The organism is Altericista sp. CCNU0014, assembly GCF_044923475.1.
In the GTDB taxonomy this organism is placed as follows: domain Bacteria; phylum Cyanobacteriota; class Cyanobacteriia; order Thermosynechococcales; family Thermosynechococcaceae; genus JAAURS01.
In genome coordinates, this window is sequence record NZ_CP137338.1 from 3,313,043 (window position 1) to 3,543,728 (window position 230,686).

Here is a 230,686-nt window from a genome sequence, read left to right on the forward strand (position 1 = left end):
TCAAACCTTGCGGAACAAAATGAAGGAGTACATCGCGGTCGGCGTTCGGTTAGGTTGGCTGATCGATCCTCAAACTAAACAAGTAGAAATCTATCGTCCAGATCGACCTGTGGAAATGCTTCAATCCCCCCAACAGCTCTCAGGGGAAGATGTGCTGCCCGGATTTATGCTGGATTTGAAGGCCATTTGGGGTTAGGTCAGCGCTGACAATCGAGGAACTGAACGTGCCTGCCTTTCTGAATTTTGATACGTTAATCGAACTCATGCTAGCGATCGCCCTGAGCAGCGCTGCTGGGTTTCGGGTGTTCGTGCCGCTGTTGGTTCTCAGCGCGGCAGCAGTGTTCGGACATGTGGATCTGCCGACTGACTTTGATTGGATTGAAAGCCCTCAGGCGCTCGGATTGTTTGCGATCGCCGCCCTCTTAGAAATTTTGGGCTACGCCATTCCTTGGTTCGACCACGTCCTAGACGTAGTTGCTACCCCAGCCGCCATTTTGGCCGGAACCGTCATGACTGCTTCCCTCGCACCGGAGATGGATCCATTGGTGAAGTGGACGCTGGCACTCGTGGCGGGCGGCGGCACGGCGGGGTTGACCAAAGGAATGATGAATCTTTTGCGCGGTACGTCAACGGCAGCGACGGGCGGGTTGGCCAATCCCATTTTTGCCGCCTTAGAACTCCTCGTCGCAGCGACCTTATCCACCCTTGCCGTGACCGTACCGATCGCGGCAGGCGCGCTCGTCAGCGGGATTTTTGGATTTTTGGCGTACAAACTCTGGCGTTTTTTTGAGGCCTACAAAAATCGGACCGCAACCGCACCAAAACCGCCCTAGTCCGTAGCGCCAACCTAGGCTTCATTGGCCTGCTCCCAATAATTGCAAGCGCTGTAGGCCATCGTGACAACACCCGTCAAAATTGCAGATTCGTCCGCTTCAAACTGGGGATGGTGCAAGGGATGGTTGGTTTGACCTTTACGCCCTACGCCCAACCGAAACATCGAACCAGGAGCGTGCTCCAGGAAAAGCGCAAAGTCCTCGGCCCCGAGCGAGGGTTCTGGCAAGACGGATACGCGTTCGACGCCCAATGCAGCTTGGGCCGAGCGCTCTAAAAGCTGCGTGAGGCGCGGATCGTTGTGGACAGATGGTACCCCCCGCTCGTAGTTGAGCTGGTAGCGAGCGCCGTAGGGTTTGCAAATCCCCGCCACGATGTCTTCGATCCACTCTGGAAGGCGGGCGTGGGTTTCGGGGTGGAGCGATCGCACGGTCCCCTTCAGAACGACTCGGTCGGCAATCACGTTGGGAGCGCGTCCCCCAGAAATTTGCCCGACCGTCAGCACGACCGGGCGGAGAGGATTGTGAGTGCGGCTGATGGCCTGCTGGAGGGTGGTGATGACCTGAGCGGCAATCCAGATCGCGTCGATCGCCTCGTGGGGCCGCGCCCCGTGGCCCGACTCGCCAACGATCGTCAGCTCCAGATTATCGGCGGCGGCGGTCAAAGAGCCGTAGCGCACTGCAATGGAACCTGCCGGAATGGAGGGAAATACATGCAACGACAGAAAGGCATTGACGCCTTCGATGGCTCCATCGGCAATCATCCATCCGGCTCCTTGCGCGATTTCTTCAGCCGGTTGAAACAGAAAGCGAACCGAACCGGGCAGGTGCGCTCGCAGCTCCGACAAAACCATTGCGGTGCCTAACCCGACGGTCGTGTGGATATCGTGGCCGCAGGCGTGCATGACGCCAACATTGCGGGAGGCGAACGCCAAGGACGTTCGCTCTTGGATGGGCAATGCATCCATGTCGGTGCGGACGGCCAAACGGCGAGGGTCGGTTTCCTGTCCCGCCAGATCGCCAATCACGCCTGTTTTGCCGATATTTTCGCGCACCTTCAACCCGCAGGAGGACAAAACCCCCGCCACGTAAGCCGAGGTTTGGTATTCTTGCCCGCTTAGTTCGGGGTGGAGGTGGAGGTGGCGACGAATTTCAATGAGTCGCGGGGCTAAGCTTTCGGCAAGTTCCTGAATTTGAGACAGCATGAGGTCCAAAATTTGACGGGAAAAAGATCGGGGATGGGGGCGATCGCTCAACGCTTGCAGGGCAAGAAAAATTCTATCTGGATGCTGTCGTTCGATCGCTGGTTGCGATAGCCAGCACTTTAACCTAACTATAAACGTTCTGCTGTTTTACGGGTTGGAAATTGCCGTCGCTAACTGCTCTAAGTAGAGGTGTCCGTTTTGGAAAACCGACCACCCATCCCCCACTAACACCGTTTCAATTTGCTCGAGATCGGCAAGGCGGCGGACTGAGGCGATCGCCGCCGCTTTATCCTTCAGCTTTGGATCGGGAAGCACCATCAGGGCGTTGGCCCGATGGGCGCGCACCAAATCGCCCGTAATGAGGGTGTGATCCTCTAGCAGGAATGCCAATTCTCCAGGGGTCTTAGAGCCTTGCATTTCTAATACTTCCAACCCAGGTACCGCTGTATCTCCATCCTGAAGCCAGCGATCGCACTGAATCGGAAACGTCGCCCGTTCTGCCTGAGGGCCAGCCACTCGAGCGCCTGTTTTGAGCGCGATCTCGCGCGCGTCTCGAAGGTGATCGGAGTTTGTAATGACAATATGAGCCGCACCCCCCAAGGATTGTAAATGATTCCAGTCGTGGTCCGACAGCGGCAGCGGATCGATCAAAACATTTCCTTCAGCCCGAATCCAGGCAATGCTGTTAAAGTCCACATTGCGTTCGGCGTCGAAGATAGACCACGCGTACAGATCGGTACGATGTAAAGATTTCATGGCATTCCAATGATGGCATTCCAATTTCTGAGGCCGTAGGGGCAAGTTTAGCAAACACCGGACCCGCTACCGAATCCGCTCTACCCCAAAAGTTTAACCAAAACTTGCGCTCCCCCACCTAGGCGATCGCCGGATCCAGTGCCGTCAAATAGCCGTCTTCCATGTTAATAACGCGATCGGCCACGTCCAAAATCCGGTTGTCGTGGGTCACGATCAAAATAGTGCAGCCCTGCTGCTTCGCCAACCGCTGCATGATTTCCACCACATCCCGACCCGATTGCTTGTCCAACGCTGCCGTCGGTTCGTCCGCCAGCACGATCTTAGGTTGGCTCACCAAGGCGCGGGCGATCGCCACCCGCTGCTTCTGCCCTCCCGATAGATTGTGGGGATATTGGTGGATAAAATCGCCTAAGCCCACCTCCTGCAACATCTTGCAAGAGCGCTCGTACACCACCGGGCCAGGAATTTCAGGATGGAGATCCAGCGCCATCTGGACGTTTTGGCGAGCCGTGAGGGACTTCAGCAAGTTATGGGCCTGAAAGATATACCCAACATAGCGTCGTACCTTCACCCGATCGGCAGACGAGGCGTTGAGGAGTTCTTGTCCTAGCACCTTGAGGCTTCCCTCCTGGGTAGAGCGGAGCGCCCCGATCAGGGTCAGTAACGTGGTCTTTCCCGACCCAGAAGGGCCCGTCATAAATACGATCTCGCCGGGATAAATGGAGGCCGTGACCTCAAACAAAATTTGCTTGCGCAACGCGCCGCTGCCAAAGTAGTGATTGACTTTATCGATTGCAATAACGGGTTCGAGTGTCATGGCTTAAAAAATATCCGCAGGGTCAGCAGCCTGAACTTTACGCATGGCGATCGCCCCAGACACCACGCACATGATGACCGTCAAGATAAAAACCGTGATGCCCCGGTCTACCGTCATGCCGATGGGGAGCGAAGTTGCATTTTTAGTCAGCCTATAAAGCCCAATACTGAGGAAGAAGCCGGGCAGATAGCCCAGGGCCGCTAAAATCAGAGATTCTTGCAACACCACCGAAATCAAGAAATAGCTCCGGTAGCCCATCGCCTTAAGGGTGGCATATTCTGCCAAGTGATCCGACACGTCAGTGTACAAAATCTGGTACACGATTACGATGCCGACAATGAAGCCCATTGCCGAACCGAGGCTAAAAATAAACCCGATCGCCGTACTGCTTTGCCAGTAGAACCGCTCGAAATCGGCAAAGCTGGATTTAGTCAGCACGTTGACATCGCCGGGCAGGGCTTTACGAATGGCTTGGAGCGTCTGGGATACGTCTGTCCCCGGCTTTAGCTTAATCAGGCCGACATCAATTAAAGACAGCGATCGCTCGGGTAAAATGCGCATCAGATTGAGATCGCTGGTGATGATATTGCCATCTGCGCCAAACGAAGCCCCCAGTCGGAAAATTCCACCCACCGTGACCTTGCGGTCTGAAACCTCGGTGCTGACCGTTCTACCTTCCCTAAACCACTCCGCAATCGGCCCAAATTCAGGTCGCGATGCTTCGTCGAACAGCACCACATTTTCTTCTTTCATTCTGTTTTGATATTCTTTGATGCCTGGCAGCGAGAAGACATCCGCATCTGGCGGGTAAGCAATAATCAAAAGCTGGCGAGGTTTGCGCGTTTCGGGGTTGATCCAGTTACCGAACCCGAGAGACATGGGCGTAATCGATTCGACCCCAGGCATGGCCAGGGTTTGATAGAGCCGCCGCCGCGCAAAGTTCTTCATTGCAATCAGGGAAGTAGACTGCGGGCTGATCAATACGATATCGGTATTGAGGTTGATGTGCATCGTCGTGGATGCATCGAAAAGCGCGTCCCGAAACCCGAGCTGAATCATCATCAAAATGACGGCAAAGGAGATTCCCGCCAGCGCGACTAAAAGGCGCATTCTTTCGCGGGAGAGTTGAAGCCAAGCGAGGGGAATTGCAAAAATCATCGCGCTGCTAAGACTTTGGAGTAATTAAAACCTGCACCTGAAGGTTGGTCAAATTGGCAACGGGGCGACTGTTGAGGAGGCGGATTTTAACTTCTACGACGCGGGTGTCGGTATTGGCCGCTGGGTCCGTGTTCGTCACGTCGTTTTTGCCAATTTTGAGCCCCACCTGCTCCACAATGCCAGCAATCTCTCCTGGAAACGCAGAGCTGGCGATGACAGCGCGTTGACCGACCCTCGCGCGGCTCACGTCTGTCTCGTAGACTTCAGCAACGACGTACATCTGGGAGGTATTGCCCAGCTCTACAATCCCTTGCCCGCCAGAACTTCCGCCCACGCTCGGCTCGAGGGCCTCGCCTTGCTTTTTGAGCACCTTCAAAATTTGACCCGACTGCGGCGCTCGAATGATGGTTCGCTCGAGTCTGGCCTGGGCGAGGGCTAAATTGCTGCGAGCCGTATCGACTTGGATTTGAGCCTGCGATCGCCCTTGTTCTGCCCTCGCCGACTGAACTTGAGCGTCGGCATTCCGCAGGCTGGTGTTCCATTCTTGCTGAATTTTGGCGCGTTGGGCAATGGCTTCGCGAAGCTGTCCGTTTTTAGATTGATAGGCAAGTCGCTTGTCGTCTAGCTCCCTTTGAGAAACGGCCCCGCTGGTTTTCAACGACTGAAAGCGGTTCAGATCTGTTTGGGCGATCGCCAATTCGTCTTTGAGACGAGCGATGGTTGCATTTTGGGCCGCCAGCTCTTTCTGTTTGGGCGCGTCCGCTTGCGATCGCCGCGTCTGCGCCTCGGCAATTTGGGCGTTTCCGTACTGCTGCGTGCTGCTGAATTGAGCTAACGCATCCTTGAGTTGACTTTGAGCCACGCCCCTGTCCGCAAGCCGCTCGTTATAGGACTCTAAGTAGGCGATCGGCTGTCCTTCAGCCACGGACTGCCCTTCTTTGACCAACATCCGACCGATGCGCTCTCCCGATGGCCCTCCCACCTGAACGATCTCGCCCGCAGGCTCAATGCGACCCAGTGCCGAAATTTTTCCAACAAGGGCCGCAGCGGGTGACGCTGCGGGGGCAGGCTGGGCCTGCTTTGCAGAAGGTCGATTCGCGAATTGCAAAAGACCTAACGCTGTCAAACCCAACGCAACGGCCACGCCCCCTCCCACCATCCATTTCCCGGTGGGGGTCAACAGTACCTTGTCGCCCACGTTCTTTACCTTTCGCAACCCTTCCTCAAATTGTAAAGAACTTTACGGACAAGGTGCGACTTTTTAGGTTCTGTCCCGATACCCCAGCGTCTCAAGCGTCAAACTCGTGCTTGCAACTCTGCCAGCAGCGACTGTAGGTCGGCAGTTGGCATGCGCGCCCCCAACGTCGTCACCAATTTTGCAGAGGCCATGGAACCCAAACGCCCCGCTGTCGGCCAGTCCATCCCATGGGTAATGCCGTAAAGTACGCCTGCGGCATACATATCGCCAGCGCCAACCGTGTCGATCGCTTTAACGGGAAAGGGATCGATTTCAACCAGCGTTTCTCCATCAAAAATGAGCGAACCTTTGGGCCCGCAGGTCACGGCAAATCCCTTCGCTAGGGTTTTGAGGTGCTCGAGCGCTTCGCTCAGATCCTGCGTATCGGCCATTTGGCAAGCTTCGCTCTCGTTGGCAAACAAAAAGTCAACGCCAGGGCCAATGATGTCCAACAGGCCCTGCTTGAAGAACTTGGCCATGTTTAAGTCTGAAAGGGTCAGCGCTACCTTCTGGCCGGCGGCTGTAGCAATTTCTCTCGCTTTGATGGCAGCTTTCTGACTCTGCTCTCCCGTGACGAGGTAGCCTTCGATGTAAGTGTAGGCAGATTCGGCGATCGCCTCGGGCATCAGTTCGGCTTCGGAGAAGCTGGAGGAAATGCCCAGAAACGTATTCATGGTGCGATCGGCATCGGGGGTGACGAAGACCAGACATTTCCCCGTAATGCCGGGTTCGGCGAGGCGGTTTTTAAAGTTAGTTTCAACGCCGCAGACCACGAGGTCGTCTAGATAATGTTGTCCGGGTTCGTCATCGGCAACTTTGCAGGAGTAGAAGGCTTTGCCGCCAAATTGACTGACTGCAATGATGGTATTGGCCGCAGACCCGCCACCACTGCGCTTGGTCGAGTATCCGTGAAGGTGAGCCAGGATTTTGTTTTGAGCGTCTTCGTCCAGCAGGGTCATGACGCCCTTGTCGATGCCCAATTGTTGCAACACCTCTGGTGTCACTTCGCATTCTATGTCGAGTAGCGCATTCCCGAGACCGTAGACGTCGTAGCGTACCATAAAACTCCTCATCAAAGCCTTTATGATAGCGGTAGACTTTCCTTCCCGTAAATCATCCCGTTCGTATCTCTGCACGAGCCTCTATTGCGAATTGCTGTAAGAGTAGCATTAACGATTTACCTCCTTTTGGCCGCGCATCTAAAGTCTTTCAGGAAACATTTAAAGGATCTCGAATATCTTTTCGGTCGAGACTGCAATACTCAACTGGCAATGAAACAAGCAGATTGTGTTCATCCTGGACTTTGGTGAATTTCATTTCCTGAAATGCCCTTTGGCTCGAGCTTAGAGCCAAAACAAATATCCCCGAAGGGCAAAATTGAGTTGCAATGAATACGTCCAAAGAAAGATTTTAAATGTAAATGAAATATAAATCGAGCATAAATAGATATAAAGATGGATAGAACCAAGTCATGAATTCATAAGTTATTGGATTTTGATGTCACGCAATTTAAGTTCTGCATGTATTGCACAGCATTGCTTTCGGGCTTTGCAGGCGTATCCGACCGAGCGCAAATCTATATATATGGATATACGTTCTGGCTTGACAACCTGTATCAATACATTTAACATATTTTGATAGGATAGGGGGACTTTCAGCAATCTCTTGAAGCGAGCGTCCGGCTGTAGACTTAAGCTATCAAGAACGCAATGCAATTTCATAAAAGTCTCTATTAATAAGGACTTCATTAGATTTCTACCCCACTCAGCATAACAACTGCAAATCAAACCTGGTAGCACTCAAGAGTTAATGCGCTGCGCTGCCAGAGTTACTGAAGCCGTTAGATCGCACTGAGCCATTGCTGCCGATCTTGCGATCGCAGAATCATAAGTATTTTCCAATTCAAGTTAACTGCTTAACACGTTTAATACGCTTAAACGACGAGTTTTGGATATCCTCCTATGGCCAAGTTAGGAACGATTCTTCTACACAACAACTTGATCGATCGAGAGAATTTACAAAAGGCTCTCGATCGGCAAAAAGAATATCCAAAACCACTCAATAGAAAACGGTTAGGAGATATTTTAATAGAACTGGGAGAAATTAATTATTCAGAACTCATGTTTGCTTTGGCTTTGCAGTCAAGGTCAGAAGGAGAGGTGACCGCTTCCACGGGTTTTTGTGCTGCAATATTGAGCGGGTTGAGGCGCGTACGGGATATCCTAGCTGCCTTGGTAGGGCTGAGCATTCTAGGGCTCGCACTGCCAATGATTGCTACTGCTATCTACGTTAACTCTCCAGGCTCGATTTTTCTTCCGCAGTATCGAATCGGTTTGCGAGGAAAACGCTTTAAGATATGGGAATTTCGAACAACTATTCTAATTGAAAATTTTCATTTAAAAGATCGGAGTTTTCAGTATACGAATTACCGAAAAAAACCGAGTGTTACTCGCGTTGGCAAATTTCTTCGAAAAGCTCGCCTCGATAAACTTCCTCTATTTCTGAATGTCTTAAGAGGCGAGATGAGTCTTTTTGGTATTTACCCAGCGACCTGTAGTGAGGTCAGAAATTATTACGGCGGAGATTGGCTAAGTTTGGCTGTTAAGCCAGGCATAATTAACCTACAGCAAATTAATAAGCGATCCGTCAATAGGTTCTCTTTATTCCTTGATAATGTTGTTTTGCGCACCCTCCTATGGCGATCGGCATCGACAAGCTGGAAAGCAAGGGTACAGCTTCTAAACGTTCAAGTAGACAATTTAACTCGAGCAGAGTTACTTGAAAATCTAAACTGCGGTGTCGTATTGACTTTAAATGCAGACCATTTAATGAATTTACAGCGCGATCCAGAATTCTTCAATATCTACTGTAATGCCGATTATAAAATATGCGATAGTCGGATTCTATTTTATGCATCGTATTTTTTAGGAAATCCATTAAGAGAAAAAATTGCAGGATCGGATTTCTTTCCTGCTTTCTATCAATTTCATCGAGATAATGAGAATGTAAGAATTTTTTTATTGGGAGGCGATCGAGGAGTTGCAGAGAAGGCCAAAGAATCGATCGAACGCAAAATTGAACGTTCAATTATTGTTGGCGCTCATTCCCCATCTTTTGGATTCGAGCAATGTCAGCAAGAATGTCTAGAAATTATTAATAAAGTCAACCAATGTCGCCCAACAGTTCTGGCAGTAGGCGTGGGATCCCCAAAACAAGAGAAATGGATATACCAATTTAAAGAAAAGATGCCAACAGTAAAAATTTTTCTTGCCATTGGCGCGACGATTGACTTTGAGGCAGGTGTAAAAAAACGCGCGCCTAGATTTCTTTCGTACATGGGCTTGGAATGGGCGTTTAGACTTTATTCAGAACCCAAGCGACTTTGGAAAAGATATCTAATAGATGATATACCCGTTCTGTGGTTAATTCTAAAGCAAAAACTTGGGCTTTATAGTTCCCCTTTTTGTGAAAGCTCTCAATGTCAGATCGCCGATCGTTTTAAGGACGGTATAAGGTAGACACTTATGGAACTCCCGAACTCTAAAGTCTGCTGAATACTGCTTTGAAGTGAGATCTAGTTTTGAGATCTATCTAATTTATTGTGTCAAGGAGCGATTGTACCAAGAATCAAACCATCATCTGTCTTCGAATCAGTTGGTTGTAGTGGCTTTCAGCCCTTCCAGTAATTAGGTTTGCTAGACTGTAAAAACAACGCGACAAGCCCTAAATTTCCTACTACCAAAGGTCCAGCATGTCTCCAAGTGCCGCACTGCTCTCCAAAGAACTTCCCACGCTAGACTACACCGTCAGTCGCGATCGCTTCGACGAAAGCTGGCGGCGTCCTCTCTCTACCTTATTGGGTCTAGGTCGAGCCGCAGGGGCTGACCTCATCGAATTTTTCCTAGAGCGCGTCAACTACATCAGCGCCCAAGCCGAAGACGACGCCATCACCAGCCTATCGCCCCGTTTAGCCACCGGTGCGGGCGTGCGGGTCTTTGTAGGAAGTACAGACTGCTACGTCAGCACCAATGACTTAAGCTTTAACGGACTCAAGCGATCGCTCGAAAAAGCCTTATCCATCATGGGCCTCACCCTCCCTGGCCCCAGCGCCTTCGTGCCAGACATCAACCTAGAACTCCTGCGCGACTACGCCACCGCCCGCAATAAAGAGAGTTGGCTCGCAAGTTGCAGCCCTATGCAAGAAATGAGCGAAGTGTTGCTCGCCGCCAACGCCAGCCTGCTCCAAAAAGCCCAGCACGTCCAATCCCGCAAAGCCGTCTATTTCCGCGACTGGCAAGAAGTCCTAGTGGCCGCCAGCGACGGCGTCTTTGCCCGCGATATTCGTCTCACCCAGTCCGTCGGCTACAACCTGCTGTGCGAAGAAAATGGCGATCGCGCCTCCATTGGCAAGCGCGTTGGCGCAACCTACGCCCCCGACTTCCTCAGAACCTGGGACTTTGCCATCGACGCCGAAGAAGTGGCCCATTCCGCCACCCAGATGATTCACGCCGAATTTATCGAATCCGGCACTTACCCCGTCGTCATGGCCAACGAATTTGGCGGCGTCATCTTCCACGAAGCCTGCGGGCACCTGCTCGAAACTACCCAGATCGAGCGCAAAACCACCCCCTTCGCCGACAAAAAAGGCGAAAAAATCGCCCACCAAAACCTAACCGCTTGGGACGAAGGTCTTACCGACAACGCCTTCGGCACCATCGACATGGACGACGAAGGCATGCCCGCCCAGCGCACCCTGCTGATCGAAAACGGAATCCTGAAAAACTTCCTGAGCGATCGCGCCGGGGCCATCCGCACGGGCAACCCCCGCACGGGCAGCGGTCGGCGACAAAGTTATGCCTATGCCGCCGCCAGCCGGATGAGAAACACCTACATCGCCCCCGGCAGCTACACCACCGATGAGATCTTCGCTTCTATTGAAAAAGGAATTTACTGCAAAAAAATGGGCGGCGGCAGCGTCGGTCCCACCGGGCAGTTCAACTTCGCCGTCGATGAAGCCTACCTGATCGAAAACGGCAAAGTCACCAAACCGCTCAAGGGCGCAACCCTAATCGGCGAAGCCACCGAAATCATGAACAAGATTTCCATGTCTTCCAAAGACCTAGGCTTAGCAGCCGGATTTTGCGGCTCTGTCAGCGGTAGCATCTACGTCACCGTCGGCCAGCCCCATATCAAAGTAGACTCCATCACCGTCGGCGGGCGATAGCTTCTTCTCTCCCATGTCGAACCCATGTCGAACTTGCAGGGGTTTCAGTATTGCGCTGAAACCCCTGCGGTCGATTTGGAACGCTCGGACACGCAGAGCGCAACCCTCTCTTCCTAGCTTTCCCCATCCTTACTCAGCTAAAACTTATCTAGCAATTAGACCTGCATCATTCTAAAAGACGCAAATTCGTCTACAACCTTAAGTAAAGGCCCACTTATTGAGAGCTAGAGCCAATCAATGCGGTCGTCTCCTTCCGGCCAAACTCAACCCATCCCCAACAGACTGGCGTCGATATTGGCAAAACCGCGATCGCTTCAGTTCACCCTAACCTTACGCATTGCAGCCATCATCACCGTAGGACTCAGCACCGTCACTCTTTGGACCTGTTGGAAAACCCAAGACATTCTCCTCGACAGTTACAAGCAGTCCCTTCAAGAAACCGCCCATCGCATTGAAGAAGACGTCACCCTGTACCGAGAAATGCTGCCCTTAACCGAGAGCATCCAAAAAGCCCTCAAAAACCGCGCGGCCAACAATCTTTGGATCGGCGTCAAGCGTCAGGACGAGACTCTGCTGGTCAAAGAGCCGCTGGACCAGCAAACACCACGTCTCGATTCAGTGCTGTTTCAACAACTCATCGATCGCGTTTCTAGCGGCAAACTGCCTCAAACCTACGAACTTCAGGGCCATCACTTCATTGCCTGCTCGAGTCCATTTATTGTGAACCAGATGCCGATCGGCACGCTGTACCTCGTCCACGATATGACCGAGGACCAAGCCAAATTCAATCGGCTGGCCCACAGCCTCATCGGGGCAAACTTGACCGCTCTCGTCCTGCTCGTTTTGCTCGTCGCCTACGAAGCTCGGCGGTTGCTGCTCCCGCTGCGCCGCGTCAGCCAGATGACTCAAGCGCTTTCCGTCAACGATCTCGGCGAGAAGCAAATTGAGGTTCCCCCCCACGCACCCCAAGAAGTGCAAGAACTCGTTAAAACCTTTAACATGCTGCTGCATCGATTATCAGAGGCTTGGCAGCAGCAGGGGGCTGCCGCCGAGCAGCAGCGGCAATTTGTCAGCAATGTCTCCCACGAACTGCGAACGCCCCTCACCATTGTGCGAGGGTACTTAGACAGCGTGCTCCGCCGAGGCCAAACCCTCACGGATTCGCAACAGGACGCCCTCAGCATTGCATCGGCAGAAACAGACCACACTATTCGAATCTTGAAAGACTTGCTGGATCTCGCCCGTGCCGATGACGGGTACATGACCTACAAACCCGAACTGTTTGTCCTCAACGATACGGTCGCAGATGTCATCAAACTGGCAGAGCAGGTCAACCACCGACAAGTGGTCCTAGAAGCGTCAGAATTAGTCCCCGTCTATGCCGACCCTCACCGTCTCAAACAGGTGCTGGTCAACCTGGTGGAAAATTCCATCAAGTATTCAGACCCCGATACTCCCGTCACAATTCAACTGGAGCAGCAACAGCGGCAGGCTCTGATTCGCGTCTGCGATCGCGGCTTTGGCATTCCCCTCAAGCACCAGTCCCGCATCTTCGAGCGGTTTTATCGCATAGACGAAGCGCGCAACCGCAGCGGCGGCACCGGACTCGGCTTAGCCCTCGTGAAAACCTTTGTCGAAGGCATGGGCGGCACGGTCACCGTTCGCTCGACACCCAATGAAGGCAGTACCTTTACCGTGGCATTGCCGACAACACCCTCGGCAGATAAATTAGGACTGAAACCGTGACATTACTTAAGCTAACTTAACGTTTGTCCGTTGTTGAGATGCATGTTCGTAAAAGACTGCGCCATAATATCCATGAAACATCGCAATCTTACGGCCAAAATCTGTAAGAGAGGCTACAATCGATCACGTCAAGGGTAAAGCTAGTCAGTGCTTTGCTTTATGATTATTTTTTAAGCAGATGGTGCATCTTCTCTGTACGCATTTAATTTGTTTAGAAAGTATTAGCCCCTTGTTCGAACGACTTTTTGCTGATTGGTCTCCATTCAAAGCAGAGCCATTAAGCCCCTTTGTCCATGAAAACTTCTCCTTTTATTTAGCAGGGAGTACGAGGAATCCGGCATGACCCAAGCCAATAATGTATTAGAGTCTATCCAAGCACCCCCCAGCGAGTTAGAGACTTTGCTATTGGGTGAAGTTGCTGAAGATGACGGCGACGACGAAGACTTTCAGCCGGACGATGCCGATACGGAAGAAGATGAGAAGGCTGAAAAGGCGAAGGGCGCTCGCCGTCGCGGTCAGGCCAAGAAGAAGCACTACACGGAAGACTCTATTCGTCTGTACCTACAGGAAATTGGCCGCATTCGGCTATTACGCGCCGATGAAGAGATCGAGCTGGCCCGAAAGATTGCGGATTTGCTCTCCCTAGAACGCATCTACGATGATTTGGTCGAGAAGCTAGATCGAGAGCCTCTGGATGCGGAATGGGGCGAAGCCGTCGGGATGACGCTGCATCCGTTCCGCCATCGCCTCCACGTCGGACGGCGCGCCAAGGACAAGATGGTGCAGTCTAATCTACGGCTGGTGGTATCGATCGCCAAGAAATACATGAATCGAGGTCTCTCGTTCCAAGATCTGATTCAGGAGGGCAGTTTGGGCCTGATCCGCGCCGCCGAAAAATTCGACCACGAAAAGGGCTATAAGTTTTCGACCTATGCCACTTGGTGGATTCGTCAGGCCATTACGCGGGCGATCGCCGACCAGTCTCGCACTATTCGGCTACCCGTTCACCTGTACGAAACCATCTCTCGGATCAAGAAGACCACCAAGCTGCTCTCGCAAGAAATGGGTCGCAAGCCGACGGAAGAAGAAATTGCTACCCGCATGGAAATGACGATTGAAAAGCTGCGGTTTATTGCCAAATCAGCTCAGCTTCCGATTTCGCTAGAAACGCCGATCGGGAAAGAAGAAGACTCGCGTTTGGGCGACTTCATCGAATCTGACGGTGAAACCCCCGAGGATCAGGTCTCCAAAAACCTGCTGCGGGAAGATTTAGAGAGCGTGCTAGACACCCTAAGCCCCCGCGAACGCGATGTCTTGAAACTACGCTACGGCTTAGATGATGGTCGAATGAAGACCTTAGAAGAAATCGGCCAAATTTTCAACGTAACCCGCGAGCGAATCCGGCAAATTGAGGCCAAAGCCCTTCGCAAACTGCGCCACCCCAACCGGAATAGCGTTTTAAAAGAATACATTCGCTAAAAACATATTCGCTCAACGGCTTTCCTTTGGAAAAGGAAAGCTGTTGAAAATAGCCTAAAGCCCTAAAACAAGCCCCTCAAGAATGAAACTTCTTGAGGGGCTTGTTTGTAGCAGTCGAGAATCTCGGGTCAATATACAGTTGGCTGGGCATTGCTTGGGTTCGGTCGGGCACCTTAAAGCTGTAGGGGTACGTATTGGCCTGCATCTGAAACGAGCAGAGAAAATACGGCGGGCCAGATCGATCGAATTACGGGCAGGGTATGAGACCTGTTTGAAAGTTCTTTAAGAGAGCAAAACGGCTAGAATCGAAGCGCAAGCGAATTTCGTCGGGAACGATCGAACGCAAGGACTGATGCAGTTAAAGGTTTTTAGCAATTCAGGCTGAGCGTCGAGCATTTTTTGCAAACGCAACCTACTGGTAGGCCGGGCTTCTTTCCTCTGCCAGCTCTCGAATTAAGGGCAGGCGTCCAGAAATATAGGTGCTCAAGTGTTGAGTCTCTTCAGTGTTCAATACGTTTTGTCGCTGAAACTGTCCGGTCAGCCAGCCCACAAGCGTTGCGTCATCTAGGTTTAGGAGCGTAGTGGTCTGCGTCTCTTCGATGAAAGCCCAAAACTGATGGAGGATGGTTGGAGGCATAGGAAAACACTCTTAAGATTTTCTTTATGTTTGAGGCATCTCTACTCTATATCTATGCCACGGGGTTGTGGGGGAAGATGATACAAAAGTTACAAAAAGCTTACGGTTCTCCATTTTCATGGAGAAGCTTCATTTAATAGGGCCGTTTTGTGCTAGAGTAACACTCCAAAAAAGAATTGAAAGGGTTTAGGTGGAATCTCTGCGGTTAGCGAACCATGTCGCGAATGAGAGCCAAGCGATCGCCTAGGTAGCAGCGAACGGCCTGGGCTTCGGTGCGGGTGAGGGCGTGTCGGTTCTGAAACTGATGCAGCAGTTGCTGAACTAAATCTGCGTCATTCAGTTCGAGAATGACTGGCGTTTGGGTTTCTTCGACGACGGACCAAAGTCGGCGCAATATGCATGAATTCATACTTGAGAGTCTAAATACCGAGAGAATCGACAACTGTTGAGAGGATTCCCCCGCTTTCTAGGGCATCGTTCAGTTCTTAACCAAGAAAAACAAATTGCGATCGCTCAATTGCGATCGTTCAATCGATCGCGGGCAACATGGCCCAGTCTGCTTCGACGGGCTTTGCAATGGTACAAGCTTTGCGAGTCGAGCAAGCGGTGGATTGCATCTTATCGCGGCAATTTTACTCGGAAAATGGAATGTTTTGTTAAGATGCCTACAGGTTCTGTGCGCGATTCAGCATGCTGCTCACCGATCGATTGCTGTTAAATTTCCAGCGCTGTCATCGACAAGCCTTTCTTGAGATGTACGGTGAAGCAAGCGTTCGCGGTCAAGTTAACGATTTTTTATTGAAGCTTGCCCAAGATAAACAGCGTTTTCAAGAAAGCCTAACCTTCGAACAGACCGTGGCCCAACCGGACTATCCGCGCTCCGACTGGGAAGCTGGGGGACTCGCAACCTTAGACCTCATGCGTCAAGGCGTGCCAGTCATCCGAAATGGCGTCGTGATGAGTCCTAGGACGGACCAATATAGCTTTGCGAGCACCCCAGATTTGTTGATACGCAGGTCTGGGGTTTCTGTATTTGGGGATTGGTTTTACGTGCCGGTGGACGTGAAGCTGAGCAAACGACCGAAGCTGGAGTATCAGATTCTAAGCGCCTTTGGTGCCGACGTTCTAGCAGCAGTGCAGCAGGTACTGCCCGAGGTCGCTTGGCTTTACCTCAAAGATAAGGGCTGGTATGCCGTCGATTTATCTAAGGTGATGGCTCAAATGGAGGCGCTGCGCTCCGAACTGCTGGAGATGCTGCTTTCTCGTCAGGAGCCAGAGGTGTTTATTGCGCGCAATCGGTGCAGCATGTGCGTCTGGTTCGATCACTGCTACGCGATCGCCCAATCTGAAAATCATCTGTCGCTTTTGCCCGGCGTCACCCCCACGCGCTACCCAGTCCTCCAGTCCCACCGTTTGAATACTGCCGAAATCTTGGCCCAAACCGATCCGCTGTACCTTCACGCCAAGACGGGGTTGGGACATGAAATCTCTAGCAAACTGGTGTCTCAGGCCCAATCGTTCGTGTACCAACAGCCCGTCCTGCTCCATAGCGCGCGTACCTTCAAAGCATTCGACGCGCTTCCCACTGCATCCATCGAGCTGTACTTCGATATCGAAGCCGAGCCGGGACTCGATCTGGTCTATCTCCATGGCATCCTCGTCGTCGATCGCCAGCGCGATCTCCAGCAGTTTTATCCTTTCCTGGCCAGACAGCCCGAGGAAGAAGCCCAGGCTTGGCAAGACTTAGTGTGCCTGTTCCAGCGCTATCCCGAAGCGCCTATTTTTCACTTTTGCGCCTATGAAGTGCAGACTGTGGCTCGATTGGCCAAGCTTTACGGCGCGCCGGACGGTTTGATCCAATCCCTACTGCCGCGCTTTGTAGATCTCCACGAATGGGTGACCCGCACAGTGGTATTGCCCATTGAAAGCTATACCCTCAAATTGATTGCGCGATGGCTGGGCTTTGAATGGCGCAATGGTGCGGCCAACGGCGCGCAGGCCATTTGCTGGTATAGCGAATGGCTTGCAACGGGCAACGAAGTGCTATTGGACGATATCGTGCGGTACAACGAAGACGACTGTCTGGCCACCTACCACGTCAAAGAATGGCTGACTCAGTTTCTACAACAGCAAATTGAATTAGACCTGCGACCGATAGCCAGCGGCTATTAGCCGTTTGGGATGGCCTCGATCGCGATAAGATCGACCCGCAGACAAGCTTGACAGCAAGGGTTTATGGGCGCAGGACTGCACCGCATTCGCATTGTTTTAGTGGAACCCGCAGGGCCGCTGAATATTGGCTCTACGGCCCGCGTCATGAAAAATATGGGGTTGCGGAACCTGGTTTTAGTCAATCCTCACTGCGATCCGTTGGGCGATGAAGCGCGACAGATGGCAGTTCATGCCGCCGACGTTCTAGAAGCTGCCCGGCAGGTCGAAACGCTATCGCAGGCGCTAAAAGGATGCTTTAGGGCGATCGCCACTACGGCCAGACCTCGGGATGCGGCACCAGCTGTGCCCTTAGAGTCCCCGCGTTCGGCCTTGCCCTGGCTGTTAGAGATGCCCTCTGCCCTGATCTTCGGGCCTGAAGATCGGGGGTTGTCCAACGCCGAATTGAACTACGCGCAACGCTTTATCACGATTCCCAGCTCCTCGGACTATCCGTCTTTGAATTTGGCCCAGGCAGTGGCGGTCTGCTGCTACGAGCTTTACCAGAGCGTACAAAGCCCCGCTGCTGCTTCGCCCCCTCCGCTTCTCGCCCCAGCGGAAGCAGATCTTGCTCCCCTGGATGCCATTGAGCGCTATGTAACCCATCTATCGTCGGTTTTGCTTGAGATCGGCTATCTCTATCCCCATACCGCGCCCAGTCGGATGCAAAAATTTCGGCAGATGGCCCTGCGATCGCAGCTTTCCTCGTCGGAACTAGCCTTACTGCGAGGCATCCTGCGCCAAGTCGAGTGGGCAACCCATCAGAAAACTCCTGCAGAACTCGAAAAAACCGACTGAACAAAAGCTAGGATAGGGGATGACAAACCCGTACGCGTTTTGCAGTAACCATAGGTTCAAATGACCCGGAGCAAACTGTCAGATCTCGAAAAGCAAGAAATTGTCGCCTGCTTCGAGCAACAACAGGATACTATCCCTGGCTTAGCAGAACGCTATCAAGTCAGTTCTTCTACTATTCGCCGCCTGCTGAAGCAGTTTGCCTCAGACGCGTCTGCCCCTCAAGTGGGTGCTGAGGACACACCTGTTTCAAACCCTCCCGTCGTTGAGACGGTCCCCGAACCCATCGCTTCGGGAAAAGTCATTGCGTTAGATAAAAAGCCTAAGCTCATCCCCAAACTTTCTCTGTCGGCGGATCGATCTCAGCAGCAAGATCCTGCGGGCAGCCTAGAGACCGATGAGGCCGAACCTCGTTCCGTTGCGCCTCCAACCCTGAGAGCACTTCGAGAGGACATTAAAGAAAGTCGAGAGTTGACGAGCGATCGCCGCCGGAGGCGCATTGCTCCAGAGGACGATTTTCGCGAGATCGACGCGATCCGCACGCCGGAAGCACCCACCGAAACAGCTGGCGTAGAAAGCGCCATCGCACCGCCGCACCTTCGCTCTATCTCGCCACCCCAAGAAGAAATGAGTGCCATTCTAGAAGACTTGGGTTCCAGCCTGACGTCTTCTTTTGCAAACGCTGCATCCGAGGAGGATGACGATGAGGACGACGCGTTTGATGACGAGGACTACGATTCAGACGAGGACGATCCGGAAGGCTTTTCGTTGGAGGGGTCAGCCCTAAAGCTTCAGTCCGAAGCGCTGCTCGAGGTTATGCCCTTTGCGCAGGCGGTACTGCCCAAAATTTGTTATCTAGTGGTGGATCGCACGGCAGAGCTCGTGACTCGACCGCTCAAAGATTTTGGCGAACTGGGGCAAATCCCGGCCCATGAAATTCAGTCCTGCACGCTGCCCGTTTTTGATAACCATCGCATTGCCCGTCGATTTTCCCACCGGACTCAGCGCATCATCAAAGTCCCCAACGGCAATATGCTGCGCTCCGCCAGCATGCAGCTCTCGGCTAAAGGAATCACCCGTCTGTTGATCGACGGGCGGATTTACGCGCTGTAGTCAGATTGTGCCGACAATACTTCGGGGTTAAACTAAAACGAGTAAACTACGATCGCATCAATACTCGGTCTACGTTATTTTGCCTCAGCTGAGCTTCTATCCTGCCCGTTCTTTATATACTTAAGAGATTTATAAGCGCCTATGAAAGCCATGATTTTAGCGGCTGGGAAGGGAACTCGCGTTCGCCCAATTACCTATACGACGCCCAAGCCGATGATCCCGATCCTCCAAAAGCCAGTGATGGAGTTTTTGGTGGAGCTGCTCAGACATCATGGTTTCGATCAAATTATGGTTAATGTCAGCCATTTAGCTGAAGAAATCGAAAACTATTTTCGAGATGGGCAGCGATTTGGTGTCGAGATTGCCTATTCCTTTGAAGGTCGCATCGAAAACGGGCAGTTGGTCGGGGAGGCCATCGGTTCGGCGGGTGGGATGCGTCGAATTCAAGATTTTTCGCCGTTTTTTGACGATACCTTCGTGGTGCTGTGCGGCGACGCGCTGATCGATCTAGACCTGACGGCAGCGCTGGAGTGGCATCGCAAAAAAGGGGCGATCGCCACGGTGGTCATGAAGACCGTCGACCCCAGCGAAGTATCCAGCTACGGCGTCGTAGTAACCGACGAAGACGGACGGATTAAGGCTTTCCAGGAAAAGCCCGAAGTCGAAGCGGCGTTAAGCAACAATATCAACACCGGGATCTATATTTTTGAGCCGGAAGTTCTCGACTACATTCCCTCTGGCTGCATGTTCGACATTGGCGGCGATTTATTTCCGAAGCTCGTGGAAATGGGAGCGCCGTTCTACGGCATTCCCATGGAGTTTCAATGGGTGGATATTGGCCGCGTGCCGGACTACTGGCACGCCATTCGCAGCGTGCTGCTGGGAGAGGTTAAGAATGTATCCATTCCAGGTCGGGAGGTTGCCCCTGGTATCTATACGGGTCTCAACGTTTCGGTGAATTGGGATAAGGTAGACATTCAGGGTCCCGTCTATATTGGCGGGATGACCCGCATTGAGGATGGCGCTCGGATTATCGGCCCTTCCATGATCGGTCCTAACTGCTATATTTGCGGCGGTGCGACGGTGGACAACAGCGTGATTTTCGAATATTCGCGATTGGGTGCCAACGTGCGTTTGGTGGACAAGCTGGTGTTCGGTCGCTATTGCGTGGACAAAACAGGGGCTGCCATCGACGTCCGCGCTGCTGCCCTAGATTGGCTGATTACGGATGCCCGTCAAGATGGGTGGAATAGTTTGGACGTTCCTCTAGAAGAAATGGTACCCACGCCTGAAGGGTCGGCGGTTGGATGAGCGCGGGAATGATTCTTCCCTACGGCGCTAGTCTGGGAGGGCGGTGCCCGTTCTGGGGTCGCTGATGAACAGCCCCAGGGTAAGCGATCGCATCACCTCATCCCATACGGGCGTCAGTTTTTCGGCTTCATCGGCCCAAAAGTCGAAGGTAATCAGACATTGGACGTTAGATCCGAGTCCGATACAGATCCGCGAGAACGCCTCTCGATGTTCTTCGGGATCCATAAATTTGATTTCGATCCAAACAATGCGGGCGGTTTGTCGGGGGACCGTGACGACTTCCCCCACTTCAATCACGTCGCGCTCGTCGTCTTCGGCAATTTTCTTGAGGGTGCGCTTGAGGGGAAATAAAGTCCAGTCGGCGGGCGGCAGCAGGTTAAAGGACACTTCGAGGCGGCAGTTATCGTTGGGCGGGGACGCATCTAAAAACCGAAAAGATTTGTCGTCTGGTTCGAACACCCAGTCTTGAGGCACGTCGAAGCGCACGGCCCCGCGACCTGCCACAAACACTTTATAGCCTGCGTTCGACTGCCACCGATGATCGGGACTGAGTTCGAGGGTCTCTTTGATCCACTTTAGGCCGTTGCTCTTTTTGCGCTTTGCCATGGAACCTGGATTTGCGATCGCTGTTCTTCACTTTATCGTAGTTGAGGAAGGGGGCGGCGGGGTACGGGAGCGTGCCTGCCGCTAGCATGACCCCGTAGAAAACTCGCCATAAAGTCAAATTCCCCTTGGAAAGTCGGCCAGAACTTGGCAGAATGAGTGAAAGCTACAGGCGCAATGTTCCAAACGGTCTCTCACCGCAACTGCTATGACGCATTCCGATACTCCGATTCCTCCCACAGACCAGGCTGAGGCTTTAGACGCGCTCGATAGTGCCGAAGCGGGCAGCACGACGCGCCAACTTTTAGGCATGAAGGGAGCCAAGTCGGGTGAAACCAACATCTGGAAAATTCGCCTCCAGCTCATGAAGCCGATTACCTGGATTCCGCTGATTTGGGGCGTTGTCTGCGGAGCGGCTTCTTCGGGACATTTCACCTGGAGCCTCGAAAATACGCTGATTTCTGCGGCCTGCATGCTCATGTCCGGGCCGCTGCTGGCAGGATATACCCAAACCATTAACGAGTACTACGACCGCGAGATCGATGCGGTTAACGAACCCTATCGACCCATTCCGTCCGGGGCCATTCCTCTGTCCCAGGTCATCGTCCAAATTTGGGTGTTGCTGGTTGCTGGGTTAGGGGTTGCCTATGCCCTGGATGTCTGGGCGGGGCACGAGTTCCCAATTTTGCTGGCTTTGGCCGTGTTCGGCTCTTTTGTGTCCTACATCTATTCGGCACCGCCCCTGAAGCTGAAGCAAAATGGGTGGGCGGGCAGCTATGCCTTGGGGGCCAGCTACATCGCGCTGCCTTGGTGGGCGGGGCAGGCTTTATTCGGGACGTTAACCCCCACCATCGTGGTACTGACGCTGTTCTATAGTTTGGCGGGTTTGGGCATTGCGATTGTGAACGACTTCAAGAGCGTCGAGGGCGATCGCCAATTTGGCCTCCAGTCCATGCCCGTGATGTTTGGCGTCCAAAAAGCGGCCTGGATCTGCGTGTTGATGATTGATGTGTTCCAAGTCGCGATGGGGGCTTATCTGATCTATATCCACGAAAATCTGTACGCCACTATTTTGCTGCTGCTGGTGATTCCCCAAATTACGTTCCAGGATATGTACTTCCTGCGGGATCCGCTCAAAAATGACGTGAAGTATCAAGCCAGCGCCCAGCCCTTTTTGGTCTTGGGGATGTTGGTGGCTGGATTGGCCTTAGGCCATCATGTAGGCCTCGAATGAATCATCCTTTTACCTTTGAATGCCAAACCTGCTGCCCCCACACCAAAGCGCGAACCGGAGTATTTCATACGCCCCACGGCATCGTAGAAACACCCCGCTTCATGCCCGTCGGCACCCTCGCTAACGTCAAAACCGTAACGCCTGCCCAGCTTGCCGAAACGGGGGCGCAGATGGTGCTGGCCAATACCTATCACCTCCACCTTCAGCCCGGCGAGGCGATCGTGCAAAAGGCGGGCGGGTTGCACCAGTTTATGAACTGGAAAGGCCCCATTCTCACCGATTCTGGTGGGTTTCAGGTCTTCAGCCTCAGCGAACTGCGCGAAATTAACGATGAGGGCGTCACCTTTCGATCGCCGCGCGACGGGCATTTCATCCACCTCACGCCAGAAAAGTCCGTCGAAATTCAGAATGCGTTAGGGGCTGATGTCATCATGGCCTTTGACGAGTGCGCGCCCTACCCTGCCAGCTACGATGCGGTCAAAACAGCGCTCCATCGCACCACACACTGGCTGGAACGCTGCGTGAAGGCCCACCAGCGGCCCGACCAAGCGCTGTTTGGGATCGTCCAGGGCGGGGTGTACCTAGACCTGCGGCAGCTCTCCGCCCGATCGACGATCGAGTTCGACCTGCCGGGTTACGCCATCGGCGGGGTGAGCGTGGGCGAACCGCCCGAACTGATCCAAAAAATTGTGGAGGCCACCACGCCGTTGCTGCCGTTTGACAAACCGCGCTACCTGATGGGAGTGGGCACCTATCGGGAAATGGTCCAGGCAATCGCCGCTGGGATGGATCTCTTCGATTGCGTGATTCCAACGCGATTGGCCCGTCATGCCAATGCCCTCGTGGGGGGCGAGCGGTTGAACCTCCGCAATCAGAAATTCCGGGAAGACTTTACGCCCCTAGACGCCACCTGTCCCTGCTATACCTGCCGGAGTTTTACCAGGGCCTATCTGAGCCATTTGCTCAGGTCGCGAGAGCTGCTGGGTTACACCCTCCTGAGCATCCACAACATCACCGAGCTGGTTCGCTTTACTCAGCGCATTCGGGCCTCCATACAGGCAGGTTCTTTTGGAGAAGATTTTGGCCGATGGCTAACCCTATCTAGCTGATGTTTCCAAAATTTGCGATCGCTTGGAGACGTTGAGGCTTTCGCCGACGGCCTATGGAAAATTGGCATGTATTTGCCCTCGTTCGAGCATCGATTCTATTGCTCTGTTGTGACTAGAACGTTTACGATACTTAAATGTCCTACATTACTTCAACCGATTCGGTCGCTTCGCCTGCTGTCCTCGCGATCGCCCCTGCCCGAGTTTTCCGAGGCGCTCAGCTCCTGCAGCAAGCTGGCCCGATTGTGGCTCGCCTTGGCACTCGACCGCTGATTGTCGGGGGTGAGCGATCGCTAGAGGCGGTGCGTCCCGCTCTGCTAGCGGCACTAGAGCAGCAGTCCCTCGTCAGTAGCGAAGTCGCTTGCAAAAATGCCTGCACCGAAAAAAGCCTCAAGCGTCTCAAACAGGCAGCGATCGCCCATCAGGCGGATGTTGTGGTTGGTGTGGGCGGCGGTAAAGTGCTGGATGCCGCAAAGCTGCTGGCCCATCAGTGCGGCTTGCCTATCGTGACGGTTCCAACCTCAGCCGCAACCTGTGCGGCTTGGACGGCTTTGTCGAATGTCTATACAGAGGCTGGAGCCTTTCAGTACGATGTGGGATTGCCGCAGTGTCCCAACGTATTGCTGCTGGATTACGACATCATTGCTACAGCTCCCGTTCGCACCCTCATTGCCGGTATTGGGGATGCCTTAGCGAAATGGTACGAAGCTTCTGTGAGCAGCGGTCATTCCCAGCAGACGATGATTATCGCAGCCGTGCAGCAGGCGCGAGTGCTGCGGGATATTTTATTGCAAAAGTCAGTCGAAGCGATCGCCCAGCCGGGTTCCGCAGCATGGCAAGAAGCGATCGATGCCACGGTGCTCATGGCTGGGGTCATCGGGGGCATTGGGGGTGCCCAGTGTCGGACGGTAGCGGCCCATGCCGTTCACAACGGACTGACACATGTCGACGAAAATCATACCAGCCTCCACGGCGAAAAGGTGGCCTACGGTATTTTGGTGCAGCTTCGGTTAGAAGAGATGCTGCAAGGCAGCCAATTGGCGGTTGCGGCGCGGCAGCAGCTGACTAAGTTTTACCAAGAGATTGGCTTGCCGCTGACATTGGCGGATTTAGGATTGGGGGGTGTTTCGCTTGCTGCTTTAGAGCGAGCCGCTCAGGTGGCTTGCGCCCCTGGATCGGATTTGCACCATTTGCCCTTTGCGGTATCGCCTGCCGAATTGCTGGCAGCGATGGTGTCTACCACCGCACCCACCCATCTCGGCTCTCCTTTAGAGCAAATGGTTGCCCTTCCCTCCCCTTGCCGCCAACGAGAATTAGAGGAATGACGTTAGATTGGATTAGTCCCGCAGAACGCCTCAAGGCGCTCCCTCCCTACGTATTTGCGCGCCTGGACGAGCTAAAGGCCAGCGCTCGCGCCCAAGGGATCGATTTGATCGACCTCGGCATGGGCAATCCCGATGGATCCGCACCGCGGGAAGTGATCGAGGCGGCGATCGCCGCGATGGAAATCCCCAGTAACCACGGCTATCCGCCCTTTGAGGGTACCGCTAGCTTTCGTAAAACCATTACCGATTGGTACAACCGTCGCTACCAGGTGGAGCTGGACCCCGATGGCGAAGCTTTGCCGCTCTTAGGCTCTAAGGAAGGGTTGACCCACTTGGCCCTGGCCTACATCAACCCTGGGGACGTGGTGCTGGTGCCGAATCCAGCCTATCCGCCACACTTTCGGGGACCGGCGATCGCCGGAGCCGACCTCCACCCGATGTTGCTGACGGCGGCAAACGACTGGCTGATCGACCTTTCTAAAATTCCTGAAGATGTGGCGCGACGGGCCAAAATTCTGTACTTTAACTATCCCTCCAATCCCACGGCAGCAGTAGCCCCCCGCGACTTTTACGTGGAGATGGTGAAGTTTGCTAAAAAGTACGAAATTTTGCTAGTCCACGATCTATGCTACGCGGAGCTGGCCTTTGACGGCTACCAGCCCGTGAGCCTGTTGGAAATTCCAGGCGGCAAGGACATCGGGGTGGAGTTCCACACCATGTCTAAAACCTACAATATGGCGGGTTGGCGCGTGGGGTTTGTGGTGGGCAACCGCGATATTATCCAGGGGCTGCGCACCCTCAAAACAAACTTGGATTACGGTATTTTTTCGGTACTCCAAACCGCTGCGGAGACGGCGCTGAATTTACCGGACAGCCATTTAAAAATGGTGCAGAAACGCTACTGCGATCGCCGCGATTTCCTGATCCGGGGATTGGAAGAACTGGGCTGGAGCATTCCTAAAACCAAGGCCACGATGTACCTCTGGGTGCCCTGTCCTGAGGGCAGCAGTTCGACGGATTTTGCCCTCAAGCTACTCCAAGAAACGGGCATTGTGGTGACGCCTGGCAATGCATTTGGCTCTGGTGGCGAAGGCTACATGCGCATTAGCTTGATTGCAGACTGCGATCGGCTGGAAGAGGCGTTGAGTCGGCTGAGACAGGCTAAAATTACTTTTAAAATGCAGGCCGTTTAGTCCCTATTGTTGCAGCTTCGAAGTGCAAAAGTATATTACTTTAATCTATAAAGCAAAAACATGATATGAAACTCTTTCACTACTTATTGAGGAGAAAGCTCGTTTATTTTTTAATTTCTTCTCTGTTGGTTTTTCTGTTGCCACAATTTGCCAATGCTCGTGAAGCAAAGATTGACTATGATTTATTGGCTGGCGAATGGAGTAAGCCTGGGCAATGCGATCGGCAGAGATTTATTTATAGGCAGCCTGGGAATAAATATATTTGGGCACAGAAAAAGAATTCTCAATGGAAAAATGTTTATCAAGGAATTTATGTTCGCTATCCCGAACGCAATACGGTGGTTATTGGGGATGGCCCTAATATGGGCGGAGAGACGATTGGGGTCTATGAGCTGACTCGCTTGAAGTATAGGGGAGAGTGGAAGGGTAATGAATTAAGTTTTGACAATCCTGATGATGCAAAATTTACCTATGTTAGGTGTAAATAGGGACGAATTTGGAGCGCACGATCGCTAAGCTGCGCGCCAAAAGTCCACACTCTCGCCCATTCATGAATCTGAATTGGGCGATTGGAGACAAACCGCTTCAACCTCATGATTTACCCTTCTCGAACTGAGGTGACATCATCGTGAACACTCCAAGCTCCTTGAACCGATCGCCCACCACAAGTTTGTCGATACCTTCAATGACCGCCACCAGATCGCCCTGGGTCGTTAAAATTCGTAGATTGCTGTCTGCCGCTTCAAACTTGTACTGGTTGGGGATTCCGGTCAGTAGCAATACATCATTGGTCGGAGTGAAGTTTTGCACTTGAGCGTAGTCATCATCCCCCTTGCCCACATAGAAAGGTTCTGCTTTGGGGTTGACGGAAGTAATAAAGCTGCCTAAAACAAACTCATTACCGCCCTCTTGGGTGCCGACCAAAGTATCCTTTTCGCCTTTGCCGAAGCTTTTGGGGCGTAGCGGCAGCGGATCTTTAGGTTGATCGACAATTTCAAAGGCAACGCCTGAAAGATGGGCATGTTTTCCTTTGCCAAAGCTTTGGACGGTATCGCTGCCGTTAGTTCCAGTAAAAAAGCTTTCATAATCTTCGCCATCGGGCTTCTTGGCAGTCTGTCCAACTTGGGTGTAGTGATCTAGCCCAGATTTGTACCTTCCCTGCTCAATTAACTGCTTAACATCTGGATTGGCAAAGAGATACATCGTCTCATCAAAGTTTGCGTCAGGCTTTTGGGCTTCAAGGGTAGGAGATGGACTGGAAGTATTGTTTGTAGTGAATGGTGTGGATTGGCAGGCAACGGCGATCGCACCACCGATCGCAATCAAAGACACGCGTAGAATATTTTTCATGTTTTTTCTTTCAACAGAGTAGGTTAACAACAACAAGCGTGAAGAAATTCACTAATACCTAAAACTTCACCGAAAACGAGCCAATGACTGTAAAAGGAGCACCCGGTTCAATGCCACCTTCATTGCCAGTACTGGACTCAATATAATAAGCATTTGAAATATTCTTGAAGTTCAGCGCAAAGCGATATCTGTCGCGATTGTAGAAAATAGCTGCGTTGCCAATGAGGTAATCTCCAACCGTGTAGGTGTTCTCTACATCCCCTGCGCGATCGCCCACGTACTTCAGCCCAGCACCAAACCCAAGCCCCTTTAATGGGCCTTTCTGGATTTCATAGGTTGTCCAGAGGCTGGCCGAATGTAGGGGCACCCCAACAAAACGATTCCCAATATTGTCTAGGTTGGTGTCTTTTGAGACCTTTGCGTCAGTGTAGGCATAGGAACCAATAACCTTCCAACCAGGCAAAATCTCGCCAGCAACATCTAACTCAATGCCCTGGCTTTGTTCCTGTCCAATCGTAGTTGAGAAAAGTGGAAAGTTTGGGTCTACAACACCAACGTTATTTTTGGTGATATTAAAGTAGGTTAATGTTGCCAATAACTTCCGATCGAAGAGTTCTGCTTTAACACCCAGATCGAAGCCCTGTCCTCTCTCTGGTGGTAGTGGCGCGCCAGTTACTGTAGTGTTTTCTGTGTTGGGGTTAAAAGATTGAGAGTAGTTAGCAAAAAGAGAGAGTTCTTTAATCGGTTGATAAAGAATGCCAATGCGCGGGGTAAAGGCACTGTCTGTTTGAGTGGACTCCCCTGCGTCTACAAAATCTGTATCGGTAGTATTTATGGTTTTTTGAGTAATGGTGTCATAGCGAACCCCTGCGACCAAAGTGAGATTATCTAGCAGCTTAATTCGATCTTGTATGTAAACACCCAGTCTGTCTGAGGTAGTAATGGTATTCTCAAAAAGAGGCAAAGTAGATTTGGGTGGTTTGGGCACTGCATTATAGTCTGGGTCAAAGATATTGATGGTAGATGGATTGTTAGCATCAAATAAGGTGATAGAGCTACCATCCGTTCGGTTTAGATCGACGCCTACAGTTAGGGTATGTTTGACGGAACCTGTCTCAAATTTACCGACAGCATTGGTATAAAGCGAGTAGGAATTTGATTTATTTTCCTGATCCGCATAAAAGCGAGTAACATTTGCATCTTCGACGATAAAGGGAAGCGCTACAACGCTATAGTTATAGTCATAGAAAAGATAGCGGAAGCCATTGCGAATCTTCCAGCGATCGTTAAATTGATGTTCAAAGTTATACCCTAAACTTAGAAAATTGGTCGTAATAGTGTCATCTGGATTGTTGATGACCCGATCTCTAGGGACGGGAGCCACTCCATTCCCGAAGGCTGTCAGGCCAAAGTCGGCAGGTCCTCGATTATAGATGTATTCCAACGAAAATTCAGCCTTGGTGCGATCGCTGATTTTCCAGGTTACTGAGGGGGCGATCGCAATGCGGTCAGTGGCATTGTCAAAGCCACGAAAGTTATCTTCATGCTTATAGAGAGCACTTAAGCGATACAGTAGATCGCCGTCTGAGGTGAGCGGTCCGCTGAGATCGATCCGAGGTCTGACAAAGTCCCGGTTTCCAGCCTGAAGCTCTATTTCATAGAATGGTTCCGACAGAGGTTTTTTGGGAACGAGATTGATAATGCCACCCGGTTCAATCTGTCCATACAAAATAGAAGATGGCCCTTTGAGAACTTCAATTTGTTCTAAATTGCCGATTTCTGGAATCCCCTGAAACTGGTCGTATTGCCGAAAACCATCTCTGAGCAGTGGCGCGCGACTGCCAAACCGACTCCCAAAGCCACGAATATTAAAGTTTGCGTCGCGTCCTCCATCGGTACCCAGGGTATTAACGCTGCTAACATTACTGAGTACTTCTTCGATGCGAGTTGCTTGCTGATCGCGGATTACTTCTTTTGGGACAACCTGCACGGAAAAAGGCGTTTCCAGAATAGGTGTATCGGTTCCGGTCGCAGTGGAAGAATTAGGTACGCGATAGCTAGGAGTGCGATCGCCCGTCACTATAACTTCTTCTTCTCCCTCCGTTGCGTCGGCATCAGCAACGGTAGGGCTTTGCTCAGCCTTAACGCTCACAATTGGCAGGGTAGTTTCGCCAACAGCCTGGATCTGAATAATAGATCCCTCCAGCTGAGTAACTGAAACGCTTTTAATGCCTGGTACGGGGTTTTCTGCTCGGAAACCCCGACCGTCGGGCAGCGATAGTATTGCATTGGGAATTTCAGAAAAGAAGGTCGTATTACTGTTGGTGCGCGCTTCGGGCTGAAGGGTTTCACCTTGAGCCGTTTGCAGAATGACTTCAACCCCAGTCTCGGTTGGGTTGAGCCGCACCCCCGTAATATTGATGGGATGGGTTGATTCAGCGCCTTGAGCCAGTAAGTCAGATGCTTGCGTGCTGGGTGTTTCGGAGGCTTGGGCTGGCCCGAATACCAGCATAGATACCGTTCCGGTAATGCATAATGCACCAAAAATCTGAACTTTCTTCACAATGAGGCCTCACACTAAACGTAAAACTTGTCAAAGAAATTTATCGAACGCTGGTTTTTTGCAGGGTCTGAGCTTGGGCGATCGCCAATTCTCGCTTTGCTCCGAGCGATCGCCTACGTCGTCAGTTCATTAATCCTGTTACTCACGTCTTGCCAAGGCAGGCTCAGGCATAGTGCCTAACACCACTTTCTTTCCGCGCCGCCGATATCGCCACATTACAAATCCAGTGACCAAAAGAACCGTGGGTGCTAACCCCACAAATAGGTAGAGAATACGGGTTGGAACGCCGCCAAAGGTGCCGTAGTGGAGTGGCGTGAAGGAATTGAGAACGCGATCGCCTAGTTTTGCGACCCGACTATCCTGTACCGCTAAAACCTTGCCACTGTATCGATCCACTTCCACCGAGCTGTTGAAGTCTTCTGAATCTCCTGGCACCTTTTTGAAAAAATGAAATACTTCATCAGGTGCGGTAGGCAAGGTAATAAATGTAGTAACTGCCCCTGGCAAAGAAAGATCCGACTGGCGCAGGGCTTCGCCGAGGGCAAGAGGAGCTCGATCTTTCACGACGGTAGATTTTACCTCTGGGGGTTTAGGGGTCAAGGTTGCCGCGTAAATAATGGGAGTGGCTTGGTCATAAAAGTTCCAGCAAAACCCTGTAAAGGCGATGACGGCGAGAAAGGCAGCGGTGATAATGCCTGACACTTTATGGAGGTCATAGTTCAATCGCTTTGGATGCGCGTCCCATTTAATTTTGAAGCCGGAGATAAGCTTTCTCCATCCCGGCCACAGCACAATCCCAGTGATGCTCAAGATGAAGAGTAGCAGCGCAGCAATTCCGACGATAATGGTGCCAATTTCTCCAGCCAGAAGGGCATAGTGCAGTGAGTAGATGCGGCTAAAGAAGGCAGTTTCTCGTTGGCGATCGCCCATGACTTTCCCCGTATAAGGATTCACAAAGACTTCCCACTGGGTTTTATCGGGTCGATTGAGGCGAACGGTATAGTAAGGCAGATGAGGAAGCATTTGTACTTGACCCACTTTCCAATCAGGATGATTAGAGTAGGTTGTCTTCACCGTCTCGACAATTTGCTCGACGGGAACTTTTTCGTTTTGAGGCGCAACATTACCAAAGCGCATTTGGACAATTTGAGCATCCAGTTCTGGGACAAAAACCAGTAAACTTCCCGTCAGACCTACGATCGCTAAAATTAGACCAACCATTAACCCAAGGTAGCGATGTAGTTGGAATATTAAATTACGAGGTTTAGTAGGTGTCATAGTTCAATCACTCCTGAACAATAGACTGAAAATTTATTTAAGTAGAACTTACTCAAAATTCCACGCCAATACTGCCGATCACTGTTATTGGTTCACCAACTGTGATGCTTAATCGTCCACCATCCGATCCGGTAAAATAGCGCTGGCCAAAGAGATTTCGTACATTTAGACCCACTCGCCAGTTATCCCGCTTATAAAACAGCGCTGCATCGGTGCGAACGTAGCCAGGAAGTACATAGCTATTGTCCAGATCGCCAAAGCGATCGCCTACGAAAAAGACGCCCAGTCCAAATCCCAGACCTCGCAAACTTCCCTTCTGAATTTCGTAACTGCTCCAGAGGCTAGCAGTATGTTTTGGAACATTATCTTTCTGTTGCCCTTCAAAGCCCGTTGTATCTTTGCTGATAAACGCATTGGTATAGCCATAGGATGCAATGATTTTCCAACCGGGCAAAATCTCTCCTGCAAGGTCAAACTCAATTCCTTGACTGGCCTGCTCTCCAACCTGAATAGAGTCGTTCGGGTCAGCAGAATTAGGATCGTCTACAACAATATTTTGCTTGCGGAGATCGTATACAGCTAAGGTTGCGCTGAGATTTTTAAGTAGGTCGGCCTTAACGCCCACTTCAAATTGGCGGCCTGTTTCGGGCTTGAAGGGTGAGAGGTTTCCATTACGAGATGTTCCAAAACTGGGTGCGAAAGAAGTGGTATAGGAAGCATAGAGCGATACTGCATCGATCGGCTGATACACAATCCCAAATCGAGGGCTAAAGCGGTTATCAGTCTGCTTAAATTCTAGTTTTGGCTGACCTAAGTCTTGTTCTGTACGAGTTTGGCGAAAAATATCAAATCGTCCTCCTGCCAAAAGCTTTAGGTTAGGCAGAATTTCAATCTGGTCTTGAATATAAAATCCATACTTGTCAACACTATCGTCTCGAAAGAAGGTTTCGCTGGCTTTCTTCGGATACTCCGAACCATCGTAAGTCGGGTTAAAGATATTGATGGAGTCATAGGGTTCAAAATCACCAAAGGTTCCATCTTCGGTAATCTTAGTATATTCAAAACCTAGAAGTAGCTTATGCTTAATCTTTCCGGTTGAAAACTTTCCAATTAGGTTAGTTTGGCTCGAAAATGCATTATCTTGCCGCTCAGAAAAATAGCGTAATCGACCTAGCTCTCCAGTGGTTTCGTCAAGAGAATCAAATAGGGGAAAGTAGCGTTCTAAATTAACCAACTGTGCCCGAAATATATTATTGATTGACCACCGATCGTTAAACTGGTGTTCTAAAAGATATCCTGCGCTAAAAACATTACTTTTGATATTTTGGAAAGGCTCACCTAAGAAGCGGTTACGGGGTAGATTGGCGGGACGATTGCCGATCGCAGGAATGCCATCGTCAGGGGTACGAGTTTCATTAGTCCAGGTTAAATCGAGGGTCAAGAATGTCTTTTCGCCTAAAGCAAATTTGAGTTTAGGGGCAAGGAATAATCGCTCGGCCTCTACAAAATCACGGAAGCTGCCAGAATTTTCGTAATAACCATTAAATCGATAGAGCGCTGACTTATTGGAATTAAGTGGGCCAGACAAATCGAGGGAACCTTGATATGTGCTGTAGGAGCCGAATGTGGCTTCTGCTCTATAGAATGGATCTCTTAAAGGCAGTTTTGAAACTAGGTTAATAATGCCGCCTGGTTCTGCATCTCCAAACAGCACAGAAGCAGGTCCTTTAAGAACTTCAATTCGCTCTAGATCGGTCGTTTCGAGGTAAGACGTATAGCCATCGACCCGAATACCGTCGCGGAAGATATTGAAAAAGTTCTGAAACCCTCGTACGCTAAAGCGTTCTGAAAATCCCTGATATCCACCCAGGTAGTTCACACCACTCACGTTTTGAACCGCATCCCCGATCCGAATAATCGCCCGATCTTGCAAAACTTCTTTTGGGATGACCTGAATCGATTGTGGAATATCACGTAGAGGCGTATCGGTCTTGGTTCCCGTTGTCGAATTCCTGACGCGATAGCCTGTCTCTTGCTCGCCTGTAGCAACAATTTCTTCTTCACCTTCTTCAAGTTCAGGCTGCACTGGCTGCTGCGCCGTCGTCGCCTCGCTCCCTTTCACTGTCACTATAGGGAGAGCCTCACTCCCCACTACTGTCACTCGCGCGGTCTGCCCATCTAGCAACTGCGTTACGGTAACAGCACTCACCCCAGCCGCAGGGTTTTCAGCCTTAAATTCCGATTGTTCTGGCAGTGCTAAAACTGCATTATCAATATCGGCAATCAGGGTATTGCCTTCATTACGATTAACGGGCTTGAGGATTGCTCCCGTTGCAGTTTCCAAAATCACTTCAAGCCCAGTAGAGGTTGGATTGAGCTTGACCCCTGTAATTTTTACAGCCGTAGGATTAGCGTCTTGAGCCAGTAAATCAGCAGCACGGATAGAGGGTTTAGCTAAAGCTTCTAATTGAGAATTAATCCTTTCTTGTTTCCCATCGTTTGCCAATACAGGCTCGATCGCCAAGCACCATAGCGAACTTACTACAATTAGAGACTTTAACAGTTGAGAATTTTTCACAATTGAATCTCACACGAATGAGGAAAAGAGATGCCTTACGGCAAAAGCTGGGCGATCGCAGTGTCTATTTATTTATGATTTGCGGGCGATCGCATTAAGCTATTCCAGCAATCTTGTTTCGGACGATCTGTAAGCTGTTGTTTGAGATGAGTTTTGCCATCGATCCCTTGTTAGAAGCAAAAGCTGTACAGAAACAAGAGGAGTTTAGAGGCTAAAGTTCCATCCACTGGCGAAATAAATTAGCATGACTTTTTGAGATCGAATCAAAGATAGGCGTTTTCCCAGAGGCATCGAATAACGCTTGTCGAGCAGTATCAAGGTCAAACAAAATTTCCCGTTGACCCGCATCGCGCACCAAACTCTGAATCCAAGTAACGGCAGCTAGGCGCTCCCCCCGCGTCACTTCCTCAACGCGATGCAGCGTAGACGAAGGATATACAATTGCCGATCCGGCTGGCAGTTTAAAAACTACCTCCCCCTGAGACCCTTCGATTACCAGTTCGCCCCCGTCATAGATTGCTGGATCGCTCAAAAATATCGTCATCGAAACATCAGAGCGCATCGTTGGATTCTGCATCACGACATCATCAATGTGGCTGCCGTAATGCATCCCAACCTGATAGCGACTCAGCGTGACGGGGCGAATGGTATGGGGACGCACTACCATTTGAAACAAGCCATGACGCGCAAGAGCAGCACCAATTACTTGGCGCACAGTTGCTAAGACCGGAGAACTCGCAGGAAGTTGAGTGTTGTGTTTCACCAACTGTGCATGCCAGCCTGCTGTCGCTCGACCATCAATAAAGTCAGCAGTCTTGACCTTAGAGACAATCAGCTCTAGTTCTTCAGGGGTTAGAATATTTCCGATGCATAAGATCATGGCGATCGCAGGTTTGTAAGATCGTTCCTGATTTCCTTACGATCGTGGATTAAATAACACCCAATTTTTGCTGGCGGTTGGGACGCGAAGCGGCTTCTCGAAGAGAACCGCGCCGACAAGAACGATGTCCGTACTTCGACAAGCTCAGTGGCCACCGACGCGGACTAAGAGTGGATTTCAACCTGTGCAGGCGATCGCTGAGCTGGCCGAAGTGCAGATTTTGTTCTTGTGGCCGCAATTTTAACCGCTGAATTTATTTAATTCACGATCCTCATTCTTATTGGAGCTGATGTTTCAGAATGGATATCTGCCCTTCGCAGCATTCAATCCACTCTGAAACTGAGGGTGTTGTCAGGAGCAGAACAACTTATAGCTTTGCCCAATCTTCCGGTAGCATATTAGCCTGAAGGATAAAGCTGCCCTTACCGTCAGGCGTAAGCACATAGGCCATTCCCTGCGGAGCTGGATAAATACCAGTCGCAGCTTCAAAAATATCATCATGTCCCACAATAACCGTGTTTGTGCCCCCTTTAGGCACTGCGGTCAAAAGCGGCATAACGTTGGCTTTCATCTCTTGAACTTGAGCATCTGTGTAATCCTCAAAGGGCAAGAAGTTGAGCTTTGGATTCTTCTGATGCTTGCCAAAAGCTAAATCCGCAGTTTTCCAAGCGCGGCAATATTCACTGGTTATCACCTCACCGACTGGAATCTTCTTTGCCGTGAAAGCCGAACCAATGTCTTTAGACTGCTGGATGCCAACATCGCTTAGTTTTCGCTGGGTTTCACAGTTACCCAGCTTCATGTTGGGGTCGGCTTGGTCAGCATAGTCCTTTTCAGTTTGAGCGTGGCGGAAGTAAATAATATGTCCTCCTTTCTGAAGGGCACTCAAGAGCGCGGAACCGCTCAGTTTATCTTGGAACGCTGCATTTGCTTTTTCCCCCTCGCTGAGATCTTCAGGTTTCGCGCCTGCGCCGCTTTCACCACCTTGAGCGAGGGTAGCAGTAGGTATACCTGCAACTAGGCGTAAACCTATTGGTCGATCGACTTGTGCTGTTGCCGATCGCAAAGAAGGTTCTGGCTTTACTTCCGTAGCCTTCACTGAAGGGGAGATCGCAGCCGTTCCTACCAACACATAGGCACCCACACTCATCCAAATCTTGGTTTGGCTAAAAGTCATCTTGATTTCTCACTCCGCTGATAACATAATAAATTTCACGTTTTTGCTAATTTCCGATCCCCTAGAATTAGCCCGCCTTCCATCCGTCAAAGCTTTGGCTGCTCCACGGAAAACTTTGACTAAGGCCGCCGAGTGGCGATCGCCAACTTTGCGTCCTTCACCCGCCGCACCCGATCCATAATGGCGATGATTTTGCCGTGATCTACCGTTTCATCGGCATTCACCACTACCACCATATTTTCTTGAGGTTTTGCCAACGCCCTCAGTGCAGGCTCTAGCTGCATTAACTGAATGGGCTTGCGGTTGAGCGCAATGGCTCCATCCGGCTTGACCGTAACCATCACCTTCGTCTTCTGCTGAATCTTTGCGGTGGTCGCCTTAGGCAAATTGACCGGAAGCCCTTCAGTACGAGACAGAAACAAGCTCGACATAATGAAAAACGTAAGAATCGCAAAGACCACGTCAATCATCGGCACAATATTAATTTGCGCTGGAATCTCTGGATCATCGGGCAGACGCATAGGGCACCCCCTGGCGATCGCGATTGCGCCGATAGATCAACTCCATCTGTCCGCCATATTCCTGTATCAGCGCCATCTGCCGCTGATACAGTCCCCGAAAGATGTTGGCAAACACGAGCGTAAAAATTGCAACCACTAGCCCAGAAGCAGTAGAAACCAACGCTTCGCTAATGCCAGCAGAAACCCCCGCCGCACTAGTACCTCCAACATCGCCAAGGTTGAGGGAAGAAAAGGAATTAATCAGCCCTAGCACAGTGCCCAACAGCCCCAGCAATGGGGAAAGGGCAATAATGGTGTCAAAAATATTGCTAAAGCGCTTAAGAGACGGAATTTCAGCCTGCGCTTCGCTTTCAAGCGCCAGCCGAAACTCTTCAGGATTGGGGTCTTCCAACTCCACGGCGGACAAAAAAATGCGTGCCATGGGCACATCGCGATACTGCTTGAGCTTTGCTGGCACTAGCGTTGGCTCAAGTCGGTATAGCTTTATCACTTCTTGCAAAAGGCGCTGCTGCCGACGATAAACGCGATACCAAAACACGCCGCGCTCGATAATGAGGGCGATCGCCAGTACAGAACATACAAGCAGGGGCCACATCACGACCCCACCTTGCAAAAATAGCCGCCCTATAAAATTACTTGGGTTCATTTGCGTGCTCCAACGCCAGAGAAAATAGTGCAGCGCTCGATCCTTGTATTCAGCCTTGGATATGGCGCAGGACATCCAAGGCATTTGACAATAATCTTTCCTCTGAGCGTAGATTTAATGAGAACTGATGTCAAGATATTATTGAGATAGTAACATCTGTTCAAGATTCTATAGCTTTATCGATGCCCGCCTCATGGATTTAAAGCTCCCTTTGAGTATGAGTTTCAGCGTTCTAAAATAGATCCCGGCCAGAACATCTACTGCAATAGATGCATATTTATTGCTTGACATTCTTTTCTGATCGGCCTAGTTTTAGATCTAAATGAAATTAAATTGCAATAGGAATGAGCCTTTCCCCTACAGCGCAGAGACAGCGAGAGGTTGAAACCAAAGCCCTCAAGAAATTCTTGGCTTTTAGCCTGGTTGGGTCCCTGATGCTGCACACCGCAGCAGGGATTGTGCTTAGCCTTGGTAATTTTCTAACCGCCAACCTCCCTGAAGAAGAGGAGGATTCGATCGAGCTAACGGTGGTCGATCCAGAAGTCAGTACCGAAGATGAAGGGGGTGGGGGTGGCGGTGGCCCTCAATTTTCTCTTTTCAATCCAGCGCCAACGGCAGCGAGCGAACCGGATACGGTGGATGCAATACCCGTCGAGCCTCCATTAGTGGCTCAGGCTACGCCAACGCCTGAGCCGACCAAAGAACCAGAAGTAGTGGAAACGCCTGAGCCTAAGCTATCTCCAAGTCCTACGCCATCGCCAAGCCCCACTGCATCGCCGAGTCCTACGCCATCGCCAAGCCCCGTTGCATCTCCAAGTCCTACGCCATCGCCGAGTCTATCTCCTGCACCATCCAGTTTTCCTAAGCCTAAGAACAGTCCACCGTTCAGTCCCTTTTCTCAACGTCAAACCCCTATATCTGAAGGGACGCCGTCAGGCGACAAACAGGATAAGGCAGTTAAAGCTGGCTCCGGCGAAGCTGCAAAAGCAGGAACCAGTCTCGGTTCTGGGGAGGGTAAGGGAAATGGTATAGGGTCTGGAACGGGAGATGGCATCGGCTCTGGCTCTGGCAAAGGCATTGGAACTGGCAGTGGAGATGGATCCGGTCTAGGGAAAGCTCAAGAGAAAGGAGGCGATCGCACCCCTGCGAAAGAAGCCATTGCAGCCAAGTCTGCTCCTCCAAAAGGGCCGGAACCGCCATCGAAGTCCAGTAAGAAAAAACCAAAGTGCGTCAAAAACTGCGGACTCGATGAGTATCTAGGTGCAGAGGGAACCGCTCGGTTTGATTTTGAAGTAGACGCCAGCGGCAAGGTTACAAATGTCCGTCTCAAGAATTCGAGCGGTAATGCCGATGTGGATCGCAAAGCAGAAGAAGCGGTGCGCAAACGCAAGTATGAAGCCTCAGATACTGGATTTAAGGCGAAGATTCGCGTTACCTCCGAACAAGAGGGGTCAGACTTCCAGCGCCAGCAGTCTGAGCGCCGACGGCAGGATGCAGCCATTCAGGCCGAGCAAGAGCGACTCGCTGCCGAACGCGAGCGACGAGAGCAAGAGCGCGCTCGGCCAGTGGCTGAGCAAGCCCCACCCCGCAGCCCGGCAGCTGAATCCGTTCGAGAAGCACCGCCAGTACCTGTAGAAAAACCTGCCCCAGCGGCTGAACCTGCATCGCCACCTCCAGCGCCAGCCCCAGCCTACGAGCCTCCAGCACCAGCACCAGCACCAACCTATGAGCCACCGCCTCCAGAACCACCCGCTCCAGCCCCAGCCCCAGCTTACGAACCGCCAGTTCCAGCTTACGAACCGCCTCCAGCACCGGAGCCTGCCCCCGAACCACCTCCTCCAGTGTCGGAGTCACCCTCGGAGCCTCCGGTCGATCCACCCTAACGGGCTAAGTCAATTTGGGCGCGATCGAAAAATATTCAATAACAATATTCAATCTCACGCCCACGCTTTCGGATCTACCGTCGTTTAATCAATCCAAAATATGAGAATTAAAATCATTATCACTTACAATAACCGAGTTACAGGTGCTTCTCCTGAATTTTGAAGGGAGAAGTGGATCATCTATGGCTCAGTCATTCCATCGATATGTTTTCAGTTCAGCGATGTGTGAGGATTTTGAGATCGTGAAATTAACGCTTTTATCCGCAGGCAGTCTTTGTTTGTTTGGATTTGCAACTGCTTCTGTTCCGGTACATGCATTGCCGTCTCCAGATTCCCTCGATCAAGTAACGTCCGTTTCGCAGCTATCGGACGTGCAGCCGACGGATTGGGCGTTTCAAGCATTACAGTCTTTGGTCGAGCGCTATGGCTGTATTGCAGGCTATCCCGACGGTACGTTCCGTGGCAATCGGGCTGCAACGCGCTACGAGCTGGCCGCTGCGCTGAATGCCTGTCTGGACCAGATCGGCGATCGCTTTGCCACGAAAGAAGATCTCGCTGCGGTCCAAGCTCTCCAGGAAGAATTCAAGACGGAGCTTGCCACCCTCAAAGGCCGGGTTGACGGGTTAGAAGCGCGAACAAAAACCTTAGAAGCCCAGCAGTTTTCGACTACGACGAAGCTGCAAGGACAAGCTATCTTTGGCGTCCAGTATGGCGATCGCCTCAATACGGCAGGGACCGACAGCCGCGCCACTGCGATCGCTCGCGTCCGACTCTCCTTCAATACCAGTTTCAACGGCAGCGACCTGCTCGAAACCACGCTCGAAACGGGGAATGGCGGGACGGACTTTGTTGGCGGATCTGGCCTTGCCTTGGACGGTAGCGGCGTAGATTATGCCGGAGCGGGTCCAAATGTTACGCTCCAGCGGTTGGCCTATAGCTTTAAACCTACCAAAAACCTCTCCGTTACCGTCGGTCCCGTTCTCGAAGCGGCTGATTTCATCGATGCCAATAGCTACGCCAACGACGAAGCCGAAGACTTCAGCTCCAGCTTCTTTATCAATAACCCCCTGATTGTTGCGACGGAGCCAGGCGCGGGGGCGGGGTTCGATTGGAACGTTGCAGGGGGGCCCTTTAGCATCCGCGCTGCGTTTGTGGCATCTAACGCCACCAATTCTGCGGGCAACATCGATCTAGATGGGGATGGCATTCCCGAGAATGGCGGGCTATCGGGCGATCCCTATCAGGCTTCGGCGGAGTTGGAATATGCCAAGTCCTTTGGCAAAGAAGATAAAAACAAAATTGCGGTGCGCCTTCAGTACACCCGGTCTTCGGTTTTTAACCTGCATCAAAACGTCGTAGGGCTGAATGCAGAAGCCACCTTTGGACGCTTTGGGGTTTTTGGTCGAGCTGGCTATTCTATCGACCCCACCTTTACAAATGTCAAACAGGCCGACTACTTTTTGACCTGGATGGCAGGCGCTGGCGTGAGAGATCTCTTTATTCCGGGATCTCTACTTGCGGTTGCTGGGGGGCAGCCTTTGGTGATTCAGGGAGAGCAAGGACCAGAGCAAACCAATTTTGAGGCGTTCTACCGCTTTCCCATCAATGACAATATCAGCATTACGCCTGCCGTTATTGTCATTGCAGATCCGGCAAATGGAAGTGGAGAACCCATTATCCAAGGCATGTTGAGAACTACTTTCTCATTTTAAGCTCGCGGATCGGTGTCTGCTACCGGACGCTGACCTTGTTTTTAGGTCCTATCGCGATAGATCGGAGGTATTCAATGTCTTTGAGCGCAAAAATCCCAGCTTCGATCGCTCTTCCGTCTCCGATCTATCCCATTCGCGATCGCGCCTGTCAGCGCGGCGAACTGCTACCGATTTTGCCAGATACGCTATGGCGGATAGACAGCGGATTTATCCGCACGGTTGTTTGGCACTATGGAGGACAAGCCGCAACGCTAGGGATTTGGGGACCTGGCGATTTTTTAGGTCGGCTCGTTCCTCCAGTCGAAGGATGTCAGCTAGAGTGTCTGACGCCCGCAATACTCAGCGGCATCCCCGCCGGTCGCCTGCCTTACAATGCGCTTCACGAAGCGACGACTTCGCACTTAGAGCAGTCTCAAACGCTGCTGAACATTTTGCATTGCAGGCCGATATCGATGCGTCTGATGGAGCTTTTGATCTGGTTGGCCCATCGTTTTGGCAGCGAAGTAGAGCGAGGGTGGGTTTTAGACTTGCGGCTAACGCATCAGGCGATTGCTGAAAGCATCGGCACAACGCGGGTAACCGTTACGCGGATGCTGCAATCTTTTGAGCGGGAGGGACGGGTAAAACGCCTCCATCACCACCGATATTTTCTGAGCGGCCAGAATGACGCAAAGAACCGTGGGTTAAGTCAGGTAGAGTTTTAGTCCCGATCGTACTTAGGGCAATAGCGCTCGATTCGCTACAGTGAAGGATAACCAGGACAGATCGATCGAGATTTTTTGGGTCGATCGACTGAGCTTTACCGAGGGGAATCCAGCCAGCACGGGGAACGACCTAATTGACGTTAGAAAGCCCTATCATTGCCTTTAGCATCCTAATTGCGACCATCTTGCTGGTGCCGCCTATTTTCGAGCGCTTGCGGTTGCCCGGCTTAATCGGTCTTTTGATTGCGGGGGTCGTCCTCGGTCAGAGCGGTCTGCGCCTCCTGAGCCATGACTCGGAGACGGTCAAGCTGCTCTCGGAAGTCGGTAAAGTTTATCTGATGTTTGTCGCGGGGTTGGAGATCGACCTCGAACAGTTTCGCAAAACTAGAAACCGCTCCATTGGTTTTGGGTTGCTGACCTTTTTAGTTCCCCTTCTAACGGGTATCGCCATCGGTCAGATGTTTGGGTTTAGCTGGAATGCGTCGCTGCTGATCGGCTCCCTCTTGGCATCCCATACTCTGTTGGCCTATCCCATTGTGAGCCGTCTGGGAGTTGTCAACAACGAAGCAGTCACCGTGACCATCGGAGCCACGATTTTTACAGATACTGGAGCGTTGCTGGTACTGGCCATCTGCGTTGGCATCCATCAGGGGGAGTTTACTGCCTTGAACCTAGCCTCGCTGTTAATCGGGCTAGTCCTGTACTCGGCGACGGTCTTATTTGGCTTTGATTGGGCGGGGAAGGAATTTTTCCGTCGCTCCGGCGACCAAGAAGGAAAACAGTTTTTGTTTATTTTGTTAGCCCTCTTTGTGGCATCAGTGGGGGCACAGGCGATCGGGGTCGAAAAAATTGTGGGGGCGTTTTTGGCGGGGTTGGCGGTGAATGACGTTCTCGGACGCAGCCCCAGCCGCGAAAAGGTGGAGTTTGTCGGCAGCGTTTTGTTTATCCCCTGCTTTTTTGTGGATATGGGGCTGCTCATTGACATCCCTGCCTTTATCAAAACCCTCAGTTCTATTGGTCTGACGGTGGCCATCGTGGTAGGACTCATTGGCAGCAAGTTTGTAGCGGCGCTATTGGCTAAGCTGCTTTATCGCTATACCCGAGACGAACTACTGACGATGTGGTCGCTATCGCTGCCGCAGGTGGCGGCAACCCTGGCCGCAACGCTGGTTGCCTACCAAACCCTCAATCCTGCTGGGGAGAGGCTCGTCAACGAGAATGTTCTCAATAGCGTCATTGTGTTGATGGTGGTGACTTCCATTGCAGGGCCGCTGATTACCGCACGGGTTGCGAGTTTGCTGCCCCAGCCCCAACCTTCGGCAGAATTGGAGCCGTCCATCTGGTGGGAAAGTCAAACCTGCGATATTACTGCGCGATCGCAGATGCCATTCACTATCATTGTTCCTTTATACAATCCCCAAACCCAGCGGTATCTGATTGAAATGGCAGCGCTGCTGGCTCGTAACGAGTCTGGGAAAATTGTGACCTTGACGATCGCCCGGTCCCCCGTCCACATGGACAATCCGCAACTAGATCGGGCACTGGCTCAAAGTCAGCGCATGATGGAAGGCGCGGCTGCCATCGGTCGGGAATTTGGCATCGCTGTGACGCCGAAAGTCCGCATTGACGACGATATAGCCCTCGGGATCAGCCGCGCCAGCCGGGAGGAGAATGCCAGCTTGATTGTAATGGGCTGGAGTCGGACCTCTGGCTTCCGGGCGCGTTTGTTCGGTAACGCGATTAATAGCGTATTTTGGTCCTCTCACTGCCCGGTCGCCGTCGCTCGCCTCCTGAGCAGTCCCACAACCTTTAAGCAGATTTTAGTCCCCATCGAAAGTTTGAGTCCGCAAGCCTTACGGATGATTCAGTTTGCGCAGTTGTTGGCCGCAAACCATGAGGCCAGCGTGACGCTCCTTCACGTCTGCGATCGCAGGATTCCCCCAGGGCAAATTGCCCAATTTGAGGTCCAGCTTTTCGAGACTGCGGCAAACCCTGCAACCCAAGTTAAAACCATCGTCCACGACGACATTGCTAAAGCCATCGTTCAGGAGGCGAAGTACTTTGACTTAACGATCCTGCATGCGGTCCGGCAGCGCACGGCTGCCGGATTGGCAGTCAGCGACGTCACCACTCGAGCGATCGACGAACTGACCGGCTCGATGGTCATTTTGGGAGAACCGAAGGGTTAACCTCAAAGGGCTAAGGCTGACTTGCCCGCCAGCAGGTCATCCGTGAGGATTCCAAAGTCGTCGAACGACGTGACTCCACCGAGGCCGAGCAGTCCAAACCCGCCATCCGTCAGCACCCCGTTGTAGGTCGAGCTCAGGACCGTCTGGCCGTTCAGCGTCGCGCTGAGCGTCGTGCCCTTAATCGTCAGTCCTAGGGTAAAGTCTGACGAGGTATTCAGGCTATTGCTCGAATACGCAGCATCGATAACAATCCCTTTCTTCGTCGCGTGCCCGATAACAATCTGCTTGGTCAGCGGATTCATCGTCACGAACTTATAGTCGTTTGGCGAGTAATAGTCAAAGACGAAACCACCTTGCCCTGTCGTGCTGAACTTGCCGCTCAACTGGAGCAGGGCGTTGGAGCCGACCGATAAGTTGACGAGATCGATCGCGGGCGTGCTGCCGTTAGCCGTTAGACTGTAGCGGCCAGCCTGGGCGTTCAACACCCCCGTTCGAGGGGCCTCAAATAGGGTGTCAACCGTTGGGGCGCTGCTAAAATCGACCGTTTTATTGAGCGTGACCGTCGGGGGTACCTGTTGGACCGCCACGTTATCGATCGCGGCTAGAGCGTTGCTCGCACCCAAACCGACCATGCCAGCATTGAGTCCTTTCGAGAAGCCATCGGCATCGACGCGGGCGGCAAACGTATAGGTGAGTTGCGTCTGGTTGTTAACCTTCAGCGCGACTGCGCTGCCGTTCAGCGTCAGGAAGAGATTGTAGTCCGTATCGGCCTTCAAAGCACCCGTGAAGGGTTGCTGTGCTACAACCTTCCAACCTTGAGCGTCGCGCTGGCCGATCTCTAGCTTGTTGGTCGAGACATTGATGCCTGCAAACTTAAAGTCGGTAGGACTTTGGTAATCGAAGATCAGGTAAGCGTTTGCTTTATACCCGCCCGTCGGTTTCACAGCGCGGACGGTAGCGGTCATCTCAAAATAGTTGGGGATGTACCGATCCACGTAGAAAACGCTGACGGCGTCGCCGCCCGCTACAGTCGGTGCGACTTGGTAACGACTTCCCGTGACGCTCCAGGTGCCGCTATCAGCGGCGAAGCCCTGGGCCTGTCCGTCGTTAAAGTTGGCACTGCGCAGCACGTCGCGCTTGCCGCCAGGGATGTTTCCGGCTTGCGGATCGGCTGGCGCGCCGGTTTGATCCTGCCAAGCAAAGTCTTTCTGCAACACCAATCCGAGTTCGCCTGCGGGTTCGCCGTTCCGAAGCGGATCGGCTCCGGTATCTCTGGCTTGGGTCTGGTCGGCACCGTCTGCTTTTGACAGAGCATACAGGAATTCCGATAGCTGGGGTTGCAGCGTGCGGCTCACCGTGGCCATACCGAAGGGGGCAAAGGGCACCAGGTAACTGTTGTATTCGCCGACCCAGTCGATCAGGCGATCGCCACCAGTATTCGCGATCAGCACGTCGCGTCCGGCACCGCCATAGGCCCGATCTTCGTAAGTCGGATGGGTATCGGGTGCGTCGTTCTTGTTGCTGTTGGTCGTCTGGTCGTCGTCGGCATTCATCAGGTCGTTCCCCCATCCGCCGTACTGATTGTCGCGACCCGTGCCGCCGACCAACCAATCATTGCCCAAGTCGCCGAAGATGGCGTCGTTCCCGTCATCGCGAACGGGTCCGTAGGTCGCGGTTTGCTGGCCGGTTGCCTTGGGCACCGTACCGCCCGGACGGAGCACCCCTTCATCTTTATTAAAGTTGAGTAAGAACTCGTAAGCCGGACCTTGGGCGGCAGATTTCCAGAGATTGCCGCTGTCATCGATCTGAATCTTCCGCAGCGGGTCGTACTCGTCATAGAGCCGGAACTCGCCCGCCCGGAAGCGGTTGTTGAGATGCTGCCCGTCAATGTCTTCAGGGTTAAACGCCAAGACGTTACCTGGGTTTTGTTGCCCGATCGGAGTGACGAGCAGCGGGGTGGCGATACCCACTGCGGCATAGCCCAGATCGAGCAATCCGGTGGGATTGCCGCTGGCATCGTAGATCGGGACGTAGGCGATCGCGAGCGCCTCCGCACCTGAAATGGCATCGTCGCCAGAACCGCCGTGCAGGAAGTCGCTGCCCAGACCGCCAAAGATAATGTCATCGGCAAACGGCAGGTTGCTCGCGTTATCGGGAAACTCGTCGTCGGTCGCATTCCAGGTCTTATCGAAACTGAACGGTACGAGTTCGACGGTCTTCTTCAGCTCTCCGGTGATGTTGATGGTGGCAAACTGGATCTGTCCGGGCGTGCTGATGGTTTGCTGAACGGTCGCGGCAAGACCGTACAGGGGTTCTGCTGTCCCGTTGCGGCTGGTGGAAATCAGGCCGTCATCGCCGTTGATGCCGTCCTGCCCCGTGCCGCCAGAGATCCAGTCGTTCCCGTAGCCGCCGATGATGTCGTCATCCTGCCCTTCGCCGAAGATGACATCGCTACCCGTCATGCCAAAAATCGTATCGTCGCCGGATTCGCCGTGAATCAGGTCGGCCAAGCCGTTATCGGCAGGTTGGCCGATTGGCGTCGCCTGACCGTTCGCGTTGTAACCGCCACCCGCGTAATCGCCGCCGCCCAGGGTGTAGTCGAGCTGCTGCATCGCGCGGGGAACGATCTTTAGCGGTCCGTAGTTGTCGTAGGCAAAGGTTCTAAATAGGTCGGTCGGAGCGGTGGGATTGGTGCCGCTCGCCCCGCCTTGAACCAATCGATAGACATTGGCGTTATCGCCCATGATGTAGTCGGCATCGCGGGCGTGGCCGGTTGCGGAAGTCGCGATCGCACCATTCGCATCCAAGGTGGCGTCGCCGATGTCATTGCGAGAAATATCGATTCCGGCACCGCCAAAGATGACATCCGCGCCGTCTGGCCGCAATGCTTCATCGGTCAGCCCAAACAAGGCGGAACTGCCGCCAATCATGTCATCTTGGCCCAGACCGCCGTACATGAGGTCGCTGCCGCCGTTGCCTTCCAGGTAGTCGTCGGCATCCGTAACCGCTTCGGGGATGTTGAAGTACAGGGTTTGGTCGGTATCGGGGTTGTTACCACTATCGGTAAAGTCGATCTGCCGAGTCACAGTGGCTGCATTGGCATCGTCAGCCCCGACGAATCCATCGCCCTGCAGGAGGTCGTCGCCCAACTGGCCGAACAGGGTGTCGCGATCGGCACCGCCAGCCATCACGTCGTTGCCGAATCGACCCAACGGGTTAGCTTGCACGGCATCGGAATGGTCGAGCAGCGTCATGTCGCGGCCTACGACATCGTCTGGGTCGCTTTGGGCGGAATTGCCCGTATTGGCACCCATCGTATCTCCAGTGGTGGTATAGAGGGTTCCTGCCGTCAGCGATCGGAAACGCGGGTTGAGGTCGTCGCCGCGCCGCCAGAGGGTCGCGTTGTCGCCCGCCATCGCATCGTTACCCGTGCCGCCATCCATCAGGTCGTTGACGGGTGGGTTGAGGGTGGCGTCGATCGCCGGAGCCGTCAGCTCGTCCGCACCGCCGGAAACGTTGTGGCCGCCGACCATATCGTCATCGCCGGAGCCGCCGAACATGCGATCGTCGCCTTGCTGGCCCAGCATGATGTCTGCGCCTTCTTCGCCCCAGAGGCGATCGCCTTCACCGCCAGCCGTATCGCCAATATCGGTGGCAAAGAAGTTGCGGGAATTGACGGTGCTGAGCGTGCTGAACTGCGGGTACAGGCGACCGTGGTCGCCAAACATCAGGTCGTTGCCGTGGTCGCTCTGGATGCCATCCGTCTCGCTGCCAGTGTCGCCGTAGAGGTCGTCGGCATCGGTGCCGCCGAAGATGACATCGCTGCCGTTATCGCCGTAGACGAGGTCGCGACCGCCGTTATTCGGCTGTTCGGTGGCGATTAGATCGAGGGTGTCGAGATTCATATCGCGCAATGCGAATCCCTCTGCGAGCGTTGCGTTGACCGCCGCAACGTCGATTCCCGCGACATCGCCGAGTCGTCCGGTCGACAGCCATTCGAGGGCACCGTTGTCGCCAAGGATAGTGTCGTTGCCGTCGTTGCCATTCGTGGTGCTGTTCGGAGTTTGGAGATCGCCGTAGAGCCAATCGCCGCGTACGCCGCCCAAGATCCTGTCACTGCCAGCATTACCCGAGATCGTATCGCGACCGCCGGTGTTGTCAGCGGCATCGTTTTCGTCGGTACTGCTCAGCCGCGCCACCGCGCCACCGCGAACGACGAGGCGATCGGTGCCGTTGCTGGTGGCATCCAACGCCGGATTCGCGAGGAGAATCAGCCCGTTGTCGCCCAGCAACAGGTCGGCACCGTCCTGCGCGCCGCCGCTGGCCGACTCGTCGTCGCCGTAGATCGAATCGCCCGCTGTGCCGCCCATCGCCACGTCAGAGCCAGCATTGCCGCGAATGGTATCCACCGCGCCGCGACCATCGGTCTTGGATTCGATCCGATCGAGCGTGGCTAGGTTGGCAGGCGACGCGCCAGTCAGCGTCAGATTCAGGTCGAGGTCGAGCGTGAAGTCCACCAGCCCGTTGTCGCCCAGCAGGATGTCATCGCCGTCAGACGCACTTGCGATCGCCGCGTCTCCCCAAATGTCGTCGCCACCGACCCCGCCCATAGCGATGTCGATGCCGGAGTTGCCTTCAATGTCGTCATCGCCGCCCGTGGCATCGAGCGTGTCGGTCGCGAACACGCGTGCCAGCGTCCCGTGCTGGAGGTAGTCCACCTGGCCGTTGTCGCCCAGAAGGATGTCGCTGTCAGCTGCAAGCGGACCTACGATGCCGTTGAGTTCGGCATCGCCGTACAGGAAGTCGCCTTTGCCGCCGCCGATCGCGACGTCGTTACCGTCGCCTCCTGAGAGTCGATCGATGCCCGTAAATGGAATATCGCCGCCAGCGAGGTCGGTGCTCTTCACGGTCTGGAGCGCGAACAGCTCGCCCTTACCGAAGACATAGGCCGGATCGGAGGGGTCGATGAAAGAGAGGTCAAAGTCGATCTGGCCGCGATCGCCCAGCAGCACATCGTTACCGAGACCGCCGATGCCATCGTCATCCCCCGGCCCGCCGATCGGGATATCGTCGTCTTGGCGTCCGTCCAGTTTGTCGTTACCGCCCTGGGAGGGATCGGTCTCGTTGGAGACGATCTGCTTGGGAGCGGCGACGTAAACGTCGGCCACCTTGGCGTTGGGCGTGACGGTCACCAGCGTGACGGCCTGCGTCATCTGGATGTGGTCGCCCGCCACGACGTCGCGGCTGTCACCGTCCTCGGGGTTGTAGCTATCGTCGCCATTGACAAAATCGCCCCCCTTACCGCCAATCAACACGTCGCGTCCCGTGCTGCCGAACATCTGGTCGTCGCCACCAAAGTCCTTGTCTACCGAGCTGATGTCGGTTGCAAAGGCCCTGCCAGCCGGTGCGGAATAGGTCAATAGCACGCGACCGCGATCGCCGAAGGCGATGTCGTCGCCGCTGCCGGTTTTAATGAGGTCTTCGACGGACTGGCCGATCGCCCCTGCGCCAACTTGCAGTCCCAGACCGCCGCCACCAAAGACGATGTCATTATCTTGCCCCGCGTCGATCCGATCGTCGCCATCTCCGGCTTCGGTATTCGATTCCAGGCGTTTGAAGTCCTGCGTTGCCGCAGTGTAGGTCTCGCCGCCCGGCAGCCCGTCTAAATCGTCGCCGCTCTCCCAAACCTCGATCTCGCCGCTGTCGCCAAAGATGACGTCCGCGCCGACGTCGCCGGAAATCGAGTCATTACCGGCGTTGCCCAGCAAGATGTCGTTTTCCTTGCCCCCGGCGATACTGTCATCGCCGCCGTTGCCGAAAACGATGTCGCTGTCGTTACCCGCGAAGATCGTGTCGTTTCCGTCGCTGCCGCCGTGGGGCGTCCCTCGACTGAATCGATCGCCCTCGGACCAAGTCAAGGGATTGTTATCGTCCTCTAGGTCGACGCGGACGTTGTCCCCGCGAATGAGGTCGTTGCCCGCCTCGCCGTAGATCGCGTCGTTGCCCGCACCGCCGCTCAAATTGTCAGCACCAAAGTTGCCGAAGGCGGGGAGTACCAAGACGGGCTTGCCACCGTCGAGCTGAAGGTCGAAATTGGCATCGAGTTTAAAGGTGGAATCGCCCCAGATCCAATCATCCGCGCCGTTGCCCTGGATTTCGTCCGACCCCGCACCGCCGCTGATGTAGTCATTTCCTTCCGAAACGGCAGCGGCAAAGAGGGGTTCGTCCCCGTCGATCGCCAGATCGAGCTTGCAGTCCGTAGATGTAAAGTCGAGGTCGCCCCAGAGGCGATCGTTGCCAGCGTCGCCCATCAGCACGTCGGCGTCGCCACCCCCTGCGATCAGATCGATGCCGTCACCGCCGAGCGCCGTATCCGCGCCCAATCCACCCGAGATGGCGTCGTCGCCTGCCTCGCCGAACAACAGGTCGTCGTCGGCCTGACCGGCGATCGCGTCATTGCCCGCGCCGCCGTACGCGGTGTCGTTGCCATCGCCGCCTTCCAGGCAGTCGTTACCGGCGCCGCCTTCCAGGGCATCGTTACCGGCCCCTCCGATCAAACGGTCTTCGCCAGTATCTCCAACAAGGGTGTCATCGCCCGCGCCGCCTTGAAGGGTATCCGCGCCCGCACCGCCTTCCAACTCGACGCGCACCGCTCCGTTGGAGGCATCGGAGACGACCTTAATGCTGTCGTTGCCCTGTCCGGCAAAGCCGAGGATGAGGTCGAAGCCGCCGTCGCGCTCGAACGTCTGCCATTCGCCCCATTCGTCGAAGTCAGGTCCCCTCCCCCGCACTCTGATCTCGGTACTGCTGACGATATCGATCTCGAATTCTTCGTTTCCGTCTGCGGGGTCGTCAGCTCCATTGTTGGTGTAGATCCGATCTGCGGCAAACTCGCCGACATTCAAGCGCAGCGTTCCGTTTTCCATATCGGTGGCCAGCACGGGATCTTGCGGCACCGAATACTGTTCTTCGTACAGCGGGATAGAGGGTCCAAACTGAAAATCCTTGCGCCAGAGGCCAAAGAGGGCCTCAATATAGGCGAACAGCTTCACTTCAATCAGAGCGTTGACATCGAAGAGACCCAATGGAGCAAGGGGACCTAACTCTTCGAACCCATTGACCAGATTGGCGATAATCTCATCGAGGCGAACGCGGAAGTCCCCATCCGGGTCGGACAGGTCGAACCCGACGGACGCGAAAATACCTCCGCCAACACCAGCCGACGCCACCACCAAATTCAGTTCGGCGGCGGCTGTAATCTCGCCAGTGACCAGCACTTCCGGCACGTCGATACCCGTAAAGCCGCCAAAGGGGTTGTCGTCATAGACGAAGAATCCCTGCACCAGATCTAGCGGGTTCTGACCGCCGTTGATGAAGCGCAAGATCCCCTCGGTGTCGTAGCCGAAAGCCAGATCGATAATGGCATTGATACCGCCTGCGAAACGGGCACCCAGGCCATCCCAGATCGGGACGTAGATAGAGAAATCGAAGCCGAATTCCAGGGGTGGTAGGTCGTAGGACACCAGCGTCATGTTGCGACCGAAGAATAGACCCAAAACTTCCTCAAAGTTTTCGAGGAACGGGAACGAGAAGCCGCCCTGAGGCCCGCCAACCGCGCCCGACAGGCCGGGGATTGCACCCGGATTGAATCCATCGGCGATAAAGTCCAGCACGTCTACTAGTTCCTGGGGTACCTCGATGCCGAAGCTATCTTTCAAGGCGGTCAAGACAGTCCCCAAGGCCTGACTCGGATCGGTCAGCGCGCCGACTTGGTTGGGATCTGTCAGATCCAGACCGCTCGTGCCGCCGAAGCTCAGGGTGTCGGCAAAGATCGTGACGAAACCGTTGTTCCCTTCCGCAACAGTCGACGCAAAGTCGACCACCTGATCGAGGAGTTCTAGCGCCGTCACTAATCCGGGGTTGACGAGGCCAAAGGTGGCTGCCACGTCGAGGAGCGAGGTCGGCCCTAAGAGGTCGGAGAGCACTGGAATCGGGTTGGTGAGAATGTCCAAGATCGGGTCGATCGGCTCCAGCACTTCGTAGAGGTCGTTGACGAACGGACCGATAGTGTCGCCGAGGAAGGAGCCGATATCCAATCGGATGTTGCCCAGCGACAGCAGTGGAAGTTCGGGGTGGTCGGCATCGATACCGATTGGGTTGCCACCGACCGTGGTATCGCCAAAGCCCCAGGCAAAGTCGAAGTCGGCCAGAATTTTAGGCAGCCCGATTCCATCGGCGAGTTTTTCAGAGACCCCCAATTTGAACAGAAAGTCGAGGTCGACCTCGGCACCGAAGGTCACGTCGAAGTCCAGATCGAGCAGATCGCCAAAGCCGATGCGGCCCTGGTCGGTGCCGAGCAGATCCACCGCGAATGCCGCGCTCAGATCGTCGTTCGAGCGAATATCGTCGCTCGGGTCGGCATTGCCTTTGTCGTCGATGAGATTGTTGTTTTCAGCGGTCAGTTGGAGGAAAAACAGTTGTGCGTCGATCTGCTTGGGCAAGTTGACGGTGATGCTGCCGGAAAGGTCGGACTCGCCGTCTGGGTTGACCTCGAAGAAGAAGCCGTCGCTCAGGCTGACGCCGATGCCGAAGGTGAGGTCGGCGGAGATGTTCACCGTAACCGGATCGGTGATTTCCAGTTGGAAGACCTCGAGGTTGAGGTTGACGTCGTCGGGCTGGATACTGAAGTCGACGCCCAAATCGAGGGTGAAGGAGAAGCCGTCGGCGGCGAAGACGTCGGAACCTAGATCGTCAAAGTAGCCCGGTGCGGAACTCACAGCGGCATCGAAGTCGTAGAGCCCGATCGTATTGCCAGCCGCGTCGAACAGGTTGAGTTTGACGGAACTGCCCAGGAAGTCCAGCGTCTGAAGGGCTGTTTGGATGACCTGACCGATGTCGCGGAAGATATTGGAAATCAGCTCGGGGGCTGCCTCGACGATCGCCGTTAGTTTGGGGATGATTTCGTCGCGGATTCGATCGATGAAGGCTCCAGCATCCTCCAGCGCATCGCCCACCAGCGGTAGGTCGGAGAGCGCCGCTGCCCCAAAAACCTCGCCGGTAATCAGGTCGCCGAGGGTGCCCAGCACCGTGTCAGCTCCAGCCAGGAAGAGCTCGATCGTGTCCAGCAGGCCGAGGTCGCTCAGGTCGATTTGCGAAAAATCGGGGATTGAATTCAGCGCGTAGCTGACGCCATCTGCACTAAAGGGGTCGGTGACTTGGGCCGTGAAATCGAGGTTGCCGATAAAGTTGGACGAAGTGGGGAACGACACGGGCAACACGGCTGCCACCCCGAGGTTCACGTCGACGTTGTCCGTATTGAAGATCGCGGACGCATTGCTGGCGTCGAAGAAGTCGGACAGGGTGATGTAGCCGTCGCCCGCAATTCCCACGTCGGGTAGCGCGATCGAGATCGACGCTGGCGCGTTATTTCCCAATACGCCATCCGCGTTGAGAACGGCACCGCCATTGCTTACAAACAGGCCCAAGGGACCCAGCGCGCCCGTAAAGGTCACGTTTTGGGCCGACGCGAAGGCTTCGATCGCCAAGTGCGTGTAACCGTCGATGTTTTCCGCATCGCTGTCGGCGACGACGAGGAAAATTTGGTCGAATACATCATCGGCGACGTGAACCGGATCGTCCAAGACGGCTGAAAGACCGCCGACATCGACCCCAAAAACCAGCTCCGCGTCGATGCTAAAGGACGCTCCCAAGTTGGCGTTGCCGTTCAGCTCGAGTCCGGGAACGGTAATGCCGGTCTCGTTTGCCAGCAAATCGACCATGTCGATCTCGACGGGAAGGATATCGGAGAAGTCGCGTTCGAAATCGATCTTGAAGGTCAGGATGCCAGGGCTGTTGGACTGGTATCCGATCTGGGCCAGCGGGCCGACAAATTGTTGGAGTCCTTCGTTCACCTTGTCGAGCAGTTCTTGCAGGCTCTTCGTCGGGTTCGCCGCAATATCCTCGACGGCTTGGGCGAAGTCATCGACAAAGGCAAGGGTCTCGGCGAGCGAGACGCCTAAGAGCGGCAGCGGCTCGTTGACGATGTCCAGATCCTGGACGTAAGCCTTCAGCCAGTTGGCGATCGCGCGTAGGGTTGCGATCGCGTCATCGAAGCCGAAGTCGGCCAGATCGGCAAGGGAGCCGAGGTTGGCATCGACCGCCAACGTTTCCAGATGGGTGATATCGGGCAGATCGATTTGGATGGAGGGAGAGACCACCTCTGCTAATTCTGAGGTCAGATCGTCGGCAACGCCGCCCGACCCGGCAACTGAGATATCGAGACCCTCCCAGCGGACAGAGGCAGAGCCGCGCAGGTCGATTTCTCGATCGCCCTCGGTGGGGCCCAAGCTCAGAATGTCACCGTCGCCGCCCGCGCCTTCCAGGACGTCGACAAGGCCGCCAGGACCGTCGAGGGGTTTACTGAATGCGTTGAAAATATCCTTGGTATAGATGCGCTCGCCACTGCCGAAATCGACTTCAACCGTGGCATCTAGGGCAGCCGTTGCCGTCCCGAGGTCGAGCGACACGAAACCGAAGTTGGCCTTACCGCTGGCACTGCCGTCCAACTCGAGGGATGCATCCAGAGACACGTCCTGCACGAAAGACTGGACGCCTTCGAAGGTGCGAGCCGAGATGCCTTCCTCCAGCCCCAATTCTTCGCGCGCCGTATCGTTGATGTTGGATAACTCGATCGCCTTGTAGGCCGGGTCGGTCACGGCAAAAACCAAGCGCGACCCTTTAAGGCCGATCGCCACCTTACCGGCAAGCGGTGCGACGATCGCGGCATTCAGCGCGTCGACTAAAGCTTGCAGCGTATTCGTTGCGGGTGGTGGGACGTCCACTGCAAGCTGGGTGACCGCGCCCCCCACCCCCGTGAGGTTGATGGTGAACTGGGCGTTACCGCTGAGGGTATTTGTCAGCGAAGGCCCTACGCGATCTGCGGTGGCGTTATTCGCGATCCCGATGTTCTCGTTAGCGTCAATCCCGCCAATCTCGATCCGATCTGCGAAGGCATACTGCAGCGACGTATCCAGTGCCGAAGCAGGTTGCGAGAACCGGATTCCCCACTGCCCCGTCCCCACCAATCGGCCTGTCGCATCTTCAACCAGAAACTCTGCTGCCGTGGCAATCAGGACGGAGCCGAGCTTCTGCTCTCCCGCCAGTACGGTCTCGGCCAAAGCCGCGTTGATGTCCCGAGCGGCGTTCGCGGCAATCTGAGCGGCGGAGAGTCCCGCACCGTTGTTTTCAGAAACATCGGCAGAGACGACAATCGGCCCGCTGTCGTTGGAACCTTGAACCAGTTTGACGGTAAAGGAGACATTCCCGAGATTGCCATCGACCGGAAGCGCATCAGCCTGTGAATCGAGTCCCACAGCGATCGACGAATCGCCCAAAATTTGCAGATTTGAAACGACCGAATCGTCCAGCAGACCTAGCTCGGCTTTGGCGATCGCGTTGGTACCGTCAATCCGCACAAACCGCCCTCCTGCGTTAATGCGAATTTGATATCCGACCACCTCGTTGCCATCCAAACTGGCATAGCTGCCAGCGCCGAACTGGGCCTCGATCGCGCTATTCAATTGAGCGACGAGTTGCGGCAATGCCTCGTTGTTCTGAGTGTTGGGGTTGTCGGCATTGGCGGCGGTCGTCGCGGCGAGCAGCGTGACTGTTTTGGTATTCGCTGGATTCGATGCATCGCCGATCGTGAGACTGAAGCTGGCATCGCCGCTCAATCGACCGTCCGCTGGCAGGCGCGAGACGGAGGCGCGCTGTCCGTACTGGAAGCCCAAATCGGCAAGTACCGCAACCGAAGCGCCAGTCGCTGGCTCGACGATCTGGAGATAGGGGAACGCTTGGCTGGCGATTTCCAGGCGACCCTGCGCGTTTCGGGTCACTACGACCTCAGCATCAAATCCCTTGGCCGCGATCCCAGCGGCGATCGCAGTTTGCAGCGCCTCGGCCAATTTCCCGGCTGAAGCGCTATAGTCCCCAGCCGCAAGGTTGACGGTTACGGACCCCAGCGCGCCCAAAACGAGGTTGAATTTCACATCGGTAGCGAGTGCGTCATCCACCACCGCGCCAGTTAAGGCTGAAGGAGCAGGTGCCGTCAAAATCGTCACATCGGGCACCTCGTTGAGCTCGATGCCGAGCGTGAGGGCGAGGTCGAAGCCGGTCTTCACCGCTAGATTCCCGCTCACCGCTACATCGGCAAAGGCACCTGCGTTCAGGCCCAAGTCCCCTTCCACTTCGATCGGGTTTGCGGCGCCATCTTTGTCCGGGTCGTATTTAGGCGCTGCGTGCAACTCGATCGCGAACAGCAGCGACGGCGGTTTGCCGTTCTCCACCACGTAGCGCGGGTTGATGCCTACCAACGCGCCGATGTCGTCAAAATCCGGGTTGCTGTTGTACTGGCTCAGGATATTGTTCAGGGCTGTCTGCAGCTTGCCGACGAACTCCTGTACGGTTGAAAAATTGGCAACCCTTGCCCCCTTCTCTTCCTTGGTGAGCGCGAGATAGAGATCGCGCATGGGGCCTTCAAACTGCAACACGTCGGAGATCTTGGTCGAATCGACCAGCGGCAACGACAGCCCGAACAGTTGTGCCTTGGTCTGAAGCTGGTCTAGAAGCGAGGTCAGACCGGAGAAAACATTGGCAAGGCCAGAGGCATCGATATTGCGGAATGGGTTCAAGCCATCGAAATTTTGCAGGTCGATCTGAATGGCCGTCCGGCCATCGTCGCTGCCGGGCACGGGTGCCTGGGCGCTGCTGAAGGGAGCATCCGTATACAGGCGCACGGTCGGCGAGAAGCCACCGAAACCATTGCCGCCTAAAATTCCGGCAGGATCGACCGCAAGGGGAAGCAACACCTCAATCGAGCCGCCCGGCGTAATGGTGGGCGTTCCCAAATCTGCCACTGTAGAGATGTCTCCACCGAACGAAGCAGCGATATTCATGTCGAAATCCGCCGTACCGGCCAGCGCCTCGACATCGAGGAAGCCGAACTGCAGCGCGTCAAACCCTGGGGTGGTCGCATCGGCACCCACGCCAGTGCGGAAGCTCGGGTCGCGCAGGAAGCTTTCGCCCAAGGTGACGGTGGTTCGCGGCTGGAGATCGACGTTGCCGGGGTCGGGGTCGGCATCGTAGGTGCTTTCGACGATGGTCGCGTTGAGTCCGACAATAGCATCGATGCTATAGGTGCTAGCCAAGGCGATCGAAGGCAGGCTGGTGGAGAGCAAATCGGCCTTGTAATCGAGTTCCAGGGCATCGGCGTTGCGACCGAGGTCCAAGCTAAAGGAATCCGCCGCGTCGGCGATCGAAACGGTGAATTCGAGATCGAACAGGAACTCGTAATCGTCTCCGCCCAGTGGGTTCAGGAGATATTTCTCATCTCCAGGGGTGCTAGGATCGGCATCGTTTCGCTTGATCGTAATGGTGACGTTGCCTATCGTTCGATCGAGACTGTCGAGGGCATCTGCAAACGCATCCGGCGTACCGCCCAAGAACGCCAAGTCATTGAGGGTGTCCGTCAGGAGCTGGGTCAAATTGACGACATCGCTGCCGTTCTGGCCGAGAATATCGGCCAGGGTGGGAACGTAAAAATCTTGGGGACTGAAGATACTGCTGCCATCCTGCTTGGTCTCGCGCTCGAGCAAGCCTGGAATTGCCGTATTCAGCAGCGCGTCGAAGTCGGTTTGATTCTCGGCATTGGTTGCCACATCGTCCAACAGGGCCAGCGGACTCTGCAGTCCCGATGCGGTATTGGAACCCAAAACGGGATTTGCAAGATAGCTGGCAAGGGTCGTATTGTCGAAGATATCGGCGAGCAGAAGTCCGCTGTAGTTTTTGAATACGGTGGGTAAGAATCCCAGATCGGACTCGATCGAGCCGACGGTGGTTTCAAGGTCCCAATCCCCTCCCAGCAGAGCCGAGCCAGTGGGGTCGTTCGAAGCGGCGACATCCGCTCCAGTGAGGGTGCTCAGTTGTCGGACAAAATCCACGCCCGACGTTCCGGCGGTCACATCGCAGCCGTAGACCAAAAAATCTCCATCTTCAGAGAGAGCAGCGCCCCAACGGCGGAGTTCGTCCGCACGGGTAGAAAGATTTTGCGAGTTCAACTCGGTCGATCCGAGCTGAATCGCGCCTTCGCTGCCGTGGGAAACGATATGAACGGTCGATAGATCGCTGTGATTTTCTAGAAGCGAACGAACTTGCGCGATGCCGTCTTGCGTCGGGTCTAGCACGACAACTTCTATCCCAGGCTTCACCCCGCTCAAAAGGTCTTGCAGGTTATCGACGCCAGGGTCCAGAATCAAGAGTTCGCGCGGCTTTATGTTTGTCTGAACGCCATCGCCCGGCAAAACGGTGGGTTCGACCGAGCGATCGAGCAGAGGGGTTCGAGCGTTCCAGCTTACGAGCGAATCCCAAGCTCGATCGAACGCCGCTCGATCGACCAAAGGGGTTTGGCGATCGTCCAGAAATGCATAAAAATCGGCCTTGTCGGGGCTTACTTCCAACTCCGACAAGGCTCGGTCGAAGTAAAGGTCGGCTCCGCTGGGCCCTTTAACCATTGAGTGGGAAAGACCCTCTAGCCCGTAGCCCCCCTGCTGAAACAGATAGTCTGTCGTAGCGCGAGCGTTTGCGGGGAAAAAAATTGAATTCGCAAATCCAAATTCCGGGCTAGTATCCATAGCTATCCTTTTCCTTGCCGTCGGTCTAAATTTTCTATAACTCTCGAACGAGTAAAGGGGCCGCAAAGCCCCTCAAACTTGAATGCAGCGTCCCTAAATCGGCTCGCCGCTGGCTAAAAGTTGGGCGTACTCTCGCTCTTGCACCCGACCGTTGGAGGAAATTTCCTCAGCCGAGCTATCTAATAAATCGGCACTGCTGGGCAGATCGGATAGGGCTTCCAGACTGGATTTCAATCGAACGGTGTGGGCGTTCATCTTTTCTGCCAACCATTGCCGGAAAAGTTTCTCCTCTAGTTGCCGCTTCAGCCGTTCGTCCATGACAACGGGAAGGATCTTCTCAATCCGCAAGATCCCCCAACGGTTTTCAATGGCAAGCGGCCCTACCAACTCTCCAGGGCGACAGGTCTTTAATGCCTCCTTAATCTCCTTGACCAACCAGCCACGGCGAACGACTTGTGTCGTGCATTTCACGATCGAATCCGGTACGGCCTCGTAGTCTTTAGAAATTTCCTCAAAACTGTTTTCCCCCGATCGCAGTTGTGCCGCCAGCTGGTCGGCGAGTTCGCGATCGCTGAGCGCCAGATAAGACAGTTCTATTTGCTCCAACGAGGGTTTGCTGTTTTCAAAAGCGGTCGATAAATTTGGCTCGGCCACTCGAGTTTTTAGCTTGTTCACCTTCAAGCTAAAAATGACTCGATTCTGAAATGCAGGATAATCTATGCCCTCTTGAGACAGCCATTTTTCAAACTTGTCTCGATCGGTCAATTGATGTCGGAGCCGAAAGTCAATGACAGCCTGTTCGAGCTCGCTCGTTTGAACGGGCAGTTCTGCTCGCGCTTGAATTTCTCGAACGATTAAACGCTGACTGACAATTTCTTGTACGAACGGTCGCAGTTTTCCAAACAGTTGAAGCTGAGCAAACACTTCTTGCCAAGGAATAATTTGCTCGTCAATCGTAATAGAAAAGCCAAAACGATCGGTTTGATTTAAATTTTCCATTTTTGTATTAAAAAATAATGAAGCCAAAACTCACCAAATTCATTTCGAGCTTTAAAGCACAAATTTGCAAAGAACGCATCGCGCAGTCAAGACAAACTAGCCCATAGCTATGGGCAAAAGAGCAATACGCGCCGCTACATTCAAAGTACTGAAGAACTCTCGAATGCCTTAAGGATAGGTACCTTCAAAGGTTGTTTTACGATGGAGAACGCACTGCTTGCCGGGGAAAAACAAATTTGCGTTTGCGCTCGAACAAGGGATTTGGAAACCGCTTAATTGCCAACCAATATGTATAGCTCAAGATAAGATAAAATGCTTCTAGTTATACAAGAGTTAACAAATAAGCTCGCCCACCACACTAAATGCTCGATCGCAAAACGCTCAAGACATTCTCGGATCGAAAGCGATACCGTTTATATCTCTTTCAAGCGCTCTCGAACTTTTTACTAAGGCTCTTGCTCGTACGGGCCATTTTTCGGCCCAATGACTTGAGAAGCGATGCATATGTACGGAATACCTGAAATTATTTGTATGTACAATTAAGGTTGACTTCGCTTCCGCAAATTCTTCGCGCTAAAGAACTTCGCGCTCAGTCTAGGCCGAGGAGATTTACCCATTCTCTAACGCTTGAGGAGCGAACTCAAGTTATTAAAGCTCGGGTTTGTTCGACCTAATTAAACATATTGAAACCACCCCATTCATATCATTTCCTATCTTTATTGAAAATTAGACTTGAATATAAATTCACAAAAAAACATATGGCTTGGAAAATCCTAGGTCAGGGCGTTGAGATCTCGTCCTTTTCTGGCTCTTGCCGTACTTCAGTCAGCCCGATCTCGGCAAAAACCGAGCAACTGCGATCGCCCCTCTAGAGGTGCTGGCTTCGATCGCAGTTGGGTTTATGGGGTCCTTCGCAGGGTCTTCAATCGATGCACGAACGCGACAACTTCAACGCGTCGATCTTGCAAGCCTGTATGTACGTGACGGCCCATGCTACAAGCATATAGAGAAGAATTGCTGAAAGGATTTGCAGACAAAAACGTTTAAAAATCCCGAGCGAGCCTCGCATTTTTTCGAGCGATCTCTGCCGAAAAAAACTCTATTTTTCGTTCTGGATTGCTAGACCGATCCGCTGCTCCGATGGTCTCCGATGGTCTCCGATGGTCTCCGATGGTCTCCGATGGTCTCCGATGGTCTCCGGTCGGCGACCGAGACGCGGGAAACTCGAGCAGCGCAATTCAATCGCCGACATAGATTGCAAGGGCGCGAGCCGTTTGGACGAGCGTGCCGTTAGGGTCTACGGACAGGGGGCTGCACTCTACCACATCCCGAATCCGAACTGCTTCAACTCGCCCGCTCCGCCAAGCGACCATTTTGCCAGATTCTCCTTGGGCTAACAGATCGACCGCCGCTTTGGCAAACGCTGCTGCCGTTAAGCGATCGATGGCAGAAGGAATGCCGCCGCGCTGGATGTGCCCCAAGACCGACGCTCTAATTTCCAGGTCAACGGGGCTGCACTCGGCAATGAGATCGGCCACGTACTGCCCCATCCCGCACGCAGAACTCTGAAGCGATTCCCGCGCGTGGTTTGCGCCTTCGGCCACCACCACGATGGCAAACTTCCGCCCCCAGCGATCGCGCAGTTCGGCAATGTGCTGGCGCACACCTTGAATGGAGTAGGGAATTTCGGGTATCAAAATGACATCGGCACCGCCCGCAATCCCCGAGTGCAGAGCCAAATGACCCGCCTTGCGGCCCATGACTTCCACGACCATGACGCGATCGTGACTCGCAGCCGTAAACGTCAGGCGGTTGAGGGCATCCGTCACGGTATTGATAGCCGTATCGAACCCGATCGCCCGTTCGGTGAGGGCCACGTCGTTATCGATAGTTTTGGGAATCGCGACCAGTTGCCAATTCCCGCGCTTTGCCAGCTCGTGGAGAATGGCAAGGCTACCGTCGCCGCCGATGGCAATCAGGGCATCCAGGGCGATCGCCCGATAGCCATCTAAAATCTCGTCGGCGCGGGCTAGCGTATTGCCGTGGTTAATGGTGCCTAGAATCGTGCCGCCCATATTCAGCAGCGGATCGATGCCTCTGAGATCTAAACTGTGGACGCCAAGCGGAATGGTCTTGCACTCTAGCAAGCCCCGAGTGGCGTAGGGAATACCCAAAAGCTCCCAGCCGTAGGTGAGGGTCGCGTGATTGACCACAGCTCGGATTGCGGCGTTGAGACCGGGACAGTCGCCGCCGCTGGTGAGAATGCCGACTCGCTTTGGGTTTGTCATAGCGCTTGTCAGGAGCTAGAAAAAGAACATTGGGCCGAACGCTTGCTCGTAAAATCCTGGGGGTGTCAGCTCCTCCAAAATCTTATCCAAAATCTTAAAAGATGCTGAAACTCTAAACCTAGCCCGTGAAGTTGAGGAACTCGTGAAGTTTGACCTTTCTCAGTCCATGCGTTGCGAGGAGGGTTCCCTCACAAATTCCTCAACTTGTATTTGTAGGGTGAAGGTAGAGGACAAGCGAGATTGAAGCGCTGTCCCAGACATTTCTTTCTTGCAAGATCCTTCGTAAAGCTTTGCAAGAAGAAGGGATAAGTTTGCAGTAGGAGGCTAAACCTATGACACTTACACGATGGAAACCGCTGAGGGATCTCGAACTCATGGAACCCTTCCGCGAAATGGAAAACCTTCAACATGAAATGAATCGGCTGTTTGACCGATGGATGCATGCGGGCAATGGCGAATCCAAAGGCTTTGGTTTCGTTCCATCCGTCGAAATGCAAGAGACAGACGATGCCGTTCAACTGAAGCTAGAAGTCCCAGGCTTAGAAGCCAAGGATCTCAACGTGGAAGTCGCGGATGACGCCGTTTCGATCAAAGGGGAACGTAAATCTGAATCCAAGACTGAAGAGAAAGGGATGATTCGCTCCGAGTTCCACTATGGTTCCTTCGAACGAGTCATACCGTTGCCATCTCACGTCCAAAACGACAAGGTCACTGCCGAATATAAGAACGGCATTCTCAACCTAACCTTGCCGAAATCTGAAGAAGAGAAGAAAAAAATCGTCAAGATCGACCTTGAGTAGGGTTTTGCTCGATCGCAAACCTTTGCAAACCTTGACGGCGAGCCTTGATCGCTGAGGGTAGAGCGATTTGAGTGACTTCTTCTACTTTGGGTAGGTTTCTCTGCAAGAAACCTACTACTCTGTCATCCTTCAAATGATGGATAAAGATGCTTAAGTTTAATCCTTGCATCTTGTGTTGTAAATTGCCAATCGATCTTGTTGTCAGTATCATTTCGGCGAGTTTCCCACGCAGCCACTTCTGTCTTAAGCGTTTCTAGGTTTGGTATTCGCCGATCTAAGCATTGGCGCGATAAAACACTTAGCTCTATTTCTGCCATATTTAACCAACTCCCATGTTTTGGAGTGTAGTGAAAGTCTAGCCGCTCCAGGATTCGACGGGCTTCGGGAGCCTCAAACGCTTTGTAGAGTGAGGCTTTTACATGAGTATTCAAGTTGTCTTGAACTACCCGAATTTGAAGCGCTTCAGGGAACCCAACATCAACTAGCCATTTCATCTGCTGTGCATAGTCGATTTGTGTACGTTGCGCAGTCACTTCTACATGTCGCCAGCCGAGCAGTGGGGCAGAGAACATAAACAGATTGGCTGTTCCATTGCGCTCATATTGATAGTCCTCCCGTGCCACCTGTCCGGGTTCTGCTGCCTGAGGGATATGTGTTTCTTTGGTCAATTGCTTTGAGGTTTCATCAAAACAGACGAGGGGGTAGTTGGGGTCTTCGCTTTGGCTGTAAAGGTCTAAGACTTCTTCCATCTGGCAGATAAAGTCTGCATCTTGCTCTGGTGGAATCACCCAGCAGTCTTTTCGCCAAGGCTTAAGTTCATTTTTTTTAGCATTTGACGCACGGTTTCATGGGACACACTCTCCACATGGCCCAGTTCTACTAATCGTTGAGACAATAGCCGCAACGTCCAACGACTCTGACCCTCTGGCGGACTGCTACAGGCGATGGCGACTAGGTGGGCTTCTTGATTGCCGTCCAATAGCCTCGTGTAGACTCTCATTTTGCGCTTCAGACAAGCCTCGAAACCTTCTTCTACAAACTGTTGGCGTAAGCGCTCAACGGTTGCGGTGCCGACATCCAATGCCGCACTGATGTCGGCGTCACACCAACCGCCATCAGGCTGTGATGTATCTGCCTTGAGGAGTATCCGTGCATGGGTGATGATGTATGCGGCTGTTTTTCCGGTTTGAGTCAGTTTTTCTAAGTGCTCGCGTTCTGTTTCAGTAAGCGTCACGATATATTTTTTGCGTGGCATCTGGATGATTGAGAAATTTCATATTCTAATAATCCATCAATTTAAGAATGACGCAACACTACCCATTTTGTTCGACTTCACTAGGTTTACTAGCATGTAGATTTATTACCGATCTGGCGGCAAGTCGTTTGTATATATATGTATCAGCCCATTAGTGGCAAACAAAAATGTTACTATGTAAGTGGGAAAGTAGAGAGGGTACAAATAGATAAGGTGGCAACATTCTGGGCTTCTGAGCCGCAAGAATAAAGCCAAACTAGGATCTGGAAAGATGCAGCTATGTAAACTCGAGCGAAACTACGAATCCCTTCTATTTCGTTAGGTTGAGGAAGTAACCTTGAATCGAATAAGTCCGGTTTACTAACGGTTCGAGCCAAAATGCGCTCGGACCGTTAGCTTTTTTAACTGTCATTTTTTCGTTACTTCAATCCAAAGAAATACCGTGCTTTTAAGGTCTTCTACTTCTTTGCTGTCATGCTCAAAGAATGGATTGGAAGCGTTAAAAGTAACGAGCGCGAGATGGATTGGAAGCGCGTCATACAAAAGCTTATTCACATCGGCTATTTGTCAAGAGGGCGGGACGATGTTTCAAAAAAGAATTTTAATCATTGACGACGATATGGCAATTCGCATAGTGGTAAAGGTCAGCCTCAGTAAGTTAGGCGGATACGACGTTTTAGATGCGGCATCGGGTGCGGAAGGATTAGAAATCGCTCAATTAGAACATCCAGATGCCATCATATTAGACTTGGCCATGCCTAAAATGAACGGATTTGAGGTGCTGCAACACCTTCAGAAGAATCCTCTAACGCAATCGATTCCGGTCGTGCTGCTGACGGCCAACACCGATCGGGTCGATCGAAAAGCGATCGCATCGGTAGGCGTCATCCCCAAACCGTTTGATGCATTGGAGTTACCGCATCAGATTGCTGCTGCCTGCGGTTGGACTTGAAAGTTGGCTGTCAGTGTCAGAAACTCGTGAAGGGCGAATCCCAAGATTTGCTACCTTAGTTAGCGAACGTCGCGCAACCCCTCAACCGCTCGCCGCGTAAGGAGCATTCTGCTATGACCGATCGGCTTTACGATGTCGTGCTCTACGGAGCCACGGGTTTTGTCGGGCAACAGACCGTCCGATATTTCGCCCAGCACGCGCGTCCCGAGCCATTGCGCTGGGCGATCGCCGGGCGGAGCCGCCAGAAACTGGAATCCGTCAGGGCGACCCTTGGCGTCGAAGCAGACATTCTCGTGGCCGACAGCCAGGATCCACGGGCGATCGACGAGATGGTGGCCCAAACCCGCGTCATCCTCAGTACCGCTGGTCCCTTTGCCCTCTACGGCAGCGCGATCGTCGATGCCTGCGTTCGGTTTAAGACCCATTACGTCGATATTACCGGAGAGACGCCCTGGGTCGAGGAACTTTGCGATCGCCACCACGCCCGAGCTGCCTCAGACGGAACCCGCATTATTCCTTGTTGCGGCTTCGATTCCGTGCCTTCGGATTTGGGAACTTACCTGGTCGCGCGCTACATCCAGCAAAAGCTGGGCGCATCTTGCCAAACCGTGAAAGCCTATTTTCAGATGACTGGCGGCTTGAATGGCGGCACTTTGGCATCAGCGTTCAACCTTTACGATTCCGGCCAGACCGATCGAGTGCGCGATCCCTTTTTGCTCGATCCGCCGGGCGAGCAGCACACTCCAGCAGAGATAGCGCGCAACCAAGATCCAGAACGGCCCGAGTATGATGCCGATATTGAAACCTGGGTCGCTCCTTTTGTCATGAGTCCAGTCAATACCCGCATCGTCCGTCGCAGTAGCGCCTTATTCGATCGATGGCAGCAGCCCTACGGGCCAGATTTTGCCTATCAGGAATACTTGAAATTCGATCCGCCTCTGGCATGGCTCCAAGCGACAGGGGTCAGTGCCGGAATGGCTTTGTTTGAAAGCATCGTTCGGCAGGCACCTTTGCGCCGCCTGCTGCAACCGCTGCTGCCGCAACCCGGTAGCGGCCCGTCAGAGCAAACCATGAATGAAGGGTGGTTTCGGTGCGAGTTATTGGGAACCGCAAGCGACGGACGCAAAGTAAAGGGATCGGTCTGCGATCGGGGCGATCCGGGAAACCGAGCGACCGTCAAGTTTCTCTGCGAATCGGCGTTGAGTTTGGCCTTGAATGAAGGTGAATTGCCAGGCGGATTGGAACGCGGCGGAATCTTGACCCCTGCAACGGGCCTTGGCGACGTTCTGGTCGAGCGGCTTCGCAAAACAGGGATGACCCTCGAGGTTGGTGTCGTTACTTCGAAATAGCAATGGACGGACTCAATTATTTGCAAACTTTTTTAGCAACTCCTTTGGATGAAATACTCCGGGAGCAATCGAGCGCTGCGGTCGAGGCTCGCCTTTTAGATTTATTTCAGACCGTCGCAGAAGAAGTACCTGCCTACCGCACCTTTTTGTTAGAGCAAGGCATTAACGCAACGCGAATCGAAAGCCTGACTCAATTTCAGTCGTTGCCCTTAACCACGAAATCCAACTACCTTCAGCGCTATCCATTGGCAGAGGTTTGCCGTCAAGGCCGCCTCGAAAATTGCGATGCGATCGCCGTCTCCTCCGGCTCTACGGGAGAACCGACCTTTTGGCTCAGATCCCTAGCAGACGAATTCCACATTGCGCCGCGATTCGAACAAGTTTTCCGAGATAGCTTTGCTGCGGATCGGCGTCGGACTTTAGCCGTGGTCTGCTTTGCGTTGGGAACGTGGGTTGGGGGCATGTATACGGCCAATTGCTGCCGCCACCTCGCCCTCAAGGGATATCCCATCACAGTTGTGACGCCCGGAAACAACAAAACCGAAATCTTACGGGTGGTACAGAAATTATCTCCCTTATTCGAGCAAACGGTATTGCTGGGCTATCCTCCCTTTTTGAAGGATGTCGTTGACAGCGGTATCGCCCAGGGCGTGCCTTGGCCGCGTTACAACGTGAAATGGGTGATGGCAGGGGAAGTCATTAGCGAAGAATGGCGAGCGTTGGTGGGGCAACGCGTCGGCTCGACCCATCCCTGTCTCGATTCCGCTTCGCTCTACGGCACGGCAGATGCAGGCGTGTTGGGTAACGAGACGCCCCTGAGCATCTGCATTCGCCGCTGGCTGGCAGAACATCCCGAGGCATCCCGAGACCTCTTTGGAGAATCTCGACTGCCCACCTTGGTGCAGTACGATCCGTTGAGTCGATTCTTTGAGGTTCGAGACGGAACGCTCCTGTTTTCTGGAAACAATGGCATTCCTCTCATCCGCTACCACATTGCCGACGCAGGCGGGGTGATAACTTACGAACGACTTTTGGCATTCTTGGCCCGTTGGGGGTTCGATCCGATCGCATCGCTGGGACCGGACGTGAAGATTCGAAAATTGCCGTTTGTTTACGTATTCGGACGCGCTCAGTTTGTGGTGTCTTACTTTGGCGCGAACGTTTATCCCGAAAATATTTCCGTAGGACTGGAGCAGCACCCCATTTGCGAATGGGTGACGGGAAAGTTCGTCATGATGGTCCGGTTCGATTCGGACCAGAACGAAAGCCTGGCGATCGCCGTGGAGTTAGCCCCAGGCATTGAAGCGAGCGGAGAAAAGCAGCAGGCGATCGCGGAGTCAGTGCGCTACCATCTTTGTCGCTTGAATAGCGAATTTGCCAACTACGTCCCCGCAGATTATCAGATGCCGCAGATTCAATTGCGATCGACTGGCGACCCAGAGTATTTCCCCGTGGGAGTAAAGCATCGCTATACTCGCGCGCCAGAATCGGGACGGTAAGATCTTTTCAGGAAATTGCCTAATATCTTTCAAGAATTGGGCAATTCTGCTTCCCTAGAAGTGCAATTGGAGAGATACCCTGCTGGGCGATAAAAGATATTATGAAGCAAGCTTCAGAGGCATAGTCGTTTGAATTGGCTCAAACCTCTGTATTCGCGTTTTCTATCGCCTTTTCCCCGCCTATAACGGACAAAATGCTTGAGATAACCCCCTCATTCGATTTGGCCCAGCTTCCCCTCATTTTGGCAGGGCCAATCTTGCGGCGGGTCGAGCCTGAAGCGGTAACGGTCTGGTTGGCGCTACAATCTCCCTGTCAAGTCCGCCTGCAAGTGATACCAGCCGATCCGATCGACCCCGCGCGATCGCAGCCCCTTCTGACGGGTACGGCCAAGACGGTTGCCCTCGGAAAAGGACTGCATGTGGTTGCGATCACGGCCCGAGTCGATCGGGGCGAGACGCTCGGTCCGGGGGTGCTGTACGCCTACGATTTGAGCTTCACCCGCAGCGCCAATGACGGCTCGGATCCGGTTCTGTCCCTGCAACAAGCTTTGCGATCGCCCGAACTTGCAAGCGTTTCGGTGAGTTATTTTTCCCACGGCTTACCCACGTTTTCCCTGCCTCCGTCAGATTTAAATCGCCTGCGGATTTTCCACGGTTCTTGTCGCAAAGTTTACGATAAAGGGATCGACGCGCTGCCCATCATCGACCAAATCATTGCAGAAACGGCCAGCCACCCCCTCGACCGTCCCCACCATCTCTTTTTTACGGGAGACCAAATTTACGGAGATGAAGTGGCAGATCCGCTGCTATGGGGAATTCAACAGTGGGTCCCCGCTCTGTTCGGTCGATCGGAGCCGCTGGCGGTCGATGTTGAAGCGCTGCAAGACCAATTGAAACCTGGAAATCGCCAGTCTTTAGTCGAGCGGTATGCCGGGTTGACGGCCAGCCAGCAGGGAGACGAGCAGAAGACAAACAGTCACTTGATTGCGTTTAGCGAATACTGCACCAGCTATTTGTTTAGCTGGTCGGAATGCCTGTGGCAGTTGAAATTTCCGCTGGCGGAACAGATCGGCATTGCGGGGAAATCCGCCCGAATTTGGAACGAAGCCGTCCGACATTTAGCCGCGACCGCTCAGTCTCAGGCTGCGGTGCGCCGGGCGCTGGCAAACGTACCCACTTACACGATCTTTGACGATCACGATGTCAGCGACGATTGGAATCTCAATCGAGCCTGGTGTTTGAGAGTGTTGGGCAAGCCGCTAGGGCGGCAAGTCGTTCGCAATGCTTTGCTGGCCTACGCAATTTTTCAGGCTTGGGGAAACACGCCAGAGCAGTTTGACCCGAATACTCCAGGCGCTCAGCTCCTAGCGGCGACTGAAGCTTGGTGCGAGATGGGGGCCGAACGCGCCGCTGCGCCGCTCCAGATCGACCGGGCGCTCGGGCTGCCCCAGATCGACCCCCTCACGGACCTGCCGCAGTTTCGGCAAGAAAAAGATTGCTGTGTCCTAGATCGACCCCAGAATTGCCTCAAGTGGCACTACCGGATTTGCGGGGCATCCCATGAAGTTATCGTGCTCGATACGCGCACCCAGCGGGGCTATCCCCTCGGAGATGAGCCGGACGCTCCCCCTCAACTGCTGAGTCCTAGCGCCTACGAGCAGCAGTTGCAGCCCATGCTAGAGGCTGCCCGCCAAGAAAACCGCGATCGCCCCATTCCCCTGACCCTGGTCGTCGCACCCACCAATGTATTTACCCTAGAGCTTCTCGATCGCCTCCACGCCTTAGGCGATCGCCTGAATAAATCGTTCCATCTGGATATCGGGGATTCTTGGAATCTCGAAGGTAGCTCGCGATCGCAGCTTTTGCGCGTTTTATTTCGCGAGCGCCAACAGGTCGTTTTGCTGTCTGGCGATATTCATTACGGAGCGGCCCTTAGAGTTGACTATTGGGAGGATTTGACGGGTCGCATCGGTACATTTCCACGATTCCGCCAACAACCCAATGCTTGCTTGGTCCAGCTGACCGCCAGTGCAATTTGCAACTCAGAACCCATTACAGAACTTTTACAGACAAAGATCAAATCACTTTTCCCTGAACGCCGCCGTTATTGGATGGCATCTCCACCGGATTACACGGAAATTGAGGTAACGCCCAGCCCGTGGCAATCGTTGCATTGGCGGATCTGGAACCGCTTCGCGCGGCGCGACGGACTGAAAGATCGAAAATCGCTGCAATTCTCGTACCCGCAAGCCTCTTGGGGTTATCGCAGCCAATGGCTGCGGCGTCAGCCCGTCGCGCGCGCAATTTGGCGTCGGTCTCCAGATTGGCTCGCGCGCGTCATTCGAGTTCGAGTTTCCTATAGAGGGTTCTGGCAAGGTCTTTGGCTATCGATCTGGCAGAGGCGATGGCTGCAAGAGGGCAAAGAAGTCGTCGGTCTGAATAATATTGGCCTAGTTCAGTTCGATTGGCCCGGTGGCCCAGAGTTCCCTCCCACTGTCATCTACGATCTCTACTGGTATACCCCTTGGAAGTCGCAGCAAATTGCCTACAGCCGCTATAAAACTCAATTGAAGCCGCAGCGATAAAAGTTCGGCAGCGATCGCCCTCTGGATCGCGCGAGCGCGATGGCAAAAACACCTAAAACCATCAAAGTGGCTAATTCCCCTCAGCCTCCCGCATCTGCACCAGCATAACCCCGTGGGACGTGCCCAGACGCGTTGCGCCTGCCAAAATCAGCGCCATCGCCTGCTCCACAGTCCGAATACCGCCGGAAGCCTTAATGCCAATCCGGTCTTGGGTCAACGCCTTGAGCAGCCTCACATCTTCAACCGTCGCGCCGCCCTGCCAGCCCGTACTGGTTTTGAGAAACTCGACCCCCGCCTCCATACAAAGCTTTGCGGCCATCCGCTTTTCCGCATCGGTCAGGACAGCGGTTTCTAGAATGGCTTTGACAGGCACGTCGGAAAGACTGCAGATTTCAGCAATTTCTTGGTGAACCGCATCGAAGTCGCCTTGCTTGAGCCAACCTAGGTTAATGACGACATCCAGCTCAGCCGCGCCATTTTCCAAGGCTTCTTGGGCCTCATACAGCTTGACTGCAGAAGTAGTCGCGCCCGAGGGGAACCCGATTACCGTGCAGACGCTCGGATTTCTGTTGTGCAGCAATCCAACAGCCGCTTTGACGCGACTGGGATACACGCACACGGTGGGGAAATGATACTTATCGGCTTCCTCGCAAAGCTGGGCGATCGCCTCGGCAGTGGCTGTTGGATTGAGTAGCGTGTGATCGATGTAGTCCGCAAGGTTGATATCTGGTGACGCAGTAGGGGACATCCATCTCTCCACAAAAATTAAACTAAAGCCAAACGAACAGCAGCAATGGCATTCCAATCCTATCCTCAATCGCGGGGCAATTTGAGTTCGCGATCTCCCCTAGCCAGGACTGCGCAAGTTGGCGGGGACGTTTTTGGGGACCGTCCAGAGATAAATATTGTGCGTTCGACCGTTAACGTCAACCTGTGCCGTTTTTTCGGGCTTCCATTCGCCCATATCAAAATCGTGAGAGACGATTCGAGATCCGGGTTTTAGCTGGCTGAGGAGCTGGGGTCTCAGCTTCACATTGAGTTGGGGCAGGAGATAGAGCGTGACGACCGTAGCATCGCTAAAGTCGCTTTGAAACAGATCTTGATTGAGAAAACGAACGCGATCCGTCACGCCTTCCTTTTGAGCGTTGGCATTCGCTTCTTCAATGCGTTGGGGATTGATATCAATTCCAGTGGCGCGAATTCCAAATTTTTGAGTAGCCGCGATTGGAATTCGCCCATCGCCGCTGCCTAGATCGTACAGTACGTCATTACTGTTTATGTTAGCCATCTCTAGCATCTTCTCGACAACTTCGGGCGGCGTGGGGACGTATACGACATCAGGACTGCGCAACGCTGGAGATTTCTGCGGGGCAGACACTTGAGCGTCGGCAGGGGCAGTCTCAACGGTAACGTTAGAGGTCCGACTGCATCCCGCGCCGATACAGATCGCGCTAAGGGCTAGCAAGGGAAGCGCGCGCTGAAGTGAGGTCATCATTTTTTCTCCTCGATCGTAAAGATTGATCTTATTGACGTTGAGTTGCATTTGAAACTTTTTGAGACCACCACAGAAAGGGCAAGCCTAACAGCAACGCAACAACGCCGAGCAAACCGCCATATCCCGTGTATGCCAAACTTGACTGCAACATGTAGAGACAAATTCCGCAAAACAAAATTGGAAGGATGGGATAAAGCGGAACTTTGAAGGGGCGTTCGATATTCGGTTCGCGCTGTCGCAACACGAACAAAGAGATTCCGCTGAGTAGAAAGAAAAACCAAAATGCCGGAGCCGTATAATCGACCATCGTCTCAAATCCTTGACGCGTCAACGTCCCCACTAAAACCAGGAAAAGCGCGATCGCGCCCTGTACGATTAGGGCATTCGCAGGCGTATTTTCGCGCCCGCGCGCCAGCATTGTAAAAAGCGAAAAGTCGCGGCCCAAAGCATAATTGCTGCGAGCGCCCGTTAAAATCGTGGCGTTAATCGAACACAGGGTTGCAATGACAACGAGGCAACTAATTGACACTGCCCCCGCTTCCCCGAGCGTCGATCGCATGAGTTCGGCCACGACGACCTGAGACGATGCCATGCGAGTCAACCCCAATCCTCGCACCAACGACCAGTTGAGCAATAGATACAACCCAGTAATAATGCCGACACTCCAAACCAGCGATCGCACGATATTGAGCCGCCCGTTCCGCACTTCTGCCGAAATATACGAAGCTTCGTTCCATCCCCCATAGGTCAACAGGACAAAGACCATCATGAGTCCAATATTGGTTGAAGGCACGGACGAGACAGATTGGGCTACCTCAGTCAATTGAATATCGGGATAAATCGTGGAATCAACGGGCAAAATAGAAGCGGGCGCGGAAGAGAAGAACAAGCCAATTCCTGAAACGATTAATATACCCAGGACTTGAGCGGTAGCTAAAACATTTTGCGTCCATTTACTTTGTTTGATATCGAGTAAGTTCAATAGGGTAAATACAACGATCGCAAGTGCGGCGTAGATCGATGCAGAATAACTCCCCAGTCGCCAGAGTTGCGACGCATAATCGCCAAACACAAATGCCAGTAACGCAATCGACCCAGTTTGAATTACGCTCATGCGGGTCCAAGCAAATAGAAACGCGATGGCGTTGCCAAATGCTCGTTTGAGGTAATAGTAGCTACCACCTGGATGGGGGTATGCAGTTGCGAGTTCGGCGTAACACAGCGCTCCCACTAGGGATATAACTCCACCGAGCAACCAAGCTAGCAAAACCATTATTTCGTTACTTGCATTGGCAGCAACAAAGGACGGCGTTTCAAAAATTCCAGCACCGATCACTAAACCAACGATCGTTAGGATAGCGTCCCGTAGGGAAAGCGCTGGCTTGAATATTGCGTTACGACTAACTGCTAGTTTCACAAATCACTTCTCCTTAGGGTTTGCAGTACTGTTTTTTTTGGCCTTACAGAAATTTTTACACCTAGCAAGATTTAAGATGATTTAATTTCTAAATCTTTTCGATTGATTTCGCAGTATCGCTTGCCCATTTAGCACTATCTCGTACGCTATATTCCCCCTTCAGCTATGACGTAGCGATGAAAAGTTTTATGCTGCGTATTAATAAAACTTTTTCGATCGAAACATACTCGCTCAAAAAATAAATCTGTCGTTTGGAGTATAAGTACTTTTTTACGAATCAAATCTGAGAATTAATCAGGTGCCAGCAGTCTTGAGCGATCGCCCAGTCTTCCTGGGTGTGAATTGTAAAAATGCGAACTGCCGATTCAGGGGCAGCAATATCTACATCGACGGGATGGCGCTCGTTCTCGATCGGATCGAGTTGCAATCCTAAACATTGAAAAGCTTCGCAGGCAGCCGCCCGGATCGAGGGAGAATTTTCTCCAATTCCAGCAGTAAAGACCAATGCATCCAAGCGATCTAGGCTGGCCAACATTGCGCCCATGGCAGATCTCAGGCGATGAATAAATACATCCAAGGCGAGTTGGGCGCGGGTATTTCCTGCCGCCGCTCCCGTTGCGATTTGTCGCATGTCGGCAGATAACCCGGATATGCCCTTGAGACCGGATTCTTGGTTGAGTACCCGCTCCAATCGATCGGCAGTGTAACCTTCTTGCCGCAGCAAATAGATCGAGATCCCCGGATCGATCGAACCAGACCGCGTTCCCATCATGAGGCCTTCAAGAGGCGTAAATCCCATCGTCGTATCGACGCTATGACCGTCGCGGATGGCCGACAGGGAACAGCCATTCCCCAAATGGCAAACAATCAGGCGTAAGTCTTCAAAGGGGCGGCCCATGAGCTGGGCCGCACGTCGAGCGCAGTATTGATGGCTGATGCCGTGAAAACCGTAGCGTCGGATACCTTGCTCGAACCAAGCGTAGGGACCAGGATAGACCGCCGCCGCTAGAGGCAACTGGGAATGAAACGCCGTATCGAATACTGCCACTTGAGGGATATCTCCCAACGCTTGTTCGATGGCTTCAATACCCTCTAGGTTGATGGGGTTGTGAAGGGGCGCAAAACTGGCAAGATCGGCGATCGCCTTTTTAACTTCAGCCGTCACGATAACACTCTTGCAGTATTGCTGGCCCCCATGCACCACGCGGTGTCCGACGACATCGATTTCCGAGAGATCGTCAATAACTCTGGTTTTTTCTTGCCATAGGGTATCTAGAACCTGAGCCATGACAGCCGATCGCGTTTGAGTGGAAAGTTCTCTTTCTAGAACAGTCCCGCGAGCGGTCGTAATTTTCACTTCTGCAATGCCCTGACGGCGATTCCAGTCCACCAGACTCTCCCAGAGCGGCTGAGGGGGGCTGCTGCCGAAATGAGCTGAATCCGTAATATCGTACAAACAGCTCTTCTGGCTGCTGGAGCCTGCATTGAGTACTAAAATTTTCATGCTTCCCAACTCAGCGCACGCTCGCTTCTGACTGATTTTTAGCTCTATTGTCTGTAGGGGCGTGAGGTCTTGCGCCCCTGTAAATTCGCCTACTGTGTATGTATATATAAGTCTCAAACACCTTGCGCTAGCCCCCCCGACCCCCCAATTCTGGGGGGAGAAATCCGAAAACTAGGGTCAGTTCCCCCCAGAATTGGGGGGCTAGGGGGGCGAATGCAGGATTGAATGAGTTTCATCAAAAATGCATGTACATCATAGATAAATTCGCATTCAATAAGGCCACTTCCAGGCGACAATATCTGGCCGATCGATGCCTTGTTCGTTAGCGTAGCGACGGCAGTCAATTTGCTGGTTCTTAAAGTGTTCCTTAGCGTGGGCGCCTGCCACCCTCAGCTTTGGCACGCGATCGATAACATCCATCGCCAAACTGAAGCGGTCGATTTGGTTGATAATGGCAAGCTCTAAGGGAGTATTGATATTACCCTTTTCCTTATAGCCGCGCACGTGCAAATTGCGATGGTTGGTACGCCGATAGGTCAAGCGGTGGATGAGCCAAGGATAGCCGTGGAAGTTAAAAATAATAGGCTTGTCCAACGTAAATAGAGAGTCAAAATCTCGATCGGACAGCCCGTGAGGATGTTCGCTGGTCGGCTGAAGTGCCAGGAGATCGACGACGTTGATAAACCGAATCTTCAAATCGTCAAAGTGCTCTCGCAGTAGAACAGTGGCTGCCAATGCTTCCTGAGTTGGGACATCTCCGGCACAAACCATAACGACATCCGGTTCTTGACCTTCGTCGGTACTGGCCCAATCCCAAATTCCCACCCCTTTGGTACAGTGTTGGATTGCGGCATCCATATCGAGGTACTGCAAGTGAACCTGTTTGTCGGACACGATGACGTTGACATAATCGGTACTGCGGAGGCAATGATCTGCTACGGATAGAAGCGTATTGGCATCGGGAGGAAGATAAACCCGAACCACGTCTGGGCTTTTGTTCAATACGACGTCTAAAAAGCCCGGATCTTGATGCGTAAAGCCGTTGTGGTCTTGCCGCCAGACCGTAGAAGTAATGAGGAGATTGAGAGAAGAAATGGACGATCGCCAAGGAATGTGGTTGCAGATTTCCAGCCATTTACAGTGCTGGTTGACCATAGAGTCAATGATATGGACGAAGGCTTCATAGGTGGAAAAGAACCCGTGACGACCCGTCAGAAGGTAGCCCTCTAACCAGCCTTCTAAGGTATGCTCGCTCAGCATTTCCATCACGCGACCGTCAGCGCTCAACTCGCTGCCGTCGCTATCTTCGGGAAAGGACTCAGCCATCCAAACTTTTTTGCTAACTTCGTAGACGGCTTGGAGCTTGTTGGATGCCGTTTCGTCCGGTCCAAATACGCGGAAACGATGCATGTTTTCGCGCATAATATCGCGCAAGAAGTTGCCTAAAGGCGTGGTATTCCCAACTTCTGCGTTACCCGGTTTTGCCACTGCAACTTCGTATTCTCGGAAGTCTGGCATCTTCAATGCTTTGCGCAACAACCCGCCGTTAGCGTGGGGGTTGGCGCTCATGCGGCGATTGCCCGTAGGGGCCAGTTCTCTCAGTTCGGCAATCAATCGCCCTATCTCGTCAAACAGTTCTTCTGGTTTGTAGCTTTGCATCCACGCTTCGAGCTGTTGGAGGTGGGCCGGGTTGGTGAGGATGTTCGCTAGGGGAACTTGATGCGCCCGCCAAAATCCCTCTACCTTATGCCCGTCTACTTCCTTCGGTCCCGTCCATCCCTTAGGGCTTCGCAGAATGATGACGGGCCAGCGGGGCAGAGTGGCAACCCCGCTGCTTCGCGCCTCTGTTTGGATTTTTTTAATTTCGGCAAGGCAGTGCTCCAGGGTAGCAGCCATTGCTTGATGCATGCTCTCTGGCTCGGAGCCTTCCACGAAGTAGGGCGTATAGCCGTATCCCTTAAATAGATTTTCGAGATCCTCGTGGCTGATGCGGGCTAAGAGGGTAGGGTTGTTAATTTTGTAGCCATTTAGGTGCAGAATAGGCAGCACCGCCCCGTCTCGGATGGGATTGAGGAACTTATTAGAGTGCCATGCCGTTGCTAGCGGTCCGGTTTCGGCTTCTCCATCGCCTACCATGACGACAGAAATAAGGTCGGGATTGTCAAACACGGTTCCGTAGGCGTGCGAGATGCTATAGCCTAGCTCGCCGCCTTCGTGGATCGAGCCGGGCGTTTCTGGGGTGCAGTGACTGCCAATGCCACCGGGGAAGGAAAATTGCTTAAAAAATCGCTGTAGTCCTTCTTCGTCTTCGCTTTTGTCGGGATAAATTTCGGAGTACGTGCCCTCTAGATAAACGGGGCCGAGGATGCCGGGCGCGCCATGACCGGGGCCAGCCAGAAAAATGAGATTTAAGTCGTATTTTTTAATCAACCGATTGAGATGGACGTAGGTAAAGGACATTCCAGGGCTAGATCCCCAATGTCCCAATAAGCGAGCCTTAATATGTTCTGACTGGAGGGGTTCTCTTAGGAGTGGGTTGTCTCGCAAGTAGATCATTCCAACGGCGAGGTAGTTGCAGGCATTCCAGTAGGAATTGATTTTACGCAGCTCTTCAGGGCTGAGGATATCTCCCGTTACGGTCGATTGGGCTTTGCCAGATGCGATCGCAGTAAGCCTTGGGGTTGGAGAGGTAGTAACCATAACTTTAATACCCTACATAGGATTGACTAAAGCAATTGGACGAACGCTTTTACTTTAACTTTTGCTTTTAAATTTTAATTGTGGCGGATTTGGGTTAAGGATAGGTCATCGTACGATTCATTTGTTATGCAATAAGGAAGATCTGCGAGAAAAAATATCGATGGTTTTCTGGGTTTGAGCTGACGGCTGCGATCGCCAGAACTGGAGGAGGCATATTGTGGATCGAAAAAGCTCGCGCCTTCCCCTAGATCGCAGCGGTTAATTCTTCGGCGCGAATTATTAGATTGGGTTCTTTAGCTGTTGCTTGCCTTTCTATTTTAACAGGGCAACTTCCAAACATCGGCAACAATGGAATCCATTAGAGCCAGCTATCGCATTAAGAATCATGAGCTGTTCTCTACATCTAGCTCAAAAAAATAGACTATCTTCTTAAGGAGGAAAACATATTTTTCAGAAATATCCTTTTTATGGCTTCTTATTTTTCTTTTTTTGTAGAATAAATTCGATCCCCTTGGGGATGCAATCTCATGAAGATTTTGCTAATTGAAGACGATCGCAATCTTGCGTTTATGCTGCAAGAGATGCTCCAGGATCGGCATTATTTAGTAGATGTTGCGTTTGATGGCGAAAGCGGACTGGATTTGGCGATCGCCTTTGAATACGACCTCATTTTGCTGGACGTGATGCTGCCCAAGCAAAGTGGCATACGGGTTTGCCAGCAGCTTCGGGCGCGGCGAAACCAAGTCCCGGTCTTAATTTTGACCGCTCAAAGCACGAGCGACCAAAAGGTGGCGGGGCTGGATGCCGGGGCTGACGACTATTTAACGAAACCACTGAACGTTCCAGAATTGCTGGCTCGCATTCGCGCGCTGCTGCGACGCGGACAGGGTGCGGCGTCTCCCGTTTTGGAATGGCAAGGGCTTCAGCTCGACCCAACCACATTTCAAGTCACGGGCAACGGCCAACTCGTGCCGCTCACGGCCAAAGAGTACGGGCTGGTTGAATTATTCTTGCGCAACCCGCAGCAAATTTTCAGCCAAAGCGTATTGGTAGAACGCTTGTGGGACAGTAAAAATATACCCACAGAAAATGCGGTGCGCGCCCATATTAAAAGCTTGCGCAAGAAACTCAAAACAGTAGGGTTGGGCGATCTCGTAGAAACCGTTTTTGGGTTAGGGTATCGATTGCGTCAGGGTTCCCCTGACGCAGCCGAAGTAACAGCTCCTGCATTGTCCGACGTGCCCGCGAGCGCATCCAGTTCCCAAAAATTTGCCGACCTTTGGCAGGAATCTCGACCGCAGTACATCGAGCGAGCCGAGCACCTCAACCGCGCGATCGCCGCCCTGAGCCAAGATCGACGCGATTGGGCCGATATGCTGCGGCAGGCCCAACAGCAAGCCCATACCCTCTCTGGATCCCTGGGGAGCTTTGGTTTGGAGCGCGCTTCCCAACTAGCAGCCCAAATCAATCGGCTGCTGCGGCTAGTGGAGCAGCTTCAGGCATCAGACTTGGAGCGTCTAGAACGCTTAGCCCTCACGCTTCAACAAGAGTTACAGGTGGCGACAGCGGCGGATGTCTCTCTAGAGACGGTACATTTTGACGAACCGAAGCATCCGATTCGGCTGCTGATTGTGGATGACGATCTCGCCTTGACGCATCAACTCGCTACCCTGTCCGAACCCTATGGCATTCAAACTCGAATCGAACCCAACCCGGCTCTGGTGGTAGAGCGCGTAAGCCAATGGCAGCCGGAGGTGGTTTTACTCGATCTCAACTTTCCCGATGCCCCGGATGCGGGATTCGCCCTCTTGAGAGCGCTTTTCGATCGCGACCCTCAGCTTCCGGTCATCGTATTTACCGCCCGCGATCGCTACTCCGATCGCGTGAAAGCATCGATGTTGGGGGGAAGCGTTTTTCTGCAAAAGCCAGTTGCGCCTTCAACGGTCATTAGCACTGTGTTTCAGGCCTATACTCAGTCGGACCCGAGGGAAATTACTTTAATGCAGGTGAATGCAGACGTTAAGGCATCGAGGGCTATTGAATCGCATTTAACGGCCTGGGGATTTCAGTGGACTACGGTCAAGACCGTTCAGCAGTGCTGGAAAACGATGCCGGATTTTCAACCTGAGTTGCTGTTGGTGGACGCCGATTTACCCAAGGGCAGCGGCTTCGATTTATGCCGAGTGGTTCGAAATGAGCCGCGCTGGCACAATTTACCCGTTATTTTTATGGTGACCGACTTGGAACCAGAGATTGTCCGTCAAGTTTGCATTGCGGGCGGTAGCGCCTGTCTTTTCAAACCCGTCGCTGAGGCAGAACTGATAGCCCGAATTCTCCAACGGATTAGGATTCGCGCTTGAGCGCGCGCATCCAGGTAAAACAATTTGAGAGAAAATTATATTGAGTTGTTGCAAAGGCAACGACGGATTCTGAAGTGCGATGGGGGGATGGGTCAGATGGGGAAGTACGGATGGCAGAACGTGAGAGGGTTTGCATCTCGCAATGCAAACGGACATTCTATGCAGCGATCGCACAACATAGCGTCGATCGGCTTAGCTAGCCTTTTGGTGGGTTTGGCGGTATTGGGAACGGTCCTATACCGGAGTATTACGCGCTACAACGACAAATCGCACTGGGTCGAGCATACTCATGAAGTCATCGACACTTCTAGCGCGCTGCTATCTCACTTGAAAGATGCCGAAATCGCTCGGCATGAATATCTTCAGATGCCCAACTCAGACGATCTAGAACGCTTTAAGCAATCTCAGGGATCGATGCGTAAGATCCTCGGACAGCTCAAGCAGCTTACCCGAGGCAACCCCACTCAGCAGATCGATCTCGCTCACATAGAACAGCTTGCCCAAAAAGACCTGAAACTCCTTCAGCAGGCCACGGATGGAAGCGACACGCAACAGCCTCCAGCCGCATTAAAGACCGTTCTCCAGACGCAGGATAAAATTTGGGCAAAGGAAATACGGCGGATTGCGCTTGCCATTCAACAGCGCGAAGAACTGTTTTTGGTCGAACGGACAAAACTAAAGCAGCTTGAGGCCGATCGACTGTTCTTGACACTCTATGCAATCGCCTTTCTGAGCATCCTTCTAATTTTGGCGCTGGCGCTTCTGTACTGGAATACCATTCAGCGCCAGCTTGCCCAAGCGCAAACCTTGCAGGAGATCGAGCGATCGCAGAAATCTCTCGCAACGGTCTTAGAGGGCATCGGCGAAGCGTTTATCTCCTTAGACCAGAACTGGAACTTTGTCTATGTCAATCGCAAAGCGGGGGAAATTTTGAGGCGATCGCCCGAAAGCCTCATCGGCGAAAACATTTGGCAAGAATTTCCTGAAGCAGTAGATCAACCCGTCTACCTGGCTTACCATCGCGCAATGAAGGAGCAGAAGCCGCTTCAGATTGAAGAGTACTACCAACCTTGGAATAAATGGTTTGAAAACCGAATTTATCCATCGGCACGAGGTATTGCTATCTTTTTCCAAGACACGACAGAACGCAAGCAGACTGAATTGGCGCTCCGAGAAAGCAACCATAAATTTCGAGCTGTTTTTAACCACACCTTTGAGTACATAACACTACTGACACCAGACGGGATCGTCCTAGAGATGAATCACGGTCCCCTCGACTTTATGAAAGTCGATTACGAGATCGTCCAAGGCAAGCCCTTTTGGGAACTTTCTGCTTGGGGCGACGATCCCGATTTGTCGCAGCAGGTTCGAAGCGCGATCGAGAACGCCGCTCAAGGACAATTTATTCGCTATGACATTTCAGATCTCAAAAACTATTGGGGGGAACCAAGAACCTTCGACTTCTCGATGAAACCCATTTTTGACGACAATGCGACTGTGACTTACATCGTCGCAGAAGGGCGAGACATTACGGATCTCAATCGCACCCAAAAAGAGCTTCAGCTCTACCGCGAACACCTTGAAGCCCTAGTAGAACAGCGCACCACGGAGCTGATGGAGGTCAACGCCCAACTCCAGCAAGAGCTGTTAGAGCGCCAACGGGCAGAAGCCGCACTAGCGCTCAGCGAAAGACAATATCGCACCCTCACGGAAAATAGTATTGACGTTATCGTCCGGCACGATCGCGATTTAAATTATTTGTTCGTCAGCAATAGCTTTAATGAATCAGTCGGAACGCCAGAGGGATATTGGATCGGTAAAAACCTAGCGGACATGGAGTTCCCTGACGAACTGAAACAGTGCATTTCCGAATCCTGCGAAGCCGTGTTTAGATCTGGAGAAGTGGGACTCATGAATCTAACTGGGCCAACTGTAAAAGGCTGGCGGAATTTTCAATGCTTAATTGTGCCGGAGTTTGACGATAACTATAAAGTGGAATCCGTCTTGATTTCTGGTAGAGATGTGACGGAAATCAAGGAGAGAGAAGCTGCGATTCAAGAAGCAGAACGGCGCTGGCGCTATCTCCTCGATAATGTCCGGTTGGTGGTCGTTGGGTTAAATCAACGCGGCGAGACGGACTACGTGAATCCTTTCTGCTTAGAAATCACGGGTTATAGTGCTGACGAGGTGCTAGGGAAACCTTGGTTTGAAACTTTTTTGCCCAAAGCCCAACAACAGGAAGTCCGCAAAGCTTTTGAAGAACTCATCGATTTAGAATTTCATCCTTACTATCAAAATTCCATTGTGACCAAGCGGGGAGAAGAGCGCATCATTGCCTGGAACAATACCCAGCTCCGCAATGCCCAAGGCGAAGTCACGGGCAGCGTGAGCATTGGCGAAGACATTACCGAGCGCTTTGCCCTAGAGCGCATGAAAGCCGAATTTGTTTCCGTGGTCAGTCACGAACTGCGGACTCCAATTACATCTATTCAGGGAGCGCTCAATTTACTTACAGAGGGTTTAATCCCGGTTGAATCTTCACGGGGGCATGAGGTTTTGACGATCGCTGCCGATGGTGCAGACCGTCTGGTCAACATCGTCAACGATATTCTCGATCTAGAACGCCTGGAATCCGGCAAGCTCACCTTAGCGATCGTGCCTTGCCAAGCAGCCTATTTGATGACAAACGCCTCGGAGCTGATGCGGGTTTTGGCAGATCGGGCGGGGGTTATCTTACACGCAACACCTCAGCCCTACGAGTTGATGGGAGACGGAGATCGCCTGATTCAAGTCATGACCAATTTACTGAGCAACGCGATTAAATTCTCTCCTAAAGGTGCAACCATCTGGTTTGGCGTGGAGCGAGACAACCCCCCAGATTTTCTACAGTTTTGGGTGCGGGATGAGGGCCGTGGAATTCCGCCAGAGCAGCTCGAAAGCATTTTTGAGCGCTTCCACCAGGTCGATGCCACCGATTCGCGTCAGAAGGGCGGTACGGGTTTGGGCCTGCCCATTTGTCGCAGCATTGTCCAGCAGCACGGCGGCACCATCTGGGCCGAGAGCGCGCCCGGACGAGGTAGCTGTTTCTATTTCACAGTTCCGGTCAAATCTCCACAAATTGAAAGAGCATGAAACGCGTTCTCGTCATTGACGACGAAGATGGAATTCGCAATCTGATTCGGTTTTCCTTGGAAGCATTGACCGACTGGGAGGTGCTGACGGCTGGATCTGGCATGGAAGGGTTGGCGATCGCCCAAGACCGCATGCCCGACGCTATCTTGCTCGATGTCATGATGCCAGACCTAGACGGCATTGCCACCTTCCAACAATTACAGCTCGACCCCATCCTCCAAACCATCCCGACCGTCTTCTTGACCGCCAAAGCCTCCGCCACCGAGCGCGACGAACTGATCGCCTTGGGGGCTGTTGGTGCGATCTCCAAACCTTTCAAGGCTAAAATGCTGGTCGATCGCATCAAACTCTGCCTTGGCTGGAATGACTAAAGGGCGATCGCTCAAACGTTTCAGCATCATTTCTTGTATTTGCCGAGGATGTTTGCCACAGGCATGTATTCATCACAAAAAATTCACGCGAGTACTCTACCTTTAAATCTAGTAAAGACACTGACGATGGTTCGAAGAAGCTAAGTGCTGTGTGTTCAGGCGATTTCAAGAAAAAAAATACCGAGTCGTAGGGGCGCAAGGCCTTGCGCCCCTACAGAATGGTTGGTAGTTTCTATTTCGGGAATAGCCTAATTTTCTAGCTTCGTTACAACTGCTTGCACCTTATTTGTCTTTATGATAGCGGTCTTCTGTAAGTTAGCGTTCGCGATCGCTTGCAGAAGATTGCATCTTTCTCTATTTATACTTCTCTTCCTAAACCAAGGTTGGCCCATGAGTAGCGTACTTTCCGCCTTTCAAGATCGTTCGAGGCAAGCAAGGAATTTAAAGCCTGGAGAAGCGGGAGTAGCGCTGATCGCAGAAGACGACGATCTCATGAGAAGAACGCTGCGATATACCCTTGAAGAATATGGCTATCAGGTTGTTGAAACCAACAACGGACAAGAGTGCCTCGAGCAGTACGAACAACTGAATCCAGATATCATCCTTCTAGACTGCACGATGCCCATCATGAATGGCTACACCTGCTGCGAGCAGCTAAGAATGCTAGACAAAGCAGCACACACGCCAATTGTCATGATAACGGGCCTCGATGGTGACTCCTCAATTCAGCGAGCTTTTGCTTCGGGAGCAACGGACTACGTGCTCAAGCCCGTTCAATGGAAGATTTTTGCTCAAAGAATTACGAAACTGATCGAACAAACTAAGCTAATGCGCCAACTAGCCGAGCAAAATGCAGAATATCGGCAAGAAATGATGGTAGACGACTTAACCAAAGTTCTGAACCGTCGAGCGTTCGATCGATATCTACAGCAAGAATGGCAGCGAAGCATGCGAGAGCAAAAACCATTCTCTGTGATTTTGGCCGATGTCGATTTCTTTAAAATCTATAACGATACCTTCGGGCACGTAGCGGCGGATCGGCACTTACAGCAGGTCGCTCAAATAATGCGGCATGCAGTCTATCGAGCGACCGATCTCGTTTGTCGGTACGGGGGCGAAGAATTTGGAATCCTTTTACCCAATACTTCAGTAGACGGGGCGGTCCAGGTTGCCGTTCGCATCCAAACGGCGCTCAAAGATTTTTATCTAGATCGAAGCTCTAGCGCCTCAACAAGACCTATCACGCTCAGTTATGGCATATCTGGCCTCATTCCAGCTCAAAATATGCAACCCGTCAAGCTTGTGGAAGCCGCAGACAAAGCGCTCTATCAAGCGAAAGAAAACGGCAGAAACTGCATTTCCGTTCGCTTGCTTGAGTTCTGCCCAGTCGCGAAGTAGTACGTTGCAGCTTTATAAAGATTTAGTAGTGTCGATCGAGTGCTTATAACTTATGCGGAGTTTTAATTAATTCTTCACTTTCTTCATATATGTTTTAGAGCCAAAACTGAGTCCCCCATAGATCGCGATAAACCCAAAAACACAAGCCATTCCCAATATGGGCCAGACACTAGGAAATTCAAACATATTTACGCTAATCAAAGATAGAGCGATCGGTACGATCAAAAGCGATACTAGTATGTAGTATGTTGAGGTCCATAGCTTTAACCTATGTGATATTACAACCCCTTGCTTTTGAGAATAAAATCCACCCACAAAAAAGGCAGACCAAATTTGTACTATAAGACTTGTCCCAGCGACCTTAGTCCCAAATATAACTTCCAATATACCGACGACTATACCACCGACAAAAGTGCAGGCAACGATCGCGAGTGCCAATAGGTAAGCTTTGTTCCACATAAAAACTAGAGGGATTGATATTAATGTCAATAATTTGTGACAAATTAATTTCTTCACAAATATGTACTTAGTGTGCCCAGTCAAGATTGAAAGTAGCCTTTAGTTTTGTCAGAACGCTACTCGCGATCGACCTCAATGCGCCCTACCCCAGTTTTTGGGTAATAATTTTTGAGAATTTGCTCGTAGGTATAACCCTGTTCTGCCAGCTTAAGTGCCCCGAGCTGGCTCATCCCGTGCCCCTGGAAGGCTTCTGAAACAATATCATCAGAGGCAGCATACAGCGATTCCACGATGCCGCCGCGATAGCTGACAAAGGATCCTGCGGTTTGGTCTACCGCAGCGCGCGTGGTATCGGCTTCAGATTCAATGCCTTTGTAAACCTGGTAGTACTCATCCGAGCCGAGATGGTACAGCTGGTTGGCAGGTTTGAAATAGTAAGTCAGCGCGTAGGAACGGGCGGCGATCGCCTGAGCTTTGAGCGCCGCCGGAGGCCAACTGGGCGATACCTCCGCACCCAACACGCTGTAAAGATACCGTCGCAAACTGACATAGTTCACGGCCCAGAGCTGACCGCCATCGGCAACTAGCAATAGCGTCCCGCGATAGCCGCGATCGCCCAGGTAGAAAATGCCGTTTGAGTCGGGGACAACCCAAACGAGGTTTGGGGCGGGTTTTCCGCCAACGCTCATGCCTTGCGCGTCGGCTTGGACCCGGTAGGACTGAGCCGTTGTCAGCGGCTGGACGATTTGCCCCTGTCGGTCGAAGAGCTTGCCGCTGCCGGAAACCGCGATGCTGAGAGAAGCAGCCCCACTGGCAAGCGCCACGTGCATTTCGACAGAAGAATCCACATTGGGGTAGAGCGCAGCTCGTGCCAACTGACTGCGGCGAGCGAGTTCTGCTTTAGAGAGAACGGGTGGCTTCGATGGGGAGGGGAGCGGTGCCGATGGATTGGGTTGAGGTGGGGAGACGGCAGCTGACGGTGTAGCGCTGGGCCTGACGTTTAAAAACGGAAAAACCGAAACGCTCGGACTGGGCGAGGGGAGCGGTTCTTGCGTTACGATGTAGTTTGGCTCGGGTCGGAGCCTTGCCACGGTCCACATTGGGATAGCGACTAACGGTAGGGGCAACAGCCAGAACCCATATTTCAAAAATTTCGGGACAGTCGGTTTTGTCATGGTGGCGAGCGATCTAAAGTGTTCCTGACGGTATGAGTCAAGATATTCGCATTTGTTTCATTGGGGATTCCTTTGTCAATGGCACGGGCGATCGCACCTATCTAGGCTGGACGGGACGGTTATGCCTGGGTCTGGCAGAGCGAGGGTTAGCGGTCACTTACTATAATTTAGGCGTTCGCCGAGACACGAGCGTCGATATTGCCCATCGATGGGAGCGAGAAACAGCAACTCGCCTGCCTCAGGATTGCGATAACCGCATTGTCTTCTCCTTTGGCACTAACGATACCACCTTAGAAAACGAACGGCAGCGCGTCCCCATGCCCAACGCTCTCCAATCCTGCCGCCAGATTCTGAAGTCAGCGCAGGACCAATATCCCGTCCTCCTGATCGGGCCACCGCCCATCGCCGATTCCGCCCAGAATACCCGCACCCGCGACCTTTCCGAACGTTTCTCAGAACTTTGCGCGGACCTCAACGTTCCTTATTTGGATATTTTTACACCCCTGAGTCAGTCTACCGCCTGGCAAGAAGCCGTTGAGGCGGGAGATGGCGCGCATCCGGGGGCCGAAGGCTATGGGGCGATCGCCCATCTGATCCAAGCTTGGCCGACCTGGAAGCAATGGTTTGACGCGCCATGATTGTAGAATGGTTGCGCTTTAAAGTAGCGCCAAAATACCGAGAACAGTTTGTCCAAAAAGACGATGAAATCTGGACCACCTTTCTGCGGCAATATCCAGGCTTCCTCAAAAAAGAAGTGTGGATTAGCCCAGACGACCTCAGCGACGTGATGATTGCCATTCACTGGACCACCGTAGAACTCCAGCAGGCCATTCCCAAAGCAGCCCTGGAATCCATTGACAAACAATTCATTGAATCCCTAGCGGCCCCCTTTCAACTCATCGAAATCAAACTCTATCAAGTTCGCAAAATTGTAACGCAGCCCTAAAATCTTCCCCCATCTCCCCCACCCCTCACTGCACGGCTCGAATTTGCCGATTCGCACTCTCTTGAGCGCGGCGCAACGCAACTTGCAGCGATTGTTCGCCCAGCAACGCACTCAGAAATTGATTGTCAAAGGCCGTCATGATGGGAGAGGGATAGCGTCCGATTTGCCACGGCGTTGCATAGCGGACCCCCCTGACGAAAGGAGATCGCAGCCTATCTCGATCGTACCGAAGCAGTTGCGCCACCGATCGACGCGTCGGTAGCGCAAACCCGCTACTCGTCCACTTCCGCATCCCTGCCTTACCCGTCAGGTAAGCCATCAGCTTCCAGGCTTCCGGTTTGTGGCGGGCCCGACGATTCATCGCATAGGCCACTGTAAACGCCATCGTACCGGGACGCCCGTTCATTCTAGGGACTTCGGCAGTACCAAATTCAAGGGCCGGGAAATTTTCCTGCAAATAGGGAACAGCCCAACTGCCCTCAATCCCCATCGCCACCTTCTCCTGCCCCAACAAATCGCTACCCGAACTACTGCCGACATCGGAAGGAAGGACAGTCGTGCGATCGACCCGGTATCGATCTGCGATCGTTTGCAACCCCCGTAGCGCTTCGGGTTCGGCAAAACTAGCATAGCCTCGATCGTCGATCGCCCGTCCGCCATAGGCTTGAATCACATAAACCAGTCTCGCCAATTCAGGCGCAAGTCCCAATCCGTACTGTTCCGGGCGTCCATCTCGATTGCGATCCAGCGTCAACCGTTTTGCATCGCTTGATAGCTGCTCCCAAGTGAGAGGCGGCTCTTGCAGGCCAGCCACCCGGAATGCTCGCTTATTGTAGAACAGCACCAACGTCGAGTAGTCCTTCGGCAAGCCATAGAGCGTCTCCCCCGTCCGAAAGATTTTGAGTAGATTGGGTTCGAAGTCTTCTAAGTCAAAGTCTTTTGAAATGTAAGAGTTGAGCGGTTCTAGAACATTTGCCTGCATCAAAAAAGGAGCTTCCACGGCATCCAAATAAAAAACATCCGGTGCCGCATCCCCGATCAAACGCGTTTTGAGAACGTCCATGTATCGATCGGCAATACTCTCAAACCTGACGCGAATACCGGGATGGGTTTGCTCGAACTCCTTCAACAATTCTTGCAACAGCCGCTTCTCTACAGGACTCGCGCCCCATCCGCTCAGCTTGACGATCGCGGGTCTAGGAACTCGATCTGAAGATTGCCAAAGGGGCTGACATGCCGCGCTGAGTCCAGCAAGGCCGACGCTCAAGGCAATTCCTCTCAGCCAAGTCGAGATCATGACGCGTTACTCCAATCCTTCGAGTTCTAGATCGGGGGTGGCAGCTTCCACCCATTGCGATCGCATCATAACGAATTGCGTTCGGTCAATCGCTGCTGCAGTAGGGTTGCAAAAATAATCAAGAAGGCCAAGAAAAAGGCAATGGCCGCACCGTAGCCCAATTGCAAATCCCGAAAGACAGCTTGATAAATGAGCAGTACCACCGTCAGCGTGGCATTATTGGGGCCGCCAGAACCCCCTGAAAAAATATAGGATTGGTCGAATAGCTGAAACGTACCGATCGTTCCAGTCGCGACTACAAAGAAAGTAACGGGCTTCAGTTGAGGCAACGTGATGTATCGAAATTGCTGAACCCGACGGGCGCCGTCCAAGGTTGCGGCTTCGTAGAGAACCTGCGGAATATCTTGAAGCGCCGCCAGGTAGATTGTCATAAAAAAGGGTGCCGTAGACCAAATATTCATGAGCATGATGCCCTTAAGCGCGATCGCAGGATCGCCAAGCCAATTGTAGGTTGGCAGTCTCAGCCACCTTAACGCGTGGTTGAGGAGGCCATCCGCGTTATAAATCCACATAAAAATCAGCGTCAAAACCGCCGAAGAGGTTAGCGTGGGCAGGAAGTAAAGCACGCGCCAAAACCGTTGCCCCTTGATTCCAGCATTGAGCGTCACTGCTAACAGGAGCGCTAGCATCGTCTGGAGCGGAACGACGACAAGGACGTACTCAATGGTATTTTTAAGTGCAATACCAACGCGATCGTCTTGGACGAGACGTTCGACGTTGCGCAAACCTATAAATTCAAACTCTAAACCTCCCAGCAAACGAACCTTCTGAAAGGTAAGGAAGAAAGCCAATAAGATGGGTAGGGCCACAAACGTTCCTAAGGCTAAAATGGCAGGACCCATGAAGAGATAGCCCGTCAGGTTTTCATGCCGTTTCAACATATAAAGTTATTAACCCCTCCTTCAGACAACATACCCCACCGATAAAGCGATCGAAGTCAGTAGAGTCGTAGCGGGCGTTTTAGATGAGAGACAAGCAAACCTATTTTAAGATTTTTCAATATTTCTTACTATGCATCTATGGGTTCATAACGTTAGTGCCATTTTTGTGGGCTATTTCGGCCTCGTTCAAGCCCCTTGCGGAAATCGCGAGCGGAGAGCCGACCTGGATTCCCAAACATTTTACCCTCGACAACTACCGCCAAATTTTTATTAACGAACCTTTATTTGGCCGCTGGCTCCTTAACAGTCTCGTCATCGGCATTAGCGTCACGCTTTTAAATCTCCTGTGCAATTCAATGGCAGGCTACGCCCTCGCTCGATTGAATTTTACAGGACGGCGTTTCTGGTTTTTCTTCGTTTTAGCTGTCCTAGCGGTTCCGGCTCAGATCGTGCTGATTCCAACTTTTTTGATTTTGAAATCGATGGGATGGCTCAATACCTATCAGGGCGCGATCGTACCGGGCATGGCAAATGCTACATTTATTTTCATGATGCGGCAGTTCTTTGTGAATTTTCCCAAAGAACTGGAAGAGGCCGCCGCCCTGGATGGGCTAAATCCATTTCAAATCCTTTGGTATATCGTACTACCGCTGGCAAAACCCGCTCTCGCGGCACAAGCTATCTTCGTGTTTATGGGGAGCTGGAATAATTTCTTACTGCCCGTGGTGATTCTGTTTGACCCAGAGATGTTCACGCTGCCCTTGGGGCTAAACGCATTTAAGGGGCAGTATATTAGCTACTGGAACTACATCATGGCAGCATCTGTCGTCTTCACGCTGCCAGTCTTAGTTTTGTACGGTTTTTTCAATCGCTACTTTATCCGCAATGTAACCTTCACCGGCACAAAAGGCTGACGAAAGCATTGCAAAGCTGCACGAGCGATTGAAATGCGATCGCCGATGCAGTTTTTGCCTACAATTGGATGTTTTTGTTTACTTGGCTTTTCTCCCCGAGGTTCTAGGCGTTTTTGCTTTGGTAGGCGTTTTTGCTGCTATCGGGGTTTTTCGAGTTTTTGCTGCTGGACCTTTGGGTGCTGCCGTTTTGGTCGCAGCATTCGATGTTGATTTAGAGGAATTCCTCGACGTCCCGTTGGATTCGTTCGGCAAGTTCAGCGCTTCCAAACGGTAAGTCGAGGGTTTGGGCGCTCTTCCCCATAGCTTGTTCTTGACGCCCGTGAGCAAGGCGGTCTTGATTCTTACCCGTTCGGCCTTGAGGTCGGCTGGGCTGAGGTCGCCGTAGAGGCTCTGAATGATGGTATCGTGGTGCAGATCTTCCCCAGCATAGGATTTAAGAACCGAACGAATTGCCTCCAGTTTCGTGATCCCTTCGTATGCAGGCAATAAGGGAAGCGAATTCCGTTTCTTAACGGCTGGCGTTGCCGTCGTTTTTGCCACAGCCGCCTCAGCACCAACTTTATTATTCTGAGCGCGAGGCTTAGACCCTAGCTGGGATGACTTTCTCGGACTGGGTTGGGTTGTCTCAGTCGCAACGGGTTCTGCTGAGATGGGAGAAGTTTTCTGCTGACCGTTTTTCTTGCTGCGACCGTTGCCTTTGCTCGTCGATGCATCGATGAGATAGCTGGATGGGGTTGCTGCCTTCTGCCACAGCCCGAGTTTCACCCCTTGATATAACAAGGTTTTCAATCTCAAGCGTTCTTTTTTATGCTCGGCTGCGCCGAGGTTTCCAAACAGCGTTTGGGTCAGCGTGTCTATGGTTACTTCTTTACCCCGGCTGTCGCCTAATACCCGTGCAATGGCATCCAGTCTCTTGAGTCCTTGATAGGCTGGCACGAGCGTCTGGGAGGTACCCTTGCGCGAACTTGGGGCTGATTTTGGTGCGGCTTTTGGTGCGGCTTGAATTCTTTTCTCCTTGCGCGGTTTGCCAGTGCGGGTTTGACGGGTACGCGGAGAGAAATCTTCTGCTTGAGACGGTGCTGGCGGTATCGCAGTCGTGTCTTCGGCCTGGGGATGAAGGGCTAGCACTGTAGTTCTTGGTTCGATTTGAACCCGTAGAGAGGAGACTCCCTTAGATGGAACTAACTGATTCAGCAACAGGGCATTCACATGGGAAAGTTGTTCTCTGAAGTGTATCGCCTTTGCATCGGCATCGGTAAGCGCTTGCTCGTACTGGGATTTCAGAGCAATAAGCTGGTTAGTTAAGACTTGTTCTGTGTTGATTGCAGTCATTTTCTACAATTAATGGAAATTTACTTGTTCTTATATCCTATTTCACGTTTGGGGAAAAATATAACTTTTTTAGAATATACGATCTTTTTATTTCTATTTGTTTCTATGGCACGATCGATATCTCAACTGTTTGTGTGTGAATATTGCGGGCAGTTCTTCTTTACAGATCGCCTCAATCCTTTTATTTTCAACACCTTCGCGCTGCTCGCGAGCAGCGCTGCATGGGGAGAGCCGAACTGCTAGCAGCCAATGCGCTCTAACTCATTTGCCACTCTATATAGTTATCGACCGATGAGTGGCGATCGCCCGAGATTATTCTGTGGCCATCTCTCACAATTTCCTCATAGGGTTTTCCTTTTAGACTCAAACACTAGAAGTGGTCTTTCACGCCTCAGGAAGTTCTACTGGGGACTTTCTGAAGCTAAAGCAGCGCAACGGCTCAAACACTATGGAGCCAGTGAATTATCGGAACCGCCCCGGCGATCGCTCTTCCTAGGCGTCACGATGGTGACGGGGGATTGCGGGTTGACCGCCAAGGCGATCGCCCATCAGATCGGGTTGGCAGACCGGAAGGTGAGGGTGGTGACGGGAGAAAACCTGAGGCACCTCTGCGACACGCAACTGCGGCGCATGTTGCAACATCCGTCGGGGTTAGTATTTGCGCGGATGCTACCGGAGCAAAAATTGCGATTGGCGCAGGCGTACAAAGATTTGGGCTATATTGCGTTATGCTTCGCGGACAAAAGGGACCGCACGATCGAGCGTACCTTAGCTTTCAACTCTCGCTCGCTGAAATCATTACAAAAGAAAAACAGCCATGACTTTACAATTCCGATGTCATGACTGCTGATTCGTTTGCTAAATATTTTGAGGTCCGGGCATTACGATCTAAACCCTCGCCAACTCGGGCTCGGGCCGCTTGCTGCTGCGGATAGAGCGAATCGCCTCAGCGTAGTCCGGCGTATTAAAGACCGCAGACCCAGCGACGATCGCATTGGCTCCGGCTTCCAAAACCTGCCAAGTATTAGCGCCTTTGAGGCCCCCATCCACCTCGATCCAGGGATCGAGCCCGCGTTCGTCGCACATTTGACGGAGCTGACGAATCTTAGGAACCACGCCTGGAATAAAACTTTGGCCTCCAAACCCAGGATTCACGCTCATGATCAGCACGAGATCGCACAGATCTAAAACATACTCAATTTGATCTAAAGAACTACCGGGATTCAGAACCACCCCAGCCATTTTGCCCAGCTCCTTAATTTGGCCTAAAGTGCGGTGGAGGTGAGTGGTGGCGCTGGCTTCCGCATGCACCGAAATAATATCTGCCCCCGCCTTGGCAAAATCTGCCACGTACCGCTCCGGCTCCACGATCATGAGGTGAACGTCCAGGGGCTTTTTGGTAACTGGACGCAGCGCTTCCACGATCAGCGGCCCGATCGTAATATTGGGGACAAACCTTCCGTCCATCACATCCACATGGATCCAATCCGCTCCCGCCTCGTCCACCGCGCGGACATCCTCTCCCAAATGGCTGAAATCTGCGGACAAAATCGAAGGCGAAATGACAATAGGCTTGGTGGAAGTCATGGTTTTAATGGGTTCTCTTAAAGGGCGGTGCAGAAGAAACGCGACACGATCGATTTACTGTAGTCAGTTTAACAAAATCTTTAAAAATCCCCTAGACATCCTGTCAGATTTTCCGTACCCGCGCTCCAATAACCCCTATAATTGGTCTTGCCCATTTGAAACGTAAAATCTATGCCCCAGGCCGTTGGAGTTATTCAGACCGTTGGGTTTCCTCCTGTATTGGCCGCTGCGGATGCCATGGTCAAGGCAGGTGCTGTAACGCTTGTATACTACGGCCTAGCAGAGCGAGCAGAATTTCTGGTGGCCGTTCGGGGACACGTATCAGAGGTAACGCGAGCCGTTGAAGCTGGCGTTAAGGCAGGAGAGGAAACCCCTGGCGGCATTGTAGTGAGTCACTACATTGTGCCAAATCCTCCTGAGAACGTAGAGAGCGTTTTGCCCATCCACTTTACCGAAGAGGTTGAAGATTTTCGATTTAGCCTTTAAGCTTAGTCCGTCGATTTTGTCAGTCTAGAAGCCCCCAGTATCCCTTCAGGAGTTAATTGCAATGTCGAATTCAGTGCCTTCCCAGCAGGCGGTCGGATCGTTAGAAACAAAAGGTTTTCCGGCAGTATTGGCAGCTTCGGATGCCATGTTGAAGGCGGGTCGGGTTACTTTGGTTGGCTATCTCCGTGCCGGAAGCGCGCGTTTTACCGTGAACATTCGCGGCGATGTGTCTGAGGTCAAGCAAGCGATGGCAGCGGGGGTCGATGTAGTTGAGAAGGTTTACGGCGGCGTCCTTGAAACCTGGGTGATCATTCCTCGACCCCATGAAAACGTCGAGCGCGTTTTGCCCATTGGTTATACGGAAGAAGTAGAAGAGTTTCGGCAAGAAACGCAGGGCGTAAATTTTAGGGCGCTCGGTCCTTCCAGGTAGCATCCCAGGTAGCATCTCAGTCATCTTTAATTGCAAGGCGTCCCGCGATCGAGCGCGGGACGCTTTCTATGTTGCTTGCTTTATTACTTATTTAGAAGCAGGAGGGGTTGCAGGTTTAGATACAGGAGGGGTTGCAGGAGGCTTTGCAGGAGTAGGAGTAGGCTTAGAAGTAGGAGGGGTTGCAGAAGTCTTCAGGCAGTTTAAAGTCCGCAGGGTTGCTGCGGCTGAGTAATTCCGAAACGCGGGGGCATTAGGGGCAAAGGCTTTCCCTGCTTCATTAAAGGGAGATGCGACCCCGCAATAGGTAGACATTTGCGTAATTAAGTCTGCGGCCCAATGCCCTGTTATATCTTCAAAGGCAAAGGCTGCTTGGGTCGGCGCTAAAGTGGTGGGCTGCTTTTTGAGCGTTTTGGCATACTCCGCAGATCGCTTTAGCACAGCCAACAATTCTGCACGAGTGACAGGCTTTTCGGGGGCAAAGGTGCCGTCTTGGTACCCAGTCACAATTTTGTTATCGCGAGCAAAAGCAATTTTAGCTGCACTCCAACGCTTTAAATCCACATCTGGGTAAGGATTGGTCGTCGCGGCAGCGGGTACCGCAAGCTGGATACCTGGCAGCGTCTTGAGCGCTTCTAGAACCATTGATACAAGCTGTTCTCTGGTCAGCGGCGTTTGGGGACGGAAGGTATTGTCTTGGAACCCCGCAATAAATTTAAGCCCCACCGCATCTTTAATCTCTTTGAGATATACATCCCCCGCAACATCGCCGAAGGGTAGGGCATCGCCATCGTCACGGGTGAGATAGACGTGACCCAACACTTTTTCTTTTGCGGGTTCTTTCTCTTTTGCGGGTGTGGTAAAGGTGCGTTTGGAAAAATACCAGCCCGGATCGAGCTGGATTTTAGCAAAGTCCCTAACCATTCCGTTGGTGCGGCCAATTTCAATTTCAGGGTCTTTGGAATCGTCGGGGGAGCCGACTAGGACCATATCGTTATTGCGGTAACGAATGCGAAGGGTATATTTGCCTCCCAAGTCTTGCCCATTCATGCGGATGGAAAAGCCGTTGGCGTCAGTGCTGCGCCCGCAAATTCCAGTGAAGTTGAACTTGAGTAAGAGCGGGTCTACAATGACGGGCTGACTGCCGCTTTCGCTCCAACATTGCTGTTTGTCGGTGATTTGTTCTAAGACGAGGAGTTGGTGTGCGTTTTGGCCGAGGGGCTGGGCGATTGCGATAAATTTAGATTGGTCTACTGTTTTTTGACCGAAAACCGCAGCTAAAGCAGGCCCAGGGGGGAATGATGCTGCGACCAATCCCGCGCTCAAAGTGGCAAAAATGGGAAAACAGGGGGTAGGAACGTGCATTATTAAATTCTTAAACGCGAAGGGATGAATAGGGGGAAGACAAAGGCTCGGACATCGATGTCGATGATTCAGTCGTGTTGATACTACAGTCGTTTAGCGAAATTGCCAAGTTCCCGATGGGAAACGCAATCGATTGAGATCCCTAACGGTCAAATTTCTGCCCTTTGACCGGAGGTTGCATCGTCCGCCGAACTCAAGATAACGGGAGAGGATTTAACCCTCAATTGTTCGATGGTGCCCTGAATGGTTCCCGCGATCGGAATGGCTAAAATTACCCCTAGTACGCCAGCAATACGCGCCCCCAACAACAATGCGACAAAAATCCAGATGGGGTTGAGTCCAGTAATTCGCCCCAACAAGCGAGGAGATATGACATTGTCTTTGAACTGCTGCAGCGAGATTGCTGTGAGGGCGACCCAAAATGCAGGCCAAACCCCTTGGAGTAGCGCCAGGAGCGTGACCAGCCCAATCCCGAGCGTCGCTCCAATAAAAGGAATGAGATTTGACAACCCCACTAGCAATGCAAATAACAGCGCAAACTTAATCTGTAGCAGCAAAAAAATGGGGGTTAGCCCTAGCAACATAAATAGCGCCAGCAAAAACTGACTGATAAAAAATTGTCGGAGATTGAACTGAAGCGATCGATCCAAAGCAGACCCGAGTTTAGTCGGGAGCACATCCACCAATCCGCGCCACATCCGCTGGCCGTACAGCAACATGTAAACGGCCAAGATCAGAATGAAAATCGTGTCGAGCAATCTGCCCAACGTACCGATCGCCAGACCAGGCAACCACGACACGAGGGTTTGGGTGATCTGCTCTAGCTGACGGATGAATTGATTGAGATCGACTTTCAAACCGTGGCTGAGCACGAACTTTCGAAGCCAAGATAACTGCTGTCCGGCACCATCTACCCAGTTTGGCAGTAAAGCCAAAAGCTGATTGGCCTGGTCGATGACCAAAGGGATGACCGTAAAGCCAAGCAGACCGACTCCCGATACTACTGCCGCTAACACCATTAAAATTGCGGGCAGTCGATTCACCTTCCGTTGGGTGAGCCAATGGACCGGATAGCTCAGCAAAATTGCCAGAATTGCAGCCACGAGCACGATGGTAATCACCTGCTCGAAATACTGAAAAACCTGCCCGAGCACCCAAAAATTCAGAAATAAAATTGGTCCGCTCAGACCCCAGACTAAATACTGTCGATAGATGTCTGAATCTTTCCGCATGAATCGATCTGTCCTTGAAAGTCTTTCAGCGAATCGAGGCAAACACTGGGCGCAGAGCGATCGCCTCGGTTGAGAATGAGCGCGAATACGTGAATTGCTCTGATTTTAGGGCACAACGCCCCTCCTCGCCGTGCCGCAACAAGATAGGATGTTGGGGAAAATGAATCGCACGGGTGAAATTTATGGCCGGACCGATCTATCCTCACTGGCATTGGCGTAAGGTCTTGCGTCAGTGCTCGATTGTATTGGTAGCAACGCTACTAATGTTACCCGTGGCAATGGGGTCGGCGATCGCCACGGGGATTGCAGACGTACCCTTGGTCCGAGCGGGTAGCCCGACCAAATTGATCGACCAAGGAGAAGTGTTGAGCTTACTCAACAAAAATGCGCTAGACAAAAAGCTGACCAAGCTGGCCGAAACGACGGGCAACGAAGTTCGATTTGTCACCATCCGGCGCTTCGACTACGGATTAACGGCCCCCACCTTTACGAACGAACTCTTCGAACGCTGGTTTCCCACGCCTGAAACCCAGGCCAAACAGACCCTCATTCTATTGGATACTCAAACTAAAACCACTGGCATTCGCACTGGAGATGAGGTCAAGCGCATCATGACCGATGATGTCGCCCAGAGTATTGCCGAAGAAACAATGCTCCCCCCTATCCGAGAGGGCAACTACAATCAAGGGTTTTTAGATGCGGCCAATCGCCTCTCTTTAGTGCTCTCTGGCGAATCAGACCCAGGCCCTCCTGAAATTAAAGTGGTTGAGGTTGAAAGTACCTTTACCAAAGCCGAAGAAACAGATGATAAAAGCGCCAGCATTATCGTAGTAGTGCTGCTCCTGGCAGCTACCATTATCCCGATGGCTACCTATTATTGGTACCAGCGCGACTGAACCGCGATCGAACTGCGACTAAATCCAGACTAAATTCTAAATTAGGCTATTCCCGGAATAGAAACTACCAACCATTCTGGAGGGGCGCACATACGTTGCGCCCCTACTCGGTGTTCTCTTTTCTAGAAATTGCCGTATTACAAGGCGTTAGCTCTCGCAAATACTGGGCGTTGCTGCCAGCCGCTTGGCACTGGTACGCACCTGCTCGATTTCTGCGGGAAGCCAAGCGTGAGGGCCGTGGCAGTAATGAGCGACGAGTAAACCCCATAACCCTTTGGGGATGAGAATCGGGACTGCTAAATTAGCGCGAACCCGAATGCCGTGCAAAAACTCGCGGTGGCACTCGTGAATGGGATCGACGAAGGTATCGTCGATCGCCCGGTAGCGCCCCGCCTCATACAGCGCCGCATACTCGTCGTTGAAACAGTCATCCGCGCCCGTCGATCCCAGAATCGTCAGTTCTCGATCGCTGAGCGCTTCAGATACGACCTGTCCTTTCCAGGGGCGGAAAAAGTAATAGAGCACCACTCGGTCGGCTTGGAGTTGTTGTTGAAGCTGAAGGGTCGTTTCTCTCACGACAGTATCCCGTTGCAGGTTGCTGCACAGGCGATCGACGACCCTTTGCAGCCACTGACTTTCAGTTGAGGAAGAAGGGCGATTGGGTTCTAGATGCGATAGGTCGTCCACAAATTTCCGGAACCGGTATATTTTCAAAACTGCGCTTGAGGGGCACGCAACCCGACGCAAACATTTTAATCGATTTGCAGGCGGTCGATGCTGACTTGCGCTTCGTCCTCCCCTTTCATCATTGGACCAACTGCTTGAGGTATACCGTAATATGCTCTGGCATTAGGTTAATGCCTAACATTGACTTCAACAGATAGAGAGACAGCACGATAAATCCGCTAATGGCAAGGTTAGTACTCAACAACAGCAGTACGGCTGCTATGGTATTGCCGACTTTAGTCAATCCCCGCACTTGGCGATCGCGCTGCCGATCGCGCCGATCCTTGCCGACCATCAACACTACGTAAAAACGGGTTACGACGAGATCGACTTCAAATCGAATATCTATAAAACGGGTATCGATCGGCTTAGGTCGGCGTGGCGATCGCTCCGTCAGCCCCCGCTCGGATTCATCCAGCGTGTCGGCTCTGTTTGAGAAGCTGTCTCTATCGAGCTCGTTCATAGAATTTAGTGCGGATAGCCAGTCGTAAAGTGATAGACGTGAAATCCCGTCCCTAGACCGCTCCAGCATAAACCGACAACGAATCCAAAGGATGGAATGCGACCCAAGCGCCAAGAGTTCAATCCACGACGAGCAAAGGCCACCATCACGATCGAAAGCGTACTTTGCACCCATAGCTTGAGCAACAAAGCGGCCCAAATTTGAGAGATCGCGTGATGCATCGCCTGGGGTAGCGCGTCGGTCAGCGTTGCAAACCACATGAGGGCCAGCAGCCCTACCATGGCAGGGGCGATCGCCGCCGAGCCAGCCCAGGCTAAATGGAGCACCGCGACTAGCGTTCCCAACCAAATTAAGGGTGAAAAGCCGTAGGCGGCCAGACTCATACCTAGGTTGCAGGCCATCAGCCACAGCAATAGGGCATACATTCCTGACCCAAGCCAAGCCAGAAGGCCGTACTTTTTTGAAGAAGAGGCCATGGCAGGTTGCACCAAAGCAGAACTTTAAAGAGAGAAGGTTAGTTTATCTAGCATTCACCGATAGCTGTCACTTTAGATCGCGATCGACGGACCGAATTGAATTGAGAGATCGGTTTGCCTCCTCCGCAAGGCGGCAGAGAAAACCAGTCCTACTGGCCTGTTACCCTAGTTAAGACCGCTGACAATGGCAATATCAACAATGAATCTTTCACTCAAACGGTTACTGGCTTTAGGTTTGTGCTGTGCGGCACTGCTGTTAGGTGGGAGCGCGATCGCCGCTCCCTTTACTCTACCGCCGCTTCCCTATGACTACAACGCGCTAGAGCCATACATTGACGCTCAAACGATGAAGCTGCATCACGACAAGCACCATGCAGCTTACATAAACAACCTCAATCAAGCCCTTGAAAAACACCCAGAACTAAAAGACACCGCAATTGAAGCCTTGGTTAAGACTCCCGATCGACTGCCTGAAGACATTCGGATGGCCGTTCGCAACAATGGCGGGGGGCACTACAACCACACCCTGTTTTGGACCATCATGAGTCCTGAGGGGGGTGGCACGCCTACGGGCAAGCTTGCCGCAGCCATTGACAGCAGTTTTGGCAGCTTTAAAAAGTTTCAAGAGGCGTTTGAATCCGCAGGTGCAGGCCGGTTTGGCAGCGGCTGGGTATGGCTGGTCAAAAATGCCCAAGACAAGCTTGAAATTACCACCACGCCCAATCAAGATTCGCCCTTGGCCGAAGGTGCGTACCCGATTATGGGAAATGACGTATGGGAACACGCTTACTACCTGAAGTACCAAAACCGTCGCCCTGAATACCTCAAAGCGTGGTGGAATGTAGTGAACTGGCCGGAAATCGGCAAGCGGTTCGAATCCGAACCCACTTGATTGCCGATTTCAACGATTGGGAAAGGCTTAAAGCCTCAAATCATTCTGTTTCGGCTAAGGGATAGCCTTGGGGTTCGGCTGTCCCTTGGCTGCGTCAAGTGTTACGATAAAAATGTTAAGTATTTTTTACGAATCGGGTGGAAAGCTGCCGCCTCAGAGCGCCAACGCTAAAAAATTCAGCTTAAAGTACTGGTCTCAATTTACTCGCTTGATAGGTTTGGAACAATTTTTATGAGTCTTCCCATTCGGAACGTTGCCATTATTGCCCACGTCGATCACGGCAAAACTACCCTCGTCGATGCGCTGCTCAAGCAGTCCGGCACGTTCCGCGAAGGCGAAGAGGTTCCCGATTGCGTGATGGACTCCAACGACATCGAGCGCGAGCGCGGCATCACCATTCTGTCTAAGAATACAGCAGTGCGCTACAAAGACACCCTCGTCAACATTGTAGACACCCCCGGTCACGCAGACTTCGGCGGCGAAGTGGAGCGGGTTTTGGGCATGGTGGATGGCTGTCTGCTGATTGTGGACGCCAACGAAGGCCCCATGCCTCAGACACGTTTTGTGCTCAAAAAAGCACTGGAGAAGGGGTTGCGACCCATTGTATTTGTCAACAAAATCGATCGTCCTCGGGCAGACCCCCACATTGCAGTGGATAAAGTTTTGGATCTATTCCTCGAACTGGGTGCAGACGACGATCAGTGCGATTTCCCTTACCTGTTTGGCTCGGGGTTGGGCGGATTTGCGAAAGACAAACTCGAAGACGAGAACGTGGACATGATGCCGCTGTTTGAAGCTTTGCTCAACCACGTTCCGCCCCCTGCGGGCGACGCCAACCGTCCCCTTCAGATTCAGGTCACAACCCTGGATTATTCTGAATATCTCGGTCGCATCATTATTGGCAAAATCCATAATGGCACGATTAAAGCTGGACAACAGGCTGCTCTGATGAAGGAAGATGGCTCCATTGTGAAGGGCAAAATTTCTAAGCTCTTGGGCTTTGACGGCCTCAAACGGGTCGAGCTAGAGTCTTGTACCGCCGGAAACTTAGTGGCGGTGGCTGGATTTGCCGATGCCAATATTGGCGAAACGATTACAGACCCCAATGACCCCACGGCGCTGCCGATGATTAAGGTGGATGAACCCACGTTGCAGATGACGTTCTGCGTCAATGATTCTCCCTTTGCGGGACAAGAGGGTAAGTTTGTCACCTCCCGTCAACTGCGCGATCGCCTCATGCGCGAGCTCGAAACCAACGTAGCATTGCGGGTTGAAGAAACCGACTCACCGGATCGCTTTGCGGTATCCGGTCGAGGCGAGCTGCACTTGGGCATCTTGATTGAAAATATGCGCCGAGAAGGCTACGAGTTCCAGGTATCTCAGCCTCAGGTGATTTATCGCGAAGTGGCGGGTCAACCCTGCGAACCGTTTGAATATCTAGTGCTAGACGTGCCGGAAGAAGGCGTGGGCGGCTGTATCGAGCGCCTCGGCCAACGCAAGGGCGAAATGCAGGATATGCAAGTGGGGATTCACGGGCGATCGCAGCTTGAATTCGTCATCCCAGCTCGTGGGCTGATCGGCTTCCGGGGCGAGTTTATGCGCCTGACGCGGGGTGCGGGCATCATGAACCACAGCTTCTTGGAATATCGTCCGCTGGCAGGGGATATCAATGCCCGTCGCAATGGCGTATTGATTTCCTTTGAAGAAGGCGTGGTGACGTTCTACTCCCTCAAAAATGCGGAAGATCGCGGCCTCTTCTTTATCGAACCTGGCACCAAGGTGTATCGCGGCATGATCGTCGGGGAAAACAACCGCCCTCAAGATCTGGAGCTGAACCTATGTAAAGCCAAGCAGCTCACCAACCACCGCAGCGCCACGGGCGACGAACTCGTGCAGCTTCAGTCTCCGATGGAAATGAACCTAGAGCGGGCGCTGGAGTACATCAGCTCGGATGAGCTGGTAGAAGTCACGCCGGAATCCATTCGTCTGCGCAAGATGGCGAATAAAAAGCTAGCCAAACGCTAAGTTAGTTACGCGATTAAAATCCCCTGCTCAACCTATGGATTGGACAGGGGATTTTCATATTCTTAGATTCAGAAATGCAGACAGCGTTTTCCGCTATGGCCCAGCCTGCTAAACGACGGGACGAAATTCGGCAATAATTTCGCTCAAAATTTCTTGCGCGCCCTGGTCTTTGAGTTTGTGCGCCAACTGGATTCCCAAATCCTCCGCCGTTGTAGCAGCACCCGTTACGACATCCTTGATCAGCCGCTTCCCATCTAGGCTCGCCACCATGCCCGTCAAGGTAAGCCGATCGCCCTCAATCGCGGTATTGACCCCGATGGGCACCTGGCACCCGCCCTCCAGTTCCCTTAGAAAAGATCGCTCGGCTAGGCAGCGCTGCGCCGTGGGCTGATGCTCGATTTTTTTGAGTAGCTCTAAAATTTCAGGATCGTTAGAACGGCACTCAATCCCCAACGCCCCTTGCCCTACGGCATGGAGAGAAATCTCCGAAGGGATGACCTGATGAATGCGATCGCCGAATCCCAGCCGATGGAGACCCGCATAGGCCAAAATCAGCGCGTCGTACTCGCCGTTGTCCAACTTTTGGAGCCGCGTATTCAGGTTGCCGCGCACGTCCTTGAACTCCAGGTGCGGAAAATGGTGCCGGAGCTGGGCCAATCGCCGCAGCGAAGAAGTGCCCACCACCGTCCCAGGCGGCAGCGTATCGATTTGGTAGTCCTTGCACTTAGGATGAACCACCAACGCATCCGCCGGATCTTCTCGCTCCGTAATGGCCCCCAGCATCAGTCCCTCGGGGAGATGGGTGGGCAGATCCTTGAGGGAGTGGACCGCAAAATCCGTATCCTGGCGCAGCATGGATAGCTCCAGCTCCTTGGTAAACAAGCCCTTATCGCCAATTTTGGCCAACGCCACATCCAAAATATTGTCGCCTTGGGTGGACATCGTCACCACTTCAAAGGTGCGATCGGGATAAAGGCGTTGAAATTCTCCCTGAACCCAATGGGTTTGGACCAGCGCCAACTGGCTTTTGCGAGAGGCAAGACGAATGGTGCGAGGAGCAGCAGCTACAGAGGGCATGGCAACAAAGGCGAATAAAACAAAAGCAGTTCTTTCAGCTTACAGAACAGAGGGGACACCCTGTAAGCGTGCATCCCTCGGAACGAAATATTTATTGACGTTTTGGCAGCGCCCTTAGGGATTGACCTGCACCCCGCGCCAGAAGGCAATATAACCCTCGATATTTTTGGCGGCGTCCTTCGGTTGGGGATAGTACCAAGCCGCATCGGCGTTGACTTTGCCGTCTACCGCAATGCTGTAGTAGCTGGCGACGCCTTTCCACGGACAAGTGGTGTGGGTCGAGCTGGGCTGGAAATATTCCTTGTGGATGGCATCTGGGGGAAAGTAGTAGTTGCCTTCGACGATTTCGCAGCGATCGCTCTCGGCTAGGACGGTATCGTGCCAAATTGCTTGAGTCATAAGGTTACACGCGCTCTTTTTTTAAAATGTTCGGGTTTGAATTCTAAGATGAAGATTTTTGCCTGTGATGGGGAATGCTTTGTCTATCCGATAACACCTTCTAGAATTGCGACAGGCTACCTTTAGCATAGACTGCAACGTTCTAGTGTGGGATTGATTTTAATCTAGGCTTCTCTTCAGAGTTTGCCTAGATTCTCATTTTAACCATCGGATTTCAATCTACCGACTTTCAATGAGTTCGATCTAAATTTATGGCTCGCCGCCGTCGCCGACAACCCGCTCTGAACTCCGAATCCCAGCCAAATACGCAAATGGCCCGAAAAGATGCGGCCAACGCGCTCGTGGTTTGGATTTTTCTAGAAGGCTTAAGTCTCTTTCTTTTACCGACCTTTACGCTGATTCAAGGCGATAATCGGCTACCCGTTTGGCTTACCATCACCATTCCGTTGGGTATTGTTGGCGCGATACTCATTGGGGTGAGTTCTTGGGCCGTCGATCGGGTACAGTACAAAATCGATCGGCAGGCTGCCAACAAAGGTTTATACGTCAGCTTGGCTCAGGGCATCGGCCTGTTGGGCGTCATGGGGGTTGGATTTCCCATGGTGGTTGTGGGTCTAGAGCTTTTATTTTCGATGCTGCGCGGGGGTAAGTGATTCCTTCGATGTTCGTCCGATCGCAAAATCGCCAAAGATTTAGAACTGCGGCTTCTTCGTTCCCGAAATAGCCTGAAGATAGGGCTGCGGATCTTGGGCAACCCAACCGATTTGCGATCGATAGCGCAGCTCGAATCGAAGTGCTGAAGCAGGGGTATTGCCGACTGCGGCAATGACCTGACCGCGCCGTACGGCTTGGCCTACTTTGACATTAAGCGTGCCGAGGTAACCATAACGCGTTTGGCGACCTCGCGCGTGATTGACCACGATCAGGTTCCCCCAAGGTTTCTGGACCCCGACAAAAGCAACGGTGCCGTCGGCAACGGCATAAACTGGCGTATCGGCAGCCGCCGCCAAATCGACACCGCTGGCAAAGACAACGGCCTTATTGGGGCCGGTGGGTTGCCATCCGTACGCTCGTTTCAGGGCAGCAGGCAACGGCAGCGGGTAGCGGTCTCGGCGCAGGAAGGGATCGAGTTCGGCCTTTGGCGGGACTGCAATCTGACCTGCTGCCATTGGCTTCCCAGTTACAGGCGACCAGTTTGCACCGGGTACGAATACAGTCTTCGGGGCATTTTGACAGCCATTCACCTCAAACAAAACATCGGGTTTCACGCCATAGCTTTTGGCAGCGGATTGGATAGTCTGACCCGGCGCGAGCGAGACGACAATGCCGTTGTAGGGAGGAATCGTCAAAACTTGACCCGGAGCGACCTGACCGTTTCGCACCGCAGGGTTCATGCCCATGAGGGTCGCGCTCACCAGACCGTAACGCGCCGCAATTTGAGTGAGAGTCTCGCGGGGTCGTACCTTATGCTGGCGCAAACGCTCTAAAGCGGGACGGGTGGGGCAATCTACGGGGGGAGCGGCTACAACTGCGCTGCTTTGCAGGACGTCTAGGGCTAAGACTGCAAGACAACTTCCTGCAATCAGTTCTCTGTATCTCCGCGTAATGCTCAAACGCTGCTCTGCACTAGAATTTAGAGAGGGATGGCAAGTTATCATGAGCACCCTAGAACGATACATTTTTCTATTGTGCCAAACCGCTATCATAAGAAGTCCGAGACCCCTGTGCTTTCAACCTGTGCCTTCAGTTTTAATTTGAATTCAACCGAAGGGACGGCGACAACGCTAGTCAAAATGAGGCCCCCCTCAGGAACATTGCCTTTGCGTCGCTGCACTGAATCCGCGTAACCCCTACTCAGCCAGTTAAATCGAGATACACAATGATGGATGGACAACATCGGGCCTTTCGTCCCCTACTCCGGCCCTTATTTCGGCCCTTATTTCGGCCCTTATTTTGGATCGGTGCGGCGATCGCATTAGCTGGGGTGCAAAGCGGCTGTAGGGAGGCCAATATTTCATCGCCCCCCAATCCCGTCACAGAAACCTCGCCCTCCTCAGCCGTTAAATCTTCTACGGCGGGGATGGCTTTACCGCCCAACTTCGTGGTTCAGGTGGTGGAAAAAGTGGGTCCTGCGGTGGTCCGCATCAACGCCAGCCGGACCGTTCGGAACCCAGAGGCAGAATCGCCTTGGGGTCGCTTGTTCGAGACGCCCCAGCAAGATGGCAATTCGGAGCGCGTGGATCGGGGGACCGGATCGGGCTTTATTTTCGATGAAAAAGGGTTGGTGATGACCAACGCCCATGTCGTCGATAAGGCCGATCTCGTGACGGTGCTGCTTAAAGACGGTCGTCAGTTTAAGGGGAAGGTGTTGGGAGAAGATCCCCTCACGGATGTGGCCGTCATTAAAATCGAAGCGTCGAATTTACCTGCCATCGGCCTTGGAGATTCCAAAGATCTGCTGCCGGGGGAATGGGCGATCGCCATTGGAAATCCCCTGGGTCTCGACAATAGCGTTACGGTTGGCATCATCAGCGCCACGGGTCGTTCCGGATCTGACATCGGCATTTCCGATCGGCGCGTGCGCTTCATCCAAACCGATGCTGCCATTAACCCCGGCAATTCCGGCGGACCGCTCCTCAATGCGATGGGGCAAGTGATTGGGGTCAATACGGCCATTATTCAGGGCGCTCAGGGACTGGGATTTGCGATTCCCATCGACTCCGCCCAGCTCATCGCCCAGCAGTTGGTCGCCAATGGCAAAGCCGAGCACGCTTACCTGGGCGTGCAGATGATAGACCTGACGCCAGAACTGCGCGATCGCCTCAACCAAGAAGAACAATTGAAAATCGATGCTGAAAAGGGCGTTTTGGTGGTCAAAGTGGTGCCCAATTCTCCGGCAGCAGCAGGCGGTATCCGCTCGGGCGACGTCGTGCAAGCAATCGACGATCGGCCCACCCGCACCACCGATGACGTGCAGCAGGCCGTCGAAGCAGCCCGACCGGGCGGCATAATTTCCGTCAAAGTAAAACAGCGAGGAGAGGCGCGCAACCTGCGAATTACTCTGGGCAAACTAGAGCCTGAAGTACTGGTACGCGATCGCCCCTAATCGCCCGCAGTAGAAATCCAGAACGGGGGAAACGTCCCCATCGGATGTTAAGATTTTGCAGCATTTGAGGCAACGTCTTGTCTCATTCATCTCAATGGTTCCACTACAGGTTTTTCGCCATGAATGCGACCGAAAATCGACCCATGCAGCAGACCTCTTTGGTCTTGCCAATTGTCGGCATTGTGTTAGTTTTAACTGTCGTGTATGACTTCACCGTCCGGCTGTTCACCCTTCAGTGGGATAAACCGGACGTCCAGTTGAACTTTCTCAACGAGCTGATCGATCGAGGGGTGATTGCCTTGCTCGGCCTCGCGCTCGTTTACGCAGGATTTTGGCTCAACAGCGCCCTGAGTAAACCCGCGTCGAATTCTGCCGATCCAGCCGCCTCACCTTGGCGCAGCTCTCAATTTTGGACCTTCGTGTTTTCCAGCTTGCTCGGGTTGATCTTCTTGCTGCTCGTTCCGTTCCACTTCAGTACCTCCGGCCAGATTTTAAGTGCCGCCAGCACCCGCGCCGACCAACAAGAGGCCCAAATTAAGTTTCAGATTCAACAACAGCAGCAAGAGGTCCAGTCCGTACTGGCTGGCGGTCAGATCGATCAGATTTTGCAGCAGAAAGGTCTGCCTGCGGATAGGGTTGCGATTTTGCAAGAGCTGAAAAAAGATCCTCAAGCCTTTGACAAGAAGGCGGCCCAGCAATTAGAGGAAATGAAAAAACAGAAGCAGCAAGCCCTCGATCAAGTCAGCAAAGAAGTTTCCCTCAACCGCTGGCGGGCAGAAGTTCGGAGTTTGCTTCTGGCCTTGGGATTTGTGGCAATTGGCTGGACGGGACTGCGAGACGCTCGTTAAAAGATTAAATCTTTACTGCATTTACCCATTTTTATTTTAAAATTGTGCGCACAAAATCGATAAAGTGTCGTATAAAAGACCCTAGTAAGGTTTAATGGCGATACGCACCTCGACTTTCTACCTTTACTTTTGGTGCCTTTGCTTGCTGGCTTCCTTGAAATAACTGCCCCAACTGGATTCCCCTATGAAAACAGTTAGCTATATTGCTTTTGCTGCCACCCTCTTGACCGGATTGAATGCTAACGTCCATGCGGCAACCTTAAAGGTTTTGGCTGCTGGGACAGAAATGCACGAACGTCCGCTCATCCCCCTCGAAAAAAGCTTAATTCCATCCCATCGCTTTGTCAGACCCAGCAGCACGACTGCGATCGATCCGAGCGCTGGAGATTATCATTCCATGGCCAATGCCATCGTGCGCGGACTGCTGGTGGCAAACCGCACTGGAGAAATTGCCTACGCGGCTCCCCTCAGCTACAAGGTGCAAGATGTGGTGCGCAACCTGCGGCGCGGGAGAGCCTTAAATAAGGCAAGCCGCTATTCTGGCGTGTCCTCTAGAGTTGTCAGCCGTCTCCTGCAGTTGGGGCACGGATCGCTGCGCATGTAAGGTCGGTAAAGAACAGTAGCAGTATCCTGAGATGAGAGCCGGAGAAGAGAATGGGCTTAAAGCGGATCGGGATGGGGAGTGTTGGTTTGGCCGTTGCTTTACTGGCCAACCCGCAAGGAAGTTATGCTCGCGATTCTTTGCCAGCAGGTCAGACGGCGATCGCCTGCGATGTGTTAGTGGCGGGTGGGGGCTTGGCAGGCGTTGCCACTGCCTATGAGGCACTCCATGCGGGAAAGACGGTCTGTTTGACGGAACTGACCGATTGGGTTGGAGGGCAGATTTCCTCCCAAGGGACTTCCGCACTGGATGAGACGGTGGTGCAGCGATCGCAGTCGATTTTCCCCAAAGGATACTTAGAATTTCGCAACGCTATCTTGGCTCGCATTCCCCAAGAGACCCCAGGAAATTGCTGGGTGAGCGCGGTTTGTTTTCTGCCCAAAATGGGCAATGAGATCCTGCGAGAAATGCTGGAGCGGGCCGAGAAACAAGGGAAAGGAAAGCTGTTGTTTTTCCCGAATACCGTTGTCAAGTCACTTGAAGTCAGCCCCCAAACGAAAGGAGCTAAAATTTCGAAGGTACGGGCCATTCAGCACCGGACCCAGCCCAATACCCCGCCGCTCAACTCAGAATTTTTGTCCCAAAGTTGGGATGATTTTTATACGGAAACCGATTCTCCTCGTTTTGCTAAAACGATCCTAGAGTTTACAGCACCGCCTTCAGGGCAGTGGATCGTGGTAGAAGCAACTGAAACGGGCGAGCTTTTAGCTTTAGCTGACTTGCCCTATCGAGTTGGAATCGACCCGCTTACCTATCGAGAACCTTCTAGCTCTAGTAAGACAGCCTATCCCTACTGCACTCAGGCATTTACCTACACGTTTGCGATGGAATCGACGGCGCAGCCAGAGCCTGCCACACCTCCGCCTTTTTACAAGCAATACGAACCTTTCTATAGCTACGATGCCGATCGCTACGCCAAAAATCCGGCATTGGTGTTTACCTATCGCCGCATCCTCAGCACTGACCGTCAGTTTAAAAAGTCCACTGCAATTTACCCCGGCGATATTTCCATGCAGAACTGGGGCGGCGGCAACGATTACGGCCCCGGCAATCCAGTCGATAATCTGATTTACACTCGCCAGCAGTTGTTAGATCTAGGTCAGCTTGCCCCCAATGGCTGGAAGGGCGGTCTGCGGACCAGCAGCCTCAGAGGCGGAGAGGAATTGGCCCAGGGCTATTTTTACTGGCTGGTTGCAGGCACGACCGACTCGAAGCTCGGTCCTGAAGCCAAAAAGCCGTGGCCTAACTTGCGCTATCTCAAGGGGTTCGACTCGCCGATGGGAACCGCTCACGGCCTTTCAAAATTCCCTTACATGCGCGAAGGTCGCCGCCTAATTGGGCGCGATAGCTACGCCTATGCGAGCGGATTTACAATTAACGAAACGGATGTGTCCGCCAAAGATTTCCGCCAACCTTACTACCGCGATACGCTTCCCGATCGGGCCTACCGCGATCTCATCACGTCCTTAGCCGGACTCAATACCATTGACGTCATTACCGATAAAATCTCCCTGGAGGAAGTAAAACTGCGATCGCGCGCTCGACTGTACCCAGACAGCGTGGGCATCGGCCATTACCCCATCGACTTCCACCCTTGCATGGCCGAAGCCCCCCCCGAAAAACCAGGCAATACAGAGCGGGCTGGCGAACGTCAAGGTGCGCATACGACCCATCCCTATCAAATTCCCCTGCGGGCGATGATTCCTCCTCGCATCGATAACTTGCTCGTGGCCGGAAAAAGTATTGCCACGAGCCACATCGGCGCGGCCACTTATCGCGTGCATAGTTTTGAGTGGTCCTCTGGGGCCGCTGCGGGCACCACGGCAGCCTTTGCTTTAGCGCAAAATATTCTGCCCTACCAACTCGTCGAAAATGTCCCTCGGACCAATCTCCTCCTAGAGTCCCTCCAAAAGAAACTCAACGAGAACGGAAACCCTACCGCTTTCCCAGGCGTATCGATTTTTAACCAACAATAAATTACGTTTTGCAAAACAGAGGCGATCGCCAGCCCGACAACCCTTGGAAAGCCGCCCCTGCGTCAGGATAAGTCGCGCCGAGGTCGGTCAGAGCAACATCCCGGAACATCTGAACCGACCGTGGGGTCATAGGGCCATTCAGCAAACTATCTGGATCGCTCCAAATGACAGACTCGTACTTTTGTTTAATGAGGAGATGTGAGCAATGGTTTCCAAACAACTTATTTTTGCCCTGTGCTGTTCTGCGGGCGTCGCTCTGCCCCTAGCAGTCACAGCTCAACTGCCCAAAACTCCCGCTGTACCTGGAGGAGCAACGACGCCCTCCGTACCGGGTGAGATGAAGCCCTCTATGCCCGGCAGCGTGCCTGGTACCAAGGCACAAGATTTGACAGTGCCAGGGACCGGGGGAGGATCTACACCCGCTCCAACGGAGACACCGACTCCCGCTCCAACGGAGACACCGACTCCCGCTCCAACGGAGACACCGACTCCCACTCCCACACCGACCGAAACACCTGCTCCAAGCGCAACGGAGACACCAACTCCCACTCCCACACCGTCCCCTACGGAAACACCTACTCCAAGCACAACGGAGACGCCCAAACCGAGCGTTGCACCCGCTTCGACTACGCCAAAGAAACCAGGCAAGTCTACGACGGTAAAAGTCAATGTCAATACTTCGACCCTGCAACAACTCACCAAAGTAAAGGGAATTGGAACCGCAACGGCGAAGAAAATTGTTGCCAATCGACCCTACGCGACGATGGAAGACTTAGTGACTAAAAAAGCCCTCACGCAAAAGCAGTTGCTTGAGCTAAAGCCTCAACTCGAACTGTAATTTCTAAAAACCTGAGGAGCGGTCTCAAATCCTTTTTGGAGCGATAAACCGCCGCTGTCAGACCGCCCTGTGTTTCCATAGGGCGGTTTTTAGGCGAGAATCTAACCAACCTTGCCACCTCAGCTCTTGCCGCCCACAAACGGGGTGCCCCAGTGTCGCCAATTTTCTTTATTAAACGGCGATCGCCATTTATCGATCAGCGATCGCTCCATCCGCTGGCGGGGCCGCGTTGCGGTGGGGGCGTGGGTCCAGAAGCCGATACTGACGCTAACGGGCAGGCCGTGGATGCGATGGGCTGCAATATAGTTGCGGATGTAGCGCTTGCAGTCATGCGCCCCTTTCCAACGCTGGTTGGCCTTGCAGGTTTCGCCAACGTAAAGCAGCAGCGATGCCTCGCGGTCGATCGCAAAATAAAGGGCGGCCAATCCGGGTTCGTTCGCAGGCCAGCGCCAGAATTCGATGTTTTGCGATCGCAATTGAAAGGGATCGAGGGCGTCTGCGTCGCTCTTTACACCGTGCCCGTCGAACAACGTACCTTGAGCGGGCTTGGAGAGCGGAACGACCTGCTGCTGATACCGCACGATACGCTGCTTCCAAGCTTGGACGGTGTGGGCGCTCATTTCTAATAGCGGCGAAGCATTGAGGCTCGAGTGCCGGATTTGCCTCAGCTCTAGATCCGAAAAAAGTGATGGCTGTTCGAGCAACGGTCGAGTCCTGAACGACGGTTTGACCCAAATACTATATCGCTTGTCGAGAAAAATAGGGCTGGCTCATACCCATTCTCTAAAGTTGGGCTGTAATACCAAATCTATTTGTCATGGCTACACATCAAGATCCCCCTAAATCCCCCTTAAAAAGGGGGACTATGAGTAGATTCCCCCCTTTTTAAGGGGGGTTAGGGGGGATCAGATGTGTAGCGTGATTTTGCAAAATTGGGATAAACCCTCCTCCACCTTCCCCATCTCCAAAGAATCACGTTGCAGTTTTAGCAACCGTCGATCGATCCAGCCCTTGTTAAGGCAGGGTAAGAGAATAGAGCGCGCCATCAGAAGGATTTGATTTTACCGTCTCGCACGATCGACGAAGGTCTTGCGCTGAGGTCTGCCTACAGACTATTAATGAGGGTGCGTTGTATGCAATGACACCATGGATTCTTCTGTCGATGCGATCGCCGTCAACCCTCTTTCCGACAAGAGTCGGTGGGGGGAACCTGTGGCTCAACTCAGCGACGATCGGCTCGACAACATCAAAACGCAGCTCGACCTCGTGCTACTTGCTCTAGAGGCGATCGCGGGCCTCGGATCTGAGGCGATGCTTCAGGCGGCGGCAGAGCTTGGCGTCCAGGACATGGTAGGCGATCGCGTGGCTCTCTGGCGGCTGCGGCAGTCTAACCCCATCCGACGGGGGACGGGCGGGCGCAAAAAGCTGGATATCGAAGAAGCGCGATCGCTGGTGCTGATCGGCTGTCACCTTGCTAGCAACCATCACGAGACGATCCGCCGGGCCGTGTGCCTGCTGGAAGACCTCGCCGAACAAAACCGCCCGCCCCACCAAGCGGCACTATTGGGAGATTACCTCGATCGATTTACAAACCTCTACCAAGAACGCATGGACGACGACCGACGCACCCCAGCAGCCTTGACCGATCTCGGGTTAAAACTGTTAATAGACCTGCTGTTTTATAGCGCGCCCCAAGGCGTTCGCCGCCTTTGGATGGCCCTTTTGGACCGAACCCAAACCGCGTCTAAACCCTAATCCGTCTCAAGCTGCAATGACATAAACTGCGGATAACCGCCACCCCCGCCTCTCAAAATTCCCCGACGATCGCTCTGACAATGAAGCCCCATGCCCGTCCTCAGCCCAACCCTTTCAAAGCTATACACGCCGCCCACCTGCACCCTTGAAGTGACGGCAAAAGCGTCGCCCCTGTCGCGCTGGACTCGCACGCCAGTCGTTAAATCACTTCAGTTTTTGTTGAGCTTCGACAGCCTGGCGCAGCGCAGCCGCGAACCCGTCGAAATTCAGGGCGATCGAACGCAACTATCGGCCTTAACCGAAACCGTCACCCAATACGTTCAGACCGTTTTAGCCAGCCGATCGACGGATTTACCCCTCGCGTCTCCCTCGGACGAACCCCTTGCTTTACCCGGACTATCCGCATCCGCCGCCCCTCATGCCCTCTCCTTGCGCCCGCGCAGCCTGCTGACCCATGAGTTGCAACTCGGCGACTTGGCGACAGCGGAGTCTGGCCCCAGCGTGCTCCTGAAAGCATCCCAGCTCTACGATTTAGCGACAGCCCTCGAAGACTGCACGGCGGACCTCCAACACCTGCCAGCACCGATCGCCGCAGAACGACCTTCGGTTCTCCCGTTGCTGAGAAGCGCTGCGATCGTGCTGGTCACGGTGGGTCTAGGAACGGCGACTTGGAAGTTATTCCAGACCGGGCCCGTTGCCGTTCGTCCGTCTTCCCCCGCATCCACCACTGCAATGGCTCCGACGACGGTACCTTCCCCCGCCGCACCCGCTCCCCTCCCCTCCGTCTCCTCTAAACCCCTCAACCTTCCCTCCATTCAGCTCCCCACGCGTTCCGCGAATCCTTTGGGCGCTCGACGCCCAGACAATGAAACTTCAGATCGCGCGGAGCCTCCCGCACCCAGGCGATCGCCCGCGCCATTGGATGCGGGAGCCAAAACGCTGCCGCCGCAGGGTGCGACCAGTTTGCCTTCTATCGAGCTTCAGCAGTCTGAACCCAACGCTGCTGGAGGTCAAGAGAATTCCCTTTCAAGTACCAATATGGCGCGCTCGAAAGCGCCGTCCCAGTTGTTTGAGTCTGCGCCCATCCCCGCACCCAAAACAGCCACTCGGGAAACTTTATTCGACGCGATCCCGCAGGTGGCTGAAGTCCGGGATTATGTGGCATCTCGATGGCAACCTTCACCGCCACCGCCAAAAACGCTGGAATATCGCGTGACGCTCAATGGGGACGGTTCGCTGGGGGCGGTCGAACCGCTCGGCACAGCAGCACAACAGTATCTCGATCGGGTGCCGCTGCCGAAGGATGCTTCGGCGTTTGTCTCTCCGGTGGCAGCGGGGACTCGCCCTAGTATTCGGCTGCTGTTGCGTCAGGATGGAACGGTGCAGACTTTTCTGGATGAGAGGGGGCAGTAAGTGTTGGATTTGAGAATGCGATTTCTTTAGGGGGAGATGCGGGGTGCTTTGAGGGAATCCAACTGGTGCGTGCGAGGTAGGGACGAGTGGACTGGTTGAGTTTGGGAAGTTGGGGGAACAATGCCTGAGGTTTCTATGCAGGCGATCGCCCCGTCGGTGCAGACTGCTCTGGCCCATCGGCTGAGTGTAGCCCCGATGATGGATCGCACGGATCGTCATTTCCGCTATTTCATGCGGCAAATCACGCGGCGGACGTTGCTCTATACCGAAATGGTGACGAGTGCGGCAATTCTACACGGCGATCGCCCTCGTCTGTTGGGGTTCTCTCTAGAAGAAAAACCCCTCGCGCTTCAGGTGGGAGGGGACGAACCGAAGGCATTGGCATTGTGCGCCCAAATTGCCGCAGATATGGGCTACGACGAAATTAATCTGAATGTGGGCTGCCCCAGCGATCGCGTCCAGAGCGGCAACTTTGGGGCTTGTCTGATGGCCCAGCCGGAGCGCGTGGCCGATTGCGTAGCAGCGATGCGTCAGGCTGCGTCTATTCCCGTCACGGTCAAGCATCGCATTGGAATTGACAATCGCGATGCCTACGAAGATATGGCGCAATTCGTGCAGGTGGTGGCGGCAGCGGGGTGCGATCGCTTTTCGGTTCACGCCCGCAAGGCATGGCTGCAAGGCTTAAGTCCCAAAGAGAACCGTAACATCCCGCCCTTGCGCTACGTCGAGGTTTATCGGCTCAAGCAAGACTTTCCGCACTTGAACGTTGAAATCAATGGCGGTATCCAGACCCTAACCCAAGCGCAAGACCACCTGCACCACGTCGATGCGGTCATGATCGGACGGGCGACCTACGACGATCCTTTCTTGTTTGCAATGGCAGATCGGATAATTTATGGAGAAGAGGCCGAAGTCCTGAAGCCCGAAGCTATTGTGGACGCGATGTTGCCCTATATTGCGCGATGGACGGAACAGGGCCTAAAATTGCACAAGATTTCGCGGCACATGCTCCAGCTTTTTGCAGGGCAACCAGGAAGTCGCCAGTGGAAGCGGTATTTGACGGAGCGATCGTCTGAAGTAGGGGCTGGCGTAGAGGTGGTTCAGTTGGCGCTCTCTCAAGTGCTAGCGGTGCAAGCTCGTGGGATGGAAACACTACGACCTCGTTAAAATTAAGCAATCGCAGGGATTCAAACAACAGCAAATTGAGATGTAGTTCAAAACCAGCGCTGCTTTATTGGGTTGCAGACCGACTTTGATAAGCTTGCAGCAAAGCCCGATCGCACTCGATATCCAGCAGCCGCTTTTGAGCCAGCGCTTGGCGCACCTCAGGCGGGAGTGCCGCCATCGCTTCCGCACGGCAAAGGGGTTTGCGAGACTCATTGACCTGGTGATTCAGGACATCGGCAATGACAATGACGCGATCGCCCAAGTCCACTTCTTGCACGATCTGGCACTCCGCCCATCCGCAGGTTTCGGGCAAAATCGGAATGCCATCGGCAGTCGTTTCACATAAAATGCCCTCGAATTTATTGACCTCGCGGGTCGATCGCAGCCCAAATAAAGGCAGCCAATCCTGCTGTCCTTCCGCCAACAAATTGACGATAAAACGCTGGCTGTTCCGGATCAGCCCAAACGTAAAATTTTGCGGCGAAATCGTAGCAACCACGCGCAAATGTTCTGGCACGAGGGCACCTAACGTCACCCAAGTTGTAATTTGTCCGCTCGTCTGCCCTGCATGAGCTGCCGTGATCGCATATAGCTCGGGATTGGCAAAATTAAAAATTGAGCTGCTCATAGGGGAATATCGTTACTTCAACTGAAATCCTGACACTCCAGACTCAAATCATCTCCCGCAGACGGCAAAGCCAACACAGAACTCACTCAGGTCTTGTCTAAAACCTTTGAGGTGCCAAAATCTGCCATTACGATTAAATTGGGGCTTACCGCTCGTCAAAAGCAGGTTGAAATTAACCGAGAGAACCCTTGACCCCATTGACTATCTTAAACCGAATCCTAAACGGCCTAGTGGTAGGCGGACTTTTCCTAAGTCTGGTCGCATTTTCCGCAACATCTCTCGCACCTGCATCGCCCTACACCTACAAAAGACCCAGCTTTGACGGCACCGGAAAAGTTTACATGGGCCGAGAAATTGCCCAGGTGATGGGCTATCAGGGTTCCCAATGGCTCGAACGCAAAGATCGCGCCCAGGAAGAACAGCCGCAAACCTTAGTAGAAGCATTGGCACTTAACCCTACGGATGCGATCGCCGATATTGGGGCAGGCACGGGCTACATCAGCTTCAAAATTGCAGCCAAAGTTCCCCAAGGTCGGGTTTTGGCCGTGGACGTGCAGCCAGAGATGATTCAGATGCTGGGCGATCGCATTTCCCAATCCGGCCAGACCAACGTAACGCCCATCCTCGGCACCGAACGAGACCCGAAACTATCTCCCAACAGCATCGACCTCGCTATCTTTGTGGATGCCTATCACGAACTCGCCTATCCCCGTGAAGTCATGACCGCCGTCGCCCAGTCCCTCAAGCCCGAGGGCAGGATCGCCCTCGTTGAATACCGCGCCGAAGATCCCTTCGTGTTTATTAAGCCGCTTCACAAGATGACCCAGGCTCAAGTGCGTCAGGAAATGGCAGCCGTGGGACTGCAATGGCAAGAAACAAAGTCTGTTTTGCCCCAGCAGCATCTAATGCTATTTGCGCGCCCCCAACCAGGCACGGTTACGGGCAAGTGAAAAGCCAGACTGCATAGAGGCGATCGCCAGTTTTTCTTTCTACAGAGAAAAATATCATTCGCAGCGCATGTACCCATAAAAGAAACTAATTTTTGGACAACAGGATACCTTTATCTGCAGCGAGAGTCATACACAGTTTCAGAATGCTGTCTACAAATGTAGGATTTTATTCAAGAAAATTTATATAAATACTTAAAATACATCGCTAATTTAACTTTTCTAACGCTCCGCCCTAACTTCGAGATTCAGCGACAGCTCGACACTTACAATATTCTTAAAGTTTTTCCAATAAAACCTTTGCACTAGACTATCCACTATTCAAAGGAGCATTTAGAAATAATGACTGAATCTACCTATAAGCAGGTTGTTCAACCCTACAATGGCGATCCCTTTGTGGGACATCTCGCCACCCCTATTTCAGCCTCTGATTTTACAAAAACGTTCATTGGCAACCTTCCAGCCTATCGGCCCGGTTTGTCTCCCCTTCTGCGCGGCTTAGAAATTGGGATGGCCCACGGCTATTTTCTAATTGGCCCTTGGTATAAGTTTGGTCCCTTGCGAGATTCAGAGGTTGCAGCCTTAGGGTCTCTTATATCTGTTGTTGCACTGCTGATGATTGCAACCATGTGCCTGTCCGCTTACGGCATTGTATCTTTCCAAGGCGGACGTGCAGCAGTAGGAACAGGAGATGCTGCCATGAATACTTCTGAAGGATGGAGCCTATTTACCGGAGGGTTTTTCTTTGGCGGAATGGGTGGTGCTGCAGTTGCGTACTTCCTACTCGCAAACTTTAATGTTGTTGATGGTATTATGCGCGGTGTTTTTAATAACTAAGACTCGTTAACTTCATAATGGCTGTTCTGCGCAAAACCATACTCTTATTCAAATTGGAGAACTTACCATGACTGGCGATTACGCAGCTTCATTCTTGCCTTGGATTTTGATTCCAGTTGTGACATGGCTTTTGCCTGTTGTCGTAATGGGTCTTCTCTTTATTCACATTGAAAGTGACGCCTAATCATTAAGATTATTGACTACAGCAATTAGCCAAGTCAATTAATACAATTAAAAACCTTCAGAACTGGAATAATTATTCCGTTTCTGGAGGTTTTTGAGTTTAAACCCACATTCCGCTGTTTAGAGAGTGTTGAACCGACCACAGCGAATCCGTTGAGCCTCAATCTTTTGAGCTACCGGAATTATGGTTGCTGTGACCCGATAGCTCATGCGCTTAGGGATATCTGCTTTACTGGGTTTTCCGGCTTTGTCATAGTGACGCTTTTCTGTCGTCTGAAGGTCGTGGAGTTGATGCCAGGTCATCGTCTTAGACAAGGTCAGTTCGCTGCTTTGCAGGTTTTTCCGGGTCGATCTTGTCTCGACCGTAGATTCTCCCCTAAATGAGATGAAGTTGGTAAACTAAAAACACTCATCGGTGACAGAGGCGCTGCTCTCGTTAGAGCCGGACGTTCTTCAGCTCCGATATTGCAAATGCTGCAGCAGGTGGTTTGACGGATGATAAACGTCGAACGCATCAAAATCAACTTTTAGTTTGAGTTAAAAAACAGCCTCTAGATGAGGCGTTTTCAAGACGGGTTTAGAGGATTAGAGTATGTCTGTCGAAATTTTGGCCAAGCCTTCAACTGTGCGCAAGTTGGCACCGCGCTATAAAGTACTGCTTCACAACGATGACTTTAACTCAATGGAGTATGTGGTTGGCATCCTCCTCAAAACCATTCCGAATTTGACGGAGCCGCAAGCCCTCAACGTCATGATGGAGGCCCACAACCATGGATTGGCCTTGGTCATTGTCTGCGCGCTAGAACATGCCGAATTTTACTGCGAAACCCTTCAAACCCACGGACTGCTCAGCACGATCGAGCCGGACGAATAGGCGTCAAGGCTTGCGTCTCAATCGCGCCATAAAAAAGCCGTCCATTGGGCATTGGTGGGGCCAAATTTCGATCCATCCTGCCTCGGTCTGAAAATCGGCAAAAATGGGATTTGAAAGAGTGACCTCCAGTTCCCATTGAGGGTGCCGCTCTAAAAAATGCGCGATCGCCCCTTGATTCTCCAAGGGATGGAGCGTACAAGTCGCGTAGACAAGAGTGCCGTTGGGCTTGAGGTGCTGGGCAGCAGCATCCAACAACTGCCCTTGGAGTTCGGAGAGTTCCTTCACCGATTCGGGGGTCTGTCGCCAACGGGCATCGGCGTGGCGATTCAGCGTCCCCAGGCCGGAACAGGGCGCGTCGATCAGAATGCAGTCAGCCAGCGGAACCTCCGAAGTCAGACCGCGACCGTCGCCTTCCCAAAGGTGGACGGTATCGATTTGCAGGCGCTGCAGGTTTTGCTGGAGGCGCTTGAGCCGAGATGCCGCGCGATCGCAGGCCCACACCATCCCCTGTCCCCGCATTAACTCGACCAGATGGGTGGTTTTACCGCCCGGCGCGGCACACAGATCGATGATGGTAGCCCCTGGTTCCGGATCGACCAAATGTCCGACCAATTGGGCGCTGGCTTCCTGAACGGTCCACCAACCTTCGCTGTAGCCAGGGAGTTGGTGGATCGGGCCGGGATTGCCGACGATTCTCAGGGTTTGCGGTAAAGGAGGGAGCGGCGTCGCGATCGCGCCGCCAGCCGCAAAGGCAGCCAGAACCGTCTCGCGATCGGTCTTGAGCGGATTAATTCTAAGGTCAATGCTAGGCGGTTTATTGAGGGTGAGGCAGAGTTGTTCGGCCCCGTCTACCCCCACGCTATCCACCCAGCTTTGGACGATCCAGTCGGGATAGCTATGCAAAATACCCAGGCGTTCGACGGGTTCGGGCGGTAAAGTCAGGGGATCTCGAACCTCCCTCAATCGTAAATACTGGCGCAGCAAGCCATTTGCAAAGCCCGACAGTCCTCCCATGCGGTTCTGCTTGAGCAAATCGACGGTGGTGTTGACCGCAGCCGAGGGTGGGATCTGTTCGAGATAGCGGAGCTGGTACAGTCCCAGGTGTAGGACAGTTCGGACATCGGGAGGTTGACTCCGGGCGGGTTTGCGACCGAGTCGATCGAGGAGGGCATCCAGCGATCGCATTCGCCGCACGCACCCGTACACCAATTCCGTCAGGAGGCGACGGTCTGCATCGCCGAGTTCGTGGCGATTTAAGGTGCGATCTAAGGCAACATCCGCAAAGGCTCCTTTATGGACGGTCTTGAGGGTAATAAAGGCAAGCTGTCGGGGATCGCTAGACACAAAAGACCTTGAGTATTGACTGAATTTTGCGTTGGCCAGTTTGGACCGGCGCCTGTTCTCCATTAAACTGATGGAACAGAACCGAACCGTCTTTAGAACGCGAGGATTGCAAGACAGTGCAGCCCATTGCCTTACATAGCAAGATTGTAGGTGTTCCGGCGCAAGTTGGCGCGAGCAAGGGGGGTATGTATGCCTTCATGATTGGCACTCAGAGGGTTACGAGCAGTGGGCGAGCCTTCGAGCGTCCGGTTGTTTTTGTGGGAACCAAACCCGATCGAATCCCCAATGCCGACCAGTGGATTGCGATCCCGCAGCTGATCCGATTTTCGCAACCCGGTTCGTGGACCTTCGATGAAGCGGCGATCGTCCAGGTCATGAACGGTCGATTGACAGATGTACTCAGCCCATCGGATGGAACGGGAGACTGAGTCTGTTTTCCGGGATGGAAGAAGATCCCGTCGCGCAACCTGGCTCGGGCGTCTGGAAATGATTTAAGAAAATCCCAAGTTGCTCCGGTATTGGGCTTTCCACGCAAACAAATCGTCAATCGATACAAATTCAGTTAAAATTCCGCTTTCCGACCCGCGGGAAACCAAGCTGGGATCGGTTGTGAATACAGCGCTTTCAAAACGATCGATTGGAATATTCCAGTTCTCGCTGAGAAAGGCTTTCAGTCTGCCCACTTGCTCTATGACATCCTTGCGCTTTTTAGTACGGCGGCGCTGGGCCGTGGTCCCGTGGGCGGCAAGATCGATATATTTGGTTTCAATTAAAAATAGCGTCTGCTGGGTCGTCAGATAGACAAAGTCGCATTTGCCCAGGTCTGTGCGGTTGCCCAAATCTGGAGACTTTTCGAACAAAAGAAGGCGATCGCAGGTCGGCAGATACTGCGCGATATTGAGGTACACGAAGGACTGAAGGAGCAGCTCCTTGTCATAGGGAAAACCGACCACACCCTCAAAAAAACGGCGTACATCCTCCGGGCGCTCCGGCTGAATCGTCTGGCAGGCATGAATAAATCGATCGAGAGATGCCTGTACTTCAAAAGATTCCATTGCGGCGCTTATATCAAACGCTTACAGTGTAAAGGCTACCCTCAGAAAATCGCGATTGAGATGTCATCGTTCGCCTACGCTACGGGCTGACACCAACGCGCTATCGAAAAATTGGGGCACCCTTCCCCATCTGGCTCCAAAGCACTACATCAATTATTGTTTCAAGCGCATCAATGGCTTTGCAATTGAGCGTTAGGCTTAGGTCAATGTAGGCTCCCCATCGTTGCCCTACAGAACCTTCGTGTAAATCGCTCAAGGGAGTTTAAGGTATGAAATTGGCGTATTGGATGTATGCTGGGCCAGCACACATTGGCACACTCCGCATTGCCAGCTCATTCAAAAATGTCCACGGCATTATGCACGCCCCTCTTGGGGATGACTACTTCAACGTAATGCGCTCCATGTTGACGCGAGAACGCGACTTTACTCCCGTCACCACCAGCGTGGTGGATCGGCACGTCTTGGCGCGCGGATCTCAAGAGAAGGTTGTCGATAATATTACCCGCAAAGATGCAGAAGAGAACCCCGATCTGATCGTGCTCACGCCCACCTGCACCTCCAGCATTCTGCAAGAAGACCTCCATAACTTCGTCGAACGCGCTGCTGAAACGGCTCAAGGCGACGTCCTTTTGGCAGACATCAACCATTATCGCTATAACGAGCTTCAGGCCGCCGATCGCACCCTCGACCAAATCGTCCAGTTTTACATTGAAAAAGCGCGCAAAGACGGCACGTTACCCCAAGGCAAAACGGCCAAGCCTTCCGTCAATATCTTGGGCATGACCACCCTAGGCTTCCACAACAACCACGACGCCACCGAACTTAAGCGGCTCATGGCAGACTTGGGCGTTGAAGTGAATGAGATTATCCCGGAAGGCGCGTCGGTGCATAACTTGAAACGCCTCCCGCAAGCGTGGTTCAACCTCGTGCCCTACCGCGAAATTGGGGTGGCTGCGGCCCATTACCTCGAAAAAGAATTTGGGACGCCCTGTGTCGATATCACGCCAATGGGCATTGTCGAAACGGCTCGCTGCATCCGGGCCATCCAAAAAGTACTGAACGCCCAGGGTGCAGAGGTCGATTACGAACCCTATATCGACGAGCAAACCCGCTTTGTCTCCCAAGCTGCCTGGTTCTCGCGTTCCATCGACTGCCAAAATCTGACGGGTAAAAAAGCGGTTGTCTTTGGCGACAATACCCACGCTGCGGCCATGACCAAGATTTTGGCCCGCGAGATGGGCATTCATGTCGTCATGGCAGGCACCTATTGCAAGTACGATGCCGACTGGTTTAGAGAGCAGGTCAGCGAATACTGCGACGAAGTGCTGATTACCGACGACAATGCTGAAATTGGCGACAAAATTGCGAAACACGAGCCATCGGCCATCTTTGGCACCCAAATGGAGCGTCATGTTGGAAAACGGCTCGATATCCCCTGCGGTGTCATTGCAGCGCCCATCCACATTCAAAACTTTCCCGTTGGCTACCGCCCGTACCTAGGCTACGAAGGCGCCAATCAGGTCGTGGATTTGGTTTACAACTCCTTTACCTTAGGCATGGAAGATCACCTCCTCGAAATCTTTGGCGGTCACGACACCAAGGAAGTCATCACAAAAACCATGTCTGCCGAGACGGATCTGGGATGGACACCGGACGGGCAGGCAGAGCTGAACAAAATTCCGGGGTTTGTGCGCGGTAAGGTGAAGCGCAATACTGAAAAGTTTGCCCGCGATCGCGGTTTTGCCGAAATCAATGCCGAAGTCCTCTATGCGGCAAAAGAAGCCGTGGGCGCTTAGCAAACAATATTGTCTTGCTCAAAAAGGGGTGGCCATCTAGAGCCACTCCTTTTTTACGGGCATTCATTGTTCGAGTGCGACCCGCGCACATTGTAGGAATGCGCGCGCAATCCGAGACTATCCCGAAGCTGCAGACTGGACGAATAGCGGCAATTGCTGCTTTGATAGGAGGATGATATCTAATCGCAAAACGCTGCGGCGATAGCCGAGCAGAAGGTCTGAAAGCTAGCTTTGCGTCCGAGTATGAAAAACGTCGATCTTTCCAATTATTCGTACAAAATCTGTTGTGTGGTTTCTACAGCCATCCGTAATTGGTTACGAACAAATTCACCATCTATAAAATTCTTTTAGGACAATGCTTTCATCATTGAGTTCGTTCGCAATCTACGCGTGACGTCCATATGTAGACGATCGAGGCGATTTGCACAGGGACATCAATCTGACCGATAACAATATTAACGATAGTGTTTTAATCTTTATTATGACTGCAGTATCTTTGAATTGCAAAAGATTTCTTAAAAAGAGCATTTTATAGAAACGCGAATGGGTTTTATTATTGTTAAAGCAGCATCAAGAAATGGATCTCAATAAACCGTTACTTGTTTACACGCATGGTGCCGGAAGACTTGGAAATCAGCTATTTGCCTATGCCCATTTTGTAGCATTTCTTAAAGAGCATTCCGGCCAGTACAACTTTATTAATTTTGCTTTTACGCCCTATGCAAAGTTACTAAAATATACTTCAACACCGTTGGGCTGTACGTATCCGACAGTTCATCGGCAGCTGGCAACGCTTCAGAATCTTGTCTCGATTCTTGAGGTGCGACCTAAGACCGGAGCAACTGCTGTATTACAAGAGAAAGCGCTGGTCAACATTGCGCGATCGCTCCATGCCTATGCCGATCTGATACCTAACGCTCAATCTTTAGTCGCAAAAGATATTTATTATTGGTCCTTAATTGCGGGCCAGCGTTTGTCTTATCTAGATTTAGCGCTCCCTCAAACGGTGGATCTGCTGAGTTCTAAGTCTTTGAGCGTGCTGGCAGGATGGGGAATTCGCAGTTGGTCTTTGCTCGAAAAACATGGAGATTTCGTTCGCGAGGCACTGGCATTCCACCCTCAGTATGAAGGTGCAGCTAGTACTTTCGTAAGAGATCTGCGCCAACAATACGATTACTTAATTGGGGTCGCGATTCGTCAAGGCGATTATCGTTCGGCTGCCGATTTTAAGTGCTTTATGTTCGAAACCGATCGGTACGTAGATTGGATCCGTCAGGCGCAAAGTACGTTTTCTCACAAAGGGACCGTCGGCTTTATTGTGACGGCTGACGAGCCTCAAGATATCGATCGGTTCGCAGGGTTAAACGTACATTTTGCGACTGGAATTGCCGGAGGGTCCGGACACTTTATTGAAAGCTTAATCGAGCTGTCTCTATGCGATTTACTGATGACCTCGGGCACGACCTTTGCAGGATGGGCCGCTTTTTGGGGGAATATCCCCATTCTTCCGCTCTACGAATCCAATCAGAAAATTCGGGCTGAAGACGGGCAACACTACCTTGAGGCATTTAAGCGCTTTGATGCCATGGGCAATAAAATTTTATGAACTCAACTTTTATGAACTCAACTGAGTCCGTGTCGCCACCTTTCTAGCTTCCTCTTGGCGGCAGGGTCTAAAGAATGAGACAGCAAGCGCGCGGACGTTTTTTTGTTGGACTTCTGCTGGCGCTGAATCCGGAGGGCAATGCCTTCGATATCGCTAATGAGCTGTTGGGCAGACATCCATTCTGCGCCGTAGCCGAGGACAGTCAACTGCTGGGCGCGGTCGTTCGTGGCGACGATAAGGCGATGCTGGGACGCGCGGCTTTGAAAGCGCGCTCGAGCGCAAAACTGCTCGATGTGGCTATCAGCGGTCTCGCCAAATTCGGTGTAGAAAATTTCGAGGGCGTCCGTAATCAATTCGGAGTTGCCGTAGGATTCGCGGCGTTGATGGGCGTCAAAGATAATGCGGGTTTGATAGCCTTGAAACGCACTATAGTTGGCTAACTCCCCAATGAGTTCTTCGCGAGCTGCTTCTAAACCATTGCGATCGCGGCAAAATGCTAGGGGCGTCCAAGCCCCAATGATGTTATATCCATCGACGAGAAGCGTCACGTCTGGGGAAGCTGCCATAAAAAATGCCGGGTGAACTGCAGCAAGCTTTTCTTATTGTTACATTTTGCTCCATATTCTTAACATTTTGCGATGAATTTGACAGGCGACCCCGTTCCAATCGACGTCTTGATTCTCTCGAACGGGCCGGGAGAGGTGATGACTTGGGTGCGTCCGGTCGTCAGGGCCTTGCGATCGCAATTCTCTCCCGAGGCTTTCGCGCTCAGAATTTCGGTCGTGCTGTCCCCTTGTCCCCACGCCAGCGGTCGGGAGGCCGAGGTGTTGAAGGGATTTCCGGAAGTAAATCGAGTTCAGGGGCCTGATGCATTTTGGCCGTTTTTGCTGTGGGGTAAAACGGAACGGAACTGGGATTGGCACGGCACGGGCGCAGTCGTGTTTCTCGGCGGCGAACAGTTTTTTGCCGTCGCAGTCGGGAAACGCTTGGGCTACAAAATTGTGACCTATGCCGAATGGATGCCTCGCTGGCTGAGGTGGATTGACGGTTGCGGCGTGACCCAGGAGAGCGCGGTGCTCAACGCGCCCGTACGATTTCGCGCCAAGGTACGGGTCGTCGGCGACTTAATTGCTGAGGCGCAGGTGCTGGATCCCGCAACTCAAGCGATCGAGCCTGCGCTCGGCCTTCCCTTGGGGGCGGAACTCGTGGGTCTGCTGCCCGGATCGAAGTCCGTCAAGCTATCCCTATTGATGCCTCTGGGGATGGCGATCGCCGACCGTTTGCATCGAATCCGACCCCAGACGCAGCTCGTCATTCCCGTCGCGCCGACCCTCACCCTTGCTGAAATCAGCCGCTACGCCGATCCAGCTTCAAACCCCTACTTTGAGGCGGTAGGGGGCTGTCAGGCGACGCTGATGGAACCTGAAGCGGAATTACCCTATTTAGCGACGGCAAATGGCGCGCGCGTATTGCTGTGGTCGCGCGTGCCGGCCTATGACCTCCTAGCCCAATGTCAGCTTTGCATTACGACAGTCGGAGCCAACACCGCCGAACTGGCCTCCCTCGCCGTCCCGATGCTGGTGCTGCTGCCCACCCAACAGCTCGACCTGATGCGCGCCTGGGATGGCATCCCAGGATTACTCGCAAACCTCCCATTCCTAGGCACGGGGTTCGCGAAGCTCATCAATGCCTGGGTGCTCGAGCGAGGGCTGGGGTTGAGGGCATGGCCCAATATCTGGGCCGGTTGCGAAATCGTGCCGGAGTGGGTTGGGCACATTCTGCCGCAGCCTGCGGGCGATCGCATCGCGGGTCTGCTCGACAACCCCACCGAATTGGACAAAATGCGCGCGGCCCTCAAACAAGTTCGCGGAGTGCCCGGTGCCGCTCAGCGCCTAGCGGCGCTGGTACAGTTAGTTTTAGAATAACGGGCTCGCTTCTATCGCTCGATCCTACTGAGGCTGAACGGGCTGGCTGCTGCTAGAAAGGTAGCCCGGTTGCCGCTGAGCGGTATACATCGCCTGCAAAACAACGGCTGGATCGACCAGCTTACCTTGATATTTGAGGGTCCAGTGCAGGTGGGGCCCCGTCGTACGACCGGTCATGCCCACGCGACCGATGCGCTGGCCCGCTTGTAACGATTGACCTTCATAAATCTTGAGTCCGCTCTCGCCATCTGTCATGAAGCGCCCCTGACCGTCTCGGCCAACATAGCCCATCATGTGGCAGTAAACGTGAATCCAAGAACCAGACTGCACCCGAATCGAGGTCCCGCAGGCCGTATTATCGGAGACCTCAACCACGCGACCGTTCCACCAGCCGCGAATGTAGCTGCCCACCGGAGCTGCGAAATCCAGCCCGCTATGAAATTCTCTCGTATATCCGCCCGTTGGCGAGCTCCGATAGCCAAAGGCAGAGGTATAACCCTGAAAGTTTTCGACCGGGAAGGAACCATTGCGCCAGATCTCTCCCCCTTGTTGGGTAGGGTTGTTATCTTCAAAGGCTTTACCAACTTGGGGGAAAAGGCTCAGCGCTAGAACGCTCAGCCCGAGTAGGGACAAACAACGGTTCCGCTTCATCGTAAAAATTCCTCAGCACCTGAAAGGGTCGCTTCGCGATGGACAAACCTGGGAGTGACCAGGGCAAAAATTATAAAAAGCATGAGTTCTCTTATACCCATCTATAGGACTTCTGTCAATAGGCTTACGGCCCGGATCTCACGACCTCCGCTTTGCCCGAGATATTTCATTGCGAGCGAGACATTAAAAGTATTGCTTAGGGTTGTATGCCATCCCGCTTTTATCTGTATATAGATTGCACCAGGCAGCCGCTCGATCTGACAGAGCTTTTAGGTAGAGATGAAAAAAATCGATAGGAGTATAAAAAGACGCTGCCTGAAACCAGACAGCGTCACAACCCGATTGTTGTTAAATGAACGAGAACGCTACCCGTTAAGGGTAGGAGCCGTCAGCGCGACGGGAACCGCTTCGCTAGAAGCTAAATCGAGCGGAAAATTGTGCGCGTTGCGTTCGTGCATGACTTCAAAACCAAGATTGGCACGGTTGAGCACGTCTGCCCAAGTATTGATCACGTTTCCTTGGCTGTCCACGATGGAGTGGTTGAAATTGAACCCGTTCAGGTTGAACGCCATCGTAGAAATGCCCATTGCCGTGAACCAAATTCCCACTACAGGCCACGAACCCAATAAGAAGTGCAGAGAGCGGCTGTTGTTGAACGATGCGTATTGGAAGATCAGCCGACCGAAGTAGCCGTGGGCTGCAACGATGTTGTAGGTCTCTTCTTCCTGACCGAACTTGTAACCGTAGTTGGCAGACTCTACTTCAGTGGTCTCTCGCACGAGGGTAGAGGTGACCAAAGAGCCGTGCATCGCGCTGAATAGCGAACCGCCAAACACGCCCGCCACGCCCAACATGTGGAATGGATGCATCAGGATGTTGTGCTCCGCTTGGAACACGAACATGAAGTTGAACGTGCCAGAAATACCCAAAGGCATTCCATCAGAGAAAGACCCTTGTCCGATAGGGTAGATCAAGAACACGGAGAAGGCAGCGGCCAAAGGCGCGGAGTAAGCCACGCAAATCCAAGGACGCATGCCGAGGCGGTAGGATAGCTCCCACTGCCGCCCCATCCAGCAGCAAATTCCGAGGAGGAAGTGGAAACAAACCAACTGGTAAGGCCCGCCATTGTAAAGCCATTCGTCTAGGGATGCGGCTTCCCAAATCGGGTAAAAGTGCAGGCCGATCGCGTTGGAGGATGGAACGACGGCACCGGAGATGATGTTGTTGCCGTAAAGGAGCGACCCAGAAACGGGTTCGCGAATTCCATCGATATCGACGGGGGGAGCGGCAATGAAGGCAATGATGAAACAGATGGTGGCGGAAGCGAGGGTCGGAATCATCAAAACGCCAAACCAACCGACGTAAAGGCGGTTATTGGTGTTGGTGACCCAATTGCAAAAACGCTCCCACGCACCTTGACCTTCGCGTCTTTCTAAGGTGGTAGTCATGGTTGAATGTATGAATTACGACAATGAATAAGTTAAAAAGTTCGGGCACGTAAAGTACTGACCATGCTCAATTTGGCACAGTCTTCGTAAAACGAACGTATTAAAAAATTAGACAAAGCCTGACGTTCGCAAACACCTCTACGTACTCACCACTCTAAGTCAAAAATTAATGCGAGCAATCAACGGGCGAAAATAATTCAAACAACTTCACAAACATGAAAAATATTTTTAAGAAAGATAAACGAAATTGCTTTTTTTAAATTACTTTAGATCGGATTTATGGGGAAAAGTACCCGAATTCAGTCGCAGTCGAGCGTCAGGATTCGACAGCGACTTTTTGAGATTTTTGACGGGTGGATTCTCCCTGTTTCTGTACGATTCTGACCTCAACGTTTGAGGTAAAGCGCGCTATTGTTACAATAGAAAGTAAAGTTTTGTATTTCATCCATGAACTATCCGCGCCGTACGATTCAGCGGGCCAGGCGGGCGATCGCCTGCAGTCCGTTTTGCAAGACTTTATTTGCAACCATGGCGCTGCAAAGCGTGGGATTGGCCGAGGTGGCCGGTGCTTCGGGGGTGGCCCATCGCTATACGCGCAAGCCAGTTTCGGAAGGAGCCGCAGAGCGATCGCTGCTGTGGTTGATCCAGGTTGGGTTGCTGCGGCGCGAAGTAGACGGCCAGGGCTTGACCGACAGTTTTAGGCTGACGCCTTTGGGACGACTTTCGATCGAGCAATGGCAGCAGCAGGGAGAGACCTTTCGGCGGGTGACTTGGGGCGATCGCCTCCAGGATTTTTTCCATCGCCTGCTCGGCGGAGCGGTCTGAGTGGCAAAATCCATCATGGTGGTGGGCACCACGTCCCATGCGGGAAAGTCCATGCTGACGGCAGCGATCTGCCGTATGCTGAAGCGTCGAGGTTATCGCGTGTCGCCCTTTAAGGGCCAGAACATGGCGTTGAATGCCTACGTCACCGACGAAGGGTTGGAAATGGGCCACGCCCAGGCCGTGCAGGCTTGGGCGGCGGGGGTAAAACCGCAGATCGCGATGAATCCGATTTTGCTCAAGCCCCAAGGGAATATGACGTCCCAGATTATTATGAAGGGCCAGGTTGTGGGGCAGGTTCAGGCTGCGGACTACTATCGGCTGTACTTCGAGCGGGGATGGCAGGCGATTGTAGAATCCCTCGAAACGCTGCAACAGTCCTTTGACTGGATCGTGTGCGAGGGTGCGGGCAGTCCAGCGGAGATCAACCTCAAGCATCGCGATTTGACCAACATGCGGGTAGCAAAGCACCTGAACGCGCCAACGCTGCTCGTGGCCGATATCGATCGCGGCGGGGTGTTTGCCCATATCGTAGGTACCCTCGAGCTGCTGGATCCCGACGAGCGGGCGTTGATTCAGGGGTTTGTCATCAATAAATTTAGGGGGCAGCGATCGCTCTTGGAATCGGGCCTCACTTGGTTGGAGGAGCGGACGGGCATTCCGGTTGTGGGGGTGATTCCATGGGTGGACGAGGTGTTTCCTTCGGAAGACTCGCTGAGTTTGCTAGAGCGTCCGGTCCGAGGTGAGGTGAGGGATATTAGTATTGCGGTCGTTCGCCTGCCCCGCGTGGCAAATTTTACGGATTTTGACCCCCTTGAAGCAGAGCCGACGGTACAGGTGCGCTATATTTTGCCAGGGCAAGCGTTGGGCAGTCCCGACGCCGTCATTTTGCCCGGTTCTAAAACCACGATCGCCGACATGCAGGTGCTGCACGAATCCGGACTGGCGGCCCAAATTCAGAGCTTTGCCAAAGCTGGAGGCATGGTGCTGGGCATTTGCGGCGGCTTTCAGATGCTGGGGGAGGCGATCGCCGATCCGCACGGCTTAGAGGGAGAAGCGATCGCGGTTTCGGGCTTGGGGCTGCTGCCGATGAAAACCGAGATGGCACTTGAAAAAACGACGCGGCAGCGAACCACTCAGTCCCGCATTCTCTCGGAGCATTTCAGCCAATTTAGCCGGGTCTGCAAGATTTGCGGGTATGAAATCCATCAGGGGCAGACGCAAATTTTAGATCCTTCCACCCTGCTGTCGCTGTTCGACGATCCGAGCTTGGGGGTTGTCAGCCTAGAGAATGGCGTCATGGGCACCTACCTCCACGATTTATTCGGCAATGGCCCTTGGCGCAGGATGTGGTTGAACCAGCTCCGCGATCGCAAAGGACTTCCTTTACTGGAGACTCAAATCCCCCCTTACGAAATCCAGCGCGATCAACTTCTGGATCGCATTACCGATGCAGTTTCCCCCCATTTAGACCTCTCTACCTTAATGGCCGACCCATTAGAGCCTTAAAACAGCCACTGAGGAACGGTCGGGAAGTGGGAGTACAGCGCTTTAAGGCGATTGGCATCGTGGAAAAACCACTGCTGCAGCCACGCTCGATAAAATGCTCCTCCTTCAGCCGGATCCAGCCCCAACTGCATCGCTTTCGCGATCGACTGTCCTGCCATCATGCCGGACATCAGCGCTCGCAGCACGCCATGGGAAGAGGCAGGGTCGAGCGTCGCCGCCGCATCCCCAATAATGAAATAACCGGGGCCGGCAGCTTCCAACGCAATGCGCCAAGTGACCTCAGCAGAGCGGGGAAATCCCACGGGTTGTAGCTGGCGAAAGGCTTCAGGTTTCCAGTCCGCACGGGATTGGGGCTCCGTCAGCCACAGACGAGTCCACTGGTAAAGGTGGGGGCGCACCCTCGCCGTCCAGGTCCAGCCTTCCGCATCGGCGCAGATGAGCGGGCTGTCATCCCTGGCAGGGCATTCACCCTCTCCGTAACCGTAGCGGACGATCCATCGAGGGGTCAGCGTTTGGACTTGGAGTTTGAGATGGCGCTCTAGCCAACGCGCGCTACCCGATGCGTCCGCGACATACCGCGCCGCGATCGTTCCTCGATTCGTCTCGACACCAGTCACTTTGCCCGAAGCGACAACGGGGCGTAGGGCCTGACAGGGTTGGAGGACGCACGCACCCGCGCGTGCGGCTCGTTCCAGCAAAATTGCGTCAAAGTCGGCTCGCCAAGCCTGAAATCCGAGCCAATCGCCGGACGCGTCGGCACCAAAGGCTTCAAAGCGCTCCGCGTCGAACCACCGAATCGAATGTCCCCGATGCCTGAGAAAATTGGCCTGTCGCACGGCATCCCAAGCCTCAAGGGTTTTGAGGATGGGTTCTACGCCCGGATGGAGCGTCTCGCCGGGGTGCGGGCGGGGGAAGGGCGATCGCTCCAGTAATGCCACCTTTAGCCCGGCCCGCGCGCAGGTAATGGCAGCGGCTGACCCGCCCGGACCGCCGCCGACTACAGCAACATCAAAGTCCGCCATGACTTCCCTCAATTCCGCTGACGTCGCGTTATTGGACGGAGGACGATTTTTTGGGGTCGCATAGTTGGGGTAAGAGGTTCAACAATTCTGGCGCGGTAAAAGGTTTTGCTAAAAATGCTTGAATCCCCTCGCGCATCGTTTTTGCCACGGACTCGTGGGTGACCAATCCGCTCATGGCAATAATCTGAACCTGAGGGTTGAGTTTGCGCAGGGTGCGGATGGCGGTGATGGAATCTAATTCGGGCATCATGAGGTCGATCAATACGACGCTGATTTCATCTTTGCGCTCGGCATAGAGGGCGATCGCCTCAATCCCGTTGTTAGCGGTTACGACCTTGTAGCAATAGGCTTCCAGGGTGGCCTGGGTAATTTCCTGCACCGCAACTTCATCGTCCACCACTAAGATGAGTTCGCCCCGGCCTAGGGGAGGTTCGGTGTTGACAACCGCCTCTTCTTCAGCGGTTTCCGTCGCGGGCAAGTAAACTTTGAACTGAGTGCCTTTCCCCAATTCGCTGTGAACGTCGATCGACCCCCGATGGCTTTTGACAATGCCCAGTACCGTGGACAGCCCCAACCCCGTTCCCTTGCCGATCTCCTTGGTGGTAAAAAACGGATCGAAGATGCGGTCTAGAATTTTGGGCGGGATGCCCGTTCCCGTATCGGCGATCGTCACGACCACGTAGGAACCCACTTGGGCATCCAAATGCATCCGAGCGTAATGTTCGTCAATCTCTAGATTTTCGGCAGTAATGTAGAGCGTACCGCCGTTGGGCATGGCATCGCGGGCATTGACGCAGAGATTCATAAATACTTGATGCAAGGCGGTGGCATCGGCAGCGATCTGCCATAGATCCTGAGGCAACTCCGTGGAGACTTCGATAGTTTTGGGAAAGGTTTGGCGAATAATTTTGTGAATTTCCCAAAGTAAATGGCTGACTTGGGTGTTGGTCGGCTTGCCTTCAACGCCACGGGTAAAGGAGAGAATTTGCTTGACCAAATCGGCCCCCCGATGGGTGTTGGTCCCCAGGATTTCAATTAACTGCTGCGTTTGTTCGTCCATATCGGGGACTTTCAGGGGCAAAAGTTCCACGATTCCTAAAATGGGGGTCAAGACGTTGTTGAGATCGTGGGCGATGCCGCTGGCCATGGTGCCCAGACTTTCTAAGCGCTGGGCGCGCAGAAATTGCGCTTCCAATTGCTTTTTTTCGGTAATATCTTCCGCCGTTCCGACATGGCCTAAAAATTGACCTTGCGTGGAGTACATGGGGCTGACCAGCGTGCGAACCCAACGCACCTCGCCTTGGGGGGTCAAGAGTCTGTGCTCGCTCACCCAACTTTCCCGCTGAGAGACCGTCCGCTGCCACGACTCGATCGCCGAGTCGCGATCGTCGGGGTGAATGGCTTGAAGCCAAACGTCGCCTAAACTCTCTTCAATCGATAGTCCCGATATCTCTTGCCAGCGGGGATTGACATAGACATTCTTGCCCCGAGCATCGCAGTGAAAAATTCCCAGCGGAGCCGACGCGCAGAGGGTCTTAAACCGATCTTCGCTGATGGCTAGAGCCTGTTCGGCACTGTGTCGCTTTTGGCGCTCCTCAGACTCGCGCAACTCCCGTTCTACAGCGGGGACCAACCGAGCCAGATTGCCTTTGAGGAGATAATCTTGGGCACCAGCCTTCATAGCGGCTACGGCAGTTTCTTCGCCAATGGTACCGGAGACGATCAGAAAAGGGAGATCCAACCGTTTGCTCTGAAGGATTTTCAGGGCATCTAGCGCGTTAAAAGCAGGCATCGTGTAATCCGAGATTACGATGTCCCAAGCGTGCTGTTCGAGAGCATCCTGGAGGGTATTTGGCGTTTCCACGCGAACGTGATGGACGTCGTACCCGCCCCGACGCAGTTCGCGGAGGATCAAAAGCATGTCGTCTTCGCAATCTTCGACAATCAGGACGCGTAAGGAAGAATTCATTGGGACGGATCTCCTAAAGAGGAGGCGGTTCGTTCATCAAGAGCCAATACATTCCGAGTTGTCGGATGGCTTCCGAGAACTGAAGGAAATCCACGGGTTTGCGGATGTAGCTATTACAACCCAAGCTATAGCTGTCAAGCATATCTTGTTCTTCGCTAGAGGTGGTCAGAACCACAACGGGCAGAAGTTTAGTGCGCTCGTCGGATCGGATGCGTCGCAGTACTTCAATTCCATCTATGCGGGGCAGCTTTAAATCCAGCAAAACTACTGTCGGCTTGACAGTCATATCCCGTCCGGCATAGGTTCCGGTCCCAAATAAATAATCTAGCGCTTCAACGCCATCGTGGGCCACGATCACCTCGTTGCCAATGTGGTGGCGCTTAAACGCTCGGATGGCCAGCGCCTCATCGTCGGGATTGTCTTCTACCAGCAGAATACTTTTGGTACTTACGGTCATAGACTAGCGGCCTCTGGTTTCAACGTGAAGTAAAATGTGGCACCTTCTCCCACGGCACCCTCTGCCCAGACTTTCCCTCCATGACGATGGGCGATCCGTTGGACGGTAGCCAAGCCAATTCCATTGCCGGGGAACTCGATAGCACTGTGCAATCTCTGAAACGGCCCGAATAACTTGTTGGAAAAAGCCATGTCGAAGCCTGTCCCATTATCCCGCACAAAGTAGACCGGAATATCGGTTTCGGCGGGCATCATGCCAAACTCAACGCGCGCGAGAGGGTTTTTAGCACTGAATTTCCAGGCATTGTTCAGTAAGTTCATCAGCAACACTTGAAGCAGCCGAGCGTCTGCTCGAGCGGACAATCCCGGCTGCACGACAAACTCGACTTGCCGTTCTGGGTGGCTGCGCTGCAGCTCCGTGCAGATACTGCTGACCAATAAACTGAGGTTCACGGGCTCCAGATTCATTTCGGTGCGCGTCACCTGGGACAGGTTGAGGAGATCGTCAATCAAATTCCCCATGCGCTGGGTTGCGTTGCGAATGCGACGCAGGTAGTCTTGACCGCTGGCATCCAGTCGATCGCTGCAATCTTCTAAGAGCGCCTGACTGAACCCGTCGATACTGCGTAAAGGCGCGCGCAAATCGTGAGAAACCGAATAGCTAAAGGACTCCAGTTCTCGATTGACGGCCTTCAAATCCACGATGGCTTTTTGCAGTCCTTGGTTCAGGGTTTGAACGGCTTGCTCGGCTTGCTGCCGTTCGAGGACTTCTGCCCGGAGGTCGGCCATGAGTTCGGCATGTTTGAGGGCTACCCCCAAATGGTTGGCAATTTGCTGGACGAATTCGATTTCTGTGTCCTGCCAGTGGCGGGGCGCTTGGCATTGGTGAATGCACAGCAATCCCCACAGGTTTTGGCCCTGTAGGAGCGGTACGGCCAGGTTGGCCTTAATCTGAAATTGGGATAGAACCTCGATATGACAGTCGCTTAAGCCTGCATTGTGGATATCTGCAACGACCTGCATGCGTCCTTGCTGGTAGCGGGCAGAAAACTGTTCGCCAAAGCAGTGGTCGTGGATTTTTTGCGCCATTGCCGATGGAAATGCCGGATCCACATCTTCAGAGACGAATTCGCCGTCGTCCCAGCCGGAATCTGGATAGAACCGAAACATCCCGACGCGATCTGCCGACAGGAGCTGGCGGACTTCCGTTGCAGTGGATTGAAAGATGGTTTCTAGTTCTATGGGTTCGCGCAGGCGGGTGATGACGCTGAACAAGGCTTTCTGTTGCTCGACCTGATGTTTAGCGCGATCGATTTCTCGTTCTAAGGGCTGAAGCTCTTCCGTCAATGTTTGCTTGAGCTGCTCAAAGGCTGCTTCATCTCGACAGAAGGTCCGCAATTTTGACAAGATGTTGGGGTTCATTCTTCTAGATTCTAGAGTCTATCTCGGTTAATGTTAGCGCTATCTTTCAAGGAAGCTGGCTACCGGGATTCCCCTTCAATATCGTTGATAGCACCGCACAGCTCGGACAAAAGGTTTAACAGGTCCGTTCCAGTAAAGGGCTTTGCTAAGAACGCTCGGACGCCTTCGTCCAACGCTTTGGCGGCGGCTTCGTGGGTTGCCAATCCGCTCGTGGCAACAATCTGGACCTGAGGGTTGAGTTTGCGCAGGGTGCGCGTGATGGTGGCGGAATCTAACTCGGGCATCATCAGATCCAACAATACGATGCTGATTTTATGTTTGTGCTCGGCGTACAGGGCGATCGCCTCAATCCCGTTGCTGGCGGTCATGACTTGGTAATGATGGCTTTCTAACGTTGCTTTAGTAATTTCCTGAATCGCGACTTCATCGTCCACCACTAAAATGAGTTCGCCCCGTCCCATGGGAGATTCGGCCTTGACGACCGTTTCGAGCGCGCTGGTCTTCGCGGCGGGCAGGTAGATTTTGAATCGGGTACCGTTGCCGACTTCGCTGTAAACGTCGATAAATCCTTGGTGGCTTTTGACAATGCCCATCACCGTGGACAGCCCCAACCCCGTTCCTTTGCCGATCTCTTTGGTGGTAAAAAACGGGTCGAAGATGCGGTCTAAAATTTTGGGCGAAATGCCGATTCCCGTGTCGGCGATCGTCACGACCACGTAGAAACCCACTTGGGCATCTACATGCATCCGGGCGTAATGTTCGTCAATTTCTAAATTTTCGGCGCGGATAGAGAGGGTGCCGCCGTCGGGCATGGCATCGCGGGCATTGACGCAGAGGTTCATAAACACTTGATGCAAGAGTGTGGCATCGGCGGGAATGAGCCATAAATCTTGAGAAAGCTCCGACGAGAGTTCGATGGCTTTGGGAAACGTCTGTTGGATAATCTTGTAGACTTCGCGCAGTAAATGACCGACCTGAGTGTTGGTTGGCTTGCCTTCAATTCCACGGGTAAAGGAGAGAATTTGCTTGACCAAGTCGGCACCGCGATGGGTGCTCTCGTTGAGAATTTGCAGCAACCGTTGGGTTTGTTCGTCTAGGTCGATCACTTTGAGGGGCAGCAGTTGCACGATTCCAATAATGGGGGTCAAGATGTTATTGAGATCGTGAGCGATGCCGCTGGCCATGGTGCCCAAGCTTTCTAACCGTTGGGTTCGCAGAAATTGCGACTCCAGTTGCTTCTTCTCGGTAATATCTGTATCGACGGTGAGGATGGATTTGGGCTGTCCCGCCTCGTCCAGCATCAGAGAACGGCGACTCATGACCACGACTGTTTCATCTGCCTGGGTGATTTTTTTGACTTCTCCTTGCCAGGTTCCCCGATCGAGGATGGTTTGGAGAACGTGTTCCATCTCCGATCGCGCTTCCTCGCTTAACAGGTGCCGCCAATCCCGACCCAGGATTTCTGCTGCTTGCCAGCCGTATAACCTCTCTGCACCTTGGTTCCAGAATAGAATGCGGTTGTCGAGATCGTGGACGAAAATAGCATCCGTGGCGATGTCTAGTAAGTCAGCCTGTTCGCGAATTTTTCGATCGGCCTGTTTGCGATCGGTAATATCTCGGAAATAGATCCCTAACCCAAGCTCTGAGGGATAAGCATGCACTTCAAACCACGATCGGGTTGCCACATCTTCAACTTCGAGATGAACGGCCACGTTCTCTGCCATCGCCTGTCGATACGCGAGATCGAGCGGTTGCCCGATCGTCTGGGGAAAGAGTTCCCAATGGGTTTTGTCCCACATCGTGACGAGATCGATCCCGAGCATTTGATACGCTTTTAATGCCTCGGCATTGGCATAGGTCGTTTTCCACTCGCGATCGAGGGTGACATAGGCATCGGTCATGCTTTCCCATGCGGTAACGATTCGCCGATTTAGCGATTGCAGGTCTTTCTCAGTTTGTTTGCGATCGGTAATATCAATCCAGTAACCGACAATTTCTAAGGGATTTCCGCTGTCATCCCGCACCAACTTAAGCGCATCGCTGACCCACCGATAAGTGCCATCTCGGTGCAAGAACCGATACTCATGGAGGTAGGTATCGGTTGCGAACAAATGTTCGAGTCCGGCAAAGACGCGGGGCGCATCTTCTGGATGAATGTGGCTCGCCCAAAATTGGCTGTCTTCTAGAAAATCCCGGCTCTCGTAGCCCATCATGTCAGAAATATTCTCTCCGATGAAGGTCGCTGCGAAATTGCCGCTGGCCTGAGAGGCGTACAGCACGGCAGGGCTGGTGGTCAACAGATAGCGCAGGCGGGCTTCCGTGAGATGCAGTTGCGTCTCAGCCCTTTTGCGTTCTGTAATGTCTTCGATCGCGACCAATGCAGCGCGCTCGCCGTGCAAAGAAAAGGCTTGTGCGGTAATCTTGACGTCAATCGGAGTGCCATCTTTTTTGAGGTGCTTCCAACTGCCAATGTAGTTTTGCCCTAGCTCGAGTCCGGCTCGAATCGTTTGGAGGGTGGGGACGTCTTCGGGCGGGTGGATATCGGCGATGGTGAGCTGCAAAAATTCTTCCCGCGAATAACCGTAATGCGCGATCGCCGCTTCGTTGACCTCTAAAAAAGCCAGGGTGTCTAGATCGGACACCCACATGGGATTGGGGTTGTTTTCAAAGAGCAGGCGATACCGAACTGCCGATTCCTGCAGTTTCTCCTGGGCTAGCTTGCGTTCGGCTTCGAGCTGCTTGCGATCGCTGATATCGAGCAACACCGAACGACTCATCAAAAACTTCCCGGCTTCATCCCGCACCGCAGTAGCGCTCAAACTGGCGGGGAATACCGTCCCGTCCTTGCGAAGCATTTGAAACTCTAAGTCTCGAATCCAGCCTTGAACCTTGAATTTTGGAAAATTAGCTCGAAACGTTTGCTGGCTTTCTGGGGTCAACAGATCGGAAAATTTCTTTTTGCCGATTAGCTCCTCCCGAGCGTACCCCAACATCGCGAGTTCGGTTTGGTTGATGCGGACAAAAACGCCGTTCTTGTCGAGGGAATGATAGCCGCAGGGTGAGTGCTCGTAGAGTTGCTGGAACTCATCCATCTGCTCCCAGAAGTGTAAATTCGCTTCTGAAGCGTTATCTCCCTTAGACTGAGGATTGCTGAGCACGATCGATCCGCTCCATTACAGCGCTAGATGCTGAGCTAAGCCCTATTCTAAGGGGATGGAGCTTAAAAGTAACCCTTTTCAACTTAACGAACGATCGCCTAAACCTCAACCGACTCGATCTCGGTGTCTGCCTCGGGCGAAAGAAAGGGCAACTCTAGCTCCGGTAGGGAGCCTTGAATCAGACTTGCGACGGCGGGCATGTCCGCTGCCGCGCCGCACAATAACAGGCGATCGCCCTCTGAGAGCACCGTATCGCCCGTAGGAAAGCGAATCAGCTCGCCCTTGTGGCGCAGGGACTGAACTTGCACGCGGTATTGCTGGTTGGCATTAAGCGTGCCTAAGGGTTGGCCTTTGATGGGGCTGCTGGCCCGAACCATGACCCACTGGCAGGATGCGTCGGTAATGGGTTCGGCCACTTCCCCTTCAGCGAGTTCGGTAAAGGCTTGAATTTCTTCAGGTTGACCGACGAGTAAGAGGCGATCGCCCTTCTCCAGCACCGTCGTCGGGTCGGGATAATCTAGTTCTTCCCCGCCAGCGCGGCGGATGGCCATAAACGCCACCCCCGTCAGCCGACGGCAGTCCGTTTCGGCAATGCTCATACCCAGTAGCGGCGAATTCTCGGGCAGCGAGCACCATCGGTTATTGAGCTCTCGGGCGGCAGTGCGCACCTCCCGCTGCACCGCAAAAGAAGAGCGTTCGGTGCGGAAATCGGTGTATCGGCCTTCCCGGATGAGTTGGATCTGCGGTTGAATGGCGGATTCGTCCAGACCCAGCCGACTCAGCAAATGGGAAGACAGTTCTAAACTGGCCTCAAACTCTGGCTGTACCACTTCTGTGGCTCCCAGTTGGTAAAGCAGTTCCAAGTCCTTATCCTGGGTGGCGCGGGTGACGATGTCCAGATCGGGAGAAAATTCTAGCGATCGCTTCAGGCACAGTCGCGTACTCATGGCGCTCGGCAGCACCACAGCCATACCCCTCGCTTGGGACACTTGGGCTTTCTCTAGCACTTGCGTACTCGCCGCATCTCCGTAGACATAGGGAATTTTTTCTTCGCGGAGCTGTTGAATCGCGCTTTCTGCCTGATCGATCACCACCACCGGGTAATGGTAGCTTTGCAGCACCTTCACGATGCTGCGTCCCATTTGCCCGTACCCGCAGACAATTACGTGATTCCGAAGCGTCACGTCTGCGCCGCTCAGCTCCGGCTCCGCAGGAGTGGAGAGCAGCATCTGCTGGAACTTAGGAATTTGTTCGGCCCAGGCAAACGCCTTCGGTAAGGCTTGAAAGACAAAAGGCGTGACCACGAGCGTCACCGCCGTCGTACCCAAGACCAACAGGTAAACCTTTTGGGAAATCAGCCCTAAAACTTGACCCTTACTCACCAAGACAAAGGAAAATTCCCCAATTTGAGCCAGCCCAAAGCCCGCAATCAGTGCCGTTTTGAGGGAATACCCAAACAGCCGCACGATCGGCGTCACGATCGCAAACTTACCGACAATGACAATGGTCACCAGCCCTAAAATCAGCTCCAGATGCTCCCACAAAAACACGGGGTCGATCAGCATCCCGATCGCCGCAAAAAAGAGCGTCGCGAAAATGTCCCGCAACGGCTCCACGTAGGCCAGGGTCTGGTCGGCGTACTCCACCTCCGAAATCATCAGCCCCGCCAAAAAGGCCCCCATTTCAATGGACAGGCCAAAATGCTCCGTCAAAAGGGCGATTCCCAAACACAGCGCCACGACACCCAACAAAAATAGTTCTCGGCTCTCCGTCCAAGCCAAAAACCGCAGCAGACGCGGGAGCACCCATACCCCACTGGCGATCGCCCCCCCTGAAATAATGGCAATCTTCAGCAGCGCCCACCCGACCGCAATGCCGATCTGGTCCGGCGACTTATCTAAGGCTGGCAGAATGGCCAACATCAAGCCCACGGCCAGATCTTGAACCACCAAAATCCCCAGCATCACTTGAGCGTGGGGCGTTTCCGTTTCATTGCTTTCGGCCAGACACTTTAGCACCACCGCCGTAGAGGACAGAGACAGCACCGCCCCTAGAAAAATGCCTTGGGGCATGGAAGTCACCCACCCCACCGCCGTCGAAATCAGAGCCGTTACGGCAATGGTCAGCAAGATTTGCAGGCTACCGCCCCCCAAACTAATGCCCTGTACCTTGCGCAGCTCGCTAATTGAAAACTTTACGCCCAAAGCAAACAAGAGAAACGCCACCCCAAACTGGGCTAGGGTTTCCACCTGAACCACTTCCTTAATCAACCCCAGCCCAGACGGACCGACAATAATCCCTCCCAGGAGATACCCCAGCAGCACGGGCTGTCGCAGCAAAGCCGCCAGCAATCCACCGCCAGCGGCGGCCCCCAAAACCGTTACTAAATCCAGAATCAGTCGAAAGTCTTCCTGCACAAAGCGTTCCTAGTCGTGGCTCGGACAATAAATAGCAATGCTTTTAACCACTTTACTAAGTTTTTATAGTGCGGGCTGAAAGATCTGAGGCCGTAAGGGGATTAATACTAGAGAGTGCTAGCCGATTTGGACTTAGATGAGCCTATTTTTTTCCCAAATGCTGCGTTCTGAGTCCAAGTCTGTGTTTTTGGAGATTGTTTGTATTCACTTCTTATAGCAAGCTATACAGACAACCTAAGACAGCATTTTCATTAGTATTGAGTTTGCTTTAGGCATCGCACAATCGGAAAAAAGACTTCGTTTTTCCTTCCGAGTTGGGCAAAATAAGACCAAGTAAGTCTGGAGACAGCAAGGGAACGGCAAGATGACCATTCAAGAAATCGTTGAAGTAGCCCTAGAGAACGGGTATCTCACGCCAACCATGGAAGCTGAGGTAGGTCGCATTTGCGATAATGCCGCAGATTTATCGGTGGATGAATATCAGGCTCTAGATAAGCTAATGGGGGCTTTGTTGACAGGTCAGGTCGTGGCCGTGCCCCGGAAGCAGTTTATTAACGTGATGGAAGAGCTGGTGCTCACGGAGTCCATTACTCGGGTCTCGGACATTGAGTCCCGCAACAACATTACCCTCGATATTGGCGATATTGCCGCTTACGCGCTCAATCGCCTGCCGCCCCTCTATGCGACGACGGAAGAAGGGGCAAACTATCAACGCAAGCGCGCTCAATCGGAATTGAAAGATTTAATTGCCCAACAGGTCAATGCGGCAATTTCTCGCAACCAAGACCAGCCGGAGTTCTTCCCGGAACGCCGCGCGATCGCCCAACCTTCAGGCCAAAGCCCCGATTTCCTCTCGCAGATGAGTTCTCTGCTTCAGGCCCACGCCCCTGACTACGAGAAGCCCGTCGAAGTTCAGTAAAGTTCGATACAGTTCGATCGAACTGCTCGGGCATCGCTCTGAGATCGAACTTTCATCCGAAGCAGCGATGGGGTTCGATCGGCATTAGAGTGAGGGGTAGAAGAGGTTGTCGCTCTGTTTACCGTTTGACTCGAATGCAGCAGTTTTCTGAAACTTACAAAAATTACGCAGTCGATCTGATTCGCCGCTATTGCGATCGGGTTGATTTTCTAGCAATTCGGCTTGAGCAATCTGAAGCAGCGACCATTTTACTGCGGGGGACCAAGGTCGAAACGTTAAGCGAAGAGTTTGCCTTGGGGGGACAGGTCCGCGCCTGTCACCGAGGCGGGTGGGGATTTACAAGCTTTAACAGCATCAACCTGCTGCAGGAGCGCATTGAAGAGGCGATCGCCGCTGCCAAGTGGGTCGGAACCTCAACTACCCAGTTGGCAGCGGTCGATCCCATTCAAATCTCTATTCCACTTCAAATCAGCGGCACCAATCCTAGAGAGATTCCACTATCTCAGAAAAAAGCGTTGTGCTCGCACTACGCATCCGTGCTGCGGGAAACCTCGCCAGATATCGCAACCGTATCGGTACGGTATTTAGACAGCCTTCAAAACGTCTTATACGTCACCTCAGAGCAAACCGCGATCGAACAAACCTGGGTGGATATGGAAATGCGGTTTGCCGCAACCGCCAGACAGGATCAGTGCGTACAGACCGGACGGGAAACGACAGGGTCTCGAAAAGCCTTTGAAGATCTCGAAGGTTTAGAAAACCAGGTGCGCCAAGCGGCGCTTAGAGCGGTCGATGCCCTTGACTTGCCCGCAGTCAAGGGCGGCACTTACCCGGTTGTCATCGATCCCGTCCTGACGGGTTTATTTGTCCATGAAGCCTTCGGCCACCTCTCCGAGGCGGACATGACCTACGAAAACCCCGAGCTTTTGGAAGTGATGACGATGGGCAAACCCTTCGGCCCCGCCTCCCTCAACATTTACGATGGCGCGGCGATCGCAGGGCATCGAGGCAGCTATGGCTACGATGACGAGGGCGTGCCTGCAACCATTACCCCCCTCATCGAGTCGGGCATTTTAGTCGGCAGGCTCCATTCCCGCGAAACAGCCGGGCGGCTGGGCGAACAGCCTACGGGCAATGCTCGCTGTCTCAACTATCACTTCCCGCCCATCGTGCGGATGAGCAACACCTGGATCGAGCGCGGCACGACCTCCGTCAGCGATCTCTTTACCGATATCAAAGAGGGAATTTACGCTCGCAATTGGCTCAGCGGCATGACCAACGGCGAAATGTTTACCTTTTCTGCGGGAGAAGCCTGGATGATTCGAAACGGGCGCTTGGCAGAACCCGTTCGGGACGTCACCCTCTCTGGAAACGCATTTAAAACCCTCAAACACATTGAGGCCATTGGCGACGACTTTGGCTGGGATGAATCCGGCGGATGCGGCAAAGCCGAACAAGTCGGCCTATCCGTAGGCTGCGGGGGGCCAAGTCTGCGGATTCGCAATGTCGTGGTCAGCGGAGAAGCCTCCAGCGAATAGCGATCTGCAGACTCTCGAACTGCCTACAAAAAGCTCCTGCAAAATACGCAGGAGCTTTTTGTTCGATCGTTTTAGGGTTTAGCGATTGTTGCAGAATCCGCCTCTAATCCAGAGCTGGGCTGTAGACTCTGGAGATCGATCGCCTTTGAATAGCGGCTCGGCAGGGAACTCTGTTCCGGCGATTCTACGACGGCTGGTTTGTCCCTATCCTCCCCAGGCTCTAAGTTCAGAAATTTTCGCCACGGCCTTTCAGAGGTCTTTTCTAATGCAGGGGTCTTTTCCAACGGCAACGACTTCTCCTTTGACTCAACGCCCGAGCGAACGACATCGGGCAATTCGACCTTAGGTTGTACTGGAGGTTTTACTGGCGAAGGCGTTGGAAACTTGGGTTGAGTTGGAGCGGGTTTGATGCTCTCAGCCTTACTGAATGCTCCCGTTCCGGCTGTGGGTTCTATCTGTTGGGGCAATGGCAATTGAGGGGTTGGCGAAACGATATCCGGCTGCCGAAAACGCTTTAAATAAGATTGGATGGGATTCTCGCCAGCGGGAACTGGCTTACGCTCGTCTTTATCAAAACCTTTGGAGGGAGAGCTGAGTTCGCCAGCAGGCGGCTCGACTCGAACCGCTTCCAGTTTTCGTGCGGGAACGGGCACAATGCGTTCCTGGGGTTTAGGGAGGCTCGGCGAAGGCAGCTTGACCGGAACCGGAGCCTCTGGAATTGCGACGGGACTGGGGGAAGGAATAGGAGGTAAAGAGACATCCGACTTTGGTTCTGTCGTCGGTTCCGGCGCCTTAAGAACGGGAGCGGGTTTTGGAGCAGACAAAGCCTCCAGTTTCTGCGCCGCACGGCGCTGACTGGCTTCAAGACTCACCATTGGCTCCGCGTCTTCTACACTAAGGTCCCCTCGCACTAGCCTAGAGAGCGCGTCGCTTCCTCCTGAATTCAGAGTGACGAGCCGAACCGTCTCGCTCAAATCATTGGGAATCGCTTTGCCGCTCGGACTCAGTAGCTCGACTTTGACCCAATTTGCGCCAGACTTGAATCCTTTTAGATAGAGCGGCGGCTGTTCTTCGGTTATGAAGCTTTTACCATTTACGGTCACCTGCACCTTTGGGCCGGACGATACCGCAGGTTCGGAACCTTTGGATTCGCCTGAAGGCGAAGTAATCAGGTAGTCCAGCAGAATGGGCTCGGCACCATACTCGCCATGGGGTTGGCTGTAAGTCAGTAAGGGTCGATCTGAGGTAGGACGATGGGTATGAGTTGGAGCAAAAACGTGGAACGTCACGAGATCGAACGCGCTTGGCGCTTTAACGATCTCATGCCAAGGAAGACTGGCAAAAACCCGGATCGTGTGGGTTCCAGGCTTTAAGTCTGAAAACGCGATGCTTTGCTTGGCATCGTATACGTCTGCATAGGGCTGGTCGTCGAGCAACACGGTCAGATGAGGTCCCAATGCAAGTTCGGGATCCTTAAATATCGGAAAATCTTCTACGTCAAACCGAATGCTCGCCGTGGTTTGGTCGATCGTTTCGTCGGCCTTTAGGCCCACAATCTTGACTTGCGGGTCGCGACGAGACAGCGATCGCTGCGCGTCAAGAGTCCGCCGCAACTGTCGGATCCGATCTGGCGGAGACACCTCCTCCAGATTTGGACCTCGAGCAAATATCCCCTGAGGCATATCGACAGCTTGGGAATTTGGGGACGACGATCGAGCGCACCCAGATAAGCCCAAAAACAAAATCAAACAAACCGCAGAAACTGCAATACGTTTGCCTATTTCTTGCCAACGTCTGCCCATCACGCTTGCCATACTCCTTTCATCACGCTTCAGCCTGCTCGAGATACGCAAGGATAACAGACGCTTTGCTTCACTTAACCTTTAACCCTATGTCGGCTTACTGATAAAGCGCCTCTACCCTCTTAACGGAACTATAGCGGAAAAGACTCGACCTACTTCGCAGACATTAGAAACGTCCAAATCCGAAACTTGAAAGAGATTACAATTTGTAATCGTCAACATGAAAACTCTTTATTCCAAAACAGCCCTCCCAAAGCAAAGTTAAGAAACCTAACTTTGCCATTCCCGCGCCAGAGGTCATACTCAAGATTTAGCTGAAATCAACCTTCAAATGCCCTAGAAACAGCTAATCCTCGTGCTTTTCAACCAACGGAACAAGTTCCTAGCTCTCCTAAGGGAATATCAAAAGACGACTTGTCAAGCATCAAAGATTAAAAAATATTAAGTTTTGAAATAACTCTTAAAATAATTACTGCAATTGTTGCATTTGATGCAGTCCGATTCAGTCCATGTCAGACACCTTAATTATTGTTAATTGCCTTAAAATGCCTGGTAGGACACCTATAATTCACTAGTGAGAACTCTTCCAAGGCTGATACATATTGAGAATCAGTCGTTCTGCCGCTTCTCTTAGATCTCTCAATTTGGATGAAGCGAGTTGCGGTTGCTCCGGTCGAGCTTGACTGCCTATCGCAGCCAAGATTGGTCTCGGCACCCCGGCACCTTTCCTCCAAATCAGTGGTTTTTCGCTATAGCGATTCAGAACACGGAAGACGGATCCTCGTTCCTTGCTTGCTCAAAGAGAGGAGAGTCTCAATGACGATTAGCCCTAAGGAGCGAGAGTCAAAGGTTAGAGTGATTGTCGATAATAATCCCGTTCCCACCTCATTTGAAAAGTGGGGACAACCCGGACACTTCGACCGCACCCTAGCTAAGGGCCCCCAAACCACCACGTGGATTTGGAACCTGCACGCTCTTGCTCATGACTTCGATACACATACCAGCGATTTAGAAGACATCTCTCGCAAAATTTTCAGCGCTCACTTCGGCCACCTCGCCGTCGTGTTCATTTGGCTGAGCGGGATGTATTTTCACGGTGCTCGATTTTCAAACTACGAAGCCTGGATGGGTAACCCAACCGGCATTAAGCCCAGTGCTCAGGTCGTCTGGCCGATTGTCGGTCAAGGCATCTTAAACGGAGATGTGGGTGGCGGTTTCCACGGCATCCAAATTACATCTGGTTTGTTCCAGCTTTGGCGTGCTTCCGGCATTACAAACTCTTATCAGCTTTACTGCACAGCCATTGGTGGCTTAGTCATGGCTGCTCTAATGCTGTTTGCCGGATGGTTCCACTATCACGTGCGAGCTCCAAAACTGGAGTGGTTCCAAAATGTCGAATCGATGATGAACCATCACCTAGCTGGTTTGCTGGGCTGCGGTTCTCTCGGTTGGGCAGGTCACCAGATCCATGTTTCCTTGCCTATTAACAAACTTTTAGATTCTGGCGTTGCGCCCAAGGATATTCCCCTTCCCCATGAGTTCATCCTGAATAAGGACCTTATGACGGAGCTATATCCGAGCTTTGCTCAGGGCTTAACTCCTTTCTTTACCCTTAATTGGGGTGCCTATTCCGACTTCTTGACCTTCAAAGGTGGCCTCAACCCCGTAACCGGCGGTCTGTGGCTCTCAGATACAGCCCACCATCACTTGGCCTTGGCTGTTCTGCTCATCATTGCAGGGCACTTCTACCGCACTAACTGGGGTATTGGCCACAGTTTCAAAGAAGTTTTGGAAGCGCACAAGGGCCCCTTTACTGGCGAAGGCCATAAGGGAATGTACGAAATTTTCACGACCTCTTGGCACTGCCAGTTGTCCTGGAACTTAGCCTGGATGGGTTCTTTATCCATTCTGGTGGCCCAACACATGTATTCCATGCCGCCCTACCCCTACATTGCGACGGACTATCCGACTCAAATCGGTTTGTTTACGCACCACATGTGGATTGGCGGGTTCCTAATCGTGGGTGCAGCAGCACACGCAGCTATTTTCATGGTGCGGGATTACGATCCGGCAACCCATCAAAATAACTTGCTGGATCGCGTTCTGCGCCATCGGGATGCAATTATTTCCCATCTAAATTGGGTTTGTATTTTTCTAGGCTTCCATAGCTTTGGTCTGTACATCCATAACGACACCATGCGTGCCTTGGGTCGTCCTCAAGACATGTTTTCCGATACGGGTATTCAACTTCAGCCCGTATTTGCTCAGTGGATCCAAAATCTGCATACTTTAGCGCCCGGGACGACTGCACCCAATGCAATGGCTACGGTTAGTCATGCGTTTGGCGGTGGCATCGTTGCCGTTGGCAATAAAGTGGCGATGATGCCCATTGCGCTGGGTACGGCGGACTTTATGGTTCACCATATTCATGCCTTTACGATTCACGTGACCGTGCTCATTCTGCTCAAGGGCGTGCTGTTCTCTCGTAGCTCTCGTCTGATTCCAGACAAGGCTAACTTGGGATTCCGCTTCCCTTGCGACGGACCCGGTCGAGGCGGCACCTGCCAGGTTTCTGGTTGGGACCACGTCTTCCTAGGTCTGTTCTGGATGTATAACTCCTTGTCAATTGTGATTTTCCACTTTAGTTGGAAGATGCAGTCCGATGTATGGGGCACCGTAGGCGCAGACGGTTCGGTCTCTCATATCACTGGCGGTAATTTCGCCCAAAGCGCCATTACGATTAACGGCTGGTTGAGAGATTTCCTTTGGGCGCAAGCTTCTCAGGTTATTAACTCCTACGGTTCGGCACTGTCGGCCTACGGTTTATTGTTCTTGGGAGCGCACTTTGTGTGGGCCTTTAGTCTCATGTTCTTATTCAGTGGTCGCGGCTACTGGCAAGAGCTGATCGAGTCTATTGTTTGGGCGCACAACAAGTTAAAGGTTGCCCCTGCAATTCAACCTCGCGCTTTGAGCATCATTCAAGGCCGTGCGGTTGGGGTTGCTCACTACCTTCTTGGAGGTATTGCAACCACCTGGGCATTCTTCCATGCTCACATACTTTCAGTAGGGTAAGGGCGAGGAGGACCTATAAAACTATGGCAACTAAATTTCCTAAGTTTAGCCAAGAGCTCGCCCAAGACCCGACGACTCGTCGTATTTGGTACGGGATTGCTACGGCTCATGACTTTGAGAGCCACGATGGCATGACGGAAGAAAATCTTTACCAAAAGATTTTCGCCTCCCATTTTGGTCATCTCGCAATCATTTTCCTTTGGACTTCCGGCAACCTGTTTCACGTTGCTTGGCAAGGCAATTTCGAACAATGGATTAAAGATCCGCTCCACGTTCGTCCGATCGCCCATGCAATTTGGGATCCTCAGTTCGGGAAGGCAGCAGTGGATGCCTTTACCCAGGGCGGTGCAAACGGTCCTGTAAACATTGCTTACTCTGGGGTATACCACTGGTGGTACACCATCGGGATGCGCAGCAATGCAGAACTGTATCAGGGTGCGATCTTCCTGTTGGTTTTAGCCTCTGTCATGTTATTTGCAGGTTGGCTTCACCTTCAACCAAAGTTTCGTCCCAGTCTGTCTTGGTTTAAGAATGCCGAGTCTCGTCTGAACCACCACTTGGCTGGTTTGTTTGGGGTTAGCTCTTTAGCTTGGGCAGGTCACTTGATTCACGTGGCCATTCCTGAATCTCGCGGTCAGCATGTCGGCTGGGATAACTTCCTGTCTACGCCGCCGCATCCCGCAGGGTTGACGCCATTCTTTACGGGCAATTGGGGCGTTTACGCTCAGAATCCCGATACGGCAGGTCACGTTTTCAGCACGTCTGAAGGGGCCGGAACTGCAATTCTTACCTTTTTGGGTGGTTTCCATCCTCAAACGGAAGCGATGTGGCTGACGGATATCGCGCACCACCATTTGGCGATCGCCGTTCTGTTCATCGTTGCGGGTCACATGTACCGAACCCAGTTTGGGATCGGTCACAGCATGAGAGAAATCTTAGATGCCCACCGTCCGCCGGGAGGCCGTCTCGGTGCCGGTCACAAGGGTATCTATGACACCTATAACAACTCGCTGCACTTCCAGTTAGGCTGGCACTTGGCCTGCTTGGGCGTGATTACCTCCTTGGTCGCACAGCACATGTATTCGCTGCCGTCCTATGCCTTCATCGCGAAGGACTATACGACGCAAGCCGCGCTGTACACCCACCACCAGTACATTGCCATCTTCTTGATGGTTGGAGCGTTTGCTCACGGTGCCATTTTCTTGGTCCGCGACTACGATCCCGTTGCAAATAAAGACAACGTATTGGCACGGGTACTGGAGCATAAAGAAGCCATTATCTCTCACCTGAGCTGGGTCTCTTTGTTCTTGGGCTTCCATACCCTCGGACTTTACGTCCACAATGACGTCGTCGTTGCTTTTGGAACGCCTGAAAAGCAGATTCTCATCGAGCCAGTGTTTGCTCAATGGATTCAAGCCGCTCACGGTAAGGTTTTATACGGCTTTGATACCCTCTTATCGAATCCCGACAGCGTTGCCTACACTGCTTTCCCCAACTACGGAAACGTGTGGCTCGGCGGTTGGTTGGATGCGATTAACAGCGGTACCAATTCTCTGTTCTTGACCATTGGACCTGGCGACTTCTTGGTTCACCATGCGATCGCCCTAGGCCTGCATACCACCACTTTGATCTTGGTCAAAGGCGCGTTGGATGCCCGCGGTTCCAAGCTGATGCCCGATAAAAAGGACTTCGGCTACGCCTTCCCTTGCGATGGTCCCGGTCGGGGCGGTACTTGCGATATCTCTGCTTGGGATTCCTTCTACCTGTCTCTGTTCTGGGCGCTCAATACCGTAGGATGGGTGACCTTCTACTGGCACTGGAAACACCTCGGGATTTGGCAAGGTAACGTGGCGCAGTTTAACGAAGGCTCCACCTATCTCATGGGTTGGTTCCGAGATTACCTGTGGCTCAACTCATCTCAGCTCATCAATGGCTACAATCCCTTCGGGATGAACAATCTCTCGGTCTGGGCTTGGATGTTCCTGTTCGGTCACCTCGTGTGGGCTACGGGCTTCATGTTCCTGATTTCCTGGAGAGGCTACTGGCAAGAGCTGATCGAGACCCTTGTCTGGGCGCACGAGCGCACTCCCCTTGCGAACCTCGTTCGCTGGAAGGATAAGCCCGTTGCACTGTCGATCGTTCAAGCTCGCGTGGTCGGTCTAGCTCACTTCACTGTTGGCTATGTCCTAACTTATGCGGCCTTCTTGATTGCCTCGACGGCCAGCAAGTTTGGTTGATAGTTTCCACCCTGCAGCTTGATTAAAGCTAAAAAAGCCCCGCAATATTGCGGGGCTTTTTTTATCGATCTATTTAGCTCGTCGCAAACCTTTCTAAAGGATGACACCTGAAACTGAAATGTTTTTCTCTGGACAGAAACAAAAAGAGCGGAAGGCCGTCAGGGTTGAGAACAATTTGTTTTAGGGTTAATACAGGATGTCAAAAATTCTAAAGCCAATAGCTGGAGCGTTTTTGGCATATTTTTCAATGTTTAGTCTGGACATGTCGCCTTGTTTGGTACAGCCAAGTTGGGCCGGTTCGAGGGCAAACCAGCGTTATGCGTATCAGCCTCGGCAAGTGGGATCTTTGCGTCAAATGGCTCTAGATTTAGCAAATCAAGATCGCGCTCGCTATGGACTATCTAGACTGAGGCCCAATGCTTTACTGTCTAGGGCCGCACAGATGCACGCAGAAGATATGTTGCGCCGTAACTATTTCAGCCATTACTCGCCGGAAGGCAAGGCTGCATCGGAACGTTTTGCAATGGTTGGTGGGCGGGGAGGTGCGGCGGAAAATCTGTTGATGCTCAAGGATTCGTCCCTGGTTGGGGCAAAAATTGGCTACGACAGGCTGGCTTTCTTTCAGCGGGGATGGATGGGTAGCCCCGGCCACCGCAAAAATCTCCTGGATCGGCGCTACGGACAATTCGGGTTTGGAATTGCAAAATCTGGTAGTCGGATTTACGCAGTACAGCTCTTCAGTTTTTCGAATTAGATCCGACGAAAGCGATCGCACAAATTGACCTTACCCCACCAAAAAAGTGAACAGGTAGGTTAAGCTGCCATCGGGCGATCTAGAGTGCTCCAGTCATCCTGTTCAAATTGAACAGGGGTGAGATATCCAATCGATAATATAGATACGTTGATGGTTGTAAAAGACTTCGATCCATTCTGCGCCGATCGTTCGGGCGATGGATCTTGATAAAGGTTAGTTGGGCAACTAACACGAGCTGCCTATCGCTGCGATCGCGTCAGCTAAAATAAAAGATTGCTCTTTGATTTGATATTTGAGTGAAGCACAGCAGGGCGTACCATTGCTTAGAGAAAGCCCAACACCGATGGCACGAGCTAAATCGCCGTCAGAGAGGGTGTTGCCGCATAGCGGGGATTGGAATAGGTTTCCTGCTCTGCATCAGAGCATTACCCTACCTCGCTCCTATCCGCTCAGAAGCGCTGCGCCAAGACGATCGAGCCATCGAATTCAGCGATCGCCATAACCTCCCCCTAGGCACCCTCCTCACCCGCGACCAAAACCACACCGCCACTGTCCCGCTCGCGGAAGTTTCGCCCCATTTCGTTCGTGCCATTCTGGCGGCGGAAGATCGGCGCTTTTTTCAGCACGGCCCCTTGGACTTACAGGCAGTCCTAAGGGCGATCGCCGAGGCCGTCCAAGCGCGTCGCATCGTCAGCGGAGCATCTACCATTACGATGCAGTTGGCCAGAATCGTCGATCCGACGCCCTCTACCCCGACGGGAAAACTCCAGGAAATTTGGACCGCTTGGCGATTGGGAGCAGGTATGAATCGCAGAGAGATTCTTCAGGCTTATATCAATCGCTTGCCGATGGGCGGCAATATTTACGGCGTTGAAGCCGCCGCTCGCGTTTATTTTGGCATCTCGGCACGGGATCTGAATCTGGCGCAGGCAAGCCTGTTAGCCGCACTTCCCAACGATCCGAACCGACTCAATCCCTACGATCGCATGCCCGCACTCAAGCGACGGCAGCGTTACGTCCTAGAGCAGATGATCCGCGATCGCGCCATTACCTCAGCGCAAGCCCAGCAGGCATCAGCCGAGTCAGTTGCGCTGCAACCCCGGCAGCAGGGTATTTTAGCAGCCCCTCATTTTCTCTTTTGGGTATCGCAGCAATTACCCAACGAGCGACCTGCCCAAATTCGCACCACCCTCGATCGTTCGCTGCAACAATTTATCGAAGCCCAAACCCAGCAGATTGTTCGAACCCTAGCACCTCATAACGTCCGTCAAGCTGCTGCCCTCGCGATCGAGAATAAGACAGGCGAAGTTCTGGCCTACGTGGGTTCGACCGACTATTTTTCGTCCGCAACGCAAGGCCGCAACGATGGCGTGCAAGCATTGCGCCAACCCGGTTCGACCCTCAAACCTTTTCTGTATCAGCTTGCCCTAGAACAAAAGCAAATCCGCCCCAACACTATCCTGGCCGACGTCCCGATCGCCTATGCCATTCCAGGGGCGCGGCTCTATCGCCCCGTCGACTACAACGAGCAATTTCAAGGCCCCGTTCGGGTTCGCATTGCCTTGGCGAATTCCCTCAACGTCCCTGCCGTAAAGCTATTGGAGACGGTCGGCGTTCCTAACTTTCTAACGTATCTCCGTCAACTGGGGTTCGAACACCTCACCCATCCCCCCGAATATTACGGCCTCGGACTCACCTTAGGCAGCGGCGAAGTCACGCTCTGGGAACTCGCACGCGCCTACCTGACCCTTGCCAACCAGGGAAATCCATTGGATTTAAAGGTCATTCCTGCAATACCCAAGAACGGTGCAGTAGCCCCTGTCTCGACCTCGCAAAGCTCGCTCGAACCCAATGCTGCATCTTGGGCGTTAGTGACAGATATGCTGAGCGATCGCTTTGCCCGCGCCCGCGCGTTTGGGGTCGATTCGCTGTTGAGCCTCCCATTTCCCAGCGCTGTCAAAACCGGAACTTCTTCAGACTTTCGCGATACCTGGACTGTCGGCTATACCGCAGACTACACCGTTGCCACCTGGGTCGGGAATTTCGATGGCGAAGCAATGCAAAACGTGTCGGGCGTGACGGGGGCGGCCCCGCTGTGGAATCGCATCATGCTCCATTTACACGAACGTCGCGAACCCAAGGCCTTTCCCGTCCCGTCGGGGTTGGTCGAACGCCCCATTTGCGCCATTTCCGGCAAGAAACCGACGCCCGCCTGTCCCACCGTCGTTCGGGAATACTTCTATCCCGAAGACTTAGCAGCGTACCAACGCCAGCCGGATGATTTTTTCAAGGCGATCGCGCCTTCAAGTCCGAGCAAACCGCCTCAGTATCGCCTCGATCTTCCGCCAGAGTACGACGAATGGCTGGCCTCAAAACCCGAAGCCAAGCTTGCTTCTAGCACCCTCAGAATCCTGTCACCCCGCAATGGCGATTACTTTTTAACGCAAGACCCCACGCAGGGCAAGCAACCCGAGCGATTAGAATTCAAACTGTCCAGGACGGACGGGCAACCCATAGAATGGCGGCTCAATGGCAAACCTCTCTCTACCGCATCCACAGCTTCGCTGTTTTGGCCGATGCAACCGGGCAAATGGAGGCTCGAAGTTAAATCCAGACAGCTGACGGATCGGGTCGACTTTGAAGTGCAAGTCGCCCAACCCTCTCCCCTTCGGCAGGGTTTCTCGGTCAGAATGCCTTAAAGCGCGCGAGTTACTGAATTTGAGCGATCGCCAACCCTGCCATCTCAGCAACCTGCCCGACCTCGTCGTGGCTCAAGCTTTCTGCCAGAGCCTTTGCTTCAGCCCCGCCCAAATTTCCGAGAGCCTGCGCCACCCGGTAACGAACCTGCCAATCTTCGTGGGTTGCAAAGGGACGCAGCAGCGGCACCGCCTCGGGATTCCTAAGTTCGCCCAGGGAACCGATCGCCGCCCCCTGCACCAGCGCCTCCGGCGAAGCAAGCGCATCTTTGAGCAGATCGAACCCGCGCGGATCGCCGAGCTCGCCTAGGGTTGCGACAATACTCATCTGTAACAGCCAATCGTTCGTGCCCCGATAGCAGGTTTCGAGATCTGGGTAAGCCTCCGTGAGCTGAAGCGCGCCGATCGCATCGGCTGCTGCCGCCTTCACATCCGTTTCAGAATCGGTATAGAGACGAGCGATCAGAATCTCCAGAGACTGTTCTAAATCTTCGTGCCCCAAAGAACTCATCTGACTCACCGCTGCATAGCGCACCCGCGAATTACTATCGCCAATCGCCTGCTTCAGCAATCCAAAGGCTGTAGCGCTGGGAAGCACGCGCAACTGATTCACCGCCGAGAGGCGATCGCCCAAATCTTCCGACCGCAATGCTTGGGCTATGCTTTCAGGAGTGATGCTCATAGGGTTTGCAAACAAAACGCTAGGGGATGTCCGTAAAAGATCCTACGTCATTGCGAGCCTGGGATCTCAAACCACTAGGAATCAAAACATTTTGCAGCGCGCGTCGGGGATCGCCGATCCCCGATACACCCCCGCTTTCTCTAACTCAAAAAAGGACCGAGAAATCCTGTTACATTAAGTAACAATAAGGTTCATCTATAACATCATGGCAACCGACCCGACTCAAGCCCCAAGTTCAGCCGCCCCCACTCCCAAAGACAGCTACGTCAAATTAGCCATGCGAAACATGGTGCGGAAGTCCCGCCAGTCATTGGTTCACTTTGGATTGACGAGCTTAGGCTTAATTGCCGTACTGTTAGGCTTAGCGTTTCTGACGCACCACTAAAGCTCGACAGGCTCAGATTATGGTTCAGGTAGATTTAACCTTACAAGTCCAACCACACACCGCCAGTGCCACCGATGAAGCGGGGGAAACGGCGATGGCCGGGCTATCGGAAGCTCAGTGGCAGACCTACTTCGAGCAGTGGATCGATGCCTTGAATCCCCAACAATCCAAGATCGGTGCCTATGAAGTCAGCCTTTTGCTGACAACCGATGCAGAAATTCAAGCCTTAAATGCCACCTACCGTCACCAAGACCGAGCCACCGACGTCTTGGCCTTCGCGTCATTGGAGTGGGAAGGCCCCCACAATTCAGCCCTCGACGATCTTCCCACCCCCCTCGGCGACATTGCCATATCCGTCGAGACCGCAGCGCGACAGGCAGCAGAGAACGGTCACGACCTATCCCAAGAACTGCTTTGGTTGGCCAGCCACGGACTGCTCCACTTACTCGGCTGGGACCATCCGGACCCATCTAGCCTCGATCTCATGCTGACCGAGCAAGCTCGCCTGATTCGCAAGATTGGCTTCCTTCCGCCCTCCTGGTCGGCAGAAGAGCTAGGGTACTTCTAGAGCACTTTTTAAAAATTGAAGTTTATGGGGTTACAAAGTTATTCGCAGGGGTATGCTAATACTGTGGATTAGAGGGGGAATGCTAAGCTTGCTATCAACCTCGGTGTGAGTATACTTATTACTTGTATGCCTGAAAAGCTCTTGCAATCTCTCCATAGCATTTCAAATCGTACTGCCAAACGCTCATCCGGGCGACGAGAGCACTCCTTTCAAATCGCCCAAAATTTATGGGTTAGCTTTCAGTATGCTGGAGCGGGTCTGAAGTATGCATTCGTCACCCAGCGCAATTTCCGCATTCACGCCGCGATCGGCAGCGTTGCCATTAGCTTGGGCTTGATGCTGCAAATGCTTCCGGTAGAGCTGGCGCTGATCGGTCTCACCATTGGATTAGTGCTGACCCTAGAGTTATTAAATACAGCCATTGAGGCAGTGGTAGACCTCGTGGTGGACACCCAGTATCACGAGCTGGCCAAAATTGCTAAAGACTGTGCCGCTGGTGCGGTTCTGGTCTCTACCCTCGCGTCCCTGGGCGTAGCGGGCTGTCTGTTGCTGCCGCCCCTCTGGAAACTTGCGGCCTTAGCCTTAATGGCGCGCTAAATACGGCGAATGAAATGTCTGTCAATTGATAGACTACAAACAAAGGCTTTGAGGAGCGATCGCGTTGATTATCGTCATCGATAACTACGACAGTTTTACGTACAACCTGGTGCAGTACCTCGGAGAGCTGGGGCAGACCCATCCCGTCGCGTCCGATTTACGGGTGTACCGCAACGATCGAATTACCCTAGATGAAATCCGCCAGCTGGCTCCAGATGCGATCGTCATTTCTCCGGGACCCGGACGGCCAGAGGATGCGGGGATTTCTCTCGATGTCATTCGCGAGTTGGGCGCAACCGTGCCCATTTTGGGTGTTTGCTTGGGCCATCAGAGTATCGGTCAAGTGTATGGCGGGGATATTGTCTCGGCCCCGGAACTGATGCACGGCAAAACCTCCCCGATTTTACATTTGGGCGTGGGCGTCTTCGAGCAGCTCGAAAACCCCTTTACTGCAACTCGCTACCACAGCCTCGTCATCGAGCGGTCGACCTGCCCTGAAGTCTTAGAAATTACGGCTTGGACGGAAGACGGCACCATTATGGGAGTGCGCCACCGCAACTATCCCCACTTGCAGGGCGTCCAGTTTCATCCAGAAAGCATTTTGACCGAATCGGGCAAGCTGTTGCTGCAAAATTTTTTGGTGCAATTGCCGACCCCAGCAACCGTTGCACCCTAGCCCAGATCGTCTGAAACTCAGGAACAAAGGCTCGATCTAAAGGTCTTTTTGAGGAAAGTGCCGTTGGCAGGTACACTCAATACTAGATTTTGAGCCGCAGCGCTGCGTCGCAGCGGCGGTTTTCAGACCTCGAACCCCTTAGACTTTGCACCATTAGGAACACGAAACGCATGACTATGAGACGGAGGCAGTTGCTGCGCTACGCCCAAGGGGGCCTTATTGCTAGCCTTGGGATGGGCTTGGTCGATCGTTGGTATACCCCTAAGGCAGACGCTGCCCAGTCGCTTACCATTCAATTTTTGGGACATACCTGTTTTCTCATGAGCGGGAGCGGCGTGCGGGTTCTGGTCAATCCTTTTCGCCCGACCGGGTGTACGGCAAAGATGCCAGCCCCCAAGGTGGGAGCAGACTTGGTCTTAATTAGCAGTCGCCAGCTCGATGAAGGAGTGGTAGAAGGGTTGCCCGGTAGACCGAAACTGTTGTTCGATCCGGGACCGTATCAGACCAATGGATTGCAGTTTCAAGGCATTCGCACCCTCCACGATCGCCAGAATGGGTATCGGTTTGGTACGAATACGGTCTGGAAGTGGAAGCAGGGCGGCCTCAACTTGGTACATTTAGGGGGGATTGCTTCTCCCTTAAACATCGAACAAAAAATCTTGCTGGGTACCCCGGACGTGCTGTTTATTCCAGTGGGAGGCACGGACGAAACCTATACGCCGGAAGAAGCAAAAGGGGCGATCGCCCTCCTTCAGCCCAGACTAGTAATTCCAACCCACTACAAGACAGGCGCGGCGGATCCGGCCCTCTGCGAGCTTCAGCCCGTCGATAACTTTTTGAAAGTCATGGCGGGCACCAGCATCCGGCGGGGCAAGGTTACGACCCTCAGCCTCAGTCCGGGCAGCTTACCGAAGGGACCCGTCATCCAGGTGATGGGTTAAATCCAGTTGCCCACCAGCACGTAGGCGGCCCAGTGGAACGGATGGCGGTAGTCGGGATCTTCAAGCAATCGAAGCTGGGCTTGCCGCAGGGCTTCGGCCTTGGTGGTGCCGGGTTGGGACAGCGCGTCGTAAAAGTATTTCATAAAAAGGCTGCTCGACTCGTCATCGACCGTCCACAGCGTCGCGACGGTGCTGCGGGCGCCCGCCTGAACCGCCACGCCCGCCAACCCTAAGGCGGCCCGCTTGTCGCCAGCGGCAGTTTCGCACGCGCTCAGGACTAATAGGTCGATGGCTTTGCGAAAGGGCTGCTGGCGTTTTTCGATCAGATCTTTGAGTTCGTGGAGCGTAATGGGTTTATCCCAGGCCAAAATGAAGGTCTCATCCACGTTGGAGCTAAATTGGCCGTGGGTGGCAAAATGCAGGACCGTGGCCTCGGATTCGTCCACAGCATTGGCGATCGCCTGACTGGTGAACTGCTGGTTGAGCAACACGTTTCCCGGCAGCGTTTGCACGATCGCCTTGAGTTCGCTCGGCACAAAGGCGAGGGGGGCAAACCCGGCGCGGCTGTCCGACAGGCCCGCGACAATACTGCGGCTCGGGCCCGTGGGATTCAAATCGGGGGTCACGAGCTGGAGGCTGGGGGCGATCGCCACGGCATAGCGCTCGATCGTAAAGCGTTTGCCATCGTAGAGGGTGGTGAGGGGAATATTTCGCAGAACGCCATCGGGCACGAACACCAGGGTTTTAATTTGCTGCTGCGCGAGCAACGCCTCCGCAGGCTCCACAAGCCAGCGATATAGCTCCAAGCCCAGCGTCTTTCCCTCCGGCGCCGTATAGGGTTTTTCCAAAGCAACCCGCAGTTCTTCTACGAGGGTTTCCACCTTTGCCGCCGCTACGGCATGGCTCGTCAAATGCAAAGAGCCATCCGGCAGGCTCAGCAGCGTTGCGATGCGGTCCTCTAGCACGATCGGGTAGAGCAGCGCCGTACCGGGCCGAATCTGATGGGTCAGGGGGCGACGGCGATCTTCGAGGCAGGACGAACGGAGAAAATAGGACAGTTCGGCTAGGCGCAAGGACTCGATCGCCTGTTGTGCCAGCTTGAGAGATTCTAAGGCGGGGGGCCGACCGCCGCGAGATTGGAGCAATAAATCGACGTACTCGCGGTAGACCGGCTCCACGCGATCGCGGAAGGAGTATTGCAAGTCGCTGCCGATCGCCACCAAGTTCTGGCGCAGTCCTTGCAAAATATCGACGGACTCGCGGTAGAAGGCCAAGGCGGGTTTTGTTTTGCCTTGGGCGCGCAGAATGCGACCTAGCTGCCACTTCCAGCGGTAGCAGCTTTCATCGGAGCGGGCCTGCTTGGCCAGATCGAAGGCTCGAAGGGTGGTGGTTTCTGCCGCTTGCCACTGCCGCTTGCTTTCGTAAAGACGGCCTAAATAGCCGACGGCAAAAGACTCTAGGCGCAAATCCCGGAGCTGGGCGGACTGCTGAATAGCTTGCTGGAGTCCTCGGGCAATTTCCAAGGCAGATGGTGTTTGAGCGGCCAGATAGAGGTCGAGCTGACTGTCGGCAAGCTGAAGCCGCTGCACGAGATTTCTGCGACTGGCTGGCTGGCGATCGAGCGCGGGGGCGAGTGCCGCTGCCAAGGTTTGAGCGGCTGGCCATTGATGCTGGGCAATGAGGACGCGCAGGCGATTGAGATTGGCGTCGAGCTGGGTTTCGGGACGATCGCTCTGAAGCAATGCCTGTTGGTAGGCCTCCAGGGCCGGAGAAAACGCCCGTTGCAGGTACGCTAAATTGCCTTTCTGGATGGACAGCGCAGCAGCCTGCTGACCGATGTTGTTTTGTTGGGCGATCGCCTGAGCTGAGGTCAAAACTGCATTGGCTCGATCGAACTCGCCAATGTTGGTGAGCATTTGCCCTAAGTTGAGGGCCAGGGTCAGGCGGAGGTCGAGGTCCGCTTGGCGAACAACGAGCTGTTCGGCCAGGCTCAGGGTATTCCGGGCGCGCAAAAAGTAGCCGAGGGTCTGTTCTGCTTGGGCTTGGTTGATCAGGCTGCCCGCCTCTCCGGCGCGATCGTCGAGTTGGCGGTAGGCTTTTGCCGCACTTTGCCAACTTGCCAGGGCCGCTTCCGGTTTGCCCCGAGCCAATTGCAGACTGCCCTGGGTATTGAGCAGCCGAGCGAGCGCGGCACGACTGTCTCCAGCGCTCGAAGCGACCAGCTTCAGCCCTCGGTCGAGGGAAGCCTGTGCCGTATCGGTCTGACCGAGTTCCTGATAGGCCAACGCGAGATAGTTGAGGGCGAGGGCTTCAGCGATCGGCGATCGCTCTTGCCGAGCCTGCTGGGCGGCCTGCGCCCACGCTCGAGCGGCAGCATCAAAGTTGCCGCTTTGATAGAGCGATAGACCTTGCTGGATCTGAGGATCTACCATTGCAGGAGCATTTTGGGCGATCGCCCCCGCGCCATGCAGCCCCATCCACAGCAGCAGCCCGATCCAAAAGGCGATCGCTCCCGCGCGCCACCGACGAAACCTTGTTTTCTGCCCTTTCATAGCGTTCAACTGCCAGGAGCAGAGATTAGCGGTTCGTTAGGATCGGGGCCCTGGGTTGTCTGACAGGGCTGAGTCTGGCTGAAGTGGGCAGGATGAGTAGAATTGGCAGAATTGGCCACCAACCGCACCGAGCCATTCGGCCCGAAAACCCATCCCCGCGCTTCAACGATGGGGGTTGTGGGGATCGCGCTTGAAGGTGGATTGCTCGGGCGGCGATCGCCGCTATTCTCCTGAGAACTGGGCATTGGAGCGGGACGCAGATCTTGCCAGATACCGCTACTCTGGGCTGGGTCGGACGGCGTGGCCGGCAAGCCCCCGAGACCGGAGTAGATAAAACTATCGCGATCGCTACGGCGGCTGTCGAAACAGGTCGTTTCAAGGATTTTCCGATCTAATACTGCGGGGAGAACCGCAAAATTGACGACCGGATTTGTGGAAAGAATATTGGTATCGATCGTTCCATCCACGCCAAATCGAGAGCGAGCCGTAATATCGCTGGAATCAGGAAAATTTTCGGTATTGGGGTAGATTCCAAATAGACCTTGAGTCGTAATGTTAATACTGCCACCATTGCCAAACACTGCATCAGTACTAATGTTGCTGTCTTCTGTGGGAACAGCAGCAATAACACCTACCAGAATATTGATGTTGCCACCATTGCCTGTTGTGGTGCTAGAGGTTGAGATATTGCTTTGGTTGCGAAGCACTAAGGAATCGCTTAATGTCAACTGAATATCTCCCCCTATGCCAGAGTTAGAACTCGCATGAATTGACGAATTATTATCCAGCACAATTGATCGAGAAAAAATTTCTATAGTTCCAGCTGCCCCACTTCCATTTCCACTAACAGAACTTGAAATTTCCGATCCTTGATTCAGCGATAGACTTTTTGCGTTGATTTCGATTTTGCCAGCCGATGCCGATGAAAAAGAAGAGGTTGAAATTAGGCTCTGCCGATCCAGAAAAACTCGATCAGCTTGAATCGAAATATTCCCTGCTTGACCGAGATTAAAAGCATCTTCAGCATTTGTTGAGGCATTAATGAAAGAGTTTTCCTTTAAAAAAAGTTGCTTTGCCTGAATTTTTATACTCCCTTGTGCAGTAGAGCTGAATGTTACTGGCGAGATATTACTGTCTACTAACTCCAGAAATTCTGAAGCATTAATAGACACAAAGCCACGCTTCAATCCAGGATCTATCGGCCCGCTCACCTGTACATTGTCCGACAATCGGATTTGTCGTCCCTGTAAAAAAATATCCGAAAAATCGCTGCCTAAAATTAGGCCATTTCCAATTTCGAGATCTTTAAAGTTGTTAACCTTAGAGAAATCTAGCACCAAGCTCTGTTGGTCACTTATAGTATTAAGCGCTACCGTGGCTCCTTCTCCAACGCTTGCAATCTCCAGCCGTCCATCAAAAGCAGCTAGGATACTAGGAATGTCAAACCGATTCAATCGGTCAACTTGATGCCCTTGTAGACTTATGGCTCCCCCTACCAAAGCCAAGGTTTGCTTTTCAGAGGCGAGAATTAATCCAGATCCAGGCTCTGTAAATTGACCCACAATGGGGCCTGGATTCGCTCCAAACTGTAGGCCAACTGGAACTCCCAAGGTCAGCACTGAAGATGGGGAAGCAGAATCCTTCATGCCAAAGCGATAGCCACTTGAAAAATTAACACTTTCTGCGGTACTGGCGATAAATGAACCGCTCAGATCCAAGGTTGCATTAGGGCCAAAAATTATACCGTTTGGGTTAATTAAAAATAAGTTAACTGGGTACCCTACATTGTCAATTGCGAGGGTGCCGTTGATGTTTGAGACATCAGCACCAGTAACACGGGCAATAACATTCAAAATGTTGGTATTGTTTGGCAACTGAAATCTAGCAATCCACCCAGTTTTAACTGAGAAATTCAAAAAGCTATGGAGCAGATTTCGGTCAATAGAACTGCCACCTGAAATTTGAAAGAGCTGCTCCATAGCGTTAGCACTTACCTGAGTTCCGACGGTATTGTCCGGTTGGATATCTGCATAGCAAGGCATAACTCCAGTAACATGAATTAAGCCAGCCAGTACAGCCCCAGCAGAAAAAATACCGCGTTGACTTAGCATGCTTAGTTATTCCACAAAATCACTTTTGTTTTATTTAATCTTCCGCTTTAATTTTGCAAAAGGCTAAACGGCAACCCAATCCACAAATCTAGCAAGGGGTACAAATCCATTTCTTCTGGATCGCACTGTAAATCCAATACCCTCGACCAGAGGGTATAGAGCACTCCCCACATCCATTGACAGAAAGCGCTTCTTGAATAGGTCGAATTTGACTTAGGAGATCTTGAGGTTGCAAAGTAGCAGTGTTAATGGATTCTGATAGCGAACTAAATTGAGGTTCGACCTTTTTAAGTGCATCTGGATTTTGAGCAAAATAAGCTTTTAATATCTCTATTGCCTTTGCATTGTCTCCAAAAGCAAGGTGGACTTGAGCTTCTAAAAAAGCCTTTGTTTCCGTCTTAGGCATTGTCTCGATTGCTTCATCTACGCTCAAATGCTGATCTGTCATTATTAACTCCATAAGTGCTGATTTGTTTGAAAAAATTTCAAGCCCAAGAACCTAGATATTATTACCTGCTCCATCGGGAGCTATCAGTGCTAAAAGTTATTTTTTTGCAGCTTATTATAAAAATTCATGCTTTTTGCCCACCGCTATTCTGGCTACTGTTCTGTGGGCAAAAGTAATATCTTCTCCACAGCAGTATTGTGAAACATTATTGACCCCCCTACCTCAAGTATGACTGAAGTAGGTTAAGCGCAAGAGTTAGTAAGGTAGCCCCCATTGACAAAATATATTAAAATCGTTATTTTAGAGCTAGGCTGAATATGTTTCAAACAACGCACATAGTGATCATTTTTTTCTTGCGCTTGCCTGGTAAAAAATTTAATTTTCCAAGCTCAAGCTAACTAGCAAGGTTTACAGATTCTGGTCGTTGGATTGATAAATACAAATTTTCCTCGAACACCTCCAGTGGAAACACACTCTCCACAGAATGAAATACTTACAGTTGTTGAGCGTGACTTTACAGGTTGTATTGAAGTACTCTTATCAAGAGTAATCGATTCGTGAAGGTCAAATCTGCTTTGCCAATCCAATCCCGAACTATTTTGAAAGTGGCTCTTTGAAAACTCAATCGTACTAGCTTTACTAGTAATAAGAGGTGACTCAGATTGGAATAACACTTTTCTTTGCGGAACTAAATTAAACGATCCTGATGTATCTAAAGCTTCATCCAACGTCGATGGACGATCGCTCTTGTTCATTGATCGACACATATGACTTTGACTAACCAATACGTGCGTGGAGATTGGAGCAGCGTAAAGCCAAAACATAAATATACAGCCTCATTAATACATTGTAAGTATCTTCATAAACAGCCTAATTGCTATAAAAATTTATAAAAATTCACGCTATGCCGCCCAACGCCATCCCGGCCACTGCTCTGTTGGTAAAGGTAGCGCCTCTCCCGCAGCGGTATTGCGCAACAACATCGCAAACGCTCCCGCCCCCAACTGCGCCTGGGGCCAGATTCGGTAACAAGGAATGTCAGTTAAATGCGATTGGTAGGCAGCCAGATGCTCTACAGGTCGCGGCTCAAACTGCGGAAACTTGCGCAACAGCCATTGTCCCACCTGCTCGTTTTCCTCGGGGGAAAAAGTACAGGTTGTATAAACCAAATATCCACCTGGAGCCACCAACTGAGCCGCATTCGCTAAAATCCGTTTCTGACGCTGGGCGTTTTGCTTGACCGTAACCGGATGGAAACACCCCTCCGCCTTTCCGCCCTTTGCCAACAGCGACTGCCCGGAACAAGGCGCATCCACGACCGCCAAATCTGCCGTCTGGGGAAGCCGCAAGGCTAAATGACTGGGATCGGTGCTGAGGGCGATCGCCGGACTCACCCCGCACCGTTTCAGATTGCCAATCAACATCCCCACCCGCTTGCCAATGGTTTCATTGCAGATCAGCTGCTCCGGCTCGAGCAACCGCCAAGCAAAAATACTTTTGCCCCCCGGCGCAGCACAGACATCGATCGTCACCCTCGGACGGTTCGGCAGCGCCATCAACACCGAAGCCGCAAACACCGACGAAAAATCGAGACAATAATAGTGCCCCGCTTCGTGGAGGAGATGAGCGCCAGGGGCAGTCCCCACCGCCAGGCGATCGACAAACTCAGGCTGCCAAGGTAAGGGCGGCTCTACTACAAACGGCATCGTCTCAGGACGCGGTTTCAGCCATAGAATACAGGATGGGTAAGGTTGAGGGTTGACCAGCGCCTGGACAAAAGCGTTTCGGTCCAAGGCATCGTCAAATAGCTTTTGGCTGAGCTTAAGCAGCAACTGAGACGCAGACGGCATTGAAACCCTTTATAAACAAAAGTTTTTTAATCTGAGATACGCTATCTTGATCCACCTCGAGCGACTGCCGCGTTCTGTTTTGGCCCTAGGGGTGCCTCTGCTCTTTTTTGCGATCGCCCTTTGGGTCATGCCCATCGCCGACACCCTTCAGTTTGACCCCGACGAAGGCATCGAACTGGCCAAAGCTACCCTCTACGGTCAAGGCTATCAGCTCTACGACCCCATTTGGAACGATCAGCCGCCCTTATTAACCCTGCTGCTTTCAGGCTGGCTGAAGTTATTTGGCCCTCAAATTGTAGCGGCTCGGCTGCTCGTTTTAGGATTTGCGACGGTTCTGGTCGGCTCATTTTTCAATACCCTGGCGCTCATCCTTGGCCCTGGCTTTGCGCTATTGGGCACGGTTGGCCTATGGCTGACCCTAGATTTTTTGCGCCTGAGCGTATCGGTCATGCAAGGACTACCCGCGCTTGCGCTGGTCATGCTGGCTATTTACCTCCTCATGCGGGTGTCGTTCCCCCGAGAAAGCGGCAGCGCTATCGGCTCCAAACCTCGAACCATTGCTCCTATCCTCTGGAACAATCTGGGACTGATTGCCTCTGGCATTTGTTTCGGTCTGTCGCTCCAGATTAAGCTCTACACAGCCTTACTGCTGCCCGCCTGTTTTTTGCATTTGGCGGCAGGCTCTTCCCTTCAGGATTGGCAACAGTTCAAGGCGCGTCGGCTCCGCTCGGGGCTGGTGTGGTTAGCCGCCTGTGCCCTGACGGTTCTAGTCATCGGCCAGTTGACCCCTTCGCTGCCCCTGGATCAAGTGCTGGGCACCCATTTTGACGGGGCGTCCCAAGTCAGCCTTCAGCGCGAACCCAGTTGGCTACTCTTGCTCATGTTTCTGGCCCAGGATCTGGACTATACGCTACTGGCCGGGGTTGGGGTTTATCTGCTGTTCAAACAGAGACCCTCGTGGCCCCTACTGCCCTTAGTTTGGCTAGCCAGCGTTTGGATGGGGCTGGCCTACTACCAACCCCTGTGGTATCACTATTACCCGTTAATCTCGGTTCCAGTCGTTTGGCTGGCGACCTACGGCCTGACTCAAGCCTTTTCGTTCTTTCGTCAAAAGCAATGGTATCGAAACTTCCATTGGCGAACGCTCAAACATCCCACAGTAAAGGGCATTGCAGCAGGGTTTTTAATCTTTGCGATCGCCCTGACGCCCGTCAAACTCGCAGTCAACGCATACCTCAACCATCAGTTTGTCGCAGAATCCAAACCCAAACTTGAAGTCATCCGGCAGGTGCGGGCATTGCCATCCCCCACCCGTTGGTTATTTACGGATTTACCTATTGCGGCTTTCTACGCGGGTCTCAACGTCCCGCCAGAGCTGGCCGTGTTTTCAACCAAACGCATCGCCTCGGGCAGCCTGAGCGACGCAGAACTGACGAGAATATTGCAAACCTATCGACCGGAACAGGTATTGTTGGGTCGCTATCCTAAGGTGCAGGCCGCGCTAGAACCCTATCTGAGCCAGCATTACGTCAAACGGTACGAGAAAGAAAAAATGACTCGCTACGTTCTTAAATCATTGAAGTGAGTTGCTTTGCCTGTCGACTTGGAGAACCTGAGCGGCAGTGAGGTCTAGGGCGGGAAAGGTTTGGGAGATAGGGCGATCGCCGTCCTTAAACGCAGTTTCTTCGTACCGTCCTGCAATGAGCGTGATGCCGATAGGTTAGCCTAAAGCAATGGCTTTACTGCGGAGAAACATTGAGGAGATTGAGTTCAGCACGACAAAAGATTAAAGCTGGATTGTTGGACTCGACCATCAGGTTCAGCTTCATGTAGGAAGCATTCCGGGCAGATATTTTGATTTCAAACGGCGTGAGTTGGGAATTCGACACAGATTCGATGGTCTGCAAAAGAACCTTTCCATCCTTATCTAAGGTTGATAGTTTTAAGGATATCGGCTCGGAGGAGTTGGGGCATTTAGAGATGGATAACAGACCCGTTACTTTTGCCTGTTTTGGAATTTTTCCGTAGTAAAGCAAGGATGCGGGTGTTCGATTCGTAATTTGCAGGCGTAAAACCTGGACTAGTTTTACAAGCGGGTCTTTTATAATTGCACTCGGCTGACCCGATTTCAGATCCAGCCAAAAGGGCTCTTGTCCCGGCACGCGAGACACCTGCGATCGCATCGCAGCAAGCGTATCAAGTATCGTCGGAAAGGATGTAGGCCGGATGCGTTCGTAAATCCGAACTGTGCTGCCATTCTCTAGCTTAAATTTGGCGGGGAGCGGTGCAAAATCCTGGGCGATCGCCCAATTTTGCGTAAATGCATCCACGACAACTTTTATAACCGTTTGCTCTTTCGGATCGACATGATACTGAAAAGGGAAAGCGACGACTACATAACGAGCCTGCAACAACCCATTCAGGGGATAAAAATCTCTCGAATCTATATTTGCGTTGCGAGCAATGGGAAGGATAGACTTCCCAAATAGCTGTTGTTCGGCAACGGTAAATACACTATAATTCAAACTATAAGAAGAGGCCGCAACATAAATCCTTTTCTCAGAAGAGGTTTTGCTTCTAAGAAATTCTACAAGAGTTTTAATCGTATAGTAATCTTTCCGAAATAATGGGGGTTCTTGTTTCGAGAAAAAAGATGAGAATCCAGAAGATAGTTTAATAACAGGAGAGAATGCAAAAATAGAATTAAGAATTAATATAAAAGCATTAATCGCTAAAACAATAATTGACCAAGACTTGAATAAACTTTTAAATAGATTCCAGATCAAGATATAGTTTCCAAAAACAATAAACGGAAGAAAATGAGTTACATACTGGACGTTAATCTGCTTGGCAAAGAAAATCCATTGAAATATAGAAACAACACTAAATAGAGCCAGAAAATTGATTCGTCTTCGACTCGTTAAAGCGCTTAAACAGCCCAGCACGAAACCAGTCAGAGCAAAGCTCAAGAGAATTAATCCAAAAGACTGAGCATAATATTGAATATTAGATGCTACCGATGTTTCGTAGGAAGCATATAAAACACGGTAGTTGATCGAGAGCGCTTTTAGAATCACAATAAATGCAAAAGCTGCGAACAAAATTAAAACATAAATCAATCGAATGCTAAATATTGTTATATACTTTAAAGCCCGAGACAAATTCGATTTGTATTTAAGTAAAATTTCACATATTTTATAAATAAAAACGGCAATGACAAATGCTCGAATGCTATATATAAAATGACGTCTAAACAGAACCGTTATTGCAAATAGAATAGCGATCCAATATCTCTGACGAGAATTTTTAAGACTTGAATTCTGCCAATAGGTCAAAATAGCCAACGATATCAAGGTCGAACCGCCAATATCAGGAAATCCTCTAAACACAGAAATCCAAACTGGAGGAACGAGCAACGTAAAAAAAGAAGCTGTCCAAAATACAGACCTCGTGTTAAAGAGGATCGCTTTGGACAGCATTGTCCCCATGACCAAACAAAAGGGAACGATATAGGCTAAGACCAAACTGTAAATAAAGCCAAGACGCGACTCGCCAAATATTATTCTAAATGGAAGCATTGGAAGAGAAGGAAGTTGGGTATAATCGTCAAATAAAGAAATGATGAATAATCCAATACCTTCAAAAGGAGATTTCTCAAAAGAGGTAATTAAGTCGCTAATTTGTTCAGAGCTTCGCGAGTAGTCCCAGTAATAAAAATATTGCTCTTTAGACACGTAGAAAAAAGTAATCGTCACTGAAAGAGCTATCAGCAGAATAAAGAATAATATATCTATCGGCTTAATATATTTCTCGATCGATTTAACAAACATGAATGGTTAGAACTATTTTTGACGATCGTCGGTCTTATTCACAAAACAGCGTTTTACGATCCAGTCGTTTTGGCTGTATAAGATAACATTCTTATTGCAGAGCGATTCTTCTCCAACTCTTTGCAGAAAAATAAACGATCGATCTCGATTCAGATCGGGATCGTTCTTATCAAAATAAAACCTTCCAAAATCCCTAACATTATAGATTCCATCTTTATCAAGGCTATATTGACTATCTTTTTGAAAATCAGCAGGCGGATACTGAGTAAAAAACAATGCATATACATAGGGTAATTTAATCCGATCCGTCACAAGAATCTTTTCAGATAGCCTAGATTGGGTAATGGCTCGATCGAAAGCATTCTCTAAGCCATAGTTAAATGCGATCGCAGCAGTCGAAGAATAAAAGAAAAAATAGTTTGTGACAAACAAAAAACTGCTAACTAAAACCCAGATTGTAATTATTTTTTTCAAGATTTTCTTTAAATCGATATCTTTTATCCCCTCAAGAAGACCTTCAAATCCAATCGCAGCAATGACCAATACAGGAATGAAAACAGCATTAGCACGATTTATATTTAAGCTAGATATAAATACCATCGGCAAACAGGAAAATAACCATACTAAAAGCAAACTAGCTTTAGCTTTTGATTTCCATTCATCCAGAAGAATCTTAATGCCTATACAAAGAAATGGAAATAAAATCATGTAAATTGGAGGAAGCCCTGAAATTCGATTCCAGATTTTATCATCCTGAAAACCATTAAATATAAATTCAAGATTAGTTTGAGGATTAATTGCCCTGAAAGGTGTAGAGGTGAGCAAAGGAATGCTAAACGGCAAATATTTCTCAAAAAATAAACCATTCCTAAATATTGAATTCTTGACTGTAAATAAGAGGATCGGCAAAGATGTAATGGCAAAAATTATGACTGAAATTAGCCATTGACTTTTCTTCTCTAAAATCAATGGCTTGTAGTATTTAAATAGCAATAAAAATATGCCGAACAATATAAAGTAGAATGTGCCATAGGCATACAGTGCGATCGCCCAAGGAACCAAACAAAACGCTCTCTCTTTCAAGGAAGCTTTAGAAGACAAGGCTCTATGAACAGTATAAAAGCCCAATAAGACAAAGAAAGGTAATAAATTAGATTCCAAACCCCATCGAGATAGCATCACATGCCAAGGACTAACAGCTAACAAAAAAGTAGAAATACAGGCTATTTTTCTCGAAACAGTTTTTTTCGTGAATTCGTATAGCAAAGGGATGGTTAAAATCCCAAAAATAAGATTAACGCTACGAACAGCCTCTACCGTTAGCCCAAAGAAATGAATGACTGGAATCAATAAATAGGAATACAGTACATTTTGCCCTGCTCCCCATGCGATAAAGTATGCCGGCCAAATATTGCCCCACTTATCTTTACCCGTTAAAAGGAGGGAGTAAGCCTCATACCCTGCTGCCGCTTCATCTTGATTCAGTCCGGGGGGAATCTCTCCAAATAATATGACTCGCAATAAAATCCCAATGCCGCATAATAGAAGAACAAAAGCTAATTCATTTTTTTTGAGATAGTTTAAATAGTATTTTTTGCTCAAAAATCGCATTTAATTTTAGTTTGATACGACTAAATGATTCAATGAAATCGTGCAGTATCTTTGTGTCTTAGTGCTATTTTTAAATTCCAAATTTAATTCCAGGAACCGCGCGTTTTCTCCGTTTAGCTCCAAAGCAAACGGGACTTTAGTTGTTGGAATATAAGTTAAATACTTTTCTTCAATTGTATTTCTGTTGATATCCAATGTTTTTGAGCGCAGTAGAATTGGATCGCTTTGAGAGCAGTTTGACATTATATTAATTTGTCCGTTTATCCTTGTTTTAGGAAAAAGTTTGCCAAAGTATAAAAGGGAGGCTGGAGATCGACTTTTCACAGATAGAGGAGAAACATGGGCCGTTTTAAAGAGCGCATCTCTTTCAATTACAGTCAATTGGCCCGATTCTAAGGTCAGCCAATCGGTTTCACGCCCTGGCTTACGATCGATTTTTTGCTCCATCCATTGGAGAGTGCTGAAGATTGTCTCTAGCGATGTAGGTTTAACTCGTTTATAAAGATAGGCCGTTACTCCTTCTTGAAAGGAAAATTGCTCCGAAACTTGTTCGAAATCCTGAGCGATCGATTGCTTATTTCTAAACATATCGCCCACAATGGTAATCACTTTTTGCTGCTCTGGATTAATGTGATATTGCATTGGATCTGTCACAACAATGTAACGGGCATTCAGCAGTCCGTTGAGGGGATAGAAATCGCGGGAATCAATATCGGAGGTACGGATAATGTTTAGTTTTTGCTCTTTATATAATTCTTTCTCTCCTTCTTCTATGATGCTTTTATTCAAGATTCCATAGGAAGAAGCTGCAATATACGTGGAATCGTCTGGCCCGCTGTTCTCTTTAAGATACTCGATCAAACGAACCACTTCAGAATAATCGGAGCGAATCAATGGAGCCTCGCGCCTAGCCAACAGTTGCTGAAAAGGTTGAATTACAAGACTTACATGACCTAATCCAATATTAAAATTAAGGGCTAGTAGAAATACTTCAAATAAAATAACGATTGCTACAAAATAATATCTAAATTTATTTCCTACATATTTAAATGTACTATCCGTCGACCATATTAAAGTACTAATCCCTAAAATCATAAATGGGAGAAAATGCGACGCGTAGTGAACGCCAAGCTGTTTTGACGAAAACACCCATTGAAAGATAGTCACTATACCTAATAGACCCAGAAAACCTAGTTTCTTAGAATCGAATCCCTTCTGGCGCAGACCGACAATAAATCCGATCGCCGCTAATAATATAAATATCAGTCCAAAAGATCCGGCGTAATATTCAATATTTTTTAATATCGATTCTTCATAGGAAGAATAAAGTTCTCTATAGTTGAAATAGAATATTTTAATCGATAAATGAATAGAAAATATCAAAAATAAAATTAATACAAGTATAGCTCTTTTTATGATCTCCAGATCGAGCTTATACTCGTTTATACGATGTATCTTCTTGCGTCCTATTGCTATAAGACTCTGAAGTATGATTGTAATAATAAAACTTCTAAATGCATAGGCAAAATGTCTCCGAAACACAACTAAAACCGACATTATCCCTGCAATTTTGAGAGGCTGACCTTTTTGTTTCAAGCTTGTATCTTTCCAATACACCAATATCCCAGCCATAAAGAGAGTCACTCCCCCAATATCTGGATATCCCCTCAAGACAGAAATCCACACAGCTGGAGTCATTAAAGTTATAAAGGTTGCCAGCCAAAATGCAAGCCAGCGCTTTTTAAGCGTTAGATTGCTAAATATAACTCCCATCATTAAGCTAAACGATGAGATATAAACAATAGCCAGACTAAATATGAAGGAGAATCTAGATGTTCCAAATACTAAATAGAATGGCAGAATTGGGAGACAAAATAGTTTAGAGTAATCGGCAAAGAGCGCATTAATAAATTCCAAAACCCCCTTCAAAAAAGATTTCTTAAACTCCCCAATTAATATGTCGGTGCTTTTTTGATAGCCAATATAGTCCCACGAATAAATAAATTTTTCTTGGCTTACATAACTCTTTGTAGTGATATAGATAATCGAGATTACAAGAGTTAGCAAAAATAGATTGACATAAAGTTTCGTTCTATTTTTTTGGAGATTTTCTATTCTCATGTCTATTTAATGCTGCAAGTATTCTTTGGCCTGACTTTAGCCATTTCTAACGATCGCGAACGGACGCTAATTCAGCGTTTCGTAGAGAACCCATCAAATAATATCAAGTCCTGTCGCTTCCCTACGAAAGTGTTGTCTATTTTATGGGAGTCTAGGATTGCTAGACGAGCGGTCTTCCCTCTCGTCGATATTCTTGATGGGGACATTCGACCTGCTGGCGATGGATAGCGAAACCCTTTTACTCTGACTTTAGACGCAAAAAAAGCCCAGCCGTTTCTCAGGAAAGGACTGGGCTTTAATTTTTAGATGGACTGTAGCCTAGCTAGGCGATCGCCGCCATGGTCACATCGCTGGAGTTCAGAATCCCCTGAAGCTCTTCCGAGTCAACGGTTTCCTTCTCAACCAGCATGTCAGCAATCTTGTCGAGCACTAGCTTGTTCTTGATTAACACATCCTTAGCGCGTCGATAGGCTTGGTCTACTAGGTTGCGGACTTCATCATCGATGGCGGCGGCTGTCTCGTCGGAGAAATCGCGCTCTGCCATGATGTCTCGTCCCATAAAGGGATTGCCTTGCTGGCGACCGAGGGCGACAGGACCCAGGCGATCGCTCATCCCAAACCGAGTCACCATCTGTCGCGCCACTCGCGCCACCTGCTGGAGGTCGTTAGAGGCACCCGTCGTCACTTCGTCTTCGCCAAAGATAATTTCTTCGGCAATGCGACCGCCTAGGGCAACCGCCATTTGATTTTGGAGGTAAGAGCGGCTGTAAAGGCCAGACTCCATTTGATCCTCGCTCGGGGTAAACCAAGTCAGCCCCCCCGCACGACCGCGAGGGATGATGCTGATTTTTTGAACCGGATCGTAGTCCGGCATCAGCGCGCCCACTAACGCGTGACCTGCTTCGTGGTAAGCCACCAGCACCTTACGCTTCTCGCTCATGACGCGATCTTTCTTCTCAGGCCCAGCCAACACGCGATCGATGGCGTCGTTGACCTCGTCCATCGAGATTTCAGTTAAATTGCGTCGAGCGGCGAGAATAGCCGATTCGTTAAGAAGGTTTGACAAGTCCGCACCCGTAAAACCTGGGGTTCGGCGGGCAATCTTTTCAAGATCCACATCCTTACTCAGCGTCTTGCCGCGAGAGTGAACGTTGAGGATTTCGAGACGGCCCTTGTAGTCGGGGCGGTCCACCACCACTTGGCGATCGAAGCGACCGGGACGAAGGAGAGCGGAATCGAGTACGTCAGGGCGGTTGGTCGCTGCAATGATGATAATGCCCGTATTGCCTTCAAACCCGTCCATTTCCGTGAGGAGCTGGTTGAGCGTTTGCTCGCGCTCGTCGTTCCCACCGCCGAGACCAGCACCCCGCTGGCGACCCACAGCGTCAATTTCATCGATAAACACGATACAAGGCGCGTTAGACTTAGCCTGCTCGAATAAGTCGCGGACGCGGGACGCACCCACACCCACAAACATCTCGACGAATTCAGAACCAGAGATCGAGAAGAACGGTACGCCTGCTTCTCCAGCGACAGCTTTAGCCAAAAGGGTCTTTCCAGTCCCAGGAGGTCCGACCAACAGAACACCTTTTGGAATTTTGGCTCCTACGGCGGTAAAGCGATCTGCATTTTTCAAGAAGTCTACAACTTCGCTAAGTTCTAGCTTGGCCTGCTCGATGCCCGCTACATCGTTAAATGTAACCTGAGTCTGAGGTTCCATCTGGACTCGCGCTTTGGATTTGCCAAAGTTCATGGCTTGGTTCCCAGGTCCGTTCTGAGCTCGACGGAATAGAACAAACAATCCCACCAGCAGGGCGATCGGGACTAAGAACGTGCTGAACGCGCGCACCCAGAACCCTTCATCGCTAGGAGGTAGTACGTTAATGTCTACCTTGTTTTCGGTCAGGATATCGATCAGCTGCGGATCGGGGGGAAGGTTGACCTGCACCCGAGTTCCATCGGCAGTCACGACCTGGGCTTGGCTGCGGTCGGCACTCAAGCCAATCTTCTCAATTTGCTGTTTTTCTACAGCCTCGATCAACTGACTGTAGCGCCAGCTTTCTTTGGCAACAGGCTGCCTATCCAAGAGCGACGTTGCCAAGGCTAAGACAACAATCCCTAATAGGACGTAAAGTCCTGCATTTCTCCATCGCTTGTTATTCACGGAATCTATGTCCTCCTGGCTGAGTGGGGGCCGGATGTGGTTATACGGTTTTATTAACTAATGTTAACTTATCTCAGAAAGACGCTGCACAGCAATGCATGCAGATCTTTTTTAAAGAGGCAGCTTGAAAGATACAGTTTGGTTAATTGGTTCGAATCATGCTGCCCTCAGGGTTGATGAGGCGCAGGAGCTTTTGCTTGATCTGCGTGTCGAAGACGCTCCATTTGAGTTTGGCGTACTCAGAGTTTTCGTTAAGACCCGACAAAAAGCCCATTGGAATCTCAAACCCACCGGCCAGCGATCGCCCACCACCAAAGAACCGACCTTGCGCGTCCTGTCCGAATGCTTCTTTGATAAATTCATCGGGGTCGAGGGTAATCTTAGTGGTCCGCAGAGAGCCGACCACTAACTCTAGCTCTTCATCTTCGTCGTGGGCGATGCCGTAAACGACCGCTGTATGGACGTTATCTTCAGTAATTAAAAAGTCAGCGGCTTGAGGGATGGCATCGCGGTCGTCGTAACGCAAAAAACCTACCCCAGCAATGCTGACGTTGTTCTGAATAGAACGGTTCTTCAGCGATCGCTCGATCACATCCATGACCTGCTTGGAGCGGGTCGATTGCAAAACTGTGTTGAGCATCTGCGCGTCGTAAAACCGACTCAGGTAAGCTGCGGCCAAAAAGTCTTCTTCTTGGGCCTGTCGCAACCCATTGGTATCGGATCTGAGCCCGTGCATGAGCGCCGTCGCGCATTTCACGTGTTCGCCAGTGTTGCTGTCGAGATTGAGCAAACCAGCCTGGAGATACTGGGTCAGAATGGTGGCTGTAGCGCGGGTGTGGGTGCGAATATCTACAAATTCAGCTTGAAGATCGTCCTGAGTGCTGTGGTGGTCGATGACAACCAAAACCGGAACTCGAGCCTGTTGGGCCATCGGTAAAAGCTGGCTGGTCGTCCCTTGGTTGTCGATCAGAACGCAGCCTTTGTAAATCGACCAGTCCTTTCCCTTAGCCGTGGGGCAGTTCCAGCGCTGGATGGGAAGTCCGGTCAACTTCACGAGGGCAATATTTTCCTGATGGCTGAGGGTGCCGCCATAGACAATATCGGATTGGATATCAAAACGCTCTGCGATCAGCTTGTAGGCCCAAGCTGAAGACAGCGCATCTGGGTCTGGAAAGTCTTGCAAAATAACAAGATGTCTCTCGCCTCGATGTTTATCGAGGACGCGGATCAGAGCGTCTCCACGGTTATCGACAACGCGCTGGGCTGGGTTAGGAAATCCAGACCGAGACAGGATTTTCTCGCTGTCTCCTCGCAGAGTCTCGACTGGGTGTAGTTCCAACAGCGGGTCAACATCGACAGAAGACAAAGAACTCGGCACCATAGGACGCTCAGAAGTATTCAGAGGGTGAGGGGTTGACAGTTGAGGGATGACGTCTAGCCGCGCTAGGTTCTAGCGCGGAGCAATGGCAACCTCAATCCTTCGATCGTAACTGATAGACCCACAAACCCGCACACCTCTTACGAGAGTAGCGCGACGATCGCGTCGTTCTTCCACATGGGCTAGAGTTTGGGTCATAACCCGATCATATACTTGCGCCACTCTTGATGCCCGCCATTCTGAACCTGTTTGTTAACTTCAAAATACAAACTGCTAAAAGGCCGTCTTGGATTTTGGCGCAGGGGCATGCGCGCTTCTTGAGGGGTACGATTCCCTTTTTTGACGTTGCACTTGACGCAGGCCGTCACGATATTTTCCCAGCTATCGCCACCGCCCCGCGATTTTGGCATGACGTGGTCTAGGGTCAAATCTTCACCGCTATAGCTACAGTATTGGCAAGCGTGACCGTCACGGTTCAGAATATTGCGGCGGGTTAAAGAAATCTCTTTATGGGGTAGGTGCACGAAGTGACGCAGGCGAATCACTGTCGGCAAGGGCAGATCGGCATACACGCATTTCCCGTTATGCTCGACTTGTTCTGCTTTTTCTTTGAGCAGTAAAACAATTGCACGACGCCAGCTTGTAATGTTCAGCGGCTCGTAGGAGGCGTTAAGAACCAAAACTTTGCCCATAAAAGCTTGACAAAGAGCTTTTCTACAAATATTAACACAGCTCCTATGAGAGCTAGCTTTTGCCCCATTCACGCCCGTACAGATCGAAATCGCCCGCTTTAGCGTTGCCGCACGAGGTCGCAACCGATTACGGTAGGTTCGGTAAATACGCCTTAAGCTTTCTGCGTCAGAGCGCCACTATAGGAAGGAGAGTGCAGGCGATAAGCCAATTTAACGATCAAGGAGCGAGAAACGTCTTATGGCAAAAGTGGTTGGAATTGACTTGGGTACTACAAACTCCTGTGTTGCGGTAATGGAAGGGGGTAAACCCACGGTAATCGCAAATGCCGAGGGTTTCCGCACAACGCCTTCCGTCGTAGCTTTTGCAAAAAATGGCGATCGCTTGGTAGGTCAGATTGCCAAGCGTCAGTCTGTCATGAACCCAGAAAATACCTTCTACTCGGTGAAGCGCTTTATCGGTCGTCGAGTCGATGAAGTGGGCACTGAAATGACTGAAGTGTCTTACAAAGTTTTGAATGCGGGCGGCAACGTTAAAATTGACTGTCCTGCAGCAGGGAAGCAGTTCTCTCCTGAAGAAATTTCGGCTCAGGTCCTGCGGAAGCTGGTGGACGATGCCAGCAAATATTTGGGCGAAAAGGTGACGCAAGCCGTCATTACTGTTCCGGCTTACTTTAACGATTCCCAACGTCAAGCCACCAAGGACGCGGGCAAGATTGCGGGGATTGAAGTGCTGCGGATTATCAACGAGCCGACGGCAGCGTCCTTGGCTTACGGCTTAGACCGCAAGAGCAACGAAACCATTCTGGTTTTCGACTTGGGCGGCGGTACCTTCGACGTGTCTATTTTAGAAGTGGGCGACGGCGTATTTGAGGTCATGTCCACCTCCGGTGACGGGCACTTGGGTGGCGATGACTTTGACAAGAAAATCGTAGATTACTTGGCCTCTGAGTTCCAAAAGGTAGAAGGCATCGACCTGCGCAAAGACCGTCAAGCCCTCCAACGCCTTACGGAGGCGGCGGAGAAGGCCAAGATCGAACTGTCTAGCGTCACTCAGGCTGAAATCAATTTGCCGTTCATTACGGCAACCCAAGACGGTCCGAAACACTTGGATACAACCCTGACCCGCGCCAAGTTTGAAGAGCTGTGCGCCGACCTGATCGATCGCTGTCGCGTTCCGGTCGAAAATGCGGTACGGGATGCCAAGATCGACAAGAGCGCGCTTAACGAAATCGTGCTGGTGGGCGGTTCCACCCGGATTCCTGCGGTGCAGGAGTTGGTGCGTCAGGTGCTCGGTAAAATGCCGAACCAAACTGTAAACCCCGATGAAGTGGTAGCGGTCGGTGCGGCGATTCAGGCGGGCGTGTTAGCTGGTGAAGTCAAAGACATTCTGCTGTTGGATGTCACGCCGCTATCGCTGGGCGTGGAAACCTTGGGCGGGGTGATGACCAAGCTCATCACGCGCAATACCACCATCCCCACCAAAAAGTCAGAAACCTTCTCGACTGCTGTAGACGGTCAGACCAATGTAGAAATCCACGTCCTTCAGGGCGAGCGCGAGCTGGCCAGCGACAACAAGAGCTTAGGAACCTTCCGGCTTGACGGTATTCCTCCAGCTCAGCGGGGCGTCCCTCAAATCGAAGTGACTTTCGACATCGATGCCAATGGTATTCTCAACGTCGCTGCCAAGGATAAGGGTAGCGGCAAGGAGCAGTCTATTAGCATCACGGGCGCTTCTACACTATCCGATGACGAAGTGAACCGCATGGTTAAGGATGCCGAAGTCAATGCTGAAGCGGATCGCGAGCGTAAGGAAAAGGTAGAGGTCAAAAACCAAGCCGATACGCTGGTCTATCAAGCTAAAAAGCAAGTGGCCGAGTTTGCCGATAAGGTTCCTGCTGCGGACAAGGATAAGATCGAAGGTCTGATCGGGTCTCTGGAAGAGGCGATCGCCGCCGACAACACGGAGCAGATGAAGTCCCTCACTGGAGAACTTCAGCAAGCTCTCTACGCGATTGGAACGAGCATGTATCAGCAGGCTGGGGCAGCAGGTGCGGCACCCGATTCAGATGCTGGTGCGGGCGGACCTGAAGCCTCTGCGGGTAGCTCCGGTTCTGAAGACGATGTGATTGACGCTGAATTTTCAGAAAGCAAATAGCTAGAAGGAAGGCTTACCCCAGTCAATGCTAGGGTAAGCCTTTCCTGTGGATCTATTGCCGTTGCAGATTGCTCCTTACAAGTCCCCCCCCTGATGCACTCTTTTTGCAGGGGGGATTTTTTGTAGGGGTTCGCGCGTGCTTTAAAGGAGGTTACTGCGCGTTACTGTTCGTCTTCAGTATCAATTTTTGGCAAATAGGACGGACGCTCTTTGCCTTCCCAACCGACGGGACGCTTGGAGTTATAAAAGGCGATCGACCCTAGGGAGACGGCAGCAAAAAAACCGAGGGCCAATACTCCATAGAACGCATAGAGAGAATGCGAACCCGTTCCAGTTAAGGTCGTCAGGTTGAAGGCAAAAAGCATAGGAGCAGTATCCAGTAACGAAACATTAAAGATAAGGATTGTTTCTAGAATACTCGCTTTTTCAAGGCGGTACTGGGTTGTTTTCCCCATCCAACGGCATTTTTTCAAGACTCGGATTTTCTGATGCCACGACTTGACACCATAGAAGAGCGATACTAGACTTAGCGGGGGTTAGATTGTTCTGCTTAGCTATGGCGCTAGATATAGAACTCTTTCCTCGTTACATTTAGCTCTAGAGATGGTCCTATGGTTGTATCTCAATCCCCTCGCGTCGAACTCAGCGAATCCCAAAGAGCGGTTTTACAAAAATATTTTGTCAATGGCGAATCCACCTGGGAAGCAGTGGTGGAGCGCGTGGCTCGGTTTGTGGCCAGTGCGGAAACGACACCGGAGCTGCGCGACTACTGGGAAGAAAAGTTTCTGTCGATTTTGATTCCGATGAAGCTGGTGCCGGGCGGGTCGATTCTGGCCAACTGCGACCACGGCACTAGAGGTCTGCTGAACTGCTTTGTGCTGTCGGCAGAGGACAATATCCACGACATTACTAAGCTGGTCTCCGATGCGGTGCTGACCACTAAGTTTAGGGGCGGGGTGGGCATCAATATCGGAGCGGAAGGGCAAAAGGGCTACATCCGTCCGAAGGGTTCGCCATTTCAGGATGGGCGAGCGCTGGGGCCTTGCGCGGTCCTGGATATGGTGTCGGAAAATTCTAAGAAGATTACGACGGGGAATAAGGCGCGGCGCGGTGCGTTTTTGTTTTCGATGGATTGGAAGCACCCCGACATTTTGGAGTTTATTCAGGCCAAGACGCAATCCACGATCGATGCTGGAGTCACGAAGTCGGTCATCGAGCAGATGGCTCAGTTGGTGCAGAGCGATGTGCCGTTGGCGGAAAAGCAAGAAAAATTCCGCGAAATTAATCAGCAGCTCGCAACGGCTTGGGTGGAGACGCATTTGAGTCCTGAAGGAAAACGCGATCGCCGTTGGCACAATGCCAATATTTCCGTACAGCTCGACGATGAGTTTTTCGCGCAGTTGGATGCGGGAGACGGTTTTGCTCACGAGCTATGGGACAAGATTGCCAGCAATGCCCACGCGACGGCTGACCCTGGCCTGCTGTTGATCGACAACGCCAAGCGCCGCAGCCCCATCCGCGATTTTGTGACCTGCACGAATCCTTGCGTAACAGCAGACACTTGGGTGCATACGGGTGAGGGACCACGTCAGGTCAAAGATTTAGTGGGGCAACAGCACAGCACTTACGTGAATGGGGAGCTGTTTAGCACTACGTCTGAAGGTTTCTTCTCGACGGGGGTTAAACCTGTACTGAGCCTTCAAACTCAGGAAGGGTATCGGCTGCGGTTGACGGGAAACCATAGAATGCTGAAAGTGACAGCGCAGACTCGGTATCGCCAGTACACCGAATGGGTGGCAGCAGAAGATCTTCAACCGGGCGATCGCCTGATGCTTCACGACCACCGTGTTTCGGAAGGTTGGGAAGGCGCTGGTACCTTTGATGAAGGCTGGCTGCTCGGTAGCCTAGTGGGAGATGGAACCTTTGCGCTCAATAATCAAGGCGAGATGCAGGGCATTCTTGGATTCTGGGGCGATGATAATCCTGTAATGATGGGTTATGCAGTCAGTTTGCTCAATCAGATTGAAAAGAAAAGTAGTGTTGGTCGGGTTTATTCTGTAACGGGTACTCAGGCGATCGCCCAACAAAAGAGCATTGTGGCAACAACACGGCTGGCCGAACTGGCACAACGATTTGGCATTAGCAGAGGCGCTAAAACCGTAACGGCTGAAGTTGAGCAAGCTAGTTTTGCCTTTTATCAAGGATTCTTGCGCGGTCTATTCGATGCAGATGGGAGCGTCCAAGGTCATCAAACAAAGGGAGTCAGCGTTCGTCTAGCTCAAAGCGATCTGGCAACCCTTGAAGCTGTACAGCGCATGCTGGCTCGGATGGGGATTGCTTGTAAGCTTTATAAAAATCGGCGAGAGGCTGGCGATCGCCTTCTTCCTGATGGCAATGGCGGTCTTGCAGCATACTTCTGTAAAGCACAGCACGAGCTGATTGTTGCTGGGGACAATTTGGGTCGGTTTGCAGAAACGATTGGATTTCAAGATCCTGCCAAGGCAGAAAAACTTGAAATGCTGATGGGTCAGTATGTGCGGACTCCTAACCGAGAACGGTTTTCTGTGACGGTGGCGGCGATCGCAGCCGATGGTATTGAAGAAGTCTATGACTGTACGGTACCTGGGCCGCATTGTTTTGATGCCAATGGCTTAGTGGCTCACAACTGCGGCGAGATCTTCTTACCGCCCAACAGTGCTTGCAACCTTGCTTCCCTAGTGCTGACGAAGTTTATCCACCGTCAACCCAACGGCGAGATCGAGATTGATTGGCAGGACTTGGCGGAAACCGTAGCTATTTCGACTCGATTCCTAGACAACGTCCTGAGCGTGGCGGAATTTGCCACCCCCGACCAAAAACACAATGTACGGAACGTGTTCCGGCAGTTGGGACTGGGCATCATGGGCTGGGCCGATTACCTCAAGCAGGCGCGGATTGCCTACGACTCCCCCCAGCACCTAGACGAAATCGATCGCTGGGGCGGGTGGATTGCGAACTATGCCTATCGCGCTTCGGAGGCGCTGGCGGCAGAGAAGGGAGCCTGCGGCGTGTGGCCCCAGATCCAGGATGTGCGGACGGGCAACATTTTTGAGCGCTGGGTGGACAGCGAAGGCAATCAGTACAACGGCGAAGAAGCCCTTGCCTCTCATCGGCAGGACTTAACCCAAGTGCCGCGCCGCAACTCCACGGTGCTGTCCATTGCGCCGACGGGCAGTATCGCTCAGCTTGCGGCCTGTTCTTGGGCCTTTGAGCCAGACTTTGGGCTGACGATGTGGAAGCAGGTGTTTGTGGATGCGTCTAAAAACGAGCAAAACTGGATTCAAATCCTGAACCCGTATTTGGAAGACCTAAATCTCTCGGAAGCGGATGCGGAAATTGTGAAGCGATCGGGTTCCCTCAAGGGCACTGAATTTGCGAAGCAGCATCCCGATATTACGGCAGCGTTTAAGATTGCGCGGGAAGTGCCACCGGGCTGGCACATTCTGGTGCAGTCTAAATGGCAGGACTGGATTGATTCTTCTATTTCTAAAACGATTAATCTGCCCAGTCATGCCACGGTGGATGAAATTAAGCAGATTTATCGTTTGGCGGCGAAGGCGGGTTTGAAGGGAGTGACGATTTATCGTTCTGGGACGCTGGAGTCGGAGCCGATTAAGGTGGGCGATGCGGAGAAATCTGGGAGTTAAGAGAATCTCTCCCCTAAGTCTCCCTGTTTCAGGTAAGGCTAACTCATTGAAGAAAGAATCATCCCCAATGAGCTGACCAAACCAAAAAAATACGAAAAGTCTAAGTTGGGTGAGCGAAGCCGAACCCAACACCTCCGCCGATGCTGGGATTCGACTCCGCTCACCCAGCGATGCAAATGATTTGGTATTTAAACAATGGCAAGTACACAAGCTTTATTGACCCTAGTCGATTCTTTCCCTGAAGCGTTTTTTGACCCGGAGGGGGCGCAGGCTAGCGTTAGCACAACGCAAGGGAACCAGCGCCAAGAGGCAGTTCGGATTCAGGCGCTTTTGGATTTGGCAACGGAATTTCCTGAAGCGTTTGCTGACCCAGAGGCACCCGTTGCAACGTCTGCTGTGGCGACGGCTCCTGCACCGGAGGTTCAACCTGTGGTGGAAGAGGTGGCGGCTCCGACTGCGCATGCAAGTTTACCTGCTGGGTACGAACTTTCGCTCAACCGCACGATTCCAACGTTTACTTGGGGCAATATTGAGGCGCACTTAAGCTATTCGACGGCGGGGCTAGCGTCGCTGTGGCTGGTGGCGGGCAAGTCGGGGACGGAGATTCAGTCGCTGTGCGAGGCGATCTGTCGGTTGACGAATTTGCTGTTGACTTATCAGGTGCCTGTTGCGGAGATTGTACGGCAGTTGCGCGGCATTCGCGGGGCGGATTCTGAAGGGCTTGGCCCCCATCGGGTGTTGGGGTTGGCGGATCTGATTGGCAAGGTGTTGCAGGAGGCTCCGGCGACGTTGGCGGTTGGGGCTGCTGCTCCGGTGGCGGTGGAACAGGCTGGGACATCCGCGGCGACTGTGCTGGAACCTGCGAAGGTTGAGGCTGCGATGCCTTTGGGCAATTCTCAGAATGGCAAGTCTGTAGTGAAATTAGGTAGCGAGTTGTTATCGCCTTCGTTACTCGATTTATCGGAGAACAATCATCGAATGGGTCTTTGTGCTGAATGTGGCTCTGAGTTGCAGGCAATGAATGGTTGCTCTGGTGGGGCCTGTCTGGTGTGCGGATTCAGTAGCTGCTCTTAATTCGGTTAGGTATAAGCTTCTTTTTAGAGGCATTTCTGTAACATTTTCAAGAGTGGCGTTAAACGTCTGAAAGAATTTTGATGAATTACATAAAAAATATGTTGCAGGATCAGAAAAAACCAGAAGAGGTTTTTACTCCGAGGGCTTCAGATGTCAATGAATCAATGTATGTAGACCGACCAGAGTTGGAATCCGCATTAACGAAAGGTCTACGCAGTGGTATGCATCTGTTGATATCTTAGTGGTGCAGAAAACTTTTTAGGCCTATTTAGAGCGGATTTACCATAGGCTCAAGCTACCTATTTCCGTTAATTTTTTGTATATTCTCAATAAATGGCCTTGTTGAGAATAACGAGTTTACAGGGTTTCAGGAGTTTTCTGCACCACTAAGCTGTTGATATATGGAGAGAGTGGCAGTGGAAAGACTTGGTTATACAAAAAAGTTCTGAAGAATCTAGGTGTTAATGTGTATATTGCCAATTTGGCAAATGCATCTAGACTTAAATCTATTAATGCTGAGTTCTCAAATTTAGTAAACAGAGAAAAACAAGCAAGACAAACTGGTTATAGTGAGACAAAAAAAGCAGATTTGAGTGCGGGCATTGCTTCCGGAGGGTTACAGCATCAAAATCAGTATAGTTTTAGCGAAAAAGAACCTTTTGAAGCGTGTCTAAGCCATATTCGCAGCTTGAGCGGTGATGGACAAGCAATTCTTGTGCTTGATAATCTTGAGTCTATTAGATCTGATCAAAATCTTTTGACTGAGTTAGCAAACATTATAACCCTACTGGATGATGAACGTTATGCCTTTTACAAAATAAATATTTTAATAGTTGGTGTGCCTGGTGATCTGCGCGAGTATTATCAAGCAACGCCAAATCTAGCTACTGTAGCCAATCGGATTAGAGAGTTACCTGAGGTTTCAAGGATGACCTTAGAGCAGTGTAAATACCTTATTAATCAAGGTTTTATTCAGGAGCTAAAATACTCGATTGATAACATTAGTGATCTTGAGTCCCATATTTCCTGGGTAACTGATCGTTTGCCTCAGAGAATACATGAGTTTTGCTTAGAACTTGCATTTCTTGGAGAGAAAGTTGGTCGCAGAATAGAATTTCGTTTATTAGATGAGGCTGATAAATTCTGGCTCAATCAATCTCTTGCATCAAATTATACAGTCATAGAGTCAATGATGAATGAGCGTAGTACTCTTGTTGGCAGAAGAAATCAAACACTGTATTCACTTGGTCTGATTGAAGTTGAGGAGTTTAAATGGTCTGATGTTGAATCTATTCTTAGAAGAGAATTCCCATCGTCTACAAATAATTTAACCTTAAATATTCCTCAGATTTTGAGTGGATTGTCAACTCAAGATAATCCAATAATTAAGCGATCTCCTAAAGGTGATGCATATTGTTTTTCTGATCCAAAGTACAGAATGTGTTTGAGGGCCATGCTAAGAAAGAGTACAAATTATGATTCAGTCGAAAAACTGCCTATTTCTGATATGTAACTTTGCCTAAGTGAGGCTAGTTATTGTAGGTGAGATTGAAGAATGAAACCTAATCTCCAGAGTTGGTTAGCAATGTTCCGAGAGCATTGATGGATACAGTTCCACATCTAGCCAATGACAAATAAGCGTAGAGTATTCAAAGTTTGTCTAGCCAGTTTGTGAATGGGCGATCGCCTTGCCCAAGACTTTGCTAGAGCGGGGCGATCGCCCTGTGTGTTGGTCGTTCGAGGGCGATCGCGCATAATAGAATCAAGAATCCTCAAGCGCCATCATCGATCGCCCAAAAGGTCAGAATTATGAACATTAGCCTAGAGTTACCGTCAGACCTAGAAAACGAGCTGTCTACCGAAGCAGCCCGACTAAAATTGCCCTTAACCGAATACGTTCTCCGTATCCTTTCCCTGCGCCCCGACCTAGAAAATCCACCCAAAACAGGTGCAGAACTCATTACTTACTGGGAAAAAGCTGGCGTCATCAACTCCCGTCCAGACATTCTGAACAGTCAAGACCATGCTCGCAAAATACGCCATCAAGCCGAAACCCGCGAGCAATCATAACAATGTATTTGCTCGATACCGATATCCTCATTGATATTCAGCGAGGTCACACACCCGCGATCGCCTGGTTCGCCAGCTTATCCGAAATTCCAAGCATCCCTGGATTTGTTGTCATGGAATTGATTCAGGACGCGCAAAACAAGCAGAAAGTCCGCCAAGCATTGCAACTAGTGGCACCATTGCCAGTCGTCTGGCCTACCGAAACAGACTGTGCCCGTGCCCTTTCCGACTTTACGGTTTACCACTTGTCAAACAACGTTGGGTTAATTGATGCCCTAATTGCAGCCTGTGCCGTTGGACGCAGCGCAACACTTTGCACTTTTAACATCAAGCACTATCGAATCATCCCCGAACTTAACATAGAGCAACCCTATAGTCGTTGAACGCTGGGTGGCAATTCAACACCGTTGAACTGGTCAGAATCGATAAGCAGACTGGTAACTTATACGTGCTTGCTGGAGATAGCATAGACTTCGAGATCAAGCCCGCTGGAGGGTATGAGCCATGACAGAAGCCAACCTTGAGGCAATGAGCCTTAACGAACTACGTCAGTATATCCTAACCCATCGCCAAGACCAAAAAGCCTTCCATCTCTACGTCGATCGCTCAAAATCATCAGATCGGATGATCGCGATCGACCCTGGCGATCCAAATTGGGAAAATACCCTGGAGCAAAAGATTCAGCAAGTATCCACAGGCGAAGCTGGATCCAACTAGTGAATCAAACATATTTTCAGAATGCCTGATATTTTGGGTATAGGGAGCGCCTTTCCCGAAGCCGAAAAGCGATCGCCTAGCCCAAGATTTTCCTTGAGGGGGGCGATCGCCCTGTATGTTGGTGGTTTAAGGGCGATCGTGTTGTCCGAGGCTTGGGTTGAGCGGGGCGAACTAGTGGTCTGGGTGCGGACTTTTGGTGCATGGCGGTCGCGCCAACTCACAAATAACCAATCATTTCAGTCAGAGTGGCTAAAATTAGAACATAAGTATCCTAATCCATTTTATCGTTATGACCCTACATGAACTTCAAGAACAAGCCATGAGACTGTCCGTGGGAGATCGTCAACAATTAATCGAGATTTTGCAGCGATCGCTCCAAACCAAAAAACAACCCGCAGTCAAGCCGAAGGGCTTAGCCGCAAGCCTCATTGGTATTGCCAAAACAGACGCACCGCCACCCACCGATGAAGAAGTAAAAGCCATCCTGGATGAGCGGTTAGCGCAAAAGTATTTGTAATGCGAGTTTTATTTGATACCAACGTGCTCTTAGATGCATTACTGGCACGAGAACCTTTTGTTGAAGATGCTGCGTTCCTCCTGAAGGGCATTGAATCAGGTCAGATTGAAGGGTTCATGTCTGCAACGACAGTAACAGATGTTCATTATCTTGTTGGTCGTCAAACTAGAAGTCCTGAAACAGCAATCACAGCCGTAATCAGGTTGTTAGAACTGATGGAAATCTGCACAGTGGATCGCAATGTATTGAACGAGCGATCGCACTGGGATTTTCAGATTTTGAAGATGCCATTCAAGTCGCCTGTGCTATGGCCCTAGAGTTGGATGAAATTGTCACTCGTGATGTTGATGGATTCAGAGACTCACCCATTTCAGTCCTTTCTCCTGAAGAATTAAGAACTTATCTGGGGTAAGGTCAGACGATCGCCATGCCCAAGATTTTGCTTGAGCATGGCGATCGCCCTGTGTGTTGGTAGGTTAAGGGCGATCGCTGGGGCAAGTGGAGCGATCGCTCAGCCATAATAGAGAAACATCGAAACACCAAGAGGGCACAACCGATGTTAAGCGTCAGCGTCTCCCTACCCGACCACCTCAAAGACTTAATTGAAGCAAAAGTACGAGAAGGTGGGTATAGCGATTCCAGCCAATATCTTTACCATCTGATCTGCCAAGATATTGCCCAAGCCATGCCAGAAAACCTAGAGCAACAGCTATTGGAAGGTCTAGAAAGCGGTACACCTGTTGAAGTCACCGATGAATGGTGGGAGCAAAAACGCGCTCAGCTTCTAGAAAGCCGCTAACGTAACCAGGTATGACCAAACGCATTGTCATTACACCCAAAGCCAGTGCAGATCTAGACAAACACTTTGAATACCTGGCCCAATACAACATAGAAGTAGCGCTGAATTTCTTTGATGCTGCTCGTCAAACGTTTGCTCAGATCGCTCGGACTCCTGGTATCGGTAGCCCTTATATCGCAAAAAATCAGACCTTACAGGGGTTACGGAGATGGGCAGTCAAAGGTTTTAATACCCAGTTGATTTTCTATTTCGAACGCGATGACTTCATCGAAATTATTAGAGTTCTCAACGCTGCGCGCGACATTGAGACCATATTTACACAAAAACCTTGAGGCCAGTGTCACATACGATCGCATTTCTAGCCGACGGAATAGCGATCGCCCTGCCCAAGATTTTGCTTGAGTGGGGCGATCGCCCTATGCGTTGGTCGTTCGAGGGCGATCGCATTGCCCGAGATTTGAGATGGGAGACAGCTGCATCGCTTTTGCTGAAAAGCAGAGAGGGCGATCGCTTTAATGCATCATCAAAAATGACTTTGCAGACCTCAACCAGCAATTCTCGTATCGCTAACCGGGGCAATACTCAATCGAAGGCCAAAAGGCTCAAGCAATCGATTCAGCGTTTGCTGAGTGATATTAGAACTAGGCTTAAGCGCACGGCTAAGATTAGAACTAGGCAAATGAATTTCTGCCGCAAACTCCTTCAGCCCGTAAGCACGAATAACCTTACCTAGCGCTTCCTGAATGGGAATATCTTCCTCTACTGCCGCTAGTAAAAACTCCCGCGCAAACTCTCGATCCTGAAGATCTTCAGCCAACCCTTCATTCCAATCTCTGCTTCTACCTCGCTTAGTCATCTTTCCCTCGCTTTCGATAATCATCCCAATATTGCTGAGCCTGCCTAATATCCTTTTCCTGAGTTCGTTTATCTCCTCCAAGTAAGAGCAGCAAAACAGTATGGCCATCAAGAGCAAAGTAAATGCGATATCCCGCTCCAAACATCAACCGAGCTTCCCAAACCCCATCAACTAAAGGCTTCGCATCCCCAAGATTCCCTCTCTCAAACCGCATGACCCGTGCTTGAATTCTGGCCCTTACCGTTTTATCGAGAGATGATAACCAAACCCGATAAGGGCTTTCATTTTCCCGTGTCAGATACTCACGAACTATCAATGAATCCATTATGATATAATATCATATATGATAAATTAAAGACTGCGGTTGTCTCGCATATTTGCAAACCCTAAGCTTGCACCAAGAACCCGCACTTCGAGCATCCTGCAAATGCGATCGCTGTGATTTGTCGGTGGGGCTGTGGCGCTTCCCTTGCGTGCAGTAGTTTAGGTGCGATCGCCTTGCCCAAGATTTTGCTGCAGTGGGGCGATCGCCTTGTGTGTAGCTAGGTTGAGGGCGATCGCGTTGTCCGAGACTTGGGTAAACAGACGCACCGCCTCCCACCGATGAAGAAGTAAAAGCCATCCTGGATGAGCAATTAGCGCAAAAGTATTTGTAATGCGAGTTTTATTTGACACCAACGTGCTATTGAATGCATGACTGACGCGTGAATTAAAGATTCATTAAAGCTCTAGGTAAATGCACTCCAAGATCTAACCGATACATGAATGCTTTGCGATCGCATTGGACCGCGATCGCGAGGGTCGCAGGTTCTTCAAACGCAACAGCAGTTATTTCGCATCCAGCCTCCAGCGGGAGCTGCGCTTGCGCTACAGTCCTCCCTCGACGGTTGAGACAAGCAAAACTACCGCTGCGATCGCCCAAAATATAGCCCCAACGTGCAGCGCAAACCCAATCCGCACAAACATCGAGGGGAATTCGCTTAATCTTGAGCGGCGACAGTTGAATGAGCATCCCCATCGATGGTTCTGCTTCGATCGCAGCAAAGAGATAATTTCGAGCAGTGCTGCCAAGCGTCGCTGCCTTGATAACGCCTTCGAGGTCGTAGGCCCAGTAAAAGTGCCCGCGTCGATTCCAAAACTCCAATCGCTGAAATTGATTGGGAAATTCCAAAGAACCCGATATCAGCGTGCGGGCCACGAGGAGATGGCGGGAACTGACAACCCAAACCCGATCTGCCGCGCGCTCCAATGCAACGGATTTTGCAGCGCTAAGGTGGGAGAGCTTGCAAATCTTGAGAAAACTGGGCTGTAGCGCGCTATCCAGCAGAGCCGGATCGGATCTCGATCCAGAGGCAGCGTTGCCGCCATAAAGCATTGCCAGCCAACGACCTTGGGGTTCGATATCAACCCAAACGCGAGGTGTTTTGCCGGAGGGGTCGCGCGGAATGGGTAGCGTTCCCAGGGACTGGATTTCAGTCTGGGATTTAAGCCAAAGGGTTAATTCTTCAGGCGATTGGGTCGCGATCGTGCAGCCTTGGGGGTGGGACCAAAGCCCGCAGATGACCCGATCGAATTCACAAGACAACTGCAGGTGTTCCGAGCGAATTTGAAGCTGTCTGATGAAAGTTGAAGAATTGATATCTGTGGCGATCGCGCTAGGAAAAGCAGACTTAGGTAGGAGTTGCCGCTGCGGAGAGTATGTCGATTGCGGACCGGTAGAGGGTGGATCTGCGTGACGAAGACTGACAATGACAGCTTCAAGGGCAAGCATCATCTCCGTGGCCGAACTGTAGCGATGCTGCGGTAGCTTCTGCAATGCCTTGCGGATGATAACCTTCAACAGCGTTGGGAGCGGCTTGGGAATGCGTAAAGGCTGGTTCAGATGAGCCTTCATCACATCGGCAGGCATTCCAGAAAAGGGCCGCTGTCCCGACACTAATTCGTATAGCAATACCCCCACCGCGTACAAATCCGACGCGGGGGAATAGCGACCGTAGAAACGCTCCGGAGCCATATAAGCGGGCGATCCCGTATCGCCCGAACTGGTATTGCGCGCTTCTGGGTTACCCGTGAAGCGCGCAATACCGAAGTCTGCAATTTTAGCGCTCCAGCCTTGAGCTGTCGCGTCTAGCAAAATATTTTCGGGCTTGAGGTCGCAGTGAACGATCTGGTGTTGGTGGATGTGTTCGATCCCCCGTAAAGTATCCTGAACCAGACCTAATTTTTGTAGAAAAGAAAGCTCGGTTTTAGACTCTAAGAGCTGCCGCAAAGTGCCACCCTGGCAGTAATCCATCACAATATAACGCCCGGCATCGCGATACTCGACACCGCGAAAACTCACGATATTGGGATGATTTAGCCGTACTAATATCGCCAGCTCTTTTAAAAAATTGTGGGTCGGAAACCGCAGGTGATCTAAGCTTTTGAGGGCCAAAAGCTGGCCCGTACTGCGATCGTACCCGCAAAAAACCTTGCCGAATTGACCTTGCCCGACTTCCCCTAGAATTCGGTAGTGCGAGTTTTTCATAGAGCTGGCAGACAATGGAGGGCATCTTTCAAGAGCGCGGAGCACCAATTTTAGATTGGATTAAAACGAGCGAAGTCAATCGTAATATCGCACGTTAACGCTTAAGATGCCCATCATTGACCTGACACTATGCATATAAACGCATATTTTTCAGAATTTGCGATGTAGGATAATCGGTTAGTGTCCCTAGTTTTTCGCCACAGATTTGAGACGGTCATGCTTGGTATGGTCACGCTGTAAGACCAAGAAGAAAATGGTCAAACAACTGTCTTCATTGGGGAACGCACCAATTTCATCGGACTTGTTCCTAAACTCTCGAAACAATCGTTCGAGCGCATTAGTGGTTCGGACGAGTGGATATAAGGATGGGTTCAAATCATAGAAATTAAAGGTCAAAACAATATCTCTCAAAAAGGAGCGGATGGCATTAGGTTCAACAGACTGCCAAGTCTCGACAAAGACCACCAATCGCTCAATGGCTTCCATCCAATCATCGGTTTTATAGATGTCATAGGCGTCAGTCTTAATCTGGGTATAGCGAAGCTTCTTTGCTTCTGGAAGGTCTAGGGTCTGACCTTGCGCATCTTGGATGGATAAATTCTCATAGCCCAGATGACGCAGCATTGCCCTGATTTTATGAGTGATGCACAGTTGATGCTGGGCCTGAGGTACCCAGGCTTTGAGCACAGCGGGCAATCCATTGGTCCCATCACTGACGACAACCTCAACCCCATCAAGCTTCAATCCACGCTCCTGTAAACCCTTGAAAAAAGACTCCCAGGCGAATTGAGATTCACTCTCGGCAATCTCATAGTGCAAGATTTCACGAGTGCCATCTGGATAAATGGCCATTGCCACTAAAACAACCCGTTCTTCGGCTTGACGCAAGGCGCGCACATGTCCAGCTTGGTCTTCAAAGGTTTCCCCGCTTGCATATTGAATTCTCACCCAAACACCATCGACAAGCAAAATGGGTACAGCAGTGGTAATTTTTGCCGTGCGCCGTTGATTCATCTGCTGTTGAGCGGCTTCTGTGATTCGGTTGATGGCATTGACCGATAATACAGCCCCGAGTAATGGATAGAGCGCTTCTTGCAAGTCTCGCAAGGACAGGCCCATGACATACAGACTTAGACAAAAGTTTAATAGACTGCCAAGGCCCCGTTGATAGCGCCCCAAGATTTGCCAGTCTCGGTCTCTGTTCCCATGGCGCAGCTTGGGTACCGACAAGGATTCGATGCGCCCGTATTCGCTATCAAGGACTCGCTTGAAGTAGCCAGACCGACGAGGTCGTTCTCCCGCAAGCTGATTGAGATGCTCTTGTAATTCTTCGCACAGAGCTGCTTCTAAGACGCTTTGCGTAACCCCCAGAACCTCTGTATTCAGTTTTTCCTGTAGGACTTCGTTCAACTCTGGATATGGATTTTGGGTTTGAACCCGCAGTATTTGGGCTTTGCGTGTGACGATATCCATTCTCTGTTGGCCTGAATCTCTTATCCTCAGACCTTTTCACGCTTTGGCCTCTATGGCGAAAAACTCAGGACACTAACGATAATCGCGCCGGGCTAGGCAGGAAAGTGAATTACCCGACGTTCACCTGAGTACAGGTAGAACGCGGGCTTCCCAGCTCAACCGCAACAGCCTCGACAGTAGTGGATTTGCGTCCATACCGCTTTGGTCTTACATCGCGTCCTTGGGCAGTAGCGCTGATTCCCAACGCCAAGATCCGTAAGCCTTCATTTCTGATATTGATGGCTGCATTCACATCTCGGTCATGACGCTCATGACAATAAGGGCATTCAAACGACCGAACAGACAAATCCATCTTTGGAACTGGCAGCAACGTCAAATGACACAAGTGTGACGATGGGAAAAATCGCCCAATCTCTAGGTAGATTTTTCCGTCAAATTCAGCCTTGTATTTGAGCATGGTACAAAATGTCGCCCAACCTGCATCGCTGATTGCTTTAGCAAGATTGTGATTTTGGACCATATTTTTGACTGCCAGGTTTTCTACAACAATAACTTGGTTCTCGTTCACTGTCTTACGGGACAGCTTGTGTAGAAAATCAGCGCGCACTCTCGCAATTTTAGAATGCACTTTTGCCACTGCAAGTTTTGCTTTGCGCCGCTTGTTCGTGGTTTTATCCTTTTTACGGGATAGTTTGCGCTGTTTACGTTTTAAGTTGCGCTCATGTTTTTGCAGATGCCTGGGATTCTGATATTTTGAGCCGTCTGATGTGACAGCAAAATCAATTAACCCCAAATCAATCCCAATCGCCTTCCCTTCACTACTGGGTTCTGGCTTTTCAATGCCATCCTCAACCAATAGAGAAGCGTAATAGCGACCATCTGGCATTCTGGATATCGTCACCGTTCTCAGCTTCCCGGAAACATCGCGATGCACCTTAGCCTTTACAGTCCCTAGATTTCCAGGAAACTTAATTTCAGTTTGGCTGAGCACTTTGACATTTGCGGGATATTGCAGGGATTGACGATCAAACTTACTTTTGAAGGTTGGGTATTGGGCTCGACCATCAAAGAAGTTGATGAATGCCTGAGACAAATTCAAAACGGATTGCTGAAGACATTGAGAATAACAAGTTTTCAACCAATCATGCTCAGCCTTCCACAACGGAATTTGTTTCTTCATGTCAAAGGCAGAAACCCCTTTCCCCGTCTCTTTATAGGTCAAGGATATGACTGCAAGAGACTGGTTCCAGACCCAACGAACACACCCAAAGGCTTGAGCCAAATGAGCTTGCTGTGCATCTGTGGGATAAAGCCTGATCTTCACTGCTTTCAACATATTCACATATTATCACACTCATTAAATTGCGATAATATAAAAATAAGTGATTTTGCGAGACATTATTTGTTCGTCTCGGCACTGTTACCTTCTCTCGCCTCCGGCATTGCTCAGGCAACGTACCTCGACTCACGCGTCTCTCATCCCGTCGCTCGCCTGGATACAGGTAGAGCGCGGGGCTTCCCGCCTACAAGCTAAACAAACAGTTCGTCCACGGCAAGGCGCTTGCCATTGTCTGAAGAGGGTTCGGGAGAGGCGAGCTTGGCTGCGGGCTCGGCGATCGTCTCTCCAGCATGGACGGTTTCGCTGAGTTCGCGGGCGGCGTGATAGTTGTCCAAATCGCCACTTTCAAAGAACAGCTTGGTGGCCGTTCGCAGGTGGGCGATCGCCTGTTGTTTTTGTCCCGAGTTGGCATAGGCAGACCCTAACTGCATGTAAGCTTGGGCGTAGTTAGGATTGACGCGTAGCGCTTCGGTGTAGGCTGCAATCGCATCTTTGAATTCTCCGCGTTTTTCTAGCTCTAACCCGCGACGGTAGTAGCTTTCTTCTAACGTACTTTCTAAAAGCTCCGACTGCTTTTTGACCAGCATTGCCGACTGCGCTTCAAGGCTACCGATTTGGGACTGAAGCTGAGCCAGCGTGTTGTGAACCTCTTCGATTTTGTTGTTTGTGGTATTAAGCTGGATCATTAAGATGCGATCGGTGCCTGCAAGCGCTTCAGCGTCTTGCTTCACTACTTGCAGGTTTTGGTCCTGACACTCAATGGTGAGCATGATCTGCCGCTGGAGATCGGACTGCATGCGCTGGCGATTGACAAAGCTGAGTGCGGCAGCCAAGGAAAGCGGCAGCGTTGATAGCATGACGGCACTCTGACCCGTGGCGATCGCCGCGCCAACAGCTCCTGCGATGGATGCACCCTCTAGCCAACCCAACCAACTGGTCTGGGTCTTATTGTTCTCTTCGTTTTGAGACATAACCATTTCTCGATATCCTTAGTACAGATCGGCCAACAAAATGAAAGAATGGGCGTCTTATCGTGCCAACGGCGCAGATTCAACCTACCCAAGAATTGCTCGAATTAATCCAACCACCGGCGACATCAACTTGTATTCATCGGTGGGTAAATACTTGCCCATCACGTTCGGCCATACCTGGCAGGCCACCTGAGCGGGTCTCTCAACGCCAAACGCTTTGATAATCGTGCGATGCCAGAGCAGCAGCCCTTCGCGCAGGAAATCCAAGTCGTTAAACAACATCGCTGCCGACGCAACCCGCAAAATGTGCTTCTGATCGCGCTTGAAAAAGTTAGAGACGTCTTTGGTCCCTTTGAAAAGAGAACTCCCATCAGAGTTCTTAACCTGACTGTGCAGATCTTCTAACAGAAAAGCCTCATTATCTCTGACGGTTTTGTAAGCCCGAGCGCGCTGGTCAGCCGTTTGCAAATAATCTTTTAAGAACTGAAGTTCCTCGGCGGTCGCGTATCGGCCATCCGCGTCAAGAGCAAGGCGGGAAAGTTGTGTCAACATAATGTATCCAAAAATAGGGGGCAAAAAGTTTTGACTTTATATGCTATTCAGACTGCGAGAGAATCTTAGAAACCTCTCCCTGAGTATCTTTGAGCTGGCTGATCATAGAGCGCGTAATGAGCTTGCCTGTCTCGACCAGTACCGTGCCGTAGATCGGGTGCAAAATATCCTGCTCGGCTCGTTGACCGATGAGGGACTCAATGTCTTCCACCTCAGTGACATACATCCCAGCAGGTAGCTCGACAACCACGCCCTCTCCCACAACGCGAGCTTGACAGGCCAACCGAGAGTTCTTTTTGCAGGTCGTAATGACCTCAAGGGTGCGCTGCTCCCGACGGCTCATCGGAGAAAGCTGCTCCATCCCATCGGTGATAAAAATGTGGCAAGTCGCGCACATTCCGCGCCCGCCGCATTCCTGGGAAACTTTTAAATCTTTTTTTATGAGCAGAGAAAGAAGATTATCGTTCGTTTCAACGGCAGTTTCTTCGTTGATAGAGTTAATTTTGACAGTTTTAGCCACAACTTCAGCCCCTTACATCCATGTTGATAAGTCTCGAAAAGCCAACGCCTAATAATCAGACGCTAACGCGGCGCTCTACCTGCCCCTGACACAGCCGATCCATAATAGCGGCGTGGTCGTGATTTTCTTGAAGCCAAGCCTCAGCCCGCCTGACTCGATCGGGCAGACCCAGGACAAAATGATTGCACTCGGCACCCATCGATTCGCAGGTGGTCTGGATGCAGTGAAGTTTCTGCCCCGTCAATCCGCTAAAGAAAGAGCTGAGCAACCCGGATTCTACAAAACACTTGGGTTTGCCGATGCTAGGGCTGCTTTTTGCAAAAGCAGAATTCCAAACCTTAACGACGATGAAACCTTGCTGGTAGAAATCAAAATCAAGATCGATTTTGCCCCAACCGTGGGTTTTCCAGCTTTGCTTGAGACATTGCAAAAACTCGATCATCTCAATATCTGCGATCGGCTTTTGATGGTGCTGGCTCACTTCTTCAGCGAAGCGTCGGTAGAAGGTTTTCCCCCACCAAGCACCGCATTTGTACAAAACAGACTCGGAGGCGGCTCCGACTTCTTCGGCTAACCCTTCGTAGATCGCGCGAAGCAAAGCGTCTGGCAGTGCCAGCAGACGGGCACCATCTCGGTTTTCAATCAGACCAGCCTCTAGGTCGCCCTGAAGGTATACATCAGGGGCAAAGTAATTGCTGGGAAGATGGGATTCTCTAACTAACTCTTTGACTGAAATCATTAAAATACTTCCTTGTAGGGTTTGCCCAGAAGGACTAGGCGGACTTTTGCAGGGCAGGCTTTGCGTTTAGGAGAACGGCGTAGGCGTCTTCGAGATAAGGCTTAATGAGGGCCAACTGCTCTGGAGACAGGCTGCTTTTGAGTTGGGCCTGAATCAACCGGTACAGCGCCAGCTCGATATCGCGAAGTTGGTACGCGTCCACAAGTTCCGGCAACCATTCCAAAATGCGGCGGCTCAGGTATTCCGAGTTGTTCGTCAGCATTGCCATCGAGGCATACCGCAAAATTGAGAGCCAGTGAAGAACGGCGCGCTCCAATAACTTGGGGTCTGCGCTGAGAAATTCTTCGGTAAGGTAGTCGGCGGCAGGCTGCAGGATGGACAGTTCGCGATCGCGCAGGTACTCGTACGCTTCAATGCGATCGCCTAGAGCCTTAACATCCTTATTAAATCGATCCAAGTCGGCATCACTGAGATAGTGATCGTCCGCTGCGTAAATTAAAGATTGCAGTGCAGTATCCATTCCCGTTGCTTTATCCTAAAACAAGTCCGATAGGTCATTGAGGCTGAGTTCAGGCACTTTGGCTTGGCTGACATTCAGCTGGGGCACCGCGCCAATATGAGGACGCCCTTCCCACGAAAAATAGCTAAAGAACGACTGAACCGGCAGCAAATAAGAAAGGTCTTGCGGTGTTTCAGTATGGGTTTGAAACTCTAGCAAGCGTCCGTCCCAAGCAATATTGGAAAAGAAGCCGCGAACGCTCAGTTGTCTCCAATCCAGCAGTTCTGCCGTTTTGCTGGAGGAAGCCAATGCCGTTTCGCTACGCCAGGGAACTGAACCTAAAAATGTTCCAACTTTTATCGTCAGCCAATCCGCAGCAATGGTCATCCGAGGTACTCCCCGTGCTGGAGTCGTTTCTCAATGTCGCGAGCCGTTGCGCCTTCGGTTTGCCAGAAGGTGGCAGAATCGATGCGGTCCTGTTTGCCTAGGAGAAATTTACAGTAGGTTTCGCCCATGGCATAGCACTGAATCTCAATGCAGTTGAGCTGCTTTTGAATCAGACCGCTAAAAAAACCAGAGAATAAACCTGCATAAATGTGACAGACGGGCTTGCCCACATCGCCTAAGGTTCGAGCAACGGCGGAGTCAAAGACATTGATGAACATAAAACCATTCTTTTGTTCGTCTAGGTCCACTTCCCAGTTTCCCCACCCTTGGCTGGCAAACGGCCACCACCAGGTTTCTAAAATAAAGGACAGGCTAGATTGCTTGACGTCGAAGCCGAATTCCTTAAAAAACCAAATCTTAAACGCTTCGGCATCTCTTTGTCCCCACTGTCGCCCCATGCTGTACATCACAACAGAAGAGGCATTCCCGACTTCTTCTTCTAGTCCTTCAATCAGGGCCACAATGAAATCTTCTCCTGCAAAAATATTGCGAGAGTCGTTCCAGTCGATGACGCTTCCAGTTTCGGGCTTAAAAGAAAAGAAGTCGCTGAAGCGGTAGTGGTGGTGGCGTTGAGGGTACTTCTTCTTCAGAAGGTGATCGACCGTCAAAGAGTAGTCGAGGAGGGGGCTAGGTTGTTCAGAGGTTGTCAAAATCACAGTAAATGTCCCCCCGATGGATTGTCGTGTGCCATAAATTCAGCCTGGTTAGCAGTGGATTCAACGTTGGGCGATCGTCGTGTCTACGTTATTCTCAATATGCCCACCTGCCTGAACGAATGAGTCATCGAAGCACTCAGTAGTTCTACGGATTTTCGATCGACCTTCGCCCCAATCGTTGCATTTTTGTTGAAACCGTGCTGAATCTGGCTAGCGCTGCATTCCCAGCTTTGGTAAACTCGTATTTCTCACGCTGGGTTGAGGTGAGATCTGAAAAAGAGGGCAAAGATGCGTTAGGGCGATCGGAGCAAAAGTTTTCATCATGACAAATGATGGAGTGCGAGAATGGAATGGGCTTAATGAAATACGGATGCATTTTTTGAAGGTCTGATTGTAAAGTCTGGATAGGATTGCCTCCGAATCGGTTGCACCAGCCTCTCAAAGCGCAAATGTTGCGAATACCCCAAATTTTTCTGAAGGACTCCCCCTAGGTTTTGATTCAATATGAGTTTGTCTAATAAGCTTTCTCCCATGGCGAGCTACTACGTGCGGCGTTTGATCCAGTCGTCCAGAGAGCTTCTGCTACAAACGACGGCAGACTCAGCCCTGTCGCAAATCATTACGCTCGAACCGGAGGAGATCCTCAATCGCTTGGTTGCAGACTCTTCAGAGCATTTCCAACGAATCAACAACTTAGAAATTTTGGCTCGCGCCTATCAGAATCTATCTTCGGAAGGAAAACACCCGCAGCAACTTCAGGAAGTTGAAAAGCAGATTGTACGTCTGTTGGGATTTCCAGATTCTGCCAGTACAGCACTGCAAGACAGCCCTCAGCGCGTGGCCGTCTCCGAAGGCTTTGTCCGCAGAGAATTTACCGTTGCTAAAGTTGTTGAAATCCTAAAAGCTTTATTGAAATGCGGCGAACAATATTTAGGGCCGAGGATTTCAAAGGATTACTTCGTAAGTTCTTGCCCTCAGTCGCTGCAGCAGAACGGTTTTTCTTTCCAAGAAGATTTTCAGCTCAAAGTCAGTCGTTCGATGACGGATACGTTGCAAGAATCGGAAGTAGAAGACTTTAAGGAATGGATAAAGGCATACATTAATCGATGTTCTAATATCATTCACGGATTCGATAATTTAGTCAATCAAGAGCATCTCGCGTACTGCTCTATTTCAAGGCAAGAGATACAACTGGCTCAATAGATCTGAACGCAATAAATCTTGTCTTTACCTGACTTTTTGAAATACTATTGCGGTTAAATATGGAAGATATTCTATATAGAGGCTTTAAGTATTTATATCGCTACAATGGCTGGATTGTTTGGAATCTATTTTTAGCATTTATTCCGCTCTTCATCAGCTTTTTACTATTCCGAAAATCTTGGGCTTTAAAGTACTTCAGTACTGCTTCGCCAGCAGCTTCTTTGACGGCCTCCCAACGCGCGTCCAAACCCCACAGATCGGCGATGTGGTGGGTTTTCTTTGCCGTTTATGCCGCGTTTTTACCCAATGCGCCCTATGTATTGACAGACATCATTCATTTAATTCAGGCAACTTGGGCGACACCTTCCGTGTGGGTTATTACATTGTTTTATATCCCGCTGCATTTGGGAGCGATTACCCTTGGTTTTGAAGCTTACGTGATTTCCTCGATCAACCAAGGCGCTTATCTGCGCCGGATAGGATTGCAAAAGTATATTTTCGCAGCCGAGCTGTTGACGCACTTTTTATGTTCTGTAGGAATTTATTTAGGACGCTTTTTAAGATTTAATAGCTGGGATCTGGTGACTGACCCGCATAATATCATCCTAGCAACGCTGAATGACTTGACGGGCAAGCGCCCCGCGATCGTGGTGCTAGCAACAGCGTTTATTCTGGCAATTTTTTATTGGATAATGAAGCAAGTCACCATCGGTCTTTTACTGCGAGCGAGAGAGCTTCGCAAAGGCAAGCATACCTTCGATTGACCCCATGGCCTTGTGCCCTAGACCGTAAAGCTCGTTTCGGCTCCTTGAGCTGCTTGCCAACTGCGGGCATCGTAATAGAGGTCTTCCAGCGTAATGCCGTACAAGACAGACTTGAGATGTTGCCCCAACCGCTTCCAAACGGCGGCTGCAACCCAGTCTTCAGCATTGGCGAGGGCATCTTGGGCTGCAATGGGAAATGGCTCGTCCCATTCGCCGATCGCCTCTAAAATTTGGCCCAGGGAAATCTGGGCGGGCGATCGCGCCAGTCGATATCCGCCTTGAGCGCCCCGCACCGATTGCACGATCTCAGCTTTTCTCAGCTCGATCAGCAGCTTCTCGAGATAAGGAGCGGGCAGAGACTGACGCAGCGCAATATCGGTCACAGAAGCGGGACCGTAGCGGGGTTGAAGGCTGAGGTCTAGGAGTGCCTTGACGCTATAATGCCCGCGGGTGGTTAGCTTCATGTAGATTGCGCTGGCGATATGAAAGAATGATGGTAGGTGGGTAGCAGACTGAACCCAAAATCGGCTAAAGTCAGGCATCCGTCTGTTTCCGTCCTTTTTATTGTAAAGCTTTAACCTTGAGCGATCTTCCTTTGTCCATGTCAGACTCTTTTCGTCGTACTAAGATTGTTGCGACCGTCGGCCCCGCTATTTCAACGCCAGAAATGCTGAGAGCCGTGATTGAAGCAGGCGCTACGACCCTGCGCCTCAACTTTTCCCACGGTTCTCACGAAGACCATAAGTCTTCGATTCGGCTCATTCGCCAGCTCTCCTACGAACTCAACCGCCCCGTCGCAATTTTGCAGGATTTGCAAGGTCCGAAAATTCGGCTGGGTAAGTTTGCCGACGGGCCGATTTCGCTCCAAAAAGGCGATCGCTTTATCTTGACCAGTCGAGATGTGCCGGGCACCCAAACCATCAGTTCCGTCACCTATCCGCCTCTGGCAGAAGAAGTGCCCAACGGTGCGATCATTATGCTCGACGACGGTCGCGTCGAGATGAAGGTGGAGGAGGTCAAGCCTGCGGAGGGCGAACTCCACTGTCGGGTCGTCGTGGGAGGACCCCTGTCAAATGCAAAGGGCGTGAATTTCCCTGGGGTGTATTTATCGATCAAGGCGCTGACGGACAAAGATCGCCGGGACTTGGTTTTCGGGCTGGATCAAGGGGTGGACTGGATTGCCCTCAGCTTCGTGCGCAATCCTGAAGATGTGATTGAAATCAAAGAACTGATTGCGGCAGCGGGCAAGTCTACACCCGTGATCGCGAAGATTGAGAAGCACGAGGCGATCGAGCAGATGGAAGAGATTCTGCGCCTGTGCGATGGGGTCATGGTGGCGCGGGGAGACTTGGGGGTGGAGCTGCCTGCCGAGGACGTTCCCATGCTGCAAAAACGCCTGATTGCTACGGCCAATCGCTTGGGGATTCCGGTCATTACCGCCACCCAGATGCTGGACAGCATGGTGAATAGCCCCCGTCCGACACGGGCTGAAATCTCCGATGTGGCCAACGCTATCTTGGATGGCACCGATGCGGTCATGCTTTCCAACGAAGCGGCGGTGGGTAAGTACCCCGTCGAGGCGGTGGCGACGATGGCACGGATTGCGGAGCGCATCGATCAAGAGCGTCACCTCTGGCCTAACTGGATGACAGAAACGCCTTCGGAGCGATCGATTCCCAACGCCATCAGCGCGGCGGTCGGTCAAATTGCGGTACAGCTCGGTGCAAAGGCCATTTTGAGCTTGACTAAGACCGGAGCAACGGCTCGGAACGTCTCGAAATTTCGGCCCAATATTCCAATTTTGGCCGTCACGCCCCACGTCGAAATTGCGCGGCAGCTCCAGATGGTATGGGGGGTGCAACCGCTGTTGGTGCTGAATCTGCCCTCTGTGCGTCAAACCTTCCAAGCGTCGATTAATGCAGCCCTAGAGAAAGGCTTTGTCAAGGAAGGGGACTTAGTGGTCATGACGGCGGGAACGCTGCAAAATGTATCCGGCTCGACGGATTTGCTGAAGGTGGAGATGGTCACTGCCGTGATGGGGCAAGGGGTCGGGATCGGCCAAGGGGCCATCAGCGGTCGCGCTCGCATTGCCAACGGTCCAAACAGCCTCAAAAACTTTAACGTCGGCGAAATCTTGGTGGCGTCGTTCACCGAGGCGGTCCATGTAGATGCCATTCGCAAGGCGGGGGCCATTATTACCGAAGATGGCGATCGCAACGGTCATGCGGCTGTACTCGGTTTGCGCTTAGGAATCCCCGTTATTGTTGGGGTAGATGGCGCAACCGAATTGATCCGAGACGGCACGATCTTGACCCTGGATATTCCCAAAGGGCTGGTCTACTCCGGCAGCTTCGATAACTATCAAAAAGTTTCAACGCTTTTAGTTTAGGTCAGATGATTGAGGCGACATGAAGCTACTGCAAGCTACTGAATAGAGGTCATGGCGAATACAACCCATCACCTGAACCAGAGGCCTAATCTTTGACGACATTTCAGGAGAAAACAGCGATGGTACAACGTTTTGCGACCACAGCAAGGCCAGAAAATTCAATGGGTGAAGTCCGCGTCAAAGTAAAACTCACCAATGCGATTGATGAAGCCCTCATTCGTCGCGGCCTGTTGAACCCTGACCTTTTGCGCACCTGCGAAACCGAAGCACTCATCGAAACCGGAGCCGTGAGAACCGTTTTACCTAAGGCAATCATGGCGCAACTCGGCCTTAACATTCGCAACCAACAAATCGCCCAATTTGCCAATGGCACCGAAGAATCCGTAGGCGTAACCGAACCCGTCCTCATCGAGATTGCAGGCCGAGAAACCACCGAAGCCACCCTCGTGACAGGCAAAACCGTCCTCATCGGCCAGACCGTTCTAGAAACCCTCGATTTGCTGGTCGATTGTAAAAATCAGCGCCTCATCCCCAACCCCGAACATCCCAACTATTCCGTCCTCAGAATTTAGTCTCGACATTTTCTGCAAACATCCCCTCAGCACCCTGACAGAATGAGTGCCTTCCTCAAAAAAGTCCGCACTCTTCGACTGACAGCTTGAGGACTATGGCACAATAGAGCGGGTGAACTGGGACAGAGGCCGTCATGACAAAATTCGTGTTTGTAACCGGAGGCGTCGTTTCCAGCATTGGAAAGGGAATCGTGGCCTCTAGTTTAGGGCGGTTGCTCAAGTCTCGAAACTATTCGGTTTCGATTTTGAAGTTAGACCCTTACATTAATGTCGACCCCGGCACCATGAGTCCTTTCCAGCACGGGGAGGTTTTTGTGACCGACGACGGAGCAGAAACGGACCTCGACCTAGGCCACTACGAACGCTTTACGGATACCGCCATGTCTCGCCTCAACAGCGTGACGACGGGTTCGATTTACCAGTCGGTGCTGAATAAAGAGCGGCGGGGCGACTATAACGGCGGTACGGTCCAGGTGATCCCCCACATCACCAATGAAATTAAAGAGCGGATTTTCCGGGTGGCGCACGATACCACGCCAGACGTCCTCATTACTGAAATTGGCGGCACGGTGGGGGATATCGAATCCCTCCCATTTTTGGAAGCCATTCGCCAGTTCCGCAAGGATGTGGGACGGCAAAACATTTTGTACATGCACGTCACGCTCATTCCCTGGATTCCAGCGGCAGGGGAAATGAAAACCAAGCCAACCCAACACTCTGTCAAAGAACTCCGTTCCATTGGGATTCAGCCTGACGTACTGGTGTGCCGCTGCGATCGCCCCCTCTACCCCGGCATCAAAGATAAGCTCTCGGAATTTTGCGACGTACCCGTCAAGTCCGTCATCACCTGTCAGGATGCCAGCAGCATCTACGAAGTGCCGCTCATTTTAGAGCGGGAAGGTTTAGCGCAGCAGGTTTTGAATCAGCTCAACATGGAAGATCGGCAACCCGACCTAACCCAGTGGCAGATCTTGGTCGATCGGCTCCACCAGCCGACAAAGCGAGCCGATATTGCGATCGTTGGAAAATACGTGCGGCTCTCGGATGCTTACCTTTCCGTGGTGGAGTCGCTGCACCACGCATCCCTAGCGGCAGGGGTTGCAGTAACCTTACATTGGATTAACTCGGAAGAGATTGAAGAAAAGGGAGCCGATCCATTTTTAGATCGGATGCACGGCATTATCGTGCCGGGCGGGTTTGGAGTGCGCGGGGTGGATGGCAAAATTGAAGCCATTCGCTACGCTCGCGAGCGCCGCATTCCATTCCTGGGGCTGTGTCTGGGAATGCAGTGCTCGGTAATTGAGTGGGCGCGCAACCTGGGTGGGTTTCCCGATGCTCACAGCGCTGAATTCGACCCCGATACGCCCAACCCAGTCATTAACCTCTTGCCCGAACAGCAGGATGTGGTGGACTTGGGCGGTACGATGCGCCTCGGACTCTATCCCTGCAAAATTTTGCCAGACTCCTTGGCAGAGCGTCTCTATCAAGAGCCAGTCATTTACGAGCGCCACCGACACCGCTATGAATTTAACAACGCCTACCGCAGCCCCTTTTTAGAATCGGGTTATCTCATTAGCGGCACCTCTCCAGATGGAAGACTCGTGGAAATGATCGAGCGACCCGATCATCCCTTCTTTATTGCCACCCAGTTCCACCCCGAATTTTTATCTCGCCCCAACACGCCTCATCCGCTGTTCCGAGGGTTTATGCAGGCCGTCCTCCGTCAGGATGAAATGGCATTGGAGAAACAGGACGACGAGCTCGATCGCGAACCGATTGCAGCCTATTCTCTGCCAAGCTAAAATCTAACAACTTCTGCAGTCTCGACCCAAAAATTCGCTACACCGCAGCGCTCTGCAAAAGGTTGTGTCCTGCATCGAGGGAAGCTTGTCGTTGGCGTAGCCCCGAGCCTGTCGTCGGCGTTGGGGTGAGGCTCTTTTCAGCTTTGTCAGTCAGCGATCCTGCAACACCCTCTGAATCCCCATGATTTACTCACAAAGATTTACGAAACTGAGGTGTACTCTAGAGAGCAGTGCTCAGCCCTATAGGCAAAAACACTACCTTTAGCGTCAACGAACCGTCGAGGCCAGACCATCGGGTCGCCTCAGTTACAATCCGCTCGTGGGTCATCAGGACGATATTCAAAGGGTATTATTTTGATGCAGGAGACGATCGAGCCATGACGCCATACCGCAAAGACAAGCCCGAGATGGGACTAGAACGACAAATTCAAGGCATTCAAGTGCGGTTGAATGCACTGCGGCAAAATGCTGAGAGTGTGTCGGTTCCGTCTCGGACTTTGCTGGAAGAAGCGATCGCCGACCTGAACAGCACTTTAGAAGAGTTGCAAGCGACGGCAGAGGAATTATCTCAGCAAAATATAGAATTGCTAGCCACGCGCCAAGACTTAGAAGCCGAGCGCCAGCGCTACCGAACTTTATTCGAGCTGGCTCCTGACGCCTACTTGGTCACGGATGCCAAAGGCATCATTCAAGCAGCAAACTGCGCGTCAGAGATTCTATTTCAGCTCCATCGCGATTTGCTGGTCGGCAAACTCCTGGTCATGTTTGTCCCCCCAGCAGGACGCCCGTTGTTTCGAACCCAACTAGAGCGATTGACGGAATTAGTCTCCCAAGACTCCACCCAGACTGCCGAGACCGGGGAGAACGATCGAGGAAGTTGTACCACACTGGTTCGACATCTGAGTCAAGATTGGGAAATGCAATTCCAACCGAGGAAGGGTCAAACTTTTTCTGCCGCGCTCTCGATTTGTGCCAAATACGAACCGGACAGCAGAGCAATTTCCAGCATTCATTGGCTGATTCGAGACATCAGCGATCGCAAGCGAGCTGAGGAAACGCTGAAACAGTCAAACCAGCAGTTGGAAACCCGCGTTACCCAACGCACCGGAGAACTGAGCCAAGTCAATACCCAACTGCAACTGGAACTGAGCGATCGCAAACGCGCCCAGCTTGCCCTGCTGCAAAGCGAAGAACTGTTTCGCAATGCCTTCGCCTTTGCCGTCAATGGTTTAGCCCTAGTCGGACTCGACCGTCACTTTTTGCGAGTCAACCCATCTTTGTGCAGGTTATTGGGTTATACAGAAACAGAATTACTGACCATGACCTCGGACCAACTCATCGAAGATTCTGAAGCGGAACGGCAACGCAGTGAATTAAATCAGCTCGTATTAGGGGAAGTGCAAAGCATTCAAACCGAGCGACGCTATTTTCACAAGCTTGGCTATCCCCTGTGGATCGTCGCTAGTACCTCCTTAGTTCGCGACTTCCAAAGCGAACCGCTTTATTTTGTCAAGCAAATGCAAGATGTTACCGAACGTCGCATCGCCGAACAGGTCAAAACCGATTTCATTGCGATCGCGAGCCACGAATTGAGAACGCCCCTCGCCTCCATTCGCGGATCCTTAGGACTTCTCGCCTCTGGAAACCTCGACACCAAGGCGGAATCGTCCAAACAGATGTTAAGCGTAGCCGCGCTCGAATCCGAACGCCTCGTGCGGCTGGTCGACGATATCCTTTCCCTCGACCGTCTAGAAGCGCAAAAATTACCACTAGAAAGGCAACTCTGCCGCGCAGCCGATTTAATGAATCGAGCGACTCAATCCGTACAATCCCTTGCAGAAGAGCGTAATATTGCCATAACCCTCATTCCAAATGAAATTGAAGTTTGGGTCGATCCAGATCGAATCATTCAGGTCCTTATCAATCTCTTGAACAACGCCATTAAATTTTCACCGCCCCAGAGTAGCGTTGCCTTAGGGGTTCAAACCCAAACGGAGCAAGTCTTGTTTCAAGTTCGAGATCGGGGGAGAGGTATTCCTGCCAGCAAAACAGAAGCTATCTTCGGACGCTTTCAACAGGTTGACAGTTCAGATACCCGTCAGATAGGCGGAACCGGGTTAGGCTTAGCCATTTGCCGGACTATCGTGCAGCAGCATGGCGGGCACATTTGGGTTGAAAGCATCGAAGGAGAAGGAAGCACATTCTACTTCACGTTGCCGATTATGTAGGTGTTTCATGTCTAGCAAACGGATTCTGCTCATTGATGACGAAAAAAGCATTAGCCTAGTGATTCAAGTGAGTCTCAGCCAGTTAGCCCATTGGAACGTGTTGACGGCCAACACGAGTGCCGACGGATTGCGCCAAGCCGAAGCAGAAAAGCCCGACGCCATTCTCCTGGATTTGATGATGCCTGAGATGGACGGATTTACCGTCCTCAAAAAACTCAAAGAAAATCCCGAAACGTCCGATATCCCAGTGATTCTATTGACGGCTAAGGTGCAGCCTATGGGTTACGACCAATCAGAACAGTTGGAGCTTGCAGGCATTCTCACCAAACCCTTCGATCCGCTAACCCTTGCCGATCGAATTGCTGAAATTCTAGATTGGCAATGTTAGTCAATACCCGTAGCACAGTGCGGTAGACTGAGGCGGTACCCCATACTGTGAACGGTTTCGATCGTATCTTCAGAGGCTCCAGCCGCTTTGAGTTTCTGGCGCAACCCTCGGATGTGAACTTTCACGGTATGTTCCTCGGGCGGCGACTCTAGGGACCAAACGCGTTCGATCATTACGCTCCGACTCAGAACTCGACGACCGTTTCGCAAGAGCAGTTCCAAAAGCCCGTACTCTTTGGGCGTTAAGTGAACCGGAGACTCCCCATAGTGGACTTCGTAGGTGCTGGGATTGAGGCGCAGATCGCCCCATTCTAAGATAGGCAATCCGGTTATGCTACCCCGTCGCAGTAAGGCGCGGATCCGAGCAAACAGCTTTTGTAAATCGACGGGCTTCACCACGTAGTCATCGGCCCCGACGTCTAGTCCGGTGACTTCATCGCTGATGGTGTCGCAGGCCGTCAGCATCAGGATGGGCAACGTGTGACCGTGCGATCGCAGCCGATGGCACAGGCTAATGCCATCGAGTTCGGGTAGCATGACATCAAGCAAAATCAAGTCGTACTCTAGCGCTTTGACTCGGTACCATCCAGATTCTCCATCGGTCGCGATATCCACCACATAACGCTGATCCGTTAGGGCTTCTGCTAGCGTCTCTGCAAGGCGCTCATCGTCTTCAACGAGAAGGATCCTCATGGTAAGAGGCTGAGAAAGGGTTAAAACATGAGGCTTGGCAGTTATGGCCCGCCTCGACCTATTTTGTCGAGGCGGCAAGGATGACTCATCTTCACGATTTTACGAGAAATTGACCCTCTACAAACGTCGCGCTTGGCTCGTTTGGGGCGCGGGAGATCGGGATGATGGAGGAGATGGCCTTGGGGGTGGGTGGGACAGCCTACCGCTACCCTCGTTCGAGCGGAAGAGTCTCAAGATTTGTTACTTATGCGGATTCTTTCCGATTTCTTTCCGGTTTCCTAACCGTTTTCCTTACGGGTGACGTGGGATTCTCAATTCAGTCAGATCGAAAACTTAAGGAGATCTACAGTGTCCATTCCTTTATTAGAATACGCACCCGCCTCCCGAAATCATCGCGTGGAAGGGTTTGAGGTACCAGGGGACGAGCAGGCTCGGATTTTTACAACCGAAAACAAACTCGCGGGTTCGGCCATGGACGAGCTGATTGCGGCGGCTTATCGCCAGATTTATAACGAACAACAGATGTTGAGTCGCCACCGTCAAGAGGGTTTAGAGTCTCGGTTGCGGTCCGGTCAAATTACAGTCAAGGAATTTATTCGAGGCTTAGTTCTCTCGGATTCCTTTCGACGGCTGACTTACGACAGCAATAATAACTACCGCTTTGTCGAGATTTGCATTCAGCGCGTTTTGGGTCGCAACGCCTACAGCAATCGCGAAAAACTGGCCCGGTCGATCGTGCTAGCCACCGAAGGGTTGCAGGGGTTTGTCGAGAGCTTGCTCAACAGCGACGAATACCGGGATGCGTTTGGAGATAATACCGTTCCCTACCAACGACGGCGCATTCTACCCCAGCGGAGCAAAGGGGAAACGACCTTTGCCCACACGGCACGGTACGGCACTGACTATCGGGATAAATTGCCGAAGCCTAACTTGCAGGCATTATTTGGAGCTGGCTTCACAGGCCCATCCATGTCTTCTACGCGTTGGGCCTGGCAAAAAAATCCACCCCAGGGTTTGGTGCAAGCGGGCAGGGCAATTACCTTTGGGGGAGCGGCCTTTATCGTATTGCTGTTTCTGGCCGTGCTGCTGGGCTTCTAAAGGGTATTCTCGAATGGGTCCCGTAGACTCTTCTGGGGGAGTACCGCTGCGCTTGGCTCGTGCTTTTATCGATCTCTACCATGAGTGGGACAAATTCAATCCTCGTTGCAATGAGCTTGGGCGTTCTGGGCCTAGCGGCTGCATTCCTGTACTTCAAGCAGGAATTGGCACGGCGGCGCAGCGCTGAAATGCTCCTGCTCCAGCAAACCCAGCGGGAACGCTTGGTTGCAGAAATCGCCCAACACATTCGGCGCTCTCTCGATCTCGACGAGATTCTAGCAACGACGGTTGAAGAAGTTCGGCGCTTTCTGCAAGCCGATCGCGTCTTAATTTATCGCTTGTGGGACGACGGGACGGGCAGCGCCATTCACGAAACGGCGCTCTCTCCCTATCCTAGCGTTTTAGGCCAAACCTTTCCCGAGGAGGTTTTTCCGCTGGCCTATCACCAAGCCTATGCCTCAGGGAAAACCCGCGCCATTCCAGATGTCGATCGGGCCGATGTGGAAGCTTGTCTGGCTGATTTTGTGAAGCAGTTGGGCGTTCGGGCCAAGTTGGTGGTGCCCATCATTCAAGAAAATCGGAACGACGCATCCAGCGGTAATGCAGCCGCTGCCGATTCTAAGCCCTATCTCTGGGGACTGTTAATCGCCCATCAGTGCAGCCGTCCGCGCCAGTGGGACGACTGGGAGGTAGAGCTGATGAAGCAACTGGCAACGCAAGTGGCGATCGCCATTCAACAGTCGGAACTCTACAATCGACTTCAGCAGCTCAATACCGAGCTAGAACAGCGGGTGGGGCAGCGGACGGCAGAACTGGCCACTGCTAATGAAACGCTCCGAGCCGAGATTGCAGAACGGCAGCGCACCGAACATGCGTTGCGCCACACCAACAATACGCTGCAAGCCTTAATCGCGGCTTCTCCCCGCGCCATTGTGATGCTAGATCGCGAAAGTAGAGTCAAGATTTGGAACCCGGCAGCGGAGCGGATATTCGGCTGGACCGAGGCTGAAGTCATTGATCGCCCCAATCCCCTCCACCTCGCCAATCGAGAATCGGACTATGCTACCTTACATGCCAGCGTTCTCCAGGGGGCTATCTACAACCGTCTGGAGTTTTGCCAACCTAAAAAAGACGGCACGCTCATCGACATCATTTTCTCCGCCGCCCCTCTCCCCGACAGCGAAGGAGACATTAACGGCGTAGTGGCAGTGATTGCCGACATTACCGAACACAAGCAGCGGGACGAGCAACTGCGTCTCCTCCAGTCCGTCGTGGTCAACACCAACGATGCGGTGATTATCACAGAAGCGGAACCCGTCGACGCGCCCGGGCCTCGGATTCTCTACGTCAACGAAGCCTTTACCCGAATTACGGGCTACCGAGCTGAAGAAGTATTGGGTCAAACCCCCCGCCTCCTGCAAGGTCCCAAAACCGACCTCGCAGAACTCCAACGAGTCCGCACTGCCCTAGCGCGCTGGGAACCTGTGACCGTGGAGGTCATTAACTATCGCAAAGATGGTTCCGAATTTTGGAACGAATTTAGCCTGGTTCCCGTAGCCGATCGCAAAGGGTGGTACACCCATTGGATTGCCGTACAGCGGGACACGACCGGACGCAAACGGGTGGATGAAATCCGCCTAGCTCTAGAACGCGAGAAGGAATTGAGCGCCTTAAAAATCCGCTTCTTTTCGATGGCCTCCCACGAATTTCGCACCCCATTGAGTACCGTCCTCGCCGCCGCTCAAGTACTCGAAAACTCCCAAGCTGAGTGGGACAACACCGAAAAACGATTGCGGAACCTGCACCGGATTCAAGATTCCGTCAGGAACATGGTGCAATTGCTAGACGATATTTTGACTATCAATCGCGCCGAAACCGGGAATCTGGCCTTCAATCCTAAACCCCTCAATCTGGAACTGTACTGCCGTCATTTTGTCGATGAAATGACCCTAAATATTGACGCCCGCCATACGCTTACCTTTACCTGTCAGGGAACTGCCATCCCGATCTGCTTGGATGAAAAACTGTTGCGCTCTATTCTGTCAAATCTGCTGTCCAACGCCATTAAATACTCGCCCAAGGGCGGCAATGTCGAACTCTCGCTAGCGTATCAGCCGGAAAATGTATTGCTGCAAGTTCGGGATCGAGGCATTGGCATCCCGCCGGAGGATCGAAAGCATTTGTTCGAACCCTTCCATCGCGGTAAAAACGTCCGCTCGATTTCAGGCACCGGATTGGGTTTGGTCGTGGTCAAAAAATGCGTGGACTTACATCAAGGCACGATCCATTTCACCAGCGAAGTAGACGCGGGCACCACTTGCTGGATCGTTCTGCCTCTGCAAACTTCCAATGCGCCTGCCATCCCCAATCCCATCAACAACGCTAGCAATTAGCATTGGCTGCTTTACTCGACGCTCTGCGGCCTCAGGTCCGCTCCACCTCAGATCCTCGCGCTTCGCGCAGCAGCGCCACCAGAAGGTGGCGCCATCATTGGACATAGATATAATAATTGAATAGATATTTTCTATCCATATCTTTAGAAGAAAAGAATGTTAGGAACATTGCCAAATCGCTCTAACTCTTTCCAGCGAAGAACTTTAGTGCTTATTTTCCTGTCTGATACTTGCGAGCCTCACATAGAAATCAATTCAACAAAAATCTATCTAAATAGGAATTATCTATATACAATGGAGATAAAAGCGATCGCGTTCGTGTCCTAGGAGAAAAACATCGTGAAGCAGGCCACCCTACATCAACTGCAAGTCTTTGAGGCGATCGCCAAACATGGCAGCTTCACCCGAGCGGCAGAAGAACTCTACCTGACTCAGCCCACAGTTTCCCAGCAGATGAAACAGCTGACCAAGGCGATTGGAATGCCGCTGTTCGAGCAATTGGGAAAGCGCCTTTACCTCACCGAAGCAGGCGAAGAAGTGCTCAAAAGCAGTCGCGATATTTCGAGTCGGTTCTCAGATTTAGAAATGACCTTGGCCAACCTGCGCGGCATGAAGCAGGGCAAACTTCGGATCTCCGCCATCACCACGGCTAAATACTTCGTTCCGAGGCTGCTCGGTCCATTCCGGCAGCTCTATCCCGGCATTTCGATTTCCTTCCAAGTGACGAACCGACAGCAGGTTCTAGACCGATTAGATCAAAATCTCGACGACCTCTACTTCATCGGCCAGCCCCCGACAAGCGCAGACATTTGCGTGCGTCCCGTCATGGAAAATCCGCTCGTAGTGGTTGCGCCCCACAACCATCCCTTGGTTCACGAGAAGTCTATTTCGTTGCAACGCATGGCAGAAGAGCCCTTTATTATGCGAGAGCCGGGGTCAGGCACCCGGATGGCGGTGGAAGGCTTTTTTGGCGAGAACCGGGTTGAAATGAACGTGGTGATGGAAATTGGCAGCAACGAGGCGATCAAGCAGGCGATCGTGGGAGGGTTGGGCATTTCAGTGCTGTCGCGCCACTCCCTTGCGCTAGAGGGAATCCACGGCCCGCTGACCGTTTTGGACGTAGAAGGCTTTCCGCTCCAGCGCCACTGGTACGTGATTTATCCCGAAAGCAAGCAGCTTTCAGTGGTGTCTAAGTCCTTCTTAGATTTCCTTTTTACAGAAGGTCGCCAGATTGCGAAACAGGCCGACATGGACTTCGTTGCGTCTGAGTCATAAATAGATTTTACCTGTCTTTATCTTTATAAAAATTGATACATTCTATGAGCTTGGCGATCGCATCCGGGGATACGACGAGCCGTCCCTTTTGTTGCAATCCCTTCTATCTCGTGACGAAGCAGAGAATTCTTCAGCCGATTTATCAATCGATCCCCCTTTTGCCTTCAATCTTTTCGCCCATCAAACATGCATTCTGTCAATGCGTCGCCTTTGAAAAATAAATAGGTTTTATCTATCGGTATCATTCAAAATCTAGTCTTTTAACAATAGATGAAAGGCGATAATCTGGACTCAATCCATAGATAAATAGATATACATTCTATGCCCCAGTTTTGGATTGAGACCGTTTGGTTAGTCCCTTGCTACTCCCTCTTGGGAGCCCTGCTAACGATTCCCTGGTCGCCAGGGATCTTGAGGCGCACGGGGCCGCGCCCTGCGGGCTATATCAACCTATTGATGACGTTTTTCTCGTTTATCCATAGCGCGATCGCCCTTTCCAAAATTTGGGGACAGCCCGCCCAACAAATCTCTTTACCGTGGCTTCAGGTCGCCAATCTAGACCTGACTTTGCCCCTCGAACTCTCCGCCCTTTCCATTGGTGCGATGGCGCTGGTGACGGGTCTGAACTTTTCAGCGCAGCTTTATGCTGTGGGTTACATGGAAATGGACTGGGGCTGGGCGAGATTTTTTGGATTTCTGGCCTTCTTTGAAGCGGGGATGTGCGCCTTGGTTCTGTGCAACTCCCTCTTCTTTAGCTTCATGATTCTAGAAATTCTGACACTGGGGACCTATGTCCTCGTCGGGCTGTGGTTTAGCCAGTCGCTGGTGGTATCTGGCGCGCGGGATGCTTTCTTAACCAAGCGGGTGGGAGATTTACTCCTGCTGATGGGATTGTTAGCACTCTTACCCTTAGCAGGAACCTGGAACTTCACGGAACTGGCGCAATGGGCCGAAAGCAATCCCCAGTTGCCAACTGGGACGGCCACCTTGTTAGGACTTGCTTTAATTGCGGGACCGATGGGGAAATGCGCTCAGTTTCCGCTCCATCTTTGGCTGGATGAAGCAATGGAAGGGCCGCTGCCCAGTACCATTTTGCGGAATTCCGTGGTGGTTGCGACTGGGGCTTGGGTGCTGATTAAGCTGGAACCCGTGTTGGCACTTTCGCCCGCAGTCTTAACAACCGCGATCGCGATCGGTGCGGTCAGTGCCGTGGGCGGGACTTTAATTGCGATCGCCCAGATCGATGTCAAACGCGCCCTTTCCTATAGCGTATCCGCCTACATGGGCTTGGTGTTTATTGCCGTGGGGACGCAGCAAGATGAAGCCGCGTTGTTGCTGGTGTTAATTCACGCGCTTGCAATGGCCTTGCTGGTCATGAGTACCGGAACCATCGTTTGGTCCAACATCACCCAAGACCTCACTCTACTGGGGGGGCTTTGGTCTCGCCGTCCCATTTCAGGGATTGCCTATATTGCGGGCACCTTAGCCCTAATTGGATTCCCTCCCTTGGGTGGTTTTTGGGCCTTACTCAAACTCTTAGATGGGCTGTGGGACACCAATCCGCTATTGGTCGTCGTCGTCTTGCTTGTCAATACCTTGACCGCCTTCAGCCTCACCCGCGAATTTGGCCTCATTTTTGGCGGTAAACCCAAGCCCATGACGGTCCGCGCCCCAGAGGTATTGTGGCCGATGGTGATTCCCATGACCCTAGCTTTAGGCGTGGTGCTGCACTTGCCGCTCATTTTGCTAAACCTCGACCTGCTGCCAGACTGGGCCGCTCTGAATAAGGATGCGGCTCTGGTTTTGACTTGGTCTAGTATTTTGGGGCTGAGTTTGGGTGCTGTGGTTTACTTGAGCCCCCTCATTCAAAAACCCATCAAGCTTCCGGTGCAGGCGCTGCAACAGCTGTTGGCCGCAGACTTCTATACCCCTCAAATTTATCGCTCCACCATTGTCCTCGGCGTTGCCACGCTCTCACGGATTGCGGACTGGGTCGATCGATTTATTGTGGATGGCTTTATTAATGCGGTGGGCTGGGTTTCTATCTTTGGGGGCGAAAGTCTCAAGTACGGAAATTCCGGCCAATCTCAGTCCTATCTCTTAACTATTGTGGTAGGAATGTCGATTTTAGGGTTAGTTTTGGCTTGGTCCATTCTTCCCGGTTAATTCTATGTGTGTTGGAGTGAAATTTAAAACAATGACTCATTCTTCTTTAAAATCAAACGTTTCTCGTCGTCGCATGTTGCAATTTGGCGCGGGTGCTGTGGGCGCTAGCGTGGCCACTGCAACACTGGGACAAGCGATCGCACCGACCGCTCCGGCGATCGCCCAAAACAACATCACACCCGATCAGGCACTACGCCAGTTAATCGACGGAAATACACGCTTTGTTGCCCAAAAGCGGAAATCTCCGAATCAGGACGTCGTCCGGCTCAATGAAGTTGCAAAGGGTCAAAAACCCTTTGCTGCAATTCTGGGGTGTGCCGACTCGCGAGTACCTTCAGAACTTGTGTTCGACCAGGGTTTGGGCGATCTGTTCGTTTGTCGGATTGCAGGTAATATTGCGATCGCCGAAGAAATTGGAAGTTTAGAATTCGGCGCGGCTGTCTTAGGAACGAAAGTCATCATGGTAATGGGCCACGAGCGCTGCGGTGCGGTGGATGCAGCCCTCAAAGGAACTCCAGTTCCGGGGCAAATTGGCAGTTTATTAGACGCCATTAAGCCGTGTTTGCCCAAAGCTAAAAATCTTCCTGGAGACCCCCTGGAAAACGCCTGTAAAGCCAATATTACTTACCAAGTAGAGAAACTAAAAGCGTCTCCAGTTTTGGCCGAACTCATCACTGCAGGCAAGCTCAAGATTGTAGGCGGTTACTACGACCTCGATACGGGTAAAGTTTCTCTCGTCGGTTGATATTTTGTAGATGTAAACGTGCAGTTGATACCAAGGGTTTGAGATGCTCAGTCTTTTAATTTGGCTACCCGTTCTCGGAGCAATATCGATCGGGTTTTGGCCGCAAAACCTATCCGATCGATGGGCGAAACGCTTTGCCCTGATTGTAGGGAGCGTTTTGGTCGCTCAAACCCTGTGGGTCGTCAGTCAGTTTGACCTCAGCCATTCTGGCTTCCAAATGGGCGAAGTCCTAAACTGGATCGAGCCGTTGGGCTTAACCTACCGTCTCGGGCTGGACGGACTGTCCCTCCCCCTTGTGGTGCTCAACAGTCTGCTGACCTGGATTGCCATTTACAGCAGTCCCGCTAAAATCATCCGCCCTCGCCTGTATTTCGCGCTGGTATTGCTCGTGAATGCTGGGGTAACAGGCGCGTTCTTGGCTCAAAATCTCCTGCTGTTCTTCTTGTTTTATGAAGTAGAACTCATTCCACTCTATTTACTGATTGCCGTCTGGGGCGGCGCTCGACGGGGTTACGCTGCCACCAAGTTTCTCATTTACACGGCAGTATCTGGCATTTTGATTTTAGCGGGCTTTTTAGGTCTGGCCTGGTTGGGCGATGCCACCAGCTTTGATTACGATGCCGTACAAACGGTTGTCAGTACTATTCCGCTGGTGTTTCAAACCTTATTGCTCGGCATTCTCATTTTTGGGTTTGGCATCAAAACGCCCCTAGTACCGCTGCATACTTGGCTGCCCGATGCCTATGTCGAGGCATCTCCGCCCATCGCCATTTTGTTGGGCGGGGTGTTGGCAAAGCTGGGAACTTACGGACTATTTCGGTTTGGGTTAGGGTTGCTGCCAGAAGCGTGGAAGAGCATTGCGCCATTGCTGGCAGTGTGGGCCGTCGTAATTGTGGTGTATGGAGCGCTGGCGGCGATCGCCCAGCACGACATCAAACGCATGGTCGCCTATAGTTCGATCGGGCACATGGGCTACGTACTGCTGGGCGGTGCGGCGCTCACGGAGCTGAGCATTGTGGGCGCAGTCTCTCAAATGGTCGCCCACGGCTTTATTTTGGCGCTGCTCTTTTATCTGGTCGGCATTGTTGAAGCCAAGATCGGCACCCGCGAGCTATCTGCACTGAACGGGCTGATGAGTCCGGTACGGGGCCTGCCCTTAGTCAGCGCCTTGCTGGTCTTAGGGGGCATGGCGAGCGCTGGGATTCCTGGCATGGTCGGGTTTGTTGCAGAGTTTTTGGTCTTTCAAGGCAGCTACGCCACGTTCTCCTGGCAGACCCTCCTGTGCGTTGTCGGAACGGGATTCACAGCCGTTTACTTCGTCATTTTGCTCAACCGGACTTGCTTTGGGCGTTTAGATAATGCTTTAGCTTACTATCCCAAGGTGCTGTGGTCGGAGCGATTTCCAGCATTGCTCTTGGCCGCTGTCATTCTGTTTCTGGGCGTCCAGCCCTACTGGTTGGTGCATTGGAGCGAACCGACGACGGCTGCCATGGCTCAAGTGGCAGCAACGTACGATCCTTCGCCAAAGGACTTTGCATTCAAGCAATCGGAATCGGTAGGGGCTGGGTTGGCCAAAGCTGTATAACTCTCACCTACGTTAACATTCCGCACTTCAACGTACGCCTTTATTAGTATTAGAGATATGTCGCCATGCAGACCCTCGAAAGACCCACGACACTCCCACCCTCTACCCACGAATTTGCTGAAGTCATCCATCGCTTAGAGGCGGGCGGCGCAATGCTGCCAGACACCCCCGAAAACCTGATGCAAATTATCGGCATCTATAAAGCTTATGCCGTGCCCATGGACTTCTACTGGCGCGACTTGCTCTACATTGCCGAGAATGTCTTTCTCAATCCCCTCCCGTTTTTCAAATACTTCCTGCCTCAAGAATACCTAGACCTGCACAACCATTACGCTGGAGACGACGCCGACCTGCGGATTTGGCGCGGAGAAGCCACAGCGCATCCAGAACTGCTGGAGTTCATGGAGAAAGGCGAAACAGGCAAACTTCCCAAACTCCTGCACCATTGGTTCCACGATCGCATCAACATGGAATTTGCTGAAGCTTGCATGCAAGCAATGCTCTGGCACGGTCGCGATATGGGCTGGGGGCTATTCGACGGCTACCTCGACAGCGACGAGTATCGCACCAACGCCGATCGCGCCATCAAAGCCTACTTCAAATACAACCCGCCCATGCTGGCGCTGTACAAACTCTTCCCAGACATGTTTTTAGAACAGTGTCGGATGATGTCCTACACCGCCAACCTAGGCTTATTCTGGGAAATCATGGCTCCCGTCTTCTTTGAAATGTCCGATATTTTCGATGAAGGCGGCTTCAAAGGCATCCCCGATGCCATGAACTTTTTAGTGAACGGGATTTTTGCAATTGCCGGACGCCCCATCTACCACCACGTTTACATTCGCGGCGAGCGGTTTGAAATCATTCCCAAATCCAAAGGCTTCATGTGGCTCTACGAAGCGGCCCTTCCCTACGTCGAAGCCGTCTTTTACCGCACCGCCCCCTTCCGAGGCACCAAATCCTACAACGCCCAAGCCGGACAAGTCCCTACAGAACAAAAAGACTTCCACTATGGCATTTTGTACGCCGATGTCTTTCCAGTCGGCTCCGCCGGAATTCCGCCCACCTTGTTGATGCAGGACATGCTGCATTTTCTGCCGCCTTATCTCGTGGAGTACTACCAAAACCACTGTCGTGGCGAAGACGATATGCTCATTCAGCTCGGGATTACCTTCCAGCGATCGATGTACTGCGTAACCTCCGCTGTCATTCAGGCATTGCGTCAGGCACTGCTGTACCCTTTAGACGATCCAAATCCAAAACATCTCCAGGCCAACCGCGCCTTCTTCGAAGCTCAGCTCGATCGGTTCAAGCGTCCCGAAGCGCGCCTGCGCGATATTCAATCGCAAAATTATCGGTAAATAGCATTGCATTTGGCAAAGAGGGCGCAAAGCCTTGCGCCCCTACAGCATCTTGGATTGGTGAAAAATCCCTCTCTTCAAACATCCCGATCGCCCTTCTCTCCCGCCTCCCACCCCTGCACACCAAAACCATGCCCACCATCGTAGACATTGCCGTCAGCAACCCCGCCTTCAGTACCCTCGTCACCGCCGTCAGCGCCGCTGGACTCGTCGAAACCCTCCAAAGCCCCGGCCCCTTTACCGTCTTCGCCCCCACCGACGACGCCTTCGCCAAGCTCCCCCCCGGCACCATCCAAACCCTCGTCCAAAACATCCCCCAACTCACCCGCATTCTGACCTTCCACGTCGCATCCGGCAAGTTTACTAAAGACGATTTGGCAAAAATGGGTATAATTACCTCTATTGAAGGTTCTCCCATCAAAATTGATTGTTCCGATGGATTTGAAGTTAAAAACGCAACCGTTGTTGCCGCTGACATCGAAGCCGATAACGGCATCATTCACGTCATCGATACCGTCATCTTGATGGGTTAGCCCTATGGGCGATCGCCCCAAAATCGATTGCTGTTTTGCCTCACTCCTCCCATGCTCCTCACCACTCTTCACACCCTCAGAGCGCGTATCAGACAGTTTCGCCTTCGCCTCCCCCTCCTGTTTCTAATTGCCCTGTTGTCCACCCAAGGATTGGCCCAAGCAACCCTCCTATCGTCCCAGCGCACCCCTTCCGATATCCGAGGCGTGTGGCTCACCATCAACGACAGCGTAATCTGGCGCGATCGAGCAAACACCCAAAAAGCCGTTACCGATCTCGCCCGACTCAACTTCAACACGATCTATCCCGTAGTTTGGAATTCCGGCTACACCTTATACCCCAGCGCCGTAGCCCGACAAGCCAAAATTCAAGATTTTGTCCCCAAAGGCAAACAAGGTCAAGATACGCTTGCAGACATTATTACAAAAGGCCACCAACAAGGATTGCGCGTCATTCCGTGGATGGAATTTGGGTTCATGACCCCGCCCAGTTCCGAACTCGCCCTCCAACATCCCGACTGGCTCACTCAACAGGCCAACGGCAATCGAAACTGGGTCGGAGCCGCAGGCGAAGTGGTATGGCTCAATCCCTTTCATCCCGAAGTCCAGACCTTCTTCTCCAATCTAGTCACAGAAGTCGTTTCCCGTTACGACGGAGACGGTATTCAGTTTGACGACCACACCAGCTTGCCGAATTCCTTTGGCTACGACCCCTACACGCTCAGCCTCTACGCCAAAGAAACCAAAAAAACAGGCATGCCTCACCCCAACGATCCGCATTGGGTGAGCTGGCGGGCCAACAAAATTTCGAGCTTTATCGAACAGCTCAACAAACGCGTCAAAGCCATCCGTCCCAACGCCGTGTTTTCCGTCGCACCCAACCCCTACGACACCGCCTACAAGGGCTATTTGCAAGACTGGTTGGGCTGGATTCGCAAAGGCTGGGTGGATGAGCTAATCGTGCAAATCTATCGACCGACGCTAGAGAGCTTTATGGCTCAGGCCACTCGTCCAGAATTAACAGAAGCAAGACAAAAAATTCCGACTGGGGCGGGGATTTTGACTGGATTGCAAAACCAAAAGATCTCCATGGCGCAAATTCAGGCCCAAACACGCGCCGCACAATCCATTGGATTGGGGGTTACTTATTTCTATTACGAAAGCCTTTGGGACGAAGCCCCAGAGCCGATCGCCCAGAGACAGTCGCAGTTTCAAACCTTGCTAGCAACCAATTCTTTACAATCTCGGTCGCGCTAACCTAAGGTGAGTTTCAGCCCAGCGAGAGATAAAATCGCAACCTGAAACGATGACAGGTAGAATTGATTCGTCCGTTGCGGTCTCATCGACTCAGTTTTACCTCGGAGGTAGCATGATGGAAAATTGGTCTGCGATCGCCGCCTCTGCCATCTTTATCAGCGTATTTGCCCTCATCATCAGCGAGAAAACCCACCTGATGATTGCAGGGTTGCTGGGAGCCTTACTCCTAGTGCTGCTCAATATTCTGTCACTACAGGAAGCCATTAACTACATCAGCCGCAGCCACGCCACCCTAGCGCTCTTTTTTGGCGTCATGGTCATGGTGCGCGTCTTCGAACCCACCCGCATCTTCGAGTACCTCGCCACTCAAATCGTCATCCTGGCTAAAGGTCAAGGGAAACGCCTGCTGATCGGCATCGTGGCAATCACCACCCCCGTGTGTGCCGTACTGCCCAACGCCACCACCGTTATGCTGTTGGCTCCCCTAGTGCCACCCATGGCGGAAGAATTAAACATTAACTTCATCCCACTGCTGATTTTGATGGTCTTTGTCGCCAACAGCGCCGGACTCCTCACCATCATCGGCGACCCTGCCACCTTCATCGTGGGTGATGCCGTCAATATCAGCTTTTTGGACTATCTGGGAAAGCTGAGCCTAGGTGGGGCGATCGCCATCATCACAATCCTCTTACTGCTGCCCAGACTGTTCCCCAGCATTTGGCGCACTCAGCTAGAACATCCCGAAGAACTCCCCAAGATTAAAATTCAGCATCCCCGCATCTTGGCACCGGGCGGCATCATTGTCGCGCTTGTCCTGCTCTTTTTTGCGATTGGCGAGCTTTTGCCCACCCCCATTTCCCCGGCCACGATTGCCCTCTTGGGGGCAGCCTTGTGTCTGCTCCTCTGCCATCACAGCAAAACCGATTCCGTTTCAAATATTCTCAAGGATGTGGATTGGAGTACCCTAATTTTTTTCATGAGCATCTTCGTGCTGATTGGGGGACTCGAAAAAACAGGCGTAATTGGCAGTGCCTCCGGTATTCTGGCAGTCATCCTAGGGAAAAATATTGCGCTGGGATCCATAGTATTGCTGTTTACCGTAGGGCTACTGTCTAGCCTGATTCCCAACATTCCGCTCGTCGTGGCAATGGTGCCTCTCCTGAAGCAGTACGTCGTCACCGTCGGCTTAGCCAGCCCTGCCATCTTGGATCCAAATTTTGAAGGTCAGTTCCCACCCGAAATCCTGCCTTTGTTTTACGCGATGATGTACGGCGCAACGTTGGGCGGCAACGGCACGCTAGTGGGAGCATCTTCTAACATCGTGGCGGCAGGTATTTCAGAACAGCACGGCAAGCGCATTTCCTTTAAAACTTTCTTGAAGTACGGCATCCCCGTAACAGTGTGCCAGCTCGTCGCAGTCTGTCTGTACGTCGTGGTGCGGTTTCTCATTTTTCGCTAGTTCGGGAACCCGTACAGGTCTACAATTGCGAACCCTAGCGGCATTCCAGTAAATTAGCACTCGGGAGTAGAGAGTGCTAAACTTCACATCCCTTGTCGTTAGGAGAAAAATTGATATGGCAGCAGTAACCCTAAGCGTATCGACCGTCAAACCCTTGGGCGATCGCGTTTTTGTAAAAGTCAGCGCTTCCGAAGAAAAGACCGCTGGAGGCATCTTACTTCCCGATAACGCTAAAGAAAAGCCCCAAATCGGCGAAGTTGCCGCCGCAGGTCCTGGCAAGCGCAACGACGACGGAACGCGTCAAGAAATGGAAATCAAGATTGGCGATAAGGTTTTGTACTCCAAGTACGCCGGAACTGACATCAAGCTCGGTGGCGACGAGTACGTCCTCCTGTCTGAGAAAGACATCTTGGCCATCGTGGACTAACAATCCGCAGAATTGCGCGTGCGAAAAACGCTGACTTGTTGAAGTAAAGACGATTGACTAGAGCACCAGAGGTTGAGTTTGTATGGCTAAGCGAATTATTTATAACGAGAACGCGCGTCGCGCCCTCGAGAAAGGGATGGACATTTTGGCGGAAGCCGTTGCCGTTACCCTTGGACCTAAGGGTCGCAACGTCGTCCTGGAAAAGAAATTTGGCGCACCTCAAATCGTCAATGATGGCGTCACCATCGCCAAAGAAATCGAGCTAGAAGACCACATCGAAAATACCGGCGTTGCCCTGATCCGTCAGGCTGCTTCCAAGACCAACGACGCAGCAGGCGACGGCACCACCACTGCAACGGTGCTGGCCCACGCAATGGTCAAAGAGGGACTGCGCAACGTTGCCGCTGGTGCAAATGCTATCTCCCTCAAGCGCGGAATTGAAAAGGCCACGGGCTTCTTGGTCGACAAGATTGCAGAACATTCCCGTCCTGTGGAAGACTCCAAGGCGATCGCCCAGGTTGGCTCCATCTCCGCCGGAAACGACGAAGAAGTGGGTCAGATGATTGCCAATGCGATGGATAAGGTCGGCAAAGAGGGCGTCATTTCCCTTGAAGAAGGCAAGTCCATGAGCACCGAACTCGAAGTCACCGAAGGGATGCGCTTTGACAAGGGCTATATCTCGCCCTACTTCGCCACCGACACCGAGCGGATGGAAGCTGTCCAAGAAGAGCCTCTCATTCTGATTACCGACAAAAAAATCGGCCTCGTGCAGGACTTGGTGCCCGTCCTCGAGCAAGTGGCTCGGGCTGGACGTCCCCTGCTGATCATTGCCGAAGACATCGAGAAAGAAGCCCTCGCAACCCTCGTGGTGAACCGCCTGCGTGGCGTCCTCAACGTTGCAGCGGTGAAGGCTCCTGGCTTTGGCGATCGCCGTAAGGCCATGCTGGAAGACATCGCCGTCCTCACGGGCGGTCAGCTCATTACCGAAGATGCCGGTTTGAAGCTAGAAAGCACCAAACTGGAGCAGTTGGGTAAAGCACGTCGCGTCACCATCACCAAAGACAGCACGACCCTCGTTGCGGAAGGGAACGAAACCCAAGTCAAGACACGGGTCGAGCAAATCCGCCGTCAAATGGAAGAAACCGATTCTTCCTACGACAAAGAAAAGCTCCAAGAGCGTTTGGCTAAGTTGGCGGGCGGCGTGGCCGTCATTAAGGTCGGTGCTGCCACCGAAACCGAAATGAAAGACCGCAAACTCCGCCTGGAAGATGCCATCAACGCTACCAAAGCGGCAGTTGAAGAAGGTATCGTTCCTGGTGGCGGTACCACCCTCGCCCACCTCGCACCTCAGCTCGAAGAATGGGCCACTGCCAATCTGAGTGGCGAACAGCTGATCGGTTCTCAAATCGTCGCGCGGTCTTTGACAGCACCCCTCAAGCGGATTGCTGAGAACGCTGGCAAAAATGGCGCGGTGATTGCCGAATACGTGAAATCTAAGGAGTTCAACGTCGGCTACAACGCTGCTGTGGACGAGTACGTCGATATGTTTGCCGCTGGTATCGTAGATCCTGCCAAGGTAACGCGATCGGCGCTGCAAAACGCAGCCTCGATCGCCGCTATGGTGCTGACGACCGAGTGCATCATCGTCGACAAACCCGAACCGAAGGATGGCGCACCCGCAGGTGCCCCTGGCGGCGGTATGGGTGACTTTGACTACTAATTTGTGACTGCTAATTTTGTTGAATTGATTTAGCCCAGTCGTACAGACAAAGGGGTAGCTACTGGCTACCCCTTTGTTGCTTTAAAAAATCAAAAGCATCGCTCAAACAACAAAAATACGATGTTGTTTAGAAAAAATATTTAGATTGCTAATTCAGCCAAGGCCATAATTTCTTCTAGAAAAGAGGTAGTTGGCTTGCAGTGCATTGCAAAACCATTTTTTTGCTTGTTTCTATCTTTAGATGGAGCCGTCAAAGCAGATCGGGTTTTTAACTATTCAATCCAGTAGTTTGTTGACTCCTTCTTTAGCGTGAGGTAATTGCGAATTAAAGACATTAGATTACTGGTATAGCCTGAAAATGTCTTGCACTTTGGATACAACCGTAACTTTAGGTAAAGCATTAACAAAGCCTAAAAATCAAAATTAATAAGCTGCAACCAGATTGCAATTTGAGGATTTAACCCATGAAAAAGATTGTTTCTTTAACCCTTGCCTCTTTAGTGGTAGCTGCGTTGTTGCCTAGTGCCGCCCGCGCTCAAATGTCTGAGCCTACAACCAGTCCAGCTAGTCCAACTAGCCCCACTAGTCCAACTGCTCCGGGCGCGACGCCCGATGGAACGACTGCTCCTAGCACTGCACCTGTAGCTCCAAGCGAAAGCTCGCCTTCGACAACCACCGCGCCTGCAGCGGGTGCTAAAGGGTTGTGTGCGGCACCGATATCCAGTACTGGAACCTCAGGTACGGGTACGGCATCGTCTACCACGAGTTCCACATCGTCTACTACAACCACAACTGGCACGACGAACTCCAGTACTTCGACGACCGAAACTAGAATAGCTTCTACCAGTACGACGCCTTCGTCTGCTGCTCCTAGTGAACCGATCGCCTCTCGTATATTAAATGCAAGCAGCGACCAAGTTGAATACAACAATCTGGTTGGTCCATCTCACTACATCAAACTTGCGGTTGGTAACAGCCCGCTCTGCTACGTAAGTGTTTCGCCACTGCAAGATGTCGAAGCTACAGATAGTATTAAAGTTTTAGACGGCTCTGGCAATATTATCAATGCGAATGTTACGAAGCAGGATGACGGCAGTGCAAAAATTTCTTTCGAACAGCCCCTCGCTGCTGGTTCGACGCTAACTCTCGCGCTGCAAGGCGTAGAGTACTATTCGTCTTTAAATCCCACTACAGTGCAATATTCTCTCGCTGGAGGCTTTGCGGACTATTCTCAAGAGATTCCCTACGGTATCGCTCAGGTTCAACGATTCCGCCGTTAGGGACAAAGAATATAGCTGTGGTAGCTATACTCCTAGTTTTTACCCACGATGTAGAGCTACGCGATCTGCTCATTTTGCCCGTAAGCAGTCGAGCCTAGAATAAAAGATCGCTTAGCGTAATCGCCGATTCATTTACCCTGTAGGGTTTGAGTCGGCGATTGCGTTTGGGTGGATCGAACGACAATAAAACCTGAGTGCCTCGATCGCGTACTCCGTCCAGACACCAAGTCTTAATTGGCCTTAATTGGATCGTGTCCGGGATTATCCTGAGATGCTGCGACGTGATGTCCTTCAGTCTCCATAGGAGAAGTCAGTTTTTTAATTACTTCTCCAGAGATTTGACCTTGAGAAGATTTCCACTCGACTTTATCGCCCTTTTTGTATTCATCAGTCATAAGAAATGCTCCATTTTTTTACATTAATTGGTTTGCCAATGTCTTTCTACTCAAGCGAACAACCATCAATCCATTTATAGATTGATGATCGTAGGTTTATTTGCTTTAAATCTCGCTTTTGCTCGTGGTGTCCCGATCTAGACTTCTTCTTCGATCACGGTGTTGCGATCGAGCAGTAGCAACTGCCGAAGCTGGTCGGTTCCCAACTCTGAAAGCCAGTTCTCCCCTGCACCTACCACCTGATCTGCCAGCGCCTTCTTGCTCTCGATCGTGTCGTGGATGCGTTCTTCTAAAGTGCCGCTGCAGACAAACTTGTGTACCTGCACGTTGCGCGTTTGCCCGATCCGAAATACCCGATCCGTCGCCTGATTTTCCACCGCCGGGTTCCACCACCGATCGAAGTGGAATACATGATTCGCACGGGTCAAATTCAGACCCACGCCCCCCGCTTTAAGCGACAAAATAAACAATCGCGGCCCTTGCGGATCGTTCTGGAATCGATCGATCATGGCTTCCCGCTTAGGTTTTGTTACGCCGCCGTAGAGCAATAGCGTCTCGCGGTTGAGGACTTGCTGCAAATACGCTTGGAGCAATTTCCCCATCTCGGCAAACTGCGTGAAGATGAGCGCGCGATCGCCCTCCGCCAACGCCTCCTCCAACATCTCCTCCAACCGCTTCAGCTTGCCAGAGCGCTGGGGGATTTGCTTTAAAGCTGCCTCTTTGAGGTACTGAGCGGGATGGTTGCAGATTTGCTTGAGTTTTGTGAGGGTCGCTAAAATTACCCCGTGGCGCTGAATGCCCTCGGCTGATTCTACGGCCTCTAAGGATTCCTGAACGGTTTTTTCGTAGAGCGCAGCCTGTTCTGGTGTGAGGGGACAGAAGACCGTCATCTCCTGTTTCTCCGGGAGATCCTGAATGATAGTGCGATCGGTTTTGGTGCGCCGCAAGATGAACGGTTGAGCCAGCGATCTCAGCGTCTGCAAAGAAGCCGTATCGCCATACTTTTCGATCGGCACCGCAAACCGCTTCTGAAAAAACGCCTTGGAGCCGAGGTAGCCCGGATTCAGAAAATCCAAAATCGACCAGAGTTCCGTCAGTCGATTTTCGAGGGGCGTTCCGGTCAAAGCAATGCGGTTTTTAGCCTGAAGCTTGCGGACCGATTGGGACTGCCGCGCCTCAGGGTTTTTAATATTTTGGGCTTCGTCTAGAATAATGCCCTGCCAATCGATCGCCACCAGCGCCTTTTCATCTCGAGGAATGAGGGCATAGCTGGTGAGTACGACATCGTGTCGGGCGGCAGACTGAGCGAACGATTTTCCTTGCAGCCGTCCCGTCCCGTGATGCATCAAGGTTTTGAGCGTGGGGGCGAAGCGCTTGATTTCCCGCTCCCAGTTTCCCAAAACCGAGGTGGGACAGATCAGTAGCATCGGTCCGCTCCACCGCTTTTCCGCTTTTAGGTGGAGCAAAAATGCGATGAGCTGAACCGTCTTGCCCAACCCCATATCGTCCGCAAGACAGGCGCCCAAATTCCACTGTTCTAGGAAAGAGAGCCAGCCAGCGCCGAGGGCCTGATAGGGACGAAGCGTTCCTTCAAAACGCTGAGGTTGTTCGATGGGCTGTACGGTTTGGTTGCCGCTGAGCGTATTCAGCAACTGCTCCAACGCGCCTGTGGCCTCAAATTTTACCACCGGAAGCTTATCTAACGTCAGCACGTCGCCCGTATTGAGCTTGAGAGCATCTTCTAAGGTGAGTCCTGCTTGTCCCTGACGGCTGGCAAAAAACGCTTCAGCAGACCGGATATCCTGAGGTCTCAGCTCCACCCACTCGCCATTCACCTCAACCAGGGGAGAATTGAGGGAGACGAGATGGTCGAACTCGCTCTTAGATAAGCGCTGCCCGCCAATCGTGAGTTCCCATTTAAAGTTCAGCAAGCTGGTGAGGCTAATGGCAGCGGCTTTCCCTGCCGCAGGTGCCGCTGCGCGGACTTGCAGACCCAACCGATTGGCCCATCCTTCTCGATTGGCCAGCTTAGGCGGTACGACTACGCCGAAACCGCTATCCTCCAAGCGCCACGTCGCGGACTTGAGAAAGTCGTAAGCCTGAAGCGGGGTAAGGGCGTGCTGGGTGGGACGCGCGGTCTGAAGGCTGTCTTCGATCGCCGGATACACCCGCGAGGCCAAACCCAAGCCCGCCAGCAGCGTCTCTTGGGGGTGCTCTAAGGTGCGTCCTTGAATGGAAAGGGACGAGGCCGTCGTAGCCCAAATCTGTTCTGCACTTACCCAGCAGTTCGGATCGTCCGCAGCCTGCAAGCCATAGCTGACCGACCAGTTTTGAGAGGAGGGGAGGGGCGGCGCTAGAGCGAAGGCAGCGCGGAATTGCTGTTGGGTGCGGGCCAGTTGAAGGGGTTGGATCCATGCCGCGAAGGCCGCGAGGAGGCGATTGCCGTTTTCCTCAGACAGGTTCAATTGACCCGTCGGGCGTTCTAGGGCAGATAGCCATCCAGACAGGCTTTTATCCTGAAGCTTCGCGAGGGTGGCGGCACTTCCTTCACTGCTGAGAATCCGACGCACCTGCCGATCGACCATCTGCTGGAGCGATGCCAGCAGAATTGCTTCGGCAGAGGGCGGCAAGTCTAAAGCTGGCGGTCGATCTGCGGCGGCAGATGCCGTGTAGCACTGACAGACTAATGGCATTTGGGTTTTCATCTGGCGCAAGCGCGTCCGATCTAAAGCGCTGTCCAGGAGCGGTTCCCAGTAAGCGGCCATCGAACGGTCCGAGGCTTGCCGAACGGCTGGGAGCACCTTGGAACGGACCAGCAAATCCAAACTCCAGCGAGAAACGTGGCTCCAGTAGCGCAGATCCGGGCCGAGGGGATCTTCGACTTGGAGGTCGGAACCCAGGGGAATGGCGAGAAGGAACTCGGTGGCGATCGCCGCGCTCAAGCACAGCCCGCCCACCCGGAACGGATACAGACAGACCTCCTCAGTCGGCTCGATCGCAGCGGCGGAGTGTAGCGGCAACCATCCCGCATCCGTCCGGCGGCACAAGAGACCTAAAGCGCAGTCCTGCCATCGCTCCGTCGCAACAGACGCAGGTTGTTTTTGCCCTTTCTCCTGGAGCAGGGTCTCCAGAGCTGGAGGTAAAACCAAGATCTTCGACCGATGTAGGGTCAGGAGATAGCTGGAAAGTTCGTCGGCCGACAAACTAAAGGGATGCAGAGATGCGGGGCTAAAGGGGTCAACGGCGGTCGTCGAACTGCGCCAGGTTTCTCCCCACAGAAAGAAAAAACTTTGGGAATCGGGTTCTGGAACGGCAGGCATTGCCTGGGACTCGCAAAGCCCAAAAGAAGGATGAATCCAGCTACCGTGCAGTAAAGCCATAGGCGTTTTACTCAAGCTGACGCAATGCAGCGTTTGGGGAACATGACTCGGCCAGCAGTCTATCGATCTATTACCAATAAACTAACAAGCCACCGCGCCAGCGAGTTTTGCCGACACAGCCGATTGGATGCTGTTTTCTATGCTATTGCAATTTTTACCGTTGCGATTGATGGGCGGCTGTTTTGCCAAACGCTATTGCAAAAATATTAGGAAGCGCGATCGCGAAAACATCCGCGCGAGTTTGAACGACTCATTCAGAAAATCTCAACGGTTATAGATGCTGAGAACCTAAACGCGCGCTCCCAGAGTCTAAGTCGCGCGCTAACGACGTCGCGCCAATCTCCAGGCCCAAAAACCTCCTGTAATGGCCGCATAGGTATGAGATGAGCTACTGGCTCCCGCACAGCCTCAGGTTTTCGATACTCGACGATGCATTATGCCGCAAATCCCAATTCGTGTAAGGGGTCTATTTCTCAGTTGCAATAATGTGTAAGTCAATATGCTGCTGGTGAATCAGCCGCATCAGCCTTTGGGTAAAGGAACCTCTCAGGAGATGTTTCCAGCGAGACTGCTGGCTTTCGCCGATGATGATTTGCGTGATATGGTGCGTAGCCGCTACTTCGGCGATCGCCCCTGGCACGTCGCTATTTCTGACCCGAAAAAACTCGCCTCCAAATTCTTTGCATAGCTTTTCGCAGGTTTCAATATGGAGGCTTTCGGATTTGGACAGGAAGCGATCGGAGGAATCCACAAAGACGGCATAGAGGGGGGCATTCATATAGTTCGACAGCCGCGCGCCGCGCCGCAAGAGCTGAACTGAGTTGGGATACATTGAAATACACACCAATACCCGTTCGTGGATATTGCAAACCTGACCGACAAGGGGCAACCCATTGGCTTCATATTCGACGGTATCTGCCACTTCGCGCAGGGCCAATTCTCGTAGCGCAATGAGATGACGGCGCTGAAAGAAATTGGACAGGGACTGCTGAATTTTTTCGGGCGCGTAGATTTTACCCTCCAGCAACCGCTGCTCTAGGGTTTCTGGGGTGACGTCTACCACTACGACCTGATCGGCGGCTTCTAAAACGCGATCGGGGATGCGTTCGCGCACGATGATGCCTGTGATGCGGGCAACCAAATCGTTCAAGCTTTCGAG

General features: G+C 52.1%; 189 protein-coding genes and 1 pseudogene (2 of these 190 cut by a window edge). 103 read left to right on the plus strand and 87 right to left on the minus strand.

Annotation, left to right across the window (positions count from 1 at the left end; translation table 11 throughout):
* Nucleotides 1–196, plus strand: partial view of a Uma2 family endonuclease gene (locus R6H26_RS15925; protein WP_404783659.1) — the 3' portion only. The gene continues 401 nt to the left of window position 1, outside the view; the window shows 196 of its 597 coding nt (coding positions 402–597); the start codon falls outside the window, past its left edge; the stop codon is at nucleotides 194–196.
* Between the two features lie 28 nt (nucleotides 197–224).
* On the plus strand, nucleotides 225–833 hold the full coding sequence (locus tag R6H26_RS15930; protein WP_404783660.1) for a DUF4126 domain-containing protein: 609 nt from the start codon (nucleotides 225–227) through the stop codon (nucleotides 831–833).
* Nucleotides 834–847: 14 nt separating this feature from the next.
* On the opposite strand, the gene R6H26_RS15935 is transcribed toward R6H26_RS15930, so the two are convergent.
* The 6 genes from R6H26_RS15935 to R6H26_RS15960 form a co-directional block, all read right to left on the minus strand.
* Complete coding sequence (locus R6H26_RS15935) at nucleotides 848–2,035, minus strand: M20 family metallopeptidase (protein WP_404783662.1); 1,188 nt, start codon at nucleotides 2,033–2,035, stop codon at nucleotides 848–850.
* A gap of 147 nt (nucleotides 2,036–2,182) precedes the next feature.
* Nucleotides 2,183–2,791 (minus strand): hypothetical protein, encoded by a 609-nt coding sequence (locus tag R6H26_RS15940; protein ID WP_404783664.1) that lies wholly within the window; start codon nucleotides 2,789–2,791, stop codon nucleotides 2,183–2,185.
* A gap of 118 nt (nucleotides 2,792–2,909) precedes the next feature.
* A complete protein-coding gene (locus R6H26_RS15945; protein WP_404783665.1) occupies nucleotides 2,910–3,608 on the minus strand; it encodes a DevA family ABC transporter ATP-binding protein in 699 nt (232 codons plus the stop codon).
* Nucleotides 3,609–3,611: 3 nt separating this feature from the next.
* A complete protein-coding gene (gene devC / locus R6H26_RS15950) occupies nucleotides 3,612–4,766 on the minus strand; it encodes an ABC transporter permease DevC (protein ID WP_404783667.1) in 1,155 nt (384 codons plus the stop codon).
* A 7-nt stretch (nucleotides 4,767–4,773) separates the two neighbouring features.
* Complete coding sequence (locus tag R6H26_RS15955; RefSeq protein ID WP_404783668.1) at nucleotides 4,774–5,964, minus strand: efflux RND transporter periplasmic adaptor subunit; 1,191 nt, start codon at nucleotides 5,962–5,964, stop codon at nucleotides 4,774–4,776.
* 98 nt (nucleotides 5,965–6,062) lie between these two features.
* Nucleotides 6,063–7,064, minus strand: a complete 1,002-nt coding sequence (locus R6H26_RS15960) for an adenosine kinase (protein ID WP_404783670.1) — start codon at nucleotides 7,062–7,064, stop codon at nucleotides 6,063–6,065.
* Nucleotides 7,065–7,964: 900 nt separating this feature from the next.
* Here R6H26_RS15960 and R6H26_RS15965 point away from each other — a divergent pair.
* The 4 genes from R6H26_RS15965 (at nucleotide 7,965) to rpoD (ending at nucleotide 14,452) form a co-directional block, all read left to right on the plus strand.
* Complete coding sequence (locus tag R6H26_RS15965; protein ID WP_404783671.1) at nucleotides 7,965–9,521, plus strand: WecB/TagA/CpsF family glycosyltransferase; 1,557 nt, start codon at nucleotides 7,965–7,967, stop codon at nucleotides 9,519–9,521.
* Between the two features lie 233 nt (nucleotides 9,522–9,754).
* Complete coding sequence (locus tag R6H26_RS15970; RefSeq protein WP_404783672.1) at nucleotides 9,755–11,227, plus strand: TldD/PmbA family protein; 1,473 nt, start codon at nucleotides 9,755–9,757, stop codon at nucleotides 11,225–11,227.
* Between the two features lie 237 nt (nucleotides 11,228–11,464).
* A complete protein-coding gene (locus R6H26_RS15975; RefSeq protein WP_404783674.1) occupies nucleotides 11,465–12,973 on the plus strand; it encodes a sensor histidine kinase in 1,509 nt (502 codons plus the stop codon).
* Between the two features lie 339 nt (nucleotides 12,974–13,312).
* Nucleotides 13,313–14,452, plus strand: a complete 1,140-nt coding sequence (gene rpoD / locus R6H26_RS15980) for an RNA polymerase sigma factor RpoD (RefSeq protein ID WP_404783676.1) — start codon at nucleotides 13,313–13,315, stop codon at nucleotides 14,450–14,452.
* Between the two features lie 412 nt (nucleotides 14,453–14,864).
* Here the strand turns inward: rpoD and R6H26_RS15985 are convergent, their stop codons facing one another.
* Both R6H26_RS15985 and R6H26_RS15990 read right to left on the minus strand, forming a co-directional pair.
* On the minus strand, nucleotides 14,865–15,089 hold the full coding sequence (locus tag R6H26_RS15985) for a hypothetical protein (RefSeq protein WP_404783678.1): 225 nt from the start codon (nucleotides 15,087–15,089) through the stop codon (nucleotides 14,865–14,867).
* 205 nt (nucleotides 15,090–15,294) lie between these two features.
* Nucleotides 15,295–15,498, minus strand: coding sequence for a hypothetical protein (locus tag R6H26_RS15990; RefSeq protein ID WP_404783680.1), 204 nt, complete (start codon nucleotides 15,496–15,498; stop codon nucleotides 15,295–15,297).
* Between the two features lie 281 nt (nucleotides 15,499–15,779).
* On the opposite strand from R6H26_RS15990, the gene R6H26_RS15995 reads away from it, so the two are divergent.
* The 4 genes from R6H26_RS15995 to R6H26_RS16010 all read left to right on the plus strand — a co-directional run bounded on the left by R6H26_RS15995 (nucleotide 15,780) and on the right by R6H26_RS16010 (nucleotide 20,516).
* Complete coding sequence (locus R6H26_RS15995; RefSeq protein WP_404783681.1) at nucleotides 15,780–17,261, plus strand: TM0106 family RecB-like putative nuclease; 1,482 nt, start codon at nucleotides 15,780–15,782, stop codon at nucleotides 17,259–17,261.
* Between the two features lie 63 nt (nucleotides 17,262–17,324).
* The gene (locus R6H26_RS16000) at nucleotides 17,325–18,095 is read left to right on the plus strand and encodes an RNA methyltransferase (RefSeq protein WP_404783683.1); all 771 of its coding nucleotides are present in this window, start codon (nucleotides 17,325–17,327) and stop codon (nucleotides 18,093–18,095) included.
* 60 nt (nucleotides 18,096–18,155) lie between these two features.
* Nucleotides 18,156–19,205, plus strand: a complete 1,050-nt coding sequence (locus R6H26_RS16005; protein WP_404783684.1) for a hypothetical protein — start codon at nucleotides 18,156–18,158, stop codon at nucleotides 19,203–19,205.
* A 141-nt stretch (nucleotides 19,206–19,346) separates the two neighbouring features.
* Nucleotides 19,347–20,516: a sugar phosphate nucleotidyltransferase gene (locus R6H26_RS16010; protein WP_404783686.1), complete on the plus strand. Its 1,170-nt coding sequence runs from the start codon at nucleotides 19,347–19,349 to the stop codon at nucleotides 20,514–20,516.
* 27 nt (nucleotides 20,517–20,543) lie between these two features.
* Here R6H26_RS16010 and R6H26_RS16015 read toward each other — a convergent pair whose 3' ends face one another.
* The gene (locus R6H26_RS16015; protein WP_404783688.1) at nucleotides 20,544–21,122 is read right to left on the minus strand and encodes a hypothetical protein; all 579 of its coding nucleotides are present in this window, start codon (nucleotides 21,120–21,122) and stop codon (nucleotides 20,544–20,546) included.
* Nucleotides 21,123–21,327: 205 nt separating this feature from the next.
* Between R6H26_RS16015 and chlG the strand changes: the two genes are divergently transcribed.
* The 5 genes from chlG to R6H26_RS16040 all read left to right on the plus strand — a co-directional run bounded on the left by chlG (nucleotide 21,328) and on the right by R6H26_RS16040 (nucleotide 26,465).
* Nucleotides 21,328–22,353, plus strand: coding sequence for a chlorophyll synthase ChlG (chlG, locus tag R6H26_RS16020; RefSeq protein ID WP_404783689.1), 1,026 nt, complete (start codon nucleotides 21,328–21,330; stop codon nucleotides 22,351–22,353).
* Nucleotides 22,350–23,462: a tRNA guanosine(34) transglycosylase Tgt gene (gene tgt, locus R6H26_RS16025; RefSeq protein ID WP_404783690.1), complete on the plus strand. Its 1,113-nt coding sequence runs from the start codon at nucleotides 22,350–22,352 to the stop codon at nucleotides 23,460–23,462. The genes chlG and tgt overlap by 4 nt, the downstream gene beginning before the upstream one ends.
* Nucleotides 23,463–23,596: 134 nt before the next feature.
* Entirely contained in the window at nucleotides 23,597–24,784 is a 1,188-nt protein-coding gene (locus R6H26_RS16030; protein ID WP_404783691.1) for an iron-containing alcohol dehydrogenase family protein, read from the plus strand.
* Nucleotides 24,781–25,977: an aspartate aminotransferase gene (locus R6H26_RS16035; RefSeq protein WP_404783693.1), complete on the plus strand. Its 1,197-nt coding sequence runs from the start codon at nucleotides 24,781–24,783 to the stop codon at nucleotides 25,975–25,977. Before R6H26_RS16030 ends, R6H26_RS16035 begins: the two co-directional genes overlap by 4 nt.
* A gap of 65 nt (nucleotides 25,978–26,042) precedes the next feature.
* Nucleotides 26,043–26,465, plus strand: a complete 423-nt coding sequence (locus R6H26_RS16040) for a hypothetical protein (RefSeq protein ID WP_404783694.1) — start codon at nucleotides 26,043–26,045, stop codon at nucleotides 26,463–26,465.
* A gap of 103 nt (nucleotides 26,466–26,568) precedes the next feature.
* Here R6H26_RS16040 and R6H26_RS16045 read toward each other — a convergent pair whose 3' ends face one another.
* The 8 genes from R6H26_RS16045 to R6H26_RS16080 all read right to left on the minus strand — a co-directional run bounded on the left by R6H26_RS16045 (nucleotide 26,569) and on the right by R6H26_RS16080 (nucleotide 36,937).
* Nucleotides 26,569–27,327 (minus strand): hypothetical protein, encoded by a 759-nt coding sequence (locus R6H26_RS16045; RefSeq protein WP_404783696.1) that lies wholly within the window; start codon nucleotides 27,325–27,327, stop codon nucleotides 26,569–26,571.
* Nucleotides 27,328–27,385: 58 nt separating this feature from the next.
* Nucleotides 27,386–29,890: a TonB-dependent siderophore receptor gene (locus tag R6H26_RS16050; protein WP_404783697.1), complete on the minus strand. Its 2,505-nt coding sequence runs from the start codon at nucleotides 29,888–29,890 to the stop codon at nucleotides 27,386–27,388.
* Nucleotides 29,891–30,028: 138 nt separating this feature from the next.
* A complete protein-coding gene (locus R6H26_RS16055; protein WP_404783699.1) occupies nucleotides 30,029–31,168 on the minus strand; it encodes a PepSY-associated TM helix domain-containing protein in 1,140 nt (379 codons plus the stop codon).
* 52 nt (nucleotides 31,169–31,220) lie between these two features.
* Nucleotides 31,221–33,746, minus strand: a complete 2,526-nt coding sequence (locus R6H26_RS16060) for a TonB-dependent siderophore receptor (protein ID WP_404783701.1) — start codon at nucleotides 33,744–33,746, stop codon at nucleotides 31,221–31,223.
* A 211-nt stretch (nucleotides 33,747–33,957) separates the two neighbouring features.
* Complete coding sequence (locus R6H26_RS16065) at nucleotides 33,958–34,626, minus strand: Fe2+-dependent dioxygenase (RefSeq protein ID WP_404783703.1); 669 nt, start codon at nucleotides 34,624–34,626, stop codon at nucleotides 33,958–33,960.
* A gap of 367 nt (nucleotides 34,627–34,993) precedes the next feature.
* Nucleotides 34,994–35,803: a histidine phosphatase family protein gene (locus R6H26_RS16070; RefSeq protein WP_404783704.1), complete on the minus strand. Its 810-nt coding sequence runs from the start codon at nucleotides 35,801–35,803 to the stop codon at nucleotides 34,994–34,996.
* 119 nt (nucleotides 35,804–35,922) lie between these two features.
* Complete coding sequence (locus R6H26_RS16075) at nucleotides 35,923–36,324, minus strand: ExbD/TolR family protein (protein ID WP_404783706.1); 402 nt, start codon at nucleotides 36,322–36,324, stop codon at nucleotides 35,923–35,925.
* Complete coding sequence (locus R6H26_RS16080; protein ID WP_404791349.1) at nucleotides 36,308–36,937, minus strand: MotA/TolQ/ExbB proton channel family protein; 630 nt, start codon at nucleotides 36,935–36,937, stop codon at nucleotides 36,308–36,310. The genes R6H26_RS16075 and R6H26_RS16080 overlap by 17 nt, the downstream gene beginning before the upstream one ends.
* Nucleotides 36,938–37,314: 377 nt before the next feature.
* Here R6H26_RS16080 and R6H26_RS16085 point away from each other — a divergent pair, with 377 nt between their 5' ends.
* The 4 genes from R6H26_RS16085 (at nucleotide 37,315) to R6H26_RS16100 (ending at nucleotide 43,458) form a co-directional block, all read left to right on the plus strand.
* Nucleotides 37,315–38,853: an energy transducer TonB gene (locus R6H26_RS16085; RefSeq protein WP_404783707.1), complete on the plus strand. Its 1,539-nt coding sequence runs from the start codon at nucleotides 37,315–37,317 to the stop codon at nucleotides 38,851–38,853.
* Between the two features lie 242 nt (nucleotides 38,854–39,095).
* Nucleotides 39,096–40,565, plus strand: coding sequence for an iron uptake porin (locus R6H26_RS16090; protein WP_404783709.1), 1,470 nt, complete (start codon nucleotides 39,096–39,098; stop codon nucleotides 40,563–40,565).
* Nucleotides 40,566–40,639: 74 nt separating this feature from the next.
* Entirely contained in the window at nucleotides 40,640–41,269 is a 630-nt protein-coding gene (locus R6H26_RS16095) for a Crp/Fnr family transcriptional regulator (RefSeq protein ID WP_404783711.1), read from the plus strand.
* Nucleotides 41,270–41,403: 134 nt separating this feature from the next.
* Nucleotides 41,404–43,458, plus strand: a complete 2,055-nt coding sequence (locus R6H26_RS16100; RefSeq protein ID WP_404783712.1) for a cation:proton antiporter — start codon at nucleotides 41,404–41,406, stop codon at nucleotides 43,456–43,458.
* A gap of 2 nt (nucleotides 43,459–43,460) precedes the next feature.
* Here the strand turns inward: R6H26_RS16100 and R6H26_RS16105 are convergent, their stop codons facing one another.
* The 3 genes from R6H26_RS16105 to R6H26_RS16115 all read right to left on the minus strand — a co-directional run bounded on the left by R6H26_RS16105 (nucleotide 43,461) and on the right by R6H26_RS16115 (nucleotide 61,432).
* Nucleotides 43,461–58,145 carry a DUF4347 domain-containing protein gene (locus tag R6H26_RS16105; protein WP_404783714.1) on the minus strand — a complete coding sequence of 4,895 codons (14,685 nt, stop codon included), beginning with the start codon at nucleotides 58,143–58,145 and terminating at the stop codon, nucleotides 43,461–43,463.
* Between the two features lie 93 nt (nucleotides 58,146–58,238).
* A complete protein-coding gene (locus R6H26_RS16110; RefSeq protein ID WP_404783716.1) occupies nucleotides 58,239–59,144 on the minus strand; it encodes a peptidylprolyl isomerase in 906 nt (301 codons plus the stop codon).
* Between the two features lie 1,238 nt (nucleotides 59,145–60,382).
* Complete coding sequence (locus R6H26_RS16115; protein WP_404783717.1) at nucleotides 60,383–61,432, minus strand: ATP-dependent 6-phosphofructokinase; 1,050 nt, start codon at nucleotides 61,430–61,432, stop codon at nucleotides 60,383–60,385.
* A gap of 332 nt (nucleotides 61,433–61,764) precedes the next feature.
* Between R6H26_RS16115 and R6H26_RS16120 the strand changes: the two genes are divergently transcribed.
* Nucleotides 61,765–62,232, plus strand: a complete 468-nt coding sequence (locus tag R6H26_RS16120) for an Hsp20/alpha crystallin family protein (protein ID WP_404783718.1) — start codon at nucleotides 61,765–61,767, stop codon at nucleotides 62,230–62,232.
* A 122-nt stretch (nucleotides 62,233–62,354) separates the two neighbouring features.
* Here the strand turns inward: R6H26_RS16120 and R6H26_RS16125 are convergent.
* A protein-coding gene (locus tag R6H26_RS16125; RefSeq protein ID WP_404783720.1) for an IS630 family transposase occupies nucleotides 62,355–63,487 on the minus strand; the annotation gives its coding sequence in 2 pieces (ribosomal slippage) (nucleotides 62,355–63,064 and nucleotides 63,064–63,487; 1,134 coding nt in all).
* A 583-nt stretch (nucleotides 63,488–64,070) separates the two neighbouring features.
* On the opposite strand from R6H26_RS16125, the gene R6H26_RS16130 reads away from it, so the two are divergent.
* The 4 genes from R6H26_RS16130 to R6H26_RS16145 all read left to right on the plus strand — a co-directional run bounded on the left by R6H26_RS16130 (nucleotide 64,071) and on the right by R6H26_RS16145 (nucleotide 69,872).
* Entirely contained in the window at nucleotides 64,071–64,439 is a 369-nt protein-coding gene (locus tag R6H26_RS16130) for a response regulator (protein ID WP_404783721.1), read from the plus strand.
* Nucleotides 64,440–64,552: 113 nt separating this feature from the next.
* On the plus strand, nucleotides 64,553–65,788 hold the full coding sequence (locus R6H26_RS16135) for a saccharopine dehydrogenase family protein (protein WP_404783723.1): 1,236 nt from the start codon (nucleotides 64,553–64,555) through the stop codon (nucleotides 65,786–65,788).
* A 2-nt stretch (nucleotides 65,789–65,790) separates the two neighbouring features.
* Nucleotides 65,791–67,287 carry a phenylacetate--CoA ligase family protein gene (locus R6H26_RS16140; protein ID WP_404783724.1) on the plus strand — a complete coding sequence of 499 codons (1,497 nt, stop codon included), beginning with the start codon at nucleotides 65,791–65,793 and terminating at the stop codon, nucleotides 67,285–67,287.
* 194 nt (nucleotides 67,288–67,481) lie between these two features.
* Nucleotides 67,482–69,872: a hypothetical protein gene (locus R6H26_RS16145; protein WP_404783726.1), complete on the plus strand. Its 2,391-nt coding sequence runs from the start codon at nucleotides 67,482–67,484 to the stop codon at nucleotides 69,870–69,872.
* Between the two features lie 70 nt (nucleotides 69,873–69,942).
* Here R6H26_RS16145 and deoC read toward each other — a convergent pair whose 3' ends face one another.
* From deoC to R6H26_RS16170, 5 genes are all read right to left on the minus strand, one after another.
* Complete coding sequence (gene deoC / locus R6H26_RS16150; RefSeq protein ID WP_404783728.1) at nucleotides 69,943–70,620, minus strand: deoxyribose-phosphate aldolase; 678 nt, start codon at nucleotides 70,618–70,620, stop codon at nucleotides 69,943–69,945.
* Nucleotides 70,621–70,719: 99 nt separating this feature from the next.
* On the minus strand, nucleotides 70,720–71,367 hold the full coding sequence (locus R6H26_RS16155; protein ID WP_404783729.1) for an SAM-dependent methyltransferase: 648 nt from the start codon (nucleotides 71,365–71,367) through the stop codon (nucleotides 70,720–70,722).
* Nucleotides 71,368–71,395: 28 nt separating this feature from the next.
* Complete coding sequence (locus R6H26_RS16160; RefSeq protein WP_404783731.1) at nucleotides 71,396–72,784, minus strand: APC family permease; 1,389 nt, start codon at nucleotides 72,782–72,784, stop codon at nucleotides 71,396–71,398.
* A gap of 277 nt (nucleotides 72,785–73,061) precedes the next feature.
* Nucleotides 73,062–74,288 carry an acetate kinase gene (locus R6H26_RS16165; RefSeq protein ID WP_404783732.1) on the minus strand — a complete coding sequence of 409 codons (1,227 nt, stop codon included), beginning with the start codon at nucleotides 74,286–74,288 and terminating at the stop codon, nucleotides 73,062–73,064.
* Nucleotides 74,289–74,558: 270 nt separating this feature from the next.
* On the minus strand, nucleotides 74,559–76,988 hold the full coding sequence (locus tag R6H26_RS16170) for a phosphoketolase (protein WP_404783733.1): 2,430 nt from the start codon (nucleotides 76,986–76,988) through the stop codon (nucleotides 74,559–74,561).
* 527 nt (nucleotides 76,989–77,515) lie between these two features.
* On the opposite strand from R6H26_RS16170, the gene R6H26_RS16175 reads away from it, so the two are divergent.
* From R6H26_RS16175 to R6H26_RS16190, 4 genes are all read left to right on the plus strand, one after another.
* A complete protein-coding gene (locus R6H26_RS16175) occupies nucleotides 77,516–79,348 on the plus strand; it encodes a response regulator (RefSeq protein ID WP_404783735.1) in 1,833 nt (610 codons plus the stop codon).
* Between the two features lie 24 nt (nucleotides 79,349–79,372).
* Nucleotides 79,373–82,480, plus strand: coding sequence for a PAS domain S-box protein (locus R6H26_RS16180; RefSeq protein ID WP_404783736.1), 3,108 nt, complete (start codon nucleotides 79,373–79,375; stop codon nucleotides 82,478–82,480).
* A complete protein-coding gene (locus R6H26_RS16185) occupies nucleotides 82,477–82,851 on the plus strand; it encodes a response regulator (protein ID WP_404783738.1) in 375 nt (124 codons plus the stop codon). The genes R6H26_RS16180 and R6H26_RS16185 overlap by 4 nt, the downstream gene beginning before the upstream one ends.
* A gap of 390 nt (nucleotides 82,852–83,241) precedes the next feature.
* Nucleotides 83,242–84,249, plus strand: a complete 1,008-nt coding sequence (locus R6H26_RS16190) for a diguanylate cyclase domain-containing protein (protein ID WP_404783739.1) — start codon at nucleotides 83,242–83,244, stop codon at nucleotides 84,247–84,249.
* Nucleotides 84,250–84,824: 575 nt separating this feature from the next.
* Here R6H26_RS16190 and R6H26_RS16195 read toward each other — a convergent pair.
* On the minus strand, nucleotides 84,825–85,883 hold the full coding sequence (locus R6H26_RS16195) for a SpoIID/LytB domain-containing protein (protein WP_404783741.1): 1,059 nt from the start codon (nucleotides 85,881–85,883) through the stop codon (nucleotides 84,825–84,827).
* A gap of 32 nt (nucleotides 85,884–85,915) precedes the next feature.
* Between R6H26_RS16195 and R6H26_RS16200 the strand changes: the two genes are divergently transcribed.
* Entirely contained in the window at nucleotides 85,916–86,521 is a 606-nt protein-coding gene (locus R6H26_RS16200; protein WP_404783743.1) for a GDSL-type esterase/lipase family protein, read from the plus strand.
* Nucleotides 86,518–86,829 carry a TIGR03792 family protein gene (locus tag R6H26_RS16205; RefSeq protein ID WP_404783745.1) on the plus strand — a complete coding sequence of 104 codons (312 nt, stop codon included), beginning with the start codon at nucleotides 86,518–86,520 and terminating at the stop codon, nucleotides 86,827–86,829. The genes R6H26_RS16200 and R6H26_RS16205 overlap by 4 nt, the downstream gene beginning before the upstream one ends.
* Before the next feature lie 25 nt (nucleotides 86,830–86,854).
* On the opposite strand, the gene R6H26_RS16210 is transcribed toward R6H26_RS16205, so the two are convergent.
* Nucleotides 86,855–88,126, minus strand: a complete 1,272-nt coding sequence (locus R6H26_RS16210; protein WP_404783747.1) for an ABC transporter substrate-binding protein — start codon at nucleotides 88,124–88,126, stop codon at nucleotides 86,855–86,857.
* A gap of 65 nt (nucleotides 88,127–88,191) precedes the next feature.
* Nucleotides 88,192–89,067, minus strand: coding sequence for a carbohydrate ABC transporter permease (locus R6H26_RS16215; RefSeq protein ID WP_404783749.1), 876 nt, complete (start codon nucleotides 89,065–89,067; stop codon nucleotides 88,192–88,194).
* A 155-nt stretch (nucleotides 89,068–89,222) separates the two neighbouring features.
* Here R6H26_RS16215 and R6H26_RS16220 point away from each other — a divergent pair, with 155 nt between their 5' ends.
* On the plus strand, nucleotides 89,223–89,981 hold the full coding sequence (locus R6H26_RS16220) for a carbohydrate ABC transporter permease (RefSeq protein ID WP_404783750.1): 759 nt from the start codon (nucleotides 89,223–89,225) through the stop codon (nucleotides 89,979–89,981).
* A gap of 78 nt (nucleotides 89,982–90,059) precedes the next feature.
* Here the strand turns inward: R6H26_RS16220 and R6H26_RS16225 are convergent, their stop codons facing one another.
* The gene (locus R6H26_RS16225) at nucleotides 90,060–91,313 is read right to left on the minus strand and encodes a hypothetical protein (protein WP_404783752.1); all 1,254 of its coding nucleotides are present in this window, start codon (nucleotides 91,311–91,313) and stop codon (nucleotides 90,060–90,062) included.
* 105 nt (nucleotides 91,314–91,418) lie between these two features.
* Here R6H26_RS16225 and R6H26_RS16230 point away from each other — a divergent pair, with 105 nt between their 5' ends.
* Together R6H26_RS16230 and R6H26_RS16235 are read left to right on the plus strand one after the other, a co-directional pair.
* Nucleotides 91,419–91,556, plus strand: a complete 138-nt coding sequence (locus tag R6H26_RS16230; RefSeq protein WP_404783753.1) for a hypothetical protein — start codon at nucleotides 91,419–91,421, stop codon at nucleotides 91,554–91,556.
* A gap of 48 nt (nucleotides 91,557–91,604) precedes the next feature.
* The gene (locus R6H26_RS16235) at nucleotides 91,605–92,156 is read left to right on the plus strand and encodes a hypothetical protein (protein WP_404783755.1); all 552 of its coding nucleotides are present in this window, start codon (nucleotides 91,605–91,607) and stop codon (nucleotides 92,154–92,156) included.
* A 45-nt stretch (nucleotides 92,157–92,201) separates the two neighbouring features.
* Here the strand turns inward: R6H26_RS16235 and rpe are convergent, their stop codons facing one another.
* A complete protein-coding gene (gene rpe / locus R6H26_RS16240) occupies nucleotides 92,202–92,900 on the minus strand; it encodes a ribulose-phosphate 3-epimerase (RefSeq protein ID WP_404783757.1) in 699 nt (232 codons plus the stop codon).
* Between the two features lie 171 nt (nucleotides 92,901–93,071).
* Between rpe and R6H26_RS16245 the strand changes: the two genes are divergently transcribed.
* Nucleotides 93,072–93,386 (plus strand): carbon dioxide-concentrating mechanism protein CcmK, encoded by a 315-nt coding sequence (locus tag R6H26_RS16245; protein ID WP_404783759.1) that lies wholly within the window; start codon nucleotides 93,072–93,074, stop codon nucleotides 93,384–93,386.
* A 73-nt stretch (nucleotides 93,387–93,459) separates the two neighbouring features.
* Nucleotides 93,460–93,816, plus strand: a complete 357-nt coding sequence (locus R6H26_RS16250) for a carbon dioxide-concentrating mechanism protein CcmK (protein WP_404791351.1) — start codon at nucleotides 93,460–93,462, stop codon at nucleotides 93,814–93,816.
* Between the two features lie 87 nt (nucleotides 93,817–93,903).
* Here R6H26_RS16250 and R6H26_RS16255 read toward each other — a convergent pair whose 3' ends face one another.
* Both R6H26_RS16255 and R6H26_RS16260 read right to left on the minus strand, forming a co-directional pair.
* Nucleotides 93,904–95,178, minus strand: coding sequence for a DUF3747 domain-containing protein (locus R6H26_RS16255; RefSeq protein ID WP_404783760.1), 1,275 nt, complete (start codon nucleotides 95,176–95,178; stop codon nucleotides 93,904–93,906).
* A 149-nt stretch (nucleotides 95,179–95,327) separates the two neighbouring features.
* Nucleotides 95,328–96,410 (minus strand): AI-2E family transporter, encoded by a 1,083-nt coding sequence (locus tag R6H26_RS16260; RefSeq protein WP_404783761.1) that lies wholly within the window; start codon nucleotides 96,408–96,410, stop codon nucleotides 95,328–95,330.
* A gap of 182 nt (nucleotides 96,411–96,592) precedes the next feature.
* On the opposite strand from R6H26_RS16260, the gene psb32 reads away from it, so the two are divergent.
* Nucleotides 96,593–97,306 carry a photosystem II repair protein Psb32 gene (gene psb32 / locus R6H26_RS16265; protein ID WP_404783762.1) on the plus strand — a complete coding sequence of 238 codons (714 nt, stop codon included), beginning with the start codon at nucleotides 96,593–96,595 and terminating at the stop codon, nucleotides 97,304–97,306.
* 147 nt (nucleotides 97,307–97,453) lie between these two features.
* Here psb32 and R6H26_RS16270 read toward each other — a convergent pair whose 3' ends face one another.
* From R6H26_RS16270 to R6H26_RS16280, 3 genes are all read right to left on the minus strand, one after another.
* The gene (locus tag R6H26_RS16270; protein ID WP_404783763.1) at nucleotides 97,454–97,993 is read right to left on the minus strand and encodes a GAF domain-containing protein; all 540 of its coding nucleotides are present in this window, start codon (nucleotides 97,991–97,993) and stop codon (nucleotides 97,454–97,456) included.
* A 118-nt stretch (nucleotides 97,994–98,111) separates the two neighbouring features.
* Nucleotides 98,112–98,495 carry a hypothetical protein gene (locus R6H26_RS16275; protein ID WP_404783764.1) on the minus strand — a complete coding sequence of 128 codons (384 nt, stop codon included), beginning with the start codon at nucleotides 98,493–98,495 and terminating at the stop codon, nucleotides 98,112–98,114.
* A 5-nt stretch (nucleotides 98,496–98,500) separates the two neighbouring features.
* Nucleotides 98,501–98,971 (minus strand): hypothetical protein, encoded by a 471-nt coding sequence (locus R6H26_RS16280; protein WP_404783765.1) that lies wholly within the window; start codon nucleotides 98,969–98,971, stop codon nucleotides 98,501–98,503.
* 199 nt (nucleotides 98,972–99,170) lie between these two features.
* Between R6H26_RS16280 and R6H26_RS16285 the strand changes: the two genes are divergently transcribed.
* Complete coding sequence (locus tag R6H26_RS16285) at nucleotides 99,171–99,863, plus strand: superoxide dismutase (protein WP_404783767.1); 693 nt, start codon at nucleotides 99,171–99,173, stop codon at nucleotides 99,861–99,863.
* Between the two features lie 231 nt (nucleotides 99,864–100,094).
* Nucleotides 100,095–101,888, plus strand: a complete 1,794-nt coding sequence (gene typA, locus R6H26_RS16290; protein WP_404783768.1) for a translational GTPase TypA — start codon at nucleotides 100,095–100,097, stop codon at nucleotides 101,886–101,888.
* 108 nt (nucleotides 101,889–101,996) lie between these two features.
* Here typA and hemC read toward each other — a convergent pair whose 3' ends face one another.
* Together hemC and R6H26_RS16300 are read right to left on the minus strand one after the other, a co-directional pair.
* Nucleotides 101,997–102,965 (minus strand): hydroxymethylbilane synthase, encoded by a 969-nt coding sequence (hemC, locus tag R6H26_RS16295; RefSeq protein ID WP_404783770.1) that lies wholly within the window; start codon nucleotides 102,963–102,965, stop codon nucleotides 101,997–101,999.
* A gap of 114 nt (nucleotides 102,966–103,079) precedes the next feature.
* Entirely contained in the window at nucleotides 103,080–103,364 is a 285-nt protein-coding gene (locus R6H26_RS16300) for a DUF427 domain-containing protein (protein ID WP_404783771.1), read from the minus strand.
* 251 nt (nucleotides 103,365–103,615) lie between these two features.
* Between R6H26_RS16300 and R6H26_RS16305 the strand changes: the two genes are divergently transcribed.
* Nucleotides 103,616–104,017, plus strand: a complete 402-nt coding sequence (locus R6H26_RS16305; protein WP_404783772.1) for a hypothetical protein — start codon at nucleotides 103,616–103,618, stop codon at nucleotides 104,015–104,017.
* Between the two features lie 39 nt (nucleotides 104,018–104,056).
* Here R6H26_RS16305 and R6H26_RS16310 read toward each other — a convergent pair whose 3' ends face one another.
* Nucleotides 104,057–104,977: a LysM peptidoglycan-binding domain-containing M23 family metallopeptidase gene (locus tag R6H26_RS16310; RefSeq protein ID WP_404783773.1), complete on the minus strand. Its 921-nt coding sequence runs from the start codon at nucleotides 104,975–104,977 to the stop codon at nucleotides 104,057–104,059.
* Nucleotides 104,978–105,246: 269 nt separating this feature from the next.
* Between R6H26_RS16310 and R6H26_RS16315 the strand changes: the two genes are divergently transcribed.
* The 4 genes from R6H26_RS16315 (at nucleotide 105,247) to R6H26_RS16330 (ending at nucleotide 109,955) form a co-directional block, all read left to right on the plus strand.
* Entirely contained in the window at nucleotides 105,247–106,470 is a 1,224-nt protein-coding gene (locus R6H26_RS16315; protein ID WP_404791353.1) for an HhoA/HhoB/HtrA family serine endopeptidase, read from the plus strand.
* Nucleotides 106,471–106,589: 119 nt separating this feature from the next.
* Complete coding sequence (locus R6H26_RS16320; RefSeq protein WP_404783775.1) at nucleotides 106,590–107,318, plus strand: HpsJ family protein; 729 nt, start codon at nucleotides 106,590–106,592, stop codon at nucleotides 107,316–107,318.
* Between the two features lie 184 nt (nucleotides 107,319–107,502).
* The gene (locus R6H26_RS16325; RefSeq protein ID WP_404783776.1) at nucleotides 107,503–107,922 is read left to right on the plus strand and encodes a hypothetical protein; all 420 of its coding nucleotides are present in this window, start codon (nucleotides 107,503–107,505) and stop codon (nucleotides 107,920–107,922) included.
* Nucleotides 107,923–107,972: 50 nt separating this feature from the next.
* Nucleotides 107,973–109,955 carry an FAD-dependent oxidoreductase gene (locus R6H26_RS16330; protein WP_404783778.1) on the plus strand — a complete coding sequence of 661 codons (1,983 nt, stop codon included), beginning with the start codon at nucleotides 107,973–107,975 and terminating at the stop codon, nucleotides 109,953–109,955.
* A 1-nt stretch (nucleotide 109,956) separates the two neighbouring features.
* Here the strand turns inward: R6H26_RS16330 and R6H26_RS16335 are convergent, their stop codons facing one another.
* The gene (locus tag R6H26_RS16335) at nucleotides 109,957–110,085 is read right to left on the minus strand and encodes a hypothetical protein (RefSeq protein ID WP_404783780.1); all 129 of its coding nucleotides are present in this window, start codon (nucleotides 110,083–110,085) and stop codon (nucleotides 109,957–109,959) included.
* A gap of 75 nt (nucleotides 110,086–110,160) precedes the next feature.
* Between R6H26_RS16335 and R6H26_RS16340 the strand changes: the two genes are divergently transcribed.
* Nucleotides 110,161–110,793, plus strand: coding sequence for a ComEA family DNA-binding protein (locus tag R6H26_RS16340; protein WP_404783782.1), 633 nt, complete (start codon nucleotides 110,161–110,163; stop codon nucleotides 110,791–110,793).
* A 119-nt stretch (nucleotides 110,794–110,912) separates the two neighbouring features.
* Here R6H26_RS16340 and R6H26_RS16345 read toward each other — a convergent pair whose 3' ends face one another.
* A complete protein-coding gene (locus R6H26_RS16345) occupies nucleotides 110,913–111,497 on the minus strand; it encodes a GIY-YIG nuclease family protein (RefSeq protein WP_404783783.1) in 585 nt (194 codons plus the stop codon).
* A gap of 442 nt (nucleotides 111,498–111,939) precedes the next feature.
* Between R6H26_RS16345 and R6H26_RS16350 the strand changes: the two genes are divergently transcribed.
* The 3 genes from R6H26_RS16350 (at nucleotide 111,940) to dusA (ending at nucleotide 115,128) form a co-directional block, all read left to right on the plus strand.
* Nucleotides 111,940–112,548 carry a DUF3038 domain-containing protein gene (locus tag R6H26_RS16350; RefSeq protein ID WP_404783785.1) on the plus strand — a complete coding sequence of 203 codons (609 nt, stop codon included), beginning with the start codon at nucleotides 111,940–111,942 and terminating at the stop codon, nucleotides 112,546–112,548.
* A 90-nt stretch (nucleotides 112,549–112,638) separates the two neighbouring features.
* Complete coding sequence (locus R6H26_RS16355) at nucleotides 112,639–113,961, plus strand: DUF4335 domain-containing protein (protein WP_404783787.1); 1,323 nt, start codon at nucleotides 112,639–112,641, stop codon at nucleotides 113,959–113,961.
* A 120-nt stretch (nucleotides 113,962–114,081) separates the two neighbouring features.
* Nucleotides 114,082–115,128, plus strand: coding sequence for a tRNA dihydrouridine(20/20a) synthase DusA (gene dusA, locus R6H26_RS16360; RefSeq protein WP_404783788.1), 1,047 nt, complete (start codon nucleotides 114,082–114,084; stop codon nucleotides 115,126–115,128).
* A gap of 64 nt (nucleotides 115,129–115,192) precedes the next feature.
* Here the strand turns inward: dusA and R6H26_RS16365 are convergent, their stop codons facing one another.
* Nucleotides 115,193–115,756, minus strand: coding sequence for a flavin reductase family protein (locus tag R6H26_RS16365; RefSeq protein WP_404783790.1), 564 nt, complete (start codon nucleotides 115,754–115,756; stop codon nucleotides 115,193–115,195).
* Between the two features lie 51 nt (nucleotides 115,757–115,807).
* On the opposite strand from R6H26_RS16365, the pseudogene R6H26_RS16370 reads away from it, so the two are divergent.
* The 4 genes and pseudogenes from R6H26_RS16370 to R6H26_RS16385 all read left to right on the plus strand — a co-directional run.
* Nucleotides 115,808–115,948 (plus strand): annotated as a pseudogene (locus tag R6H26_RS16370) (DUF167 domain-containing protein); the annotation flags it as partial.
* On the plus strand, nucleotides 115,945–116,706 hold the full coding sequence (locus tag R6H26_RS16375; RefSeq protein ID WP_404783791.1) for a class I SAM-dependent methyltransferase: 762 nt from the start codon (nucleotides 115,945–115,947) through the stop codon (nucleotides 116,704–116,706). The pseudogene R6H26_RS16370 and the gene R6H26_RS16375, both read left to right, overlap by 4 nt.
* A gap of 339 nt (nucleotides 116,707–117,045) precedes the next feature.
* On the plus strand, nucleotides 117,046–117,540 hold the full coding sequence (locus tag R6H26_RS16380; RefSeq protein WP_404783793.1) for a photosystem I reaction center protein subunit XI: 495 nt from the start codon (nucleotides 117,046–117,048) through the stop codon (nucleotides 117,538–117,540).
* A 67-nt stretch (nucleotides 117,541–117,607) separates the two neighbouring features.
* On the plus strand, nucleotides 117,608–117,724 hold the full coding sequence (locus tag R6H26_RS16385; RefSeq protein WP_404783795.1) for a photosystem I reaction center subunit VIII: 117 nt from the start codon (nucleotides 117,608–117,610) through the stop codon (nucleotides 117,722–117,724).
* A 119-nt stretch (nucleotides 117,725–117,843) separates the two neighbouring features.
* Here R6H26_RS16385 and R6H26_RS16390 read toward each other — a convergent pair whose 3' ends face one another.
* Nucleotides 117,844–118,026 (minus strand): hypothetical protein, encoded by a 183-nt coding sequence (locus R6H26_RS16390; protein ID WP_404783796.1) that lies wholly within the window; start codon nucleotides 118,024–118,026, stop codon nucleotides 117,844–117,846.
* 289 nt (nucleotides 118,027–118,315) lie between these two features.
* On the opposite strand from R6H26_RS16390, the gene clpS reads away from it, so the two are divergent.
* Nucleotides 118,316–118,597 carry an ATP-dependent Clp protease adapter ClpS gene (gene clpS / locus R6H26_RS16395; RefSeq protein ID WP_404783798.1) on the plus strand — a complete coding sequence of 94 codons (282 nt, stop codon included), beginning with the start codon at nucleotides 118,316–118,318 and terminating at the stop codon, nucleotides 118,595–118,597.
* A gap of 3 nt (nucleotides 118,598–118,600) precedes the next feature.
* Here the strand turns inward: clpS and R6H26_RS16400 are convergent, their stop codons facing one another.
* The gene (locus tag R6H26_RS16400; RefSeq protein ID WP_404783800.1) at nucleotides 118,601–119,941 is read right to left on the minus strand and encodes a 16S rRNA (cytosine(967)-C(5))-methyltransferase; all 1,341 of its coding nucleotides are present in this window, start codon (nucleotides 119,939–119,941) and stop codon (nucleotides 118,601–118,603) included.
* 116 nt (nucleotides 119,942–120,057) lie between these two features.
* On the opposite strand from R6H26_RS16400, the gene R6H26_RS16405 reads away from it, so the two are divergent.
* On the plus strand, nucleotides 120,058–120,369 hold the full coding sequence (locus R6H26_RS16405; protein WP_404783802.1) for a hypothetical protein: 312 nt from the start codon (nucleotides 120,058–120,060) through the stop codon (nucleotides 120,367–120,369).
* Between the two features lie 63 nt (nucleotides 120,370–120,432).
* Here the strand turns inward: R6H26_RS16405 and R6H26_RS16410 are convergent, their stop codons facing one another.
* On the minus strand, nucleotides 120,433–120,996 hold the full coding sequence (locus R6H26_RS16410) for a hypothetical protein (RefSeq protein ID WP_404783803.1): 564 nt from the start codon (nucleotides 120,994–120,996) through the stop codon (nucleotides 120,433–120,435).
* 269 nt (nucleotides 120,997–121,265) lie between these two features.
* Here R6H26_RS16410 and bchB point away from each other — a divergent pair, with 269 nt between their 5' ends.
* Nucleotides 121,266–122,792 (plus strand): ferredoxin:protochlorophyllide reductase (ATP-dependent) subunit B, encoded by a 1,527-nt coding sequence (gene bchB / locus R6H26_RS16415; protein ID WP_404783804.1) that lies wholly within the window; start codon nucleotides 121,266–121,268, stop codon nucleotides 122,790–122,792.
* 577 nt (nucleotides 122,793–123,369) lie between these two features.
* Nucleotides 123,370–124,398 (plus strand): hypothetical protein, encoded by a 1,029-nt coding sequence (locus tag R6H26_RS16420; RefSeq protein WP_404783806.1) that lies wholly within the window; start codon nucleotides 123,370–123,372, stop codon nucleotides 124,396–124,398.
* A gap of 17 nt (nucleotides 124,399–124,415) precedes the next feature.
* On the opposite strand, the gene R6H26_RS16425 is transcribed toward R6H26_RS16420, so the two are convergent.
* A complete protein-coding gene (locus R6H26_RS16425; RefSeq protein WP_404783808.1) occupies nucleotides 124,416–124,964 on the minus strand; it encodes an NYN domain-containing protein in 549 nt (182 codons plus the stop codon).
* A gap of 72 nt (nucleotides 124,965–125,036) precedes the next feature.
* Here R6H26_RS16425 and R6H26_RS16430 point away from each other — a divergent pair, with 72 nt between their 5' ends.
* Complete coding sequence (locus tag R6H26_RS16430) at nucleotides 125,037–126,323, plus strand: lipid-A-disaccharide synthase (RefSeq protein ID WP_404783809.1); 1,287 nt, start codon at nucleotides 125,037–125,039, stop codon at nucleotides 126,321–126,323.
* Nucleotides 126,324–126,347: 24 nt separating this feature from the next.
* On the opposite strand, the gene R6H26_RS16435 is transcribed toward R6H26_RS16430, so the two are convergent.
* Together R6H26_RS16435 and psbA are read right to left on the minus strand one after the other, a co-directional pair.
* Nucleotides 126,348–126,974 (minus strand): M23 family metallopeptidase, encoded by a 627-nt coding sequence (locus R6H26_RS16435; RefSeq protein WP_404783811.1) that lies wholly within the window; start codon nucleotides 126,972–126,974, stop codon nucleotides 126,348–126,350.
* A gap of 365 nt (nucleotides 126,975–127,339) precedes the next feature.
* Complete coding sequence (psbA, locus tag R6H26_RS16440) at nucleotides 127,340–128,422, minus strand: photosystem II q(b) protein (RefSeq protein ID WP_404783812.1); 1,083 nt, start codon at nucleotides 128,420–128,422, stop codon at nucleotides 127,340–127,342.
* A gap of 447 nt (nucleotides 128,423–128,869) precedes the next feature.
* On the opposite strand from psbA, the gene R6H26_RS16445 reads away from it, so the two are divergent.
* Together R6H26_RS16445 and cobQ are read left to right on the plus strand one after the other, a co-directional pair.
* Complete coding sequence (locus tag R6H26_RS16445) at nucleotides 128,870–129,247, plus strand: Npun_F0494 family protein (protein WP_404783814.1); 378 nt, start codon at nucleotides 128,870–128,872, stop codon at nucleotides 129,245–129,247.
* A gap of 15 nt (nucleotides 129,248–129,262) precedes the next feature.
* Nucleotides 129,263–130,753, plus strand: a complete 1,491-nt coding sequence (cobQ, locus tag R6H26_RS16450; RefSeq protein WP_404791355.1) for a cobyric acid synthase CobQ — start codon at nucleotides 129,263–129,265, stop codon at nucleotides 130,751–130,753.
* Here cobQ and R6H26_RS16455 read toward each other — a convergent pair.
* From R6H26_RS16455 to R6H26_RS16480, 6 genes are all read right to left on the minus strand, one after another.
* Entirely contained in the window at nucleotides 130,750–131,775 is a 1,026-nt protein-coding gene (locus R6H26_RS16455) for an NAD(P)/FAD-dependent oxidoreductase (RefSeq protein ID WP_404783816.1), read from the minus strand. The genes cobQ and R6H26_RS16455 overlap by 4 nt on opposite strands.
* Before the next feature lie 28 nt (nucleotides 131,776–131,803).
* Entirely contained in the window at nucleotides 131,804–133,744 is a 1,941-nt protein-coding gene (locus R6H26_RS16460; RefSeq protein WP_404783818.1) for a response regulator, read from the minus strand.
* Between the two features lie 13 nt (nucleotides 133,745–133,757).
* Nucleotides 133,758–134,201, minus strand: a complete 444-nt coding sequence (locus R6H26_RS16465) for a response regulator (protein WP_404783820.1) — start codon at nucleotides 134,199–134,201, stop codon at nucleotides 133,758–133,760.
* Nucleotides 134,198–135,622: a GAF domain-containing protein gene (locus R6H26_RS16470; RefSeq protein ID WP_404783822.1), complete on the minus strand. Its 1,425-nt coding sequence runs from the start codon at nucleotides 135,620–135,622 to the stop codon at nucleotides 134,198–134,200. The genes R6H26_RS16465 and R6H26_RS16470 overlap by 4 nt, the downstream gene beginning before the upstream one ends.
* A gap of 59 nt (nucleotides 135,623–135,681) precedes the next feature.
* Complete coding sequence (locus tag R6H26_RS16475) at nucleotides 135,682–138,780, minus strand: PAS domain S-box protein (protein WP_404783824.1); 3,099 nt, start codon at nucleotides 138,778–138,780, stop codon at nucleotides 135,682–135,684.
* A 98-nt stretch (nucleotides 138,781–138,878) separates the two neighbouring features.
* On the minus strand, nucleotides 138,879–141,197 hold the full coding sequence (locus R6H26_RS16480) for a cation:proton antiporter (RefSeq protein WP_404783826.1): 2,319 nt from the start codon (nucleotides 141,195–141,197) through the stop codon (nucleotides 138,879–138,881).
* 364 nt (nucleotides 141,198–141,561) lie between these two features.
* Between R6H26_RS16480 and R6H26_RS16485 the strand changes: the two genes are divergently transcribed.
* Nucleotides 141,562–142,116 carry a late competence development ComFB family protein gene (locus R6H26_RS16485; protein ID WP_404783827.1) on the plus strand — a complete coding sequence of 185 codons (555 nt, stop codon included), beginning with the start codon at nucleotides 141,562–141,564 and terminating at the stop codon, nucleotides 142,114–142,116.
* 134 nt (nucleotides 142,117–142,250) lie between these two features.
* Nucleotides 142,251–143,654: a TldD/PmbA family protein gene (locus tag R6H26_RS16490; RefSeq protein ID WP_404783829.1), complete on the plus strand. Its 1,404-nt coding sequence runs from the start codon at nucleotides 142,251–142,253 to the stop codon at nucleotides 143,652–143,654.
* A 71-nt stretch (nucleotides 143,655–143,725) separates the two neighbouring features.
* On the opposite strand, the gene R6H26_RS16495 is transcribed toward R6H26_RS16490, so the two are convergent.
* Nucleotides 143,726–145,468, minus strand: coding sequence for a hypothetical protein (locus R6H26_RS16495; RefSeq protein ID WP_404783831.1), 1,743 nt, complete (start codon nucleotides 145,466–145,468; stop codon nucleotides 143,726–143,728).
* A gap of 804 nt (nucleotides 145,469–146,272) precedes the next feature.
* Between R6H26_RS16495 and psaA the strand changes: the two genes are divergently transcribed.
* From psaA to pbpC, 4 genes are all read left to right on the plus strand, one after another.
* A complete protein-coding gene (gene psaA, locus R6H26_RS16500) occupies nucleotides 146,273–148,528 on the plus strand; it encodes a photosystem I core protein PsaA (protein ID WP_404783833.1) in 2,256 nt (751 codons plus the stop codon).
* A gap of 23 nt (nucleotides 148,529–148,551) precedes the next feature.
* The gene (gene psaB, locus R6H26_RS16505; protein WP_404783835.1) at nucleotides 148,552–150,765 is read left to right on the plus strand and encodes a photosystem I core protein PsaB; all 2,214 of its coding nucleotides are present in this window, start codon (nucleotides 148,552–148,554) and stop codon (nucleotides 150,763–150,765) included.
* 355 nt (nucleotides 150,766–151,120) lie between these two features.
* Entirely contained in the window at nucleotides 151,121–151,519 is a 399-nt protein-coding gene (locus R6H26_RS16510; RefSeq protein WP_404783837.1) for a CAP domain-containing protein, read from the plus strand.
* Nucleotides 151,520–151,815: 296 nt separating this feature from the next.
* Nucleotides 151,816–154,218, plus strand: a complete 2,403-nt coding sequence (gene pbpC, locus R6H26_RS16515; RefSeq protein WP_404783839.1) for a penicillin-binding protein 1C — start codon at nucleotides 151,816–151,818, stop codon at nucleotides 154,216–154,218.
* Between the two features lie 10 nt (nucleotides 154,219–154,228).
* Here the strand turns inward: pbpC and nblB are convergent, their stop codons facing one another.
* Nucleotides 154,229–154,897, minus strand: coding sequence for a phycobilisome degradation protein NblB (gene nblB, locus R6H26_RS16520; protein WP_404783840.1), 669 nt, complete (start codon nucleotides 154,895–154,897; stop codon nucleotides 154,229–154,231).
* 205 nt (nucleotides 154,898–155,102) lie between these two features.
* Between nblB and R6H26_RS16525 the strand changes: the two genes are divergently transcribed.
* The 5 genes from R6H26_RS16525 to R6H26_RS16545 all read left to right on the plus strand — a co-directional run bounded on the left by R6H26_RS16525 (nucleotide 155,103) and on the right by R6H26_RS16545 (nucleotide 158,064).
* Nucleotides 155,103–155,282, plus strand: coding sequence for a DUF3285 domain-containing protein (locus R6H26_RS16525; RefSeq protein WP_404783842.1), 180 nt, complete (start codon nucleotides 155,103–155,105; stop codon nucleotides 155,280–155,282).
* 19 nt (nucleotides 155,283–155,301) lie between these two features.
* The gene (gene ybeY, locus R6H26_RS16530; protein WP_404783844.1) at nucleotides 155,302–155,850 is read left to right on the plus strand and encodes an rRNA maturation RNase YbeY; all 549 of its coding nucleotides are present in this window, start codon (nucleotides 155,302–155,304) and stop codon (nucleotides 155,848–155,850) included.
* A gap of 126 nt (nucleotides 155,851–155,976) precedes the next feature.
* A complete protein-coding gene (locus R6H26_RS16535; RefSeq protein ID WP_404783845.1) occupies nucleotides 155,977–156,447 on the plus strand; it encodes a diacylglycerol kinase family protein in 471 nt (156 codons plus the stop codon).
* A gap of 64 nt (nucleotides 156,448–156,511) precedes the next feature.
* Entirely contained in the window at nucleotides 156,512–157,123 is a 612-nt protein-coding gene (locus R6H26_RS16540; RefSeq protein WP_404783846.1) for an anthranilate synthase component II, read from the plus strand.
* A 170-nt stretch (nucleotides 157,124–157,293) separates the two neighbouring features.
* Entirely contained in the window at nucleotides 157,294–158,064 is a 771-nt protein-coding gene (locus R6H26_RS16545; protein ID WP_404783848.1) for an MBL fold metallo-hydrolase, read from the plus strand.
* On the opposite strand, the gene R6H26_RS16550 is transcribed toward R6H26_RS16545, so the two are convergent.
* The 4 genes from R6H26_RS16550 to R6H26_RS16565 all read right to left on the minus strand — a co-directional run bounded on the left by R6H26_RS16550 (nucleotide 158,061) and on the right by R6H26_RS16565 (nucleotide 165,025).
* Nucleotides 158,061–160,616, minus strand: a complete 2,556-nt coding sequence (locus tag R6H26_RS16550; protein ID WP_404783850.1) for a CHAT domain-containing protein — start codon at nucleotides 160,614–160,616, stop codon at nucleotides 158,061–158,063. The two genes, R6H26_RS16545 and R6H26_RS16550, sit on opposite strands and share 4 nt — an antisense overlap.
* Before the next feature lie 5 nt (nucleotides 160,617–160,621).
* Complete coding sequence (locus R6H26_RS16555; protein WP_404783851.1) at nucleotides 160,622–162,727, minus strand: filamentous hemagglutinin N-terminal domain-containing protein; 2,106 nt, start codon at nucleotides 162,725–162,727, stop codon at nucleotides 160,622–160,624.
* Between the two features lie 88 nt (nucleotides 162,728–162,815).
* Nucleotides 162,816–163,175 (minus strand): hypothetical protein, encoded by a 360-nt coding sequence (locus R6H26_RS16560; protein WP_404783853.1) that lies wholly within the window; start codon nucleotides 163,173–163,175, stop codon nucleotides 162,816–162,818.
* A 902-nt stretch (nucleotides 163,176–164,077) separates the two neighbouring features.
* Nucleotides 164,078–165,025, minus strand: coding sequence for an RsmB/NOP family class I SAM-dependent RNA methyltransferase (locus tag R6H26_RS16565; RefSeq protein ID WP_404783854.1), 948 nt, complete (start codon nucleotides 165,023–165,025; stop codon nucleotides 164,078–164,080).
* 46 nt (nucleotides 165,026–165,071) lie between these two features.
* On the opposite strand from R6H26_RS16565, the gene R6H26_RS16570 reads away from it, so the two are divergent.
* Nucleotides 165,072–166,610, plus strand: coding sequence for an ArnT family glycosyltransferase (locus tag R6H26_RS16570; RefSeq protein WP_404783856.1), 1,539 nt, complete (start codon nucleotides 165,072–165,074; stop codon nucleotides 166,608–166,610).
* A 154-nt stretch (nucleotides 166,611–166,764) separates the two neighbouring features.
* Here the strand turns inward: R6H26_RS16570 and R6H26_RS16575 are convergent, their stop codons facing one another.
* From R6H26_RS16575 to R6H26_RS16600, 6 genes are all read right to left on the minus strand, one after another.
* Nucleotides 166,765–168,855, minus strand: coding sequence for a hypothetical protein (locus R6H26_RS16575; RefSeq protein WP_404783858.1), 2,091 nt, complete (start codon nucleotides 168,853–168,855; stop codon nucleotides 166,765–166,767).
* A gap of 12 nt (nucleotides 168,856–168,867) precedes the next feature.
* Nucleotides 168,868–170,457: an ArnT family glycosyltransferase gene (locus tag R6H26_RS16580; protein ID WP_404783860.1), complete on the minus strand. Its 1,590-nt coding sequence runs from the start codon at nucleotides 170,455–170,457 to the stop codon at nucleotides 168,868–168,870.
* Nucleotides 170,458–170,472: 15 nt separating this feature from the next.
* Nucleotides 170,473–172,587 carry a hypothetical protein gene (locus tag R6H26_RS16585; RefSeq protein ID WP_404783862.1) on the minus strand — a complete coding sequence of 705 codons (2,115 nt, stop codon included), beginning with the start codon at nucleotides 172,585–172,587 and terminating at the stop codon, nucleotides 170,473–170,475.
* A gap of 322 nt (nucleotides 172,588–172,909) precedes the next feature.
* Nucleotides 172,910–174,751 carry an ATP-dependent zinc metalloprotease FtsH3 gene (gene ftsH3 / locus R6H26_RS16590; protein WP_404783864.1) on the minus strand — a complete coding sequence of 614 codons (1,842 nt, stop codon included), beginning with the start codon at nucleotides 174,749–174,751 and terminating at the stop codon, nucleotides 172,910–172,912.
* A gap of 142 nt (nucleotides 174,752–174,893) precedes the next feature.
* Nucleotides 174,894–176,132 (minus strand): bifunctional oligoribonuclease/PAP phosphatase NrnA, encoded by a 1,239-nt coding sequence (locus R6H26_RS16595; RefSeq protein WP_404783865.1) that lies wholly within the window; start codon nucleotides 176,130–176,132, stop codon nucleotides 174,894–174,896.
* A 191-nt stretch (nucleotides 176,133–176,323) separates the two neighbouring features.
* Nucleotides 176,324–176,821 (minus strand): HNH endonuclease, encoded by a 498-nt coding sequence (locus tag R6H26_RS16600; protein WP_404783867.1) that lies wholly within the window; start codon nucleotides 176,819–176,821, stop codon nucleotides 176,324–176,326.
* 238 nt (nucleotides 176,822–177,059) lie between these two features.
* Between R6H26_RS16600 and dnaK the strand changes: the two genes are divergently transcribed.
* Entirely contained in the window at nucleotides 177,060–178,976 is a 1,917-nt protein-coding gene (dnaK, locus tag R6H26_RS16605; RefSeq protein WP_404783869.1) for a molecular chaperone DnaK, read from the plus strand.
* Between the two features lie 161 nt (nucleotides 178,977–179,137).
* On the opposite strand, the gene psb35 is transcribed toward dnaK, so the two are convergent.
* A complete protein-coding gene (psb35, locus tag R6H26_RS16610) occupies nucleotides 179,138–179,341 on the minus strand; it encodes a photosystem II assembly protein Psb35 (protein ID WP_404783870.1) in 204 nt (67 codons plus the stop codon).
* A gap of 246 nt (nucleotides 179,342–179,587) precedes the next feature.
* Between psb35 and R6H26_RS16615 the strand changes: the two genes are divergently transcribed.
* The 3 genes from R6H26_RS16615 to R6H26_RS16625 all read left to right on the plus strand — a co-directional run bounded on the left by R6H26_RS16615 (nucleotide 179,588) and on the right by R6H26_RS16625 (nucleotide 185,249).
* Nucleotides 179,588–182,662 carry an LAGLIDADG family homing endonuclease gene (locus tag R6H26_RS16615; RefSeq protein WP_404783871.1) on the plus strand — a complete coding sequence of 1,025 codons (3,075 nt, stop codon included), beginning with the start codon at nucleotides 179,588–179,590 and terminating at the stop codon, nucleotides 182,660–182,662.
* A 195-nt stretch (nucleotides 182,663–182,857) separates the two neighbouring features.
* Nucleotides 182,858–183,736, plus strand: a complete 879-nt coding sequence (locus R6H26_RS16620; RefSeq protein WP_404783873.1) for a hypothetical protein — start codon at nucleotides 182,858–182,860, stop codon at nucleotides 183,734–183,736.
* Nucleotides 183,737–184,130: 394 nt separating this feature from the next.
* Complete coding sequence (locus tag R6H26_RS16625; protein ID WP_404783874.1) at nucleotides 184,131–185,249, plus strand: AAA family ATPase; 1,119 nt, start codon at nucleotides 184,131–184,133, stop codon at nucleotides 185,247–185,249.
* Between the two features lie 107 nt (nucleotides 185,250–185,356).
* Here the strand turns inward: R6H26_RS16625 and R6H26_RS16630 are convergent, their stop codons facing one another.
* Nucleotides 185,357–185,491, minus strand: a complete 135-nt coding sequence (locus tag R6H26_RS16630) for a hypothetical protein (RefSeq protein ID WP_404783875.1) — start codon at nucleotides 185,489–185,491, stop codon at nucleotides 185,357–185,359.
* Between the two features lie 54 nt (nucleotides 185,492–185,545).
* Here R6H26_RS16630 and R6H26_RS16635 point away from each other — a divergent pair, with 54 nt between their 5' ends.
* The 9 genes from R6H26_RS16635 (at nucleotide 185,546) to R6H26_RS16675 (ending at nucleotide 188,171) form a co-directional block, all read left to right on the plus strand.
* Nucleotides 185,546–185,806: a hypothetical protein gene (locus tag R6H26_RS16635; RefSeq protein ID WP_404783876.1), complete on the plus strand. Its 261-nt coding sequence runs from the start codon at nucleotides 185,546–185,548 to the stop codon at nucleotides 185,804–185,806.
* A 2-nt stretch (nucleotides 185,807–185,808) separates the two neighbouring features.
* On the plus strand, nucleotides 185,809–186,189 hold the full coding sequence (locus R6H26_RS16640; protein WP_404783878.1) for a PIN domain-containing protein: 381 nt from the start codon (nucleotides 185,809–185,811) through the stop codon (nucleotides 186,187–186,189).
* Complete coding sequence (locus R6H26_RS16645; RefSeq protein ID WP_404783880.1) at nucleotides 186,186–186,314, plus strand: DUF6888 family protein; 129 nt, start codon at nucleotides 186,186–186,188, stop codon at nucleotides 186,312–186,314. Before R6H26_RS16640 ends, R6H26_RS16645 begins: the two co-directional genes overlap by 4 nt.
* Nucleotides 186,311–186,523, plus strand: a complete 213-nt coding sequence (locus tag R6H26_RS16650) for a DUF6887 family protein (protein ID WP_404783882.1) — start codon at nucleotides 186,311–186,313, stop codon at nucleotides 186,521–186,523. Before R6H26_RS16645 ends, R6H26_RS16650 begins: the two co-directional genes overlap by 4 nt.
* A gap of 21 nt (nucleotides 186,524–186,544) precedes the next feature.
* On the plus strand, nucleotides 186,545–186,826 hold the full coding sequence (locus R6H26_RS16655) for a hypothetical protein (RefSeq protein WP_404783883.1): 282 nt from the start codon (nucleotides 186,545–186,547) through the stop codon (nucleotides 186,824–186,826).
* Nucleotides 186,813–187,040 (plus strand): hypothetical protein, encoded by a 228-nt coding sequence (locus R6H26_RS16660; protein ID WP_404783885.1) that lies wholly within the window; start codon nucleotides 186,813–186,815, stop codon nucleotides 187,038–187,040. Before R6H26_RS16655 ends, R6H26_RS16660 begins: the two co-directional genes overlap by 14 nt.
* Entirely contained in the window at nucleotides 187,040–187,357 is a 318-nt protein-coding gene (locus R6H26_RS16665) for a PIN domain-containing protein (RefSeq protein WP_404783887.1), read from the plus strand. The genes R6H26_RS16660 and R6H26_RS16665 overlap by 1 nt, the downstream gene beginning before the upstream one ends.
* Before the next feature lie 239 nt (nucleotides 187,358–187,596).
* On the plus strand, nucleotides 187,597–187,839 hold the full coding sequence (locus tag R6H26_RS16670) for a type II toxin-antitoxin system ParD family antitoxin (RefSeq protein ID WP_404783889.1): 243 nt from the start codon (nucleotides 187,597–187,599) through the stop codon (nucleotides 187,837–187,839).
* Nucleotides 187,840–187,850: 11 nt separating this feature from the next.
* Nucleotides 187,851–188,171: a type II toxin-antitoxin system RelE/ParE family toxin gene (locus R6H26_RS16675; protein WP_404783891.1), complete on the plus strand. Its 321-nt coding sequence runs from the start codon at nucleotides 187,851–187,853 to the stop codon at nucleotides 188,169–188,171.
* Between the two features lie 212 nt (nucleotides 188,172–188,383).
* Here R6H26_RS16675 and R6H26_RS16680 read toward each other — a convergent pair whose 3' ends face one another.
* From R6H26_RS16680 to R6H26_RS16740, 13 genes are all read right to left on the minus strand, one after another.
* The gene (locus R6H26_RS16680) at nucleotides 188,384–188,695 is read right to left on the minus strand and encodes a DNA-binding protein (RefSeq protein WP_404783892.1); all 312 of its coding nucleotides are present in this window, start codon (nucleotides 188,693–188,695) and stop codon (nucleotides 188,384–188,386) included.
* Complete coding sequence (locus R6H26_RS16685) at nucleotides 188,688–189,020, minus strand: type II toxin-antitoxin system RelE/ParE family toxin (RefSeq protein WP_404783894.1); 333 nt, start codon at nucleotides 189,018–189,020, stop codon at nucleotides 188,688–188,690. Before R6H26_RS16685 ends, R6H26_RS16680 begins: the two co-directional genes overlap by 8 nt.
* A 158-nt stretch (nucleotides 189,021–189,178) precedes the next feature.
* Complete coding sequence (locus R6H26_RS16690) at nucleotides 189,179–189,370, minus strand: hypothetical protein (RefSeq protein WP_404783896.1); 192 nt, start codon at nucleotides 189,368–189,370, stop codon at nucleotides 189,179–189,181.
* A gap of 34 nt (nucleotides 189,371–189,404) precedes the next feature.
* A complete protein-coding gene (locus R6H26_RS16695; protein WP_404783897.1) occupies nucleotides 189,405–191,222 on the minus strand; it encodes a serine/threonine-protein kinase in 1,818 nt (605 codons plus the stop codon).
* Nucleotides 191,223–191,408: 186 nt separating this feature from the next.
* Complete coding sequence (locus tag R6H26_RS16700) at nucleotides 191,409–192,695, minus strand: transposase (protein ID WP_404783412.1); 1,287 nt, start codon at nucleotides 192,693–192,695, stop codon at nucleotides 191,409–191,411.
* Between the two features lie 109 nt (nucleotides 192,696–192,804).
* A complete protein-coding gene (locus R6H26_RS16705) occupies nucleotides 192,805–194,031 on the minus strand; it encodes an RNA-guided endonuclease InsQ/TnpB family protein (RefSeq protein WP_404783167.1) in 1,227 nt (408 codons plus the stop codon).
* A gap of 194 nt (nucleotides 194,032–194,225) precedes the next feature.
* Entirely contained in the window at nucleotides 194,226–195,005 is a 780-nt protein-coding gene (locus R6H26_RS16710; protein WP_404783899.1) for a tetratricopeptide repeat protein, read from the minus strand.
* Nucleotides 195,006–195,089: 84 nt separating this feature from the next.
* A complete protein-coding gene (locus R6H26_RS16715) occupies nucleotides 195,090–195,557 on the minus strand; it encodes an allophycocyanin (protein WP_404783901.1) in 468 nt (155 codons plus the stop codon).
* Between the two features lie 43 nt (nucleotides 195,558–195,600).
* Entirely contained in the window at nucleotides 195,601–196,077 is a 477-nt protein-coding gene (locus R6H26_RS16720; protein ID WP_404783903.1) for a 2Fe-2S iron-sulfur cluster-binding protein, read from the minus strand.
* Between the two features lie 55 nt (nucleotides 196,078–196,132).
* Nucleotides 196,133–196,816 carry a V4R domain-containing protein gene (locus R6H26_RS16725; protein WP_404783905.1) on the minus strand — a complete coding sequence of 228 codons (684 nt, stop codon included), beginning with the start codon at nucleotides 196,814–196,816 and terminating at the stop codon, nucleotides 196,133–196,135.
* Between the two features lie 34 nt (nucleotides 196,817–196,850).
* On the minus strand, nucleotides 196,851–197,336 hold the full coding sequence (locus R6H26_RS16730) for a phycobilisome protein (RefSeq protein WP_404783906.1): 486 nt from the start codon (nucleotides 197,334–197,336) through the stop codon (nucleotides 196,851–196,853).
* A gap of 15 nt (nucleotides 197,337–197,351) precedes the next feature.
* Complete coding sequence (locus R6H26_RS16735; RefSeq protein WP_404783908.1) at nucleotides 197,352–197,702, minus strand: hypothetical protein; 351 nt, start codon at nucleotides 197,700–197,702, stop codon at nucleotides 197,352–197,354.
* Nucleotides 197,699–198,412 carry a V4R domain-containing protein gene (locus R6H26_RS16740; RefSeq protein WP_404783910.1) on the minus strand — a complete coding sequence of 238 codons (714 nt, stop codon included), beginning with the start codon at nucleotides 198,410–198,412 and terminating at the stop codon, nucleotides 197,699–197,701. Before R6H26_RS16740 ends, R6H26_RS16735 begins: the two co-directional genes overlap by 4 nt.
* Nucleotides 198,413–198,922: 510 nt before the next feature.
* Between R6H26_RS16740 and R6H26_RS16745 the strand changes: the two genes are divergently transcribed.
* Nucleotides 198,923–199,621 carry a hypothetical protein gene (locus R6H26_RS16745; RefSeq protein WP_404783911.1) on the plus strand — a complete coding sequence of 233 codons (699 nt, stop codon included), beginning with the start codon at nucleotides 198,923–198,925 and terminating at the stop codon, nucleotides 199,619–199,621.
* Nucleotides 199,622–199,680: 59 nt separating this feature from the next.
* Nucleotides 199,681–200,385 (plus strand): DUF1361 domain-containing protein, encoded by a 705-nt coding sequence (locus R6H26_RS16750; RefSeq protein WP_404783913.1) that lies wholly within the window; start codon nucleotides 199,681–199,683, stop codon nucleotides 200,383–200,385.
* A gap of 17 nt (nucleotides 200,386–200,402) precedes the next feature.
* Here R6H26_RS16750 and R6H26_RS16755 read toward each other — a convergent pair whose 3' ends face one another.
* Nucleotides 200,403–200,849: an Rrf2 family transcriptional regulator gene (locus R6H26_RS16755; RefSeq protein WP_404783915.1), complete on the minus strand. Its 447-nt coding sequence runs from the start codon at nucleotides 200,847–200,849 to the stop codon at nucleotides 200,403–200,405.
* Nucleotides 200,850–200,986: 137 nt separating this feature from the next.
* On the opposite strand from R6H26_RS16755, the gene pyk reads away from it, so the two are divergent.
* The 3 genes from pyk (at nucleotide 200,987) to R6H26_RS16770 (ending at nucleotide 205,148) form a co-directional block, all read left to right on the plus strand.
* Nucleotides 200,987–202,774, plus strand: a complete 1,788-nt coding sequence (gene pyk / locus R6H26_RS16760; RefSeq protein WP_404783916.1) for a pyruvate kinase — start codon at nucleotides 200,987–200,989, stop codon at nucleotides 202,772–202,774.
* Between the two features lie 119 nt (nucleotides 202,775–202,893).
* Nucleotides 202,894–203,346, plus strand: a complete 453-nt coding sequence (locus tag R6H26_RS16765) for a retroviral-like aspartic protease family protein (RefSeq protein WP_404783918.1) — start codon at nucleotides 202,894–202,896, stop codon at nucleotides 203,344–203,346.
* A gap of 134 nt (nucleotides 203,347–203,480) precedes the next feature.
* A complete protein-coding gene (locus R6H26_RS16770; protein ID WP_404783919.1) occupies nucleotides 203,481–205,148 on the plus strand; it encodes a CTP synthase in 1,668 nt (555 codons plus the stop codon).
* Between the two features lie 220 nt (nucleotides 205,149–205,368).
* On the opposite strand, the gene R6H26_RS16775 is transcribed toward R6H26_RS16770, so the two are convergent.
* Nucleotides 205,369–205,491 (minus strand): hypothetical protein, encoded by a 123-nt coding sequence (locus tag R6H26_RS16775; RefSeq protein ID WP_404783921.1) that lies wholly within the window; start codon nucleotides 205,489–205,491, stop codon nucleotides 205,369–205,371.
* Between the two features lie 34 nt (nucleotides 205,492–205,525).
* On the opposite strand from R6H26_RS16775, the gene R6H26_RS16780 reads away from it, so the two are divergent.
* The gene (locus R6H26_RS16780) at nucleotides 205,526–207,376 is read left to right on the plus strand and encodes a PAS domain S-box protein (RefSeq protein WP_404783923.1); all 1,851 of its coding nucleotides are present in this window, start codon (nucleotides 205,526–205,528) and stop codon (nucleotides 207,374–207,376) included.
* Nucleotides 207,377–207,383: 7 nt separating this feature from the next.
* Complete coding sequence (locus R6H26_RS16785) at nucleotides 207,384–207,764, plus strand: response regulator (RefSeq protein ID WP_404783925.1); 381 nt, start codon at nucleotides 207,384–207,386, stop codon at nucleotides 207,762–207,764.
* Here the strand turns inward: R6H26_RS16785 and R6H26_RS16790 are convergent.
* A complete protein-coding gene (locus R6H26_RS16790; RefSeq protein ID WP_404783927.1) occupies nucleotides 207,761–208,456 on the minus strand; it encodes a response regulator transcription factor in 696 nt (231 codons plus the stop codon). The genes R6H26_RS16785 and R6H26_RS16790 overlap by 4 nt on opposite strands.
* A 348-nt stretch (nucleotides 208,457–208,804) precedes the next feature.
* On the opposite strand from R6H26_RS16790, the gene R6H26_RS16795 reads away from it, so the two are divergent.
* From R6H26_RS16795 to R6H26_RS16855, 13 genes are all read left to right on the plus strand, one after another.
* Nucleotides 208,805–209,554 (plus strand): phycobilisome rod-core linker polypeptide, encoded by a 750-nt coding sequence (locus R6H26_RS16795; RefSeq protein WP_404783929.1) that lies wholly within the window; start codon nucleotides 208,805–208,807, stop codon nucleotides 209,552–209,554.
* 80 nt (nucleotides 209,555–209,634) lie between these two features.
* Nucleotides 209,635–211,947, plus strand: a complete 2,313-nt coding sequence (locus tag R6H26_RS16800; protein ID WP_404783930.1) for a PAS domain S-box protein — start codon at nucleotides 209,635–209,637, stop codon at nucleotides 211,945–211,947.
* A gap of 339 nt (nucleotides 211,948–212,286) precedes the next feature.
* A complete protein-coding gene (locus R6H26_RS16805) occupies nucleotides 212,287–213,222 on the plus strand; it encodes a LysR substrate-binding domain-containing protein (protein WP_404783932.1) in 936 nt (311 codons plus the stop codon).
* Nucleotides 213,223–213,543: 321 nt separating this feature from the next.
* On the plus strand, nucleotides 213,544–215,388 hold the full coding sequence (locus tag R6H26_RS16810; protein WP_404783934.1) for an NAD(P)H-quinone oxidoreductase subunit F: 1,845 nt from the start codon (nucleotides 213,544–213,546) through the stop codon (nucleotides 215,386–215,388).
* Nucleotides 215,389–215,419: 31 nt separating this feature from the next.
* A complete protein-coding gene (locus R6H26_RS16815; RefSeq protein ID WP_404783936.1) occupies nucleotides 215,420–216,133 on the plus strand; it encodes a carbonic anhydrase in 714 nt (237 codons plus the stop codon).
* Nucleotides 216,134–216,176: 43 nt separating this feature from the next.
* Nucleotides 216,177–217,718, plus strand: coding sequence for an NADH-quinone oxidoreductase subunit M (locus R6H26_RS16820; protein ID WP_404783938.1), 1,542 nt, complete (start codon nucleotides 216,177–216,179; stop codon nucleotides 217,716–217,718).
* A gap of 65 nt (nucleotides 217,719–217,783) precedes the next feature.
* Nucleotides 217,784–219,079, plus strand: a complete 1,296-nt coding sequence (locus R6H26_RS16825; RefSeq protein WP_404783940.1) for a CO2 hydration protein — start codon at nucleotides 217,784–217,786, stop codon at nucleotides 219,077–219,079.
* Nucleotides 219,080–219,210: 131 nt separating this feature from the next.
* Complete coding sequence (locus R6H26_RS16830) at nucleotides 219,211–219,612, plus strand: fasciclin domain-containing protein (RefSeq protein WP_404783941.1); 402 nt, start codon at nucleotides 219,211–219,213, stop codon at nucleotides 219,610–219,612.
* A gap of 51 nt (nucleotides 219,613–219,663) precedes the next feature.
* Nucleotides 219,664–220,866 (plus strand): family 10 glycosylhydrolase, encoded by a 1,203-nt coding sequence (locus tag R6H26_RS16835; RefSeq protein ID WP_404783942.1) that lies wholly within the window; start codon nucleotides 219,664–219,666, stop codon nucleotides 220,864–220,866.
* A gap of 112 nt (nucleotides 220,867–220,978) precedes the next feature.
* The gene (locus R6H26_RS16840) at nucleotides 220,979–222,325 is read left to right on the plus strand and encodes an SLC13 family permease (protein WP_404783944.1); all 1,347 of its coding nucleotides are present in this window, start codon (nucleotides 220,979–220,981) and stop codon (nucleotides 222,323–222,325) included.
* A gap of 115 nt (nucleotides 222,326–222,440) precedes the next feature.
* A complete protein-coding gene (gene groES, locus R6H26_RS16845) occupies nucleotides 222,441–222,752 on the plus strand; it encodes a co-chaperone GroES (protein WP_404783945.1) in 312 nt (103 codons plus the stop codon).
* 82 nt (nucleotides 222,753–222,834) lie between these two features.
* A complete protein-coding gene (groL, locus tag R6H26_RS16850) occupies nucleotides 222,835–224,472 on the plus strand; it encodes a chaperonin GroEL (RefSeq protein ID WP_404783947.1) in 1,638 nt (545 codons plus the stop codon).
* Nucleotides 224,473–224,936: 464 nt separating this feature from the next.
* Entirely contained in the window at nucleotides 224,937–225,752 is an 816-nt protein-coding gene (locus tag R6H26_RS16855) for a hypothetical protein (RefSeq protein WP_404783949.1), read from the plus strand.
* 230 nt (nucleotides 225,753–225,982) lie between these two features.
* Here the strand turns inward: R6H26_RS16855 and R6H26_RS16860 are convergent, their stop codons facing one another.
* The 3 genes from R6H26_RS16860 to R6H26_RS16870 form a co-directional block, all read right to left on the minus strand.
* The gene (locus R6H26_RS16860) at nucleotides 225,983–226,147 is read right to left on the minus strand and encodes a DUF2945 domain-containing protein (RefSeq protein ID WP_404783951.1); all 165 of its coding nucleotides are present in this window, start codon (nucleotides 226,145–226,147) and stop codon (nucleotides 225,983–225,985) included.
* 137 nt (nucleotides 226,148–226,284) lie between these two features.
* A complete protein-coding gene (locus R6H26_RS16865) occupies nucleotides 226,285–229,527 on the minus strand; it encodes a DEAD/DEAH box helicase (protein WP_404783953.1) in 3,243 nt (1,080 codons plus the stop codon).
* A 466-nt stretch (nucleotides 229,528–229,993) separates the two neighbouring features.
* A protein-coding gene (locus R6H26_RS16870) for a universal stress protein (protein WP_404783955.1) crosses the window boundary here: on the minus strand, nucleotides 229,994–230,686 show its 3' portion. The gene runs 414 nt beyond the window's last position; the window shows 693 of its 1,107 coding nt (coding positions 415–1,107); the start codon falls outside the window, past its right edge; it ends in the stop codon at nucleotides 229,994–229,996.

What these genes read in the sequence shown, in the direction of transcription:
- R6H26_RS16040 (WP_404783694.1), top strand. Translation starts at nt 26,043, where the DNA reads ATGAAACTCTTTCACTACTTATTGAGGAGAAAGCTCGTTTATTTTTTA.
- R6H26_RS16665 (WP_404783887.1), top strand. Translation starts at nt 187,040, where the DNA reads ATGCGAGTTTTATTTGATACCAACGTGCTCTTAGATGCATTACTGGCA.
- R6H26_RS15975 (WP_404783674.1), top strand. Translation starts at nt 11,465, where the DNA reads ATGCGGTCGTCTCCTTCCGGCCAAACTCAACCCATCCCCAACAGACTG.
- R6H26_RS16565 (WP_404783854.1), bottom strand. Translation starts at nt 165,025, where the DNA reads ATGCCGTCTGCGTCTCAGTTGCTGCTTAAGCTCAGCCAAAAGCTATTT.
- chlG (WP_404783689.1), top strand. Translation starts at nt 21,328, where the DNA reads ATGACGCATTCCGATACTCCGATTCCTCCCACAGACCAGGCTGAGGCT.
- R6H26_RS16095 (WP_404783711.1), top strand. Translation starts at nt 40,640, where the DNA reads ATGTCTTTGAGCGCAAAAATCCCAGCTTCGATCGCTCTTCCGTCTCCG.
- psb35 (WP_404783870.1), bottom strand. Translation starts at nt 179,341, where the DNA reads ATGCTTTTTGCCTTCAACCTGACGACCTTAACTGGAACGGGTTCGCAT.
- clpS (WP_404783798.1), top strand. Translation starts at nt 118,316, where the DNA reads ATGTCTGTCGAAATTTTGGCCAAGCCTTCAACTGTGCGCAAGTTGGCA.
- R6H26_RS16680 (WP_404783892.1), bottom strand. Translation starts at nt 188,695, where the DNA reads ATGACTAAGCGAGGTAGAAGCAGAGATTGGAATGAAGGGTTGGCTGAA.
- R6H26_RS16190 (WP_404783739.1), top strand. Translation starts at nt 83,242, where the DNA reads ATGAGTAGCGTACTTTCCGCCTTTCAAGATCGTTCGAGGCAAGCAAGG.
- R6H26_RS15970 (WP_404783672.1), top strand. Translation starts at nt 9,755, where the DNA reads ATGTCTCCAAGTGCCGCACTGCTCTCCAAAGAACTTCCCACGCTAGAC.
- typA (WP_404783768.1), top strand. Translation starts at nt 100,095, where the DNA reads ATGAGTCTTCCCATTCGGAACGTTGCCATTATTGCCCACGTCGATCAC.
- R6H26_RS16675 (WP_404783891.1), top strand. Translation starts at nt 187,851, where the DNA reads ATGACCAAACGCATTGTCATTACACCCAAAGCCAGTGCAGATCTAGAC.
- R6H26_RS16490 (WP_404783829.1), top strand. Translation starts at nt 142,251, where the DNA reads ATGCAGCAGTTTTCTGAAACTTACAAAAATTACGCAGTCGATCTGATT.
- R6H26_RS16140 (WP_404783724.1), top strand. Translation starts at nt 65,791, where the DNA reads ATGGACGGACTCAATTATTTGCAAACTTTTTTAGCAACTCCTTTGGAT.
- R6H26_RS16300 (WP_404783771.1), bottom strand. Translation starts at nt 103,364, where the DNA reads ATGACTCAAGCAATTTGGCACGATACCGTCCTAGCCGAGAGCGATCGC.
- R6H26_RS16045 (WP_404783696.1), bottom strand. Translation starts at nt 27,327, where the DNA reads ATGAAAAATATTCTACGCGTGTCTTTGATTGCGATCGGTGGTGCGATC.
- R6H26_RS16260 (WP_404783761.1), bottom strand. Translation starts at nt 96,410, where the DNA reads ATGCGGAAAGATTCAGACATCTATCGACAGTATTTAGTCTGGGGTCTG.
- R6H26_RS15995 (WP_404783681.1), top strand. Translation starts at nt 15,780, where the DNA reads ATGCTGCTCACCGATCGATTGCTGTTAAATTTCCAGCGCTGTCATCGA.
- R6H26_RS16185 (WP_404783738.1), top strand. Translation starts at nt 82,477, where the DNA reads ATGAAACGCGTTCTCGTCATTGACGACGAAGATGGAATTCGCAATCTG.
- R6H26_RS16855 (WP_404783949.1), top strand. Translation starts at nt 224,937, where the DNA reads ATGAAAAAGATTGTTTCTTTAACCCTTGCCTCTTTAGTGGTAGCTGCG.
- R6H26_RS16035 (WP_404783693.1), top strand. Translation starts at nt 24,781, where the DNA reads ATGACGTTAGATTGGATTAGTCCCGCAGAACGCCTCAAGGCGCTCCCT.
- R6H26_RS16425 (WP_404783808.1), bottom strand. Translation starts at nt 124,964, where the DNA reads ATGGCAGCTTCCCCAGACGTGACGCTTCTCGTCGATGGATATAACATC.
- R6H26_RS16385 (WP_404783795.1), top strand. Translation starts at nt 117,608, where the DNA reads ATGACTGGCGATTACGCAGCTTCATTCTTGCCTTGGATTTTGATTCCA.
- R6H26_RS16335 (WP_404783780.1), bottom strand. Translation starts at nt 110,085, where the DNA reads ATGACCCCACGGTCGGTTCAGATGTTCCGGGATGTTGCTCTGACCGAC.
- R6H26_RS16355 (WP_404783787.1), top strand. Translation starts at nt 112,639, where the DNA reads ATGCCCGTCCTCAGCCCAACCCTTTCAAAGCTATACACGCCGCCCACC.
- R6H26_RS16810 (WP_404783934.1), top strand. Translation starts at nt 213,544, where the DNA reads ATGCCCCAGTTTTGGATTGAGACCGTTTGGTTAGTCCCTTGCTACTCC.
- R6H26_RS16285 (WP_404783767.1), top strand. Translation starts at nt 99,171, where the DNA reads ATGAATCTTTCACTCAAACGGTTACTGGCTTTAGGTTTGTGCTGTGCG.
- R6H26_RS16790 (WP_404783927.1), bottom strand. Translation starts at nt 208,456, where the DNA reads ATGAGGATCCTTCTCGTTGAAGACGATGAGCGCCTTGCAGAGACGCTA.
- R6H26_RS16115 (WP_404783717.1), bottom strand. Translation starts at nt 61,432, where the DNA reads ATGACAAACCCAAAGCGAGTCGGCATTCTCACCAGCGGCGGCGACTGT.
- dnaK (WP_404783869.1), top strand. Translation starts at nt 177,060, where the DNA reads ATGGCAAAAGTGGTTGGAATTGACTTGGGTACTACAAACTCCTGTGTT.
- R6H26_RS16105 (WP_404783714.1), bottom strand. Translation starts at nt 58,145, where the DNA reads ATGGATACTAGCCCGGAATTTGGATTTGCGAATTCAATTTTTTTCCCC.
- R6H26_RS16705 (WP_404783167.1), bottom strand. Translation starts at nt 194,031, where the DNA reads ATGTTGAAAGCAGTGAAGATCAGGCTTTATCCCACAGATGCACAGCAA.
- R6H26_RS16015 (WP_404783688.1), bottom strand. Translation starts at nt 21,122, where the DNA reads ATGGCAAAGCGCAAAAAGAGCAACGGCCTAAAGTGGATCAAAGAGACC.
- R6H26_RS16615 (WP_404783871.1), top strand. Translation starts at nt 179,588, where the DNA reads ATGGTTGTATCTCAATCCCCTCGCGTCGAACTCAGCGAATCCCAAAGA.
- R6H26_RS16660 (WP_404783885.1), top strand. Translation starts at nt 186,813, where the DNA reads ATGACCCTACATGAACTTCAAGAACAAGCCATGAGACTGTCCGTGGGA.
- R6H26_RS16640 (WP_404783878.1), top strand. Translation starts at nt 185,809, where the DNA reads ATGTATTTGCTCGATACCGATATCCTCATTGATATTCAGCGAGGTCAC.
- R6H26_RS16485 (WP_404783827.1), top strand. Translation starts at nt 141,562, where the DNA reads ATGACCATTCAAGAAATCGTTGAAGTAGCCCTAGAGAACGGGTATCTC.
- R6H26_RS16145 (WP_404783726.1), top strand. Translation starts at nt 67,482, where the DNA reads ATGCTTGAGATAACCCCCTCATTCGATTTGGCCCAGCTTCCCCTCATT.
- R6H26_RS16320 (WP_404783775.1), top strand. Translation starts at nt 106,590, where the DNA reads ATGAATGCGACCGAAAATCGACCCATGCAGCAGACCTCTTTGGTCTTG.
- R6H26_RS16700 (WP_404783412.1), bottom strand. Translation starts at nt 192,695, where the DNA reads ATGGATATCGTCACACGCAAAGCCCAAATACTGCGGGTTCAAACCCAA.
- R6H26_RS16750 (WP_404783913.1), top strand. Translation starts at nt 199,681, where the DNA reads ATGGAAGATATTCTATATAGAGGCTTTAAGTATTTATATCGCTACAAT.
- R6H26_RS16275 (WP_404783764.1), bottom strand. Translation starts at nt 98,495, where the DNA reads ATGAACGAGCTCGATAGAGACAGCTTCTCAAACAGAGCCGACACGCTG.
- R6H26_RS16535 (WP_404783845.1), top strand. Translation starts at nt 155,977, where the DNA reads ATGCCTGAAAAGCTCTTGCAATCTCTCCATAGCATTTCAAATCGTACT.
- R6H26_RS15960 (WP_404783670.1), bottom strand. Translation starts at nt 7,064, where the DNA reads ATGGTACGCTACGACGTCTACGGTCTCGGGAATGCGCTACTCGACATA.
- R6H26_RS16835 (WP_404783942.1), top strand. Translation starts at nt 219,664, where the DNA reads ATGCTCCTCACCACTCTTCACACCCTCAGAGCGCGTATCAGACAGTTT.
- R6H26_RS16455 (WP_404783816.1), bottom strand. Translation starts at nt 131,775, where the DNA reads ATGGCGGACTTTGATGTTGCTGTAGTCGGCGGCGGTCCGGGCGGGTCA.
- R6H26_RS16330 (WP_404783778.1), top strand. Translation starts at nt 107,973, where the DNA reads ATGGGCTTAAAGCGGATCGGGATGGGGAGTGTTGGTTTGGCCGTTGCT.
- R6H26_RS16830 (WP_404783941.1), top strand. Translation starts at nt 219,211, where the DNA reads ATGCCCACCATCGTAGACATTGCCGTCAGCAACCCCGCCTTCAGTACC.
- R6H26_RS16725 (WP_404783905.1), bottom strand. Translation starts at nt 196,816, where the DNA reads ATGATTTCAGTCAAAGAGTTAGTTAGAGAATCCCATCTTCCCAGCAAT.
- R6H26_RS16545 (WP_404783848.1), top strand. Translation starts at nt 157,294, where the DNA reads ATGACTATGAGACGGAGGCAGTTGCTGCGCTACGCCCAAGGGGGCCTT.
- R6H26_RS16205 (WP_404783745.1), top strand. Translation starts at nt 86,518, where the DNA reads ATGATTGTAGAATGGTTGCGCTTTAAAGTAGCGCCAAAATACCGAGAA.
- R6H26_RS16410 (WP_404783803.1), bottom strand. Translation starts at nt 120,996, where the DNA reads ATGGAATCTTTTGAAGTACAGGCATCTCTCGATCGATTTATTCATGCC.
- R6H26_RS16235 (WP_404783755.1), top strand. Translation starts at nt 91,605, where the DNA reads ATGAGTGGCGATCGCCCGAGATTATTCTGTGGCCATCTCTCACAATTT.
- hemC (WP_404783770.1), bottom strand. Translation starts at nt 102,965, where the DNA reads ATGCCCTCTGTAGCTGCTGCTCCTCGCACCATTCGTCTTGCCTCTCGC.
- R6H26_RS16495 (WP_404783831.1), bottom strand. Translation starts at nt 145,468, where the DNA reads ATGGCAAGCGTGATGGGCAGACGTTGGCAAGAAATAGGCAAACGTATT.
- R6H26_RS16460 (WP_404783818.1), bottom strand. Translation starts at nt 133,744, where the DNA reads ATGAATTCTTCCTTACGCGTCCTGATTGTCGAAGATTGCGAAGACGAC.
- R6H26_RS16825 (WP_404783940.1), top strand. Translation starts at nt 217,784, where the DNA reads ATGCAGACCCTCGAAAGACCCACGACACTCCCACCCTCTACCCACGAA.
- R6H26_RS16715 (WP_404783901.1), bottom strand. Translation starts at nt 195,557, where the DNA reads ATGTTGACACAACTTTCCCGCCTTGCTCTTGACGCGGATGGCCGATAC.
- R6H26_RS15940 (WP_404783664.1), bottom strand. Translation starts at nt 2,791, where the DNA reads ATGAAATCTTTACATCGTACCGATCTGTACGCGTGGTCTATCTTCGAC.
- R6H26_RS16730 (WP_404783906.1), bottom strand. Translation starts at nt 197,336, where the DNA reads ATGGATACTGCACTGCAATCTTTAATTTACGCAGCGGACGATCACTAT.
- R6H26_RS16815 (WP_404783936.1), top strand. Translation starts at nt 215,420, where the DNA reads ATGACTCATTCTTCTTTAAAATCAAACGTTTCTCGTCGTCGCATGTTG.
- R6H26_RS16860 (WP_404783951.1), bottom strand. Translation starts at nt 226,147, where the DNA reads ATGACTGATGAATACAAAAAGGGCGATAAAGTCGAGTGGAAATCTTCT.
- R6H26_RS16315 (WP_404791353.1), top strand. Translation starts at nt 105,247, where the DNA reads ATGGATGGACAACATCGGGCCTTTCGTCCCCTACTCCGGCCCTTATTT.
- bchB (WP_404783804.1), top strand. Translation starts at nt 121,266, where the DNA reads ATGAAATTGGCGTATTGGATGTATGCTGGGCCAGCACACATTGGCACA.
- psaA (WP_404783833.1), top strand. Translation starts at nt 146,273, where the DNA reads ATGACGATTAGCCCTAAGGAGCGAGAGTCAAAGGTTAGAGTGATTGTC.
- R6H26_RS16755 (WP_404783915.1), bottom strand. Translation starts at nt 200,849, where the DNA reads ATGAAGCTAACCACCCGCGGGCATTATAGCGTCAAGGCACTCCTAGAC.
- R6H26_RS16390 (WP_404783796.1), bottom strand. Translation starts at nt 118,026, where the DNA reads ATGACCTGGCATCAACTCCACGACCTTCAGACGACAGAAAAGCGTCAC.
- R6H26_RS16225 (WP_404783752.1), bottom strand. Translation starts at nt 91,313, where the DNA reads ATGACTGCAATCAACACAGAACAAGTCTTAACTAACCAGCTTATTGCT.
- R6H26_RS16305 (WP_404783772.1), top strand. Translation starts at nt 103,616, where the DNA reads ATGGCTCGCCGCCGTCGCCGACAACCCGCTCTGAACTCCGAATCCCAG.
- dusA (WP_404783788.1), top strand. Translation starts at nt 114,082, where the DNA reads ATGCCTGAGGTTTCTATGCAGGCGATCGCCCCGTCGGTGCAGACTGCT.
- R6H26_RS16365 (WP_404783790.1), bottom strand. Translation starts at nt 115,756, where the DNA reads ATGAGCAGCTCAATTTTTAATTTTGCCAATCCCGAGCTATATGCGATC.
- R6H26_RS16510 (WP_404783837.1), top strand. Translation starts at nt 151,121, where the DNA reads ATGGCTCTAGATTTAGCAAATCAAGATCGCGCTCGCTATGGACTATCT.
- psb32 (WP_404783762.1), top strand. Translation starts at nt 96,593, where the DNA reads ATGGCCGGACCGATCTATCCTCACTGGCATTGGCGTAAGGTCTTGCGT.
- R6H26_RS16000 (WP_404783683.1), top strand. Translation starts at nt 17,325, where the DNA reads ATGGGCGCAGGACTGCACCGCATTCGCATTGTTTTAGTGGAACCCGCA.
- R6H26_RS16685 (WP_404783894.1), bottom strand. Translation starts at nt 189,020, where the DNA reads ATGGATTCATTGATAGTTCGTGAGTATCTGACACGGGAAAATGAAAGC.
- R6H26_RS16070 (WP_404783704.1), bottom strand. Translation starts at nt 35,803, where the DNA reads ATGACTTTTAGCCAAACCAAGATTTGGATGAGTGTGGGTGCCTATGTG.
- R6H26_RS16650 (WP_404783882.1), top strand. Translation starts at nt 186,311, where the DNA reads ATGACAGAAGCCAACCTTGAGGCAATGAGCCTTAACGAACTACGTCAG.
- R6H26_RS16655 (WP_404783883.1), top strand. Translation starts at nt 186,545, where the DNA reads ATGCCTGATATTTTGGGTATAGGGAGCGCCTTTCCCGAAGCCGAAAAG.
- R6H26_RS16695 (WP_404783897.1), bottom strand. Translation starts at nt 191,222, where the DNA reads ATGAAAAACTCGCACTACCGAATTCTAGGGGAAGTCGGGCAAGGTCAA.
- R6H26_RS16110 (WP_404783716.1), bottom strand. Translation starts at nt 59,144, where the DNA reads ATGGAAAATTTAAATCAAACCGATCGTTTTGGCTTTTCTATTACGATT.
- R6H26_RS16560 (WP_404783853.1), bottom strand. Translation starts at nt 163,175, where the DNA reads ATGACAGATCAGCATTTGAGCGTAGATGAAGCAATCGAGACAATGCCT.
- R6H26_RS16575 (WP_404783858.1), bottom strand. Translation starts at nt 168,855, where the DNA reads ATGTTTGTTAAATCGATCGAGAAATATATTAAGCCGATAGATATATTA.
- rpoD (WP_404783676.1), top strand. Translation starts at nt 13,313, where the DNA reads ATGACCCAAGCCAATAATGTATTAGAGTCTATCCAAGCACCCCCCAGC.
- groL (WP_404783947.1), top strand. Translation starts at nt 222,835, where the DNA reads ATGGCTAAGCGAATTATTTATAACGAGAACGCGCGTCGCGCCCTCGAG.
- R6H26_RS16200 (WP_404783743.1), top strand. Translation starts at nt 85,916, where the DNA reads ATGAGTCAAGATATTCGCATTTGTTTCATTGGGGATTCCTTTGTCAAT.
- R6H26_RS16380 (WP_404783793.1), top strand. Translation starts at nt 117,046, where the DNA reads ATGACTGAATCTACCTATAAGCAGGTTGTTCAACCCTACAATGGCGAT.
- R6H26_RS16135 (WP_404783723.1), top strand. Translation starts at nt 64,553, where the DNA reads ATGACCGATCGGCTTTACGATGTCGTGCTCTACGGAGCCACGGGTTTT.
- R6H26_RS16255 (WP_404783760.1), bottom strand. Translation starts at nt 95,178, where the DNA reads ATGCACGTTCCTACCCCCTGTTTTCCCATTTTTGCCACTTTGAGCGCG.
- R6H26_RS16325 (WP_404783776.1), top strand. Translation starts at nt 107,503, where the DNA reads ATGAAAACAGTTAGCTATATTGCTTTTGCTGCCACCCTCTTGACCGGA.
- R6H26_RS16165 (WP_404783732.1), bottom strand. Translation starts at nt 74,288, where the DNA reads ATGAAAATTTTAGTACTCAATGCAGGCTCCAGCAGCCAGAAGAGCTGT.
- R6H26_RS16710 (WP_404783899.1), bottom strand. Translation starts at nt 195,005, where the DNA reads ATGTCTCAAAACGAAGAGAACAATAAGACCCAGACCAGTTGGTTGGGT.
- R6H26_RS16780 (WP_404783923.1), top strand. Translation starts at nt 205,526, where the DNA reads ATGACGCCATACCGCAAAGACAAGCCCGAGATGGGACTAGAACGACAA.
- R6H26_RS16085 (WP_404783707.1), top strand. Translation starts at nt 37,315, where the DNA reads ATGAGCCTTTCCCCTACAGCGCAGAGACAGCGAGAGGTTGAAACCAAA.
- groES (WP_404783945.1), top strand. Translation starts at nt 222,441, where the DNA reads ATGGCAGCAGTAACCCTAAGCGTATCGACCGTCAAACCCTTGGGCGAT.
- R6H26_RS16130 (WP_404783721.1), top strand. Translation starts at nt 64,071, where the DNA reads ATGTTTCAAAAAAGAATTTTAATCATTGACGACGATATGGCAATTCGC.
- pyk (WP_404783916.1), top strand. Translation starts at nt 200,987, where the DNA reads ATGTCAGACTCTTTTCGTCGTACTAAGATTGTTGCGACCGTCGGCCCC.
- R6H26_RS16800 (WP_404783930.1), top strand. Translation starts at nt 209,635, where the DNA reads ATGAGTGGGACAAATTCAATCCTCGTTGCAATGAGCTTGGGCGTTCTG.
- R6H26_RS16670 (WP_404783889.1), top strand. Translation starts at nt 187,597, where the DNA reads ATGTTAAGCGTCAGCGTCTCCCTACCCGACCACCTCAAAGACTTAATT.
- R6H26_RS16465 (WP_404783820.1), bottom strand. Translation starts at nt 134,201, where the DNA reads ATGACCGTAAGTACCAAAAGTATTCTGCTGGTAGAAGACAATCCCGAC.
- cobQ (WP_404791355.1), top strand. Translation starts at nt 129,263, where the DNA reads ATGGTGGTGGGCACCACGTCCCATGCGGGAAAGTCCATGCTGACGGCA.
- R6H26_RS16745 (WP_404783911.1), top strand. Translation starts at nt 198,923, where the DNA reads ATGAGTTTGTCTAATAAGCTTTCTCCCATGGCGAGCTACTACGTGCGG.
- R6H26_RS16055 (WP_404783699.1), bottom strand. Translation starts at nt 31,168, where the DNA reads ATGACACCTACTAAACCTCGTAATTTAATATTCCAACTACATCGCTAC.
- psbA (WP_404783812.1), bottom strand. Translation starts at nt 128,422, where the DNA reads ATGACTACCACCTTAGAAAGACGCGAAGGTCAAGGTGCGTGGGAGCGT.
- R6H26_RS15965 (WP_404783671.1), top strand. Translation starts at nt 7,965, where the DNA reads ATGGCCAAGTTAGGAACGATTCTTCTACACAACAACTTGATCGATCGA.
- R6H26_RS16195 (WP_404783741.1), bottom strand. Translation starts at nt 85,883, where the DNA reads ATGACAAAACCGACTGTCCCGAAATTTTTGAAATATGGGTTCTGGCTG.
- R6H26_RS16555 (WP_404783851.1), bottom strand. Translation starts at nt 162,727, where the DNA reads ATGCTAAGTCAACGCGGTATTTTTTCTGCTGGGGCTGTACTGGCTGGC.
- deoC (WP_404783728.1), bottom strand. Translation starts at nt 70,620, where the DNA reads ATGTCCCCTACTGCGTCACCAGATATCAACCTTGCGGACTACATCGAT.
- ybeY (WP_404783844.1), top strand. Translation starts at nt 155,302, where the DNA reads ATGGTTCAGGTAGATTTAACCTTACAAGTCCAACCACACACCGCCAGT.
- R6H26_RS16280 (WP_404783765.1), bottom strand. Translation starts at nt 98,971, where the DNA reads ATGGCCTCTTCTTCAAAAAAGTACGGCCTTCTGGCTTGGCTTGGGTCA.
- R6H26_RS16770 (WP_404783919.1), top strand. Translation starts at nt 203,481, where the DNA reads ATGACAAAATTCGTGTTTGTAACCGGAGGCGTCGTTTCCAGCATTGGA.
- R6H26_RS16550 (WP_404783850.1), bottom strand. Translation starts at nt 160,616, where the DNA reads ATGAAAGGGCAGAAAACAAGGTTTCGTCGGTGGCGCGCGGGAGCGATC.
- R6H26_RS16445 (WP_404783814.1), top strand. Translation starts at nt 128,870, where the DNA reads ATGAACTATCCGCGCCGTACGATTCAGCGGGCCAGGCGGGCGATCGCC.
- R6H26_RS16010 (WP_404783686.1), top strand. Translation starts at nt 19,347, where the DNA reads ATGAAAGCCATGATTTTAGCGGCTGGGAAGGGAACTCGCGTTCGCCCA.
- R6H26_RS16430 (WP_404783809.1), top strand. Translation starts at nt 125,037, where the DNA reads ATGAATTTGACAGGCGACCCCGTTCCAATCGACGTCTTGATTCTCTCG.
- R6H26_RS16735 (WP_404783908.1), bottom strand. Translation starts at nt 197,702, where the DNA reads ATGACCATTGCTGCGGATTGGCTGACGATAAAAGTTGGAACATTTTTA.
- R6H26_RS16785 (WP_404783925.1), top strand. Translation starts at nt 207,384, where the DNA reads ATGTCTAGCAAACGGATTCTGCTCATTGATGACGAAAAAAGCATTAGC.
- R6H26_RS16585 (WP_404783862.1), bottom strand. Translation starts at nt 172,587, where the DNA reads ATGAGAATAGAAAATCTCCAAAAAAATAGAACGAAACTTTATGTCAAT.
- R6H26_RS16840 (WP_404783944.1), top strand. Translation starts at nt 220,979, where the DNA reads ATGATGGAAAATTGGTCTGCGATCGCCGCCTCTGCCATCTTTATCAGC.
- R6H26_RS16820 (WP_404783938.1), top strand. Translation starts at nt 216,177, where the DNA reads ATGCTCAGTCTTTTAATTTGGCTACCCGTTCTCGGAGCAATATCGATC.
- R6H26_RS16340 (WP_404783782.1), top strand. Translation starts at nt 110,161, where the DNA reads ATGGTTTCCAAACAACTTATTTTTGCCCTGTGCTGTTCTGCGGGCGTC.
- R6H26_RS16435 (WP_404783811.1), bottom strand. Translation starts at nt 126,974, where the DNA reads ATGAAGCGGAACCGTTGTTTGTCCCTACTCGGGCTGAGCGTTCTAGCG.
- devC (WP_404783667.1), bottom strand. Translation starts at nt 4,766, where the DNA reads ATGATTTTTGCAATTCCCCTCGCTTGGCTTCAACTCTCCCGCGAAAGA.
- R6H26_RS16210 (WP_404783747.1), bottom strand. Translation starts at nt 88,126, where the DNA reads ATGATCTCGACTTGGCTGAGAGGAATTGCCTTGAGCGTCGGCCTTGCT.
- R6H26_RS16525 (WP_404783842.1), top strand. Translation starts at nt 155,103, where the DNA reads ATGGCAACCGACCCGACTCAAGCCCCAAGTTCAGCCGCCCCCACTCCC.
- R6H26_RS16600 (WP_404783867.1), bottom strand. Translation starts at nt 176,821, where the DNA reads ATGGGCAAAGTTTTGGTTCTTAACGCCTCCTACGAGCCGCTGAACATT.
- R6H26_RS15935 (WP_404783662.1), bottom strand. Translation starts at nt 2,035, where the DNA reads ATGCTGTCTCAAATTCAGGAACTTGCCGAAAGCTTAGCCCCGCGACTC.
- R6H26_RS16420 (WP_404783806.1), top strand. Translation starts at nt 123,370, where the DNA reads ATGGATCTCAATAAACCGTTACTTGTTTACACGCATGGTGCCGGAAGA.
- R6H26_RS16470 (WP_404783822.1), bottom strand. Translation starts at nt 135,622, where the DNA reads ATGAACCCCAACATCTTGTCAAAATTGCGGACCTTCTGTCGAGATGAA.
- R6H26_RS16635 (WP_404783876.1), top strand. Translation starts at nt 185,546, where the DNA reads ATGAACATTAGCCTAGAGTTACCGTCAGACCTAGAAAACGAGCTGTCT.
- R6H26_RS16175 (WP_404783735.1), top strand. Translation starts at nt 77,516, where the DNA reads ATGAAGATTTTGCTAATTGAAGACGATCGCAATCTTGCGTTTATGCTG.
- nblB (WP_404783840.1), bottom strand. Translation starts at nt 154,897, where the DNA reads ATGAGCATCACTCCTGAAAGCATAGCCCAAGCATTGCGGTCGGAAGAT.
- R6H26_RS16215 (WP_404783749.1), bottom strand. Translation starts at nt 89,067, where the DNA reads ATGTTGAAACGGCATGAAAACCTGACGGGCTATCTCTTCATGGGTCCT.
- R6H26_RS16230 (WP_404783753.1), top strand. Translation starts at nt 91,419, where the DNA reads ATGGCACGATCGATATCTCAACTGTTTGTGTGTGAATATTGCGGGCAG.
- psaB (WP_404783835.1), top strand. Translation starts at nt 148,552, where the DNA reads ATGGCAACTAAATTTCCTAAGTTTAGCCAAGAGCTCGCCCAAGACCCG.
- R6H26_RS15945 (WP_404783665.1), bottom strand. Translation starts at nt 3,608, where the DNA reads ATGACACTCGAACCCGTTATTGCAATCGATAAAGTCAATCACTACTTT.
- R6H26_RS16630 (WP_404783875.1), bottom strand. Translation starts at nt 185,491, where the DNA reads ATGCGCGATCGCCCTCGAACGACCAACACACAGGGCGATCGCCCCGCT.
- R6H26_RS16595 (WP_404783865.1), bottom strand. Translation starts at nt 176,132, where the DNA reads ATGGTGCCGAGTTCTTTGTCTTCTGTCGATGTTGACCCGCTGTTGGAA.
- R6H26_RS16765 (WP_404783918.1), top strand. Translation starts at nt 202,894, where the DNA reads ATGGTACAACGTTTTGCGACCACAGCAAGGCCAGAAAATTCAATGGGT.
- rpe (WP_404783757.1), bottom strand. Translation starts at nt 92,900, where the DNA reads ATGACTTCCACCAAGCCTATTGTCATTTCGCCTTCGATTTTGTCCGCA.
- R6H26_RS16155 (WP_404783729.1), bottom strand. Translation starts at nt 71,367, where the DNA reads ATGATGACCTCACTTCAGCGCGCGCTTCCCTTGCTAGCCCTTAGCGCG.
- R6H26_RS16030 (WP_404783691.1), top strand. Translation starts at nt 23,597, where the DNA reads ATGTCCTACATTACTTCAACCGATTCGGTCGCTTCGCCTGCTGTCCTC.
- R6H26_RS16350 (WP_404783785.1), top strand. Translation starts at nt 111,940, where the DNA reads ATGGATTCTTCTGTCGATGCGATCGCCGTCAACCCTCTTTCCGACAAG.
- R6H26_RS16075 (WP_404783706.1), bottom strand. Translation starts at nt 36,324, where the DNA reads ATGCGTCTGCCCGATGATCCAGAGATTCCAGCGCAAATTAATATTGTG.
- R6H26_RS16620 (WP_404783873.1), top strand. Translation starts at nt 182,858, where the DNA reads ATGGCAAGTACACAAGCTTTATTGACCCTAGTCGATTCTTTCCCTGAA.
- R6H26_RS16005 (WP_404783684.1), top strand. Translation starts at nt 18,156, where the DNA reads ATGACCCGGAGCAAACTGTCAGATCTCGAAAAGCAAGAAATTGTCGCC.
- R6H26_RS16865 (WP_404783953.1), bottom strand. Translation starts at nt 229,527, where the DNA reads ATGGCTTTACTGCACGGTAGCTGGATTCATCCTTCTTTTGGGCTTTGC.
- R6H26_RS16245 (WP_404783759.1), top strand. Translation starts at nt 93,072, where the DNA reads ATGCCCCAGGCCGTTGGAGTTATTCAGACCGTTGGGTTTCCTCCTGTA.
- R6H26_RS16120 (WP_404783718.1), top strand. Translation starts at nt 61,765, where the DNA reads ATGACACTTACACGATGGAAACCGCTGAGGGATCTCGAACTCATGGAA.
- R6H26_RS15985 (WP_404783678.1), bottom strand. Translation starts at nt 15,089, where the DNA reads ATGCCTCCAACCATCCTCCATCAGTTTTGGGCTTTCATCGAAGAGACG.
- R6H26_RS16065 (WP_404783703.1), bottom strand. Translation starts at nt 34,626, where the DNA reads ATGATCTTATGCATCGGAAATATTCTAACCCCTGAAGAACTAGAGCTG.
- R6H26_RS16170 (WP_404783733.1), bottom strand. Translation starts at nt 76,988, where the DNA reads ATGGTTACTACCTCTCCAACCCCAAGGCTTACTGCGATCGCATCTGGC.
- R6H26_RS15990 (WP_404783680.1), bottom strand. Translation starts at nt 15,498, where the DNA reads ATGAATTCATGCATATTGCGCCGACTTTGGTCCGTCGTCGAAGAAACC.
- tgt (WP_404783690.1), top strand. Translation starts at nt 22,350, where the DNA reads ATGAATCATCCTTTTACCTTTGAATGCCAAACCTGCTGCCCCCACACC.